Below are 223,294 nucleotides of genomic sequence, written 5' to 3'. Positions count from 1 at the left end.
GCCCGCCGGCCGGTTCCCCGTGGTGCTGACCTTCGACGACGGGCACGAGAGCCACTTCAGGCTCGACGCGAGCGGCAACCCCGCGCCGGACACCGCGGTCGGGGTGCTCCTCGACGTGGCCCGGCGCTATCCCGAGTTCCGGCCGGTCGCCACGCTGTGGATCAACCACGACCCGTTCGGGCTGAGGCAGCCCGACCAGCAGGCGGCGGCCGTGCGGTGGCTGGTCGAGCACGGGTTCGAGGTGGCCAACCACACCTGGTCCCACCCCAATCTGGCCGCCATGCGGAAGAAGAAGGTCAAGGAGCAGATCGTCCGGCTCGAACGGCTGCTGAAGAAGCTCGGCGCCGGCCCGTCCGTCACCATGGCCCTGCCGTTCGGGGCGATGCCGCACCCGAAGAAGATCGCCCGGCACGGTGAGTGGGACGGCACCTCCTACGCCTTCGCCGGGGTCTTCCTGGCCGGAGCCGAGCCGTCTCTTTCGCCCTTTGCGAAAAAATTCGATCCCGTGGCCATCCAGCGCATCCAGAGCAACGGAAAAAAGGGCGAATGCCGCAAATGGTGCTCGCAGTACTGGCTGGAGTGGCTGAACAAGCATCCTGGGGACCGCTACGTCTCCGACGGGGACCCCACGAAAATCTCCATCCCGCAGCGGCTTCAGGGTAATATCACACCGAAGCGGAAAGATCAGCTGATCGTTTACTGACCAGTGCGGGGCCGGTTGGATTGACCCCACGCTCAAGGTCTCATATGCTGATCGCTGCGCTGTGGGCTCGCGCGCGCCTCAGACGGAGCGGGCTCGCGCTCGGTCACGTCGATGTCGTTATTTCTCGGCTTGATGCGGAAGAGGGCCTGCCGCGCGTCCGCCACATCGACATCCTGTCCGCGTTCGGAGCAATTCCACACATGACGTCCAGCACTGAGGCCACCTCGAGCACCCCGCAGGTAGCGGTCAACGACATCGGGTCCGAGGAAGCCTTCCTCGCAGCGATCGACGAGACCATCAAGTACTTCAACGACGGCGACATCGTCGAGGGCACCGTCGTCAAGGTCGATCGAGACGAGGTCCTTCTCGATATCGGCTACAAGACCGAGGGTGTCATCCCCTCGCGTGAGCTTTCGATCAAGCACGATGTCGACCCAGCGGACGTCGTGGAGGTCGGCGAGCACGTCGAAGCCCTGGTTCTCCAGAAGGAGGACAAAGAGGGCCGCCTGATCCTGTCCAAGAAGCGGGCTCAATACGAGCGCGCCTGGGGCACGATCGAAAAGATCAAGGACGAAGACGGCATCGTCACCGGCACCGTCATCGAGGTCGTCAAGGGTGGACTCATCCTCGACATCGGCCTCCGTGGCTTCCTGCCGGCGTCCCTGGTCGAGATGCGCCGTGTCCGCGACCTGCAGCCGTACGTCGGCCGCGAGCTCGAGGCGAAGATCATCGAGCTGGACAAGAACCGCAACAATGTGGTCCTGTCCCGCCGCGCCTGGCTCGAGCAGACGCAGTCCGAGGTTCGCCAGACGTTCCTCAACACCCTCCAGAAGGGGCAGGTCCGCAAGGGCGTCGTCTCCTCGATCGTCAACTTCGGTGCGTTCGTGGATCTCGGCGGCGTCGACGGCCTGGTCCACGTGTCCGAGCTGTCCTGGAAGCACATCGACCACCCCTCCGAGGTTGTCGAGGTCGGCCAGGAGGTCACGGTCGAGGTCCTCGATGTCGACATGGAGCGCGAGCGCGTCTCCCTGTCGCTCAAGGCCACTCAGGAAGACCCGTGGCAGCAGTTCGCCCGCACCCACCAGATCGGCCAGGTCGTGCCGGGTCGCGTCACCAAGCTGGTGCCGTTCGGCGCGTTCGTCCGGGTCGAGGAGGGCATCGAGGGCCTGGTCCACATCTCCGAGCTGGCCGAGCGCCACGTGGAGATCCCGGAGCAGGTCGTCCAGGTCGGCGACGAGATCTTCGTCAAGATCATCGACATCGACCTCGACCGGCGTCGCATCAGCCTCTCGCTGAAGCAGGCCAACGAGGGTGTCAGCGGCGCCGAGGTCGAGTTCGACCCGACGCTCTACGGCATGGCGGCGACCTACGACGACCAGGGCAACTACATCTACCCCGAGGGCTTCGACTCGGAGACCGGTGAGTGGCTCGAGGGCTTCGACAAGCAGCGCGAGGAGTGGGAGCGGCAGTACGCCGAGGCCCAGACCCGCTTCGAGGCGCACAAGAAGCAGATCGAAGAGGCTCGCAAGGCGGAGGCCGAGGCGGGCGAAGCCGCTCCCTCGTCCTACACCGGTGAGACCGCGGCTCCGGCCAGCAGCTCGGGCTCGTCCGCTCCGGCGGCCGGCGCCCTCGCCTCCGACGAGGCTCTCGCGGCTCTGCGCGAGAAGCTCGCGGGCGGCCAGAGCTGACCTGGTTGACCAGCTGACAGAGAAAGACCCCGCACCGGTCGGTGCGGGGTTTTTCTTTTGGGTCCATGCGGAACGATCCTTTCCGCGATCGTTCCTAGGGTTGCCGCATGATCGAACCCTTCCGCATCACCATCCCGCAAGCCGACCTCGACGACCTGAAGGACCGGCTCACCCGTACCCGCTGGCCGCGGCCGCTGCCCGGCGGCGGCTGGAGCCGGGGCGTGCCGGTCGGCTACCTGCGCGAGCTGGCCGCGTACTGGGCCGACGGGTTCGACTGGCGGGCGCAGGAGGCCAAGCTCAACGCCTTCCCGCAGTTCACCACGGACATCGACGGGCAGCGCGTCCACTTCCTGCACGTCCGCTCGCCTGAGCCCGGCGCGCTGCCGTTGATCGTCACGCACAGCTGGCCGAACACCGTCGCCGAGTTCCTGAACGTCATCGGCCCGCTCACCGACCCGCGCGCCCACGGCCTCGACCCGGCCACGGCCTTCCACGTGGTGGCCCCCTCGCTGCCCGGCTTCGGCTTCTCACCGTTCCCCGAGCCCGCCGACGAGCGGCCCTGGAGCATCGTACGGGTGGCGCGGACCTGGGCCGAGCTGATGGGACGGCTCGGGTACGAGCGCTACGGCGCCCACGGCAACGACGCCGGTGCCCTGGTCACCCCTCAGCTGGCGGCCATCGACGCCGAGCACGTGATCGGCTCGCACATCACCGCCGGGCTCGGCATCCCCACCGGCGACCCGGCCGAGCTCGACGGCGCCACCGAGGCGGAGCTGGCCGAGCTGGCGGACCTGACCCGGCGATTCGCCGGAGGCAGCGGTTACGGCCCGTACCTCGCCAAGCGGCCGCAGACGCTGAGCTTCGGCTTCGCCGACTCGCCGGTGGCGCAGCTGGCCTACCTGGTGGAGCGGTTCAAGGAGTTCGACGGCTGGCCCGACGAGGAGGCCGCCGAGCCCATCGACCGCGACCTGGTGCTCACGAACGCGAGCCTCTACTGGCTGACCGCGACGGGCGGATCGTCGTCGTGGACGTACTACGAAGGGGCGGCGGGCATGCCGATCAACCAGACGGCGGTGCCGACCGGGGTGTCGCACGGCGGCTCTCCGCTGCTCCGGCGCATCGCCGAGCGCGGAAACCGGGTCGTCCACTGGGCGGGCGAGCACGGCGACAGCCACATGGTGGCCATGAACTCGCCCGAGCCCCTGGTACGGAGCATCCGCACGTTCTTCGGGACCCTGGAAGGGCGACTGGAAGGGCAGCTGGGAGGAACGCCGGAAGGGGCGCGGGAGGGGCTTCGGTAAGGGGCGCGGGAGGGGCTTCGGTATGGGGGCGGTAGGGACGCGGGAAGGAGGGGCAGGGTGCGGTAGGGGCGTGGGGTGAGGCTGCAGTAGGGTGCTCGCGTGGAGATCGAGCGTGCGCTGCCGGACGACGCCGGTGAGATCCTCACCCTGCAGCGGGCCGCGTACGTGACCGAGGCGCAGCTGTACGGCGACCCGTTCCTGCCGCCGCTCCTGGAGTCAGCGGAGCAGGTCCGCAAGGCCATCGAGACCGGCCTCGTGCTCAAGGCCACCGACGCCGGCCGGATCGTGGGAGCCGTACGCGGCCAGCTGGCCGGCACCACCTGCCTGGTCGGCCGCCTGGTGGTGGCCCCCGACCGGCAGCGTCAGAGCCTGGGCCGGACGCTGATCCGGACGCTGCACGAGCGGATGCCGGAGGCGACGGCCTTCGACCTGTTCACCGGCCACCTGTCCGAGGGCAATCTGCGCCTCTACCGCAGCCTGGGCTACCGCGAGACCCACCGGGAGCGCATGGACGACCATCTCACCTTGGTCCATATGCGGCGCTGATTCCCGATCGCGGATAGGCTTTCCGCGTGCTGAAAATCGGCCTCACCGGCGGCATCGGATCGGGCAAGAGCGAGGTCTCCAAGCGCCTCGCGGCGCGGGGCGCCGTCGTGATCGACGCCGACAAGATCGCCCGCGAGGTGGTGGAGCCCGGCACTCCGGGTCTGGCCCGCGTGGTGGCCGTGTTCGGCGACGAGGTGCTCCATCCTGACGGCTCACTCAACCGGGAGAAGCTGGGCGCCATCGTCTTCGCCGACCCCGACAAGCTGGCCTCGCTCAACGGCATCGTGCATCCGCTGGTGGGGGAGCGGGTCGCCGAGCTGCAGAGCCGGACGGCCGACGACGCGATCATGGTCTACGACGTGCCGCTGCTCGCGGAGAACCGGCTGGCGCCGATGTACGACGTGGTGATCGTCGTGGACGCCGCCGACGAGGTGCGCATCGCCCGCCTGGCCGAGCACCGCGGCATGCCGGAGCACGACGCCAAGGCCCGCATCGCGGCGCAGGCGACCCGCCAGGACCGGCTGGCGATCGCCGACATCGTGATCGACAACGAGGGCGACCTGGACGACCTGGAGGCCCGGGTCGCCCAGGTCTGGGACGACCTGCTGACCCGGGCCGCGCGCGGCTGACCGGCTTCCGGCTGGTGGCCTTCGCCCGGACGCGCTGATGGCCTTCGCCCGGACGTGCTGGCGGCCTTCGCCCGGACACCGGCCGGTCGGGTTCCCCGCGGGTCGACAGGAGGGCTCAGAACGGGGAGTCGAGCGGCACCTGCCGGACACCGGGCAGATACGGATCCAGCTCACCCAGCTCGAACCGCGACATCCCGATGACGTGCCAGAACTGCCCGGAAACCTCCCCCTGGATCTTGTACCTGCCGTCCGGAGCCAGCGCGGCCCACCCCTCCGGCAGGCCCAGCAGGGTGGCCCGCCGCTCCGTCCCCGCCCAGAGGATCACCACCCCGTCGTCCCCGGCACTGGCCAGCAGGTCCGCCGAGGGACTGAACGCCACCGACCACACCCGCCGCGAGTGTCCTGCCAGCGTGTGCAGCGGCCGTCCCGTCGCCGTGTCCCAGACCCGCACCATGAGGTCGTCGCCGCCCGTCGCCAGCCGTTCGCCCGTGGCGTCGAACGCGACACTCCACAGCCGCCCGGTATGCCGGCCGAGCGTGTGCTGCAGGCGCGGCTGCCAGGGCTGGCCGGGACGCAGCTCCCAGATCTTGGCGAGGCCGTCGTTGCCGGCGCTGGCCAGGTGCTTGCCCGAGGGGGAGAACACGACCGAGTAGACCCGGTCGGTATGGCCCTCCAAAGTGGCGACCCGGCCACCGGACTCGACGTGCCAGAGGCGTACGAGCCGGTCGTCGCAGCCCGTGGCCACGAAGCGGCCGTCGGGGCTGAAGGCGATCGAGCGGACGCGGCCCCGGTGGTCGGCCAGGTTGCTCACCAGGCGGCTGGTCGGCCGATACCAGATCCGTACGCTGTCGTCGTCGTTGGCCGTGGCCAGCAGCGTGCCGTCGGGGCTGAACGCCTCGGCCCACACGTGATCGGTCTCGGCGTTGAGCTCGCGTTCGTAGTCGCCGGTGACGGCGTTCCAGAAATGCACGCCGCCGTCGTTGCTGGAGGTGGCCAGGACCGGCCCGGCAGGGGAGAACAGGGCCGAGATGAGCCGGTCGGCGGTGCCGGCGACCTCGCGCAGGCGGCGCCCCGTGCGCGGCTCCCAGACACGGACGACACCGTCGTTGCCGCTGGTCGCCAGCATCGAGCCGTCGGCGCTGAACCGGGCCGAGGAGATCCGCCTGCCGTGACCGCGCAGGACCCGCTGGCACTGGCCGCTGGCCGGATCCCAGAGGCGTACCGTCCCGTCGTTGCTGCTGGTGGCCAGCTGCTCGCCGTCGGGCCGGAACGCGAACGGCCAGACGGAGCTGCGATGCCCGGTCAGCTCGACCCGCCGGCCGCCGCCCACCTCCTGCAGCCGGACGACGCCGTTGGAGTCGCCGCTGGCCAGCGTGCGGCCGTCGGGGGAGAAGAGCACCTGGTAGACGGACCCGGCGTGGCTGGTGTGGACGCCGTGGGCCTGGCCGGCCGGATCCCACAGGCGTACGGTCCCGGCCGTGTCGCCGCTGGCCAGCAGGGAGCCGTCGGGCGTGAAGTTCAGGCAGTAGACGCTGCCGGAATGACCCTTCAGCTCGTGCCGCAGGGTCCACGAGGCCGTGTCCCACAGGCGTACCGTCCCCGCCTCGTCGCCGGTGGCCAGCAGCGACCCGTCCGGGCTGTGGACCGCACGGTAGACCGAGCCGCGATGGTCGTCGAGCGTGCGCAGCACCTCTCCGGACGTCAGGTCCCAGACGCGCACCACGCCCGCCGAGTCGCCGCTGACCAGCACCGAGTCGCCGAACGACACCGGGTAGAGGGGTGCCTGGTGGCCCGCGAGCTCGTGGACGAGCCGGCCGGTGGCGCTGTCCCAGACGCGGATGACGCCGTCGCCGCCGCCCGCCGCGACCAGCTCGCCCGACGGGCTGAGGCGTACCGGCCAGACCCCGTCGGCATGGCCACGCAGCTCGCGCAGGTGCGCGCCGGTGAGGGCGTCCCAGAGCACGACCAGGCCGTCGCTCGCGCCGGTGGCCAGCAGGCCGCCGGCGAACGAGACCGCGTACACGCGGCCCGCGTGCCCCTGCAGCGTCCGCACGGGCGCGCCGCCCACGCACAGCAGCACGCCGCCGTCCTCCTGGCCGACGGCGAGGGTGGACCCGTCGGGGGTGTACGCGATGGGCTCCGGCAGCCGGCTGGTCTGGAAGTGGTAGCCGTACGGCACGCCGATCGCGGCGGGCGCGAACTGGATCTCCACCGGCTGGCCCGGCACCACCGAGGCGCCGGGCAGGTGCGGCAGCGTGCCGGTCACGTTGATCAGCGTGGCCCGGTGCCACCGGGCGCCCTCGGCGGAGATGTCGCTCAGGTCCGTGTGGGCCAGCCGCGCGCCCGACAGGTCGGCTCCGGTCAGGTCGGCGCCCGTCAGCTTGGCGCTGTCGAGCCGGGCCCCGGCCAGCTTGGCGTCGCGCAGGACGGCTCGGGACAGGTTCGTGCCGACGAGCGTGGCGTCGGTCAGGTCGGCGCCGGTCAGGTCGACCTCCTGCAGGTCCCTGGCCGACAGGTCCTCGCCCTTGAGGTTCGCGCCCCGCAGGTCGGCCCTGGCGGGGGTACGCAGCCGCGCCGAGATCTTGACCGCGTTCGCCCGCGACACGTCGTCCGCGGGCGGGTCGGACACCCACGCCCGCAGCGCCCGTACGTCGGCCAGGTCGCACAGGAACTCGACGGTCAGCGCCGACAGCGGCCGGCGCGACAGCTCCACCGGCGCCTCGATCGTGGCGGCGATGTGCCGGGCGATCATCCACTCCATGACCGAGGAGTGGATGAACCCGAACATGCCCTCCTCGGTGCGCACCAGAAGGCTCCCCGAGCCCACCGCGTGGGCGGCGTGCTCGGCGGACAGCTGCCCGCCGGCCAGGCCGGTCAGCGTCTCGGCGTACTCGGTCAGCTCGTCGACGCCCAGCAGCGACTCGCCCGAGTCCCACAGCCGCAGCGCGAGCCCCGTCACGACCTGCCACAGCTCGTCGGTGGTCAGGGGAGTCGGCGACCCCGGCACTCTGGCCCGCCGCTCCTCGAAGGCCAGCCACGAGCCGAGGATCTCCTCGTAGAGCAGCGCGGGGCTGATCGTGTGGCGGGCGCCGGCCACCGTACGGAGGCGGTCGGCGTCGAGGTCGGCGATGAAGCTCAGCATCCGCGGGTTCTGGGCCAGGTCGAGCAGGTCCGTGATGCTCTCCATCAGCGACATGCGCGCCGCCGCCGCGTCGCCGTCGTCGAAGCGGTTGGCCAGGTAGGCGCGGATCTGGTCGTGGGTGAAGTCCTCGACGCTGAGCACCCGCCGCTGCGGCAGCACGCCGACCATCTCGCCGAGCGAGGTGAGCACCTGGGAGTGCGACTTGAAGTGCTGGGTACGGCTGGCGACCACGATCTTCGCCTTGTCCTCGGCCGCGGCCAGTAACGTCGACAGGTGGTCGGCCGCCCGGTCGTAGGTGAGCCGGGTGACGAGCTCGTCGAACCCGTCGAACAGCAGCACGATTCGCCCCTGCCGCAGCAGGTAACGGAACGCCTTGAGATCGATGAACTCCTCGCCGTGGCTCGCCAGATGGGCGGCGACCAGCGCGTCCACGGAGTGTGCCTTGTCGAGCGCCCGCAGCTCGATCAGGATCGGCGTCAGGTGCGGCAGCTCGGCCGGGATGCGCCTGGCCAGCTCGCGCAGCGCGAACGTCTTGCCGTGGCCGAAGTCGCCCAGCAGCAGCAGGAACCGGCCGTGGTCGGCGGCCAGCAGCCGCATCAGCTCGTCGGTCAGGCCCTCCCTGACCTGGTGTCCGGGGCGGTCGAGCTCGCGGTAGCGCTGGGGGACGTACAGGCTGGGCGGGTAGCGGCGGTCGTTGGTGAGCCGGGCCGTCTGCTCGGCGACATAACCCGACAGGTCCAGCAGGCCTTGGAACTCGGTGAAGCTGCGCAGCCGCACACCTCTGCGCATGAGCTCGTCACGCAGCGACCTGGCCGGGGGCGGCCCCTGGTAGACGAGCTCGGCGGCGAGGTCGGCGGCGTGCGCCTGCCGGACGAAATGATCGGCTTCGGCGGCGGTCAGCTCGCCCACGTGCGCGCCGATCATCGTCTGCCGGACGAACCCGTCCTCGGGATGGGTGACGACCAGGTGGGCGGCGAACCGGCGGATCCTGGCCCGTTCGTGCCTGGCCTCGCAGACCTCGATGATCCGATCGAGCAGCAGGTCCACCGGGCCCGGCTCGCGCTCGACCGGCGCGGGCTCGGGGGCGCGGGCGGGCGGCGCCTCTCCGGTGAAGGTGGACTGGGCGGCCCGCCAGGTGTGGGAGACGCGTTCGGGGTGCTCGGCGCCGGGCAGCCAGGTGCGCAGGCCGCCGGCGCTGATCTCGACGACCTGGTGGTGGCCGGAGCGCGGCGCGGCGACGGCGGCCTCACCGGCCTCTCCCGCGCCCTGGAAGAGCAGGTTGAGCCGCCGGGCGAGGATCCGGTCGTACGTCGGCGCGTCGCGCAGCGTGGACGGCGGGTGCCCGATCGCGCCGAGCCGCAGCCAGGCGCTCTCCTCGTAGGGGCGCAGCCGCTCGGCGAACCAGGCGGCCTGCCCCTCGCCGAGCAGGGGATAGGCGTCGCGTTCGAGGTGGCTCATGGCCATCGTCGAGTTGAGCCCGGCGACGACCACCTTCAGGTCGGGCACCTCGAACAGCGTCCACGGCTGGCCGCCGTCGAACACCCGGTCGTCCAGCCCCTGGTACACCTCGCCGAACAGGCCCGCGAAGTGCCGCCACTTCGGCCAGTAGGGCGGCTGCGGGGAGACGTCGTCGGCCTCGCAGGTGAGGAAGTAGGCGCTGGCCGCCGCCTTGGTGACGTCGCGCGGGCCAGGCACGATCACCAGCCGGTGCGGCTCCAGGCCGACCAGCAGCCGCAGGTCGGTGAGGAAGCGGGTCGCCTGCCCGAACTGCCCCAGGCTGCCCGACTCGGTCAGGTCACCGGTGACCACCATGAGATCGGGGCGCGGCATGCCCCTGTCGTACATCTCGGTGAGATCCGCCCAGATCCGCGCCTGCATGTCCTCGGGCGTGAACGGCTCGCCCGGATCGGGCAGTGCCCGGCCGAACCGGGGGCCGCCGATGTGCAGCACGGTCAGCGACTCGCGGCCGTGGTCGGCGGTGGCCGACGGCGGGAACTTCGGCGCCGACACCGGGGCGCGCCGGGCCCGCGAGCGCTCACCCGGCGGCGGCAGGGTCGGCGCGGGCAGCGGCAGGCCCGCGCCCGTCGGGAAGGCGGGCGCCGCCTCCGGCTTGGCCCGGCCCGCCATGGCCTCCCTGACCCGGCCCAGCAGCAGCGCCCTGGCCTGGCCCGAATCGGTGACGCCGAGCAGGTCCACCCAGGTGATCGTGGACAGCAGCCCTTCGAGGCGTACGTCCTCGAGCCGGATCGTGACCAGCTTGTTGGACGGGTTGTCGGGGTCGGCGCGGAGCGCGGCCTGCCACTCCATGCGGCCGTAGCGCGAGGTGAGGTAGTTGCGCGAGAGCACGGCCACCACCACCTGCGCCTCGCTGACGCCGCGGTCCATGAAGTCGATGAAGTTCGTGCCGGGCACGAAGTCCCACGCCTGGATCATGGTCCGGTAGCCCGCCGCCTCCAGCTCCCAGGCGATCCAGGTCGCCCAAGCCGTGTCGGCGGGGGAGTAGCTGACGAAGATCTCTGTCGGCCTGCCGTCACGTGCCATTTCCTCAGTATCCCCTGTGGGACCGGCGTTTGCAGGCATGGGGCGGCCGAGCCCGCCCCACGAAGTGGGGCCATAAACAGGTTGTGCGATCATCGACGGGTGTGGCGACGTCTCGGTGTGCTCGACTGGATCAGGATCGGGCTGCTCGGGCTCGGCCTCGTCTTCGTGGCGACCGGGCTGCTGCCGTGGCGGGAGGCCGTGGCGAGCCTGGACGGGATCGGGCCGTTGCTCGTCTTCCTGGTGGGCATCATCGTGCTGGCGGAGCTGACCAAGGAGGCCCAGGTCTTCGACGCCATCGCGGCGCGGATGGCGGTGCTGGGGCGGGGCAACTACGTCGCGCTCTTCTTCCTATGTACGGCCTTCGCCTCATTTATCACGATATTTCTCAATCTCGATACGACTGCAGTGCTGCTCACCCCGGTCATGCTGGCGCTGGCACCCAGGGCGCGCATCGCCGCCCTGCCCCTGGCGATGACCACGATCTGGCTGGCCAATACCGCCAGCCTGCTGCTGCCGGTCTCCAACCTGACGAACCTGCTCGGCATCAACAAGATCGCGCTCGACACCCAGCAGTTCGCCGGGCGGATGTGGGTGCCGCAGATCGTCTCGATCGCCGTGACGATGGCCTTCCTGTGGGTCTTCTTCTGGCGCCGGGGCCAGCGTCGCGACCTGCGCTACACGCCGCCCCTGCTGGAGCCGGTCGCCGACCGCGTGTTGTTCGCCGCCGCGGCCGCGGGCTGCTTACTGTTCATCGGCGCGCTGCTGGTCAAGGTCCAGGTCGGCGTGGCCGCCTCGGTGGCGGCGCTGGTCGTCGTGGTGGCTTTCGTCGTACGCGACCGCGCCCGGCTGACGTGGAGCCTGATCCCCTGGCAGCTGCTGATCTTCGTGACGGGCCTGTTCCTGGTGGTGCCCACCCTCAGCCGGTACGGCCTGGCCGACCTGATGCGCTGGATGATCGGCGCCGAGGGGGACCCCTACCGGACGGCGGCGGTGGGTGCCGGGCTGTCCAACCTGATCAACAATCTGCCCGCCTTCCAGGCCATCGCCGAGGTCATCCCGTCGAGCGATCAGGATCGCCTGCTGGCCCTGCTGGTCGGCACCAACGTGGGGCCGGTCGTCACGCCGTGGGCGTCGCTGGCGACGCTGCTCTGGTTCGAGTCGTGCCGCCGCCACGACGTGCCCGTCCCGATGCGCCGCTTCCTGGCCACCGGCACGGGCCTGGCGGTCGTCGGGCTGCTCGCCGGCGTGTGGGCCCTTGTCACGTTCGGCTGACCACTCGTCAGGGTCCGGGACAATACGGTTCATGACTATCTACCGTTTGTTGGCATATTTCGGTCTTGCTGCGGCGCTCGCCGGCTGCGGCGCCCAGGAGCCCCTGCAGGCCCAGCCCTCGACGCCCCCACCCGCCGCCTCCACCGAGTCACCTAGCGCTGAGTCGCCCAGCGCCGCGCCGCCCGCCGCCGCGACGCGCACGATCAAGCTGGAGGTGCTGGGCAAGGGCAGGGCCATGCAGCCGATCATGTACATGGCCGACGAGGACGGCACGGAGAACAACGCCACCCTGCCCTGGTCGCGGACCGCCACGATCGAGCTCACCGGTGCCGAGCAGCGCGTGGGCCGCCTGGTCTCCGTCGTGTCGGGCTCGGTCCAGGACGCGAGCGGTCAGCTCAAGCCGGCTGCCTGCCGCATCACCGTGGACGGGAAGAAGGTCGCCTCCGGCACGGGCCTGTGCAAGTACAAGATCAAGTAGCGGGCCTGTGCGAGGTCAGGTAGCGGGCCTGTGCGAGTACGAGATCACATAGCGGTGCGGGTGCGAAGCAGGTCGAGGAGGCCGGGCATGGCGCTCGGGTGGGTGGCGACGAAGCTGCGGCTGTCGGGCGTGCCGTCGATCCCCTCCTCGAAGGGCCCGCCGTCGAGCGCCCGGATCTCGATGCCCGCCTCCCGCGCGAGGAGCGCGCCCGCGGGCAGGTCCACCGCCTCGGCCCGGTAGCCGACGATGCCGTCGATGTCGCCCCTGGCCAGCATCGCCCACGCCAGCAGCGGGGCCCACAACTGCAGCATCCGCCGGGCGCTCAGCTCCAGTGCGTACTTGATGGCCCGTACGGTCAGGTCGTCCCTGGACACCGAGTAGCCCTGGGTCCACGCCAGCAGCGGGCCGTGCGGCGAGGGGTTGTGCGGCGGGGCCAGCCGTACGCCGGAGGAGGTGATCGCGCCGCGCCCGCGGATCGCGGACCAGGTCTGGGCCGAGACCGGGTCGTGCACCACCCCCAGCATGGGACGTCCCGAGCGGCACAGGGCCAGGCCGACGACGTAGGCGGGCAGGCCGATCACCACGTTGTTGGTGCCGTCGAGCGGGTCGATCAGCCACGTCCACTCGCCGTCGGCGGCGCCCAGCAGCCCCGACTCCTCGGCGATGACGGAGTGCGCCGGGAAGGCGGTGAGGATGTGCTCGACCAGCAGTTTCTCCGAGGCCAGGTCGAGCTCGGTGACGACGTCGCCCGAACCGCCCTTGGGCCGGGCGCCGAGCGCGCCGCGGGTGCCGGACACGAGTAGCTCGCCCGCGGCCTCGGCGGCGGTGACGGCGACCGCGCGAGCGTGATCCAGATCCATTCGGGCCCCTCAACTCAGGTGGGCGGCTATCAGGCTGACGGCGAGTGCCGTCTCCTCGTCGTCGAGCGGTTGCCTGGACACGTGGTGGTCGCCGGTGCCGAGCGGGCCCAGCGACAGGTCGCGGCTGCCCGGCCGGCCGCGGCCGAGCGCGATCGTGGCCGCCTCGCCGCCCGCCGGCACGACGCTGCTGTGGAAGCGACCGGCCGCCAGCGTGTAGGTGTCGCCGGGGCCGAACTCCTCCACCAGCCCCGTCTCCTGGCGTACGGTCCGGCGGGTGGGCGTGATGCGGTCGCCGTCCGCGGCGCTGACCACCTCGAACACCCGGTGGGTCGGGTCGCGCACCGCGTCGGTGACCACCACGTGCACGTTGCGCACCTGCCCGTAGAGCACGTGGCTGAGCAGGTCCCAGCTGTGGCAGTGGATGCCCGACGTGGTGCTCTCCGCGTGCGTGAACCTGGCCGACCACAGATGGAGACATACCCCCTCGCCGCCGTCCCGCTCCAGCGGCAGGCAGACGAAGCCGAGCGGGTGGCGTACGCCCCTGATGCCGGTGCCCGACAGCGCCGCCAGCGCCCACGGGCGCGCCTGGCCCCGGGCGAGCTGCTGGTAGACACCGTGACGGCTCATGTGTCGTACGGATTCCTGGCGCGCAGCGCCTTGCGGGCGATGTCGACGACGTCGCGGTCGTCGTAGGACCTGGGCAGCGGGATCGAGATCCGGGTGAACAGCTCCTGCACCTCCTCGACCGTGGGCTCGTCGCTCAACGGCACCTTCTTGTACATCTCCAGCGGCACCTGCCGGGACTGCTCGAAGCTGAGCCGCAGCTCGGTGTCGCAGTTCTCGTAGTAGAAGGTGGCGGCCAGCGCGGTCATCGCCCGGTTGGGGTCCTCGACCGTCATGATCAGGCGGGTGGCCGACAGGTCCCAGCGGAAGGTCGTCATCGTGGACGACAGGCCGATGCCGATGTCGAGCAGCCCGTAGCGCTGGCGGTGCCAGAAGGCGGCCAGGATCGTGGCGTACGACTCCTTCCTGACCCGGTCGGCCGTCCAGGTCTCGCCGGTGCCGTCGGGCGCGTCCGACAGGGAGCGGCGGTAGTGGGCGTAGGTCTCGCACACCTCGACGTTGGCCGGGTCGATGATCTCGACCCTGACCGTGAGGTGGCGCTTGACCTTCCTGGCCGCCGCCACGCACTCGGGCAGCGTGACCGCGCGCAGGTAGGTGCCGGTGCCGCCCTTGAAGCTCCACCTCGTGGTGTCCTTGCGGGCGTCGGCGTGCGCCTGCGCGATCTCCTGCCTGCTGCCGAGCACCCTGACCAGCTGGAGCGAGTCGAGGGCCCGCCGCGTGCCAGTGACCAGGTCCTCGATCGCCTCCAGCCGGGCCAGTCGTACGGGCAGCTGGGCGAGCGCGCCGGAGGTGATGGTCTCCTCCACCGGCGCCTGGCGCACCCGGTCGCGGAGCAGCGCGGTGGCCACCAGCGCCAGGATCACCAGGGTCGCCGAGCTGACCAGCTGATCCTGGACCTTGTCGCCGTCCTTGCCGAAGATGCCGTCCGGCATGATCCCGAGCACGCCGACTACAATGGCCAGACCGAGTGCGATCGCGCCGTCGGCGTTCTGCGCCGCCCATGGGGCGATCCGCTTCAGCGCCGCCGTGAACCGTGCCATCGCATTGCCCCGCATCCGACGATCAGTCAGTTCTCGAAATCATGGTAACGACCGCGCCAAGTGCGCGGAAAGAGCAGGCCTCCTCCCTGAGTATGACCTGACATATCCCCCTTAAAGGTAGGGCGTGGAGATCGCGAGATCTTTACGCTTACTGGACGGGGGTGGGGATGAAGGGGTTAATACCGAGCTTGCGTTCGGGCTCTTTGGCGATGGCGCTGGTCGTCTACACGGTGTGTCCCGTGCCGCCGGCCATCGCCGCCACGGTGTCCGACGAACTGGTCCTGGGGGAGCGGTTCGTGCAGGTCGTCGCCCATCCGGACGACGATCTGCTGTTCATGAGCCCCGACCTCTACGGCGGGGTGCTGGGCGAGCGGCCCAGCGTCACCGTCTACCTCACCGCGGGCGAGGGCACCGCGGGGCTGGACGACCATCATGACCCACACGTGTACGCACGGGACCGTGTCGCGGGCCTGCGTGCCGCGTACGCCCATCTGGCGGGGGTGCGCGACGACTGGCGCAGCACGGTGATCACCGCCGGGGGACTGCCCGTCAAGGTGGACTCTCTGGTCGAGCGGCCAAAGGTCGTCCTCATCTACGCCGGGCTGCCGGACGGCGGCGACCCGCGCGCCGACGGCGGCCGTGACGCGCTGACCCGGCTGTGGGCCGGCCGTGGCTGCGTGCACGTCTTCGACGCGGCCGATCGGCGGTGCGTGAGCCGGGAGGACGTGGTGGCGATGCTGCGTGCCGTCTACGCCAGATACCAGCCGAACGTGATCCGCACGCTGGACCCCGACCCGCCGCCGCATTGCCGCCTGTGCGACCACCCCGACCACGTGGCCTCGGCCCGTTTCGCCGCCGCCGCTGCCGCGGATCGGCGGGTGCGCCTGGTGGCCTACCGCGGCTACCCGATGACGACCTGGGCGCCCAACGTGCCGCCTCGGATGCGGGAGCTCAAGCGGGAGATCTTCGGCGTCTACCGGCGTCACGACTACCGGGCCAGGTCCGGCTGGCACTACCGGGCCTGGTACGACCGGATGTACAAGGTCACGGGCCATCGCCACTGACGCCCTGGCGGCGTGGAGCCGTCGCTCCACGCCGCCCTTGGGGCTCAGAGCCAGCCGCGGCGCCGCGCCATCTGCTCCAGCCCGTGCCGGAGCGCCTGGTCGGCCCCGCTCGGGTCGTCGTAGCGGACCGTGAACCGGTTGTAGGCGTCGTGGCTGGAGGTCAGGAAGCCGCCGCGCTTGTCGGCTTCCAGGATGACGTCCATCTGCCGCGGCCCGGCGATGAACGTCAGCTCCAGCTCGTTGAAGTGCCGCCGCCACTCCCCGCCCGCGTAGTACTCGATCTCCTGGAAGAACGGCATCGTCGAGCCGCGCAGCGTGCCGCGTTCGAGGTCGGCCTTCTTGAAGCCGAACCCCAGGCGGTCGAGCGCGGCGATGACGTGCTCCTGCGCGGGCAGCGGGTTGACGAACAGCGGGTCGAGGTCGCCCTTGTCCATCGCGCCGGCCAGCGCCAGCTCCGTCTGCACGCCCAGCCGCATGCCGTGCAGCGGATGACCGCCGATGGCGCTGATCGGCGTCTCCCAGGGGATGACGATCTCGAACGGCTGGCTGTGCTGCGCGCCGGCGCTGAGCTGGAAGGTCCCGGCGACCTGCTGGCGCAGGAAGCCGTAGGTGGTCTTGTACTCCTCGTCGCCACGCTCCACCTCGACCACCGCGGTCAGGTCGAGATAGATGCCCTCGACCTTGTAGTCGGCGCCGCCGCCGCGGAAGTGCACCACTCCGCGTAACGTCTCACCGGGCCGTACACCGCTGTTGGTCAGGACCGTGTCTACTTCGACGCCCGCGCCGAACGCGGCCATCAGTTTGCGGAACACCATGGGGTTCTCCTATGACCCGGGGGTCTCTCCGTTGTGATGGCCCGAGAAGCGGGGGAGCAACTGGGCCAGGAGCAAGGTCGACAGTGCGGAGTCGCCGGAGCCCTGCTGGGTGCGGACCACCAGGGGTTGCGGGGCGTTCTCCGCCAGTTTGGCGCCCACGTCCAGGCGCCGGCGGGCCAGCTCGTACTGCAGCACGGCCCGGTTGTCGCGATAGGAGGCGGCCAGCCTGCGCAGGGCCTTGGCCTCGTTCTCGGCGGAGGTCAGCTCGGCGCGGCCGCGGGCCTCGATCTCCCAGCGCACCCGCTGCGCCTCCGTCTCCTGCTCTTCCAGCATGCGCGCCACGTCCTTGCGCGCGGTGTTGTGCGCGGCCTTGACCTCGACCACGCGGGCGTCACGGGTCTTCTTGGAGCGCTCGATCTCCATGAGCAGGGTGTCGATGCGGCGCTTGCGGGTCAGCTCCCACTCGCGCTCGTAGGCCGACAGCTCCTTGGCCACCTTCTCGCGGGTGGCCAGGTGCTGCTGGTACTGGTCGGGCAGCTGCACGTCGGGGATGTTGGCGCCGGTGATGCGCACGCCGTAGCGGCCGAGCTGGCGGTTGAGCGCCTCCTGCATGTCGCCGACGTCGGAGCCGCGCAGGTCGTACGCGCGCTCGGTGTTGACCTTGCGGCTGCGCTGCCTGATCGCGTCCTGTACGGCGCTCGACAGCACCAGGTCGAAGTTGCCCGCGCCGATCGTGCGGACGAACGCGACCGGGTCCACGATGCGGAACTTGAGGAAGAACTCGATCGACTTCAGCGGTACGTTCTCGGCCGTCGGGCAGGCCACGATCGGCGCCGAGTACGGGATCTCGGTGGAGGTGTCGACGACCGCGTCCACCCGGTCCCACGGCAGCCACAGGTAGTGGCGGCCCGGCGGGAGCGTGCCGGTGATGGCGCCCCAGCGGCTGCGTACGCCGGTGGTGCCCTCCTCGATCTCGATGATCGCCCGCCGCCACATCCACACCAGCGCGACAGCGAGGAAGAACACCGCCCCCAGCGAGGCCGGCACGACGAGGTTGCCCAGCGCCGCCATCCCGGCGAAGTAGACGGCGATGAAGACCAGGGCCATCCAGGCGAAACCGCGCCTGTCCTTGGGGATCACGACGGGCACGAGCTGGCCCTGCTCGCCGCCGCGCAGCAGCTGGCGGATGTCGGACCAGGAGGCCAGCGACTCCTTGATCTTCGAGAACTCGCGGCTCATCGGACCTCACCCTCGATGGTCGGCAGCGCGCCGGCGAGTGCGGGCTCGGGCGCCTCGCTCACCTCTTCGGCGACCTTCCTGAGCAGTGCGGTGATCTCCGCCTCCCTGCCCTCCACGCGCTTGCCGATCTCGGCCAGCCGGCCCCGGATGGCGGCCATGTCCTCGGCCGAGAACAGCGCCGCCCCCTTGCCGCCGACCAGTTGCTGGGCCAGCGCCAGGAAGTCGATGTCGGTGTGCTCGCCCACCTGCACCACCTGCGGCAGCCGGGTCGCGACCGACTCCAGCTTGTCCAGCAGGTCCTGCTGGAAGCGGTAGTCGAGGATCTCCGGCGCCTCGGCCGCGCTGAGCGCCCTGATGTCGAGCGCCTGCGCCTCCAGCAGTGCCGAGTTGGCGTTGGCGGAGGACTCCGCCTCGACCAGGCGCTGCCTGGCCTGCGCCTTGGCCTGGTGGGAGGCCCGCTCCAGCGCCGTGTCCATGCGCGCCTGGTAGCCGGCGATCTCCGCCTGGATCGCGCTCAGCGTCTCCTGCAGCCCGGCCAGCTCCTTGATCAGGTCGCCCTCGTTCTGCTCCTTGCGCAGCTGCAGCTCGTACTCGTAGGTGTAGGCCTCCTTGGCGACGCGCACCATCTCGGGGGCGGCCAGGTCCATCCGGTACTCCTGGCTGGACGGCTCGGCGTGCGTGATGTTCACGTCGGTGAGGCGTACGGCGGGCAGGAACTGCTGGTTGAGGTTGTCCAGCATGCCCAGCGTGCTCTCGCCCACCAGGTCGTAGATCTCCTCGGCCCGCTGGGCGTAGATGAGGGAGCGGGTGACCTCGCTGATGGCGTTCTGCAGCTTGGACTGGAAGCCGCTGACCGAGCCGAGCACGAAGATGAACTCCGCCGGGTTCTCGATCCTGAACTGCAGGAACAGGTCGACGCTCGCCTTGACGCCCTGCTGCGTGGGGGCCTCGCTGATGGGGGCGTTGAACGGGTATTCGCGGGTGGTGTTGACGATGTAGCTGACCCGCTTCCACGGGTTGAACAGCGTCACCCGGCCGGGGTCGGCGATCTGCACCAATTTGCCGAACTTGGTGATCAGCGCCTTGCAGCCCTCGGGCACCATCACCACGCTGCGCCGCCACCACAGGAAGGCGGCCGCCAGGAGCAGGACCACCCAGTAGTGCGGGCCGAAGAACACGTCGGTTCGGGGGATGACGTTGCCGAGCGCGCCGATCAGGCCGAGCACCACCAGGATGCCCAGCGGCACGACCACCTTCGCGGTGGTCCCCTTGGGGATCACCACCGGAGAGATCACGTGCATGCCGTTCTCGGCGAAGCTGCGGTTGATGATCTCGCCGGCCTCGTTCAGCGACGCGGACCGGGCCTCGATCAGCGTGCCCACCGACACGCCGCCGTCACGGGCCGCCGCGAAGTCGTACGGGTTGAGCGCGAAGCCCTGAACCTGGACCTGACCGGCCAGCTGGCCCGCTTGGTCCACCGCCTGGCCGACGGCTTGACGGACATCACCGCCTTGGACGACCGCCTGGGCTATGCCCTGACCTGCCTGGATCAACGCCTCTCTGGGTCGTGACATTGCACCTTCCTCTTCCGCTACGGGCGGATTAGACCGTATCGGGTGTCACTTACGGTTCGCTTGCAAGCCGTTGTAGTAGTTCTCTTGCGTTCGGTATTAGGTGTGCTATCAATGTAGTAGACCTACTACTGGGAGGGTCTGATGAAGGTCATGAGGGACCTGGGCGAGAGTTCCGCGTTAGCCGGCCAGGCGGAGCCCGCCGTCATCGAGGTCCGTGATCTGCGCATGCGCTACGGGCCGGTGGAGGTGCTCCAGGGCGTCGACTTCACCGTGCGCGCGGGTGAGGTGATCGCGCTGCTCGGCCCGAACGGCGCGGGCAAGACCACCACGATCGAGATCCTCGAAGGTTTCCGGGTACGCTCCGGCGGCCAGGTACGCGTGCTCGGCACCGACCCGGCCGGCGGCGACGAGCGGTGGCGCGCCCGGATCGGCGTGGTGCTGCAGTCGTGGCGCGACCACGGGTCCTGGCGGGTCCGCGAGCTGCTGGACCACCTCGGCCGCTACTACGCGCCCTACTCGGACGAGGGCCGGAGCCGCCCGGTGCCCACCGACGAGCTGATGGCCGCCGTCGGCCTCACCGAGCACGCCGGCCGGCGGGTCGCCAAGCTCTCCGGCGGGCAGCGCCGCCGGCTCGACGTGGCCATCGGCATCGTCGGGCGCCCTGACGTGCTGTTCCTCGACGAGCCGACCGCGGGGTTCGACCCGGAGGCCCGCCGCGACTTCCACGACCTGGTGCACCGGCTGTCGGACCTCGACGACACCACCATCCTGCTCACCACGCACGACCTGGACGAGGCCGAGAAACTCGCCGACCGGATCCTCATCCTGTCGGGCGGCAGGATCGTCGCCGACGGCAGCGCCGACCGCCTGGCGCGCGAGGTCTCCCGCGACGCGCAGGTGCGCTGGAGCGTCCGTGGCGAGCACTTCGTCCACGCCACGGATGACGCCACCGGCTTCGTCCGCGACCTGTTCGCGCAGCACGGCGATGAGATCGGCGATCTGGAGGTACGCCGGGCGACGCTCGAGGACACCTACATGGCGATCCTGAGGAAGGAAGAGCGATGAACCCCACGCTGCACGCCGTCCGGCTCGGGCTGGCCCGCGGCTGGATCGAGACCAGGCACACCCTGGTCAGCCGGCAGGAGATCGGCTTCACCGTGGTCACCTCGGCCGCCATGATCGTCGTGATGTACTTCCAGCGGGACGCGACGCTGCCCGGCACGTCCATCTCGCTGGCCGCGGTCACGCTGCCCGGCGTCCTCGGCATGCTGGCCGCCTTCAACGGCCTGCTCAGCGCGGTGGGCGGCCTGGCCGTCGAACGGGAGGACGGTACCCTGCTCAGGGCCAAGGCCCTGCCGCAAGGGATGGTCGGCTACCTGGTCGGCCGCATCGTGCTGGTGTCGCTCACCACCCTGACCAGGGTGCTGGTCGTGCTCGTGGGCGGGCTGGTCCTGATCCCTTCGCTGGCGCACACCCCGCCGTCCGGCTGGCTGACCATGGTCTGGGTGCTGCTGCTCGGCCTGACAGCCACGTTGCCGCTGGGCGCGGTCATCGGGTCGCTGGTGACCAACCCGCAGACGGCGGCCGGACTGTCGATGCTGCTCACCGGCGGGCTCGCCGCCGTCTCGGGCATCTTCTATCCGTTGTCGGCGCTGGCCGGCTGGCTGCAGGCGCTGGCCCATGTGTTCCCGCTGTACTGGCTGGGGCTGGGGATGCGCTCGGCCCTGTCGCCCGCCGGCGCCGCGGCGGAGATCGGCGGCTCCTGGCACACCCTGGAGACGATCGGCGTGCTGGGCGCCTGGTCCGTGGCCGGCCTGCTCCTGGCGCCCCCGATCCTGCGCCGGATGGCCCGGCGCGAGTCCGGCTCACTCATGCAGATGCGCCGTGACCGAGCACTGCAACGTATCGGCTGAGAAGATAGGCGGCGATGAGCGAGATCGTCTACAACCGCATCGCGTTGCTGCGCGCCGAACGCGGTGTCACCCGCAGGCAGCTCGCCGACGCTCTGGGCGTGCACTACCAGACGATCGGTTACCTGGAACGCGGCGAATACAGCCCCAGCCTCTACCTGGCACTGCGGATCGCCGAACACTTCGAGGTGCCGGTCGAGGTCGTCTTCTCCACCACCCCGTTTCCGCGGATCGGCGAACGGTCCGCCTGAAGGGTGGCTCCCCTGACCAGGTGACGGTTTCTGTCAGTGGCGCCGCCTACAGTGGCAGCATGCGACCGGTCACTGATTTGCAGCGGAAGGTGGCGCCCTTCGAGGTCGTCACCGAGATGACTCCCTCCGGCGACCAGCCGACGGCCATCGCCGAGCTGGAGCGCCGCGTCAAGGCCGGGGAGAAGGACAACGTCCTGCTGGGCGCCACGGGCACCGGCAAGACGGCCTCGATCGCCTGGCTGATCGAGCGGCTGCAGCGGCCCGCGCTGGTCATGCAGCCCAACAAGACGCTCGCCGCGCAGTTCGCCAACGAGCTGCGGGAGATGCTGCCCAACAACGCGGTTGAATATTTCGTCTCTTATTACGACTACTACCAACCTGAGGCGTACGTCCCGCAGAGCGACACGTACATCGAGAAGGACTCCTCGATCAACGACGAGGTCGAGCGGTTGCGTCACTCGGCGACCAATTCGCTGCTGACCCGCCGCGACACGATCGTGGTGGCCTCGGTGTCCTGCATCTACGGCCTGGGCACGCCGCAGGAATACGTCGACCGCATGGCCAGGCTCCGCGTCGGCATGGACGTCGACCGCGACCAGCTGCTGCGCCGCCTGGTCGACATGCAGTACACCCGCAACGACCTCGCCTTCACGCGGGGCACCTTCCGGGTGCGCGGCGACACGATCGAGATCATCCCGAAGTACGAAGAGCTGGCCGTACGCATCGAGATGTTCGGCGACGAGATCGAGAAGCTGTCCACCATGCACCCGCTGACCGGCGAGGTCATCACCGAGGACGAAGAGCTCTACATCTTCCCCGCCTCCCACTACGTCGCCGGCGAGGCGCGGATGGCGATGGCGGTCAACGGCATCGAGGCGGAGCTGGCCGAGCGGCTGTCGGAGCTGGAGCGGCAGGGCAAGCTGCTGGAGGCGCAGCGGCTGCGCATGCGCACCACCTACGACATCGAGATGATGCGCCAGATCGGCACCTGCTCCGGCATCGAAAACTACTCGCGCCACATGGACGGCCGCGAGCCGGGCAGCGCCCCCAACACGCTGCTCGACTACTTCCCCGAAGACTTCCTGCTGGTCCTCGACGAGTCCCACCAGACGGTGCCGCAGATCGGCGCCATGTACGAGGGCGACGCCTCCCGCAAGCGCACCCTGGTCGACCACGGCTTCCGCCTGCCGTCGGCGCTCGACAACCGGCCGCTGAAGTGGGAGGAGTTCCTGGAGCGCATCGGCCAGACCGTCTACCTGTCGGCCACGCCCGGCTCCTACGAGCTGGGCCGGGTCAAGGGCGACGTGGTCGAGCAGGTCATCCGGCCGACCGGGCTGGTCGACCCTGAGGTGATCGTCAAGCCCACCAAGGGGCAGATCGACGACCTGGTCCACGAGATCCGCGAGCGCGCCGACCGCGACGAGCGGGTCCTGGTCACCACATTGACCAAGAAGATGTCGGAAGACCTCACCGACTACCTGCTCGAGCTGGGCATCCGGGTCCGCTACCTGCACAGCGAGGTCGACACGCTGCGCCGCATCGAGCTGCTGCGCGAGCTGCGCTCCGGCGAATACGACGTGCTGGTCGGCATCAACCTCCTGCGCGAGGGCCTCGACCTGCCCGAGGTGTCGCTGGTGGCCATCCTCGACGCCGACAAGGAAGGCTTCCTCCGCTCGGAGACCTCCCTGATCCAGACCATCGGCCGGGCCGCCCGTAATGTCTCTGGCCAGGTCCACATGTACGCCGACAAGGTCACCCCGTCGATGGAGCGGGCCATCGACGAGACCAACCGGCGGCGGGCCAAGCAGATCGCCTACAACCAGGCCAACGGCATCGACCCGCAGCCGCTCCGCAAGAAGATTGCCGACATCCTCGACTCGTTGCAGCGCGAGGACGCCGACACCGACCGCCTCCTCGGCGGCGGTCGCCAGCAGTCGCGCGGCAAGGCGCCCGTGCCCGGCTTCGCCGCCCGCCAGGCCGGGCAGCACGCCAAGACCATCGCGGGGGAGATGCCCCGGGCACAGATGGAGTCGTTGATCGAGTCGCTGACCGAGCAGATGCACCAGTCGGCGGCCGACCTGCAGTTCGAGGTGGCCGCTCGGCTGCGCGACGAGATCAAGGAGCTCAAGCGGGAGCTGCGCGACATGCGGGAGGCGGGGGTCCAGTAGCCGACCGGAGATAGGGCGTCCGCTTCGCCTCCTCGGCGGCACCACCGTCGAGACCTGCACAGACTCTCCACCGCTCCGGCCCCGACCCAAGCCCACGGCCGCGGCTGTGACAGGGGCCGGAAAGTGGGCTTTAGGGGTCCTAACAAAATGATCTAGGGTCGTGTCCGCAAGCCCTTTTGATCGATGGTCTCTGTATGAAGAAGGGTGAGCAGCTAACCTACATGTCCCTGATCCAAGGGATCCCGCCAGCGCGGGGCCGAGTAGGGCGGCCCCGCAAGCGACTCGAGTGCCTGTACGACGACCATGACAAGTTCAGCCGTCTGGTCTGGCGCACCGGGTAGGTGCGCGCTGTCAGGGGTCAACGCTCGTGCTTCCGTCGCCCGGTCATTTCCGTTGGCGGAGGGTCGCGAGGTATACGGCCGTTGAGCTCTCGAAGGAGACGATGTCGGCGAGTTCCCAGCCGGTTCCGTTGGCGAGTTCGGCGAGTTCGCGTGGTGCCAGGCTGAGGTAGTCGAACCAGGGCGTCGCGACGTCGCGGTAGCGGACCCGCATGGTGCGATGTCCGGCTATGCGGCCCGCCCGTAGGTTCTGTTCGTTGTAGGGCAGGTGCAGAGGATCGGCGGAGTCCGTCAGGTTCCGGCCTTGGCCGACGATGATGGCGCCGGGCGCGGCCATCGCTGCTAGCGCCCGCAGGAATTCCGGCGCCCTTTCCCGGCTCTCCAGCAAACCGAGGTTGGCGCCCAGGAGCAGGAAGCTGTCGTATCGCTCTTCCGTCGCGGCATGCTCGTGGACCGTGCCGAGAACGGCGGAACGTACCCCTTGCCGGCGGCACACTTCGAGTGCGCCCGGTGAGATGTCGAGCGCTGTAACGGCGTGGCCCCGATCGAGCAACGCGCGTGTGGCCCGTCCTCCGCCGGCGCCGACGTCCAGAACTCTGCCCTTGAGCAAGTCCAGCGCTTGGCGCTCACTGTCCGGCCATTGGCCGACCGGCGCGATCCATGGTTCGACGGGCACCGGCTTCACCAGCCCGTCGCTGCGTTCCGCGATATGGAAGACCGGGGTGGCAGCCGACTCCAGCGACGCCTGGTAGGCATCGCGCAGCATGTCCCCGATCGCGTCCCCGTTACGGGGACCAAATGCCGTCCGTTCTGCCTGCCGGCCTTCTTCCGTTGCCTTGTCGCCGGCCTCATCATCTGCGACGTCGCCGAGGGCGCGGACGGTGGGAGCGTTCATCGTGTTCTCTCTGCTGGATCGGGTGAAGGAGCCGATGGTTCGGGGCGCACGAGCGGCCGGAATGTGACGAAGAGCATCAGGACAACCCCGGCGCCACACCAAGCCCCGATGACACTAGAGGTGGGAAAGCGTTCGCTGAGGGCGCCGGTGGCCAGGATCGCGGTGCCCTGGGCGATCTGGATGCCGCTGTTCATGACGCCGAACGCCCGGGCCCGGTAGTCGGTGGGAAGCACGCTCTTAAACAGCGCCTGAGCGGCGGGCAGCAGCAGCGACATGACCACGCCGGAGGCGGCGACCAGGAGCAGCACGCCGGCGAGCGGCAGGTCGAGCAACGCGGGGACCAGCGTGAGGGGGGCCAGGACCGCTAGGGGGCGGATCAGCCGGGTCCTGGTACGCGAGCGCAGCAGCCGGGTCAGTATCAGGCCGCCGATGGCGACACCAAGCGGGTTCGCGGCCATGATGAACCCCTGTGCCGCGCCGCCGCCGTCGATTTCGGCCGCCCAGGCCGCCGCCAGGCCCTCCGGAACGATCACGAAGGTGACCGTTGCGAAGGTTATGAGCGCGATGGCCCGCATCACTGGGTCGCCGAAGACGACGGCGTACCCTTGTCCAGTCTCCCGCCACAGGCCAAGGCGGTGGGTGGCCCCGAGTGTCGCCGGCCGGAGCTTGACGTAACGGCGCAGCAGGAACGCCGAGCCGACGAAGGTACCGGCGTTCAGCAGTAGCGCGGCATGCGGGTTGTAGCCGGCGATCATTCCTCCGGCGGCGTACCCGAAGACCTGGGCCAGGTGGAAGATGGCGTTGTTGAAGGCGATGCCGAGCGGGTACAGGTCGCCGGTCAGGATGTGCGGGAGCTGAGAGGAACGGGCGGCCTCGAACGGCGGGGCGAACAACCCACTGGCGAACAGCAGCACCAGCAGGACCGCCACAGGCACGCCGGGGATCGCGATCAGCCCGATGAGCGCCGCTCTGACCAGATCGCAGAAGATCATCACTGAGCGCGAGGGATACCGTTCGGCCACTGCCGCGAGTAAGGGCCCTGCGGTGAGCCATGGCAGATACCCCACGGCGAAGGCCGCTGCCGAGGCCAGCACCGAGCCGGTGCGATCGAAGACCAGCAGCGCTACCGCGGCCTTGCACAGATAGTCCCCGATCCAGGAGAGCACGCTCGCGGTGAAGACCGCACGGTACTCCACCAGAACGAACAGATCCCGATAGCCCGCCGGCCGTTCCTCATCCGTCGCCGGACGCCTCATCCATTCTCCGCAATGCGCTCATGAAGAGGGCCGGCTCACCGCCGAAGGCTGTGTGCCGGCCGCTGTCAGCTCATCTTGGATCAATCCCAGACGGTGTCCTTGCGGGTCATGAAGCACCTCCCTCTCGGCTCTTCGGCATGCTGATCGCTCAGCATCCCAAGCGACTAGATCATATAGTCATATTCCACCTTTTCGGCAATGTTTCCGTCCTCGTGACCAGAGCCCCAAATGGTAAAGGTGTTGCTCGCCTCTGCGACCGGAGCGATCAAACGGTGAGGGCATATCCCTCCTGGTAGCGGTTCTGGTGGACACGTGCTTGTTGTCGGGCGAAGTGGTAGCGCAGTGCCTGGCTCCCGATCCGTCGGAGTCCAGCTCGACTGGTCCAAAGCGGTGATCGACAGCTCCCGCGTCCGGGCGCTCAAGGGCGGCCCGTAACCGGGCCGAGCCTGGTCGCCTGCGTATCCGCTGGAAGGTCCGTTACGACATCCACGGGGCATACATGACGCTTGCTGACGCGATCATTTGCCGGCGACGCCTCGTCCGCTGATCTTTCTGAAGGATCTCTATAGCGTCGCAAAGCCTTTGTCTCCGGCCCTCGCCCTCTGGCGGACGTCAGAGCATTCCGGCCTCCGATTGGAGCAGGGCGGAGAGGGCGTCGGGGTCTGCCGACGCGACGCCCTTCGCGGCGAACCAGGTGGCCACGTTGTGGGCGTCCCGGTCGAGGAAGTGGGGGCCCGTGGGGTGGGAGATGACGTCGACGATCTGGGGGAGGTCGATGATGACCAATCTGCCCTCGTGGACCAGCAGGTTGTACGCCGACAGGTCGCCGTGGGCCAGGCCCTCTCTGGCCAGAACGACCAGCGCCTCCACCAGCTGAGCCCATAGGTCGTCCAGATCGTCCGAGACGTTGGCGAGCCGGGGTGCCGCGTAGCCGTCCGGGGTGCCGATGAACTCTTGAAGGATCTCTGTGCCGACGATCTGGACCGGATAGGGCACCGGCAGGCCGAGCTCGGTCAAGCGACACAGGGCGCCGAACTCGGCCGCCGCCCACTGCCCGGCGATGAGTTGTTTGCCGAAGGTGGTGCGGTTGGCCATGGCCCGGTTCATGCGGCTTTCGCGGGTGCTGCGGCCTTCCAGATAGCCGGCGTCCCGGTGGAACAACCGGTGCTCCGCTGAGCGGTAGCGCTTGGCGGCCAACAGGCAGACCCGGTCCGTGTCCGGCACGCCGCGGGAGAGCAAGTGGACGTCGGCTTCCTTGCCGGTTTTGAGGATGCCCAGCTCGGTGTCCACGGCGGCGAGCTCGGTGACGAGCCAGTCCGGGTGCGGCTTCGGGCCACGCTCGGTGGGGGTGCTCTGGTCCCAGGTCGACCAGCGGTCGCCTACGGGCGGTCCGTCGTCGACGGGGGCGCTGTCGAGCCATTCGAGATCGTCGGCGTCGAGGGCGTACTTGCCCCGGCGACGGGGCGAGGATTGCTTGGGCACGGTGGGATTTCTCCAGAAATGAGGCCCACCGGCGCAGCGATCAGCTTGGCGAGATCCCGGTGGGGAGGTCAGGGGACGCGGAAAACGGCACGCGAACAGTCGTCATCACGGTCTCAACCTCCCTTCACCCTCCACGCACAGGCTGCGGCACGCGCTGTTATATGCACTGGTTGCACTGTTGCATAACGCGTTGTGCTCGGCCCGGTCGAGTATGCCGAGTGGGGCCGGCCGCGGCAACTGAATTTTCGGCCTCGTCCACCCCACGCACTCCACCCACCCAAACCGGCACATCCCCGTCGGCGACTTCGTGGAGTGCGGCGATGTGAGGAATGCTCCCACTGTGAGCCGGCTGGCGCTCCGGAGCGTGTCCGATGTGCCCGGCTGGTGGACCTGATCGTCGAGAGCGGCTGGCGGGCGTTCCTGGAGCAGGAGTTCGGGACGGTCGAGCAGGCCGACGAGCGGGTCATCGCTGAGATGGTGATCGACGAGCCCGACAGGCGCCCGGGCGGGTGGTGGACGCGGCATACGGTCAACGTGTCGGTGGTGCGCAGGCCGTACGGCATCTCGGTCGAACTGCTGGCGCGGCGGCTGCACTGCCGATCCTGCTCGAAGGCGGCTCCCCACGACGCGGCAGGCTCAGGCGGTCTGCGCCATGCTCAACGATGGCGCGAGTGCGGAGGAGTATGACGCGTTCATCCACCGCACCTGGGGGTGCGAGGTCAGCTGATTGACTGGTCCAGATCGAGGTCGATGTCCACGGGGAAACCGATGTCGGCCTGGAGGCGCTTGCGGTGGATGCCGGTAGGTGCGTAGGCCCGGGCCGCGGGGTCGAGTTCGAATGTGTAGACGACGGGCTTGGCGTCTTCCTTTTCCACTCGCCAGAAGTGCTTGATGCCAGCATTCGAGTATTTGATGGGCTTGGTTGTCCGGTCGCGTTCTCTCGATTCGTCGGAAACCACCTCGATGACCAAGTGAACGTCCTCCGGCTTGAAGGAGATAACGGAGTCGTGCACCGCCGACCTTTCCACGAGGAGAATGTCGGGTTCGGGACGCTGCCGCAGGCCGAGTGTCACGGTCATTTCGCGGGCTACAGCCAGGTGTTCTGGTGGTGTGAGGCGCCGTTCGAGAAGACGAAGAACCCACATGTGGAATGCGGTCTGCGGTGGCATCAAGATGAGGGACCCATCGATCAGCTCGACGTGCTTGGGCGCGTCGGGGGGGAGGTGATCGAGCATGTCGGCGGTCCAACCGCCGGGAGGGCCGGGATAGAACCACTCAGGAAATGCCGCGGTCATCACACGTCTTCTCAAGAAGCTCACTTAATGAAGCCATAATGCCACGCCAGGTAACCGTCAGGTGAGGTCTCGGCGCTCCTGCGTGCTCCTGCGATAGAGCTCGTCGATCTCGTCCAGCGGGTCCGGGGCGCGGCGGCGGGCCTCGATCTCCAGCTCCGTGCGGGAGTGGAGGTCGTCGATTCCGGCCGAGGCATGCTGGAGCTGGTCGCCAAGGAGGTCGGCGCGGATGCGGGCGCACATGGCGGTCAGTTTGGCCTGGTGCTCGCGTAGACGGTGGAGCGTCGCATGGTCGACATACGGCGAGGCGCGGCGCTGCTGGGCGTACATGGCGAGTTGTCCGTCGTGTACGTCGGCCTGCGCGGACAGGTCGGCCAGGAGTTGCGGGAGGTCGCCGAGGCCCCAGCCCTGACGTTGGGCGTGGTCGACGGCCTGGCGGGTGATCGAGACCTCGCGGCGCAGGTCGAGGCGGAGGCGTTCGACCTCACCGGCGTCGCCGGCGCCCATGGCGTTGACGTGGGTGGTCAGCTGGGATGCCGCCTGCTTGGCCTTGCTCGCCGCCTTCTGGCCCAGCTTGACGAGGAAGTAGATGCCGACGCCGGCCACCAGGCCGAAAAAGCACAGGACCGCCAGGATGATGAGAAGGACTTCGGCGATCGTCCCCACCTCCTGCTGACTGTCAACTGCCGACTGTTGAACGCTCGCTGCTTAGAGGATAGTGCGAGCGCGGGGCTGGTGCGTGGCCAAGCAGGCTCGCCGGGGCCACGCCGACTCTGCGCCACCAAGCAAGCTCTTGATTGTTATCGCGGATGCGTGATTCAGTTCACGTACCGCGAAGGAGCCACGCATGCTTGACGGCAAGGTAGTGCTCATCACCGGCGGCGCCAGGGGTATGGGGGCCGCGACGGCCCGCCGCTGCGTCGCGGCCGGGGCGAGCGTCGTGATCACCGATGTTCTGGTGGAGGACGGCACCGCCACCGCAAAAGACCTCGAATCACGATTTATCCCGCACGACGTGACCAAACAGGATCAGTGGGCTGATGTGGTCGAGGAGGTCCTGGACGAATACGGCCGGATCGACGGGCTGGTCAACAACGCGGGCATCGCTCGCTCCGCGCTCCTGGAGCAGTACACGCTCGACGACTTCGAGCGCGTGCTCAAGGTGAACCTCGTCGGCGTCTTCCTCGGGCTCAAGTCGGTGGTCGCGCCGATGCGCGCGTCAGGCGGCGGGTCGATCGTGAACCTGTCGTCGGCGGCCGGGCTGACGGCGCTGCCCGGCACCGGTGGCTACGGTGCGTCCAAATGGGGGGTCCGCGGGCTCACCAAGATCGCCGCGATCGAGTACGCGCCCCACCGGATCAGGGTCAACTCCGTCCATCCCGGGATGATCGTCACTCCGATGACGCTCCGGCACGGCGCGGTCTCGGGCGACGGCGGGTTCCCGCTGGCCGCGGCCGGACGGTGCGGTGAGCCCGAGGAGGTGGCGGAGGCCATCGCGTTCCTGCTGTCCGACGCCGCCTCGTACGTCACGGGCGCCGAGCTGGCGGTGGACGGCGGCTGGACGGCGGGCGAGACCGCCATGCTGCCGCGGACGGAGGGTGAGTGAACGATGGCGATCGACGAGGTCACCAGGGCGGTCATCGACGCGATGACGGCCGTCTTCCCCAAAGTGGGCACCGAGGTGACGGATGCCGCCGAGGCCCGGCGGATCCTGGCCGAGATGCCCCAGCCGGAGGCGGAGCCGTACAAGGTGGGCCGGGTGGAGAACCGGATGGCGGGCGACCTGCCCGTGCGCGTCTACTGGCCGCCGACGGAGCGAGAGACGCGGCCGGTGGTCGTGTACTTCCACGGCGGTGGGTTCACGCTCTGCACCCTGGACACCCACGACCCCGTCTGCCGCCTGATCTGCACGGACGCCGACGTGATCGTGGTGTCGGTGGACTACCGGCTGGCGCCGGAGCATCCGTATCCGGCCGCCGTCGAGGACGCCTACGCCGCGACCCGCTGGGTGTACGAGCACGCCCGGGAGCTGGGCGCGGATCCCGGCAGGCTGGTGGTCGCCGGTGACAGCGCGGGCGGGAACCTGGCGACCGTGACGTGCCTGAAGGCCAGGGACGAGGGCGGCCCGCCGATCGCGCTGCAGGTGCTGATCTATCCCGTCACCGACGCCGCCCAGGACGCGCCCTCGCACGCGGAGAACGCGGAGGGATATTTCCTGACCGCAGGGCACATGCGGTGGTACTGGGACTGCTACCAGCCCGACCACGCGAGGCGCGCCGAGCCGTACAGCTCGCCCATCAACGCGGACGTGAGCGGGCTGCCGCCCGCGCTGGTGATCACGGCGGAGCACGATCCGCTGCGGGACGAGGGTGAGGCGTACGCGGAGCGGTTGCGCGCGGCCGGGGTGGACGCGCGGAGCGTGCGTTATGCCGGGATGTTCCACGGGGCCTTCGGGCTGGGCGCCATGCTGCCCGTCGCGAAGGAGGCCGAGGAGCGGGTCTGCGCCACGATCAAGGAGCGGGTGGGATAAAAGATGCCTTATGCCGATTTAGGGAATGACATTCGGCTCTTTTATACCGACGACGGCAAGGGGGACGGGCCGCCGCTGCTGCTCGTCCACGGCTGGGGTACGGACTCCCACCAGTGGTCCTGGCACATCGACGCGCTCGCCGGCAAGCACCGGGTGATCGCGGTGGACCTGCGCGGGCACGGCTACTCCTCCGTGCCCGACGAGGGCAACACCCCGCGCCAGATGGCCGCCGACCTCGCCGCGCTGCTGGACGTGCTCGCCATCCCCGAGGTGATCGCGATCGGCCACTCCATGGGCGGGCAGGTCGTCTCCATCCTGGCCGTCGAGCATCCGGACAAGGTACGCAAGCTGGTCGCCCTCGATCCCGGCTACGGCATCACGGCGGACGTCGCGCGGACCTTCCCGGAGACGATCGCCGCGCTGCGCGGCCCGCACGCGCACGCCGCCGCCGAGCAGCTCGACCAGTGGTGCACCAACGCCGCCACCCCGGCCGTCATCAAGCGCTGGCACAAGCGACGGCTGTACGGCATGGCGCCGCACGTGCTGCTCCAGGCGTTCGAGGCCATGTTCACGGAGCCCGACGCGGTCGGGATGCGGCCGGCGAGCGACGACTACCTGGCCCGCAGGCAGTGCCCGGTGCTGTCGATCTGGTCCGACCCGGAACGCGCGGCCTGGGAGTCGGGGCTCTGCAATCATCCGGCCTCGAAGGTGGTGTGCTGGGAGGGTTCCAGCCACCGGCTGCACGAGGAGCGCCCCGGCGAGTTCCTCCTCGTCCTGCGCCGATGGTTACGGGCCTCCTGACCGCTATGAGCTTCCTGAGGTCCGTTTGGCCCGTCGGGCGGCTCGGTAGCGGCGTACTCTCCTGATCGTCCACCAGGCGAGCAGGGCCAGCGCCAGCAGTGCGACGATGACCAGCACGGGCAGGAACACCGCGACCAGGCTCATACCGAGCGACCCGACGTCCTCCACCGTGCTGGCGACGGGCGCGCCCACGCCGCCCGTCCCCACGTTGATCATCGGACGGGCCGTCGCCTTCAGCGCGTGTACGGCCAGCGCCAGCAGGATGCCCAGCAGCCAGCCCGCCCACGGGTGCTCGGTCATCCAGGTCGAGTGGTCCAGCTCCGACGCCGCGTTCGTGGCGCTGAAGACGACGCCGCCGGCCGCCGGCCGTACGGCGGTCTGGATGGTGTCGTTGATGCTGTCGACGGCCGGGATCTTGTCGAGCACCATCTCCGCGACCAGCAGCACCGCGATGATGGCGAGCACGCCCCAGTTGGACAGCCACGAGTAGCCGTCGGGCAGCTTCACCCTGTCGGTGAAGTTGGCCAGGATGCCCACCACGAGGAGCGGGATATAGGCGTTCAGGCCGGCGGCGGTGGACAGTCCGAGCCCTGTCAGTGCGGCGAACATGTTTCTAGTCTGCCCGGACCGCCTCCTCCATGAGGCGCGGCAGACCGGATCCGGTGAACTCGGCGACCGCCCGCTCGTACTTCTCCATGCCCCACGACCAGAAGTCGAAGTCGATGCTCTGGTTGGCGCCGTCCTGGATCGAGGCCCACAGCGTCCAGCCGTACTTGGACATGAGCCCGAGCAGCCGGGCCCGCGCGATCTTGTGGCGCAGGCGGCGGCCGTAGTAGGCGGTGACGAGCTCTTCCAGCAGGTCCGGGGACAGGTCCGACTCGCTCCAGATGTTGCCGAGCTCGAAGCAGGGATCGTTGTTGCCGGCGTACTCGTAATCGATCAGCCAGAGCCGCTCGCCGTCGTCGATGATGTTGCCGGGCAGCAGGTCGTTGTGACACGGCACCCGCCCCACATCCCGAATATCCAGACATTTCCGGATCCGCTCAACCTCGGGCATGAAGTCGAGATATCTCGCCGGAAGGCGGTATCCGCGGCTCTGGACGATCTCCAGATAGCCCCGCTGTACCTCGAACATGTCGAAGTCCCGCCCGAACCGGGACCCCGCGTGCAGTCGCCCGCACACCTCGGCCAGTCGCCGCAGGTTCGCCGGATCACGCAGATCGGCCTCCGTGAACGTCCGGCCCGGCAGAAAACCCACGATCAGCACCCCGAGCTCCGGCAGGTAGTCGTGCACCGGCGCCCCCACCCCGATCCGCGCGGCGGCCAGCGAGCAGGAGTGCTCGACGTCCCGGTCGATCGCCAGCAGCGATCCCTCGCTGGCCGACACTCGCACCACGTAGGCCCCGCCGGGAACGGTCACCTTGTAGTTGCGGTTGGTCAGCCCGCCGGGCAACTCCTCGACGGAACGCGGCACGCCGGACAGCAGGGGGATGCGGTCGAGGATCTCGGTCATGCTAGATGCTAGCGCCGCCACTCCCTAAACGGTCTAGACCTTTTAGTGTAGCGTCGCCCGCATGAGCGACTCGGCCCGCATCGTGATCATCGGCGGCGGCGTGGGCGGCGCCTCCGTCGCCTACCACCTGACCCAGCTCGGCGAACGCGATGTCCTCCTGCTGGACCGCGACGAGCTGACCAGCGGCTCGACCTTCCACTCCGCGGGGCTCGTCGGCCAGCTGCGCGCCGACCCCACGCTGACCAGGATGAACCAGTACTCGGTGGAGCTCTACCGCACGCTCGACGCCGGCTGGACGGAGTGCGGTGGCATCAAGCTGGCCGGCACGCCGGAGCGGATGGCCGAGATCCGCCGCCAGATCGGCTGGGCGCGCACGTTCGGCCTGCCGCTGGAGGAGATCTCCGTCGCCGAGGCGGTCGAGCTGTTCCCGCTGATGGATCCCACGGGCGTCGTCGGCGCGGCGTACCTGCCCACCGACGGGCAGATCGACCCCTCCGCGCTCTGCTACGCGCTGGCCGCGAAGGCCCGCGAGGGCGGCGCCCGCGTCAGGCCTAGGACCCGCGTGCTCGGCATCGACACCGAACGCGGCCGGGTCACCCGCGTACGCACCGACCAGGGCGACATCGACTGCGAGGTGGTCGTCAACTGCGGCGGCATGTTCGCCGCCGAGATCGGCCGGATGGCCGGGGTGCGGATCCCGATCGTGCCGATGTCGCACCAGTACGTGGTCACCGACGCCTTCCACGAGCACGCCGGCCTGCCGACGCTGCGCGACCCCGACCTGCTCGTCTACTACCGGCAGGAGGTGCAGGGCCTGGTCATGGGCGGCTACGAGCGCACCTGCGCCCCCTGGACGGCGGACGAGACCTCGTACGACGCCATCCCGGCCGACTTCAACGGCCGCTTGCTCGCGGAAGATTGGGACCGATTCACCGAAATTTCGGAGAATTCGCGGATCCGTGTGCCGGCCATGGCCGACGTCGGCATCCGCAAGATGATCAACGGCCCCGAGGCGTTCACCCCCGACAACGAGTTCTGCCTGGGCGAGACGGAGGTCGGCGGGTTCTTCGTGGCGGCCGGGTTCTGCGCGCACGGCATCGCGGGCGCCGGCGGCATCGGCAGGATGATGGCCGAGTGGATCGTCGAGGGCGAGCCCGCCATGGACGTCTGGCACATGGACATCCGCCGCTTCGGCCGCCAGTACCGCTCCCCGTCCTACACCCTCGCCCGCGTGGTCGAGAACTACGAGACCTACTACGACATCCGTTACCCCGGCCACGAGCGTTCGGCGGGCCGCCCGCTCAAGGTCTCTCCGGCGTACGGCTGGCACGCCGCGCACGGCGCCGAGTTCGGCGAGAAGGCGGGCTGGGAGCGGGTCAACTACTACCGGTCGAACGAACGGGATGGTGGTGGCGACGAGCGGCCCAAGGGATGGGCCGGGCGGCTGTGGTCGCCCGCGATCGGGGTCGAGCACCGGGCCGTGCGCGAGACGGCGGGCCTGTTCGACGAGACCTCGTTCGCCAAGATCGAGGTCTCCGGGCCGGACGCCGCCGAGCTGCTCGAATGGGTCTGCGACAACCGGGTCGCCCGCCAGGTGGGCGCGGTGACGTACACGCAGGCGCTCAACCGGCGCGGCGGCATCGAGTGCGACTTCACCGTCACCAGGCGGGCCGAGGACGAGTTCCTCATCGTGACCGGCACCGCGTTCGGCTCGCACGACCTGGGCTGGCTGCGCAAGCAGGCCGCGCTCAGGGGCGCCGACGTGCGGATCGCCGACGTGACCGGCCAGTACGCCTGCTTCGCCCTCTGGGGACCGCGCGCCCGCGACATCCTCGGGGCGCTCACGCCCGACCCGCTCGCCTTCCCGTTCATGTCGGCGCGGGAGCTGACCGTGGGCGACGTGCCGGTGCTGGCGCTGCGGGTGACGTTCGTGGGCGAGCTGGGCTGGGAGCTGTACTGCTCCAGCGAGTACGGCCTGGCGCTCTGGCAGGCGCTGTGGGAGGCCGGGCAGGCGCACGGGCTGCGGGCCGGCGGCTACCGGGCCATCGACAGCCTGCGCCTGGAGAAGGGCTACCGTGTCTGGGGCGCCGACATCGGGCCCGAGACCACGCCGTACGAGGCGGGGCTGGGCTTCTGCGTCAAGCTCGACAAGGACTTCCTCGGCAAGGACGCGCTCGACCCCGACCCCGGGCGCCGGCTGCGCTGCCTGACCCTGGAGCCGGGCGCGATCGCGCTCGGCAACGAGCCGGTGCGCCTGGACGGCCAGGTCGTGGCCCGGATCACCTCGGGCGGCCACGGCTACACGGTCGGCTCGCCGATCGCCTACGCGTATCTGCCGGTGGGGGTGGGCGCCAAGGTCGAGGTCGAGGTGGAGGGCGTCTGGGTGACCGGGACCGTCGTCAGGGACCCGCTCTTCGACCCGGCGGGGGAGCGGGTGCGCTGAGGCCGCCGCGGGTGGGTGCGCTGAGACCGCTGCGGACCGAGATGCGCACCCGGTCGGAGCGGAACAGGTCGCGGGCGAACTCCACCGGCTCCCCGGCCGCCGCGTAGGCGGTGCGCTCGATCAACATGAGCGGCGTGCCCGGCTCGACGCCCAGCTCGGCGGCCTCGTCGGACCTGGCGATGACCGGGTCGAGGTGCTCGACGGCAGTGCGCGGCTCCAGGTCGTAGCGGGTGGCCAGCAGGGCGTAGAGCGACCCGCCGAGATCCTCCTCCAGGAAGCCGGGCAGCGCGGGGAAGAAGGAGCGTTCGAGCGCCACCGGCGACTGCCCGGCCGAGCGTACCCGGGAGACCTGGTGCACCGGCTCGCCCACGGCGAGCTCCAGCGCGGCGGCGACGGAGCGGGGCGCGGGGACGGTCGTGGCGACCAGCACCCTGGCCTCGGCCTGGAGGTGGGCACGCCGCATCTGCTCGGTGAACCCCGCCAGCCCCGTCAGATCGCACTCGACGCGCGGGTCGGCGACGAACGCGCCGCCCGCCCTGCCCGGCGTCCTGACCAGGACGCCGTCGTGCTCCAGCGTCGCCAGCGCCTGCCTGAGCGTCATCCGGCTCACGCCCAGGCGCGCCGACAGCTCCCGCTCGCCCGGGAGCCGGTCGCCGGGCTCCATCTCGCCGCTGCCGATGGACTCCAGCAGCCACCGCTCGATCTGCACGTGCGCGGGGACACCGGTGCCGCGCTCGACCTCGGGTGTCCCGACCACACGCGCATCGTAGCCGGTCACGCCGACAGCACGGTCACGTCGGCAGAGCGGTCAATCCGGACAGACGGTCCACCGCGTCGGCGAACTCGCTCACCATCTCGTAGACCACCTCGCGAGCGGGCTTGACCTGGTCGAGCTGGCCGACGACCTGCCCGACGAAGTAGTTGGCCAGCTCCACGGCCCCCGGTTCGCCGCGCTCGGCGGCCGTGCCGATGCGGGCCATCGCGGCCTCGGCCACGAGCATCTGCAGCGGCATCCCGAGCGGGCCGGGGCTCTCCGGCCCGGAGTCCCACTCCTCGGTCCAGGCCGACTTGAGCTGCCTGGCCGGCTTGCCGGTACGCGACCTGGACCTGACCGTGTCGAGCGACGAGGCGGCCAGCATCTTCCGCTTCACCGAGGGCGCCGTCTCCGCCTCCTCGGTGGTCAGCCAGACCGACCCGCACCACACGCCTTCGGCGCCGAGCGCCATCGCCGCCGCCATCTGGCGCCCCGAGGCGATGCCGCCGGCCGCCAGCACAGGCACCGGGGCGACCGCGTCCACGACCTGCGGCACCAGCACCATCGTGGCGATCTCGCCGGTATGCCCGCCCGCCTCGGTGCCCTGCGCCACGATCAGGTCCGCACCCGCCGCCACCTGCCGATGGGCGTGCTCGACGGTGCCGACCAGCGCGGCCACCGGCACGCCCGCCGCCCTGGCCTTGGCCACCATCTCCGGCGGCGGCGGTCCGAGCGCGCTGGCGATCAGGCCGATCGGATGCTTGAGCGCCACGTCGATCAGCCCGGTCGCGCCCGCCGCGGTCACCCGCCTGCCGAACTCGTCCGTCGAGGCGGCCACCGGCTGCGGCGGAGCGTTCACGCCGTACTTGGACAGCAGGTGCGTGACGAAGTCGCGGTGCCGTTCGGGGATGAAGTCGGTCAGATGGGCGTCGAGATCGAGCGCCGACGCGTCGAGCTTGCCGGGCACCAGCACGTCGACCCCGTACGGGCGGCCGCCGACGCGCTCGTCGATCCAGGTGAGCTCGGTGTCGAGCTGGTCGGGGGTGTAGGCGATCGCGCCCAGGACGCCGAAGCCGCCCGCGTTCGTGACCGCGGCCACCACGTCGCGGCAGTGGCTGAAGGCGAACAACGGGAACTCGACGCCGAGACGTTCGCAAATGGCGGTCCGCATGGTCCGACGCTAGCCGCCAGAAGGTTGTTCGGTCTACTGCCTGCGCGGGGCGGGATCCACCGTCTGCGGGCGCGCGGACCACCGCTTGAGCGGCCGGGGTCAGGAGGCGGTGGCCTGCCGGTCCATGGCCAGCGACATGCCCGGCGTGTGCCAGCCCAGCGTGGGATCGTAGCTGCGCACCAGCTTGGCGGGCACCCCCGCGACCACGCTGTGGTCGGGGAACTCACCACGTACGACCGCGCCGCCCGCCACCACGCACTGGCGGCCGATCCTGGTGCCGGGCAGGATGATCGCGCCCGCCCCGAGCCAGGAGCCCGCGCCGATCGAGACCGGGCTGTTACGCGGCCACTGCCGGCCGATCGGCGTCTCCGGGTCGTCGTAGACGTGGTTCTGGTCGGTGATGTAGACGTACGGGCCGGTGAAGACGTGCTCGCCGATGTCGATCGACTGGTGGGCCACGATGTGCGAGCCCCGGCCGATCGAGCAGCCGCCGCCGATCCGCAGGATCGAGTCCGGGCCCAGGTCGACTCCGGGGCCCATGCCGCAGGACAGTGACACGCGCTCACCGATCAGCGTGTGGTCGCCGATCTCGATCCACTGCTCGCCGAAGATCGCGCCCGGCGGGAAGGCGATGCTGACCCCGTCGCCCAGATGCCGGAATCGGGTGCCGCCCGGACTGGCGGGAGTGATCGCTCCAGCCGCGCGGATCGCCTTGTAGGCACGGTGAATCAGCGCGCCCGTCGCCCGCCGTACAAATGACATAGGGCCCAAAGTTACCGCTAGGTCATGCCGTTCGGGCATGTCGGGGGCGTTGTTTGATATCCTGAGAGCCCGTGGACGCTTCGACCACACATCGACCCACGGGAGCCCCTTTGCGCAGCGCATCGCAAACCAAGCATCTATTCGTCACCGGCGGTGTCGCCTCCAGCCTAGGGAAGGGGCTCACCGCCTCCAGCCTGGGCCGTCTGCTCAAGGGACGCGGTCTCCGGGTCACCATGCAGAAGCTCGACCCCTACCTCAACGTGGACCCCGGGACGATGAACCCGTTCCAGCACGGCGAGGTCTTCGTCACCGACGACGGATCCGAGACCGACCTCGACGTCGGCCACTACGAGCGGTTCCTCGACACCGACCTGCACGGTTCGGCGAACGTCACCACCGGCCAGGTCTACTCCAACGTCATCGCCAAGGAACGGCGCGGCGAATACCTGGGCGACACGGTCCAGGTCATCCCGCACATCACCAACGAGATCAAGGACCGCATCCGGGGCATGGCGGGTCCTGAGGTCGACGTGGTCATCACCGAGGTGGGCGGCACGGTCGGCGACATCGAGTCGCTGCCGTTCCTGGAGGCCGTACGCCAGATCAGGCACGAGGTCGGCCGCGACAACGTCTTCTTCCTGCACGTCTCGCTGCTGCCGTACATCGGCCCGTCCGGCGAGCTGAAGACCAAGCCGACGCAGCACAGCGTGGCCGCGCTGCGCAGCATCGGCATCCAGCCCGACGCGATCGTGCTGCGCTCCGATCGGCCCGTGCAGACGGCGATCAAGCGGAAGATCAGCCTGATGTGCGACGTGGACGAGGACGCCGTGGTCTCGGCCGTGGACGCGGCCTCGATCTACGACATCCCCAAGGTGCTCCACTCCGAAGGGCTCGACGCCTACGTGGTGCGACGGCTCGGCCTGCCGTTCCGCGACGTGGACTGGAAGGAGTGGGAGGAGCTCCTGCGCCGGGTGCACCGCCCGGCCAAGGAGGTCACCATCGCCCTGGTCGGCAAGTACATCGACCTGCCCGACGCCTACCTGTCGGTCACCGAGGCGCTGCGGGCGGGCGGGTTCGCCAACGACGCCCGCGTCAACATCCGCTGGGTCAAGAGCGACGACTGCGAGACGCCCGAGGGCGCCGAGCGCGAGCTCGACGGTGTCGACGGCGTGCTGATCCCCGGCGGGTTCGGCGTGCGCGGCATCGAGGGCAAGATCGGCGCGATCCGCCACGCCCGTGAGGGCAAGATCCCGCTGCTCGGCATCTGCCTCGGCATGCAGGGCATGGTCATCGAGGCCGCGCGCAACCTGGCGGGACTCGAAGACGCCAACTCCGCCGAGTTCGACCCTGACGCCAAGCACCCGGTCATCTCCACGATGGCCGACCAGGAGGACGTCGTCGCGGGCGAGCGCGACATGGGCGGCACCATGCGCCTGGGCAGCTACACCGCCAAGCTCGGCGAGGGCACCCTGGCCAGGCAGCTGTACGGCGGGAAGGCCAAGGTCGCCGAACGCCACCGGCACCGCTACGAGGTCGCCAACGCCTATCGCGAGCCGCTGGAGAAGGTCGGCCTGGTGTTCTCCGGGCTGTCGCCCGACGGCCGCCTGGTCGAATACACCGAGCTGCCCGTCGAGGCCCACCCGTTCTTCATCGGCACCCAGGCGCACCCCGAGTTCCGTTCCCGGCCGACGCGGGCCAACCCGATGTTCAAGGGCCTGGTGACCGCCGCGCTCGCCTACGCCGACAGCCGTGTGACCTCGAAGGTGGCCAAGTGAGGGTGGAAGACACGCCCGAGGCGTGGGAAGTCCTCGAATCCCAGGACCGGTTCAAGGGCCGGGTGGTCCAGGTGGTCACCGACACGGTCCGCATGCCGAGGGACACGGTCGCCGACCGCGACTACGTCGTGCACCCGGGTTCCGTCGCGGTCCTCGCGCTCGACGAGCAGGACCGGGTCCTGCTCATCCGGCAGTACCGTCACCCGACGCGCCACCTGCTCTGGGAGCTGCCCGCCGGATTGCGCGACGTCGAAGGAGAATCGCTGGTCACCGGCGCCGCGCGGGAGCTGGCCGAGGAGGCCGGATACCGCGCGGAGACCTGGCACACACTGGTCGACCTCTACACCTCGCCCGGTATGTCCAACGAGCGGATCCGGGTGTTCCTGGCCCGCGGCCTGTCGAAGATCCCCGAGGGCGAGAACGGTTTCGTCCACGAGCACGAGGAGATCGACATGCCGGTCGAATGGGTGCCTCTACCCGACGCGGTAGAAAGGGCGCTCATGGGAATGATCCACAATTCCCCGACCGTGGCCGGTATCCTCGCCGCATATGCGGCTTCGGTCGAGGGATTCGCCCTGTTGCGCCCCGCCGACGCCAAGGAGGCATGACGGAAGGACCACTTCGTGGAGGCGGTGCTCTCCAGCTACCTCGCCCACCTGACGGTGGAGCGGGGCCTGGCTGCCAACACGCTGGCGTCCTACCGCCGTGACCTGGACCGCTACTTCGAGCACCTGCGCTCACGCGGCCGCGCGTCGCTCGGCGAGGTGGGCGAGGCCGACGTGCTCGACTTCCTCGCCGCGCTGCGGGAGGGCGACTGCGACCACCCCGCCCTCGTGGCCAGCTCGGCCGCGCGGGCGGTGTCGGCCGTCCGCGGCCTGCACCGCTTCGCGCTGCGCGAGGGCGTCACGGCCCACGACCCCGCGCACCAGGTACGTCCGCCGCGACAGCTCCGCAGGCTGCCCAAGGCGATCACCGTCGACGAGGTCGAGCGGCTCATCGCCGCCTCCGGCCCCGACGGCGCGCCGCTGACCCTCCGCAACCGCGCCCTCCTGGAGGTCCTGTACGGCACGGGCGCCCGCATCTCCGAAGCCGTCGGCCTGGCCGTCGACGACCTGGAGGCCGAGCAGGTACGCCTGCGCGGCAAGGGCAGCCGTACCCGCGTCGTACCCCTGGGCCGCTACGCCCGCTCCGCGCTCGACGCCTACCTCGTCAGGGCCCGGCCCGGCCTGGTGGCCCACGGCCGGGGCACGCCCGCCGCCTTCCTCAACGCCAGGGGCGGCCGGCTCACCCGGCAGGGCGCCTGGGAGGTGCTCCAGGCCGCCGCCGAACGGGCCGGACTCGCCGGGATATCCCCGCACGTTCTCCGTCATTCCTTCGCAACCCACCTCCTTGACGGCGGAGCCGACGTTAGGGTGGTCCAGGAGTTGCTCGGCCACGCCTCGGTGACGACCACGCAGGTCTACACCCTGGTCACCGTCGACAAACTCCGCGAGGTATACGCAGCCGCGCATCCCCGTGCCCGGCAGTGATCTATAGTCTTTTGCGACGTGCGGCACTTCGGCGTGCCGCCTTGCCGCGTTAAGTGGTGACGCCATAGTGTCCGTCCGGACGGTCCGGTTCGGGATCGTCAGGGAGGTTCGAGCTGGTGACTGTGAAGACCAACGGTTCGGCCCCGGGGACCCCCGACAACCCCTGGGGTGACACGAAGACCAACACGCCTTCCATCGGCGTGAATCTGGGCCCCACCCGGCGTCCCCGCCCGGTGTTCCCGGAACCCGTCGCGCCCGAGATCCACGGGCCCGCGCGGGTGGTCGCGATGGTCAACCAGAAGGGTGGGGTCGGCAAGACCACCACCACCATCAACCTGGGCGCCGCGCTCGTCGAATGCGGCCTCAAGGTGCTGCTCGTCGACTTCGACCCGCAGGGCGCCCTGTCCGTCGGCCTCGGCATCAACCCGCTCCAGCTCGACCTCACGGTCTACAACCTGCTGATGGAGCGCAACGTCACCGCCGAGGACGTGCTGCTGGAGACCGGCGTCGAGGGCCTCGACCTGCTGCCCAGCAACATCGACCTGTCCGCCGCCGAAGTCCAGCTCGTCACCGAGGTGGCCCGCGAGCAGGTGCTCGGCCGCGTGATCAAGCCGCTGCTGCCGCACTACGACGTCTGCCTCATCGACTGCCAGCCGTCGCTCGGCCTGCTCACCATCAACGCGCTGACCTGCGCGCAGGGCGTCATGGTGCCGCTGGAGTGCGAGTTCTTCGCGCTGCGCGGCGTGGCCCTGCTCATGGACACCATCACCAAGGTGCAGGAACGGCTCAACGAGGACCTCGAGATCGAGGGCCTGCTCGCCACCATGTACGACGCCCGCACCCTGCACGGCCGCGAGGTGCTGGCCCGCGTCGTCGAGGCGTTCGGCGACAAGGTCTTCCACACCGTGATCAACCGCACCGTGCGCTTCCCCGACGCCACGGTCGCCGGCGAGCCGATCACCACCTTCGACCCGTCGTCCCTGGGCGCCAACGCTTACCGTGAGCTGGCCCGCGAGGTGCTGTCCCGCTGGCCGGCACCTGCGACAATGGCCAGGTGACGGAGACAGAGCCACAAGGGTTCAGGGTCCACCTGGACGTCTTCGAGGGGCCCTTCGACCTGCTCCTCGGCCTGATCTCCAAGCACAAGCTCGACATCACCGAGATCTCGCTCTCCAAGGTCACCGACGAGTTCATCGCCTACATCCGAGCTCGTGGCCCCGAGTGGGATCTCGACGTGACCAGCCACTTCCTGCTGGTCGCGGCCACGCTGCTCGACCTCAAGGCGGCCCGGCTGCTGCCCTCGGGCGAGGTCGAGGACGAAGAGGACCTGGCTCTGCTGGAGGCCCGCGACCTGCTGTTCGCCCGGCTCCTGCAGTACAAGGCGTACAAAGAGGTGGCGAAGGTCTTCTCCGGCCGCATGGCCGAGGAGGCGCTGCGTTTCCCCCGCACCGCACCCATGGAGCCGCAGTTCGCCAATCTCCTCCCGCAGCTCATCCTCGGCATCAGCCCCGACGACCTCGCCCGCATCGCCGCCCGCGCCTTCGTCCCCAAGCTCCCGCCCACGGTCAGCGTCGGGCACATCTATCAACCGCTGGCCAGCGTGCGGGAGCAAGCCGCTATCCTGGTGGCGCACCTGCGGCGGATGCGGCGGGCCACCTTCCGGGCCCTGGTTGCCGACTGTGACGGCACCATCGAGGTCATCGCCCGCTTCCTGGCGGTGCTGGAGCTCTTCCGGGAGTCCGCGGTCACCTTCGAGCAGGTCGAAGCCCTGGGCGACCTGCACGTGACCTGGACCGGGTCGGACGAAGGGGACGTCTCCGTGGGGGACGACTACGAGGAGAGCGCGGAGAAGACGGCTGATGACTGACCGCTTGGACGACACCCCGCCTCGCGAACCCGCCCCCTTGCCCGCCTGGATGACCCTCCCGGGATCGCTCGCCACCACGAGCACCGACGACGGACCGGAGGACGAACCGGGCGACGGGCTGGAGGACGAACCGGGCGACGAGCCTGAGGCCCCGTCCGCGGTCGACGAGGCGGAGGTCGCGCCGTGGGAGCCGGGCGTGGACGACCAGCTCCAGGAGGCGTCCGTCGAGCCGGATGTGGACGATGAGCTCTGGGACGCGTCCGTCGTGCCTTCCGGCGCGGAGCTGTCCGAGCCAGTCGGCCTGGACGACATACCTGACGAACCCGCCGAGAGCGACCCCCAGGGCGGCGGCCCGACGCTCGGGGCGGCGCTCGAGGCCATCCTGATGGTCGTGGACGAGCCCGTCCCCGAAGTGACCCTGGCGCAGGTGCTCGAACGGCCCACCCACGAGGTGAGCACCGCACTCCGGACCTTGGCCGCGGAATACACCCAAGCCGGACGGGGTTTCGATCTGAGAGAAGTGGCAGGCGGTTGGCGGTTCTACACGCGAGCCGACTGCGCCGCGCTGGTCGAGCGGTTCGTCCGCGACGGCCAGCAGACCCGGCTCACCCAGGCCGCGCTGGAAACCCTCGCGGTCGTCGCCTACCGGCAACCGGTGAGCCGCGCACGAGTCGCCGCGGTCCGCGGCGTCAACAGCGACGGCGTCATGCGGACGCTCGTCGCCAGGGGCCTGGTCGAAGAGGCCGGCACCGACCCGGAGAGCCAGGCAGTGCTCTACCGGACAAGTTCATACTTCCTTGAACGCCTGGGACTGAAGGACATCGGCGAGCTCCCCGAGCTCGCCCCCTTCCTCCCCGACGACGTGGAAAACCTCGAGGAGAATACAAAGTGATCAACAGGCGCAGCACCCCGTCCGGTGATGGACGCGGTCGTGGACGCACCGGCGGCGCGAGCCGTGGCGGCCGTCCCGCCTTCCGCTCGGACGACTCGCGCGGCGGCCCCCGCCGTGAGGGGTTCCGTGGCGGTTCCCACCGAGACGATTCCCGTGGCGGACCCCGCCGCGACGACAGTGACCGTGGCGGAGCGCGCCGCGACGACAGCGACCGCGGCTACAGCCGCGACTCCGGAAGCGAGCTGGGCGCCGGCCGCGACTCGCTCCGCGCCGACCGTGGCGGTTCCCGCGCCCGGTACGGCAGGCCCGCCTCCGGCGACACCCGTGACCGCTCCGGCTCCGGCGGCTCCCGCGACCGCTCCGGCTCGGCGGGCGACCGGGGCGGCTACGACCGTACGTCCTCCCGCGACGACCGTACGTCCCGCGAGCGTTCCTACCGCGACGACCGCTCCCCCTCCCGCGACGGCGACCGTCCGGCACCCGGAAGCGACCGAGGCGGCTACTCGCAGTCCCGCGGCGGCTCTTCACCGTCGCGCGGCGGATATGGCGCGCAGTCGCGCGGCGACCGTGGCTACGGCGGGTCGTCCCGTGGCGAGCGTGGCGGCTACAGCTCGTCCGCCGGGGGCGATCGAGGCGGCTACCGCTCCGACCGCGGCGGCTCCGGCCCTCGGGAGGGTGGCGGCCGTGACGGTTACCGTCCCCAGCGTCGCGACGACCGAGGCGGCTTCCAGGGCGCCCGCCGCGACGACCGGGGCGGCTTCCGCTCCGACCGCAGTGACGATCGGGGTGGGTTCCGTTCCGAGCGTCGTGATGATCGTGGTGGTTTCCGGCCTGAGAGGCGGGACGACCGGGGCGGTTACCAGGGAGCCCGCAGCGACGACCGCGGTGGCTTCCGTTCCCCGCGTAGTGACGACCGGGGCGGGTTCCGTTCCGACCGCAGTGACGATCGGGGCGGGTTCCGTTCCGAGCGTCGTGATGACCGTGGTGGTTTCCGGCCTGAGAGGCGGGACGACCGGGGCGGTTACCAGGGTGACCGTCGTGACGACCGGGGCGGATCGCGTTTCGAGCGTACGGACGACCGTGGCGGCTTCCGGGCCGACCGTGGTGGCCGCAGGGACGGCGGTTCCCGTACCGAGTCCACGCGGACCGGCTACAGCCGCGGAGAGTCCCCGCGGACCGGCAACGGCCGTGGAGAGTCCACCCGTGCCCGCTTCGGACGCCGTGACGACGCCGGCTCGCGCCGCGACGCCGGCCGTCCGAGCCGTACCCCCAGGCGTGACGACGTCCAGACCATCGGCGGGCGCACGTCCGGCGGACGGGACGGGGCGGCCTCCGGTGCGCCGCGCGACCGGTTCAAGACCGCTCGCCAGCCCATGCGGGACCGCAACTTCTTCCCCGACGGCTACACCGACGAGCGCGACACCACCGAGGTGCCCGGCGGCGTACGGCTGCAGAAGGTGCTCGCCCAGGCGGGCGTGGCCAGCCGTCGCGCCTGCGAAGAGATGATCGGCGACGGCCGCGTCACCGTGAACGGGCAGGTCGTACGGAGGTTCGGGGCCAAGGTGGACCCGGCGGCGCAGGTCATCCACGTAGACGGCAAGCGCATCCCGACCGCCCCCGACCTGGTCTACTACGCCCTGAACAAGCCCATCGGCGTCGTGTCCACCATGGACGACCCGCAGGGCCGGCCTTGCCTGGCCGACTATGTGGAGGAGCTCGCGCCGAGACTGTTCCACGTGGGCCGGCTCGACACCGAGACCGAGGGGCTGCTGCTGCTCACCAACGACGGCGAGCTGGCCAACCGGCTGACTCACCCGAGTTATGGGGTGCAGAAGAAGTACTGGGCGAAGGTCCCGGGGCCGATCCCGCGTGATCTCAGCCGTCGGCTCAAGCAGGGCATCGAGCTCGAAGACGGCCTGGCCAAGATCGACTCCTTCTCGATCGTGCAGGAGCACGGCCAGCAGGCGCTGGTCGAGGTCGTTCTGCACGAAGGCCGCAATCACATCGTCCGGCGGCTGCTGGAAGAGGCGGGTCATCGCGTCATCGACCTGGCCAGGATCGAGTTCGGGCCGATCAAGCTGGGCCGTACCAAGGCGGGCACCGTCAGGGCGCTGTCCCTGAAGGAGGTCGGCGAACTCTACGCCGCCGTGAAGCTGTAATCTGGCGGAACGCAGGAGCCCGTGCGAACCTCCGCACGGGCTTCACCGCTATAGAGGGGTGTAATCACATGGTGCGGGCGATCCGCGGGGCGATCCAGGTGGACGCCAACGACCGTGGGGCGATCATCGAGGCGACCACGGAGCTGGTCAGCGAGATGATGGGGCGCAATCAGCTGACCACCGACGATGTGATCAGCGTGCTGTTCACGGCGTCTCCCGATCTGACGGCGGAGTTCCCGGCGCTGGCGGCGCGGAAGCTGGGCTTCCACGACGTGCCGCTGATCTGCTGCACCGAGATCGACGTGCCGGGCGCGCTGCCCAGGGTGGTACGCCTGATGGCCCACGTGGAGACGGACCGGCCGCGCTCCGACATCCAGCACGTCTATCTGCGCGGCGCCGTCGCACTCCGCCAGGACATCGCCCAGTAACGACCCGCTCATCCGCTTCTGTCACCCGACCGAGCTACTCCGACGCCCGATAAATCAGGACATCTACATGGCCTCCGAACTCCGCACCGTGCTGGTAGTCGGCACCGGTCTCATCGGCACCTCCATAGCGCTGGCGCTGCGCGAGCGGGGGCTACGCGTGCTGCTCGCCGACCACGACCAGGGAGCGGTACGGCTGGCCCGGGAGCTCGGCGCGGGCGAGGAGTGGCACCCAGAGACGCACGCCCAGGCCGCTTCGGCGTCGGGTGAGTCGGGTGAGTCCGGCGAGACGATCGATCTCGCGGTGCTCGCGGTGCCGCCCGCGCTCGTCGCCGGTGAGCTGCTGGCGCTGCAGCGCAACGGCACGGCCACGTTCTACACCGACGTGGCCAGCGTCAAGGTGGAGCCCATCGAGCGGGCCGCCCAGCTGGGCTGCGACATGTCCACCTATGTCGCCTCCCATCCGCTGGCCGGCCGCGAGAAGTCGGGCCCCGGAGCCGCCAGGGCCGAGCTGTTCCTGGGCCGCCCGTGGGCGCTGTGCCCCACCCCCGACGCCACGCCGGAGGCCAGGGCGGCCGTGCTGCGGCTGGTGGAGCTCTGCGGCGGCAACCCCGTCGAGGTGGACGCCGCCGAACACGACCAGGCCGTGGCCGTCGTCTCCCACGCGCCCCACGTCACCGCTTCGGCGGTCGCGGCCCGGCTGGCGGACGCGTCCGACGTCGCGCTCGGCCTGGCCGGGCAGGGCGTACGCGACGTCACCAGGATCGCGGGCAGCGACCCGGGCCTCTGGCTCGGCATCCTGTCGGGCAACGCGACGCCGGTGGCCGAGGTGCTGGAGGCCATCTCCCGCGACCTGGCCGAGGCCGCTACGGCGCTCCGCGCGCTGGCCGACGGCGACGGCACGGTCACGCAGGAGATCACCCAGCTGCTCAAGCGCGGCGTGGCCGGTCATGGCCGCATCCCCGGCAAGCACGGCGGCCCCGCGCCCGCGTACGTGGTGGTCCAGGTCGTCGTCGGCGACCGCCCCGGTCAGCTGGCCAGGCTCTTCCAGATCTGCGACGAGGTCGGGGTCAACGTCGAGGACGTACGGCTGGAGCACGCTCCCGGCCTGCCTCTGGGCATCGCCGAAGTCTCCGTGCAGCCGGACGCGGCGGCTGTCCTCACCAAGGCGCTGCACGAACGGGGCTGGCAGGTCCCGTAGTGCGGTGACCGCGATGGTTTCGCGGGTGGTTCGTCGCACTTGCCCGTCTTCATTCCTGTGACGGTCCGTCGTGGCTGGGGTCCTCTTGGAGGGACACCCCCTTCGGGGGGCGGAAGTACGGCGTTGATGTCACATCCCTGGCGGCTCGTTCCGTCTTCAGTGCGGAATCCACCCGGAGTTCGCGAAGGAGCCAGGGACATGACGAACATCCTGATACTGGGCGCCGGCTACACGGGCATCGCGGCCGCGATCAGGGCCGCCACCCGGACGCGCCGCCACGGCGGCAAGGTGACGCTGGTCAGCGCCGCCCCACGGTTCACGGAGCGGCTGCGGCTGCACCAGACCGCCGCCGGCGAACGGCTGCGGGACCACGCGATCGCCGACATCATCGCCGGCACGGGCATCGACCTCGTCCTGGGCCGCGTGAGCGCCCTCGACCCCGTACGGCACGAGGTCACCGTCAACGGCGGGGGCGGGGAGCCCGGGCGCGTGATCGCGTACGACAAGCTGATCTACGCACTCGGCACCGTCACCGACGCCTCGACCCCCGGTGTGGCCGAGCACGCCTACGTCTACGACGACCACGACCAGGCCGTACGACTCGCGCGACGCCTCGGTGAGCTCGACCGGGGGACGGTCGTCGTGGCCGGCGGCGGCCTGACCGGTGTCGAGTCGGCCACAGAGCTCGCCGAAGCGCACCCGAACCTGCGCGTCGTCCTGCTCACCCGGGGTCGTCCTGGCGCGATGATGGGCGATAAGGCCCGCGCCTACGTCGAGCGGGCGATGGACCGGCTCGGCATCCAGGTACGCGACGGCGCCGAGGTCACCAAGGTGCTGCCGGACGCCGTCGAGCTGGCCGGGGGCGAGCTGGTCCACTCCGACGCGACGCTCTGGACCGCCGGCACCAAGGGCCTGCCCCTGGCCGCCGAGGCGGGGCTGACGGTGGACGCGCGGGGCCGGATCGTGGTCGACGCCGCGCTGCGCTCGATGTCGCACCCGGACGTCTACGCCGTGGGCGACGCCGCCGCGGTGCGCCAGCCGTACGGCGTCATGCACGGGACCTGCCAGGGCGGCATCCCGACGGGCCTGCACGCGGCCGACGCGCTCGCCGACGGGCTGCTCGGCCGTCCGGTGAAGGAGTTCCGGTTCGGGTACGTTCATCAGCCCCTCAGCCTCGGGCGCCGGGACGCGGTCATCCAGTTCACCCACCCCGACGACACACCGCGCAGGGCGTACCTGAAGGGGCGGTGGGCCATCGCCTACAAGGAGACGGTGAGCGGCAGCCCGCTGCCCACCTACCGCCTGCTCAAGCGCGGGCTGGTGCCGGTCGGCCTGTTCCGGCTGACGGCCGGATTCAGGTGATGGCGGGTGGCACGGGCCAGGGCCTGGCGGGCCGCCTGATCGACCCCGTTGGCACAGTAACCGATGTCGGAGAGGGCCGAGGCGGACGCCGGATGGACGAGCGCCGAACGGGGCCACGGTCGGGCGGGTGTACGCGGTGGACGCCGGATGGCCGAGCGGGAAATGGGGACCGTGGCCGGACGGGGGTCGCGGCGGACGCCGGATGATCCAGCGCCGAATGGGGACCGTGGCCGGACAAGGGTCGCTGCGTACGCCGGATGGTCCAGCTGGGCGTGGGGCATGCGTGCGAGGCGGTAGCCTCTTCAGGTTGGAGAAAAGAAAACGTGCAGTGGGAAAAACGTGCAGTGGGAAACGTGAAGAGGGAGAGGCCGTGACCGGTCTGGTCGTCGCCATGGACGGTCCCGCGGGGTCGGGCAAGTCGAGCGTGTCGCGTGGAGTCGCACGCGCACTCGGGCTGCGCTACCTGGACACCGGGGCGATGTATCGGGCGATGACCTGGTGGATGCTCCAGCAGGGCGTCGACCTGGCCGATCCCGCCGCTGTCGCGGCCCGCGCGGGCGAGCCCGAGATCGTCTGCGGCACCGACCCCGACGGCCCGTCCATCCACGTCGGCGGTGTCGACGTGGCCGGGCCGATCCGCGAGGCCGAGGTCACCGGGGCGGTCTCCGTCGTCGCGGCGGTGCCCGAGGTGCGCGCGCGTCTCGTATACCTGCAGCGGGAGATCATCGGCGCCGGCGACATCGTGGTCGAGGGCCGCGACATCGGCAGCGTGGTCGCCCCCGACGCGACCGTCAAGGTCTATCTGACGGCCAGCGCCGAGGCCCGCGCCCTGCGCCGTACGGCGGAGCTGAGCGGCACCACGGTGGAGGCGCAGCAGGCCGCGATGGCCAAGCGTGACACCCTCGACTCCACTCGCAAGACGGATCCACTCTCGATGGCGGCTGGCGCCGTCGAGCTCGACACCACGCCGTTGACTCTCGAAGAGGTCATCGGCGAGGTGCTGAGTCTGATCAAGGAGCGCACCTGACAAGGGTGCGGTACTCACAAAGGATGAAAAATCGTGTCAACGGGGGATTGGGTCGAGGCTGAACTCGACGATCTCGCAGTATCCGACGACGTCGCCGACAGCGGCCCGGTACCGGTCGTGGCCATCGTCGGTCGCCCGAACGTAGGCAAGTCCACGCTGGTCAACCGCATCATCGGCCGCCGCGAGGCGGTCGTCGAAGATGTGCCGGGCGTCACCCGTGACCGCGTCACCTACGACGCCAACTGGCGCGGGCGCCGCTTCACGGTCGTCGACACCGGCGGCTGGGACCCCGAGGCCACCGGGATGAACCTGCGCATCGCCGACCAGGCGCGGGTCGCCGTCGAGCTGGCCGACGTGATCGTGTTCGTCGTCGACGCCACCGTGGGCGCGACCGACGCCGACGAGACGGTCGGCTCGGTGCTCCGCCAGTCGGGCAAGCCGGTCATCCTGGCCGCCAACAAGGTCGACAACCAGCAGGTGGAGCTGGAGGCCGCCGCGCTCTGGTCGCTCGGTCTCGGCGAGCCGCAGCCGGTGTCGGCCCTGCACGGCCGCTCCAGTGGCGACCTGCTCGACGTGATCCTCGACGCGCTGCCGGAGACGCCGGAGCTGAGGTTCGACGCCGAGCGCGGCCCCTATCGGGTGGCGCTGCTCGGCAAGCCCAACGTCGGTAAGTCCTCGCTGCTCAACAAGCTGGCGGGGGAGGAGCGCGTGCTGGTCGACCCGATGGCGGGCACCACCCGCGACCCGGTCGACGAGCTGATCGAGCTGGGCGGCAAGACCTGGCGCTTCGTCGACACCGCCGGCATCAGGCGGCGCGACCGCGAGCTGCAGGGCGCCGACTTCTACGCCGCCATGCGCACCCGGGCCGCCCTCGAACGCTCCGAGGTGGCGATCGTCCTCATCGACGCCAGTGAGGTGCTCACCGAGCAGGACCTGCGGATCATCGGCCTGGTGATCGAGTCGGGCCGGGCGATGGTGGTCGCGTTCAACAAGTGGGACCTGGTCGACGAGGACCGCCGCTACTACCTGGAGCGGGAGATCGACCGGCAGCTCGTCCGCACCCCGTGGGCGCTGCGGGTCAACATCTCCGCCAAGACCGGACGCCACATGGACCGGCTCGTCCCGGCGCTGGAGAAGGCGCTCGGGTCGTGGTCGACGCGGGTGCCGACGGCCAGGCTCAACGCGTTCCTGACCGAGCTGGTGCACCAGACGCCGCCGCCGGTGCGGGGTGGCAAGCAGCCGAAGATCCTCTTCGCCACTCAGGCGTCGGTGGAGCCGCCCAAGTTCGTGCTGTTCACCTCGGGCTGGCTGGAGGACACCTACCGGCGCTTCATCGAGCGCCGGATCCGCGAGGAGTTCGGCTTCGCCGGGTCGCCGATCGACGTGACGATGAAGATCCGGGAGAAGCGGAAGAGCGGCGGCCAGCCCGCCAAGAAGTAGCTCCGGTCCAGGTCACGGTCTGGGGTCCCGGCCCAAGGTCACGGTCCGGCTCTGTTCGGTCCGGCTCTGTTCGGTCCGGCTCTGTTCGGTCCGGCTCTGTTCGGGTCGGGCCTGGGAGTGGGTCGGGTCAGACCGGCTGGGGCTGGGGTTCTTCCACGGGTGCCTTGGTGTGCCTGCGTACGGCACGGTAGGCGGCGATCACCGCCCAGAGCTGGCCCAGCCCCACGACGGCGTGCAGACCGTACACGAACAGGCTGGCCAGCGGTGTGTCGTTCTTCGTGGCGCCCGCGAGGCCGGCCAGCGGGAAGACGACGAGCATCTGGACCGCGCTGAGCACCAGGGGAGCGGCGCACAGCGCGATCAGCCTGCCGGGCACCTTCGCCAGCGCCGCGACGACGGTGGCCACGAGGGAGACGGCCGGGATGACGAACAGGCCGTTGGCGGCGTGCAGGCCGATCGCCGCGGGATCCGTGCCCGTGGGCCGCGGCATCTGGAACGCGCCGAACGTGGCCAGGTAGAACTGCAGGATCACCACGACGATCTGCGCGACGGCGCATCCGACCAGGGCTCTACGCATGTCGGCCTCCTCAGGGGGACAGGTTGCCCCGAGTGTGATGGGCAACCGGTAGCCGGATAACCCCTATCCGCCCCCTGTGGTCGTCGGACGCCTTGGGTCTCCTCCGGCGGGTACGGAGTGCGCGTGCCCGTGCAGATCACGCGAAGCCGCGAATGCCGGCTGCACCACGGCCATGAGCCGCTACGCCTCTGCGAGGAGGTAAAGCAGAGCGTTGAGGCGTGACTGATCCTTTCCGACGGATGCCCGGATCGGGCGGAATGGTGTGGCAGATGGGCGGGTCGGTCTACCGTCGGTTCATGGAAGAGGTGGACTGGGAAGACGACCTTTACGACCTGGACCGGGGCGAGGACCTGTACCGCGGCAAGATGCGCGGCATGAACCTGGTCGGCGCGAACTTGAACGACGCGAACCTGACCGAGGCGGACCTCCGCGACGCGAACCTGGATCACGCGAACCTGGGCCGCGCGTATCTGACTCGTGCGAACCTGGCGGGCGCGTCCCTGCGCGGAACGAATCTGGCCTGCGCGGACCTGGATGGTACGAGCCTGGACGGGGTCACGTGGTCGATGGGCCCGGAAGGGACGCAGTGGCCTGAAGGGCTGGCGGAGACGATGCGGGCTCGATCGCGGGAGATCGAGCCACGGGTGTGGCGGGTGGCCGCAGACGTCCCTCGACAAGCCTCATGATCAATGAGACAGATCGCCATTGATCCGTCTCATTCAATCTGAGGCACCGCAGTGAGATATCTCCTGCCCCAGATCCGACGAGGCGAGGCGAGCCAGCTGTCAGCCGTCGTGGTTCTGGTCAGAGGGTCCTGTGCTGCAGTGGTCGTGAGGGTCTCCGTGGGGTCATGGCGGCGATGTGGGCGCCGTAGGCGAGTACGCAGGCGGCTCGGATGGCCGGGGTGGTCTCGCGCCCCATGACGGGGCGGATGAGGGTTCCACAGGTGCAGGTGATGTTGCCGGTATCGCGGTCCATGGCTTCGGGTGCGTGGAGGAAGGTGGCGCCGTCTGGGGTGACGGTGAGGGCGTGCTGCGGGCAGAGGTTGATGCCGCTGAGGTCGCCTGTCTGGAGCATGCGCCAGCCGGGCTCCAGTTCTCCGGTCTCGTTCATGGCGATGATGACGTACGAGCTGGGGCAGCCGGTGGCGACGCAGTGGCGGATGCCGGGCGGGGCGATGGTGATCTTGGCGAGAGTGGCGTTGATCGCGGTGGTGCGGTACTGGAGAGGGTTGGAGCCGTCCGCGCGGAGGACCTGTCCGGCCAGCCAGATCTCGCCGGGCGGGTACCAGCTGGGGCCGGCGTCGTGGAGGCACATGGCGAGGGGGCGGGCGCGCTGTGGGGAGGCGCCGGCGGGGATGTAGACGAGACGGCCGGGCTGGAGGTCGTTGAGGGCGGGTGTGGTCATGCGTCGTCTTCCTGGTCCTGATCCTCGAGGTGCGGCAGGTCCGGCCTCAGCGTCTGGGGGTGGACTGGCTCGGGTCCGGCGTGGGCGTGGGGAAGTCGGAGGGTGGGCACTCTCGATCTTGTCGTAGCGCCTGTGTGGACGGGTCCTAATCAGGTTGCCGACGTCCGCCGACGCTGGCTACGATCACCGGCAACGCGCAGACGGAGACGAGTAACCGAAGGCCCGCGTGGGTCCAGAGAGCCGCCGGCAGCTGTGAAGGCGGTCTCGCGCCCCTTCGGTGAAGACACTCCCGAGTGCGGGGAGGAAATGCCCCGCCGGTCTGACCCCCGTCATCGGGTCTTGGAGGCCGCCCCTGCGTGGGCGGCGAAAGTGCGGTGGCACCGGGAGTTCCCTTCTCCCCCGCACTCCCAAGGGATCATGCAACTCGTGAGGAGCTGTGATGATCTCTCGTGTCCTGTCGGCGGAGCTCGCTGAGCACGCCGGACAACGAGTGACGATCGCCGGTTGGGTACATCGCCGCCGGCGGCTGAAATCCGTAACCTTCCTGGTCGTCAGGGACCGCAGTGGGCTCGCCCAGGTGGTGGCGCCCGGCGTGGCCCCGGGTGCGGAGCCCTGCGCGGTCCCAGGTGCGGAGCCCTGCGCGGTCCCAGGTGCGGAGCCCGGCGTGGTTCCGGGTGAGGAGACGGTCGTCCGGGTGACGGGTGTCGTGACCGCGAACCCGCAGGCGCCGGGCGGTGCCGAGCTCACCGAGCCGGAGATCGAGGTGCTGGCCGAGCCCACCGAGGCGCCGCCGTTCGACCTCTACCGGCCGGTCGTGGCCGCGGCCCTGCCCACGATCCTCGACCACGCGCCGGTCGCGCTGCGCCATCCGCGCCTCAGGGCGCCGCTGGAGATCTCGGCGGCGAGCGTGGCCGGGTTCCGGCGGGCGCTGGACCGGCTGGGGTTCACCGAGATCCACACGCCCAAGATCGTCGCCTCGGCCACCGAATCGGGCGCGAACGTCTTCGGCATCGACTACTTCGGCCGCCCCGCCTACCTGGCGCAGTCGCCGCAGTTCTACAAGCAGGCGATGGTCGGTGTGTTCGAGCGGGTCTACGAGGTGGGGCCGGTCTTCCGGGCCGAGCCGCACGACACGGTCCGCCACCTGGCCCAGTACACCAGCCTGGACGCCGAACTGGGCTTCGTGCGCGACCACCGCGACGTGATGGCGGTGCTGCGCGAGGCGGTGGCGGGCATGGTGGAGGCGGTACGGGGGCAGCCCGCGGTCGACCTGCTCGACGTGACGCTGCCGGAGGTGCCCGCCGAGATCCCGGCGATCCACTTCACCGAGGCGCAGCGGCTCACGAACGAGTTCGAGCCTGACCTGTCACCGGACCAGGAGCGGTGGCTGTCGGAGTGGGCGGTGCGGGAGCACGGGTCGGAGTTCCTGTTCGTCACGGGGTATCCGATGGCCAAGCGGCCGTTCTACACCCACCCGGACCCGCTACGTGAGGGGTACTCGAACGGGTTCGACCTGCTTTTCCGGGGGGTGGAGCTGGTGACGGGCGGGCAGCGGCTGCACAGGCATCAGGACTATCTCGACGCCCTTGCCGCGCGTGGTGAGGACGTCGGGCCGTATGAGGGGTATCTGCAGGCGTTCGCGCACGGCATGCCGCCGCACGGGGGGTTCGCGCTGGGGCTCGAGCGCTGGACCGCGCGCCTGGTCGGCGCGGCGAACATCCGCCAGGCCACGTTGTTCCCCCGCGACCTGCATCGGCTCTCTCCGTAAAAGCGCCATCTCGTACGGCACCGCACGGTCCAACGCCAGCCCCCCTTCGACCCCGGCCCGCGAGCAGTGGCATCGCCTTGCCCGGGCTGGGGCGCCGCCTACCTCGATGGTCTCGAGCCGGGCATAAATGTGCGGTTCCAGGGAATCGATCGCTAGCATCGCCGGATGCTTACTCTTCCGGCAGCGGCTCAGCACCAGACCGGGCGCCGCCTGGCCTGGCTCGACGCACTCCGTGGCATCGCCGCTGTGGTGGTGGTCTTCGAGCATGCGTTGAGGCCCCTGCTGTCTGAGATGGAGTCGGCGGTCAAAGCGGCTTTCGAGCCCGGGTGGTACGGCGTGATGGTGTTCTTCCTGGTCAGCGGCTATATCGTGCCCGCGTCGCTGGAGCGGCGAGGCAGCATCCCGGCTTTCTGGATCTCTCGCTTCTTTCGGTTATATCCGCTGTTCGGGGTATGCGTGGCAGGTATGGCGTTACTGGCGGCGGTGGGCTGGGACGCCCCGCATATCTGGTGGAGTTCGCGGCCGGTCTCCCTGGTGCTGGGTCATCTGACGATGATGCAGAACCTGCTGTATGTGCCGAACGTGGTCAATGTTCTGTGGACGCTTTCCTATGAGATGGCCTTCTATCTGCTCCTGACCGCGATGTTCAGCCTCGGCGTGCACCGGCAGAGTGTCGCCGGCGCGCTCGGCTTCGCCGCGGCGGCCGTACTGGGTGCGGGCGTGCTGCCGGTCGCGCTGCTGTCGGCTGGTGGATCGGGGCGGATGCTGATGGTCGTGCTGGTGGTGACCGGACTGCTGGCGGTGGGACTGGCCGCGGTACTCAAAGGCTCAGCCGGGATGCGGTACGCGGGCGCTGTCGTCATCGGGGTCACCGTGCTGGGTCTGCTGGCGGTCAATCAGAGCTATCCCGGCCCATGGCAGGGGTTGCTGATCTTGGCCACCATGTTCGCCGGCACGGTGCTGTATCGGGCCGAGCAGGGGGAGATCTCCTGGAAACAAGCTGGTTGGGTGGTCTTGGTGCCGCTGGCCGGGGTCTGGCTGGCGCGTGATGAGTTCGGCGTTCAGACGGCCACAGTCGCGGCCTGGATGACCTTCGTCGCTGGGATGGCACTGCGGCACCGAAGGATGCCACGGACGCTGGTATGGCTGGGACTGGTCAGTTACTCGATCTACGTGCTGCACCCGCTGCTCCTGGAGAGCGTGGAGCCTTTCTGGCCCGAGCCGCTGGCTGTGCCGTTGTATGCACGGCTGGCGGTTCTGGTCGGCGTGATGGGGTTGCTGCTTGGGGCCAGCGCGCTGACCAGGCGTTTCGTGGAAGTTCCAGCGCAACGCCTGGGCAAACGCCTCATCTCAGGCAGTGGCTGAGGCCGAGACGGCTTTCACCGGACGCGGGGGAGGAAGGCGGCGACCACCGCGCCCAGGAGGCAGATCAGTGCGGTGACGAAGAACATCTCCGTGTATTCCAGATGCAGCGCAGCGTCCACCTTCGCGAGGTACTCGCTCAGCTGCTTCGCGTACACCGCCGGTTCCACCCCCACCGGCAGCGGCGTGTCGAGGCCCGCGGTCAGCGACTGGAACCGGTGGAACCCCCACGCCGACACCCCCGCGATGCCGATCAGCATGCCCATCATCCTGGCCACCACCACCGCCGCCGAGGCCACCCCGTGCTGCGTGGCGGGCGTCACCCGGAGCACTGCCGCCGACACCGGTGCGATGACCAGCCCCAGCCCGAGACCGGCCACGATCAGCGCGAGGTCCACCATCAGGCCGGCGTTCGCCAGGTCGAGCGGCCAGCGGCTCATCACGCCGTACCCGGCCGTGGCCACGATCAGGCCCGCCACCGCCACCACCCGGTCACCGAGCCGGCGGGCCAGCAGGCCGCCCAGCAGCGCGCCCACCGGCAGCGCGATCAGGAATCTGGCCAGCACCAGCGCCGCGTCCAACGTCTCCAGGTCGAGCAGCGTCTGTGCCGTGAACTGGACGAACACCATGGTGATCAGCAGGGCGGCGCCGGTCAGGAAACTCACGCCCAGCGTGGCCAGCAGCGGTCCCTTGCGGGTGCCCGTCAGGTCGAGCAGCCGGACCTTCGACCGGATCTCCCACCAGACGAACGCCGCCCCGGCCACGACCCCGGCCGCGATCACCGGCAGGCCCCAGGGCGGCAGCACGGTCGTGGCGGGATCCGGGTTGTACAGGCCCACCACCAGAAGGGCGAGGCTCAGGGCCAGCAACGCACCGCCGACCCCGTCCACACGCCCGGCCGACGCCTGACCCGAGAGCCCGGAGGACACCCGTGGTGAGGGGACGGTCAGGTGGACCGCCACTGCGGCCAGTGCCGCCAGCGGCAGATTGATCCAGAAGATGGCGTGCCAGCCGCCCAGCTCGATCCCGAACACCATGGTGCTCGGCAGCAGGGCCAGCACCCCGCCGTACAGCGGCCCGAGCGCGCTGCCCAGCTCCTGCGCCGCCCCGACCGCGCCGAGCGCCACCGGGCGCTCGTGCTCGTGCCACAGGTCGCCGATGAGCGCCATCGTGATCGGCAGCAGCGCGCCTCCCGCGATCCCCTGGATCGTCCGGCCCGCCACCACCATCACCTCCCCGGACGCCAGCGCGGTCAGCACCGAGCCGACCGCGAACGCCGCCAGGCAGGCGTGGATGAGGGGCCGCCGGCCGTACCGGTCGGAGAGCTGGCCGAGCAGCGGCATCGCGGCGATGTAGCCGAGCAGGAACCCGGTGACCACCGGTGTGGCCCGCTCCAGGCGGTTGGTGGGGATGCCCACGTCGGTGGCGATGTCGAGCAGGACGGTCACGACCACGTACGCGTCGAGGGCGGCCAGCAGCACCACCGCGCCGCCGACGCCGAGCGCGACCCGGCGGGCGCGCCTCATCCGGCCGGGGGCGGCGTGATCGTCACCGGCGCGTCGAAGTCGCTGAGCGACACGGTCACCGTGCCGTCCTTCAGCGGCAGTTCGAGCTTGGTGAGCCGGCTGGTGGCCTTGTCCACCCAGACCTTGCCGTTGACGCCCTGCGTGACGCCGGGGATGAGCGTGCCGAGTACCTGGCCGGAGAACGCGGTGGCCACCCGGTAGGCGCCGCTCTCCTCGGCCTCCACGCGCGGGTCGGCGGCCGTGCCGAGCAACTGCGCGAGGCCCTTGGACGGGTCGAGGATCTTCGACGGATCGTAGAGCTGCGCCAGGTCCTTCCTGGTCATCTTCTGGAAGCCGCCCGTCGGGCCCTTGAAGTGGACGGTGTCGCCGACCAGGGCGAAGGTGATCTCCTGCAGGCTGCCCAGCACCTCGATGGTGATCGTGCCGTCGGCGTCACCGGCGGCCGTCAGCCTGCCGTCGGCCTTCTTCACCGGCACCTTGGGCTTGCCGTCGGTGGCGATGGAGAAGGTGGCCGACTTGACCACCTTCATGGCCTCGGCGGACTTCTTCAGCAGGTCGGGTCCGGCGGGCAGCTCGCTTCCGCCGCCGCTTGATGAGCAGGCGGACACCAGCGCGAAGACGACGACGAACAGCAGCTTTCGAAGCATGAGCGGATCGTAGCGAGCGCCCGGAACGATCGTGCGCCGTCGGGCATATCGGTTAGGTGTCGGCCCGGCCGTTCAGCGCAGCTTCTTCAGGTGCTCGACGATCGGCTCGTAGGCCGCCACCAGCGCGTCCAGCTGGTCGTCGGTGAGCCGGTCGACGAAATGCTCCCGGACACTGCTCACGTGATCAGGCGCGACCCGCTCGATCGTGGCCCAGCCCTCGCTCGTGAGGACCGCGAACGTGCCGCGCCGGTCGTCGTGGCAGTCCTCTCGGACGACGAGTCCCTTGGCCTCCATCCGGGAGATCTGGTGCGACAGCCGGCTGCGCGACTGGATGGTCGCGTCGGCCAGGTCGCTCATCCGCATCCGGTGGTCGGGGCTCTCCGAGAGGTTGACCAGGATCTCGTAGTCGTTCACCGAGAGGGCGTGCTCCTGCAGCTCGCGGTCGAGCCGGTGCATGAGCAGCTTGTGCAGGGCCAGGTGGGTACGCCAGGCACGCTGCTCGGCGGGGGAGAGCCAGCGAGGCGCGCTCATCGAGACTCCTCGAGCGTGGATACCCCCGTCTTCACGGCGAGGGAGGAGGTCAAGATCTCCAATCTAGCGCACATGGACGCCGACCTCGCAGTGCGTAGGAGCCCGCCGGTCGCGGCCCGCCATGGACGCGGACACCGCAGGCCATGGCGGACCACCGGCCGCGATCCATACGCCGCCGGTCGAGACCCCCCACGCCGTCCGCGAACGTCCGCCATAGAGTGAGCGATTGTGTCGGACAACTCGGGTGAGAGTCTGGGCACCGTCCTGGTCGCGGGCGGTGCGAACCTGGCCATCGCGGTGGCCAAGCTGATCGCGGGCCTGATCGGCGGTTCGGCGGCGATGCTGTCGGAGGCGGCCCACTCGGCCGCGGACACGGTGACGGAGCTCCTGCTCCTGGTCTCCGTACGCCGGGCTCAGCGGCCCGCCGACTCGCGCCATCCCTTCGGGCACGGCAAGGCGGGCTTCTTCTGGGCGATGATGGCGGCGGTCGCGACCCTGGTCGGTGGCGCGGGATTCTCCATCACCCACGGCGTGCACGAGATCAGCCACGGCGAGCGGCTCGGCAACCTCACCCCCTCGTACATCGTGCTGGCCCTCTCCTTCGCGATCGAGAGCGTGTCCTTCCTCAACGCGCTCGCGCAGCTGCGCAGGGAGGCCCGCAGGCATGACGTCAGCCCGTTCCGGCTGGTCTCGATCACCTCGGACACCGCGCTGAAGGCCGTCGTGTACGAGGACGCGGCCGCGCTGGTGGGGCTGGTGATCGCGGCGCTCGGCCTGCTCGGCTACCAGGTGACCGGCTCGCCCGTGTGGGACGGCGTGGCGTCGATCGCGATCGGCGTGCTCCTGCTGGTGGCCGCGCTCACGCTGATCCGGTCGAACGTGTCGCTGCTGATCGGCCAGTCCGCTCCGGGCCCGATCGAGAAGGAGATCCGCGCGGTGCTGGTGGCGCAGCCTGAGGTGGAGAGCGTGGTCGAGCTGCTCACCATGATGCTGGGCCCGGGGAGCTTCCTGGTGGCCGCGAAGATCGACTTCCGGGACGACGCCACGGCCGCGGGGGTGGAGATCGCCTGTGACGAGCTGGACCGCCGGCTGCGTGAGCGCTATCCCGGCATCTCCCAGGTGTTCCTGGATCCGACTCCCACTCGGCGCCGCTAGGCCCCGTTGGTCACCGCTAGTCGAGGGCCATGACCACGGCAAGGCCGACGACGTGCATGAGCACGACGGCGACGATCAGCGAGACGAACACGAACTTGGCCGGCCCGTGCTCGAAGGTCTTGCCCTCTTCGAGCGGCTTGCGCTTGGCCATCCGGTCGGCGATTCGCTCCTCGACTGACTTGCTGTAGAACATGCCTCCATTTTAGCTGGTCAGGGGGAATTGCTGGGCTGGTGAGTCTGTGATAACAGCCACTACGATGTCGCCCTCGGCGGTCCATTCGAGCAGGTGGCGGCCCGTCATGTCGGCGTCGGCCGCCCGCAGTCCGTCGATGGTCAGCTCGCCGCGCTTGATCAGGGCCTCCTTGCGGGTCCAGTGCCTGATCAGCTCCTCGTTGGTGGTCACCGCCGCCAGCTCTCGCTCGGTGAGCGCCCGGCCCGCGAGCAGCCGGTCGAACGGGCCCGGCGGCACGCGTTCGGCGTCGATGCCCACCCGGCCCGCACCGGCCGCCGCGCAGACGTAGCCGCGCGTGTGGCTGAGGCTGACGCCCAGGGAGGGGGCCTGCTCGATGTACGGGCGGCCGTGGCCGGGGCCGTGCACCTCGCAGTGCTGTAACAGGGTCAGCAGGGCCGGATCGGTGTCGAGCACCGCGGCGGCGCAGAGGCGTACGAGCAGGTGGGCCGCCGTGAACGAGCGGCGGTCGGGCTCGAACGCGAACCGGGCGGCGCGCGCCCGCTCGACGTCGGTCAGCCAGTCTTCTGAGGCGAGCACCTCGTCGGGGCGCCCACCCATCGCCACAGGGCCGATCGGTCAATCCTTCTTCTTGGTGCCGCTGTCCAGGTTGTACTGGTCCTCTTTGGCCGCGCCGAGCACGGTCACGTCGTGGACCTTCCAGACGCCCTTCTCCTTGACCAGGCTGATCTTCAGATGGGAGTCCTTGACCGAGCGTATCGCCTCCGAGGTGTTCACCTGCTGGTCCACCACGACGATGGCGTGCGCGGTGGCCTCGTCGACGTCCGAGAGGTAGACCTCGCGGACGTTCGCCTGCGAGACGGCCTTGAGCTTGACGATGACCTGGGCCATCGCGCCGCCGAACGCCTCGTCGTAGGTGGCCAGGAAGTCGCCCGTGGCCTGGGCCGTCAGCGTGGCGCGGGTGGCCTGGAGGTTCTGGTAGTCGTAGCTGAGCAGCGCCTTGCCGAACGAGCTGGCCGCGCCCGAGACCTCCAGCCGCAGGTTCCGCTCGCTCTCCAGCCGGGCCAGCGAGTCGCGGGCCTGGCCCGCGGAGATCCACTGCAGCGCCGCCGTGGCGGCCAGCGCGGCCACCAGCAGGGCCACCACCGCCACCAGGATCCGGCCACGCCCCAGCCCCGCCCGCCCAGCGGCGACCACCCCACCGCCGTCAGAGACATCGCCGTCAGAAGGGCCGCTGTCAGAGGAGACGCCCTCCGAGGGGTCGGCGTCCGAGGCCGCGCTGTCCGACCCCGTGCTGTCCGACCCCGTGCTGTCCGACCCCGTGCCGGCCGAGGGCTCCTGAGGCGGGCCAGCCGAGGTGGTCGGTGATTCTGCCGCTGTGGTCTCCTCCGCGGTGCTCTGCTGGTCCTCCGCGAGGTCCTGCTTGGTGGTCATGACTTCTCCTCACGGCGGCGGGCGGCCCGGCCCACCGCGATCCACCCCAAGATGCCACCGCTCGCCGCCACCGCGAGGAAGATCGCGGCAATCAGCGGAGCGGTGTCCACCGGGGTACGGGACGCGGGCCCGGAAGCCGCCGCGGGCGTTTTCGCGCCCGCCGCCTCCGGGGTCCGCTCGGGCTGTGCGGTGGCCTGGGCTGCCGGCCGCCTGGTCTGCTCCGTGCCTGTGTCCGTGTCTCGGTCTTTCCGGGGATGGTCGGCGGCGTCTTCCGTACGGACCGGCTCGTCCGTGGCGCGGCCGGGGCAGGCGCGCAGGCGGGGCACGGTGGGCGGGCCGACCGGGCCCGCGTACTCCTCCGCCGGCTGCGGGCCGCCCGGGACGCTGAAGATGAACGACGCCTTCCCATACACCGTGTTGCCTTCCCTCACGCTGATGTCGTCCGCCAGGCTCAGCGCGGTCGGCACGATGCTCAGCAGGTGGTGCACGTTCCGCTCGGTCTCGGCGGAGAACACCGGTTTGTGCGGTAGGCCCGCCGCGGTCAGCAGGCACGACAGGCCCGGTCTGGCCCGCTTGATGGCCCGGTCGAGCTGCCCGAACACGCCCGGTCCTTGATCCAGGAAGGTGTCGAGGTCACTGCGCGACTCGCGTAGCGTGGCGGTCACCGTGCTCAGGTCTGTGATGCCAGAAGCCAGCTTGTCCTTCCGGCCCGCCAGCGTGTGGGTGAGCTGGGTGAGCTGCACGGACAGGTCGTCGAGCACCTGGGAGTTGTCGGCCAGCGTGCCGGTCAGGTCGTGCGCGTCCTCGATGATGTCCCTGATCGACGACGACCGGCCGTCCAGCGCCACCGCCAGCTCGTGCGTGATCGTCTTGGCGTCCTTGGGCGGCACCGCGGACAGCAGCTTGCCGACGCCCTCGAACAGCTTGCGGTAGTCCAGCGGCACCGTGGTCTTGGACAGCGGGATCACGTCGCCGGCCGCGAGCTTCGGGCCGTTCACGCCGGTCGCGGGCGGCGACAGCTCCACGTACGGCTCGCCGATCGCAGACTTGCGGCGTACCTCGGCCGTGGCGGCCTTCGGCAGCCGGACCTCCTTGTCGATGTCCAGGCCCACGACGATCTTGCCGGGCGCCAGCCGTACGTCCCCGACCTTCCCCACCCGGACCCCCAGGTAGGCGACGTCGAACCCGCGGACCAGGCCGGGGGAGGAGACGAACTCCGCCGACACCCGGTAGGGCTGGGTGATCGCGTCGAGCTTGATGATCGTGCTGAACGCCCAGATCGTCATCACGACGCCCAGGATGACGAAGAAGCCGAGGTTCAGGTAGATGCGGCGGTTCCTCATCGCGGCGGCCCCCAGATGTCCCTCATCGCGGCGGCTCCCAGAGCAGGCGGAAGTCCGCCACCCGGTTGGGCAGCACGCCCGTCTTGCCGTCCGGCAGCAAGCCCGTCTTGCCGTTCGGCAGGAGTCCGTTGTGCTTCGGGGTCAGCAGGCCCTTCAGCCACACGTAGATCAGCACCTGGCCGTTGACCGTGATCGGCGGCGTGTCGATGAACGCCTGCAGCTTGGCCACCAGCGCCTTCAGGTCCTCCTTGCCGCGCAGCATCGAGGAGGTGATCGCGTCGAGCTCGCGCAGCAGCGTGCGCAGCCGGGCGGCGTGCCGCGGATAGACCGTGAGGTTGGCCTCCTTGGCCAGGTCGGTCAGCGCGATGAGGGCCGTCTTCACGTGCCTGCGGCCGTGCGCGAGGCGGGCCGTGGCCGCCGCCAGCGTGCCGGGCAGCCGGTCCAGCTCCTTGCTGCCCTTGGCGAGCTGGTCGCCCAGCTTGGCGAGGGCGTCCACGGTGGTCGCGATGTCCTGGCGGGCGGCGGCGTAGGTGTCGGTCACCTCGGCCGTCTGCTTGATCAGCTTGTTGACGTCGGCGCCCTTGCCGGCGAACGCGGTCGAGGCGGCGTCGAGGATGGCGTTGACGTCCTGCGTGCCGAGCGCCTCGATGAGCGGCCCGGCCTTCGCGGTGACCTGCTCGATGTCCGGTTCGACCGAGGTGTCGGTGATCGTGGCGCCGCTCTTGAGGTAGGGGCCCTTCGACAGGTCCTTGCCCGCGGGCGGCGTGAGCTGGACGTAGTTCTCGCCCAGCACCGAGGTCTTGGCCACCGTCGCGGTGCTGCCCTCGGGCACCGGGTGCTCCGGCATGATCGACATGGTCACCCTGGCCTGGTAGCCCTGCAGCCGGATGCCGGTCACCGTGCCCACGCGTACGTCGGAGATCTGCACGCTGTGCCCGGCGACCAGGCTCTGGACGTCGTCGAAGGTGGCGTTGATCGTCAGATCGCCGCCGCCGGCGCCGAGGGTCTGGAGCGAGCAGGACGCGGTGATGCCCAGCGCGAGCAGTCCTGACAGGACACGTGCCTTCATCGCTTCTTCTTCCCCTGCTCGAAGGGGCAGTTGCTGAGGCCGGCGGGCAGGCACGGCACCTTGCCGAGGTTCAGGGCGTCGAACAGCGGGGTCAGCCAGGCCCGGGTCATCGCGTTGAGCACCACGCGGATCTTCAGCACGTGCTGCTTCTTGTCCCACGAGTCGATCAGGATGTCGGAGAAGTCGGCGGCGCCCTTGATCGCCTGGGCCATCGACGCGCTGTTGGCCCGGACCGTCAGCACCAGCTCGGCCAGCGTGCCGGCGGCCTGGGGGAGCCGTTCGGAATAGGCTTCGATGATCACGTCGCCGCGGCGCACGAAGTCGGCCATGCCCGCGATGAACGTCCGCAGCCGCCGCCGTTCCTCCGCCAGGATGGCGCTGGCCTCGGCGAAGGAGTCGATGGCGCCGGTCACCTGGCTCTGCCGCTTGTTGAGGCTGGTGGCCAGCTTGTTCAGGCCCTTGGCCAGGTCGACGAGCTGCTGGTCCTGCTTGGCCAGCGTGTCGGTGAGCCGCGCGGTGTCGGCGAGCGCGTTGTTGACCGTCTTGCCGCGGCCCCTGACGCCGTCGGCGAGGTCGCCCGCGACGTCGCCCAGCTTGTCGGAGTCCAGCGCGTCGGTCAGCTTGGTGAACGCGTCGAGCGCGTCGTCGATCTCCACCGGCAGGTCGGTGCGCTCCAGCGGGATGGTGGCGCCGGAGGCGATCCGCTGGTCGCCGGGCTTCCAGGGCGGGTAGAGGACCACGTTCCGCTCGCCCAGGGTGTTCTGCGGCGCGACCACGGCCTTGACGTTCGCGGGCAGCGGCACCTCCCGGTCGACCGACAGCTCGACGCGTACCTTGTCGCCGTCGATCCGGATGCTCGTCACGTATCCGGCGTCGAGCCCCATCACCTTCACCCGCGCCTGCTCGTACAGCGAGGGCGCCTTGCTGAAGATCGCGGTCAGCCGGTACGGCTCGGCGCCGAGCAGCGTGCACCCGCCGCCGGCCGCCAGCAGCGTGCCGGCCAGCAGGGCCGCCAGGAAACGGGTCATCGGTCGTTCTTCCTGTCCTTGGCGATGGCGCCGAGCACCTCCGGGTCGATGGGGCCCAGGCCCGTGGCTATGGCCTCGAGCCACGGGCCTTGGCCGCCCATCGTGGACAGCCCGGAGAACGTCGGGCCGGCCCACGCCAGGAGCGCGTTGAACTCCTTGTTGCCGCTGTTGAGCTTGGTGGTGATCGCGCCGGTGTCGTCGAGGACCTGGACCAGCGTCTTCTCGTGCTCGTTGATCAGCCGGGTGGTGCTCTGGACGAGGTCGCTGCCGTCGCCGAGCAGCGCGCGCAGCTCGTTGCGGCGCGAGCGCAGCTCGTTCAGCATGACCTCGATGGCGTCGATGAGCCGGCCGAGCTGCTTGTCCTTTCGCTCCAGCACGTTCATGATCTTGGTGCCGTTGTCGAGGAGCTTCTGCAGCTGCGGTTCGCTCTGGCTGATGGTGTCCGACAGGTCGCCGATGTTCTTCAGCAGCTTGGTGATCCGGCCGCGCTTGCTGGTGTCGATCTTGCCCAGCTCGGTGAGCAGGTCGTCCACGGCCTTGGTGTCGAGCTTCTGGACCAGGCGGGTGGCATCCTTGATGGCGTCGTTGATCAGCGTGGGGACGCCCGTCCGCGTCACGGGGATCCGCCGCTGCGCCTCGGGGAGCTGGTCGACGTACGGGGCGGTGACCGGGCCAGACAGCTTGACGTAGCGGCCGCCGAGCAGGTTGGACAGCGTGATGTCGGCCCGGGTGGCGCGGCCGAGCCGCACGTCGGTGTCGACCTTCCAGGTGACGACCACGTTGCCCTGCCCGTAGTCGGGCCGCACCTCGGTCACCTTGCCGACGCGCACGCCCGCGACCCGGACGTCGTTGCCGGTGCGCAGGCCGCCGGAGTCCACGAACGTGCCGGACATGTAGTAGCCGCCTTCGAGCAGCCCGAGGCTGCCGACGAGGAAGGTGGCCACCAGGACCGTGCCGAGCACCGCCAGCGAGATCAGGCCGACGACGATCTTGTTGCGGTCGCGGAAGGACTTGAGCGCCATCACTCACCGACCATGAGCTTCTGCAGGTCCTTCGAGCTCTGGATCCGCGTGCTGCCGCGCAGCGGGGGCGGCGTCTTCATCGGGTACGGGCAGGGCGAGGCGCTCAGCGCCAGGCACGGGACCGCGGTGATGAAGTAGTGACCCCGATCGACGCTGGAGTAGGCGCGGGCGAGCAACGGCTGGAAGGTGCCGATCGTCTTGTCGATCTCGTTCACGTGCCGCCTGATTCCGCCGGTCAGCCCGGACAGGTGGTCCACCAGCGCGCCCAGCTCGTCGGCGTTCTTGCCGAGCACCTGGTCGGAGGTGTGGACGGTGGTCGAGAGCTGCACGATCGCGTCGTCGACCAGCTTGCGGTTGCCGGCGAACGCCTCGGACAGGGTGACCAGGTTGTCGACGAGCTGCTCGATCTGCTTGTCGCGCTGGGCGACCACGCCGGTGACGGTGGCGTAGTCCTTGAGCAGCCGCTGGATCGTCTGCTTGCGCTCGTTGATCGTGCCGGTGATGGCGTTGACGTTGTCGAGCAGCCGCGGGATGTTCTTGTCGTTGCCCTTCAGGGACTTGGCGGCGGCGGTGAGCAGCTGGTTGATCTGGTCCGGGTCCAGGCTGCGGGTCAGCGGGCCGAGGTCGCTCACCAGCTGGCCGATGTCGACCACGGACGACGTGCGGACGATCCGCGAGCCGGGGGCCAGCCTGCCCGGCGCGGTGCCGGGGAGCAGGTAGACGACCCGCTGGCCGACCGCGTTGCGCCACCTGATCGCCGCCTCGGTGTCCGACGGCACCTTGACGGCGTCCTGGACCTCCATGGCGACCTCGGCGCGGCCGTTCACCACCTTGATCGTGTCGACCTGCCCCACGGGCGCCCCGGCGATCTTCACCTGGTCGCCCTCCCGCAACCCCGACACATCATCAAATGTCGCGATCAGTTGGTATCCGCCGCCGGTGCTGACCCGGGCGATCTGCACGGTGATCACCACGATCAGCGCCACCGTCAAGCCGACGAACAGCACCACGCGCAGCAGCGTCCACCGGCGGGTCACCCGTTCCCTGGACAGCGCCACGTCAGTCCCTCCCGTCGGTGGGGCCGCAGGAGCCGACGACGAGCTCGCAGATGTCGGTCGAGACGAACGCCTCCACCTGCAACTGGCGGGCGCCGCCGGGGCCCGGCGCCTCGATCAGCTTGTTCAGCAGGTCCACCAGCCGGTTCAGGCCGCGTACGCCGTCACCGGCCAGGCCGAGCTGGGCGTAGATGAGCGAGGCCACCCGCTCGCCCGAGTGGACGGCCGCCCGCAGGTCCTGCCGGTGCTTGCGCAGGCCGTGCGCGCCCAGGTCGGAGACCGAGGTGACCTCTTGGAGCAGGACCCGCACCTTGTCGGCCCGTTCCAGCAGGTCGGGGGTGATGACGTTGACGTCGGAGGAGATCGACACCAGCTCGTCGCCCTTGTCGGACAGCGCGGTGGACAGCCCGGCCGTGTCACGCAGGAACTGCCGGGCCCGCGCGCGCTGCCGGTGCGCGACGTCCACGACCGTGCCCGCGTCGTCGATGAGCTCGCGCAGCCGCTTCCCCTCGCCGTCGAGCCCCTGGGCCAGCGTGTGCACGATGACGGTGACCTCACGCGGGTCCACCGCGTTCAGACCCCGGTAAGCGGCGCCGAGCGTGTCTGACAGGTCGAGCGGCTGCTCGGTCTGCGTGATGACCGCGCCGCCGGCCAGGTAGGGGCCGGTGGTCTCGCCCGCGCCGAGCCTGAGGTCGACGAACTTGGGCCCGAACACCGACGACGGCTCGATGGCCGCGACGGTGGTGCGGGGCAGCCGGACGCCGGGCTCGATGGCCATGCTCACCACGGCCTTGCCCTTGGCGTCGAGGGACACGCCTATCACGTCGCCGACCGTGATGCCGCGGACCTTGACGGGGGACTGGGTGTCCAGGCCCTGACCGGCCCGGGCGAAGACGGCGTCGATCCTGGTGCCGCTGATCTCCGACGCGGTCCGTACGATGAAGATCGTCGTCGCCGCGAGCACCGCGATGAGCGCGAGCGCGATGCCCGCGCGCACGGGCAGGGAGAACTCGTCGCGTCCCATCGCTCACCCCGTCAGCTTCAGGTTGCTGCCGTTACCCCAGAACAGGTACGACAGCAGCAGGTTGAGCAGGACGATCGTGACGATCGACTGACGGATCGCGCGCCCCGCCGCCACCCCCACGCCGACCGGCCCGCCGGTGGCGTAGAAGCCGTAGTAGCAGTGGATGACGACGACCGTGAAGGCGAACACGGCCACCTTGGTCACGCTGAACACGATGTCGCTGACCGGCAGATACAGGTAGAAGTAGTAGTCGTAGACGCCCGGCGCCAGCCCGAACAGGACCGTGCTCATCAGCCGGGTGGCGAAGAAACTGGCGAACAGCGCGATCAGATAGATCGGCACCAGCGCCAGCAGCGCCGCCACCACCCGCGTGCAGATCAGGTAGGTGAAGGCGTTGATGCCCATCACCTCCAGCGCGTCGATCTCCTCGGAGATCCGCATCGCGCCGAGCTCGGCGGTGAACGACGAGCCGACCTGCGCGGCCAGCGCGGTCGCGGCGATGATCGGGGTGATCTCGCGTACGTTGGCGAAGCTGCCGACCAGGCCCATGAACGACTCGGCGCCGATCGCCTGCAGCCCCTGGTAGCCCTGCAGGCCCACGGTCGCGCCCACGACGAAGGCCATGGTGAACACCACGAAGATCATGCCGCCGCCGATGACGGTCGCGCCGACGCCCACGACCACGTCGCTGACCTGGCGGATGACCACCTTGAAGTACTTCAGCCGGAGGATCACGTCGCGGACGGAGTAGAACAGCACCTTCCACACGAACAATGGCCAGTTGGCCAGGGTCGCGAACCGCTCGGCCCATTCGCGCCCGCTGACGGCGAACCTGAGGCCGGCCGTACGCGTGACCATCACAGCGCCTTCGGCGGGTAGGCGAGGAAGTAGACGGCGGAGATCACGTAGTTGAACGCGAACACCAGCATGAACGTGACCACCGTCGACTGGTTGACCGCCCGGCCCACGCCGACGGGGCTGGTGGCGCAGGTCATGCCCTTGTAGCAGGCGACGGCCGCGGCGATGAAGCCGAAGATCCACGCCTTGAACAGCGTCACGTACAGGTCGGAGCCCACCACGAGCGACAGCGCGCCGTCGAAGTAGGCGCCGGAGGTCACGCCCTGGACGACCACGTTGAAGAAGTAGCCGCCGGAGGCTCCGGCCAGGATGACCAGCGGGCACAGGCAGACCGCGACCGTGCTCGCCGCCCACATGCGCGGCGTGACCAGACGGTGGATCGGGTTGACCGACATCACCTCCATGGCGCTCAGCTCGTCGCGGATGTGCCGCGCGCCGATGTCGGAGGTCATCGCGCTGCCGCCGGCCCCGGCGATCAGCAGGGCGCTGGCCAGCGGCGCGACCTCCCGGATGAGCCCCACGAAGACGGCACTCCCGGTGGCGGAGGCCGCGCCGAGCTGCCAGGCCAGGTCACCCACCTGCAACGCCACGGTGGCGCCGAGGGGTAAGGAGACGAGCAGCACCGGCACGCTGGTCACGCGGGCCAGGAACCAGCACTGGTCGACGAACTCCCACCACCAGCTCCGGACGTCCCAGCTACGGCGCAATCCCTCCAGGACGATGACGAAGAGGTCACCCACCTGGCCGAGCACGGACACAGCCTTGCGGCCAACGTATCCGGACAACTGACCACCTCGTGGAACCAGCCGACTACGGAAGCAGCAACCCTACTGACGGGCCGTCTAGTAAGTCGATGCTTTCGCTGGAATTTGAGGAAAAGGTATGAGGCTCAGCTCGGAGGTTGTCAGCCCGCTACGAAACGTGATCGCTTCGTAGCCGTTTCAGCCCAGCAGCCCGGCCATCCAGGACTCGACCTCGGCGGGGTGGCGCGGCAGGGCGGCCGACATCAGGCGGGCGCCGTCGGCGGTGATCACCAGGTCGTCCTCGATCCGGATGCCCAGCCCCCGGAACTCCGCCGGCAGGGTGAGATCGTCGGGCTGCAGGTAGAGGCCCGGCTCGACGGTGAGCACCTGGCCCTCCTCCAGGATCCCGTCCAGGTAGACCTCGGAGCGCGCGCGGGCGCAGTCGTGCACGTCCAGGCCGAGCATGTGGCCGCTGCTGCAGAGCGTGTAGCGGCGGTACAGGCCCGACTCCATCAGCGCGTCCGGCGAGTCGCGCAGCAGGCCCCAGTCGTGCAGGCCCTCGCTGATGACGCGCATCGCCGCCAGGTGGAAGTCGCGGAAGCGGGCGCCGGGCTTGAGGGCGGCGATCCCGGCCGTCTGCGCCTCGTACACCAGCTCGTACGCCTGCCGCTGCACGGGACTGAAGCGGCCGGACAGAGGCAGCGTGCGGGTGATGTCGGCCGTGTAGAGGGTGTCGGACTCGACGCCCGCGTCCAGCAGCAGGAGGTCGCTCGGGTCGAGGCGGCCGTCGTTGCGGATCCAGTGCAGCACGCACGCGTGCGCGCCCGAGGCCACGATGCTGTCGTAGCCGGCCGCGTTGCCCTCCAGGCGCGAGCGGAGCCCGAACACGCCCTCCAGGTAGCGCTCGCCCCGAGGGTGCCCGAGCGCGGCGGGCAGCGCGCGTACGACGTCTTCGAAGCCGCGCGCGGTGGCGTCGACCGCCGACTGCAGCTCGCCGATCTCCCACGCGTCCTTGATCAGCCGCATCTCCGACAGGAAGCCCTCGAACTCCGCGTCGCCCGGCAGCAGCGCGTCGACCGCCGCGTCCACGCCGCCCAGCACCCTGGCGGGCCCGGTCAGCGACAGCTCGCGGATGTGGGCGCAGCCGATCTGGTAGAGCTCGGCCGCCTCCTCCAGGTCGGGTCGCCGCCCCACCCAGAACTCCCCATAACGCCGGTCGCGGTAGAACTCCTCGCCGTCCTCGCGCGGCGAGCGCGGCCTGAGGTACAGCGTGGCCTCGCCCGACGGCTCGATGACCAGCACGTCACCCGGCTCGCCCGCGCCCGTCAGGTAGGAGAACGCGCTGTGCGGCCGGAAGCGGTAGTCGCTGTCGTTGCTGCGCACCTTCAGCGTCCCCGACGGCACGACGAGCCGCTCGCCGGGGAAGCGGGCGGCGAGCGCGGCACGGCGCCTGGCCGCCCAGGGCGCGATCGGCAGCGCCGCCACGTCGGTGCGCCGGGTGTCGGCCCAGCCCGTCCGCATGAACGCGGCCAGCGCCTCGGTGACGGGCAGATCATGGCTGCCGGTATTGAGCGGCTCTGTCATCACGCATCCTGTTTCACAAGCTCCATGTACGGCATGCAGCCTACGGGAACGCTTGACGGTGCCCCTACCTGCTTGCTTGCCTTGAAAGCTACGCGGGCGGAGCGCTTAGCCGGAGCCGCCCCGGGTAACTGAGAGCCGAGGTGGTTCAGATGCTCATCGGGACAATCCTGCGCGGCAAGGGAAACGCGGTGATGACCGTGGCCCCGGAAGCCACGGTCCGCGAACTCCTGACCAAGCTCGCCGAGCACAACATCGGCGCCGTCGTGGTCTCCGCCGACGGCGTGACGATCACGGGCATCGTGTCCGAGCGTGACGTGGTCCGCCGCCTGCACGACCGCGGCGCGGCCGTGCTCGACCAGCCCGTCTCCGCGATCATGACTTCGGAAGTACGCACGGTCGGTCCGCACGACAACGTCGACGAGCTGCGAAGGACCATGACCACCCACCGCTTCCGGCACATGCCCGTCGTCGAGGACGGGCGGCTGGTCGGCATCGTGAGCATCGGCGACGTGGTCAAGAGCGCGATCGAGGAACTGGAGACGGAGAAGGCGTCGCTGGTCGACTACCTCCACCGTTGACACGGGTGGGACGCTTGTCCCCGTGATGTACGGGCCTCCTCCGGAATACCCTCCGTCTCCGGAATATCCCCGGGCGACGAGCAGTCCGACCATCATCGTGCTCGTCTCCGGGCTGACCTGCTTACTGGGGTTCCTGCTCGGGTACTTCACCGGGCTCGACTCGGGGCAGACGACGGCCGCGCCCGCGGAGACGCCTCCGGTGACGATGACGATCGGGGACTCGACGCCGCCCGCGGATCAGGGGGCGGACCCGTCGGCCCCGGCGGGCGCCGCCACGTCGGATCCGTCGGCCCCGGCGGGCACGGTCCCGTCAGACCCGGCCGCGTCCGCTCCGGCCGGGACGCCTGCTCCCGTAGGGACGCCTGCTCCGGTGGGGACACCTGCTCCCGTGGGCTCGTCCGCGCCGGTGGGCTCGGTCGGGCCGCCGGGCGCGGTCGGCGCCATGCGGACGCTCATCGTGGGCGTGGACATCCAGCCCGGCACCTACCGTACGACGGGTCCCGCGACCGCCACGGACAAGTGCTACTGGGCCCGTATGAAGAGCACGTCCGCCCAGGCCGGCGACGTGATCGCGGCGGACATGCCGATGGGACCGGCCACCGTGACGATCCTGGCCACCGACAAGGCGTTGCAGACGGGCGGCTGTGCCCCATGGACCAAGTCCTGACGTGCTTGGAGCCGGGCGGGCCGGTGTAGGAGGATGCAGCCAGCCCATCGAGGAGGATGACATGTCGATCTTGCGGAGCCTGGTGGAGAGCCTGCGCAGTGGCGCCATCGAGGTGGTCGATCTCACCTCGCCCCTGTCGGCGGAGACGCCGATCCTCCAGTTGCCCGAGCCGTTCGGCAACACGATCCCGTTCCGGCTGGAGGAGATCAGCCGCTACGACGACCGCGGCCCCGCCTGGTACTGGAACGACATCCACACCGGCGAGCACAGCGGCACCCACTTCGACGCGCCGATCCACTGGGTGACCGGCCGCGACGGCCAGGACGTCTCCCAGGTGCCCGTGTCCAGCCTGCTGGCGCCCGCCGTCGTGCTCGACCTGGCGGCGGAGGCGGAGAAGGACCCCGACTTCCTGCTCCAGATCGACCACGTCAAGGAGTGGGAGCGCGCCAACGGCCCGCTGCCCGACGGCGGCTGGCTCCTCTACCGCACCGGCTGGGACGCCAGGGCCGCCGACCAGGCGACCTTCCTGAACGCCGACGAGACCGGCCCGCACACTCCCGGCATCTCCGTCGAATGCGCGAACTGGCTGGCCGCCGAGACGCCCATCCTCGGCCTCGGCGTCGAGACCGTCGGCACCGACGCGGGCGCCGCCCACTCCTTCGACCCGCCCTTCCCGTGCCACTCGTTCCTGCTGGGGGCGGGCAAGTACGGCCTGACCCAGCTGCGCAACCTCGACCGCCTGCCCGTGACCGGCGCCGTCGTCCTGGCCCCGCCGCTGCCCATCGTGGGCGGGTCCGGGAGTCCGGTGCGGGTATTGGCCCTGGTCGAGCGGAGGAGCTCGGAGGGAGAGAGCGAGGAACGAGCCAACGAGCTCCGAAGCGGCCGCGACCATAAGCTCGAGAGATGATCGTCGCCGAGGCCGTCGGGCGGGTGCTGGCCGAGGCCGGCGTCGGCACCGCGTTCGGCGTGGTGGGCAGCGGCAACTTCCACGTCACCAACGCCCTCGTGGCGCACGGCGTACGCTTCGTCGCCGCCCGCCACGAGGGCGGCGCCACCACGATGGCCGACGCGTACGCCCGGATGAGCGGCAAGGTCGGGATCGTCTCCGTCCACCAGGGCCCCGGCCTGACCAACGCCGTGACGGGGATCGCCGAGGCGGCCAAGAGCCGTACCCCGATGATCGTGCTCACCGGCGAGGCGACGGACGTACGCTCCAACTTCCACATCGACCAGGACGCGCTGGCGGCGTCGGTCGGCGCGGTGTCGCTCCGCGTCTCCGAGGCCGGCCGGGCGGTCGAGGACACGCTGTCGGCCTACCGGACGGCGGCCCGCGAGCGGCGCACGGTGGTGCTCAACCTGCCGCTCGACGTGCAGCAGGACCTCGTCGAGTGGCGCGGCCTCATCGACGAGCCGCCCGGGACGCCGTCGGCCACGGGGTCGCCCGGGGCGCTGTCTGCCGCGGAGTCGCTCAGGACGCCGTCGGCCGCGGAGCTCGACGCGCTGGTCCGGCTGCTGGCGGAGGCGCGGCGGCCGGTGTTCGTCGCCGGGCGCGGCGCCAGGCACGCCGGAGCCGAGCTGGCGGAGCTGGCCGACGCCACGGGCGCGCTGCTCGCCACCTCCGCCGTCGCCAAGGGCCTGTTCCGGGGCAATCCCTGGGACCTGGACGTGAGCGGCGGCTTCGCCACGCCGCTCGCCGCCGAGCTGATCCGCGACGCCGACCTCATCGTGGCCTGGGGGTGCGCACTCAACATGTGGACCACCCGCCACGGACGGCTGATCGGCGAGCACACCAGGCTCGTCCAGGTGGACCTCGACGAGAGCGCCTTGGGCGTCCACCGGCCGATCACCCTCGGCCTGGTCGGCGACACGGCCGCCACTGCCCGCACGGTCCTCCACGCCCTCGCTCCGACCGGCGACGCCCTCGCTCCGACCGGGGACGCCTGCGATCCGGCGGGCCATCCTCTCGATCCGGCGGGCGAGGCCGAGCGCGGGTACCGGTCGGCGGAGGTCGCCGCGCGGATCCGGGCCGAGGGCCGGTGGCAGGCCGTGCCCTACGACGATGAGGGCGGCGACGGGCTGATCGACCCCAGGACGCTCACGATCGGGCTCGACGACCTGCTGCCGGCGGAGCGGATCGTGGCGGTCGACTCCGGCAACTTCATGGGGTACCCGGCCATGTTCCTCGACGTGCCCGACGAGCGGGGGTTCTGCTTCACCCAGGCGTTCCAGTCGATCGGGCTCGGGCTGGCGACCGCGATCGGCGCCGCGCTCGCCCGCCCCGACCGGCTGCCGGTGGCCGCGCTGGGCGACGGCGGGGCGCTGATGGGCATCGCCGAACTCGACACCGTCGTACGGCTCGGGCTGCCGATGGTGGTCGTGGTCTACGACGACGAGGCGTACGGCGCCGAGGTGCACCACTTCGGCCCGCACGGGCACCCGCTCGGCACGGTCAGGTTCCCGCCCGCCGACTTCGCCGCGATCGCCACCGGCTACGGCTTCGCGGCCGTGACGGTCACCGGGCCCGGCGACCTGGCCGGGGTGGCCGAGTGGCTGAAGGGCCCCAGGGACCGGCCGCTGCTGGTCCACGCCAAGGTCGCCGGGAAGCGCGGCTCGTGGTGGCTGGAGGAGGCGTTCAAGGGCCACTGAGACGGTTTCGGGAGCCACCGAACCGGTTCAGGAGTCACTGAGCGGGCTCAGGAGTCGCTGAGCTTGCGGACGGTGCGGGCCTCCTCGGCGGCCGCGAGAACGGCCGCCAGGGGCGCCCCCGCCCCCGCCGTGACGGCCGCCGCGATCGCCCCCTCCACGAACGGCACGTCGGCCACCACCACCCGGCCGGGCTCGGCCAGCAGGCGGGCCGTCAGCACCGAGCTGCCCAGGTCGGGCACGAGCACCACGCCGTCGCCCTGGTCGACCGACGCGAGCGCCCGCTCGATCAGGTCGAGGCTGGTGCCCACCCCGCCGTCCTCGGTGCCGCCCGCCGCCGCCACCCGCGCGCCCGTACCGGCGATGCCGCGGACGAGCGCGGCCGTCTCCGCGGCCAGCCCCGCACTGTGGGCCACCAGCACGATGCCCACCATCACGAGCTCACCGTCGAGAGCTCACGGTGACCAGGCAGGCGACGATGAGCGCGGAGGACGCCGCCCCCGGATCCTCGTGCCCGATGCTGCGCTCGCCCAGGTAACTGGCCCTGCCCTTACGGGCCTGCATCGGGATCGTGGCCCGCGCCCCCTCCTCGGCCGCGCGCGCCGCCAGCTCGAACGCCTCCCGAACCCCCACCCCATCCCGTACGGCCAGCGCCAGGGCCAGCGACGCCGGAGCCAGCGCGTCCACCATGGTCTTGTCGCCCGGAGCCGCCTTGCCCAGCCGCTCGACCGCGACCACCCCGGCCTCGAACGCCGCCGCGAACCCGGCCTGCGTCACCGGCGGCTCCACCGCGTTGCCCATGGCCCGGAACGCCGACCCGTACAGCGGCCCGGAAGCACCCCCGACGCGGCGGATCAGCGTCGTGCCCGCGGACACCAGCACCTGGCCCGGCGCGGTCGGCGGGGAGTCGGCCAGCGCCTTGAGGACCTCGGTGAAGCCGCGGTCGAGGTTCGCGCCGTGGTCGGCGTCGCCGATCGCCGCGTCCAGCGCGGTCAGCCGCTCACGATGCACCCGGACCTGCTCGGCGATCTCCTCCAGCCAGGCGACGAAGAAGGCCGTGGTCAACGTGCCGAGGTCCATGAACCCGCCACCCGTCTCGTGGTCCGGGGAACCGCCCATCAGCGTCCCCAGCGCAGCCCCGGCGTCTCGACCGGCGCGTCCCACAGACGCGTCAACGTGTCGTCGAGCCGGCAGATCGTCACCGAGAAGCCCTGCATGTCCAGACTCGTCACGTAGTTGCCCACCAGCGACCGCGCCATCCGCGCCCCTTTGCCGCGGATGAAGGCCGCCACTTCGGCGAACGCCACGTACAGCTCCATCAGGGGTGTGCCGCCCATGCCGTTCAGCAGGACGAGCAGGTCGCCCTCCAGCGGCAGGTCGCGGTCGATGGCGTCCATGGCGATCTCGGTCAGCTCGCGGGCCGAGGCCATCGGCGCCCGGATCCTGCCGGGCTCGCCGTGGATGCCGATGCCCAGCTCCACCTGCGTGTCGGGCAGATCGAACGTCGGCTTGCCCGCCGCGGGAGTCGTACACGAGGTCAGCGCGATGCCGAACGAGCGGCTGCGCGCGTTCACCTCGCCCGCCACGCTCGCCACCTCCGCCAGCGGCGCGCCCTCCTCGGCCAGCGCTCCGGCGATCTTCTCCACGAACAGCGTCGCGCCGGTGCCCCGGCGGCCCGCCGTGTAGAGGGAGTCCTGGACGGCCACGTCGTCGTCGACGAGCACGCCGGCGACCTGGACGTCCTCGCACAGCTCGGCGGCCATCTCGAAGTTCAGCACGTCGCCGGTGTAGTTCTTGACGATGTGCAGCACGCCCGCGCCGCCGTCGACGGCCGTGGTCGCCTCGACGATCTGGTCGGGCACGGGCGAGGTGAAGACCTCTCCAGGGCAGGCCGCGTCGAGCATGCCGTAGCCGACGAAGCCGGCGTGCAGCGGCTCGTGCCCCGAGCCACCGCCGGAGACCAGCCCGACCTTGCCCGCCCGCGGCCCCGACGCGCGGTAGACCACCCGGTCGCGGATCCGCAGTGACGGGTGGGCGGCCGCCATCCCGGCCAAGGCGTCGTCAACCGCGGATTCGGCCGAGTTGATGAGCTTCTTCATGATGAGAAACTTCTGCCCGTTTCCCCGGCAGGACAAGCGTCTTGGTGGAACTCGGCCACAGCTTCTACGACCCTGCCGACTACCGTCCGACCGGGGTGAATAGGCTACCTTCTGGTCATGGCTGAGATCGTGTACCCGCCGGTGATCGCCGCCGCGCGGACCCTCTTTCGCGTGCTCGACTACCGCTTCCACATAGAGGGGACGGAGCATATCCCGCGCACCGGCGGAGCGGTGCTGGTCAGCAACCACATCAGCTATCTCGACTTCATCTTCGCCGGGTTCGGCGCGGTGCCCGCCAAGCGGCTGGTGCGGTTCATGGCCAAGCAGGACGTGTTCGACCACCGCGTCTCGGGGCCGCTGATGCGCGGCATGCACCACATCCCGGTCGACCGGGGCGCGGGCGCGGGGTCGTACGCGACGGCGCTGCGCATGCTGAAGGCGGGAGAGGTGGTCGGCGTCTTCGCCGAGGCGACGATCAGCCGGTCGTTCACGGTCAAGGAGATCAAGAACGGCGCCATCCGCATGGCTCAGGCGACCAAGGTCCCGGTCATCCCGATGGCCTTGTGGGGGAGTCAGCGGATCTGGACCAAGGGCCGCTCCAAGCAGCTCACCCTGCGGCACGTGCCCATCACGATCCTGGTGGGGGAGCCCATGCACCCCAAGCGCGGCGAGGACGTCAACCAGCACGTCGCCGACCTGCACGCGCGGATGTCGGAGCTGGTGGACCGGGCCCAGCGCACCTACCCGGAGATCCCGCCGGGCGTGTGGTGGCAGCCCCAGCACCTCGGCGGCACGGCTCCCACGCCGGAGGAGGCCGCCGCGATGGACGCCGCCGAGGCGGAGGCGCGCGCCAAGCGCGGCGAGGAGGAATGACGGAACGCCCGGTCAGCCGGGCGGCTGACCGGGCGGTCGGTAGATCACGGCCGGTCAGATCGCCGCGGGGTAGCTGCTGGCGCGCATGCCGGCCAATAACCCGGCGGTCTGCTCGGGCGTGAAGCGGCGCACCGGGTCGTGGTGCAGCAGGCCCTCGATGAGAGGCCGCATGATCCCGGCCCGGCGCGGCGGCGGGTAGCCGCCGCTCCTGGCCATGCCGAGCACCGTGGCCGCGTCCTGCCCGGGGTAGGGCGGCTGGCCCTCGATGGCGCTGTAGAGCGTGGCGCCGAAGGACCACATGTCGGCCTCCTTGCTTGCCGGGCCGCCGTGCAGCCGCTCCGGGGCCATGAACGCGGGCGTGCCGCGCAGCCGCCGGGACGTGGTCATCCGGATGTCGCCCTCGACCGTGGCGATGCCGAAGTCGGTCAGCACCACACGGTCGCCGGTGAGCATCACGTTGGCCGGCTTCACGTCGCGGTGCAGCACCCCTGCCTGGTGGGCGGTACGCAGCGCGGCCAGCAGGTGCTGGCCGATCGCCGCCACCGACTGCGCGGGCAGCGTCCCCACCTGGGAGAGCAACTGGTGCAGTGAGAGGCCGTCGAGGTACTCCATCACGATCCAGAGCTTGCCGCCCTCTTCGATGAGGTCGTGGACCGTGACGATGTTCGGGTGGGTGAGCCCAGCGGCCATCCGCGCTTCGCGGAGGACCCGGCGGCGGACCATCTCGGCCTCACCGCTGAGGGTCAGCTCTTTGAGCGCCACCTCACGGTGGAGAAGCTGGTCGAAAGCCCGCCAGACGACTCCCATACCTCCACGACCGGCCTCCTCGTTAAGGAGGTACCGTCCGCCGATCTCCCGCATGCCATCCCCTCATTGCTCGGGGTAATCATGTCATCTCGAGGTAGGCCAAAGTGTGACTAACGTGATCTGAATGTGTCGGGAACGGAAGGTGTGCTGGTCAAAGGGTGCGAAATTCGATCGTGTAAGGCGCGCCACACCAGCCCCACGCCCACCAAACAGACGCCCGTGGCGCCCAGAAGCACGACGGTCAGCCCGGCCAGTTCGGCCACCACCCCGCCGAGGGCGGCCCCCAGCGGCATCCCGCCCATGCCGATCAGGCGGTAGGCGGAGTTGACCCGGCCGAGCAGTTCGGGCGGGATCAGCCGCTGCCGCGTGGAGATGACGAGGACGTTCGCGACGGCCCCGATGACGCCCCACACCACGGAGGTCGGATACAGCAGCCAGGCGACGGGCCACAGCACCGGCACGAGGTACAGCAGGGCGCTCACCAGCCAGGCGCCGACCAGCGTCCGGCCCTCTCCGAGCAGCCCGGAGACCCGCTCCGAGACCAGCGATCCGGCCACCGCGCCGACGGCCATCGCGGTCATCATCAGGCCGTACCCGCTGGGGGACAGCCCCATCCGCGACCCGTCGCCGACGGCCCACAGCACGAACACCCCGAAGTAGGCGGCGCTGGCGAAGTTCAGCAGGCCGGCCGAGACGGCCAGCGTCCGCAGGAACCGCTGGGACCACAGATAGCGCTGGGCCGCCACGATGTCGCGCAGCAGCGAGCGCCTGGGGCCCGCTGTGGCGGCCGTTCCGTAGGAGCCCCTCATGCCCAGTAGGAGCAGGCCCGCCGCGCCGTACAGGAGGGCTGGAGCGCCGAAGACGGCGGCGGGCAGCAGCGTGACGAGGAGGCCGGCGATCGGCGCGCCGGCGAACTCGTTGCCGATCATCTGGGCGCTCTGCACCCGCCCGTTCGCCGCCGTGATGCGCTCCGGCGGCACCGCCATCGGCAGCACCGACTGGGCCGAGGTGTCGGCGAAGACCTCGGCCACGCCCGCGACCAGTACGGCGGCCAGCACGACCCACAGGTTCACCAGCCCGAGCAGTCCGAGCGCGGTCGTCGCCGCGAGCACGGCGGAACGGGCGAGGTTGGCCAGCACCATGATCCGCCTGCGGTCGAGCCGGTCGGCGATCGCGCCCGCGTGCAGGGCGAACAGTAACCACGGCAGCGTGGCGGCCGCCCCGGTCAGCGACACCAGCGTGGGGGAGCGGGTCAGCGACACGGCCAGCAGGGGCGCACCCACCTTGAGCACGCCGTCGGCCAGGTTCGAGAGGGCGGTCGACGACAGAAGGAAGCCGAACGATAGGCCGAGACGTGGCATGGCTCACTCCGATAGTGTGTAAGGAAAACTATGCACAGATTTCTTTGCAAAGATAGGTGTGCACAGCCATGGAGAGCAAGCACTATTCGGCCAGGAAGCTAGACGCGAACGCGCTGAAGTCGTTCGCGCACCCGCTGCGACTGCGCATCTACGAACTGCTCGACGAGCACGGCCCCTCGACGGCGACCCAGCTGGCCGGACTGCTCGGCCAGAACACCGGGGCGACCAGCTACCACCTGCGTGAGCTGGCCCGGCACAGCATGATCGAGACGGTGCCCGAGCTGGGCAAGGGCAAGGAGAAATACTGGCGGATCGTGCCGGGCGGCTTCTCCTACGGCGACCCCTTGGCCGATCCGTCGGCCGACGCCGAGACCGTCGACGCGTTCGCCCGGCTGCTCGACGACCTCATCCGGCAGCGCGGTGCCGAGCTGGCGCGCTGGCGTGAGGAGGAGGCGACGACTCCCGAGGCGTGGGTGCGGGCGAGCGGGTTCGGCCGGCGGTCGATGCGGCTCACCGTGGGCGAGACGACGCGGATGCGCGAGGAGGTGTTCGAGGTCCTGGAGAGGTACCGGGCGGTGGCGGACCGCAGGGACCTCGAGTCACCGGGCGCTCCGGACCCGGCGACCGGTCGCGTGGTGGTCCACTTCGACGTGCTCCCGGTAGGGATCAAGGACTCCTAGGGACATCCCTAGGTCGGGCCCTGTCGCGACGCCGCCGCTGTCCGCCTAATGTCCTGCTTCAAGCTTCCGTCCCCCGTCCGCATGCCGGGCGCGGCGCCGCCGACGGAGCGGGCGATGCTCGGCGGCGCCGCCGCCCTCGTCATGTCGCCGACCTCCGAGTCCGCCGGACACAGGGCTCGGAAAGGCAGGCGCCCCCGTCCCGGGCTGGAGGGACGGGGGCGTTTGCCGTGCCCGGACGGGACGGGTCGATCATCATGAGTTAGGTTAGCCTCACCTTAAAAGGATCGAGGTGGAGCTGACGATGATCGAGCCCTTTCGCATGTTCGACGTACGCGTGAACCGGTTGGCACGCCTGAGCCCGTCGTTCCTGCGCGTGACGTTCGAAGGGGAGGACCTGCGCCACTTCGCGGACAACGGGTTCGACCAGCGGATCAAGCTCATCCTGCCGGTCGACGGGCACGGGCTGGAGCACCTGCCGAGCGGCCCCGACTGGTTCCCGCGCTGGCGCGGCCTGCCCGACGAGCTGCGCAATCCGCTCCGTACCTACACCGCCCGCCTGGTACGCCCCGAGGCCCGCGAGGTGGACGTGGACGTGGTCATGCACGACCACGGCGACGGCCCGGTGGCCCGCTGGGCGGCCGATGTGCGGCCCGGGGCCGTCGCGGTGCTGCTCGGCCCCGACGCCCGGCACGACGGGCTGCACGGCGGCCTGGAGTTCCACCCGCCCGCGGACACCGGGGCGGTGCTGATCGCCGGCGACGAGACCGCGGTGCCCGCGATCTGCTCGATCCTCGAACGGCTGCCGGCCGGCTACGAGGGCGAGGCACTCATGGAGGTGCCCTGCGCGGAGGACTTCCTGCCGGTCGAGACGGCGAGCGGCGTCAAGGTCACCTGGCTGGCCCGCGCCGACGAGGAGCGCGGCGCCCTGCTGGTGCCCGCCGTCAGGGCCGCCGCCGACCGGCTGCTCCCGCCGCAGCCCACTCCCGACGCCTTCGAGGACATCGATGTGGATGTGGAGGAGTTGTGGGAGGTGCCCGAGGTGGCGCCGTACGGCCCGCTGTACGCCTGGCTGGCCGGCGAGGCGGCCGTGATCAGGTCGCTCAGGCGGCACCTGGTCGCCGAGCGGGGGATGGACAAGCGGGCCGTGGCCTTCATGGGTTACTGGCGGCTGGGCCGCGCCGAGCACAGCGAGTAGGGGAGTCCCCAATGATGACCCGCGTCCTGTACGCGCTCGCCGCCATGACCCTCCTTTGCCTTCGCTGACCGGTGCGCGTCCGCCTTCGCGGACGCGCACCGGTCATGCCGTTGGCTGTCGGGTGGTTATCGGGCCGCGTTCAACGCGTCGACGATGCCCGAGCCGTAGAAGCCGTTACGCGACCTGCCGCCCTCGCAGGTGTGCGTGGCCGTCGTCGTCGTGCCGTCCGGCAGGATGCGCGTGTAGGTGAACGCGCGGGGCTCCGGGCACGGCGTCTTGGTGGCGGTCGCCTTCAGCGCCGCCTCCACCGCGTCCGGGTTCATGGTCAGGCCGCCGTGAGCGCGGTCGCGGTGGCCGAACCGGCTGACGATCAGCGCCGCCACGCCCGCGGCCCGCGGCGAGGCCATCGAGGTGCCCTGCAGGTAGGTGTAGTAGCCGCAGACCGAGCCGCGGCAGTCGCGCACCACGGACGGGGTGTTCGGCGTGCCGTCGGGGTTGAGCTGCCCGTTCTCCTCGGCCAGCGACTTCGGATAGGCGGCCAGCGTCGCCCTGGTCACGTCACGCGTGGTGGCCGGGTTGTCGTAGGCGTCGCCGCCGGGGGAGGCCACGTCCACGTAGCCGTTGCCGTAGTCGGAGTAGTACGCCTTGCGCTTGCTGATGCCGGTGGACGACACCGCGATCACGTGGTCGCCCTCGCTGGGCATGGACACGCAGCTCGGCGGGATCGTCCGGTCGTACGGCGCCTCGCCGGGCACGCTGGCGAAGTCGGGGCTGGAGTCGTCGATGAGCTCCTTGGTGTAGTCGGTGCCGCCGTTGCCCGCCGCGGACACCAGCGTCACGCCCCTGGCGTGGGCGTAGTTCAGCGCCCGCTGGGCCGCCTTGATGATGGTGGCCTGCTCCACGCGGTCGGCGGGGGAGTCGGCCGGGTTGTCCACGCAGTTGAACAGCCACGGGTCGATGTAGTAGCTCATGTTGACCACGTCGACGCCGTGGTCGCCCGCGTACGTCAGCGCGTCCACGCTCGGCTGCAGGAAGAAGAAGCCGGAGTCCTGGCCGACCCGGAGGTTGACGATGGACACCTTGGGCGCCACGCCGGCCACGCCGAGCCGGTTGATGGGCGAGGCGATGGAGGACGCCACGTGCGTGCCGTGCTCGTTCTCGTCCACGTCGGCGGGGTCGGTGCAGGAGTGGTCCGGCTCGGCCTCGCAGGGCCCGTCGACCGGCTCGCCGTTGGCGTCGACCGGGATGTCGACCGTGAAGTTACGGCTCAGCGCCCGATTGAAATTGGGTGCTATATCCGGATGCGAGGCGTCCACCCCGGTGTCCAGGATCCCGACCAGCACCCCCGGGTCGCCCTGCTCGTAGCGGTAGGAGCCGTTGGCCGTGGCGTGGATCTGCTTCATGTCCCACTGCAGCTCCGACAGCGGCTCGGCCGTCGGCCCCGGTTTGCCGAACGTGGTGGCGGCGGGGGCGCCGTCAGCGGCCTTCTCCACGGCGTCGGCGGCCTTGCGCGCCTGGGCGGCGGCGCGGGCGGCGGACGGGACCGTTCCGATGGAGCGGTTGTGCGCCACGCCCTCGATCGAGGCGTTCGCGGCGACGGCGCCGGCGAAGCCCGTGTTGGTGGTGGAGACGGTGGCCACGCCGACCGCGGTGTTCTCCTTGACCACCGTGCCGCCTGCGGCCTGGACGGCCTTGCGGGCGACGTCCGGCTGCACGCCCTCCTTGTATAAGACGATGTACTCGGTTGCCGAGGCGGTTGAGGTCCGGACTGCCTGAGCGGGGCTGACCATAGCGGTCGCCACGAGGGTGCAGGCGGCTAGGACGATGACACGCTTCACGCGTACCTCCGGGCGTAGACGGATATGTCCACCAATCTGGGCATGTTTACCGGCTACGTCCATAGGTCCCGCCTACCTCATAAGGTGTGCTCGATGAGGCATATCGCGTTCGAGCGCCTGCACAACTTCCGGGACCTGGGCGGTTACCGTACCCGCGACGGCCGTACGGTGCGCTGGAGGCGCCTGTACCGTTCCGATTCCCTCGCCAAGCTCCAGGGCGACGACTGGCGGCGCTTTCTCGACCTGGGCGTGCGTACGGTGATCGACCTGCGCTACCCGTGGGAGATAGCCGCCAGGGGCCGCGTACCGGACAGCGACGGCCTGGCCTACCACAACCTCAGCATCGAGCATCGGCCCTACGACCAGGCCGCGCTGGGCGCGGACATCGACACCGCCCGCTTCCTGGCCGACCGGTACGCCGAGGTCGCGCTGGACGGCGTCGAGGAACTGGGGCGGGCGCTGAAGGTGATCGCCGCCGAGGACAGCGCTCCGCTCGTCATGCACTGCGCCTCGGGCAAGGACCGTACCGGGCTGCTGGCTGCGCTGGTGCTGTCGCTGCTGGGGGTGGACGAGGAGACCATCGTGGAGGACTTCGCCCTCACCGAGCTGGCCACCGAACGACTGGTCGCCGACTGGCGGGCGGCCCATCCGGACCGGACGCTGAAGTGGCCGGGCTACGGCCGCGCGCCGGGCGAGATCATGCGGCTCTGCCTGGCGGAGCTGGCGGCCGGCCATGGCTCCGTACGGGACTACGCGGCCGACCGGCTGGGCGCCGACGCCGAGCTGATCACGGCGCTGCGCGAACATTACCTGAGCCCGTGACACGCGCCGGAGACGGGCGCGCTACGGGCCGGTGGGCTCAGGAGGATGGTGCGGCGGTCGCTCACGCTCGCCCTGCCGAGGCGGGCGACATCGGCTCCTCCATAACACGGTAATAGGGGCAAACTGGCTTATCCCCGGACGGCGTCGTCGCGCCTACCGTGACAGCACCCCCACTGTCCGAGGAGACCCGATGCACAAACCCCTGCGTCTCGCGCTCTCTCTCATCCTCACCGTCGCGTTCTTGCTGGCCACCTCGCCCGCGCAGGCCGCGCCCCTGGTCAGGACCCTCCGGTACGACGCCGGCCCCGCGGCCGAGTTCCGCGGCGCGGTCGATCAGGCCGCGCAGATCTGGAACTCCAGTGTCACGAACGTCCGCCTCGTCGCAGGCACCCCCGCCGACTTCGTCGTCGTCGCCGACAACGGCTGGCCCCGCACCCTGCCCACGAGCCTGGGCCGGGGCACCATCTGGATGGGCAGGGAAGCCACCTCACAGGGCTACAACCCAGTGCGCATCGCGGCCCACGAGATCGGCCACATCTTAGGCCTGCCCGACCGGCGCACCGGCCTCTGCTCCGACCTGATGTCCGGCTCCAGCGCTCCGGTGAGCTGCACGAACGCGAATCCGAGCGCGGCCGAACGGGCCCAGGTCGAGCGTAACTTCGCCGGTGGCACCCCGCTGGTCGAGTTCGGCCGGGTGCTCGTGGACCGCTGAACTCGGGCGCGTACCCGCCCACGGCGCGGGCCGGCCAGCCGAGGATCATGCGGTTCAGGCATGATCCCGAATCCCGGACGTAATCGAGATCACTTTAAGATCATGAACGCGATACTTTGGCACGGCTACGGGAAGAGTCCGGCGCTGGGCCCGTCGGCGGTGACAGGGCCTTTCGCCTGAGCGCGGACAGCGCTGGTCACGGGTCGCCGAACCCGCTCTGCGACAGTCCGCAGAAGGGGACCGGCATGCTGCGCATCCACTTCACCGGAGCCGACCTGGCACGGACCCGGATCTCCCGGGAGCCCGACGCGATGTGGGAGCTGATGCTCAGCCTGCACCGGCTGCGCCGCCGGGAGCAGAGCATGATCTACGGCGAGTGGAAGCGACAGACCCTGCACCGCGTGCCGTCCCTCACCCGGCGGCTGACCTCCCTCGCGCCATCCCGCGGCTACTCCGTCGACTTCCTCACCCCGCACACGGAGTCCGGCTCGCTGGAGGCCGGTATGGAGGGACTGCGCCGCGCAGCCGGCTGCGTGACGTGCTGGTGGTGAAGACGCCGGAAGCGGCGCGCGATCCCCGGCTGGATCGGCTCCAGTTCGGGCCGGACAACGGACGCGGACAATTTCCGATTGCGCGGGTTTTCGTGAGGACTGCCGCCCGATAGGGCCCGGGGCGGCGCCGGAGAATGTACCGGCGTACGGCGAAACTCTCACATCGACCACGGATAGCCACGGACGCCGGGCGTTCTTCCTGCGGAACAACTACTCGAAGAAATGCATAGGCGTGGCGTCCAGCCTCAAAGACGGTGCCGGCGCTATCCAGTACACCTGCAACGGCGCCGTCGATGAGAAGTGGTGGTACAAAGACGGTGCCATAGTCAACGTCTACTCCGGTAAATGCCTCGGTGTGGCCTCGAGCCGCAAGGCCGGCCAGCAGCTCATTCAGTGGCCCTGCTACCGGGACGCCCGCGACGAAAAATGGCGCCGTTGATGAGAAGTGGCGGTACGGCGCCATGATCAACCTCTACTGTGGAAAATTCGCCCTGCGACTGATCGTCAGCAGGGCCAGCAGGGTTCGGGGTCGAGGGTCCCGATGCGGCGCCCCCGCCGACACCGGGACGATCTCCCCCCTGCGGAGCAGAACGTGCTCCCGCACCTTCGTCGAGTTCGTAAAGGACGAACGCTTTCTCCGGTGCCTGGCCAGGCTGCCGCAACACGTCGGCACCATCCAGACGTTTCCGTCTGAGTGCAAAACCCCAGCGCAAGGGGGCAAGTGACCGGTTGTCCCACGAGCGCGCGATCCGCGCTGCTAGAGGCCGCTTTCCGGGGCAGGGACCTCCACTATGGACATCCTCCTCATCCTGTCGGTCGTAGCGCTCCTGGCGGGCCTTGGCATAGCCCTCACCCAGAGGGCGTGGCCGGTGGCCCTTCTGTGCGTCGGCCTGGTCCTGGCCGCCCTCTCCGACGCCCATCTCATCGTCAGCTAGCTCCACACCACACGCGGAGCCGGTAGCGCTCCTCCGCCGGCTCAGGGGCCGCGCTCGTCCTGGGCCACCGGCGCTTCGCCGGAATGACCGAACAGGTGAGGCACCCCGAGTCCGGAGTGCCTCACCTGTTCAGCCGCTGGACCTCAGTAACCCAGCTTCTTCAGGTCGGGCTGCTCGAACGGCGACTGTGGAACGTCACCCCGGTAAGGGCCCGTGATGACCGGCGGGACGAAGGTCTCCTTGACCGTACGGGCGTTCACCCAGCGGATCAGGTTGAAGATCGAGCCCGCCTTGTCGTTGGTGCCCGAGGCGCGGGCGCCGCCGAACGGCTGCTGGCCCACGACCGCGCCCGTCGGCTTGTCGTTGATGTAGAAGTTGCCCGCCGCGAAGCGCAGCCGCTCCGAGGCCGAGGCGATCGCGTAGCGGTCCTGGGCGATGATCGACCCGGTCAGCGCGTACGGCGAGACGCTCTCCATCTGGTCGAGCACCGCGTCGAAGTCGCCGTCCTCATAGACGTGTACGCCCAGGATCGGCCCGAAGTACTCCTTGACGAAGATCTCGTCCGTGGGGTCGGCGCACTCCAGGATCGTCGGCTTCACGAAATAGCCGGTCGAGTCGTCGTAGGAGCCGGTGAGCAGATCGATGCCCGAGGCGCCGCGCGCCCGGTCGATGGCCGCCTTGTGCTTGGCGAAGGCCCGGTCGTCGATGACCGCGCCCATGAACGTCGACAGGTCGCCCGCCACGTCGCCCACGGTCAGCGACTCGGCCGCGGAGACGAAGTCGTCACGCATGCGCGACCAGACCGAGCGCGGCACGTACGCCCGCGAGGCCGCCGAGCACTTCTGGCCCTGGTACTCGAACGCGCCCCTGACCAGCGCCGTGGCGAGCACGGCCGGGTCGGCCGACGGGTGGGCCAGGACGAAGTCCTTGCCGCCGGTCTCGCCGACGAGGCGCGGGTAGCCGCGGTAGGAGGCGATGTTCGCGCCGACGGTGCCCCACAGGTGCTGGAAGGTCGGCGTGGAGCCGGTGAAGTGGATGCCCGCCAGCTGCGGGTGCGTGAGTGCCACCTCGGAGACCGCCTGGCCGTTGCCCGTGACCATGTTGATCACGCCCGGCGGCAGGCCCGCCTCCTCCAGCAGGCGCATCGTGAAGTGCGCCGCGAACTGCTGCGTGGGCGAAGGCTTCCAGACGACGACATTTCCCATCAAAGCCGCCGACGTCGGCAAATTTCCGGCAATGGCGGTGAAATTGAAGGGGGTGATCGCCAGCACGAAGCCCTCGAGCGGCCGGTACTCCATCCGGTTCCAGACCCCGGGCGACGAGGTCGGCTGGTCGGCGTACAGCTGCCGCGCGTAGGCCACGTTGAACCGCAGGAAGTCGATCAGCTCGCAGGCCGAGTCGATCTCCGCCTGCTGCGCCGACTTCGACTGCCCGAGCACGGTCGCGGCGTTCAGCGTCGCCCGCCACGGCCCGGACAGCAGGTCGGCCGCCTTGAGGAAGACCGCCGCCCGCTCGTCGAACGACAGCGCCCGCCAGGCCGGAGCCGCGCGCAGCGCGCTGTCGACGGCGTCCCGTACGTCCTGAGCCGTGGCGTCCTGCGTGCGGCCGAGGACGGAGGCCTTGTTGTGCGGCTGCACCACGTCGATCGGCGCGCCGCCGCCCAGCCGCTGCTCGCCGTCGATCGTCATGGTCAGGTCGATCGAGGTCCCGGACAGCTCCTTGATCCGGTTCTCCAGCGTCGTACGCTCCGGGCTGCCCGGCGCGTAGCCGTACACCCGCTCGTTGGCGGGAACGGGCACGTTGCTGATGGCGTCCATTTACTTACCCCCAAGGGCACGAAGGAAGAAGGCGATGTTGGCGGGCCGCTCGGCCAGGCGGCGCATGAAATAGCCGTACCAGTCGTCGCCGTAGGGAACGTAGACGCGCACGGTGTGACCGGCCCCGGCGAGGTCCTCCTGCCGGTCGGTGCGGATTCCGTACAGCATCTGATACTCGTAGGACCCGAGCCCGCGGCCGAAGCGGTCGGCGAGCAGTTCGGTGATCGAGATGATCCGGTCGTCGTGCGTCGCCACCATGGGGTACCCCTGCCCCGCCATGAGGATCCGCAGGCATCGCACGTACGCCTTGTCGACGTCGCTCTTGCCCTGGTACGCGACCGAGGCGGGCTCCCGGTAGGCGCCCTTGACCAGGCGTACCCGCGAACCCTCGGCCGCCAGCTCGCGGCAGTCGTCCGTGCTACGGAACAGGTAGGCCTGGATCGCCACGCCGGTCGACGGGAAGTCCGCGCGCAGCTTGCGCAGGATCGCCAGCGTCGAGTCGACGGTGGTGTGATCCTCCATGTCGAGCGTCACGGTCGAGCCGTTGGCGTCGGCGGCGGCGCAGATCTGGCGGGCGTGCTCCAGCGCCATCGCGTCGTCGAGCCGCTGCCCGACGGCCGACAGCTTCACCGACACCTCGCCCCGGCGGCCGAGCTCGAGCGGGCGCAGCGCGTCGAGCAGCGTGATGTACGCCTTCGCGGTGGTCGCCGCCGCGTCGGCGTCGCGGGTCTCCTCGCCGAGATGGTCGACGGTGACGGCGAGTTTGGCGTCGCGCAGCCGTTCGATGGCGGTCCGGGCCTCCTGAACGCTCTCACCGGCGACGAACCTGTCGACGACCTTGCGCGTGAGGGGGAAGCCGGATACCGAGCGGCGTACCAGCGCGCTCCGGGAGGTGGCGAGTAGCAGTTGACCCAGCATGTTCTCAGCCTAAAACCGCAGCTCACAACAGGGCCATCGACGCGCGTAACGCCGCTTGTGGGAGGCTGTCATACAAATGCACAATTCGGCAGATCTACAGGAGACCGTCGACGAGCTCGCCCGCCTGCTGGGGGCGTCCGCGACGCTGGAGGACCGCTCGTTCCGCCTGCTGGCGTATGGAGCGCAGCACGGCGACATCGACACCGTCCGCCAGGAGTCGATCCTGCGCAGGCGGGCCACCGGCGAGGTCCGCGACTACTTCGAACGCTACGGCATCGCCCGCGCGCACGGCCCGGTCAGGATCCCCGCGGACGCCGACCTCAAGGTCCTGGCCAGGGTCTGCTGGCCGCTGCGCCACGGCGACGTCACCTACGGCTACCTGTGGCTGCTCGACTCCGGCAGTCTCACCGAGGAGGCGCTGAGCCGGGCAGCCCCCCTCGTGGCCAGGGCCGCCGCCGCGCTCGCCCAGGAGGCCCGGAGCCGCCACGACCTCGGCCGCGGCCTGCGCGCGCTGCTCTCGGCCGACCCGGAGGAGCGGGCCGGCGCCTCCATCGAGGTGCTCGGGCCCGTCACCGCGATCGCCGTGCGCGAGTCGGAGGAGCGCGTCGCCGCCCTCTGGACGCTGCCGCGCGGAGTACTGGCCCGCGCCGGCTCGCCCGTCGCGCTGCTCGCCCCCGCGCACCTGGCCGCCGAGGTCGCCCAGACCCTGCAGAGCGCGTACGGCACGGCGGCCGGCACCGGCGCCCCCCGGGCGGATCCGGCGGACGCCTGGCAGAGCTGGCGCGAGGCGCGGCAGGCGCTGCGCGTCGCCGAGCACTTCCCCCGCTTCGCGCCCGTCGCCCGGTGGGAGGACCTGGGCGTGCACCGGCTGCTGGCCCGGCTCGGCCAGAGCGACCTGCGCGAGCTGGCGGCCGAGACGGCGGCGCTGGACGCCGAGCTGGCGCACACCGTGGAGGTCTATCTGGACCACGGGGGCCACGCCCAGAAGACGGCCGCCGAGCTGGGCATCCACCGCCAGACGCTCTACTACCGGCTGGGCAAGGCCGAGCGGACGCTGCACCGGGATCTGTCGGAGGGCGACGACCGGCTGACCGTCCACCTGGGCCTCAAGGCGGCCCGCCTCCTGGCGGTCACGGGGGTCTGAAGGCCGACGCGTCTTACAGATGGCTGAGGGCGGAGGCGTCGCCGGGCCCACCGCGCTCGGTCAGCCCCTTGGCGACCCGCTGCCGGTGAGCGTGGTCCTTGTGCCCGTCGTACTTGAACTTGCCGCGGATCTCCTCGATCGCCAGCCGGACCCCCTGGATGCCCGCCATCAGCCGCGGCATCCGGGCCGGATCACCCTGCCCGGGTTCGAGGTCGGCGAGCTGCTCGCGCAGGATCTCCAGCTTGCCCTCGGCCTCCTTGACGATCTCGGCCCGGCAGACGAGCTGGACGGAGGAGTAGAACGTGGTCGGCACACCGAACTCCGGCTCGGTGCCGGGCTCGGCCCGCCACCGGCCGGGGATGTAGGCCCAGGGACCCGCCACCGACATGACCACCTTGGGGTTCTCGTCGATCGCCGCCCAGATCGGATTCGGCCGGGCCAGATGGAGCACGATCGTCCGCTCGTCCACGAGCAGGAACTGCGTCGGCACCACGACGGGCACCTCACGGCCGCGGCCCGCGGCTATCAGGTGCCCGAACTGGTTGTCCTTCACGTACGCCAGGGACTGCTCGTCGGTGCCCGCGTCCCAAGGGTGAATCAGCATGAAGGGAATTTTAGGCGCAAGCGAGTTCGTACACCCGCACCAGTTCCTGGCTGACCCGCTCCCACGAGTAACGCGAACGGGCGCGGTCGGCGCCCGCGTAGCCGAGCGCGGTGCGCAGCGTCGGGTCCGTCAGCAGCTCGCGGGCCAGGCGCGCGGTCCGCGCGGGGCGGTCCGGCGGCACCAGCAGGCCGGTGACGCCGTCGATGATCGAGTCGAGGTGCGCGCCCACGGCCGAGGCGATCACGGGTACGCCGCAGGCCATGGCCTCCAGCGCGACGATCCCCGTCGTGGCCTCGCGCGGCACCGACACCACGGCGTCGGCGCTGCGCATGAGCTTGGGCACCGCGGTCCGCTTGACCTGCCCGAGCAGAGTCACCCGGTCGGCCACGCCGAGCTGCTGGGCCAGGGCGCGCAGGCGGCGTACCTCCCGGTCGCCGTCGAGCAGTTCCGGCTCGGGCCCGCCCGCGAGCACCAGCTCGACGTCCTGGAGGCCCTGCAGCGCGCGGATGATCGTGGGGGCGCCGCGTTCGGGGGTGAGCGGGCCCAGGTGCAGCAGGCGCTTGCGGCTGCCGCGCGTCGCGACCGGGCCCTGGCGGTGGAAGCGCTCGGTGTCCACGCCGTACGGCACGATGGCGATGTTGTTGCGCGGAACCCCGAGCCGGATCAGCGCCGACTCCTCGTCACCGGAGCCGGCGATGACCGCTCTGGCGTTGCGGCCGAGCGCCCGCTCCAGCTTCACGTGGGCCGCGTCGACGGTGTGGAAGGTCTGGGTGACCGGCACCCCCAGGCCGTTGGCGCCCGTGACGGCCGCGAGGCCACCGGTCCAGGAGTGGGCGTGGATCACGTCCGGACGTTCCTGGCTCCAGCGCCGGCTCAGATACTGGCCGACGTCCTTGAGGTACGGCATGACGTCGGCGGGGGAGAGATCGCGGGCCGGGCCGACCTCGATGTGCTCCATCATCACTCCCGGTGCCACCCGCGTCCTGGCCTTGCCCTCGGCACTGTCACGACGGGAGTAGATGGTGACGTGGTGCTCGCGGCCCAGTTCACGCGCTACGGAGAGAATGTGGTGGCGCTTGTTGCCGGTAGCGGAAGCGACGATCGCGATATTCATGGCACACCTCAGCGTGAAAACAGCTATCAAGGTGTGCCTGCGTCTTAGGCACGTCGTTCTTCCCCAGACCTTACCCAAAGATGGCTCAACCGCAAACCCCCGCAGATCAGACGCAGATCAGACGCCGCGCAGAGCCAGCACCACGATCTCGTCCCACACCTGCCCGCCGGAGAACGCGTGCCGGTCCGCCTCGACCGCCTTCACGATGGTCGTAGGCGCCTGACCGGCACATCTGCCCAGAACGTCGGCCAGCCGCTCCTCGCCGTACGGCTCGCCGACCTCGTTCCTGGAGGAGATCAGCCCCTCGGAGTAGAGCAGCAGCGTCTCGCCCACCGCGACGGTGAGCTCCTCGGTCTCGGTCTCCGCCTCCGGGGAGATGCCCAGCGGCACGCCGCCACCCGAGGCGAAGCGGACGCTCCCGTCGGGCAGCAGCAGTGCGGCCGGATGATGCCCCGCGGACGACAGGCGGATCTTGCGGCCCCGTACGAACCCGGCCACGACCATCACGAACATGCCGGTGCCCTGCGTCACCAGGGCCTCGTTCACCTTGCGCAGCACCACGTCGGGATCGGACTCCCAGACGCTCAGCACCCGGACCCCGCCCCTGACCATCGCGCTGACCGACGCGGCCTCCTCGCCCTTGCCCGCGGCGCCGCCGAGGGCGAACGCCCAGCCGTCGGCGACGGGGAAGACGTCGTAGAACTCGGCGCCGACCGACGCGCCGGGATTGTAGATCGCGGCGGCCTCGTACCCGGGAACGTCCGGCAGGTTGCGCGGCGCGACGGTGGCCGACAGCGCGTCGGCGGCCCGCGAACGGCTCTGGAAGCTGCTCTGCGCGCGCATCGCCAGCCCCAGCTGGTGCCCGACCTCCTGCATGACCCCCAGGTCGGCCAGCGTGAACGGTGGCCGGTCGTGCGACCTGACCAGCGTGAGCACGCCGTCGGCCGGGCCGATGGGCACGCACAGCATCGAGCCGGCGCCCATCGCCGTCAGCAGCGGCCCGTCGGCGCAGAAGCCCAGTAGCGTCTCGTCGTCGACCATCTCGTGCACCACGCCGGAGCCGCGCTCCAGCACCTGGGTCACCACGTGGCTCGCGGCCGGCGGGGCGGACTCGATCTGGCGTACCAGGTCGCCCAGCGGGTGGTCCTTGGGCGCCACCACGGCCGCGCGGCGGGCCAGCCCGTCGCGCACCACGTCCGCGATCACCCAGTCGGCCCAGCCGGCCGCCAGCAGCCGCGTCGCCCTGGGCAGCGCCACGGGCTGCCGCAGCGCCTCCTCGTCCAGCAGCAGCGTGGTCATCGTGGCCAGCAGGTCCTGGCGCTTGGCCGCCGCCAGCAGGAGCGCGCCGTCCGACTGCTCGGGCCGCCGCGCGCCCGGCTCGGGCAGCTGCACCTCGGTGGGCAGCGCCACGGCCGCCACCATCTGCTGCGGCTCGCCGGGCATCGTCAGCCGGGTCAGGGCCACCTGGACGGTGTGGGTACGGCCCTGGTGCGCCAGCCGCGACTCGAACGCCGCCGGCTGGCCGGTCTGCAGCACCGACATCAGGTGCGAGCGGAACGCCGCCCGCCGCGACACGTCCACCAGCAGCGGGAACGACCGGCCGACCAGGTAGCCGTCGGGGCTGCCCAGCATCCGCGAGGTCTCGGGGTTGATCCGCCGCACCACGCCGCCGCCGTCCAGCACGATCACCGGCACGGGGAAGGCACGGTAGACCTGGCGCAGCAGCTTCAGCTCCCGCTGCGCCCCGTCCTTCTTGCCCCCTTGCCGCTTGGGCGCGTTACGCAGCGCTTCACGCGCCTCGGCGAGCAGCTCAGCGGCGGTGTCGAGCTCCGCGAGTGCAGCGTCTAGAGTCGGCGCGAGGTCGGAGGGGTAGGCCGCCCGCGCCTCGCGCAGGGAGGAAACACGTCCGGACAGAGCGTCCAGAGCGTGTTCGAGGCCGGGCATGGTCATTCTCTGACGCTACGCCACGCTGGATAATGCTAGCCATAAGGGGTAGGGCCTTCTTGCTCTCAACTACCACTGGCCGAGTTCGCTCTCACGGTCCCGTCTGGCTGAAGGGAGGCCGGTAGCGTGGGGCTGGTCGGCAACAGCCCAGCTCGCAGCGCGCGCGCACGGCACCCCTCCTGCCACAGCAGCGTTACCGAGGCTTTCCATACTGCTTTTGAAAGGAGGTGGCGCTTCCTCCCGGCCCGAAGGACCGGGTCTCCGCGCCACCATTCAGATGAAATCAACGGCGATGATCACCCCCGGACTTGCCCGTGACCTGGCGACTCTCGGGCGGCTGGGCGAGGACAACTCAACGGAAAGCGTGCTGCGCGGCCTGACGACCGCGCTGGCCGACGGAGTCCCCGGTTGCTCGGGCGGTTCGGCCGAGCACTGGCGTGACCAGCGGGTGCTGGTGTCGGGCTCGCACAGCGAGCTCATCATGCTGGTCGAGGGCGAACGCGACCTCGGCGAGGGCCCGTCGACCGACGCCAGGCTCACCGGTGGCCGGGTGGTCGTGACGGACGTGCTCAGCGACTCGCGCTGGCCGCGCTACGCGCCGCTCGCCGCCCGCTGGGGCGTGCGCTCGGTGCTCGCCGTGCCGATCCGGATCGACCCTGTCCTGCTGGTCATCGGCCTCTATTCGGTACGGCCGGCCGCCTTCTCCCCGCAGGCCGCCCAGGCGCTGGCCGACATGCTGACCGAGCAGGTGGGCGTGGCCATGGCCAACCTGTGGGACTTCGAGGAAGCGCGTACCGACGCCGCCCAGCTCCAGGAGGCCCTGGCCGGACGCTCGGTGATCGACCAGGCCAAGGGCATCATCATGAAGACCAGCGGGTGCTCGGCGGAGGCGGCCTTCGAGGAACTGCGCCGGATCTCACAGCACCACCAGGTCAAGGTGGCGGACCTGGCCAGGCTCCTGGTCGACGAGCACCAGAAAAAGTCGCGCCGCTAGGGGAATGTGCGAGTGTGCTCAGCCAATGGCGGCCAAGGCGTCGTCGAGCGTGTCGTACAGCGGCAGCCGCTGCGCGAGCCCGGTGATCCACATCACCTTTGACTTTGAATATTCCACGCCGACCAGGGCAAACCTGGCACCTGATGCCAGGCTGGTCTGCCAATGGTGGACGATCAGGCCGAGCGCGCGCGAGTCCATGAACGTCACCCCGGCCAGGTCCAGGATCAGCTCGGAGCCCGCCAGAGAGAGGTAGTCGGCGAACTGCTCGCGCGTCGTGGCGTCGAGCACGCCATCGACCTTGATCACCGTGATCTCGTCCACGGTCGACGACGTAAGGCTCAGGGCCGTCGCCGCCCCTTCGCCGTTCTCCGGCATTGTCACGGGGCAACCCTACTGTCACCGCACGAAGGAGGAATACTTCTGCGGCGAGGGGGGACACTGGATCCGAGGTCCAGCAGAGGGCTTCCGTCTCGGATGTAGAGCGAGGCAAGCCTCTGCATGGGCTTTTTCTGCAGGTGGAGGCGGCCCTGCGACCCATATGAGGAGCAGCCATGGCTGTGCGGGAATATGTCCTCGAGGAGTTGACCGCCGAAGAGCTGCTGGCCGAAATGGTCAGCGACGCCACTACCGACAGTCACCGCGAACGCCTGCGGGAGCGCATCGTCGAGATGCACCGCTCGCTCGCCATGGAGATCGCCAGACGCTACCGCTACCGCGGCGAGCCCCTGGAGGATCTTCTGCAGGCCGCCTACGTCGGCCTGATGAAGGCCGTCAACGGCTTCGACCCCACTCTCGGCCACGCCTTCAGGGGCTACGCCGTCGTCACGATGACCGGCGAGGTCAAGCGCCACTTCCGCGACCGTACCTGGGCCATCCGGGTGCCGCGTCTCTACCAGGAGCGCCGCTCCGAGCTGAACCGGCTCGTCGCCGACCTCAGCCAGGACCTGGGACGATCCCCGACCGTGGCCGAACTGGCCGCGAAGATGAACATCAGCGAGGAGGACGTCCTGCTCACGCTCGACGCCTCGGCCGCCTACAGCACGCTGTCGCTCGACGCGCCGCTCGGAACCGAGGACGACGCGGCCTCGCTCGGCGACGTGATCCCGGAGGACGACGATACGCTGAGCCAGATGGTCGACCGGCAGGCCGTCAAGCCGCTGATCGACGCGCTGCCGTCGCGTGAGAAGCACATCCTGCTGCTCCGCTTCTTTGGGAACATGACACAAGCCGAAATAGCGGCCGAGTTCGGTATCTCTCAGATGCATGTATCGCGAATCCTCCGTAGAGTGCTGGACCAGCTACGTAGTGAGCTAGTCAGCTGATGAAGGCGGTTACCGGGTGAACGAGGATGTCGATCCTCAGGCGGGCTCCATCAGCCCGCCACCGGGCGCGCCGGTGAAAAAGCTGAGCTTCCGGTTGCCGGACCTCCCGCAGGTCCGCCAGTTCGCCGCGTCCGAGGCCCGCGAGGTGGGCATGACGGAGGAGGCGGTGGGCGATTTCGTCATCGCCGTCAACGAGGTGGCCACCAACGCCGTCACCCACGGCACGGTCGACGCGCAGCTCCGCACCTGGGTCCACGACGGCGAGCTGGTGGTCGAGGTACACGACGAAGGCACCTGGAAGCCCGGCCCGATGCCCGGCTCGGTCGGCGGGATGGGCCTCTGGGTGGCCCGCCTGCTCTCCTCCGACCTGTCCTTGCGGGTGGGCGGCGAGGGCAGCACGGTCACCATGCGCTTCCCCAGCAAGACCTGAGGTGATTCCCGGCGTTGCCCGGCCGCCCGCCAAACCTGGACCGACGTGCGCGCGCGACGCCTCGTGATCGAGTGCGCCGCGCGCTGTCGTGCTCTGTCTGCTATCGGCGTGGGCTATCGGCGGGTACGGCCTCGCCAGCCGCCGTAGCTCTTGACGCTGGCCGTGCCTATGCCCGCCTGGTGCAGCGCGAGCAGCGTGAGGCCGAGCAGTATGAACGTCGTACCGGAGATCCCTGACCCGATGCGCACGTTCAGCAGGTCGAGCAGGAAGCCCAGGCCGAAAATAATCGCCGCGACTATCGCCAGCATGTCCCGTTACCTCGTTCCGTAGGCCGTATCGGTTGCGTGGCTTGTCTCATAGCCTGTTGCGGGCCCGGTTTCGCGACCTGTTTCGTGGCCTGAGAGGGTGAGCAGCCGCTCCAGCACGACCCGGTAGTCGCGCAGGGCCAGCCGCAGCTGCTCGGTGTCGCCCGCGCCCTTCCAGCGTTCGCGCAGCTCGCCGGTACGAGCCGTAAGACTGCTGGTCAGCGTCTCGACGACCTCTTCGACCAGTCCCTCGGCCCGCTGGACGGCGTCGCCGGGGTCGTCCACGAACGAGGTCTGCAGCTCGCGCCAGCGGGCCTGAACCTCGGCCGGGTCCTGGTCGAACAGGACGACGGACTGAGGGGCCGCGTGGGCCGGTGCGGTCTCCACCACCACGGGCTCGCCGGCCACGTCGTCGGTGCCGCCGCCGTACCCGGGCTCGGGCTCCGCCAGCATGTCGCCACCCACCGGGGCGTACGGCTCGTGGTGGCGGGTGCCGTTCCCCTCGTCGTTCTCTTCGCTCTCGTCGTTCTCTTCGCCGACGGTCGCCCGCGACTGCTCGTCACGATCCCTGCTCAGGTCGGCGGTGGGGGTGTCGTTCGCGCGGAAGTCGTCCCGGGGGGAGCCGTCGTCCTCGGAGGCGTCGTCGTGCACGCGGCCGTCGTGGACGTCGTTCCTGCGGAGGTCGTCGGCTCGCTCGTCGTCGTCGACCTGGTCCGCCCGTTGCGACGGCACTTTCAGCTCGTCGCTCGTCATATCGGTCACCGTCCTCGCGTGGTCTCTTGTAGGAGTTCTTCGAAGAGCGCGCGGTAGTGCACCATCGCCTGACGGAGGTCCTCGGTGGAGGCCTCCTTCCTGGCGGCGCGCCCGCTGATCTCGTGGGCCGCCCGGTAGTGGTCCAGGGTGGCCGCATGCCCGACGGACAGATCGGACACCCGCTGCTCGAAGTTCTCCGTGGGGTAGCCTCGCTCCGCCATGACGGCCGCAACCAGCTGGTCGGCCTCGGATACCGCGAACCCGGGGGCATCGACGAAGCGCTCCTGCACCTCGGTCCACCGGGTGGCGTAGCTGTCACGTGACTCCTCCGGCAGGGGCCGGATGTCCAGCTCGGAGTGGCGCTGCTCACGGGCGAGCAACTCCTGCTCCGCGTCGCGCCTGTTGTCGTGCTCAGCCATCAGGCGTTCGTACTCGGGGCCGAAACGTGCGCGGAGGCGGCTGCGGCGCTGCTGCTGCAACACCAGGTAGCCGACTGCGGCGAGGGCCACCACCGCGACCACGACGACGACCACCCAGATCAAGGTGGACATGATGTTCGCCTCCGGTCTCTATTGTCGAGACCAGCGACTGCCCTCGTACGAGCGCCCGAAACGCCGGTGTCAGCGGCCTTCCAGCGCTTTCCTGGCCGCTTCCAGCACTGCCGCGACGTGTGAGACACCAGGGGCGGCGGCGACCTCCCTGAACCCGCTCACGCTGTCGTAGTCGACATCGAGCCCGGCGTCGACAAGCCGCTGCGCCCACCGCAACGCGGTGTTCAACCGCTCGGCCGCCGGCGGCTTCCCCTGCGCGGCGGCAGACAGGTTCCGCAGGTTCGTGGCGGGCCCGGACTGCCCGTGCCTCCGCTCCAGCTTCCACGGTACGGCCCGGCTGTGATCGAGCATCGGCTTGGCCAGGCCCGCGGCCCGCTTGGCCTGCAACACCCCGGACTCACTCACCCCGAAGTGCGCGGCCAACTCCTGCACGCTCATCCCCTCGGCGACGAGCCTGGCCAGCTCACCCCGATCGACGGTCGGCCTGCGCCCCACGAGCCCCTCCTGCTGAGTACGCGTGCGGTTCTGATGTGCGCTAAGGTTATGACGTCTCGCCCCGCAGGGGGTGATCGACACAACCGGGACGTAGCGCAGCTTGGTAGCGCACTTGACTGGGGGTCAAGGGGTCGCAGGTTCAAATCCTGTCGTCCCGACCAGGTTTTTCTGGTCGAGCAGGGTGTCACTCGAAAGAGTGGCACCCTTTTTCAGTTCTGGGCGGCCACTCGCGCAAGGCGTCCCCTATGTCCTCGACCCGGCCGTCGTCGAGGCCACGGTCCAGCGCGAGCTGGACCGTGGCCTCGACAGAGCGCTTCTTGCGTTCGCGGAGCCCGGTCATGCCTCCGGTCTACAAATCATCGCCGCACTCGGCGAGAATCATCGTCCACGAGGCTGCGGGCAGCCGCGCCGTCAGCCGGTCACCGTCAGCCTGTACGGCCAGCGGCTGCGGTAGGGCCTCCACCCGGTGCGGGTCGTCCCCGGCGGCGATCACCGAGGCCGACACCGGCCTGACCGCCGCAGGGAGCCGGGCGGTGAGGTCGAGGTCCTGGTCGGGCGACCGGTTGACGGCGAACAGCGCCACCTGGGACCCGTCGACGGTGGCCACCGCCGACAGCGCGGGCGCCTCGCCGTACCGTCCGGTCTCCAGGAACGGCCCGGACGGCTCCACCCGCAGCACCATGCCGCGCGCGTGCCGGGCCGTCAGAGCGAACGGGTGGAAGATCGTCTGACGCCAGGCCGGGCCGCCGGGCTCGGTCCTGATCGGCGCGATGATGTTGGCGAGTTGCGCCTGGCAGGCGATGCTCACCCGGTCGGCGTGCCGCAGCAGTGTGATCAGGAAGTCCCCCACCACCACGGCGTCGGCGGCGGTGAAGGTGTCCTCGATCAGCTCCGGCGCCTCCTGGAACGGCGAGCGCTCGCGCCCAGTGAACCGGCTCTGGTTCCAGACGTTCCACTCGTCGAAGGACAGGTTGATCTTCTTCTTGCGCCGGAGCTTCGCCCCGATGTGGTCGGCCGTGGCCACGATGGCCGAGATGTAGCGGTCCATGTCCACGGCGCTGCAGAGGAAGCCGGGCAGGTCGCCGTTCTCCTCGTAGTAGTTGTGCAGCGAGAGGTAGTCGACCGCGTCGTAGGCGTGTTCGAGCACGGTGGCCTCCCACGCGCCGAACGTCGGCATCCCGCTGTTGGAGCTGCCGCACAGCACCAGTTCGATATCGGGGTCGACGAGCCGCATGGCCTTGGCGGTCTCGTTCGCGAGCCGTCCGTACTCGTGCGCGGTCTTGTGGCCGATCTGCCAGGGCCCGTCCATCTCGTTGCCGAGACACCAGAGCTTGACCCCGTACGGGTCGGTCACTCCGTGTTTGACCCGCAGGTCCGACCACTGCGTACCCGAGGGGTGGTTGGCGTATTCGAGCAGGTCACAGGCCTCCTGGATACCCCGGGTACCGAGGTTGACGGCCATCATCGGCTCCACCCCGGCGGCCCGGGTCCAGGTCATGAACTCGTTGAGCCCGAACGCGTTCGTCTCGATCTGCCGCCAGGCCAGGTCCAGCCGGGTGGGCCGGTCGGGGCCGACGCCGTCCTCCCAGCGGTAGCCGGAGACGAAGTTGCCTCCGGGGTAGCGGACCACGCTCACGCCCATCTCGCGGGTCAGCTCCAGCACGTCGGTGCGGAAGCCGTTGTCGTCCGCCGCAGGGTGGCCCGGTTCGTAGATGCCGGTGTAGACACACCGGCCCATGTGCTCGACGAACGAGCCGAACAGGCGCCGGTCGACGGGGGCGACGCGGAAGGAGGGGTCAAGGGTCAGATGTGCTTGCGGCACAGGTCAGGCTCCTCGGTAGACGCGTACATAGTCGAAGTCGGCGTTGACGGCCGGCTGGGCCCCTCCGTGGGCGACCAGGCCGACGCGCACGGCCGTGTCCTTGGGGAAGGTCCACACGCCGCCCCAGGTCCAGGTCTTGCCGTCGCGGCTGGATCCGGCGCGGAACTCGTGCTCGCCGTTGGCCGGGTCGACGTGGTGCGCCAGCCGCAGCCAGGTGGTCCTGGCGGGCGGGCCGACGATGTTGCCGCCGTAGGACAGGCGGCCGGCGAAGGTCAGCTCGCGGCCGTACTCGACCTGGCGGGTGTTCCAGATGGCGACCTGGGACAGGCGGGCGAAGTCGTCGTCGGAGGCGTAGGCGACCAGCCCGGCCTGCTGGTAGTTGCGTACGGCGTCCTCGCCCAGGTCGAGCGTGACCTTGGTCTCCACGACGTAGTCGCCCTCTGGAGCGTCGCGCAGCAGCACCGACGCCTTGTTGTCGGCCCCAACCAGGTCGGCGCCCTGGACGGGCCAGCGCAGCACGCCCTCCTCGATCTTGGCCGCGGTGTCCTGCCGCACCCAGGTCCAGCGGGGGTCGAGCGGCGCGGTGAACTCGTCGGCGGCCAGCAGCCTGCCCGTACGCGGCGTCGGCGCCGCCTTGGTGACGGCCTTGAACAGCGGGGCGGCGGAGACGTTGTCGAAGTCGGCGCCCCCGTCGGCGATCAGCCCGATCGGGCCGTTTGCGCGGCCCGTGACGGTGACGCTCGCTCGCGGGTCACGGAGCCGGGCCTCGGTCACCTCGGCGGTGATCGTCCGTCCCTTGACGGTGACGGCCAGGTTGTGCCAGGTCGCGGCCCCTCCGGGCAGCGCCACCGTACGGGACGCGCCGCCCGAGGTGAGCGTCAGCCCGTCGCGCGAGACGACCGCGGTCGTGCCGCCGATGCGAATCCCGGCGGACTTGTCCGTCTTGAGGTCGGTCTCGACGCGGACGTCCCCGCCGAGCGACTTGCGGCTGATGAGGATGCCCTGTCCGCGGACATGTCCCTCCTGTACGGTCCAGCCGGCCGTGTTCCGCCAGCCCGACAGATCGCCCGCGAACCGCTCGTCCACGAACCCGCGGGTCACCGGCCTCTCCCGTGACTGCTCGGAGGGCCCGGCCCCCGCACGCACGGCCGGCCAGCCCTCGATCCAGTCCAGCCGGTCCAGCAGCATGGGCCGCTCGTTGATCCCGTACGGCTCGTCCAGGAACGGGTCGCTTCGATCGATGGCGTGGTAGAGCATCCAGTCCTGACCGGAAAGGTCGGTGAGCTGGGCGTGGTGGCCGGTGCCGATGAAGCGGTTGCCGTTCTGGTCCAGGACGGGGGTGCCACCGGCGCGCGAGGCCAGCAGCGGCACGCCCTCGCGGTCGACGAACGGCCCGCGCGGGCTGGTCGAGCGCCCGGCCAGCACCGAGTAGCCGGTGGTCGGCCCGGCGCAGCAGTTCGCCGAGGAGCCGAGCAGGTAGTAGTAGCCGTCATGGCGCACCACGTACGCGCCCTCGAACTTGTTGTCGATCGCGACCTGCCGCGGCTGCCCGGTGGCGTGCAGCCCGTCGGCGGACAGCTCGGTCACCCACAGGCCGCCGAAGAACCCGCCGAAGTACAGGTACTTGCGCCCGTCCACGTCGGTGAACTGCGCGGGGTCGATCGTGTTCCAGTAGGAGCTGCCCGAGGGACGCGGGGCGACGACCGGGGCGTCGATGTGCGTCCACGGCCCGGTCGGCGTGGGCGCCGTGGCGGCGCCGATCGAATAGTCCCAGTTGGCGGGCGTGGCGGCGGTGTCAGTGACGGTGAAGTACATGACGTACCGGCCGTCGAGGTAACGGATGTCCGGTGCCCAGAACAGACTGCCGGGCGCCGCGTACGACGGCAGGTTGTCCGGCCCGAACGCGTCGCCCACGTAGGTCCAGTGGACCAGGTCGCTGGAGCGGGAGATCGGCAGCCGGTGCAGGACCTTCTCGCCCTCGCGCAGCGGGTCCGAGGTGCCGTAGGAGTACCAGTAGCCGTCCTGCCCGCGGATCACCGACGGGTCGGCGAAGGTGTCGGAGAAGGAGTCGGACACCGGATTGGTGAAGAGGGAGAGGATCAGCGTGGCGATGACAGCCAAGTGCATGTGTCAGCCCTTCAGGCCACTACGAGAGATGCCTTCGATGACGTACCGCTGGGTCAGACTGAAGAGGATCAGGACGGGGATGCCGGCCAGCACCGCGCCCGCCATGATCACCGGATAGTGGATCGTGTACGCGCCCTGCAGGATCGACAGCCCCGGCGGCAGCGTGAAGTACTCGGGACTGAAGATCACGTAGATCGGCCAGATGAAGTCGTTCCAGTTGGACAGGAAGCTCAGCACGGCCAGTGTGGCCAGCGCGGGCCGCGACAGCGGCAGCGTGATCCGCCAGAAGATGTGCCAGTGGTTGGCGCCCTCCATCAGCGCGGCCTCGTCCAGCTCACGCGGCAGCCCGAGGAAGAACTGCCGCAGGAAGAACACCCCGAACGCGCCCGCCGCCCCCGGCACGATGAGCGCCGTCAGGCTGTCCAGCCAGCCGAGCTGGTCGACGATCAGGAACTGCGGGATGAGGAAGACGAACCCCGGCACCAGCAGCGTGCCGACGATCACCCCGAACATCGGCTTCTTGCCGGGGAACTCCAGCCTGGCCAGCGCGTACGCGGCCAGCGACGACACCACGAGCGCCAGCAGCATGTGCCCTGTGGCGGCGACGAGACTGTTGGCGAACCAGCGCAGCACCGGCGTGTCCGTGGTGCCCTGGAAGACCGTCCCGTACGCGGACGTCGTCGGCTCGGTCGGCAGTAGCGTGGGCGGCACCCGGGTGGCCTCGGTCTGCGTCTTGAACGACACGCCCAAGGCCCACACCAGCGGCCCCACGAACAGCACGGCGAGGGCCAGCAGGCCCGTGTAGCGCTTCATGGCCGGGTCCTGAGCAGCCGGAAGTTGGCCACGCTGACCAGGATCAGCAGCAGCGTGAGCAGGTAGCTCATGGCCGAGGCGCTGCCCATCTTGTACTCCCTGAGCCCCTGCTGGAGCATGTACATGATCGCGGTCCGCGTCTCCCCGCCCGGCGCCCCCTGGGTCAGCAGGTACGACTGCCCGAACATGTTCGCCGAGGCCAGGATCGTCGTCGTCACCACGAACAGCGCGACGGGCCGCAGCCCCGGCAGCGTGACGTGGACGAACTCGCCCCACCGCCCCGCGCCGTCCACCTTCGCCGCGTCGTACAGCTCGCGCGGGATGTCCTGCATCCCGGCCAGGTAGATCACCGCGTTGAACCCGAGCGTCCACCAGACCGTCACCCCGACCAGCGCGATCCAGGCCCACGGCGTCGCGGTGGTCCAGGGGATCGGCGTGCCGAGTATCCAGTCGACCAGACCGAGGTTCGGGTCGAGCAGCAGCCGCCACATCAGGCACACCACCGCCACGCCCAGCACGAACGGCGCGAAGAACAGCCCTCGGAACAGCGTCCTGCCCCGGAAGGGCCGGTTGAGCAGCAACGCCACCCCGAGGGGCAGCACGACCAGGAACGGCACGCTGAACACGGTGAAGATCCCGGTCGCCCGCATCGACATCCAGAAGTCGCCGGAGACGGGGGACTGGCCGTCGAACAGCGCCGTGTAGTTGTCCAGGCCGACGAACGGCTTGCCTTCGAGCAGGTAGTCCCAGTCGTGCAGGCTCACCCAGATCCCGAACAGGGCCGGGGCCAGCACGAACACGGAGAACAGGATCAGGTACGGCGCCAGGAACAGGTACGGCGTCGCCTTGCCCGATCGGGGAACGCGCACCTCCCGCTCCAGCGTCTCTTCCGCCGAGATCGCGACCATCAGGCGCCGTACTTCTTCCGGTTGGCCTCAAGGATCTTGTCGGCCTTGGCGGCGGCCTCCGTGAGCGCGTCCTTGGGGCTCTTCTTGAGCAGGATCGCCGCGTTGATCGCCTGGTCGACGACCGCGGAGGCGTCCCCGATGCCCGCCACCGACGGCGGGAAGTACAGGTAATCGATCTGGGTGCCGATCGTGGCCTGCTCCTTCAGCGCCGCGAACTCCGCGCCGTCGCGGATCGACTTGCGGGCCGGCACCTGGCCGCCCTTGGCCCACTCCAGCGAGTGGCCGCTGATCCAGTTGATGAACACCTTGGCCGCGGTCAGCTTGTTCTGGTCGAGCGTCCGCTGCTTGAACACCACGAACTGGTGCGAGCCCGCCCACGCCGCCGGCTGCGTCCCGATCTGCGGGAGCGGCGCGACGCCCCACTCCAGGTTCTTGATCTCCTTGAGCGTGTTGATGGACCAGATGCCGTTCCAGTTGAACGCGGCCTTGCCGTTCTGCAGGGCGATGAAGTCGGCGTCCTGGCCGACGTTCTTGGGGCTGTAGCCCTTGTTGACGAGCTCGACGAGCCAGGTCAGGGCCTGCACGCCGGGGTCCTCGGCGAAGCGCGAGACGCCGGCGTCGTCGGCGAAGAGCCGGCCGCCGTTCTGGTAGAGCAGCGTCCCGAACTGCATGCTTCCGGTGAACGGGAACGGCGTGGCCCAGTGCCCCTGGATGCCCGCCTTCTTCAGCGTCTCCAGCGCCGCCATGTACTCCTCGCCGGTCTTGGGCGGCTGCTCCGGGTCGAGCCCGGCCTGCTTCATGACCGTCTTGTTGTAGAACATGCCGAGCGGGTGCACGTCGAGCGGGATCGAGTAACGCGTGCCCTTGTAGACGCCGGCCTTCCAGACCGGCGGGGAGAAGTCCGCCTCGGTGAGGCTGAGCGCGTTGGCCACGTCGTCGAGCGGCAGGACCACCTGACGGGCCGCGTTGGTGGCGACGCTGTCGACGTGCATGATGCCGATGTCAGGGCCTTGACCAGCGGAGACGGCCGCGGGGACCTTCGCGTAGTAGTCCTCCCACTTGTAGACGTTCATCGACACCTTGATGTTCTGGTGCTCGGCGTTGAACTGGTCCACCAGCTTCTTCATGACCGGGCCGTCGCCGCCGGTGAAGCCGTTCCAGAACTTCAGCGAGACCGAGGCGCCGGTGTATTCGGTGGGCGCCGCCGTGGTGGCCGGCGCCTGCGCCTGCTTGGGGCCGCCGCCTCCGCCGCAGCCCGCGGCGCCGATGACCAGCGCACCGAGGCCCAGGCCCAGTGCGCGCCGCCTGGAGAGGTTGTCGAGGGACATACCAGATCACTCCTGCCCGTGAGGTTACGGACGTTCTACATCGTTGGTTCCAACGTTGTAAATTGCCTGGCGCCAGTTCGTTACATCGTTGTAAACCAGGTAGGGTTCCGACGGCGAAGGGGGCGAGGGGGACATGGTGCGGCCGAGGCTGAAGGACGTCGCCGAGCTGGCCGGGGTGTCGATCAAGACCGTGTCCAACGTGGTCAACGACTATCCCCATGTCAGCGACGAGACCCGGGCCCGGGTGGAGGCGGCGATAGCCGAGCTCTCCTACCGGCCGAACCTGTCGGCGCGCAGCCTGCGCGCGGGCCGCTCCGGCGTGGTCGCGCTGGCGGTGCCCGACCTGGACAATCCCTACTTCGCCGAACTGGCCACGAACGTCATCGAGGCGGCCGACCGGCGCGGCTGGACCGTGCTCATCGACCAGACCCAGGGCGACCGGGCCAAGGAACGCGTGGTGATCTCCGGGATCCGCGACCACCTCATCGACGGGCTGCTGTTCAGCCCGCTCGCGCTCACGGGCAAGGACCTGGCCGGGCGCGACGAGCGTACGCCGATGGTGCTGCTCGGGGAGCGCATCGGGACGGGCCGCTCGCCGTACGATCACGTCGGCATCGACAACGTGGCCGCCGCGCGGGCGGCCACCCTGCACCTGGCCGAGCGCGGCGGGCGCAGGATCGCCGCCATCGGCGTGCAGCGCACGGCCGCCGCCGCGACGGGCCGCCTGCGGCTGAAGGGCTACCAGCAGGCACTCGCCGAGGCCGGCGTCCCCGCCGACCCGTCACTGGTCGCGCCGGTCGCCCGCTGGGGGCGCGCCGACGGCGCCGAGGCCATGAGCCGCCTGCTCGACGCCGGCGCGCCGGACGCGGTCTTCTGCTTCAACGACACGCTCGCGCTGGGCGCCCTGCGGACGCTGCTCAAGCGGGGGTACGCGGTGCCGGGCGAGGTGATGGTGATGGGGTTCGACGACATCCAGGACGGCCGGTTCGCCACGCCCACACTGTCGACCGTGGCGCCCGACAAGGCGCTGATCGCGCAGTCGGCGGTGGACCTGCTGGCCGAGCGGCTGAGCGGCGGGACGGGCAGGGCACACGAGGTGTGCGCGCCGCATCGACTGGCATTTCGGGAGAGTACGGATGTGCCGGGGGAAGGGCATTCTCGAACCCTCAATTAGGGCAGCCGCGGGGCCGCCCGAGTTGAGGGCGTTGTGACCAAGACCAGATTTCATCGGCCCCGGCGGCTGGGGCGCAGGCCGGCGAACAGGTCGTCTTCGGGAAGGGTGCCGTCGACGTGGGACCGAGCGAGGTGATAGTCCTCGACAGGCCATGTCTCCCGCTCGACGTCACGGTCGTGGAGCATGAACCCGGCAGCGGGGTCGATCTGCGTGGCGTGGGCGAGCAACGCCCGGTCCCTGGTCTCGAAGTACTCCGCGCAGGCAATGCGGGTAGTGATCTCCAGGGCGGGGGCGCCCTCCGGGAGCTCTGCCAGCACCGCCTCCATCCCCGAGTCGATCCCGCGCCCTGTCAGGGCATCGTGCATGGCTTGGAACCAGGCTCGCGACAGGACACCCAGATAGTAGAGCTTGAGTGGCTGCCAAGGTTCGCCCGTTCCCGGGTCGCGGCCGGCGTCGCCGACCGCGTCGAAGGCCGCCGTGGTCACCTGGTGCGTCTTGATGTGGTCGGGGTGCGGGTACCCGCCGGTCTCGTCATAGGTCACGACCACGTGCGGGCGGAATTCGCGGATCAACGCCACCAGCCGCCCGGCCGCCTTCTCCAGCGGCTGGACCGCGAAGCAGCCGTCCGGCAGTGGTACGCCCTCCGGGGGCAGGCCCGAATCGACGAAGCCCAGGAAGTGCTGCCGGACGCCCAGGATCTCCCTGGCCGCCGCCATCTCGGCCCGCCGGATCTCGGCGAGGTTCTCCCGTACGCCGGGCCGGTCCATCGCGGGGTTGAGCACGTCGCCGCGCTCACCGCCCGTACAGGTGACCACCAGGACGTCCACGCCTTCCGCGGCGTACTTGGCGAGTGTCGCCGCGCCCTTGCTCGACTCATCGTCAGGGTGGGCGTGCACGCTCATCAGGCGAAGGGGCTCTCCTGGGGCGATCCGCGGGCTCATCTCTGCCTTTCTTCGGTCCACTCCGCCAGGCGGCGGAGGAACGTGGTCGTGGTGGGAAGGGGTACGCCCGGCAACATCGCCAGGTGGAAGACATGGGGCATGCCCTCGTAGACATCGAGGGTGGCCTCTGTCCCCGCTGCCGATGCGGCTGCCGCGAAGCGCCGGGCATCGTCGAGCAGCACCTCTGCGGAACCGGCTGCCAGCAGAAGAGGCGGCAGGTCACGAAGATCGCCGTACAGGGGCGATTGAGGCGCCAGATCCGGTCGCGCCCCTGCCAGGTATGGGGTGATGACGCGCTTCAGTACCGCCCGATCGATCATGTCTCGTTCGCTGTTGGTGTCCAGCGACGGGCTGGACAGGGTCAGATCGGTCAAGGGGGACACCGCGATCGCCGCGGCCGGCATCGGGCCCACGCTCTCCTTGAGTGCCAGGAGCGCCGACAGGACGAGGGTGCCGCCTGCCGACTCGCCGAACAGGACGATCCGGGACTCCGGTACGCCCTGATCGAGCAGCCTTCTGTAGACGGCCGTCACGTCGTCGAGCGCCGCCGGGTAGGGGTGGGCAGGGGCGAGCCGGTAGTCCACCACGAAGACCGGCCGACCGGTCGCCTTGGACAGGTGGCAGGCCAGGAGTCGTTCCATCTGAGGTGCGGTGTGCGTGAAGCCGCCGCCGTGGATGTACAGCGTGATGCCGGCCTCCGCCGCCGAACGTCCAGAGGTGTTCACCCACTGCCCGGCGGCCCCCTCCATGCGGGGGAGCGCCGTAGTGAGATCGGCGTCCGCGGGCGGCTCCGGTGTCCCTGCTGCCAGCGCACGCAGCTGCGCCATGACCGCTGCGGTCTCGTCGGGACCGGCGGGGATGTTCAAGGATGCTCTCCCGTGTTTATTGGGTGAGACATAAATTTAGGACTGACCTAAAAATGTGTCAAGCATCGATTTAGGATCGGCCTATGAGAGGATGTGGTGTCATGGCCACGGGACTTCGCGAGCTCAAGAAGCAGCAGACTCGGCAGGCGATCTCCAGCGCCGCGACCAGGCTGTTCATCGAGCGCGGCTTCGAGACGGTGACCATCGCCGAGATCGCGGCCGCCGCCCAGGTGGCCAAGATGACCGTCACCAACTACTTCCCCCGCAAGGAGGACCTCGCCCTCGACTATCACGAGACGTTCGCCGCCGGCCTGGCCCGCACCGTCGCCGACCGGTCGGCGGGCGAGTCAGCGCTGGCCGCCCTGCGTCGCGAGTTCCTGGCCGGGGTGGAGCGGCACGACGCCGTCATCGGTTTCTCCAGTCAGGGCTTCGCGCGGATGATCAGCGACAGCCCCACCCTTACCGCCCGGCTACGCGACCTGCACGACCAGCGCGAAGACGCCCTCGCCCAAGTCCTTGCCGCCGACACCGCGTCCGCTCCCGGCGACCTCACGGCCCGCGCGGCGGCCGCCCTGCTCGGTGCCGCCCACCGCACCCTGTTCGAGCACATCATGGATCTCACGAGGGAGGGGCGGAGCAACCGCCAGATCGCCTCCACCGTGACCCGGTCGGCCCACCAGGTCTTCGGGCTGCTGGAAACCTCCCTGGCCGACTATGCGATGCGCTGAGGTCACGACCGGACGCGGCCTATGGGCGGACGGCGCCGAGCAGGCGGTTGCGCCAGTAGTCATCGAGGTCGACCACCTTGACGACGTCGCCCGTCTGAGGCGCGTGGACCATCTTCCCGTTACCCGCGTACATGCCCATGTGCCCCAGCCCCTTGCTGAAGAGCAGGTCGCCGGGCTGCAACGCGTCGAGGGGGACGTGGCGGGTGGCGCCCCAGCTCCATTGGGTGTAGGTGGTGCGCGGGATCTCGACTCCCGCGGAACGCCAGGCGGCCTGGGTGAGGCTGGAGCAGTCGTAGGAGCCAGGCCCTACGGCACCGTACTGGTAGGGCTTGCCGATCTGGGCGAAGGCGAACTGAAGCGCCAGGCGGGCGTTGCCGGAGGCCGGCCCGGTGTACGGGATGCCCGTGCTGTTGGGGTCGCCGGTCTTGAAGGCGCCCAGCCGGCGCAGGAGCCTGGTCTGCTCGGCGACGAGCTTGTCCACCTTCTCCTTCTCGTCGCGTACTTTGTCGCGCGCCGAGTCGGCCTCTGCCAGGACGCGTTCGGCCTGGGCACGGCTGTCGCGCAGCGACTTGGTGGTCTCCTCGAAGGCGCGTATCTTCTCGGCCCTGTCCTGCGCGATCTGGTTCAGAGAGGCCATGCTGCTCAGAGTCGCCTCCGGGCCGCTCGGGAAGGCGAATCGCTGCCAGGTGAACGGGCCGGTCTGGTAATCGCCGACCGCCGCCGTGACGAGGTCCCTGCGCAGGGTGTCGACGCGATCATCCTTGCGGCCGATTTCGGCGTTGAGGGCGTCGTACTTCTTCTTGGCCGTCTTGTACGTCTCCGTGGCCTGGTTGTGCCGCTCGACCAGGTCGTCCGCCTGCTCGTTCAGCTTCACCAGCTTGGCCCTGGCCTTGGCGGGCGACGGGGGTGCGGCGGCGGCACCGGCGGGGTTGGAGACCAATACGGCCGAGACCAGAGCCGCCGCCGCTACTGTCTGCCCAAGCCTTGTCGGCACGGCCACTACGAAGCCTCCTCGTAAATCTCCAAACCTGGGGCGCAATAGTACAGAAGGTGGAGGGCTGGTTGGCCTGTTCACAGAGATTGCTCTCGACGGGAGGACATACTATGTGGCCTAGCTGATCGCGCCTCATAGGGCGATATGCATGCCGTTCAGGGGAAAGAAGGTGCGCCCGGCTCCAGAGTTGGGGAGCCGGGCGCGGGGCTGGGTGGCACTCTCCTTTGTCTGAGGTGAGTCACCCGCGGGTGGTGGCGGGCTCGGCGTGCACGGCCGTGCGGGTGCGCAGCGTCAGTGCGGCGAGCAGGGCGCCCGCGGCGGCGATGGCCGCTGCGCCGATGAAGGCGGAGGAGAAGCCGCTGGTCAGAGCGGGCAGGTTGCCGAGTTGTCCGGCGCCGTTGGCGGCGGCGACGGCGGTCATGGCGGCCAGGCCGAGCGCGGAGCCGACCTGGTAGCTGGTGTTGACGATGCCGGAGGCGAGGCCGCCTTCCTCGGGGCGGGCGGAGGAGATGGCGGTGCCGAGTGAGGGGATGAAGGCCAGCGACATGCCGAGGGCGGCGACGAGGGTGGCGGGCAGGACGTCGGTGGCGAAGGTGCCGTTCGGGCTGATCAGCGACAACCAGCCCATGCCGGCGGTGAGCAGGGCCAGGCCGGTGATGGTCGTGGCCTTGGGGCCGAACCGGTTGATGATCCGCGGCGCGAGCACGATCATGCCGATCATGATGAGTACGGTCATCGGGAGCAGGGCGGCGCCGCTGGGGAAGGCGCTGTAGCCGAGGACCTGCTGCAGGTAGAGGTTGAGGAAGAACCACATCGGGATCCACGCCCCGCCGAGCAGCAGCTGGGTGAGGTTGGCGGCGGCGAGGTTCGGGGTGCGGAAGATCGACAGCCGCATGAGCGGTTCGCGGCGACGGGCCTGGATGGCGACGAACGCGGCCAGCAGGGCCACGGCGCCGGCCAGCACGAGCCAGGTCTGCGCGGAACCCCAGCCGATCTCGGGTGCCCTGACGATGGCGTAGACCGCGGCGCCGAGGCCGGCGGTGACGGTGAGCGCGCCGGTCACGTCGATGGAGCCGCGCTGGGCTTGGGCGGCGGGCATCAGCGGGCCGGTGGCCAGCAGGGCGACGAGCGCGATGGGGATGTTGATGTAGAAGACCCAGGGCCAGCTCAGATATTCGGTGATGAGGCCGCCGAGGAACACTCCCGCGGTGCCGCCTGCGGGGGCCGCGGCGCCGTACAGGGCCAGGGCCTTGGTGAGCTCCTTGGGGTTGCGGCCGAAGAGCATCATGAGCAGGGTGAGCGCGGAGGGGGCGATCAGCGCCGCGCCGACTCCCTGGACGGCGCGGCCGGTCAGCTCGACCCACACCTCGGGGGCGATGCCGGCGACCAGGGAACCGGCGAGTAGGATCAACCAGCCGGCGGCGAAGAGCCGGCGGGCGCCGAACAGGTCGGACAGCCGGCCGCCGAGCAACAGGAGTCCGCCGAGGGCGACGACGTAGGCGTTGAAGACCCAGGACAGGTTCTCCTGGGAGAAGCCGAGGCTTTCCTGGATGCGGGGGAGGGCCACGCCGATGATCGACGTGTCCATGATGACGATGAACTGGGCCATGGCGATCAGGGCCAGGGCGGTCCAGCGCCGGGGGGACGGTGCGGACATGGTGCACTCTCCAGTCATTCTGCAGGTCGGTCTGTAGTCCCGGTCAGGTGGCGAGGGCCTGTCGTTGCTCCTCTATACCGCCGGGGGGTATGTTCACGAGAAGATTTATACCCCCATGGGGTATATGTCAAGTGTGACGTAACAGCGGTGGCGACGGGAGGAGCGGTGCCCTGTCGACCCGGACCGGGTGCGCGGCGCTTGCCTTCCACTGTTCTGGAGCGCAGTACTATGGGCGATAGTCGAAGCCAGTCGGCGTTGACTGTACGCTCAGGCTGCGGGGGAGGAGGGGCGCATGGGCGGACCGGCCCGCTGGGTGTCCCATTCCGGTCCGCGATGGCTGTTGCCGGTGATGCTCGTGCTGGGTGTCTGGGGCATGCACACGCTCGGGCACCTGGCCTCGCACCACGGTGAGACCGCCTCGCCCCTCAGCTCGTACGCGCCGGCGCACACGGAGACGTCCGAGAAGGCGATGTCGGAGGTCGGGGCCGAGCCCATCGGGCAGGCCGCGTCCGTCGGCGTGTTCAGGGGGCCCTCGCTGGGCGCTGGGACCTCGGTCTGGCTGGATCCGACCGATGTGTGCCTGGCCGTGCTGCCCTTGATCGTTGCGCTGTTGATCGCCGCCATCTGGGCCAGAACGCGGCCGTGGCCAGGGGAGATGGCTGCCAGGAGGCCATGGGTGAGCGGAGTGGCCAGGTCGCCGCCACGCCGCTTGGCGCCCACCCTCGCCGGGCTCTCAGTGATGCGTACATAGGCCGATCCATCCGTGGACGATTCCCAGGGTCGTCCGGGAGGTGTCAGCCATGCACGTCAATCTTCAGAGAGAGCACCATGTACATGAATATCGGGAAATTCTCCGCCGTCGTCGCCACCTCAGGTGCCGCACTGATCCTGCTGACCGCGTGCGGTGGTACGGACAGTGCCTCGACGGGCGGGCCCGACATGTCCACCATGTCCAGCAGTGCTCCGGCCGCCACGCCGACGAGCACCCAGTCGGGAGCCGGATTCAACGACGCGGATGTGATGTTCGCGCAGATGATGATCCCGCACCATCAGCAGGCGGTGGAGATGGCCGACCTGGCCGAGACGCGGGCGTCGGACAAGGAGGTCAAGGAGCTGGCGGCGAAGATCAAGGCGGCCCAGGATCCGGAGATCCAGACCATGCGGGGCTGGCTCGCCGAATGGGGCAAGCCGCTGCCGACCGGCGGCATGGACCAGGGGATGGGGCATGACATGCCCGGCATGATGTCCGAGGCGGACATGAAGAAGCTGGAAGACGCCAAGGGCGCCGCCTTCGACAGGCAGTTCGCCGAGCTGATGATCGCCCACCACAACGGCGCGATCACCATGGCCCGCACCGAGCAGTCACAGGGTTCCAACCCTGAGGCGAAGGAACTGGCCAAGACGATCGAGAACGCCCAGCAGACCGAAGTGGCGCAGATGAAGAAGATGCTCGACCGGCTCTAGAGTCGAGTACCGGCTGCCCGGCCGCGGCCGGGCAGCCGGCCAGGCTCGCCGCCGAGGTGAAACGCGCTGGTGAGAGCCCCTCTGGGCGGGGTAGGAGCCCTTCCACAGGTTGATGTCCTGCGATCGGGGGGTTCGGCAGGCATGATCACCAAACCAGCGGGCGTTTCCTTGGCGGCGGGAGCGCTGGTCCTCGCCGCCTGCGGCAGCATGACGGCGGGCCGGAGTGCGTCCGCCCTTCCCGACGCCGTGCCGGCGGCCGCCACGCCGACGAGCACACAGCCGGGAGCCGGATTCAATGACGCGGATGTGATGTTCGCGCAGATGATGATTCCGCACCATCAGCAGGCGGTGGAGATGGCCGACCTGGCCGAGACGCGGGCGTCGGACAGGGAGGTCAAGGAGCTGGCGGCGAAGATCAAGGCGGCTCAGGATCCGGAGATCCAGACCATGCGGGGCTGGCTCGCCGAGTGGGGCAAGCCGCTGCCGACCGGCGGCATGGACCAGGGGATGGGGCATGAAATGCCCGGCATGATGTCCGCGGCGGACATGAAGAAGCTCGAAGACGCCAAGGGCGCCGCCTTCGACCAGGAATTCCTCCAGATGATGATCGCTCACCACAACGGCGCGATCACCATGGCCCGCACCGAACGCGAACACGGGAAGAACCAGGAGGCGAAGCGGCTCGCCGACGCGATCGAGACCGGCCAGCAGGCCGAAGTCGAACAGATGCGGAAGATGCTCGATCGGCTCCACTAGCGAGCGTGCCGGGCCGCCCGGCGTCAGCGGGTGAGGAGCGCCTCCGCGACGCGGCGTATGCGCTCGCGCAGGTCCGGCGCGTGCGGGCCGCGCGTCAGGAGGAGTTGGTGCGCGGCCCCGACCAGGGCGAGGGCGATCGAGGCGGTGTCGGTGCCGGCGGGGACGCGGCCGAGTCGTTGCTCGGCCGCCAGGTAGTCGGCGATGACGCGTTCGTTCGCGTCCAGCTCCAGCGCCCCCTCGCCGTGCGCCTCGCCCAGCCTGCTCACCAGGGACGGCCTGGCCAGGGCGAGTCCGGCCAGCGCGAGCAGGTGGCCGGCCAGCAGCGGCTCGATGGTCGTCATCACATTGTCCACCACGGTCCCCGATCCGGCCTGGTCGGGCAGCTCTCGGAGGTGTAGGGTCGCCGCCCGCGCCCGGTCGACGAAGAGCGCGGCCAGGAAGCTGTCCAGGTCGCCGAAGTGGTTGTGGAGCAGCCCGGCGGCGACCCCGGCCTCCCGCGTGATCGCCCGGCTGGTCAGCCCGGCGGGTCCCTCGCGCAGCAGGATCTGCTCGGCGGCGTCGAAGAGCTGCTGCCGTACCTCGGGGATGGTGACGCCGCGCGGTGACATGGCTCCTGAGTTTACCCGCCTTGCCAGAATGAACACTCGCTCATACTGTATGAGCGAGTGTTCATTCTGTTGAGGAGGGATATGGAGACGCGGGAGTTCGTGTGGACGCGCGGGCATGTGGTGGCCCTGGTCGCGTTGTGCCTGGCGCAAGTGCTGGACGCCGTCGACAGCACGGTGGTGAACGTGGCGTTACCCGCGATCAAGGACGAGCTGGCCTTCTCGGCTGCTGATCTGTCCTGGGTGGTGAACGCGTACATGGTGCCCTTCGGCGGTTTCCTGCTGCTCGGCGGGCGGCTGGGCGATCTGTTCGGCCACCGGCGGGTCCTGATGGGCGGCATCGCGCTGTTCACCGGGGCGTCGCTGGTGGCCGGGCTGGCGCCGAGCGCCGGCGTGCTGGTCGGGGCTCGGGGTGTGCAGGGGCTGGCGGCCGCGCTGGTCGCACCGATGACCCTGGCCATGATCACTTTGATCTTCCCCGAGGGGCGGCCGCGCAGCCGCGCCCTGGCGGTATGGGGGACGGCCACGGCGGTGAGCAGCGCGCTGGGGCTGGTCGCGGGCGGACTGCTCGCCGACGGGCCGGGCTGGCGGTGGATCTTCTTCATCAACGTGCCGATCGGCGTGCTGCTGGTGGTGGCAGGCCGTGTTCTGCCCGCACGTGGCGAGCCTCGGTCGAGCCGGGGGTTCGATGCCGTGGGGGCGGTGACCGTCACGGTGGGGGTCGGGCTGCTGATCTACGCGGTGTTGCGCGCGGAATGGGGGCTCCTGCTCGTCGGAGCGGCGCTGCTGGGCTACTTCGCCGTCCATGAGAACGCCGTCGCGCGGCGGCCGCTCGTCGATTTCGGGGTGTTCCGCATCCGCTCCGTGGCGGGGGCCAACCTGATCCAAGTGGTACGGGCCAGCGCGCTGTTCGGTCTGTTCTACCTGGCCACCCTGTTCATGCAGGAGGTGCTCGGATTCTCGGCGCTGGAGACGGGGCTGGCGTACGTGCCGATGACCGTCGTCATGGTCGGCGCCTCGTGGCTCGGCCCGTTGCTGGTCCGCCGCCTGGGCGCGCGGCCGGTCCTGGGGTTCGGCGCGCTGGTCGCCGCCGCGGGCCTGCTGCCGCTGGCCTGGATCTCGCCGGCGGCCGGGCTGTTCGCGAGCCTGATCGTGCCCATGGTGGTCGTGGGCGCCGGACACGGGATCATGGTCGTGCCGCTTACCGATGCCGCGCTGTCCGGCGTGCCGTCGTCCGATGGCGGGGTGGCCGCCGCGCTGCTCAACGTCAGTGCTCAGCTCGGCGGCGCGCTCGGATTGGCGGTTCTGGCGACCGCGGCGGCCGCCCGTACCGATGATCGGCTCCGGGCGGGGACATCGCTGAGCGCGGCGCTCACCGACGGGTACGGCCTCGCCTTCGTCATGTCCGCCGTCCTGATGGCGCTGTGCGCCGCCCTGGCGATCACGTTCTTCCCTGGCGGAAAGGATCCAGCGGCATGATCACCGTCGGTGCGGGGCCCTGGAGCTCAGCGGCCGTGGTGGTACTGGTGCATCACCGCATGGCCCTTGCCCCGGCCGATCAGCCACTTGTTCACCGGTGTCGTCAACACGAAGGCCACCAGCAAGGACCCGGCCAGCGCCACCCAGAACAGCCAATTGGCCAGGCCCGCGTCCATGGCGCCGGGCACGATGAGCATCACCCCGTTGTCCAGGATCTCCATCACCGCGATGGAGACGGTGTCGGCGGCCAGCGCGACCTTGAGCGCCGTACGGAAGTCGACCCTGGCACGCAGCACGCCGCGCATGGTCAGCGCGTAGCCGAACGCGAAGGCCAGCGCCACCGACAGCACCACCGTGGTGAGGTTGGACAGGCCGGCGGCGGTGCCGATGACCATGCCCAGCACCTCGCCGATGGCGCATCCGGTCAGGCAGTGCAGGGTCGCCTGCACGGCCATGCCCCAGGTGGCGGCGGGCGGGGCGGATGAGTGATGGCCGGCCGGCTCGTGCTCAGTATGAGTCCGTTCGGGGCTCTCGTGGTGGTGGCTGCTGTGGCTCATGATGATCTCCGTAGTGGCAACACACATTCCTCGCACGGCGCGCGAGTCTACTACGGAGGATCGTAGGTCAAAGAATGAAGAGCGAATGGCAGTGATGGGCCAGGAAGGAACTGACGCTGGGAACCAGCGCGACCATCGCGGGGCCGCCCAGCAGGACGGCGACCGCCGCCAGACCGGTCAGGCGTTCCCGGCGGCGGAGCGGCGCCTCGGGGTTGAGCATGCGGCGTACCCGGGTGAGCGCCGTCTCCCCGCCCGCGCCGAGCGTGAACGCGGGCGCGCGGCCGGTGGCCAGGCGGACCAGTGCGGCGGCGATCTGCGCGCGGGGGTGGCGGCGGGCGGCGACGTCGTCGGCGAGCAGTTCGATCAGCCGGGTGATCTCCGTCCTGGCCCGCTCGAACAGCGGGACGCCGGGAAACGCCCTGGCCAGGGCTTCGGCTCCGGCCAGCACGAGGTGATGGCGGCCGCGGAGATGCGCACGCTCGTGCTCCAGGACCGCGGTGACCTGCTCGGGCGCCAGGGTGTGCAGCGCACCCGTGGTGATGACCATCTGGGCGTGCCTGCCGGGCACGCAGTAGGCCAGCCGTTCGTCGTAGTCGATCACCACCGCGCCCAGGTCGGTGTCATGCCGGCCAAGGAGGCCGAGCATGGCCGCGTGCTCGCGACGTTCGACGTGGGCTCTGAGCAGCACCGCCGCGCCACAGTAGGCGGCCCTGGCCGGCACCAGGACGGCTATCGGCAGCGCCACGGCACTCGTCCACGTCAGGCCGGAACCGTCGCTCAGCATGTCGGCGCAGATCGCGAACAGCTCGGCCAAGCCGTGCCCGACGACGTCCGCGGGTACGGCGAAGGCCAGCGCGGCCAGCACGGCCGAGGCGACCACCGACACGCCGGCCGCCTGCCACAACATGATCGCCAGCCGCGGCGCCCGCTCGGCCCAGCGCGCCGCCCGCCGCCCCAGCTCGGGCAGCCAGATCGCGGCGACGATCGTGTAGAGCGCCAGGACGATGCCGGCGATCATGCCGGCCTTCCGCGGGGCGGGAACACCTGCAACGCCGCCTCCAGCGCCGCGGCCTCCTCCGGCGTGAGCTGCTCCAGGAAGTGCACGAGCGTGGCGGCCTGGTTGCCGCTGCCCGCCAGCGCGCGGCGCATCAGGCCGGCGGTATAGGCCTCCTTCGACGCCACCGTCTCGTAGACGTAGGCCCGGCCGACGGGCCGGCGCTTGAGCAGGCCCTTGGTGTGCAGATTGTCCATCACGGTCATCACCGTGGTGTACGCGATCACCCGCTCCTGACGCAGACCTTCCAGCACGTCGCGTACGGAAGCCGGTCGGCGCCGCGCCCACAGCCAGTCCATGATCGTGGACTCGAGCTCACCCAGGCCTCGTATCATGCCCTGATCCTACCGGCGATCGTAGTCAACGCCGCCTCGCGCCGTGATCGCCCGCTTGAGCTTGATCAGGTCCTTGGGGGAGTTGATCGCGACAGCCCGGCCGTCTGGATGCGGGCGCCGTGTTCCGGGCGAACAGCGTCGGCCGGCACAGGACGCCGTCGTCCACGGGTCGTGGAAGGGGCGGGCTACGAGGTGGTCGCCGTCTGAAATCTCGGGGTGCTGCCGGACCGGCGAGTCGCGCGGTCCGGCAGCACCGGTGGCTAGCTAGCCTCGGTCGCGCCGAAGGCGAGCCATCCGCGGTCGCTGAAGCCCGCCGCCTCGGCGACCGCGGCGGAGGCGTGGTTCGCGGGGTCGTGCATGTAGGTGGGGATCGCGCCTTCGTCCAGCACCCGCCGGGCCGCCTGGGCGACGAGCCTGCGCGCCAGGCCACGGCCGCGTGCGTAAGGGGCGGTCACGGCGGCGAGCTCGTGCCCGTAGGCGTCGTGTCGTTTGATTCCCACCCCCGCCAGGTGCTCTCCGGTTGCCGGATCGCTGGCGACCAGGACGTCCCCGCCGAAAGGCCGCAGCCAGTCGGGGGTCTCCGGGGCATCGGCGCGTACCCAGGCCCCGGCGTCAGGGAGAGGCGGAGGGTGGGTGGTCCACCGATAGGCGGCGGTGAACCAGCCGCGCTCGGGGAAGCCGACCAGGCCGGGGATCCGTGGTCCCCATGCGGTCAGGTCCTTGTCCTTGGCGTACTGCTCCGCCACGGTCGCGGCATGCTCGGCCGGGACCGACAGCACGCCGCCCTCTGGGCTTGCGACTCCCATGACCGGGTGGATCTTGCCGTCCCATCCGGGGCCACTGCGCCTGGGCGTGCCGACGATGTCCAGCCCGCTCGTGGCGGGCCGGCCGCCGAGCCAGCAGGACAGGTGCTCCATGAGCCGCCGCTCCATCGCCTTCCTCCTGTATACACTAGGGGGGTAGGGTATCTACGAACATTCAGGAGGATACATGCGACGACTGACCCCCCTCGATCCCGCTGAGGCGCCCGAGAAATCCAGAGAGCTGCTGAACGACATCATCGGCAGGAGAGGCGGCGTGGGCGCCATGGTCGCCACCATGGCCCACTCACCCGCGCTGTTGCAGGGATACCTGGACCTCTCGCGCGCCATGAAACGCGTCAAGCTGCCGCGTGCGCTCAGTGAGAAGATCTCGCTTGCCGTGCAGGAATGGATCGGCTGCGGCCACTGCCTTCAGGCGCATGCCGAGGCGGGGCGCGCGGCGGGGCTCAGCGAGAGCGACATCGCGCTGGCCCGGCAGGGCACGTCCACCGATGCCAGGGAGGCGGCGCTCATCGCCTTGGCCGTGCGGGTGCTGGCCGAGCCGTCGTCGATCACTGACGAGGACGTCGCGGAGGTGCGGGCGCATGGTTGGAGCGACCGAATCGTGGCGGAGATCGTGGGCGTCGTCGCCCTCAATCTCCTGACCGGCGCTTTCAACCTCTTGGTGGGCTTGGAGCCGGCGGAAGGGACCGCGTAGGCCGCACGACCTTTAGCAATCGGGCCTATGCCAGCGGAATGGACACGCCCTGGTCGCCGGCCTGGCGTGGGCCGAAGATGCGCCGCTCCTCGGCGGTGATCTGGAGGTCGTTGATGCTCGCCTCGCGCCGCCGCATCAGTCCCTCGGCGTCGAACTCCCAGAGCTCGTTGCCGTAGCTGCGCCACCATCGCCCGTCGGCGTCGTGGCATTCGTACTGGAAGCGGACGGCGATCCGGTCGCCGGTGAACGCCCACAGTTCCTTGCGGAGCGCGTAGTCGAGTTCCTTGGCCCACTTGCGGGTCAGGAACGCGGTGATCTCATCTCGGCCGGTGACGAACTCGTCGCGATTGCGCCAGATCGAGTCCGGTGTGTAGGCGAGTGCCACGCGCCGCGGATCGCGGGTGTTCCAGGCATCCTCGGCGGCCTGCACCTTGGCGTGCGCGGTCTCGGCGGTGAAAGGCGGGAAAGGTGGACGGGTCATGCGTACTCCTTGGTCAGTTGGCGGAGGAACTCGGCGGTCACCGCACCGATGGCGTTGTCGTGGTGCTCTACCCGGATAAGCTCCCCGCCCAGCACAGCGGCCGGTCATGATCGCGCCGACCTCCCGGCTCAGTCCCCGTCCAGGTAGATGGCTTGTACGGGGCAGGCGCGGGCCGCCTCCTCGACGGCGGGCCAATGTGCGTCGGTGGGCGTGGCGTCGTACACCAGCTCGTCATCGTCGTTGAGGGCGAAGACCTCCGGGGCGGCGAACACGCACTGGGCGTGGGTCTGGCACAGGGTCATGTCGACACGGACGCGCATGGTTCTCTTTCAGCTGGGGGACGTTCAGGCGGGGTTGAACCTGGAGTATTCGTCGAAGGACCACCGTTGGGGGATGCCACCGGCGATCTCGATGACCCTTTCGACGTCGAAGTCGATCAGCCGTTGCGCGCCAGGCACCGCCGCCGCCCGGTCCGGGTCCCAGTCGATGCGGGCGCGGCCGGTCAGGTGCAGGGTGTGGCCGTTCTCCCAGTCCGGGAACAGCAGCCCGCAGCGCGGTTCGAGCTCGAGGTTGCCCAATGTCATGTACATCGAGTTGCCGACGTAGTCGGGCCAGGTCAGCCGGCGGCTGCCGGTCACCGTGACGAAGCCGGGGTTGCCGCCGCGGTGTGAGGCGTCGGCCCCGAGCCCCGCCGCATACGTGCCGACGAAGAACGTGTCGGCCGCGGCGATCCACTGCTGTTGACCGGTGGTGAGTTCGCCGGCGACGAGTGCTGTCCTGCTCGCGGAGGGCGAGTCGTCGACGTAGGCGCGGGTCTGGATATATTTCGGGCAGTTGGCGTACACCTGTTCGGTGCGTACCAGGAGCTGGTCTCCGTGCCGGCGGGCCCGGCCGTTGACCCGCATCCTTCTCCGGGTGGCCGGCTCGATCATGAGCAGGCCCACCGGCCGCTCGGTGTCGAAGAGGTCCGCGAGCGGATCACCGATGCCGGGGAGGTGGTCGGCGATGACGGTGCGGTCATCGGGGGCGGTGGCGAAGCCGGGCGGGCCGGTGAGCACGCTTGCCCAGGCGGCGCCGGTCTCGTCGGCGGCCGCGAGCACCAGCAGGCGCTGCCTGCTGAGGAACTCCGCCGCCACCGGGGGGATGGTCGCACGCACGCCGGCTGATCCCCAGCCGTCGGCGGTCAGACCGGCGCGGCGCTGTACCGCGCGTTCGCCTTGGTGAAGCATGGGCGATCCTTTCCGTCACCTGCGCCCAGGCCGCGGCGGCCCGGGCGCAGGTGCATCTGTTAGAAGAAGCCGCACGTCGGTGCGCCCTGTGTGGGCGCGGGTGCGGTGTCGGCGCCGCTCGGCGCATAGATCTCCAGGCGGATGCCGTCCGGGTCGGTGAAGAAGACACCGCCGGAGGACGCGTCCTCGCCGTGCGGGACGATCCCGTCATAGGCCGGCTCCACGCCGAGCTCCCGCAATGTGGCCTCGGCGCGCCGAACCGCCTCGATGTCGGGGACCTGGAACGACAGGTGGTGCAGGCCGGGCCGGTCGGTGGCGAACGTATCGCTGCTTTGCTGCCACAACGTGACCAGCAGGGTGCCGTCACGGCCGAGGAAGGCGAACCTGCGGTCGCCGTCGGTCCGCTCGCTCATGACCTCGAAGTCGAAGACCCGGCGGTAGAAGGCGATGGAACGCGGCAGATCGGTCACGTTCAGGCCGACGTGCCCGGTCTGCAGGGCCGGTGTGCTCATACGGGATCTCCAGGGGAGTCGCGGCATTTCTTACGGTTTTCCGGTTAGTAGACCATTAGAATATGGCGCGTGGTTTGTAACGGTGTCAAGCTGGCGATAGCGTTAGAAGGGTGGAAGTGGCACACCTCACGGATGGCGGCGCTCCGCTCCTTGGTGAACCGCCGTCCATCGAACTCGGCAACACCACGTACGCGGTGCGAGGCCGCCGCAAGGATGGCTTGCAGAGCGTCGAGCACCTGGCGGCGTGGCTGCGCGACATGCGCCCACGCCTCCCGGTCGCACTCGCCGATGCCGACATCCTGGGTGTGACCGACGGTGACCTGCGCCTTGCCAGAGAGCTCCGAGACGCTGTCCGAGACCTCGCGGCCGCAGCCGTGGACGACCGTGAACCCGATTCGGACGTGGTCGCGACCCTCAACCGTCATGCCGGGCAGACCCCGCGCTGGCGCGAGTTGCGTACCACCCCCGAGCCGCACACGACGGTGCGCGCCGCGGGCCGCCCGGTAGCCGCCGCCCTCGCCGCACTGGCCGAAGACGCCGTCGACCTGTTCGCCGGGCCGCTGCGCGAGCAGTTGTCCGCCTGCCATGGCCCGGGCTGTGTGCTGTACTTCGTCCGCGACACCGCGCGGCGCGAATGGTGCTCAGCCGGTTGTGGCAACCGGGCGCGAGCCGCCCGTCACTACGCCAAGGTGCGGCAGCGGTCCGAGGGGTGAGCGTCATGGTCCCGGGCGCATTGCCGGCCTGGTGCCGATCGAGCAGCCGGAGCCGCCCGCGCTGACCCTTTTCTATATACAGGGGTGGGGTGTAGTACTGACCCGCTATATACCCCGCACGCCTTCCTCCGGCACGGCAAGATCGGGCTCTCCTCCGGTGCCAGGTTCGGCCCGCCTGGACACGGGTTCGTCCGCCTCAACTTCGCCGCCGCGCCGGCGCGACTCGTCGACGCCGTCAAGCGCATGGCCGAGGCGCGCGACCGGGTGGACAGGCAGGTGACCGGCCGGCTCGATCTGGGCTCGTAGGCAGGATGGGTCTGCCCTATCATTAACTTGAACATCAGTGTTCGAGTTAATGGCCTACCGGAGGGTCCGTGTCAGTTGACGAAAGTAGTGGGCGATCCATGCCTGGCGCGATGCCGAGCGATGCCGCCGGAGCCGTGGAGGCGGTCGCGGAGACGGCCCTGGCTCGCTTTCACTACGCGCGAGCCGGCAGCGGTCCGCCTGTCCTCCTCCTGCCGGGAGCCGGTGGCTGGCGGTTCACCTTCCAAGACCTGATCCCGGTCCTCTCCCGGCACCACACGGTCTATGCCCTGGACCCGCCTGGACAGGGCTCCACAGAGATCCTTGACCGTAGCCTCTGCGTGGGGACGGACGGGGTGGCGCGGCTCATCGGGGACTTTCTCGAGGCGGTCGGCGTCGCTCGTACGGCGATCGTCGGTCATTCATGGGGCGGCGGCTTCGCCCTGCGCTTCGCCGAACTCCACCCGGATGCCGTGACCCGCCTGGCCTTGATCGCTCCCGGGGGCCTGGATGTCGAGGACGCGTGGGAATTCCGCCTCGCCCGGCTCCCGGTCGTCGGCGAACTGGTCCTCCACCGGTTGCTGAGGCCCTCGGTCCGGCACATGCTGATCAAGTCCTTCGCCCATCGAGACCGTGTTCCCGAGGGCCGGATCGACGACCTCGTACGCACGATGCGATCGTCCCGGCTCGACGACGTCCTGCGGGTGGAACGCTCAGTGAGCTGGGCGGCCACCGAAAGGGATCTCCATCTGGTACGGGCTCCCGTCCTGCTGCTGTGGGGCGACCGGGACCGCTACTTCCCGGCGAGCCTTACCAAGCGGTTCGCCGCACGCCTGCCCCAGGCGGAAGCTCACATCGTTTCGGGTGGCGGACACTCACTCCACGACGACTGCCCGGAGGAGACCGGCGGACTGCTCATCCGCTTTCTAGCGGGTACGACCGCGGACTCCACCGGGCCGGACCGCTGAGTTCCCTTGCTGAGGCCGGGAGCCGGTCAGTGGGTGTCGAGCCAGCCGAGCCGGGCCGCTCGGACGCCTGCCTGGAAGCGGCTGCCCGCTCCCAGCAGCACTGTCAGCTCGCCCACCACGCGGGTGACGGTACGTGTGGAGACGCCCATGCCGCGGGCGATGGCGGAGTCCTTCATGCCGGCGGCCAGCATGCGCAGCACCGCGCGCTGTTGTTCGGTGAGTGAGGAGCCGTCGGGGGAGCGGGGCACGTCCTCGGGCTCGGAGGCGGTCGTCCAGCAGTAGTCGTAGATCGCCGCGAGGGATTTCACCACGCGGGCGTCTCGGATCAGGATGGTGCCGTCGTCCAGGGCTTCAGGGTCGGCCTGGACGACGGCGGTGGTGCGGTCGTAGATGACCATGCGTGTGGGGATCACCGGGGTGACGCGTATCTCCATGCCCAGCTCCCGCCACCGCACCGTGTACTCGCGGATCAGCGGGTTCGACATGGCGATCTGAGCGTGCAGGCTCCGCACCTGTACGCCGTTACGGAGGTTCGCCGCGCTGCGCGCCAGGCCCGCGTCGAGAGATTCACGTGTCCAGGCAGCGATCGGGTGCATGCCGAGCACCTCGTGTTCGGCCAGTTCGGACAGCTCGCTGAGCCGGTCGTGGAGTTGCCGGCGGTGGTCGGGCCAGGGGAAATACTCAATGTTGGCGTGGTTGTCCGTCCGCTCCGGCCGGCCGAGGTAGTGCTTGGCCAGTGTGGCGATCTTGACGTGCTGCTCGACGAGATTGTCGAGCATGCGATGGCTGCTTCGCAGGCTGCGATTGAGCGCGGCGGTCAGGTCGGCGGCGGCCTGTGTCTCCGGGTTCAGCAGGTGGAGCCGGGTGAGCTCGTCGCGGGCCCGGTCGATGTCCGCCGCGGTCAGGCTCAGCTTCTCCGCGGCCTCGGAAAGCGACTCGCCTTCCTGGCGCATGCGGGCGTACAGAGAGCGGGTAACACCGTCATCCCCGGAAAATGCCCCGATGTCCACCTGACTCCCTTCATGCTGGATCAATGCTGAACATTGGCATATCGGCACCTTTGTCAGCAAAGAAGTCTGATCTCCGCCATGTCCTACTTCGGAAGCTTTCCGACCCTCCACAGGCGCCCTGGCCTGCAGCACGATCGGTGAGTGAGGCGAAACGTCATCGCCGCGAACGAGGAGGAATCCCATTGATCACCGTTGCGTACAGCCTTGTCGCCTACTGCGTCACCGGCTTGTCGCCGGAGACGTGCGAGCACTGTCTTAGCGCCGTCAAGGCGGAGCTCATCCAGGTGCCGGGAGTCGTGGGTGTGGACGTCGATCCGGCGGAATCCCGGGTGAGCATCCTGACCGACGGCCCCGTGAGCGAGCTTGAAGTGCGGGCCGCCATGGAAGCGGCCGGTTGCGACGTCGTGGAAAGGTGATGTGCCGCGTCGGTCCGTATCGGCGGTGGTCCCCGCCGATACGGACCGGCGCGAGCGGGCCCATCCGGCCTGCGGGATCGCCACCCTACGACGATGTGTCCTTTGCCCGACGGTATGTATCGAGGCCGTCGGTTCGTACACTGGCCAGGTGCCGAAGCTGTGGAACGAGACGATCGAGGCGCACCGCCGGACCGTGCATGGTGCGATCCTGGACGCCACCGTGGAGCTGGTGCGGGGGCGAGGGCTCTTGGCGGTGACGATGTCGCAGATCGCCGAGAAGACCGGTATCGGCCGGGCGACGCTGTACAAGTACTTCCCTGACGTCGAGGCGATCCTGCTGGCCTGGCACGGCCGTATGGTCGCCGGACATCTGGAGCATCTCGCCCAGGCCGGGGAGCGTGAGGGCGACGCCGGGCGGCGGCTCGAGGCCATGCTGGAGACGTACGCCCTGATGCATCAGCGGATGGCCCGGCACGGGTTCGCGCCCGATCTCGTCGCGCTCCTGCACCGGTCCGAGGAGGTCGGCCAGGCTCAGCAGCGGTTGCACGCCATGCTGCGCGACGCGCTCGCCGATGCCGGCCGGGCCGGTCAGGTTCGCGACGACGTGCCGGCGGACGAACTGGTCCTGTTCTGCCTGCACGCGCTGGAGGCGGCGACCGTCTTGCCCTCGGAGGCCGCCGTCCAGCGGCTCGTCACGGTGACCTTGGCCGGGCTGCGACCGCGCTGAGCTGATTCCGCCACTTCTGCTCAGTGGGCTTTGGCGGAGGTACGGCGGCGGCGGAGGTGGGCGACAACGAGGCCGGCCTTGGCCAGAACCATCACCAGGATGATCGCTAGGACGGCGTCCGTGCCCAGCCCTGCCCACTGCGGGATCGCCAGTACGCCGACTGCCAGGCCCGCGTGTACTGCCACGGCCAGGACGGCGGCCACTGCGAGGCCGAGCGTGAGGTGACGGCTCCGGCGCGGCGGGGTCGTGGCTGGGACGGGGGCGGTGGTTCCGTCGGGGCGGCGCCAGTCCACGGTCAGGGCGTCGCGTCTGCCCATTCTGGTGAGGTTCCTGGTGAGAATGGCTTGGATGCGCTGCAGCCGGTCCTCGTCCACGGCCTCGACACGCAGGGTCAACCCTTCTGGTGTTGCGCGCAGGGTGCAGATGCCCCAGTCGAGGCTGATGGTCCCCTCGGTAGCGGACCATTCTGTTTGGACGTCCTTGGGCCTATCGCCGCCCGGGTGAGGACCATGGCCGCGGTCGGCGGGCAGGCCATGGCCCATCTGGCCGGCATGGCGGCAGAGCTGGACGAGGTAGCGGCTGGCACGGTCGGTCGTGATGTGAGCTTCGGCGCTTTGCATGGCCGTCCTTTCGAGATCAGATCCTGGTGAGCGACCACTCTGTCTCTCCAAGTGAACAAGATGAATCTGATATATACACTATGTATCGCAAAACCGTTGAGCCGGCGAGGAGTCCACATCGCATGAGCACTCTCGAAGTCCCAGGGGCCCGCCTCTACTACGAGACCCATGGCAGCGGCCCCGTGATGGTCCTGATCACGGGAGCGCCCGGGGTGGCCGACGTCTACCGGGCGCTCATCCCGCGGCTGGCCACGCGGCATACCGTCGTCGTCTACGACCGCCGCGGCTTCTCCCGGAGTCATCTCGACGGTCCCCAGGACTACGACCGTCGCCTGGGAACCGATGCCGACGACGCACGGCGTCTGATCGAGCACCTGAGCGCCGGTCCGGCGATCGTCTTCGGCGCCAGCTCGGGGGCGACCGTCGCCCTGGAACTCCTCGCCCGTCACCCGTCCGTGGTGCGCACGCTCATCCCGTACGAGCCGCCCGCCCTGCGGCTGCTCCGTGCGGGCGACACGTGGGCGGATTTCTTCTCCGGGGTCTACGACCTTTACCTGCGAGAAGGGGTCGAGCCGGCGATGAAGGTATTCAGAGAGCGGACGTTCGCGCCGTCGGATCACCAGCACATGGCCGGCGCCCCCAGGAACGACGCCAACGCCGCCTACTGGTTCGAGCACGAGCTGCGCCAGTACCCGCCCGCGCCCGTGGATCTCGCCGCGCTCGCCTCGTACGCCGACCGCGTCATCCCGGCGGCCGGCCGCCGATCGCAGGGGCGCCCGTGCTACGAGGCGACCCTGGAGCTGGGCAGGCGCCTGGCCAGAGACGTGGCCGAGCTACCCGGTGGGCACATCGGATTCATCACCGACGCCCCCGCCTTCGCCACAGAGCTCATCCGTACCTTCGCCCACGCCGCGCCCTGAACCGAGCGGCGGCTCAAAAGGGTCCCGCCAGACGTCAGCTTTGGCGGCGCGTGCGGTAGGCGGCCGTCTTGGCGCGAGCGGTGCACGCGGCACCGCAGTAACGGCGCGAGCCGTTGCGGGTCAGGTCGATGTAGACGGCTTCGCACTGGTGCGCCTGGCACTGCCCGAACCGGCCCGGCCCGTAGCCGTCCACGATCAGCGCCAGCGCCGTGGCGAACTCGCCGCCCAACGCCTCCACCTGAGTGCCGCCCGAGCCGTGGAAGTGCAGGTGGAACGGCTGACCTACATCCTCCACGAGGTACGGCTGCGCGCCGTACCGGCGGATCATGGCGTTGATGCGCGCGGCCTGGTCCGAAGGCCGCTCGGCCAGCAGCGCCTCCCGCAGCTGGACGGCCAATTCGGCCAGGCGCGCCCCAGCATCCGGGACGGCACTCAGGGCCGCCCGGGAGGCGTCGCCGAGCTCCGCCGCGAACGCCGCGACGAGCTCTTCGCCCACCGGCAACCCCGCCTGCGTGCCACCTCGACGGCGCGCCGTCGCCAGGTTGACCAGTTCGGCGATCAGTGGCGCTTGCCTAGTTACGTTACAGGCTATTTCCACTTGACCAGTAACACCCTTTCGTGTGTCATAGGCGTAATCCAATTAGATGGTAACGGAGCTGTCGTGTTCACGCCTTATCGCCACTTGCTGACCCATCCAGGCGTCCCCTACCTGGTCATCGTGGACCTGGTCGTCAAGCTGAGCACACCAGTGCTCAGCCTCGCGCTCCTCCTGGCGGCGCTCGACCGGCTCGGTTCCTACGCCATGGCCGGGCTCGTACTCACCGGTCACGCCCTCGCACTGGCCCTGTTCGCACCGCTGGGCGGCCGGCTGGCCGACCGGCTCGGCCCCCGGGCCACATCGGCCGGCTACCTGGTCGCCCACACGATCGCCTACGCCCTGCTCCTGCTCACTCTGCGAACCGAGACGGTCATGATGGTCGGCGCCGCGGTGCTCCTCGGCGCTACCACCCCGCCCGCCGGGGCCGTCATCAGAGGCGCCTGGCCGCACCTGGTGCCGGCCGCCTCCCTGCCCGCCGCCTACGCGGTGGACAACGCCATCAACGAACTGATGTTCATCGTCGGCCCCCTGCTCGTGCCTGTCCTGATCCTGGCGATGCCGGCCCACGGTGTGGTGGTCGCGGCGGGCGCGGCCCTCCTGGTGGGCACGGCGCTGCTACTCGGCTCCAGGGTGGTACGGCAGACCCCGCCGACGCAGGCGGAACCTCCGGAGAGCGGGTCCCTACTGGGCCGGCTGGCCGGACCGCTCACCCACCACCCCACCCTCACCTTGCTGGTCATCGCCGCCTGCGGCACCTTCTCCTTCGGCTGTCTGCGCATCGCCACAGTGGCCGCGGCCACCGGCTTCGGCTCGACCGCCTCCGCTGGGGTGCTGATGGGCCTGCTGTCGGCAGGCGCCCTGGCCGGTACCCTCGCTTACGGCGCCCGTGCCTGGCCCGTCACCGGCCGCCGTCTGCTCATCCTGCTGTCGGTCGCCGAAGCCGCCGTGCTGCTCGGCGGCGTCCTCGCCTCGGGGTTCGCGGCCCTCGCCGTACTGATCGCCATCATTGGGCTGGTGACCGGGCCGCGCGACGCGGTGCACCCCGTCCTGCTCGCCGACCACGCACCCGCCCGCTACCGCACCGAGGTCTTCGCCTGGCTCAACACCTTCATGTGGACCGGCTACGGCCTGGGCACCGCCATCGCCGGCCGCCTGACCGGCCCCTACGACAGCGGGGCCGCGGCCTTCGTCGCCGCGGCTGCGGCCGCCCTGGCAGGCGCGGTCCTCATCGCCACCGTCTTCCGCCCCACACCCTCGGCTGCGCGCGGCGTCGTCGATGTCGAAGAACATGTCACCGGCCTGGGGGAGAGGTCAGAACCCGGAAGCCGTGGAGCAGGCGGATGAGCGCTCCCCAGGGTTTAGGAAGCTCAAACCGGCCCTGACCAGGGGTTCCTGCTGAAAGGTGTACTGGGAGAGCATCCCGGTCCAGGGGCTGTGGGGCGTAAGGTCGAAGAGTGGACAATCGTCAAGAAGTCCGCGAGTTCCTCGTCTCGCGGCGCGCCAAGATCACGCCGGAGCAGGCCGGACTGCCCGCCGGCACCAACCGCCGGGTCCCGGGGCTCCGGCGCGGCGAGGTCGCCGCCCTGGCCGACGTGAGCATCGAGTACTACTCGAAACTCGAGCGAGGCGCCCTCGCCGGAGTGTCAGCCGGCGTGCTGGAAGCCGTCTGCCGGGCACTCCAGCTCGACGAGGCGGAGCGGGCGCATCTGTTCGACCTGGCGCGGGCCGCGGACGGAACGAGTGCGATCGCGGGTGCGCGTTCGTCCGCAACGGCCGGATGGACGTCCTGGCCGCCAACCGACTCGCGCGAGCCTTCTACGCCGACGTCTACGCCGGGCCACACCGGCCGCCGAACCTCGCCCGGTTCACCTTCCTCGACGACAACGCCCACCGGTTCTATCCGGACTGGGGGCTTTTCGCGGATACCTGTGTCGCCATCCTCCGTACCGAAGCCGGTCGAAACCCGCACGACAAAGAGCTGCACGACCTGGTCGGCGAGCTGTCGACACGCAGCGACGAGTTCCGCGGACGGTGGAGCGCCCACAACGTCCGCCACCACGGCACCGGCATGAAGACCTTCCACCACCCCGTCGTAGGCCGGCTCACCCTCGCCTACGAGGGCCTGGAGATGGCGGCGGAACCCGGCCTCACCCTCACCATCTACGCCGCCGAACCCGGCTCGCCATCCGAGCAGGCGTTGCGCCTGCTCGCGTCCTGGGCGGTCTCGCAGGAGACGGATTCCCGCCCGCGCGCACTCTCGACCGATTGAACGGTCCGCGCGCACTTTCGACCTGTTCAACCGCCCGCAGGCGGTTGAACAGGTCGAGGCCATGCCCTTCCGTGGGGGAAGCCCGTCAGGTCACGGCAGCGCCGGGATGGTGCGGCCGGTGATGAGGTCGCGGTACCAGTGCGCGCTGTCCTTCGGGGTACGCCGCAGCGTGTCGTAGTCGACGTGCACGATGCCGAACCGCTTGGAGTAGCCGTAGCCCCACTCGAAGTTGTCCATGAGGGACCACACGAAGTACCCGCGCAGGTCGACGCCGCTCTGGAGCGCCCGGTGGGCGGCCACGAAGTGGCGCCGGAGATAGTCGGTGCGCCGAGCGTCGTGAACGGCTCGCGTCCCGTCCGCCTCGACAATGAGCTCGTCCGGGAAGGCCGCGCCGTTCTCCGTGATGATGAGGGCCTGCCCGGGGAATTCGGCGTGCAGGTGCAGAAGGAGCTCCTCCAGCCCGCCCGGATCGATGTTCCAGCCCATGTCGGTGTACGGTCCGGCCTGTTCGACGAACTCCACCTGGTCGGCCCCCGGCCAGGGCGAGCCGCCCATGTCCTTGTGGCCGTCGTTGCTCTGCCGCGGACTCACGCCGTCCCAGAGACGCACGGTCGTGGTCGAGTAGTAGTTGACGCCGAGCAGGTCGAGCGGTTGGTTGATGACGGCTAGGTCACCTTCGTGGACGAACGACCAGTCGGTGACGCCGGCGGTGTCCTTGAGCAGGTCGGCCGGGTACTCGCCGCGCAGCAGCGGCCCGGTGAAGGCGCGGTTGGCCAGGGCGTCGATGCGGCGTACGGCCTCCTCGCCGCCGTCGCCCTCGCCCCGCAGGACGTGGAAGTTGAGCGTGATCGCGTACTGGGGCGCGTTGGTGACCACCTGCCGCAGCTCCCGGACGGCCAGGCCGTGCGCCAGGTTGAGGTGATGCACGGCCGCGAGGGCCGCGGCCCCGTCGGTGCGGCCGGGTGCGTGCGCGCCCGAGCCGTAGCCGAGGTAGGCCGAGCACCAGGGCTCGTTGAGGGTCGTCCATACGGCGACACGGTCGCCCAGCGCCTCGCCGACGATACGGGCGTAGTCGGCGTGGGCGTACGCCGTCCGGCGGTCGGTCCAGCCGCCCTCGTTCTCGAGTGCCTGGGGCAGGTCCCAGTGGTAGAGGGTGGAGACGGGGGTGATCCCGCGGGCGAGGAGACCGTCGACGAGGCGGCCGTAGAAGTCCAGCCCCTTCGGGTTGGCCGGGCCGCGACCGGTGGGCTGGATGCGCGGCCAGGCGATAGAGAAGCGGTAGGCCTCCAGCCCGAGCTCGCTCATGAGGTCGAGATCCTCTTCGAGGCGGTGGTAGTGGTCGTCGGCCACGTCTCCCGTGTCGCCGTTCCACACCTTGCCGGGCGTGCGGGAGAAGGTGTCCCAGATGGACGGCCCGCGTCCGTCCTCGGTGGCCGCGCCTTCGATCTGGTACGAGGCGGTGGCGGAGCCGAAGAGGAAGCCGGCGGGGAAGGTCAGGCCGGATTCGCGGTAGTCGTCGCGGTTGGGCGTCATGCAGGGTCCTCGTTTCGTGGCGCCGTCAGGCGAGTTCGTAGGTCCAGCCGGAGGTGCGGGAGGAGGAGATCGAGACCTGGCCGCCGGAGCGGGTGATGGTGAACGGCGTGGACTCGCCGGAGGCCTGGTCGGTGACCGTGAGGGTGGTCTCGCCGTCCGGTCCCGGATACACGCGCAGGGTCAGCCCGTCGAGGTAGTCGTAGTCCGGCCGGTCGTCCCTGGCCCCGATGGGCAGGACAGCGCCTTCGCGTACGTAGATCGGCATCGAGGTGAAGCCGTGCGTCTCGGTGCGCCAGCGTCCGCCCTCGACGCGCTCGCCTGTCAGATGGTTCGTCCACGTGCCGTCCGGTAGGTAGACCTCGACCGTACCGTCCGGGCTGAAGACCGGTGCGATGAGCAGGTCGGGGCCCAGCATGTACTGGGTGTCGAGGTGGGCGACGTTGCGATCCTCGGGGAACTCCATCGCCATGGGCCGCATCACGGGCGTTCCGGTCTCGTGGGCCTGGACGCCCACCTGGAACAGGTACGGCATCAGGCGGAGCTTGAGCTTCGTGAACAGCCGGGTCACCTCGACCGCCTCCTCGTCGAAGGCCCAGGGCACGCGGTAAGACGAGGAGCCGTGGAACCGCGAGTGGGAGGACATCAGCCCGAAGGCTACCCAGCGCTTGAAGACGCCGGGATCCGGGGTGCCCTCGAAGCCGCCGATGTCGTGGCTCCAGAAGGAGAAGCCGGAGAACGCGAGCGACAGGCCGCCGCGCAGGGTCTCCGCCATGGACTCGTAGCTCGACCCCGTGTCGCCGCCCCAGTGGACCGGCAGCCGCTGGCCGCCGGCGGTCGCCGACCGCGCGAACAGCACCGCCTCGCCCTGACCGCGCTGTTCCTCCAGCACCTCGAAGACGGCCGTGTTGTAGAGGTGGGTGTAGAGGTTGTGCATCCGTTCGGGCGTGGAGCCGTCGAAATAGGCGACGTCGAGCGGGATGCGCTCCCCGAAGTCGGTTTTGAAAGCGTCGACTCCCTGAATCTGAAGCGCGCGCAGCTTCGATTGGAACCACCGCGTCGCCTCGGGATCGGTGAAGTCGACCAGCCCCATGCCGGGCTGCCACAGGTCCCACTGCCAGACCGACCCGTCGGGACGCTTCAGCAGGGAGCCCCGCTCGGCGGCCTCGGCGAACAGCGGCGAGCGCTGGGCGATGTAGGGGTTGATCCACACGCAGACCCGCAGGTCCTTCGCGCGCAGGCGGGCGAGCATGCCTTCGGGGTCGGGGAAGACGCGCGGGTCCCACGCGAAGTCGCACCAGTTGAACTCGCGCATCCAGAAGCAATCGAAGTGGAAGACCGACAGCGGCAGGTCGCGCTCGGCCATGCCGTCGATGAACGAGCTCACCGTCCGCTCGTCGTAGTCGGTGGTGAACGAGGTCGACAGCCACAGGCCGTAGGACCAGGCGGGCAGGCGGGCCGGACGGCCGGTGAGCGCGGTGTAGCGTTCGAGGATCCGCTTGGGCGTCGGCCCGTAGATCACGAAGTACTCGAGGCTCTCTCCCGCGACCGAGAACTGCGCCCGCTGCACCGCCTCCGACCCGATCTCGTACGAGACATGCCCGGGATGGTTGACGAAGACGCCGTATCCGCGGCTGGTCAGGTAGAACGGCACGTTCTTGTACGCCTGCTCGGAGGAGGTCCCGCCGTCGGCGTTCCAGATCTCCACGGTCTGGCCGTTCTTGACCAGCGGGCCGAAGCGTTCCCCCAGCCCGTAGACCGCCTCGCCCGCGCCGAGCGAGAGCTGCTGGGCGAGGTGGGCGGAGGAACGGGCGGCGCCGACCGGCGCCGGATCGACGTGCGCGTCGTCGGCGAGCCGGAAGTAGCCGATGGATTTGTGGCCGCTGGAGGTCAGCGGGCGTCCGTCGCCGTGGAAGGACAGGTTCCACGGGGCTCCGGGCGCGATGGTCGCGCTCAGCGCGCCGCTGGTGAGCGTCGCCCCGTGCGTGTCGTCGGCCTTGACGACGCCGTGGCCGTCCTCGGCGCCGAGCAGCTCGAAGCCACGTTCCTCGCCTCCTCCCACGTGGTGGTCGACGCGTACGCGGATCACGTCCGGCAGCGGTGACGACAGGGTCAGCGACAGGACCGGCCGGTTGAGCGTGTCGCCCCGGCGGTGGATGACGGTGGTGGGCGCGGTCACGGTGACCGTCCCGTCCTCCGCCCAGATGTCATGGGCCTCGGCGGCGTACAGGGCGGTGACGCCGGGACGCAGCTGCCAGAGACCGTCGGTGAACTTCATCAGTGGATCAACCCTTCATTCCGCCGGCGAGCAGGTCGGCGCGCCAGAAGCGCTGCAGGACCAGGACGAGGATGATCAGCGGGATCACGGACACGGCCGAGCCCATGATGACCAGCGAGTACAGGTCGCCGTCGCCCGCGCCCTTGCCCATGAACGTGTACAGGCCGAGGGTGATGGGGTATTTGTCCTGGTCGGAGAGCATGATGAAGGGCAGCAGGAAGTTGTTCCAGATGCCGACGAACTGCAGCAGGAACACCGTCACCAGCCCCTGCGTCATCATGGGCAGCACGATGGTGCCGAAGATGCGGAACTCGCCGGCGCCGTCCAGGCGGGCCGCTTCCAGCGTGCTCTGGGGGACCGCGGCGTTGGCGAAGACCCGGCACAGGAAGATGCCGAACGGGTTGATGATCACCGGCAGGAGTACGGACCAGTAGGTCCCGGCCAGGCCGACGGCGGCCATGAGCAGATACTGCGGGACGGCCAGCACGATGCCGGGCACCAGCACACCGGCGAGGATCGCCGAGAACAGGACCTGGCTGCCGCGGAAGCGGAACTTGGCCAGGGCATAACCGGCCATGGCCGACACCAGCGTGGACAGGACCGCGCCGAGACCGGCGTACAGCAGGGAGTTGAGCCCCCACTGCCAGAACTGGCCGTCCCCGTAGGCGCTCAGGTTGGCGAGGTTGTCGAAGAACCCGCTGCCGGGAGCGAAGGAGAAGGTGGTGAACAACTCGCGCGAGGTCTTCGAGGCGGCGGCGACCACCCAGATCACGGGGGCCAGACAGTAGAGCGCGCCGAGCAGCAGCACGATCAGCGCCAGCCGCGGCCGCCGCGCCGCACCCGAGCGGCGGCGCCGGCGGAACTGGCGGTCGCCGGTGCGGGGCGCGGCCTGGAGGGTGGCGCTCATGCGTTGTCCCCGAAGGTACGGCGCTGGAAGAAGCGCAGCAGCAGCATGGACAGGACGAGGATGCCCAGGGCCAGGACGACGGAGGCGGCGGCGGCCCCGCCGAGGTTGTCGTTCATGAACGCCTCTTGATAGATCTTCATCAGCGGCACCCAGGTGGAGCTGATGGTGGTCGACATCGGCCGCAGTGTGGCCGGCTCGCTGTACAACTGCAGGGTGCCGATCACGGAGAACAGCCCGGTGAGCACGAGCGCGGGCGCGACCAGGGGGATTTTGATGCGCCAGGCGATCTGCAGCTCGCTGGCCCCGTCGATGCGGGCCGCCTCGTAGATGGAGGTGGGGATGGCTCGCAGCGACGTGAAGATGATGATCATGTTGAAGCCGACGCCGGACCACAGCGCGATGTTGGCCAGGGAGAAGTACAGGGTGGGAAAGCTGAAGAAGTCCAGCGGCCCGGCGTGCAACTGCTTGGCGAGGTAGTTGAGCGGGCTGGTGCTGGGCAGGTAGAGGAAGCCCCACAGGAGGCTGGCGATGACGCCGGGCACCGCGTACGGCAGGAAGATCGCGGTACGCGTGAAGCCGCGCGCCCGCACCCTGGGGGTGTCCAGCAGCAGCGCGAACAGCAGCGCCAGGCCCAGCACACTGGGAATGGAGAAGAGGCCGTAGAGCAGCACCCGGCCGAGCCCGGCGACATATTCGGGATCGGTGAGCGCGGCGAGATAGTTGTCGAAGCCGACGAAGGTCTGCACACGCCGCCCGAACGCGCCGCCACCGTCGATGCGGAAGCCGCGGAAGCTCAGATAGATCGCGTAACCGATCGGGATGATCAGGAACAGGGTGAACAACACGATCGCGGGCGTGGCGAACAGCCACGGGGTGGCGGCACTGCGCAGGCGCGGGCGGCGGCCGGCGGGGTTGGCGGTCATGAGACGTCCAGGATGGGGTCGAACCGAGGGCCCCGACGGGCCCTCGGCGTCTTACGTGGCGACGGTGCAGCCGGTCACTTGGTCACGGTGTAGCCGGACTTCTGCAGGTCGGCGACGACGGCCTGCTGCGTGGCCTTGTATACCTCGCGGAAGGAGGTCTTGTTGAGCGCGGCCTTGTTGAGCGCGTCTCCGAAGGCGGTCTGCGACACGTTCACGTTGGGTCCCCAGGTCACCGGGATGGTGGTGTTCTTGATCACCTGGTCGGCGACCTGGTAGAAGTCCTTCTGCTGCGGCATCAGCTTGGGCGGCTCGTGGCTCAGGGTCGCCTGGCGTCCCGCGTTGCCGCCGGGGTAGATGTCGAGGGAGAGCTGCAGCTTGGAGCCCTCGTCGGAGGCGCCGAGCCAGGCGGCGAAGGCCGCGGCCTCCTTGGCGTGCTTGGACTTGGCCGGCACCAGGAAGGCGGAGCCGCCCAGGAACGGGACGGCGGGGTCGCCGGCCGTCCACTGCGGCAGCGGCGCCGACTCCCACTTGCCGGCGGTGTCGGGCGCCACCGAGTGGATCACATTGGGGGCCCAGGCGGCGGCGGCCCAGCTCAGGAGCTTGCCGTCGTTGACCTGAGCGTTCCATTCCGGCGTGAGCAGCGGCTCGACCTTGACCAGGTCCCGCTTCACGAGGTCCTCCCAGAAGTCGGCGGTCTTCAGCGACGGCTCGCTGTCGATGCCGACCTTCCAGGCCTTGCCGTCGTTGCTCCACCACTGGGCGCCGGCCTGGGCGGCCTGCGCGGCGAAGAACTCCAGCTGGGCGGCGGAGAAGCTGGCGATGTAGGCCTCGGGGTCCTTCTTGTGGATCTGCTCGGCCGCCTTGGCGTACTCGGCCCAGGTGGTGGGGACCTTGGCGCCGTACTTGTCGAACAGGTCCTTGCGGTAGGTGAACATCATCGGCCCGATGTCCTGGGGCACGCCGTAGACCTGGTTGTTGAAGGTGGTCAGGGCCCAGATGTTGGGCTCGATGCCGGACTTGAGGGCGGCCACGTCGGCGGTGATGTCCTTGACGACTCCGGCCACCACCAGGGCGGGCAGGCCGCGGTACTCCACCTGCGCCACGTCGGGGGTGTCGCCGGCCTGGTCGGCGGCCAGCAGCTTGGAGGCGGTGTCGGCGGTGCCGCCGACCTCCGACAGCTTGATGGTGACGTTCGGGTTCTCCTGGTGGTACTTGTCGATGATCGCCTTGGCCCGCGGATCGTTGCCCTTGAGGTTCCAGGTCCAGACCTGGAGCGTGACCGGGCCCTTGGCGGCCTCGGTGCCCGAGGTGCCCGGGGTGCCCGAGGAGGGCGTGTCCGCGGACGAGCAGGCGGCCACAGTCGCCGTCAGGGCGACCGCGAGCGCGGCGGCCATCGTCCAGCGACGGCCCGGGCGGGGCGGGCGGGGGCTCGGTGGGGTCATGACGATCTCCTCGGACGGGTGGTGCACCACGGCGGAATGCCGGGTCGTGCGTTGGGAACTAACCTGATGTTAACGTTGTCATCCTGTCAAGCCCCCTGCTCGTAACAGAGCCGACACAGCTTCGGAGTCCACCCCCGTGCCCACCTTCCGCAACCCGGTTCTGCCCGGCTGCTATCCGGACCCGTCGATCTGCCGAGCCGGTGAGGACTTCTATCTGGTCACCTCGTCATTCGCCTACTTCCCGGGCATTCCCCTGTTCCACAGCCGGGATCTGGTGAGCTGGCGGCAGCTCACGCACGTGCTCGACCGGCCGAGCCCGCTGTCGCTGGAGGGTCTGGACGTCTCCGACGGCATCTGGGCGCCGACCATCCGCCACCACGACGGCAGGTTCTACGTGGTCTCCACCCTGGCCAGAAACCGGCAGGGCAGCGTCACCTTCGTCGTCACCGCCGACGACCCGGCCGGGCCGTGGTCGGATCCGGTGCCGCTGGAGGCCGAGGGCATCGACCCGTCGCTGTTCTTCGACGACGACGGCCGGTGCTGGTTCACCGCCTGCCGGGACGCCGTCCAGCCGGCCGGCGGCGGCCCCGGCGAGCTGTGGATGCGCGAGCTCGACCTCGACCGGCTCAAGCTCGTCGGACCGACCCACGTGCTGTGGCACGGCGCCGTACGCGGGGCGTGGGTGGAGGCGCCCCATCTGTACAAGCGTGACGGCGCGTACTACCTGATCGCCGCCGAAGGCGGCACCGAGAGTAACCACAGCGTCACCGCGGCACGCTCCAGCGCCGTTACCGGCCCGTACGTCACCGATCCGCGCAGCCCGCTGCTGACCCACCGGCACCGCGGCTCGGCCGAGCCGGTCCAGAACGTCGGGCACGTCGACCTGGTGGACACCCCCGACGGCGAGACCTGGGCCGTGGCGCTCGGGGTCCGGCCGATCGAGGGCACGCACACGCTGGGCCGCGAGGTGTTCCTGGTGCCCGTCACCTGGGGAGCCCACGGACCGGTCTTCGCCCCAGAGACGGGCGGGGTGCGGCTGTCGGAACGGCTGCCGTCGATCGCCACCGCAGGGCAGCCGGGCGATGGCGCCTCCACGGGGTCGGGTGATGGCGCCTCTGCCGGGCTGGGTGATGGTGCTTCCGTGGGGCTGGACGATGGCGCCTCCACGGGGTCGGGTGATGGCGCCTCTGCCGGGCTGGGTGATGGTGCTTCCGTGGGGCTGGACGATGGCGTCTTCGCGGGGGCGGGTGATGCTGCCTCTGCCGGGCTGCGCGAGGGGGCCGCCGTGGGGGCGGGCCGGGTGCGGTTCGACGCGCCGGTGCTGGGGCTGGAGTGGAACAGCCTCCGGGGCCCTGTCGACGACCGCGTCAGCCCCTCGGCCGGCGGGGGCGGCCTCGGCCTCGTCCTCGCCGCCGAGTCGCTCGGCTCCACCGGCGTGCCCACCTTCCTCGGCCGGCGCCAGCAGCATGTCCGCTTCGACGCGCGGACGCACATCAGCTTCTCCGCGGCGCATCCGGCGGAAGAGGCCGGACTCGCCGTCTTCCAGAACCAGGACCACCACGCCACACTCGCCCTGACCGTGGACGCCGATGGGAGGGCCCAGGTGGTGCTGACCGTACGGCAGGCCGGCACGAGCAGCCGCCTGGCCTCCGTACCGGTGGCGACGGGCGAGGTGGTGCTGGCCGTCGAGGGAGACGAGACCCGCTACGCCTTTCGCCTCAAGGACCCCGGCGCCGGCGAATGGATCAGCCTGGGCGGTGTCGAGCGGTCCTCCTTGAGCACCGAGCGGGCGGGCGGGTTCGTGGGGGTCTACCTCGGTCTGTACGCGACCAGCAACGGCCGCTCTAGCGACGGACGGGCGTACGCCCGCTGGTTCGACTACCAGCCCCAGGCCGAGCAGACGAGCGTGCGGCAGACCAGCGTGCGGCAGACCAGCATGCCGCAGACGGCGGGCTAGCCGGCGTGCCCGGGACTGCGGCCCGGCTGGCGCGGTGGCCGGGGCGGTGCCGTGCTGCGCCGGACCACGAGCTCGGGGGCGATCCGCTCGGAGGAGGCCGGCTCACCCTTCATCATGCGCAGCACCTGCTGGATGGACCGCTCCCCGAGACCGACGAAGTCCTGGCGGACGGTGGTGAGCGCGGGCACCAGGTAGGCCGCACCGGCGATGTCGTCGAACCCGACGAGCGAGATGTCGCCGGGCACCTTCACACCGAGTTCGGCGAAGGCGGCCAGCACCCCCATGGCCACCTGGTCGTTGCCGGCGAAGATCGCCGTCGGCAGCTCGCCCGTCCGGCGGGTGACGAGGTAGTGGGCCAGCCGGTAACCGCTGTTGCCGGTGAAGTCGCCCTCGAACAGCTCGCCGTGGGCGTCCGGCGTCTCGGCCAGCGCGGCCCGCCAGCCCTCGACGCGCTCTCGGGCGTCGAAGGTACGCAGCGCGCCGGTCAGATGAACGATGTGGCGATGCCCGAGCTCCAGCAGGTGGCGTACGGCCAGCCGCGCGCCGAGCTCCTGGTCGAGCTCGACGAAGCCGACATCCGGGTTGGGCACGTTGCCGGACATGATCACCGACATGGGCACGCCGGTGACGATGTCGGCCAGGGCGTCCATCACCATGGGCCGGTCGGCGATGACCGCGATGGCCTCCACCGCCTGGTCGGTGAGCCGCTGCAGCGTCTCGGTCAGGTCTCTGGTGGTGCCGCCCTGCCAGGCGGCCAGGTTGAGCCAGTATCCGGCCCGCTGCGCCGCGGCCTGCACGCCGCGCAGGACGCGGGGCAGCTCGTACAGCTCGGCGCCGGCCAGGACCACGCCGATCGTGGAGGACCGGCGGCTCTTGAGCGCGCGGGCCACGCTGTTACGGCGGTAGCCGAGCTTCTCGATGGCGGCCTCGACCCGGGCCCTGGTCTCCGGCCGGACCGAAGGATGATCGTTCAGGACGCGGGAGACGGTGACGTGCGACACGCCGGCTTCGCGTGCCACATCCACCATGCCTGGTGCCCGGTTCATGTCCTTCACTCCAGTTTCCACCACGACGCCCTGGCCTGCCCGGTGTCAGGTCGATCGTGTCATACCCGCCGCGCACTCCGGCCAGAGAAGGAACGGCGACCACGAGTAGCCGGGCTTGACGCTCCGCCCCAGGCCCGCCGGATCAAGGCACGGCTACGGCGTCGACCACAGCGTGCCGATGATCTGCTGGAGGATCTCCGGGGTCGCCCCGGCCGGCTGGGCGTAGACGCTCAGCTGGTTCAGCAGATGGCGGTACGGCCGGACGTCGGCGTCCCTGGTGAGGTACTGGGCGTCGGCGGTCTGTTCCAGATGGACCACGTCAGGCAGGTCCGCCTCGGCGAAGCGCAGGACGGTGAAGGGGTCCACCCCTTTGCCGTGAACGAAGGGCAGCACCTGGAGGGTGATGTGCGGCAGTTTGACCATCTCGTGGAGATGCTCCATCTGGGCGCGCATCGTCGCGCTGTCGCCGACCTGACGGCGCAGCACCGACTCATCCATGACCGCCCATAACGTCCGGGGTGTGGGTGGCAGCAGAAGTCGCTGGCGGTGCATCCGCAGGGCGACCCGGTGCTCGATCAGCTCGGCGTCGGCGCCCTCGTGGCTCTGCGCGATGACCGCTCGGGCATAGTCCTTGGTCTGGAGCAGGGCCGGGACGTGCTGGTCCTCGTAGGTGCGGATGACCGTGGCGTCCTGCTCCAGTCCGAGAAACGCCTCGAACTCGTCGGGGATCACGTCTCCGTAGTCCTGCCACCTGCCGGGAGCATTGGCCTGTACGGCCAGCGCCAGCACGATCTGGCGTTCGTCCTCGTCGACGCCGTACAGGCTGAGCAGGTCGGCCACATCGCCGAGCGGGAGACCGATACGTCCGCCTTCCAGGCTGGTGATCTTTGACGGCGGGCAGCCGATGGCGGACCCCGCCTCATCGCGGGTGATTCCGTGGGACTCGCGCAGCCGGCGCAGACGTACGCCGACCAGCATCCGCAAGGCCGTCGGCCCGGTCCGACGCCATCCGTCGCCGGATATTTCCGTCGAGTCGCCTCTGCCCCGAGGAGTCGGCATTTATGCTCCCAATTCGGCAAATCGCCACGCCGCGATCGTCACCATCTTGTCACATGAGACAGCTGAGGCACCATATTTCCTGTCAATCCCATCCGGCTGTTCCTCCTTCACCGTGCACTTGTTCGGTTTCATCTTCGCCAAGTGTCGGCTGACCACGTCCGGTCTCGGAGAACTGCCACTTCATCCGGAAAAATCCAACTTTATCGTCCTTCGCGGTATAGCGCGGGTAAAGTGCGGTCACCAGGGTTTCAGTGACTACGGAGGCGACATTAGAGGAGGGTTTCGTGACGGACGAATCGCCTGTGGAGGGCTCGCCGATTCCCCGGCATATCGACACATCTGTGCCGCACGCTGCGCGAATGTGGAACTACTGGCTCGGCGGCAAGGACCACTATCCTGTCGACCGCCAGTACGGTGACCAGTTCAGCAAAGACTTCCCGGAAATCGTGAGGATCGCTCAACTGTCTCGGCATCTGCTGGCGCGCATCGTCCGCTATCTGGTCCGGGAGCAGGGGATTCGTCAGTTTCTCGATATCGGCACCGGACTGCCCACCGTGGATAACACCCACGAACTCGCGCAGCAGGCGGACCCGGCCAGCCGAGTGGTTTATGTGGACAACGATCCGCTCGTGCTGGTGCACGCCCGGGCCCTGCTCGTGGGTACCCGCGAAGGCGCCACCGACTACATCGAAGCCGACTTACGCGATCCGGACGCGATCTTGGCGGGTGCGTCCAAGACCCTGGACTTCGGCCAGCCGGTCGCGCTCATGCTGATGGGCATCATGGGCTATGTGCGTGACGACGAGGGACCGAAGGAGATCGTGGCCAGGCTGATGGAGCGCCTCGCCCCCGGCAGTTACCTGGCGTTGTGGGACGGCGTCAACCTCGTCACCGGCCAGGCGTTGGACCAAGCGCAGGAGAACTACAACGAGGGCGGCGGCGTGCCCTACAACTTGCGCGACGAAGGGCGGTTCACCGCCTTCTTCGACGGCTTGGACCTCGTCGAGCCCGGCGTGGTGTCGTTGCCGCAGTGGCGTCCCGATCCCGACCCGTTCCAGGACTCCACGGAGCGGGTGGACGCGCTGTGCGGGGTGGCGCGCAAGCGATAAGCCCCCGGATGACGCCCGCACGAGACCTCCGTCGGCCCGACATCAACCTGGCGGTCCTTCGCGATCCCGTCTTCCGGCTGCTCGCGTCGGCGCAGCTCGGCTTCGTGCTGGGCGAGCAGGTTCTGGCGATCGCCGTCACCGTCTCCGTGCTCAACGCCGGGGGCGACGCGTCCGCGGTCGGCTCCGTGCTCGCCGCCAAGGGCCTCGCGTCGCTGAGCCTGCTCCTGGTGGGGGGCGTCTGGTCCGATCGCCTTCCCCGGCGGCGGATATTGATGATCATGCTCGCCGTGGACGCCGTCGCGGCGGTCGTCCCGGTCTTCGTCCTCGGGCGGCATCCTTCCGCCTGGTTGCCGGCGGCCGTTCTCTTCGCCGTCGGCGCGGCGGAGTCGTTCATCCGGCCCGCCTTCAACGCCATGCTGGCGTGCACGCTGACGGAAGACGAGCGGGTGTCCGGCCGGGCCATCGTCAACATCTGTACGCGCCTGGGCGTCATCGCCGGGCCCGTGGCCGGCACCCTGTTGGCGAGCGGCGGCGAGGTCCTCCCGTTCGTGCTGGCCGGGATCGTCTTCGCGGGCGGCGCGGCCGTGTTCCGCCGGGTGCCGGAACCACCGTGGACGCCGGTCAGACGCCGGTCGCTCCTGGGTGAGGCGCTGCTGGGATTCACCGAGGCGGGACGCCGGCCGTGGTTGGCGGCCCTGCTCCTGTTCTCGCCGGTCAGCCTGATGTTCGTGATCGCCCCGAGCCAGGTGCTCCTGCCGCTGATGAGCCGGGAGACGTTCGGGTCCTACGCGGCCTACGGCACGGCGCTCGCGTTCTACGGCGCCGGCGGTCTGACCAGCAGCGTCACGATGATGGCGTGGCGGCCGAGACGGCCGGGCGTCGTGGCCATGTGGTCGATGTCCCTGTACGCGCTGGTCCCGCTGGCGCTGCTGTTCGCCCCTTCTGCCTGGGTGCTCTTCTGCTGCTATCTCGTGGCCGGTTTCGGTGTCGAGACGTACGCCCTCTCCTGGGACGTCGCGATGTACCGGGAGGTGCCCGACCATCTGATCGGGCGGATCACCTCGCTGGCCTGGCTCAGCACGTTCGGCCTCATGCCCTTCGGCCAGGCGCTGACCGGGCCGCTGACGCACCTCATGGGCGAGCACGCCGTCCTCTTGGGCGCGGCTGGGTTGGTGCTGGTGATACCGCCCTGCCTGCTCCTCGTCCGGGGGATGGCGGAGATGCGCGGAAGAAGAGACGGATGAATAGCCGCGCTCAGACCTCGGTCGCGGGATCGGCCCGGTACGCGCGCCAGAGCGTGATGTCGTAGCCGATGCCCAGCACGGCGCCAACGATGAGAGGCGCGCCCAGGGTCACCAGGGTGCCCGTGAGCAGGGTCGTGGCGGCGAGCGGGCTGATGGACACGGCGATGCTCCGCGCCAGGCTGGTCATGCTGGCCGCGGTCGTCCGGTAGGCCGGGGGAACTACGGCGGCGGTGAAGGCCTGCCTGGCCGGAACGTCGATCTTGGAGACGGTCTGGCGGAGCAGCAGCAGCGCGACCGCGCCGCCCAGGGTCGGGGCGAACGGGATGCCGGCCAGCAGCCCGCGCCGGGCGGCCAGCAGGGGCGCGGTGAGCTGGGCGAGGGGCGAGCAGCGCGTACACCGCGAAGGCGGCGTCGGCGGCCGACACCCACGGCTGGAACGACAGCGCGGCGGCGGCCAGCCCGCCCAGGGCGCCGGCCGCCATGGCGGTGACGTTGTAGCAGGTGAAGACGAGGGTGTGCCGGATCGGGGCGCAGGTCTGGGCGAGGATGGACTGCTCCACCCCGGAGAACGGGGTGTTGTCGTTGGTGGACGGCGAGATCGTGCCGATGAAGGCGGCGGCCAGCAGGACGGGATACGACTCGCTGACCGCGAACGCGAGGCCGGCGACGGCCATCAGGCAGCCGCAGGCGATCAGCGTGCGCCGGCGTCCCCAGCGGTCGGCGAACAGGCCGAGCACCAGGCTGGCGAGCACCGAGCCGGCGGCGGCCACGGCCAGGAGCAGGCCGGTCTGCCAGGGTTCGGCGCCGTCCTGGGCGAGCAGCTCGGCCAGGAGCACGCTGGTGCATCCGTAGCCGAAGGTCCGCAGCGCCCGGGCGGCCATGACGAGCCGCCCGTTACGCCCCACTTCCAGCTGAAAATGCCCTCTGACCTGCGTATTCGTCATGTGGCATCATCGCGCGGGCGGCTGTGCGGCCGCGCGGCAAAGGCCCATAGATCTTCCCGCGCCGTCGGAAGTCTCGGGGGCGATCATCGGAACACGCCGGTGTGACCGAGGGAGTGGCGTCCGGGCTGGGGGTAGACGCACAGGCCGTGCGGACCCCGGCCGACCTTGATCTTGTGGAGCAGTTTTCCGGTCCTGGTGGACAGGACGTAGACCACCCCGTCGTACCTTCCGGACAGCCAGAGCTGCTTGCCGTCCGCCGACACCCCGCCCATGTCGGGAGAGCCGCCGCCTGGGATCCGCCATCGTTCGACCACCTCGCGGGTGGCGAACGAGACGACGGAGACCGTACCCTCACCCCTGTTGGAGACGTAGAGCCGCCGCGAGTCCCTGCTGACGTACAGGCCGTGCGCGCCCGCGCCGGTGCGCAGGAAGCCCACCCGCCGGAACGTGGTGGCGTTGATGATCCACACACCGCCCGCCATCATGTCGGCGACGTAGAAGCGCCGGCCGTCGGGGGAGAGCTTGACGTCCTGCGGCATGTTCCCCGACCCCACGCCGATCACCTTCTTCACGCGGGGGCGCGCCCAGTCGATCGCCACGATCTGGCCGGAGAACTCGCAGCTGGCCAGGAAGACGGATCCGTCGGCGGTGAAGTCGCCGTGGTTGATGCCTCTGCAGGGCATGCTGAGGGAACGGATCAGGCGCATCGTGTGCGGGTCGCGGAAGTCGAGGCGGTTGTTGCGTTCGGCCATGACCAGGGCGTACGAACCGTCGGGGGTGAAGTACAGGTTGTACGGATCGTCCACGGGCACCGGCTTGCCGGGGCGGCCCGTGACCGGGTTGATGGGGACGAGCCGGTTGCCCTGGTTCTCGTTGATCCACAGCGTCTTCAGGTCCCAGGAGGGCACGACGTGCTGCGGCAGGGCGCCGACCCGGAAGCGGCGCACGACCCGGTAGGTCCGCGGGTCGATGACGTCCACCGTGTCCGACTCGCTGTTGGGGACGTACACGCGGGGGGTCACGTGCTCGACCCGGGGGCTCAGCATCCCCGGCCGGTCGTGGGCGTAGACGTCGGTCATGTGCGCGGCCACCGGCGTGTGCCGGTGCGGTCGCGGCTTCAGCGGCAGCGGCTTCGGCGGTGGTGTGGCGGCGTGGTCGGCCACCATGGGAGCGGGGGGCGAACCGCAGGAAGCGGCGGCGACGGCGACCGCTCCCAGCATGATCGTCATCCTCGGCAGTCGCATGCGCCACAGCCTAGGAAGGCGTTCGGTAGCGCCTGTCGAGGTCCGGGTCAGGGTTGCGTCAGGAAATCACGGTGACGTCACCCGCCTGTGGGGATAGTCGGAACATGCTGGAAGTAGCGCTCGAAGAGGCCAGAAAGGGATTCGCCGAGGGTGGCGTGCCGGTGGGGGCGGCGCTGTTCGCGGCCGACGGCACGCTGCTGGGCCGGGGCCGCAACCGCAGGGTCCAGGACGGCGACCCGTCGGCGCACGGCGAGACCGCCGCGTTCCGCGACGCCGGGCGGCAGCCCACCTACCGGGGCACGACCATGGTGACCACACTGTCGCCCTGCTGGTACTGCAGCGGCCTGATCCGCCAGTTCGGTATCCCGCGTCTCGTCGTGGGGGAGTGCCGGACCTTCATGGGCCAGCACGAATGGCTCGCCCGGCACGGCGTGGAGGTGGTGGTGCTCGACTCCCGGGAATGCGTCGACCTCATGACCGCCTTCATCGCCGCCAACCCCGCGCTGTGGAATGAGGACATCGGGAAATGAGCCCCGCCCTCGGCCCCTGAGCCTGGCAGGCTGGCGGCCATGGGATTCGGGGTTCGTCAGTTCGAGCTGACCTTGATGCATCGGATGCGTGATCTCAACGCCGAACGGGTGGAGGACGCGCTCATGGACATGGGCGCGTCCCGGGCCGAGCTTCGCGCCGCGCACACGCAATGGACGAAGATGGCCCACTCCGTCCGTACCAGGAAGGGCCTGGCCGCGTTGCGGACGATGCTCGGCCCGCCCTCGTACGAGGGCACGACCCCGGTCGGGAGCCTGACCTGCCGGGTGGCTCGGTGGACACTGCCGTCCTGGCCGGAGCTGGAGTTCGAGGTGCTGCTCGGGCCTGACGGCGCGATATGGAACCAGTGGTTCGTCCGTCCCCATGGCGACAAGACGCTGGCCTTCGTGGACCTGGTTCCATGGGGGTGCGTCGTCGGCGACGTCGTGACGAGTTTCCCGGGGGCCGCCCAGGGCGAGGGCTCGGCGCCGCAGCATTGGGTGGTCGACTTCGCCCACGAGGGCACGGACTACCGGGCTCGTTTCGTGTACGGCCTGTTCCAGCGGCTCGACCGGGCCTGACCGTCCTTGAAGCAACCCTTATCCCGCCAAATGGCGTATGTGGGGAAGAGGCAGGGAATCCACCGGGCAGCCCCTTTTTGCCGCGACGTGCTCGACGTGACGGTCGTCGCCGGAGCAACCCGCCTGCCTGCAAGGGGACCATGACCGTGACTTCCCGACCACGCCCCGGACACCGAACCGCCCGCTTGCCCGAGTCCACCGGGCCCGGCGCGTCAAAGGTCTCGGTGGTGATCGCCACCATGAACCGGGTCGGCCAGCTGCGCAGAACCCTCTCCGTCCTCGAACGGCTGCCCGAGCGGCCGCCGGTGCTGGTGGTGGACAACGGGTCCACCGACGGCACCGCCGCCGCGGTCGCCCGCGAACATCCCGGGGTGCGGGTCATCTCCCTGCCGGAGAACATCGGCTGCGGCGCCCGCAACGTAGGCGTGGCCCAGGCGGACACCGACTACGTGGCCTTCGCCGACGACGACTCCTGGTGGGCACCCGGAAGCCTGGCACGCGCCGCCCGGCTGCTGGATGAGCATCCACGGTTGGCGGTGGTGGCCGCGCGCATGCTGGTCGGGCCGCACGAGAGCCTGGATCTGGTCTCGTCGGAGATGGCGACCGGTCCACTGCCCGCCCAGCCCGATCTGCCCGGCCCGCCCGTGCTGGGCTTCCTGGCCTGCGGGGTGGTGGTGCGCCGCGCGGCCTTCCTGGCCGTCGGCGGCTTCGACGCGCGCTTGATGATCGGCGGGGAAGAGGAGCTGCTCGCGATCGACCTGGTGAGCGCGGGTTGGGGTCTGGCATACGTGGACGACGTGGTCGCCCACCATCACCCGCTCCCCAGGCAGGACGGCCAGCTGGCGGCCCGCCGTCGCATCCAGGCGCGCAACGCCCTGTGGACGGCGTGGCTACGGCGCCGGCTGCCTGGAGCGGTGCGCCGCACGGTCCAGCTCGGCCGCGGCGTCCGGCGCGACGCGGCGGTTCGCGCCGGTTTTCTGGATGCCGTACGCGGGGTGCCGTGGGTCCTGCGCCGCCGCGACCCGGTCGCCCCCGGTCTGGAAGCGGCCCTGCGCCTGATGGAATCCGCAGGGTCACGAGCGCGGGCCGACTCAGCCGGGTAGCGTCTCGCCGCCGATCGGGGCCAGGATCTCGCCGGTGTAGTACGACGACAGGCGTTCGGCCGCGAAGAAGACGTACGAGGGGGCGATCTCGTCGGGATCGGCGGCCCGCTTCATCGGCACCTGCTTGCCGAACTGCTCGACCTTCTCCTTCGGCATCGTCGCGGGGATCAGCGGGGTCCAGACGGGTCCCGGTGCCACGGCATTGATCCGGATGCCCCGATCGACGAGGTTCTGCGCCATCGAGTAGGTGAAGGCGTTGATCGCGCCCTTGGTCGTGGCGTAGTCGATGAGCGACTTGTTGCCGCGCAGACCGTTGATCGACGAGGTGTTGATGATCGACGAGCCTCTGCCGAGGTGGGGCAGCGCCGCCTTGGTGACGTGGAAGTAGCTGTGGATGTTGACCGCGAAGGTGTGCTCCCACTGCTCCTCGGTCAGCTCCTCCAGCGAGTCGACCGGCGCCTGGTAGGCCACGTTGTTGACCACGATGTCCAGCCCGCCCAGCTCGGTCACCGTCTGCGCGACGATGGACGCGCAGTGCTCGCGCTCGGCCAGGTTGCCGGGGATCAGCACGCAGCGCTGCCCCGTCTCCTCCACCAGCTTCCTGGTGTGGGCGGCGTCCTCGTGCTCACTCAGGTACGCGATCGCGACGTCGGCCCCCTCCTTGGCGAAGGCGACGGCCACCGCGCGGCCGATGCCCGAGTCGCCCCCGGTGATCAGCGCGCGCTTGCCTTTCAGCAGCTCGCTGCCGATGTAGTCGTGCATCTCATCACGCGGCTCGGGGGCCATCTCCCCGGTGTGTCCGGGGTAGGGCTGGTTCTGGGCAGGTGGCGTGCTGTCTGGTTGCTCCGGCATGGCCCCCGAATGCCCGCGCTCGAGTACGGATAACGTCTGCCGGTCGTATATTTCTGGTTTGGTCCGCCCTCACGGTCGCAGCCGCAGGCCGGCCTGTTCCTCCAGGAGGGCGATGGCGAGGAGTTCGCCGTCGACCGCCCCATAGCGGTCCAGCGCGCGCTGGTAGGTGCGTTCGACGAGGTGGGAGAGTTCGAAGGGCACTCCGAGCTCATCGGCCATGGCGGTCACCGTCTCGAGCTCCTCGCAGCACCGGTCGAGGCCGAAGGACTCCAGGTAGTCGCCGGCGAACAGGGCGTCCAGGTCGCGACGGACGAAGGTGCTGGACGCCGCGCTGGAACCGAGCGCCTCGCGAAGTACGGCCAGGTCGATGCCGGCCCGCCGGCCGAGCAGGAGGGCTTCGGCGGTGGCGATCGCCTGCCCGAACCACAGCAGGTTGGCCAGCAGCTTGGCGGTGTATCCGGTGCCGGGTCCGCCGAGGTGGATGATCCGTTCGGGATCGCCCAGAACGTCCAGCAGCGGCCGGTGCCGCGCCAGCAGATCCGCGGGCCCGCCCACGAACAGGTGCAGCGTCCCCGCCCGCGCGGCCGGGACGCCACCGCCGACCGGCGCCTCCAGCACCCGCACTCCGCGCCGCTCGGCCTGCTCGCGGATCGGCGCCACCAGGGCCGGTGAGTTGCTGGTCATGTCGATCCAGGTCGCGCCGGCCGCCAGCGCCTCCAGGGCGTCGCCAGGCGCCAGCATCACCGCGCGTACCTCTTCCGGACCGGGCAGCATCGTGACGAGCACCTCCGCGCCGGCGGCGGCCTCGGCCGCGGACGCCGCCCAGAGCGCTCCGGCCGCGACCACGTCCTTCTCGCGTTCGGGGCGCACATCACTGGCGTGCACGCGATGTCCCGCGCGGGCCAGATTGGCGCACATGGGCAGACCCATCCGGCCCACGCCGATGAATCCGATCTTCGGCAGTCGCGAATCGAGCATGCGGACTTCCTGTCCGCCTCGCTCACGAATCAACATGCGTAAGAACCTCTTCGGCTACGCCCACAGATGACCGTGCTCGACCGCTTCCTCCGGATCTGCGCGTTCGGCGATCCTGGACCCGTGACGGCGACCGCCGAGGGGCGTGAGCGATGATGTCCGCACATACATGAGCGAGTGGGGAAGGAGGTGGCCATGAGCGAAACCGGACGCCGGCTGCCCGCGCGGGCCTCAGTGGTCGTCATCGGGGGTGGCGCCATGGGCGTCAGCTCGGCCTACGCGCTGGCCGCGGCCGGGGTCACCGACGTGGTCCTGATCGACAAGGGGCCGCTGGGCTCCGGCTCGACCTCGAAGGCCGCCGGGGGAGTGCGGGCGCAGTTCTCCGACCGGGTCAACGTCCAGCTGGCCGTACGCAGCCTGGAGACGTTCGACACCTTCGCCGCCCGGTTCGGGCAGGAGATCGACCTGCACAAGGTGGGCTACCTGTTCCTGCTCGACTCGCCCGAGTCCGTGGCGGAGTTCGAGAAGAACGTCGCGATCCAGAACGACCTCGGCGTGCCCAGCAGGATGATCTCGGTGCGCGAGGCCGCGGAGCTGGCGCCGCTGATCGACACCGACGGCCTGCTCGCCGCCGCCTACTCGCCCACCGACGGCCACTGCACGCCCGAGTCCGTGGTGCTCGGCTACGCGGGCGCGGCCCGCCGGCTCGGCGCGCGGCTGCTGCCCAACTGCGCCGCGACCGGCATCGAGACGATGGACGGCCGCATCGTCGCCGTCCAGACCGAGGGCGGCCGCATCGAGACCGACACCGTCATCTGCGCGGCCGGCGCCTGGTCACGTCCCATAGGCGCCTGGGTGGGCGTCGACCTGCCGGTGAGCCCGCTGCGCCGGCAGATCCTGATCACCGAGCCGGTCCCCGGCCTGCCGCCCACGACGTTCACCATCGACTTCGGCACCACCTTCTACTTCCACCGCGAAGGTCCCGGCCTGCTGCTGGGCATGTCCGATCCCGACGAGACGCCGGGCTTCAAGTTCGACCGGTCCGACGCCTGGCTGCCGAGGCTGGGCGAGGCCATGGCCCGCCGCGCCCCGGCCCTGCTGGAGACCGGCATCGCCACCGGATGGGCCGGCCTGTACGAGGTGACGCCGGACCACAACGCGCTCATCGGGACCGCCCCGGACGTCGACAGGTTCATCTACGCCACCGGTTTCTCCGGCCACGGTTTCCTGATGAGCCCGGCCGTCGGCGAGGTGGTCCGCGACCTCTACCTGGACCGGACGCCGTTCGTCGACGTCACCGGCTTCGACACGCGCCGCTTCGCCCTGGCCGGGGCCAGGCCGGAGCTCAACATCGTCTGAACCGCGGCACACCGTACGGGCGGTGGACGTCGGTCCGGATGAACGGGCCCCTAAGCTGGCCACATGGGCATGGTCGGAACGGTCGGGCTGGTGCTGCATCCACGGCGCGACTCCAAAGAGGCGATCGACACCATCCTGAGCTGGGCCGCCAGCCGCGGGGTGACCGTCATGGGGCTTCCGGAGGAGGTCGGCCGGATCGACTGCAGCGCCGTGCCGGTCGACGTCGAGATGCTGATCGAGCGGGCCGACCTGCTGGTGAGCCTCGGCGGTGACGGGACGATGCTGCGCACCATGCGGCTCATCGCCGGGCGGAAGACGCCGGTGCTGGGGGTGAACCTGGGGCGGCTGGGGTTCCTGGCCGAGATCGACATCGCGGAGCTGCCCGCCACGCTGTCCGCCATCGACGGGCACCGCTACACGATCGAGCCGCGCATGGCCGTGCGGACCAAGCTCGACGGGGCCGAGGAGCTGATCGCGTTCAACGACATCGCCCTGGTGCGCATCCCGGGCGACGGCATGGCCGCCGTCTCCGTCATGCCGGGTGACGATCCGTTCGTGCGCTACGCGGCCGACGCCGTGATCGTGGCCACGACCACCGGGTCCACCGCCTACAGCTTCGCCGCGGGCGGGCCGATCGTCTCGCCGCGGGTGGAGGCGCTGCTGGTCGTGCCCGCCGCCGCCCACTCCTCGTTCAACCGGGCGCTGGTCCTGCCCGCCGACGAGGAGGTGACGCTGGAGCTGCTGCCGACCAGCGGGCGGCTGGCGGTGGAGGTGGACGGGGCGGTGCTGGGGCATCTGTGCCCCGGTGACCGCGTCACGGTGGCCGCCCTGCCGGACGCGGCCAACGTGGTGCGGATGGGGACGACGTTCTACGAGCGGGCCCGGCGCAAGCTGCGGGTGGGCGGCAGCGCCGAGGCCGACTGACCATGGATAGGGCGCGTTCCGCAGGGTAGGCGCCGAGGTATGGCGACGCTGGTGGGCACGTCCGGGTGGCAGTACAAAGACTGGCGGGGCATCCTCTACTCGCAGGGGGTCCCGCAGCGCCTCTGGCTGGAGACGTACGGCGAGACGTTCCCCACGGTCGAGAGCAACAACGCCTTCTACCGCCTGCCCTCACCCGAGTCCTTCGCCGGCTGGCGGGACCGCACGCCCGACGGGTTCGTGATGGCCGTCAAGGCCAGCAGGTTCCTCACCCACATCAAGCGGCTGGCCGATCCGGAGGAGCCGGTGGAGCGGCTGATGAACGCCGCCTCGGCGCTCAAGGACAAGCTCGGCCCGATCCTCCTGCAGCTGCCGCCGACCCTGAAGGCCGATCCGGACCGGCTGGCCCGCTGCCTGGACTGCTTCCCGAAGCATGTGCGCCTCGCGGTCGAGCCCCGGCACCCGTCATGGTGGACGGACGAGGTCCGCGAGATCCTGGAGGCCCGCGACGCCGCCCTGTGCTGGGCCGACCGGCTCGGCAGGCCGGTGAGCCCGTTGTGGCGCACCGCCGGCTGGGGATACGTGCGGCTGCACGAAGGGCGGGCCACGCCCTGGCCGTCGTACGGGGACACGGCGCTGAAGACCTGGGCCGGGCGGGTCAAGGAGGCCGGCTGGCGGGACGCCTACGTCTACTTCAACAACGATCCCGGGGGAGCGGCCGTGCGCAACGCGAACCGCTTTGCCAGACTCGTCTAGTGCATACCCGCCTTTATCGAAACGGCGTCCTGGAGAAGGAGGGCTTCCCGGTCGAGGAAGTCTCCGACTACGTGGAGGACGAGGCCAACACCGTCTGGTTCGACCTGTGCGCGCCCACGCCGGAGGGCCTCGCCGTGGTCGGGGAGGAGCTCGGCCTGCACGAGCTCGCCGTCGAGGACGTGCTGTCCGACCACCAACGCCCCAAGGTGGACATCTACCAGAATCACCTGTTCATCACCGTCTACGGGGTGCACTTCGACGACGGGCGGCTCGATCCGGTCGAGGTCAACGCCTTCGTGACGAAGAACGCGCTGGTCACCGTCCGCGAGAGCGACCACTTCGACATCGGCGAGGTGGTCAAGCGCTGGGACGCCGACAAGCGGCTGGCCGGCCACGGGGTGGCGTTCCTGCTGCACGGCCTGCTGGACTACGTGGTCGACGGGCAGTTCGACCTCGTCCAGGAGTTCGACTCCAGAGTGGAGAACCTGGAGGAGCTGCTGTTCGAGGAGGCGCCGATCGACGGCAGGCAGCTGCAGCGGACCATGTACGACCTGCGCAAGAACATGGCCGCCTTCCGCAAGATCACCATGCCGATGCGCGAGGTCATCGGCACCCTGCTCCGCCGCGACCAGGAGCTGGTCGCCGACCCGGTCATGGCCCCCTACTACGAGGACGTCTACGACCACGTGGTGCGCGTGACGGAGTGGACCGAGTCGCTGCGCGATCTGCTGGCCAACATGCGGGAGACCCGCCTGGCCCAGCAGGGTTTCCGGCTGAACGAGATCATGAAGCGGGTCACCAGCTGGGCGGCGATCATCGCGGTGCCGACCGCGATCACCGGCTTCTACGGCATGAACGTGCCCTACCCGGGCTCGGGTCAGCCCTGGGGCGTCTGGGTGGCGTCGGCGCTGGTGGTCGTGGCCTCGGTGGCGCTGTACGCGATCTTCAAGAAGAAGGACTGGCTGTAGGCGCGGGGGCAGGGGCCGCCCCGGCCGTCGAGCGCGAGCCGCACCGCCAGCCGTACCTCCGCGGCTCCCGAGGCGGGATAGAGGGGCAGGCAGCGGCCGCCCGCGATCAGCGTCCTGCGCCCGATCGAGGTGGCGATCAGCGGCAGCTCGTCGTAGGTCGCGGGGACGGCCAGGCGGAGCGTCCAGAGGCCCGCCGTGTGGGTGCGCTCGCCGTCCAGCGCGTAGTAGTCGAGGACGCCGCCGCTGGTCGAGACCACGGCCCGCATGGTGAAACGGCGACCTTGGACGGTGAACACCTCCGCCGAGGCGGCATGGTAGATCGAATGGATGTAACCGATCGCGAACACGCCGGACGGAGGCAGGAGCAGCCCGTCCACGGCCGGCCGCCCCGCGCCGGAGGCGCCGGCCGCCAGCAGCGTCACCAGCGCGAGGACGAGGCGGATCAGCCCTTCTCCTTGTAGTAGCGGGCCGCGCCCGGATGCAGCGCGACCGGCTCCACCTGCCGGCCGATCTTGACATCGAGCTTGGCCGCCTCGGGGTGCACGGCCGCGAGCTGGGCCTTCTTCTCGAACAGCGTCCGGGTGATGTCGTAGGCGAGCTGTTCGTCCATCTTGTCCGGCACGAGCAGGACGTTGGCCACCCCGACCGTCTTGATGGTGCCCGGCAGCTTGTAGAGGGACATGTCGATGTCGAGCCCGACGTACTCCTTGCCGTACTTGGCCTGCATCGGCGCGAGCAGGTCGGCGGTGTCGAGCAGCTTCATGTCCGGCTTGCTGGTGGCCAGGTCCACGATGCCGCCCGTGGGCAGCCCGCCGACCCAGACGAACGCGTCGATCGTGCCGTCCTTGACGGCCTGGACCGACTCGTTGATGGACAGCTGCTGCTTGGAGATGTCGGAGTCGGGGTTCAGGCCGGCCGCCTCCAGCAGGCGCCTGGCCAGGACCTGGGTGCCGGAGTTGGGCGGGCCGATCGAGACCCGCTTGCCCTTCAGGTCGGCCACCTTGCTCGCGCCGAGGCCGGGGGCGATGACGACGTGGGCGTAGTTGTCGTAGATGCGGGCGATGGCCTTGATCGGCTGCTTGGCGGTGAAGGACCCGGTCCCGTTGACGGCGTCGGCGGCCGTGTCGGCCTGAGAGAAGGCGATGTCGGCCTTGCCGGTGGCCAGCAGCTTGATGTTCTCGACGGAGGCGGAGGTGACGGACGCGGTGGCCTGGGTGTTGGCGATGTTGTCGGTCAGCTGCTTGGCCAGGCCCCCGCCGTACACGTAGTAGACGCCGGTCGTGCCGCCCGTGGCGATCGACAGCCGGTGGCCCGAGCCGCTCACGTCGCCGCAGGCCGCCGCCCCGGCGGCCAGAGCCGTGGCGGCGAGTACCGCAAGGATCCGCTTCACGCTGGGACTCTCCTTCTCCTGATGAGGTGCACGGCCGTCGCGATGGCCAGGACGGCCAGGCCCGCGGCGATGGGGACGGGTTCGAGGAACAGCAGCAACACGGCGGCCACGGTGGCCAGCAGCCGCTCGGGCCACCCGGTCACCCCGCCGGTCGCCATGGCCAGGGCCGCCACCGCGACGGCCGAGACCGCGGTCATCAGCAGCACGGTGCCGATCGGTCCCTGCCCGAGCAGCGCCTGGCCGTTCGGCGTGAGCACGAACGCGAACGGCACCAGGAACGCGGGCAGCGTGTAGCGCCAGGTCATCATCATCGTCTTGTAGGTGTTGCCGCCGGTGATCGCCGCCGCCGCGACGGCCGACAGCGCGGTCGGCGGGCTCACCTCGGACAGCACCGCGTAGTAGAAGACGAACATGTACGCCTCGGCGGACGTGACGCCGAGCGTGGTGAGCGCCGGTGCGATGATCACCGCCGCGATGATGAAGCTCGCGGTCACCGGTACGGCCAGGCCCAGCAGCATGACCGCGACCCCGGACATGAACGTCGTCAGGATGAGGTTGCCCGCGGCGACGTCCACGATGATCGCGCTGAGGTTGAGCCCGAGCCCGGTCTGGGTGATGACGCCAACGATGATGCCCGCCGCCGCGCACACCGCCGTCACCGGCAGCACCTCCAGCGTGCCCTTGGCCAGCGCCTGGGCGGTCCGCTTCGGGCCCATCCGGTGCTCGGGGTCGAGGAACGACAGCGCGAACGCGACGGCGGTGGCGATCACGACCGACTGGAAGGCCGACCGGTCCAGCGCCATCAGCACGATGATGAGGACCAGCGAGCTGAAGTGGTAGCCGAAGCGCAGCAGCAGCCGGCCCGCCTTCGGCGCGTCCACCGCGACGGCGTGGGTGCCGAAGCGGCGCGAGTCGATCTCGATGGCCAGGAAGATGCCCAGGTAGTACAGGATCGTGGGGATCGTCGCGTAGACGAGCACCTCGAGGTAGCTGACCTTGAGATACTCGGCGATGATGAACGCCGCCGCGCCGAGCGTGGGTGGGGAGAGGATCGCCCCGATGCCGCCCGAGGCGAGGATGCCGCCCGCCGCCTCCTTGGGGTAGCCGGCCCGCCGGAGCACCGGCCAGGCGACGCTGCCGAGGCTGACCGTGGTGGCCACGCCGGAGCCGGAGACGGTGCCGAGCAGGAAGCCGGCGGTGGTGACCGTACGGCCGGGGGCGGCACGGGACTTGCGGAAGGCGGCGAAACTCAGGTCGATGAAGAACTTACTCGCGCCCGAATAATCCAGCACGGCGCCGTAAATCGTGAAAAGGATGATGTAACTGGCCGCGACCTGCATGGGGACACCGAAGAAGCCCTCGGTGCCCGTGTAGAGCTGCGACACGATCTGCGCGAGGTCGAAGCCGCGATGGCCAATCGTCCACCCAATCGGCAAATATGCTCCGAAATAGGCATAAGCCAGGAAAATTAGGCAGATTATGGTGAGTGACCAGCCGACCGTGCGGCGGACCGCTTCCAGCAGCAGCGCAGTCAGCACCAGGCCGGCCGCGATGTCGAGCCCGGTCAGCGCCGCACCCGAGCCCCGGTCGCGGAAGGCGGCGATGTCGAGCAGCGGATAGACGAGCACCGCGAGCGCGGCCGCCGCCAGCAGCCAGTCACCCACCCCGGGCCGATCGACCACGTCACGGCGCGGCTCCTCCGACGGTGGCGCCGCGCCGCGTACCCGCCGGAGCGCCGACGAGATCCCCGAGCGATAGCAGAGGAACACCAGCGGCAGCGCCACCGCCAGGAACGTCAGCCGATGCTCCAGCGCCTCGACGGGCCTGAACACCACCACCAGCGAGTACGCGGACAGCAGCCCGCCGACGATCCACACGCCGAGCCGCAGCATCCCGGTCAACTGCCGGGCCGGACGCTCCTGCTCGTGGGCCGACACCAGCTCCGCGTCGCGGTCGCTCAGCTCGGTCAAGTGGTCCTCCCTGACAGGGCGTTTGGACGGACTTTACGAGTCCTTTACCCCATGAGGAAGGCCCAGTTCCGTACGGAAATCTGGACTGCGGCGAGCGGCGGGCGACTCGGCCGCGACGCCGCTCACGGTGCTAGGCGCGGGCAGGCCATGTTCGGAGACCCCGGTGCGTACGTGCACGCACTGATATAAAGAACCGTGGCCGAGATCACCCTGAACGTCCGCCAGCTGCAGGCGTTCGCCGAGATCGGCTACCAGGCGGCGGGCGGCGGCGGTGGTGGCGCGCGCGGTGCGATGACCGCGCTGCGCCGGGTGGTCCCGGTCGACGCTTACGAGTTCGTCGCGTTCGACCCGGCCAGCGGGCGGCACCACAGCGTCGTCTCCGACGGTCACCGGCGCATCGACGGCGACGCCGCCGAGGAATACGCCGGGCTGGAGGCCTACCGCACGGCGATGGCCACGCGGGCGCCGGTGCCGATGCCCGAGCCGGGCACCGAGCGCTATTTCCGCCGCCATCTCGCCCCTTACGGGTGGCGCGCCGGTCTGACCACGCCGCTGTTCCTGGCCGAGGGCCGCTACACGGGCCTGCTGCACCTGGCGGCCAGAGAGGCGTTCCCCGAGCTCACCGGCTCGCTGGTGGCGGCCGTGGCGCCCATGCTGGCGCATGTCACGGACCTGACCCGATGCGTGATCGACCCGGTGGGGCTGCCGGCCGGGTTCCTCGCGGCCGCCTTCGACCGGCTGGGCGTCCGCCGCGAGGTCCCCGGCGTCGCCAGATCCGCGGCCTTGTGGGACGAACCGGCCATCGCGGGGCTCGCCCGCGCCTTCATCGACTCACGCGAGCTGAGCCGCCGCGGCCTCTGGCTCGACCGCGACGGCCGCTGGCACGAGGTGCGGGTGCTGCGGGCCGGCGTCGGCTTCCAGGGCTCGCTCCAGGGCGCGGTGGTGGCCGAACGCCCGTGCTCCCTGCCGTACGAGCTGACCGGCAGGGAGGTTGACGTGCTCACCCGGGTGGCCGCCGGCGACTCCAACCCGCAGATCGCCGCCGCCCTGGTGCTCAGCGTCCGCACCGTGACCACCCACCTGGAGCACATCTTCGCCAAGCTGGGCTGCGACAGCCGCACCCGCCTCACCACCAAGGCGCTCGCCGAGGGGTTGTGCCGCCTCGACGTCTAGCCCGCTAGGGGAGCTTGCCGAGGCCGCGGGCGAGGATCGTGGCGGTGTCGGCGACGGCCTTCTCGTCGGCGGCGGCATCGGTGGCCGGGCGGTTGGTGTAGACCGCCAGGATGATGGGGGCGGCACCCTTCTTGGGCCAGGCGATGGCGATGTCGTTGGCCGTCCCGTACGTCGGGCCGGTGCCGGTCTTGTCGCCGACCGTCCAGGTCTTGGGCAGGCCGGCGCGGATGCGGGCGCCGCCGGTCGTGTTCGCGATCAGCCAGCCGTTGAGCGTCTGCCGGTCCTTGGCGGTGAGCGCGTCGCCGGTCGTGACCTTTCCGAGGTCGCGGGCCACGGAGGCGGGCGTGGTGGTGTCCCGCTTGTCCTTGGGGGTCCAGTCGTTGAGCTCGGTCTCCCAGCGGTCGAGGCGGGAGATCGGGTCCTTCAGCGTACGGAAGTAGCGGGTCAGGCCCGCCGGTCCGCCGATCTGCTTCAGCACCATGTTGCCCGCGGTGTTGTCGCTGTAGGTGATCGCCGCCTTGCACAGCTCGGCGACGGTCAGCCCGTCCTTCACGTGCTTCTCGGTGACCGGCGAATTCGGCTTCAGGTCGTCGGCCATCCAGTGGACGACCCGCTCCATCAGCCCCGGGTCGGAGGTGCGGGCCTTGTGCAGCGCGGCGGCGGAGACCATCGCCTTGAAGGTGGACAGCAGCGGGAAACGCTCGCCCGCCCGGTAGGCGATCGTCTTCCCCGTCGCCGTGTCCAGGGCGTACGCGCCGATGCGGCCCTTGAAGGACGCCTCCAGCGCGCGCAACTCCTTCCGGGCGGCTGCCTGGCCGTCGCTCACCGCCCGCGACGGCACGGTGGCGGCCGAGGCGGTGCCCGCGCCGTAGGCGCCGCCCGCCAGGAGGGAGACCGTCAACGCGGTCGCTTGCAGTGCGGCCGTGAGGCGGCGAGGGTGTCGCATGCCATGTCCTTGCTCTCGTCCGTCAGAGGAGAGGAGCACAGCAGATCGGGCCGGACGATGTCCAATATCGATATGGAGAAGGAATCTATATCGGCTGACACATGATCGCAGGTCAGACGGCCTCCGGCGAGCGCTGCGCGGGGATCATCACCTGCCGCAACTCGAACCACACCGACGTCGCGCCGTTCTCCCGGACGAACCCCCACCGGTGGCTGAGCGTCTCGATCAGCGGCAGGCCGCGCCCGCTCGTCGCCTGCGTCTCGGTACGGCACGCGCACGGCGGCCCGCTCGAACCCCCGTCCTTCACCAGCACCCGTACCAGGGACTCCGCGGCGCGCACCGAGACGGTGAACGAGCCGCCGTTGCCCGAGCGGGAGTGCAGGATCGCGTTGGTGGCCAGCTCGCTGGTGAGCAGCACGCAGTCGTCGTACAGCGGATGATCACGCCCGAGCGCCGCCGTCACGAGCCCCCTGGCCCTCGCCACCTGGGACGGAATCCCCGGGAACCGTACGACGAGCGGCTCCTGGTCCCCTTCTTCTAACTGGTGAAAGTCCGGCGGTGCCACGGCGACCTCCCCGATTACGGCGACGTCATGAGACGCGCAAGAGGGGTGCGGGAGATTATCGCGAAAAGGTAGGAATGCCCTTTCCCATGGTCGCCCGCGCGATCGTCCGGGCGGACCGAGTACGCTGCGATCGACGAGTCGACTAGGAGGGGTGCCTGCGTGAGCAGCCTGGAGGCCGTCTGGGTGCAGCCGTACGCTCAGCCGGGGGCAGTGTTCGTGACCGGAGTCTTCGACATCCTGCACGTCGGGCACGTGCGTTACCTGGGTGCCGTCGCCGGACGGGGGCTGCCGCTGGTCGTCGGCGTGGAGGACGACCCGCGCGTGCGCGCGTGGAAGGGGCCGACGCGCCCGTTCAACCCGGCCGCCGAGCGTGCCGAGGTGCTGGCCGCGCTCCGGTTCGTGAGCGGGGTGTTCATCGTGACCGGGCCCCCGGCGGCGCACGGCCCGGAGGACTACATCGACCTGCTGGCCCCCATGCGACCCGGTGCGCTGGCGCACACCGCGGGCGATCCGCACGCGGGCGGCCGATGCGCCGCTGCCGCGCTGCTGGGCGCCGAATGCTGGGAGCTGGAGGCCATCCCCGATCGCTCGACCACCAGGATCGTCAACGCGGCGGGCAAGGGCTGACTCCTCCTTGAAGTCGGGCCCTTTCAAGATCGCGTAGGCTTTGCTGGCATGACGGTCGATCTGGTGGCGAAGCGGGTGACGGACCTGCTGGCCCCGCAAGTGCTGGTGATCACCATGCCCCCTGCCGTGGGGCTGATCGCGCACGGCTGGAGCGGCGCCGCGTGGGGCCTGGCGGCCTCGGCGCTGTGCGGCGGCGTGCCCGCCGCGGTGATCGCGCTGGGCGTCCGCTCGGGGCGGCTGGACTCCCACCACATCGTCGACCGGACCCGCCGCACCGGGCCCCTGCTGGCCGCCGTCGCCGCCGTACTGGTCGCCCTGGTGCTGCTCGTCGCGCTGGGCGCGCCGACGCTGCTGGTGGCCACGGTGACCGCGATGCTCGTCGCCCTGGCCGTCACCGTGCCGGTCACGATGCGCTGGAAGATCTCCTTCCACGCCGCCGTCTGCGCAGGCACCGTGGTGGTGCTCGCCCACGTCCTGCCCGCCGTGCCGACCGGGCTGGCCGGGGCGGCCGTGGTGGCGCTGGTGTGCTGGGCCCGGGTACGGCTGGCGCACCACACATGGGCGCAGGTGGTGGCCGGCGCGCTGGTGGGCGTGGCGGCCACATGGGCGACCCTGGCGGCGTTCGGCATCCGATAAGGGGGGAATAGTGGCGGCGCCACAGGGGTTGCCGCGAGCATGGAAGCCACGAACCGCGGCCGGGTGCGTGTCGAGCGCTCCGCCAAGCGTGTCAGGACCTACCTCGGCGGCCGGGCGGTGGCCGACACCACCCAGGCCCTCCTGGTGTGGGAGATCCCCTATTACCCGACGTACTACTTCCCGCTCTCGGACGTCGACGAGTCGGCGCTCAAGCCGACGGGCGCGACGAAGCACTCGCCCAGCAGGGGAGACGGCGTCGTCTACACCGTCACCTCGGGAGGCGCGGAGGCTCCGGAGGCGGGGCTGGCCTACCCCGAGTCGCCGCTGGCGGACATCCGCGGGCACGTCCGCTTCGAGTGGGACGCCATGGACGCCTGGTTCGAGGAGGACGAGGAGGTCTTCTTCCACCCGCGCGACCCGTACACCAGGATCGACATCCTGCCGAGCTCGCGGCACGTACGCGTCGAGGTCGACGGCGTGACGGTGGCCGACTCGCACAGCCCCCGCATCCTGTTCGAGACGGGCCTGCCCGCCCGTTACTACCTGCCCAAGACGGATGTACGGCTCGACCTGCTCGAACACACCGACACCGCCACCCACTGCCCGTACAAGGGCACGGCGGAGTACTGGACGGTCAACGGCGGCAAGGACCTCGCCTGGTCGTACCGGACGCCGCTGCCGGAGAGCCAGCGGGTCGCGGGGCTGATCGCGTTCTACAACGAGAAGCTCGACATCTACCTCGACGGCGAGCTCCAGGAGCGGCCGAAGAGCAAGTTCGCCTGACGCGCCCCCGGTCGGCCGTCGCCGACAGTCTCGTGACGGGCGGGCGCACCCGATCATCTGGGGATATCACCAGGTAGTGGCTGGTGATCGGCATTTGTTATCGAGTCTGTCAGGAGGGTTCCTGGGTCGCTACACGTGTGTGTAGTAGGCTTTCTCATCGCGTAGTCAGATATACGCGCGGATAGGCGTCGGGGCACGGCCTGATCGGGCCGCTGACGTCCGGATCCGGGACGCGGCGCCGCGAACAGAGGGTCGGCGCCCACGAGAAAGGCTCATGATGACGGCTCCCATCTCAGTGAGCGGCCTGGTCAAGACGTTCGGCCGCACCAGGGCGCTCGACGGGCTCGACCTGACCGTGGACACCGGCGAGGTGCACGGTTTCCTCGGACCGAACGGTGCAGGGAAGAGCACCACGATCCGGATCCTGCTGGGCTTACTGTGCGCCGACGCGGGCACCGCCCGGTTACTCGGCGGCGACCCGTGGGACGACGCGACCAGATTGCATTCCCGGCTGGCCTACGTGCCGGGAGATGTCACGCTCTGGCCTGGTCTGTCCGGTGGCGAGGTCATCGACCTTCTCCTGCAGTCGCGTGGCGGCGCCGACCGTGCCCGACGTCAAGAGCTGATCGAACGCTTCGACCTGGACCCCCGGGTCAAGGCCCGCGCCTACTCCAAGGGCAACCGGCAGAAGGTGGCGCTGATCGCCGCGCTCGCCTCCGACGCCGAGCTGCTGATCCTCGATGAGCCCACGGCGGGCCTGGACCCGTTGATGGAGGCGGTGTTCCGCGACGTCGTTCGTGAGACGCGGCGGCGCGGCGACCGTACCGTGCTGCTGTCCAGCCACATCCTCACCGAGGTCGAGGAGCTGTGTGACCGGGTCACCATCATCCGCGACGGCCGGACGATCGACACCGGCAGCCTGCCCGACCTGCGGCACCTGACCCGCACCTCCATCCAGGCCGAGCTCTCCGCCTCTCCCGGCGAGCTCTCCGGCGCTACCGGCGAGCTCGCCGAGCTGCCGGGTGTGCACGACCTGCGGACGGAGAACGGTCTGGTGCGCTTCGACGTCGAGGCCGACGCGCTCGGCCCGGCGCTGCGGTGCCTCGCCTCGCTCGGTGTCCGTAGCCTCGTCAGCCGGCCGCCCACCCTTGAGCAGGTGTTCCTGCGGCACTACGACAGGGCCGGCGCGGCGCGCGCGGAGGCGGCTCGATGAACGCGCTCACCGGGACGGCTCGGTCGGCACGGCTGGCGCTGCGCCGCGAGAGAGGCATCGCGCCGTGGTGGATCATCCTGCTCGTCGCCTTGGCCCTGGTGATGGTCTCCTACATCAACCGGAACATGTCCACCCCCGAGTTGATGGCGACCTACACCACCATGATCAACCGCAACAGCTTCTTCCGGGCGCTCGGCGGCGGCTTCGTGGTGCCTGAACTGGGCTATATGGCGGCCTGGCGCAGCGGCGGTTTCCTGTACGTGCTCAACGGGCTGGCCGCCCTCATGGCCGTCGTCCGCTACACCCGCGCCGACGAGGAGTCCGGCCGGATCGAGCTGCTGCGCGCGGGTGTGCTCGGCCGCCGGGCTCCCCTGACCGCGGCCCTGCTGGTGGCGGGCGGGGTCGGCTTCGCCGGTGGCGCGGCGACCACGATCGCGCTGATCGGGATCGGGCTCGATCCGGCCGGGTCGATCGTCTACGGCGCGGCCATCACGATGGCCGGGTGGGTGTTCGGCGCCATCGCCGCCGTGGCCGCCCAGCTCGCGCAGACCGCCCGTACGGCCAGAGCCATCGGCCTGTCCGTGCTCGGCATCGCCTACATCCTGCGCTACGCCGGAGACGCCTCGGGACAGTACTGGATGAAGTACATCTCCCCGATCGGCTGGAGCCATCTGGTGGAGCCGTACTGGAGTGATCGCTGGTGGCTGCTGGCGATCCCGGCAGCAGTGACCGCGGCGCTGACGGCCATCGCCTACCGCCTGGCCGGCCGCCGCGACCTCGGCGCCGGACTGATCCACGAGCGCCGCGGGCCCGCGACCGCCCCCGGCCTGCGCGGCCCGATCAGCCTGTCCTGGCGGCTCCACCGCGGCCTGCTGATCACCTGGGCCGCCGGGATCGCCTGCTTCGCGGCGGCGGCCGGTGGCGTCAGCACCCTGGCGTACCAGTTCACCGAGGCGCCCGGCGTAACGGTCGACAACCTGCTGAAGGCCTTCGGCGGCAGCCTGGGAGGCGGGGCGGTCGACTTCGCGCTGTGGGCCATCATCCTGATCTTCGCCCACGTCATCGCGCTCTACCCGGTCCTCATGGTCCAGCGGCTGCGCGCCGACGAGATCGCCGGCCGCGCGGAAGCCGTACAGGCCACCCCGATGACCCGGCTGCGCTGGGCCGCTGGGCAGCTGGTGGTGACCGGCCTCGGCACGGCGGCCCTGCTCGCCGTCGCCGGAGTCGTCTTCGGTACGTTCTACGCCTTCCTCGTCGGCGATCCCGCCTCGGACATCGCCCGCCTCCTCGCCGGGACCCTGGGCACCATCCCCGCCGCCTGGCTGGTCGGGGCGGTCTGCATGCTCGCCTACGGCCTGGTCCCGAGGGCCTCCGTGGCGATCGGCTGGATCATCTGGATCGCTGTGGCGGTCGTGGGCCGGGCCGCCGGCCCGCTGTACGGACTCTGGGGCGGGACTCCCTTCGAGCCCTTCCACTACATCCCCAACACCGTCGCCGGCGCCCCCTTCGACCCGGCACCCGCCCTCACCATGGTCGCGCTGTCGGCGCTGCTGCTCGGTGGCGGGCTACTCGCCCTCCGCCGCCGCGACTTCGGCTGAGGCCGGCCCGCGTGCGGGGGAGGGGGAGAACTCCGGCTCGGTCGCTCAGGCGGTCCAGGCCGGGTTGCGGCCCAGGTAGCGGAGGAGCTCCGCGATGTCGTCGTCGCCCGGCTCGGCGGGGACCACCGCGGCGTAGGCGCCCCACTGGCGCAGCGGCTCGACGATGGCCTTCGCCACCGGCAGCAGCTCCCTGGCCAGCTCCGGGGTCAGCGGCGAGGGCTGTCCGGTGGCCACGGCGATGTCCCAGGCGTGCACCGCCGCGTCGAGCGCGCAGGCGCCCGCGCCGAGCGCCGGTGCCATCGTGTTCGGCGGCACCGGGACGGGCACCTGCTCGGCGTTCTTGTCGACACCGGCCCAGGCCCTGGCCGAGCGCTCCATCGCGGCCTCCGCGTACGCCCTGGGCTCCTCGGCCAGCTCGCCCGTCGGCTCGAACGGGTTCTCGGTGGGGCCCGGCTCGCCGGTGAGGAAGGCGGCGAAGCCCACCTGGTCGCCCGCGGCGTGCTGGAGCACCTGGGTGACGTTCCACTTCGCGCAGGGGGTCGGCAGGCTCCAGCCGTCGGCGGGGACGCCGGCCACGGCCTGGCGGAGTGCCTGGTGCGCGGCGTCGAGTACGTCCCAGCCGGTCGTCATGTTGTCGCTCATCGGGGGGTCCTTCCGTTCGTTCGTTGTGTCTCCACTCTATCAGAACGGAATGCTTTGTTCCAGTCCCTGGATGAGCATGTCCAGCGCGCGCTCGAAGTCCGTGGCGGGGTCGGTCGGGGGGATGTTCCGTACCAGCCTGCTGAAATGGGGGAGCTGGGCCGGGTCCATCTCCCGGATGTAGACGCCGAGCTGCTGGCGTCCCGCGTGCTCGCGGAAGTCGCCGTTGAACCCTCCGGTCGACAGCAGCAGCGACCCGAAGAGCAGGCCGTTCACCGCGCCGAGCGCGCGCCACGCGCCCGCGTCGTCGAAGCCGGCCTCGTACAGGGCGCCGACCACGGTGTCGAGCGGTTTCAGCGCCCGTACGGTGGTCGGGTTGGACTGGTCGGTCAGCAGCGCCATCGGCACCACCGGAGAGCGGCCGAACACCTCGTACATGCTCAGCGCCACGGCCCGGAGCCGCTGCGGCCAGGGCAGCGCCGGGTCGGGTAGCTCGATCTGGTCGAAGGCCCGCTCCGCCAGGCCGTCCAGGATGTCGGCCTTGTTGGAGACGTGGTTGTAGAGCGACATGGCCTCGACGCCGAGCGACTTCGCCAGCCGCCGCATGGACAGCCCTTCGAGGCCCTCTTTCGTGGCCAATTCCAGGGCCGCGTCCAGGATCTTCGCCCTGTTCAGCGGCTCGCGCCGTGCCATCTCCCTATCCTCCCGCCGTAGAGCTCCGGTTGACAGAGCTTACGGTGTACGTATGTACTTACGGCGTAAGCATACACCGTAAGTAGGGAGATTCCGTGAACACGGACGTACTGATCGTGGGTGGCGGGCCGGTCGGCCTGCTGCTGGCCTGCGAGCTGAAGCTGGCCGGGGTGGACCCGCTGGTGCTGGAGGCGGACACCGGCCAGCAACGGATCACGCGCAGCCTCGGGATGCGCTCGCTCAACGCGCGCACCCTCCACACGCTGGGCCTGCGCGGGCTGGTGGAGCCGCTGGCCGAGGCGCAGTGGGCGCTGTTCGACGAGATCAGGGCCGGTCGCGAGCCCGTTGAGGGGGACATCGTCGACGGGCTGGTGTACATGCTCAAGCAGGGCTTCAGCGGCGGCCACTTCAGCGGCCTGCCGCTGATCGGCGACACCGGGAACAGGGTTCCCGAGATGCTCATGCTCAAGCAGCACCAGCTGGAGCGGGTCCTGGCCGAGCACGCAGCGGGGCTCGGCGTCGAGGTCCGGTCCGGGTGCCGGGTCGCCGAGATCGCCGACGAGGGCGACGGCGTGGTGGCCACGCTCGCGGACGGCCGGGTCGTACGAGCCGGGTACCTGGTGGGGTGCGACGGCGGCCGGAGCCTCGTGCGCAAGCAGTCCGGCATCCCGTTCACCGGCACGTCCGCGACCATGACCGGGCGCACCGCCGTGGCCCAGCTGGCCGACCCCGGGGCGCTCACCTCGTCCCTGCGCGCCCCCGGCGGCCTGGTGAACCTGTCGCTGGTGCCGGGGGAGGTGGCCACCATCGAGTTCGACGGAGGTCCTGCCGAGCGGGACGCGCCGATCACCGCCGAGGAGATGCAGGCGAGCATCCGGCGGGCGAGCGGCACGGACGCGGTCGTCCTCAGCCTGGAGGCCGGCATCCGCTACAGCGACAACACCCGCCACGCCGAGACGTACCGGAAGGGCCGCATCCTGCTCGCCGGGGACGCGGCGCACGTCCACTCGCCGATCGGCGGCCAGGGCCTCAACCTCGGCCTCCAGGACGCGGCCAACCTGGGCTGGAAGCTCGCCCTGGTGGTCCGCGGCCAGGCGCCCGAACGGCTCCTGGACACCTACACCGCCGAGCGGCACCCGGTGGCGGCCCGCGTCCTGCGCAACACCCGGGCCCAGGTCGCCCTGATGCGGCCGGGACCGCAGGTCGACGCGCTGCGCGAGGTGCTGTCCGAGGCGCTGGAGCTCCCCGAGACCAGGAAGCACTTCATCGCCATGGCCAACGGCACGGACATCGACTACGCGCCGGACGCGCCGCGTTCGCTGGTCGGGCGGTTCGTTCCGGACTGGGAGATCGAGGGCGCGGGGTGGGTCAGGGAGTCTCTAGGGGATGGGCGCGGGCTGCTGCTGGACCTCGCGGGCGCACCGGAGACCCGCGCGGCCGCGAAAGGCCGCGACGACCGCGTCCGCGTGCTGGCAGGCGCCGTGGATCAAGCCGACGCGGCTGCCGTGCTCGTACGTCCTGACGGCTACGTCGCCTGGGCCGGTGCTGCCGAAGCCGATCTCGCCGACGCCCTCGACGCCTGGTTCGGGGTCGGTTAGGTCAGCAGCCGGGTCAGCACGCGGGTGCCGAACTCCAGCCCCTCCACCGGCACCCGCTCGTCCTTCCCATGGAACATCCCGAAGTAGTCCAGATCGGGCCGCAGCATGAGCGGCGCGAAACCGTACCCCTTGATGCCGATCGTGGCGAACGACTTAGCGTCGGTGCCGCCGCTCATCACGTACGGCACCGGCCGGGCGAGCGGGTCCTCGGCCACGAGCGAGCCCGCGAGCGAGTCGAAGAACGACGAGGGGTAGGGCGCGTCGGGCGCGTCCTCCAGATTGACGAACTCCCTGGTGATCCTCGGCCCGAGCAGCTCGTCCATGGTCGCCAGGAACTCCTCCTGGAGCCCCGGCAGGTAGCGGCCGTCCACGTGCGCGTGGGCCGTGGACGGCACGACGTTCACCTTGTAGCCCGCGTCGAGCATCGTCGGGTTGGCCGAGTTGCGGATCTGCGCCCTGAACAGGTGGCCGAGCGCGCCCAGCCGGGTCGCCTCCTCGTCGAGGCGGTCGAGGTCGATCGGCCGGCCGGTGATCTCCGACAGGCTCTGGAGCAGCGCCGAGACCGACGGCGTCAGGCGTACCGGCCACTGGTGGGCGGCCACCCGCGACAGGGCGTGCACCAGTGTCGCGACCGGGTTGTCCACCGCGGGCCGGGAGCCGTGGCCGGCCACGCCGTGGGCGGTGAGCCTCATCCAGGCGGTGCCGCGCTCGCCCACGGCGATCGGGTAGACGCGGTGGTCGCCGGCGGCGACGCTGAAGCCGCCGGACTCGCTGATCGCCTCCGTCACGCCGTCGAACAGCTCCCGGTGCTCGGTGACGGCGTGCCGCGAGCCGTAGTCGCCCGTCGCCTCCTCGTCCGCCAGGAACGCCAGCACCAGGTCGCGCTTGGGACGCAGGCCGCGCGCCGCCATGCCGAGCACGGCCGAGAGCGTCATCGCGCACGACCCCTTCATGTCGACCGCGCCCCTGCCGTAGACGCAGCCGTCGACGATCTCGCCCGAGAAGGGGTGCATCCGCCACTCGGCCGGGTCGGCGGGCACCACGTCGAGGTGGCCGTGGACGAGCAGCGCGTCGCGGGAGTCGCCGTCGATCCTGGCGACCACGGTCGTCCGCTTCGGCGCCGACTCGAACACCATCGGCTCCAGCCCGGCGTCGGCCAGCAGCGTGGCCACGTACTCGGCGGCCGGGCGTTCGCCGGACCCCGGATTGGAGGTGTCGAACCTGATCAGGTCCGAGCAGATCTCGCCGACGCTCTTCACGACCGTCCCTTCAGCTTGAGCGGTGCCACCTCGGGCGTCTCGAACCCGAAGATTAGTCCATAGAAGGCCAGCTCGGCCTCCAGCACCGCGACGATGGTCTCCTCCCGGCGCCAGCCGTGCTGCTCACCGGCAAAGGTGAGCAGGGCCCACTGTTTGCCATGCCGGTCCAGCTCGACGACGAACCGCTCGGCCTGGCCCACGTCCACGATCGCGTCCTCCAGACCGTGCAGCATCAGGCACGGTCCGGACGCCCGCGCGGCGTGCAGCAGCGGCGATCGGTCGGTGTAGCGCTCGCGGGTCTCGGGCAGCGGCCCGATCAGGCCGTCGAGATAGCGCGACTCGAAGTCGTGCGTCTCGGTCGCCCAGCTCTCCGGATCGGTGATCGCATAGTGCGCGACGCCGCCCGCGAACACGTCGCTGTGCACCAGCGCGGCGACCGTGGTCCAGCCGCCGGCGCTGCCGCCCCGAATCGCGATCTTGGCGGCGTCGGCCCGGCCCAGCTCGACCAGCCCGCGCGCCACCTTCGCGCAGTCGGCCACGTCGACCACGCCCCACTGGTGCCGCAGCCGCTCGCGGTAGGCCCGGCCGTAGCCGGTGGAGCCGCCGTAGTTCACCTCCGCCACGCCGAGGCCCCGGCTGGTGAAGTAGGAGACCTCCAGGTCGAGGGTCATCGTGTAGCTGCCGGTGGGCCCGCCGTGCGCGAAGACCACGTACGGCGCGGGACCCTGAACCCCGGCCGGGTGGTACAGGTGCGCGTGCACGCCCTCGATGGTCACCGTCTCGGGCGTCGGCAGCAGCGCCCGGTCGGGCAGCGGCTTCGGCGCCGAGACCGCCTCGTGCACGCCGCCGTCGAGGTCGACCACGGTCACCCGCGCGGGCGTGTACGGAGTGGCGGACACCGCCACCGCCTTGCCCCCCGCCGCCGAGATCGTCGGAGCCCAGTACGTCGCCTCGCCACCGATCTCGCGCAGGTCGCCGCTCTCCAGGTCCAGCACGCTCAGGAGGCGGCGGCCGGGGGTGCCGTGCACGAGCGCCAGGCGGTCGCCGGCGATCGCGAAGTAGGTGCTGCCGGGTTTCCAGGGCGCGGTGCCGACCTCGGACGCCATCGGGGTGAGGTTGCGGGCGCGGGAGCCGTCGCGGGCGACGAGGTGGATGTTCCACCAGCCGGTCGGGTCGGCGACCGCGTACAGGGTGTGCTCGTCGCGCCACTCCGCCTGGATCACGGACTCCGCCGGGCCGCCCGCGATCACCTGGTACGGGCCGGCGGTTCCGTCCTCGTCGAGGGGGGCCACGCAGAGTTCGGTGCCGTCCCAGGGCATGTTCGGGTGGTCCCAGCCGATCCAGGCGACATATCCCCCTTCGGGGGAAATACGGGGGTTCATCAGGAAATGTTGGGCTTTGGCGATCACTCTGAGCGGGCCGCCGCCGAGGGGCACCGCCACCAGGTCGCGCACGTCGTCCTGCTCGCGCACGGCCCACACCTCCTCCCGCCCGGGCGGCAGGTAGAGGTCGGCGTAGCGCGCCGTCCCCTTGGGCGTGAGCGCCACCGGCTCCCCAGCAACCGGCTCCCCTACAACGGGCTCCCCAGCAACGGGCTCCCCGGTCGCGGGCGGGGTGGCCGCGGGATCGCCGGTCGTGGGCGGGCCGCCCAGGCGGTAGACGCGCTGGTCGGACCAGTTGGTGAAGACCAGGCCGCCGCTGGGCAGCGGGCGCCAGGACCGCCCGCCGTACTCGACCACGCGGTTGCGCGCGTTCCACCCCTCGGGCAGGGCGTCGACCAGGGAGCCGTCCGGCAGGCGGCGGACCACGCAGCGCCGGCCGCCCTCGTGCGGGCGCGGCTCGTCCCACCAGACCTCCAGCCCGGCGGGCGTGGCGACGGCCTCCACCCACTGGGGGCTGCCATCGGTACGGGCCACGTCGATCGGTCGAATACTCATATCTCACCAATTGCCATCGGAAGGGGGCAAGGACCGCTCGGGCGGGTGGAGGACGTACACGATGCCGCCGCTGCCCGAGCTCCGGAGCCAGACGTTCTCGAACGCGGCCCGCGGATAGACCCGGCGCACGTCGGCGTCGCTCGGCGCGGCCGGGTCGTTGACGATGACGTCGCCCCCGGCGGTGAAACCGGTGACGACCATGATGTGCCCGCCCGAGGAGTAGCCGGAGCCCGGCAGCTCGTGCGCCTTGAACGACAGCGACACGATCACCGGGATCCCCGCCCGCACGAACAGATCCAGCTCGGCGGCCGACCGCAGCCGGGTCACGAACCCGGCCAGCCCGAAACGGCCCGCGTAGGCCACGTTGAACGGCCAGTTGCCGGTGCCCTGGTAGCTGTGGTCGAACGTGCCGCGCGCGGCGTGGTCGACCACGGGACTCGGGTCGCCGGCCACCACCCAGGCCAGCTCTTCGGGGTCGGGCCCGCGGCCCCAGAACCCGAGGACCATCGCCACCGAGGCGGGACTGCACCAGTTGGCGCCGCCGCCGTCCAGCTCCGGATGGTGACCGGTGTGCGTGTACTGCGAGTGCCGGGGCACCACGAGCTCGACGGCTCCGGCCGTACCAGGAAGGCTCGGGACGGGGGGACGCTGGGGGAGGGCGGAGGCCATCACGCCCAGGCAGTCCACGCGCGCGCCTGCGCCGTGCGGCGTGACCCGCACCCGATAGGCCGTGACCGGCCGTCGTGCCACGAACGTGTCGACGGCCACGTCGCCGTCCTCGTCACCCTGGCCGGGGAGCGAGGTGCGGATTTCGTCGTGCTCGGCCCAGCGGCCCATGACGTACCACTTCGACAGCTCGCCCGTCGCGAGCCTGACCTGCAGCTCCACCTCGATCCACGTGCCCGGCGGGGTCCGCGCGGTCCACGAGGGGACCAGCTGGGTCGCGGTGAAGCCGATCGGGTGTTCCGGGCCGGTCCATGAGCTCAAAGGGATGGCGGGCACGGCGAAGCGGGCGAAGGCGACGCGGGCCGGGTCCACGGTGAGCACCGGACCCATTGTGGTTTCGCACCGGTTGTCGCGCATCGGAAGGTTTACGTACTGCGGTGATCTTGTTGGCGGTGATCTCTAAGGTTCCGGCCATGACTCAAGCAGTGCAGGCGTATCCCTACGCCCGACCCTCCCTGCTCAGCGACGGCAGACCCTCCGGCGGGACGGCGTTATCCGGCCCTCGGCTCCACCCCCTGCTCAGGTTCGAGGACCGGGCGTGAGCGCTTGGGAGGTCGTCGAGGAGGCCATCGCCACCCGTGACGCGGTCAAGGTCGCGGAGATCGTGCTCGGGCTCGACCACCAGGACAGGAAGGAGGTGGCCCGGCGGCTGCCCGGCCACCTGCCCGCGGTCCGGCGCTCCGAGTTCTCCGAATTCTCCGACGAAGCCCGCCGGCGGGGCGGGTGGGCGGTCAGAGGTACAGGCCGGTCGACTCGCCCTCGGCGGCCGGTGGGATCGCGCGGCCCGAGCGGAGCGCGTACAGCTCCGCCAGTGTCGCGCCCGACGGGCCGACGCCCTCGGACGAGCCGAGCCAGCCGACCGCCTCGCTCCTGGTCAGCGCGCCGATCTCGATCTGGGCCAGGCACCGGCCCGGACGTACGACGGCGGGGTGCAGCCGGGTCAGGTCCTCGTTCGTGGTGATCGCCACCAGCACGTCACGGCCCTGACCCAGCAGGCCGTCGGTGAGGTTCAGCAGCCGCGACAGCCCCTGGCCGGTCTGGGCCTTGGCGGAGGAGCTGATCAGCTCGTCGCAGTCCTCCAGCACGAGCAGTCGCCACCGCTGCGTGTCCTCGTCGGTGTCGTAGCCGACCGCTACCTCCATCAGGTAGCCCGGCTCGTTGAACAGGCGCTCCGGATCGAGTACGCAGTCCACCTGGCACCAGTCCTGCCACTGCTTGGCCAGCGAGCGCAGCAGCGTGGTCTTGCCCGTGCCCGGCGGGCCGTGCAGCAGGACGAGGCGGCCGCCGATGTCGGCCGGGGTGACGGCCATCAGGCCGTCGAGCGAGTGGCGTACGCGGGCGGAGTAGTTGCCGCTGATCTCGTCCCATGGCGAAGCGGTGATCGGCTTCTCGGAGCGGGTGCCGCCGTGCGCGCCGCGCCACCAGAAGCCCATCTCGACGTGGTCGGTGTCGGGCTCGGGCTCCTCGGCGCCCTCGGTGCACTCCTTCAGCACCGAGCGGGCCAGCTCGTCGCTGACCGCCGTGACGCTGACGGTCGCGGTGCGGTTGCGGTGCCGGATGACCCGCAGGGTCCAGCCGTCGCCGCAGATCAGGCTCGACTCGGAGCCGTCCTGCACCTGCGCGGTGCGGACGGTCCGGCCCTGCTCGGGGCGGAGCGCGGCGTCGGGGCGTACGCGCTCCAGGTTGGCCAGGCGGGACCAGGGCTGGACGCCGGTCGCGAACGGCGACAGGGCCAGAGCGTCGATGACGTCGATGGCGGAGTCGGCGTCGTCGATCCAGATGTTCATCGGGAGCTCAGGGGAGTCCGGGCTGGGGAACGGCACCTCCTTAATCACAGACATAACAGTAATGATCCAGGTTCGCGCCCCGGTCTGTCGACGGCATTTGCGCAATTCCAGAGGTATTGCTGGTGCTCCGGGTCTCAGCTCTTGCTCAGGTCCCCGGTCTCCTCGACGATGCCGGGCCCCGGTACGTCGCGCCACACGTAGGTGAGCTTGCCGCCGTCGAGCGTGAGCCAGACCGTGCCGGCGATGCAGTCGATGGTGTCGGGCCGCAGGGAGAAGGTGAGCTTCGTCCCAGACACCCGCGTCAGTGTGATCTTGCCGGTGCAGCTGGTGGCGCTGTCCTTCTCGGCCCACTGGGCGGTGGACCGCCCGGTCTTCAGGTCGATCGTGATGGCGGCGCCGTCGGCGTCGAGCGGGTTGGTGGAGGTGATGCGGCCGGACCATTTGCCGGCGAACGTGGCGGGGATCTTCAGCGAGCCGCTTTCAGCCTTCTTCTCGGTGGCGGTCGCCTTAGGGGTGCTCGTGGGTTCCCGGGCGGTGGTGCTCCGGCTCGGTGCGGGGCTCGAGGACGTCTGGGTCGTGGTGCCGGTCGGGGCGCGGTTGATCCACAGGAGGACGCCTCCCGCCGCCACCAGGGCGAGCACGGCCGTCACCGCGCCGGCCAGCAGGCCACGCGAGCGGTTCCGTCTGGAGACGTCCGTGGTGAGCGCCGCGGCTCGCGGTCCCGTACGTTCCCCCGCGCCCGTATCGGGGGATCCGGGGGCGACGCCCGGCCTCCCAGTGGCCTGGCCGGCTGGGCTGCCTGGCGAAGGCGCGGGTGGGGTCGACATCGGGTTGACCAGGGAGACCATCAGGTCGCGGGCCGTGGGCCGGTGCGCGGGGTCCTTCGCCAGGCACGACGCCATCAGCCCCCGCAGCCGGGGCGGCAGCTCCGACAGGTCCGGGTCGGCGTGCAGGACCCGATGCAGCACCGCGGGCACCGTGTCCGCGCCGAACGGGCTGCGGCCGGTCGCCGCGAACACCATCGTCGCCGCCCACGCGAACACGTCCGACGCGGGGGAGGCGGGCGAGCCGGCGATCTGCTCGGGCGACAGGTAGGCGGGCGTCCCGATCAGCCCCGAGGTCAGCGTCGCCGCGCCCTCCGCCCTGGCGATGCCGAAGTCCACCACCCGGGGCCCGTCCGGGCCGAGCAGGACGTTGGCCGGCTTGAAGTCGCGATGCACGATGCCCGCCGCGTGGATGGCCGCCAGAGCCGTGGCCGTGCCGACCACCAGGCGTTCCAGCTCGCCGCCGCGCAGCGGGCCACGCTCGCGGGCGCGGTCGGCCAGCGACAGCCCCTCCACGAATTCGCTCACGACGTAGGGCCGCGGGCCGTCGATCGAGGCGTCCAGCACGCGCGCCGTACAGAAGGAGGCGATGCTCTCCAGCGCGTCGAGCTCCCGCGCCAGCCGCGCGCGGGTCTCCTCGTCGCCGGTGCTGAGCAGCTTGATCGCGACCGCCTCGCCGTCGCGGGAGTGCGCCAGGTAGACCACGCCCTGCCCGCCCTTGCCGAGCCGCCCGGCCAGCCGGTACGCGCCCAGCGACGCCGGGTCGTCCGGGGTCAGGGGGGTCGCCATGGCGGATACGTTACCGCTCGCCATGCGTCCGCATAGATAGCCCGGTACCTTGTGTCCTCGATCGGAAGTGTCCTTGATCGAATCACTGCGTACGTGGGGGTTTTCGGGGTGGCGAGGGTGACGTTCCGCGAGCGGGTGCGGTACTGGTTCGACAACACCATGTCGAAGGGCACGGTCTCACTGATCGGCTGGCTGGCCGTGGTGTCGGTCGGGTTGATCGTGGTGGTCGCCGGGCTCACGCTCTGGCTGGCTCCGGAGGAGCCCGAGGGCGTCGGCGGCCCCGGGCAGGTGATGTGGATCGCGCTCATGCACGCGCTCACGCCGAGCAAGGTCGCCAGCGACAAGGGGTCGCTCGCCTATATGGCGGTGATGTTCGCCGGGTCGCTCGGCGGCATCTTCGTCGTCAGCATGCTCGTCGGCCTGCTGTCCAACGGCCTGAAGCAGAAGGTCGACCGGCTGCGCAGGGGCCGCTCCCGCATCGTCGAGTCCGGCCACACGGTGGTGCTCGGCTGGTCGGACCAGGTGTTCACGATCGTCGCCGAGCTGGCCAAGGCACACGCCAGCCAGCCGGGCTCGGTCATCGCCGTACTGGCCGAACGCGACAAGCTGGCCATGGAGGAGGACATCCGCGAGAACATCGGCGATCTGGGCAGGACCCGCCTGGTCTGCCGCACGGGACGGCCCACCGAGCCGCGTGACCTCAACCTGATGAACCTGGCCGCCGCCCGGTCCGTCGTCGTGCTCTCACCCGACGGCGAGGACCCCGACGCGCACGTCATCAAGATCCTGCTCGCCCTGGCCAAGCGCCAGGGCACCCGGCCGCCGGTGGTCGCCGCCATCGCCGCCAGCCGCAACATCGCCGCGGCCCGCCTGGCCGGCGGCAAGGACGTGCACCTGGTCGACTCCGACGACACCGCCGCCCGGCTCATCGTCCAGTCCTCGCGCCAGTCGGGCATGTCCGTCGTCTGCATGGACCTGCTGAACTTCGACGGCGGCGAGATCTACCTGCGTGCCGGGACGGAGCTGGCGGGCCGCACGTACGGCGACGCGCTGCACGCCTACGAGACGGCCACCGTCATCGGACTGCGCGCCCCCACCGGCGTCGTCCTGAACCCGCCCATGGACACCGTCATCGAGGCCGCCGACCAGATCATCGTCATCGCCCACGACGACTCCGCCATCCGGCTGGCCACCGGCGAGCCCGCCCTCGACGAGAACGCGATCGCCGTCGCCGGCGGCTCGCCGCTCGAAGCCGAGCGCACGCTCCTGCTCAACTGGAACGGCCGGGCCGAACAGATCGTCCACTACCTCGATGCCTACGTGGCCCCCGGCTCCGTCCTGGAGATCGCCGCCGACCACCCCAAGGCCGGGACCGGCCTCGCGGACCTGGCCAACCTCACCGTGAACGTCAAGGAATGCGACACCACGGACCGGTACGCGCTCGAATCCCTGGGCGCCGGCCTCTTCCAGCACGTCATCGTCCTGTCGGACGACCGCTTCAAGCCGCACCACGCCGACACCCGCACGCTCATGACGCTGCTGCAGCTGCGCGACATGCAGAGCGCGAGGGGCGAGCACTACTCGATCGTCAGCGAGATGCACGACGAGAACAACCGCGCGCTGGCGGAGGTGACCGAGGCCGACGACATCGTGATCAGTGACACGGTGATCGGCCTCCTGCTGGCCCAGCTGGCGGAGAACCGCCACCTGGCGGACGTGTTCGGCTACCTGTTCGACTCGCACGGCTCGGAGATCTACCCGCGCCCCGCCGGCTCGTACGTGGCCTCGGGTACGCGGGTCACGTTCGCGACGGTCATAGAGGCGGCGCGCCGCAGAGGCGAGACGGCCATCGGCTACCGCGACAGCTCGGCTCTCAATGTCCCGCCGCACTACGGCATCGTCCTCAACCCGCCGAAGTCCCAGCCCATCGTGCTGAACCGGCAGGACGCGGTGATCGTCCTGGCTGAACGCTGAACCGGGTGACGGCGCGGACGGGTCCGGAAGGCTACGGTTTGGGCGTGAGGACGATTGACTGGGTAGACGGCGCGGTCGAGCTGGTGGATCAGACGCGGCTGCCGGACGAGTGCGTCATGGTGCGGATCGAGACCGTCGCGGAGCTGATCGACGCCATCCGGCGGCTGGCCGTACGCGGGGCGCCCGCGCTCGGCGTGGCCGGGGCGCTCGGCGTCGTGCTGGCGGCCGGCGACCAGGACGCCATAGCCAGGCTGCGCGCGGCCAGGCCCACCGCCGTGAACCTGGCCTGGGGCGTCGACCAGGCCGCCGCGCGCCTGCCCAAGGGGCCGCAGGCCGTGCTCAAGGCCGCGCTGCGGATCCGCGACGACGACATCGCCGCGTGCGAGGCGATGGGCCGGCGCGGTGCCGATCTGCTGGAGGGCGACCGGCTGCGCATCATGACCGTGTGCAACACCGGCGGTCTGGCGGCCGTCGAACGGGGCACCGCGCTCGGCGTCGTCCAGACGCTGCACGAGCGCGGGCGGCTGGCCGAGGTGCTCGCCCTGGAGACCCGCCCCCTGCTGCAGGGCGCCCGGCTCACCACGTGGGAGCTCGGCAGGATGGGCGCGCCGCACCGGCTCGTCGCCGACTCCGCCGGGCCGTACCTGCTGGCCAAGGGGGACATCGACGCGGTGCTCATCGGCGCCGACCGCATTGCCGCCAACGGCGACACCGCCAACAAGATCGGCTCGTACGCGCTGGCGCTCGGCGCGGAACGGGCCGGGGTGCCCTTCATCGTCGTCGCCCCCGAGGCCACCATCGACCCGGCCACCCCCTCGGGCCGGCAGATCGAGATCGAGGACAGAGGCGCCGACGAGATCGTCTCCATCAGGGGCATGCGGGTGGCGCCCGAGGGCACGCGGGCGCTGAACCCGGCGTTCGACGTGACCCCGCACGACCTCATCACCGCGATCGTCACCGAAAAAAGGGTTATCAGCCCCTAAGACGGATAAGCACGCCAAAAAATCCAGATCCACCGACCTTTCCGCGTACTCCGGGCTACGCTCAGTGGTCACATTCCCCTACCCCCGGAGACCACAAGGTGGCCATCGACCTCGTGTCACGGCGTGATTGGCACGCCCGTGCCCCGCACGGTGACTACACACAGCTCGACTCCACCAAAGGAGTAAAGGTCCACTACACGGGCGGCCGGGTCGAGCCGGGCATCGTCGGCGACCACGCGGGCTGCGTGTCGCTGGTGCAGTCCATTCAGGGCTACCACATGGACGGCAACGGCTGGATCGACATCGGCTACTCGTTCGTGGCGTGCCCGCATCGGAAGGTGTTCGAGGGGCGAGGGCTGCACCACTTACCGGCGGCCAACGGGGCCGGGCTCAACTCGGGCCATTACGCCGTGCTCGGCCTGGTCGGCAACGCCGGGCTGGTGGAGCCGCCCGACGGCCTGCTCAACGGCATCCTGGACGCGGTCGATTACGTCCGGGAACGCGGCAGGGCGGGCAAGGAGATCAAGGGACACCGGGACGGCTACTCGACCGACTGCCCGGGCGAGCCCCTCTACGCGTGGGTCAAGCGCGGCGCGCCCCGGCCGGGTGGCGGCGGCGGTGGGCCCGAGGTGCCGACGGCGCCGCCGTTCCCCGGGCGGCTGCTGAAGTACCCGCCGGTCATGCAGGGTGAAGACGTGCGGACGTGGCAGCAGCAGATGAAGGTACGCGGCTGGGAGATCGACGTCGACGGCGCCTACGGCAGCGGCTCACGTGATGTGTGCCGTCGTTTCCAGCGCAGCGTGGACATCGACGACGACGGCGTCGTCGGGCCGACCACCTGGCGGCTGGCCTGGGAGGCACCGCTGCCGTGACAGTGGGGTCGGTCAGGGGCGAACCCGGGGTTCCTCGCCTAACAGGGCAACGCCTACTATCCGAACATGCATCTGGTAGCGGGTTTTCCCCCCACCAACCGGGATGACTGGCGGGCGCTGGCGCTAGAGGTCCTGCGTAAGTCGGGTGTCGAAGCCGGGTCGCCCGAAGAGGCGCTGTCCAGCATCACGTACGACGGGGTGACGCTCGCGCCGCTCTACGACGCCGACGACCTCCCCAAGACGCTGGGGAAGGCCACCGCACGGGACGCCGGGTGGGACGTGCGGCAGCGGCACGCCGTGGCCGACGCCGAGGCCGTACTGGCCGATCTGGAGCACGGTGTCACCTCGCTCTGGCTGGTCCTGGGTGCCGCCGCGATCCCGGTCGGGCGGCTCGCCGACCTGCTGCGGGAGGTCCTTCTGGACCTCGCGCCGATCGTCCTGGAAGCCGGGCCCGAGGCCAGCGAGGCCGCCGAGGCCCTGTTCGGGCTGGCGGCGGAGCGCGGCGTCTCGCCGACGGGCAATCTGGGCGCCTCGATCGGCACGGCCGGCCGGGACACGACGGCCGAGCTGGCGGCGCGGTGCGCGGCGGGCTTCCCCGGGATGCGGGCCGTCCTGCTGGACGCCACGCCGTACCACGACGCGGGCGGGAGCGACGCCGACGAGCTCGGCTGCTCGATCGCGCTGGGCGTCGAGCACCTGCGCGCGCTGACCGGTGCGGGGCTCACCGTCGAGCAGGCGTTCGGGCAGCTGGAGTTCCGTTACGCCGTCACCGACGACCAGTTCGCCGGCATCGCCAAGCTGCGGGCCGCCCGTACGCTCTGGGCGCGGGTGGCCGAGGTGTGCGGGGCGGCGGACGGCGGGCAGCGGCAGCACGCGGTGACGAGTTCCGCCATGATGACGGCCCGCGACCCCTGGGTGAACCTGCTCCGCACCACCATCGCCTGCTTCGCCGCCGGGGTGGGGGGCGCCGACGCGGTGACCGTGCAGCCGTTCGACGCGTGCCTGGGGCTGCCCGACGCGTTCGCCCGGCGGATGGCGCGCAACACGCAGGCGCTGCTGCTGGAGGAGGCCGGGGCCGGCCGGGTGGCCGATCCCGCGGCCGGCTCCTGGTACGTCGAGCGCCGCACCGCCGACCTGGCCGACCGCGCCTGGGCCTGGTTCCAGGAGATCGAGGCCGCCGGGGGGATCACGGCGGCTTCCGGCCTGGTCGCCGGGCGGATCGCGGCGACCAGGGAACGCCGCGCCGACGACATCGCCCACCGGCGCTTCCCGATCACCGGCGTGAGCGAGTTCCCCCACCTCGACGAGAAGCCGCTCCGCCGGAGTCCCGGGGACGGCGGCGCGCCGGCGGGGGAGAGTCCCAGGGATGAGGGCAAGCTCCTGGGGGAGGGGCTGCCGCGGATCCGGTACGCGCGGGAGTTCGAGGAACTGCGGGATCTCGCCGACGCGCAGCCGGAGCGGCCCGTGGTGTTCCTGGCCACCTTCGGACCCGTCGCCGCCCACACGGCCCGCGCCGCGTTCGCCGCGAACCTGTTCCAGGCGGGCGGTCTGGCCACCCAGACCGCCGGGCCGGGGACCGACCCCGACCAGATCGCCACCGCCTTCGCCGTCAGCGGCAGCGACGTGGCCTGCCTGTGCTCCAGCGACAAGATGTACGGCCTGCACGCCGAAGCGGTCGCCGCCGCGCTGAGACGGGCGGGCGCGAGAAAGATCTGGCTGGCGGGGAAGGGGAGCTACGAAGGAGTCGACGACTGCCTCTACGCCGGGTGCGACGCGCTCGCCGTGCTCCGCACGACCTTCGACGACCTGGAGGTGACGCGATGATCCCGGACTTCTCGGCCATCCCGCTGACCGACCCGACCCCCACCGAGCCCACCGAGCCCGCCGAGCCCGCCGCGGGTGCGGCCGAGGTCTGGGAGACGCCCGAGGGGATCGGGGTCAAGCCGGTCTACACGGCCGACGACCTCGACGGGCTGGACTTCCTGCGGACCTATCCGGGCGCCGCGCCGTACCTGCGCGGGCCCTATCCGACCATGTACGTCAACCAGCCCTGGACGATCCGCCAGTACGCGGGCTTCTCCACGGCCGAGGACTCCAACGCCTTCTACCGCCGCAACCTGGCCGCCGGGCAGAAGGGCCTGTCGGTGGCGTTCGACCTGGCCACGCACCGGGGCTACGACTCCGACCATCCGCGGGTCGCCGGTGACGTGGGCATGGCCGGGGTGGCGATCGACTCGATCTATGACATGCGGCAGCTGTTCGACGGGATCCCGCTCGACCGGATGTCGGTGTCGATGACCATGAACGGCGCGGTCCTGCCCGTGCTGGCGCTCTACATCGTGGCGGCCGAGGAGCAGGGGGTGGCGCCCGAGCAGCTGGCCGGGACCATCCAGAACGACATCCTCAAAGAGTTCATGGTCCGCAATACCTACATTTATCCCCCAGGCCCCTCAATGCGCATAATTTCGGATATTTTCGCTTTTACCAGTGAAAAGATGCCGAAGTTCAATTCCATCAGCATCTCCGGCTACCACATCCAGGAGGCCGGGGCCACCTGCGACCTCGAGCTCGCCTACACCCTGGCAGACGGGGTCGAATACCTGCGGGCAGGCGTCGCCGCCGGGATGGACGTCGACAGGTTCGCGCCCAGGCTGTCGTTCTTCTGGTGCATCGGCATGAACGTCTTCATGGAGGTCGCCAAGCTCCGGGCCGCCCGCCTCCTGTGGGCGAACCTCGTTTCCGGATTTAACGCGAAAAATCCGAAATCGCTAAGCCTCCGTACCCACTCCCAGACCTCGGGCTGGTCCCTCACCGCGCAGGACCCCTTCAACAACGTCGCCCGTACGTGCGTCGAGGCCATGGCCGCCACCCAGGGCCACACCCAGTCCCTGCACACCAACGCCCTCGACGAGGCGCTCGCGCTGCCCACCGACTTCTCCGCCCGGATCGCCCGCAACACCCAGCTCCTCCTGCAGCAGGAGTCGGGCACCACCCAGGTGATCGACCCGTGGGGCGGCTCCTACTACGTCGAACGCCTCACCCACGATCTCGCCGAACGCGCCTGGGCCCACATCCAGGAGGTCGAGGCCGCCGGCGGCATGGCCCGCGCCATCGAGGCCGGGCTGCCCAAGCTCCGCATCGAGGAGGCCGCGGCCCGTGCCCAGGCCCGCATCGACTCGGGCCGCCAGCCCGTGATCGGCGTGAACAAGTACCGCACCGACGCCGACGAGCCGATCGAGGTGCTCAAGGTCGACAACAGCGCCGTGCGGGCGCAGCAGCTCGACAAGCTGCGCCGGCTGCGGGCCGAACGCGACGGCGGCGCCGTGACCCGCGCGCTCGACGCCCTGACGAAGGCCGCCGGCGAGCCCGCCCCAGGCCTCGAGCACAACCTGCTCAAACTGGCGGTCGACGCCGCCCGCGCCAAGGCGACCGTGGGCGAGATCTCCGACGCGCTGGAGCGGGTCTTCGGGCGCCACGCGGAGCAGGTCCGTACCATCTCCGGCGTGTATCGCGACGAGGCGGGCCCGGCCGCCAACATCGAGCGGGTACGGCGGGCGAGCGCCGACTTCGAGCGCGCCGAGGGCCGTCGCCCGCGCATCCTGGTGGCCAAGATGGGCCAGGACGGCCACGACCGCGGCCAGAAGGTGATCGCCACCGCGTTCGCCGACCTGGGGTTCGACGTGGACGTCGGCCCGCTGTTCCAGACGCCGGAGGAGGTCGCGCGGCAGGCCGTCGAGGCGGACGTGCACATCGTCGGCGTGTCCTCGCTGGCGGCCGGGCACCTGACGCTGGTGCCCGCGCTCAGGCAGGCCCTGGCGGCGCTGGGCGCGGACGACGTGATGATCGTGGTCGGCGGCGTCGTCCCGCCGGGCGACTTCGACGAGCTGCGCGCGGCCGGCGCCTCGGCGATCTTCCCACCCGGTACGGTGATCGCCGACGCCGCCCTGAACCTGCTGGAGGAGCTCGCGTCCCGCCTGGGACACTGACCCGGTCTCAGCCCATCCGGCCCGGGGCGCACAGGTTCACGGTGATGGCCGCCGTTCGGCGCCTGCGCCAGGTAGACCGCGCCCCGGCCGCCCGTGCCCAGCCGTCCGGTACGGGCCGACCGCGCCGGGGTCCTCCGGCAGGAGCGGTGCCGCGGCCATCGTCAGGGCGTCTCACCCGGGCACAGCGTGACGGAGACGCTCCGCTGCCTGGCCACGGGCGAGGTGATCCGCAGGGTCGCCAGGTGGGTGCCTCCGCTGCCCTTGATTTCGCGGGGCGAGGTCAGGTGCAGCTCGCCGTCCTGCGGGATGAGGGCCGTCGACCGCCACACCGTCCTGCCGTCGATGATCCAGGCGAAGCCGAAGTTCAGCGGCTTGCCCTGGCGCTGGACCAGCCCCGTGAGCGTCACCTGGCCACCGGCGTAGCAGCCGTTGTCGAGCGTGCCGCCGACGCGGACGTACCGGACCTTGAGCTGCCCGCCCGCCACGGACGTGGCCGCCGGGTCCGCGCTGGGAGTGCCGTTCTGGCTCGCGGGGTCCGCGCTCGGCTGGGACGTGCGGGTCTTGTTCGGGCGAGGCGTACGCGTGGGGGAGGCCGCCGACGGGGTCGGCGTGGAGACGCCGGACAGGTTCCTGGTCTTCGGCTGCGGCGTCGAAGGGGTCAGCCACACGATCGCCGCGCCCAGCGCCAGCACCGAGATGCCGGAGGCGCCCGCGATGGCGACGGTCTTCGCGCGCCGCCGCCGGGGCCGCGCCTTACCGCCGCCCCCGGCCGCCTGCGGGCTCACCTGAGTGGCGCCCTGGTCCGGCCCGGCACCATACCCGCCCTGGTCCGGCCCGGCCGGATACCCGCCCTGGTCCGGCGCGCCACCGTACCCGGAGGGGTCCGCACCGTACCCAGGCTGGTCCGGTGGCGGCGGCGTGGGCCGGGACTGGCCGCCGAGCAGGTGCAGCAGCACGTCCTGCATGGACGGGCGTTGGGCCGGATCCTTGGCCAGGCAGCTCAGCACCACCGAACGCAGCGGCTCCGGCAGCTCACCCACCTGGGGTTCGCTGTGCACGATGCGGTTGATCACCGCCGGCAGCGAGTCGTCGCCGAACGGCGGCACCCCCGACGCCGCGTACACGATCACCGACGCCCACGCGAACACGTCCGCCTGAGCCCCCACCACCTGCCCCGCCAGCTGCTCCGGCGCCATGTAGGCGGGCGTGCCGACGATGCTGCTCGTCGAGGTCACCCCGGAGACCAGCGCGCGGGCGATGCCGAAGTCGATGACGCGCGGGCCGTCCCGCCCGAGCAGGACGTTCGACGGCGTGAAGTCGCGGTGCACGACGCCCGCCTGGTGGATGGCGGCCAGCGCGGTCGCCGTCGCGACCGCGAGCCGCTGCAGCCGCGCCCCGCTGTGCCGGCCCGCGTGCTGCAGGGACGGCCCGTCCACGTACTCGGTCACGATGTACGGCCGGCCCGAGGTCGACGCGTCGAGCACTTGCGCGATGCAGAACGGCTCCACCCGCCGCGCGGCGGCGATCTCCTTGGCGAAGCGGTCGTCGCCCGCGATGTCCTCGCGGAGCACCTTGATCGCGACCGGCGCCCCGTTACGCGCCTGACCGAGGTAGACCACGCCCTGACCGCCCGCGCCCAGCCGTCCGACGAGCCGGTAACGCCCCACCGCCGCCGGGTCGCCCGCTCGTAGGGGTTCGACATTGGGCATAGGCGGAGTGACTCCTGTGACAGCTGAGAATAGACGTCCAGCACCCTAGCGCCAAAAGTCAGGATCTGTCGGAAGTTAAGCTGACCAAGCTGGAGAAAGGAGGGCGAGTGCGCTCGCTGGAGGACTATGCCCGTGGGGTGCGCGAGGGCTCGCGTACCTGGATCGCCCGCGCGATCACACTCGTGGAGTCGACCAGGGCGGACCACATCGCGCTCGCCCAGCGGCTGCTGGTCGAGCTCACTCCGCTGTCCGGCGGGGCCACGCGGGTGGGCGTCTCGGGGGTGCCCGGTGTGGGCAAGTCGACCTTCATCGACGCCCTCGGCACCACGCTGACCGGCCAGGGCCACAAGGTCGCCGTCCTGGCCGTGGACCCCTCCTCCACCAGGACCGGCGGAAGCATCCTGGGTGACAAGACCCGCATGACCCGCCTGTCGATGGACCCCGCCGCCTTCATCCGGCCCTCGCCCACCTCGGGCACGCTGGGCGGCGTGGCCAAGGCGACCAGGGAGGCCATGGTCGTGGTGGAGGCGGGCGGGTTCGACGTGGTGCTCGTCGAGACCGTGGGCGTCGGCCAGTCGGAGACGGCGGTGGCCGACATGGTCGACACGTTCCTGCTGCTCAGCCTGGCGCGTACCGGTGACCAGCTGCAGGGCATCAAGAAGGGCGTGCTGGAGCTGGCCGACGTCATCGCGGTCAACAAGGCGGACGGCGAGCACGAGCCCGCGGCGCGCAAGGCGGCGCGGGAGCTCGCGGGGGCGCTGCGCATGCTGCGTTCCGACAGCGTGCCACCGCCCGTCCTCACGTGCAGCGGCCTCACGGGCGCGGGGCTCGACGAGCTGTGGGGGAAGGTGCTGGCCCACCAGAAGTCGCTGGACCTGGCCGCCAAGCGCCGCCGCCAGCAGGTGCAGTGGACGTGGACGCTGGTGCGCGACCGGCTGCTCACCGAGCTCCGGAACGCGCCGGAGGTGGCGGCGATCGCGGCGGAGGTCGAGCGGGACGTCCTCGCGGGCACCCTCACCCCCGCCCTCGCCGCCGACCGTCTCCTGTCCGCCTTCGAGCGCCCGCGCCGGTGACCGGCTCAGGACGTTCGACGTACGCGTGATGGCCGTCACGATGTCGTCGGCCATCGACAACATGTTCGGCTACTGGGTGACCTATCCCGACCACGACCTCGACGCACACGCCAGAGAGCTGGCCGACCTATTCGAGAGGGCCGTCAAATGAAGACCGAGCCGAGGACTGCCACGCGGCTCTTCGCCATCGACAACCTGCGCGTCGTGCTGACCGCGCTGGTCGTCGTCCACCATGTCGCGGTCACGTACGGAAACATCCCGCTCTGGTTCTACACCGAGCCCGCCAAGGACCCCTCGGGGGTCGCGCTGGACATCCTCGTGGTGTTCGACCAGGCGTTCTTCATGGGCTTCTTCTTCCTGATCTCCGGTTTCTTCACGCCCGGCTCCTACGACCGCAAGGGCGGCCGGTCGTTCCTGCGGGACCGCCTGATCCGGCTGGGCATCCCGCTGCTGGCCTTCCTGCTCCTGCTGCGTCCGCTGGTGACGATCGGCTCCTACCGGTCCGACTACGCCTCGATGCCGTACTGGCAGTTCTACATCGGGTCGTGGGATCCGGGGCCGATGTGGTTCGCCGAGGTGCTGATCGTGTTCGCCGCCCTCTACGCGCTGTGGCGGCGCTTCAGCGCGCCGGTCGAGACGCCGTTCGGGGTGCGGCACGCGGGGTTGCGGGCGCGCTGGATCGTGCTGTTCACCGTCGCCCTGTCGGTGGCCACCACGCTGTGGCGCGTCCCGGTGCCCGTCGGCTCCTACGTGCCGGTGCTGGGGCTGCCCACGCCGTACTTCCTGCCGCAGTACGCGGCCATGTTCGTGGTCGGCCTCATCGCCTTCAGACGCGGCTGGTTCCTGACCCTGCCCGCCAAGGCCGGGCCGCTCGGGTTCGCCGTCGCGGCCCTGGTGAGCGTCGTGCTCCTGCCGCTCTCGAAGCTCACCACGGGCGCGCTGTCGACCGCCGTGATCGCCACCTGGGAGTCGGCCTTCGCCGTCAGCCTGATCATCGGGCTCACGGTGATCTTCAGGGAGCGCTTCAACGACCAGGGGCCGCGCGGCAAGTGGCTGTCGGCCCAGGCGTTCACCGTGTACATCATCCACCCGGTGGTCCTGGTCGCGATCGGCTACGCGCTGAGCGGGCTCCAGGCGATCGCGGTCGTCAAGTTCGCCGTCGCGGCCGTCATCGCGCTGCCGCTCTGCTGGGGGCTGGCCTACCTCGTACGATCGCTGCCGGGCGCCAAGCGGGTGCTGTGAGCGTCGCGATGCCTGAAGATCACGTGTAGAACGCGTCGAGTGTGTCGCCGTAGCGCTCCTCGACGGCCTTGCGCTTGACCTTCAGGCTCGGCGTGAGCTCGCCCGTCTCCACCGCGAAGTCCGCCGCCAGGATCGCGAACTTCTTGACCGTCGCGTAGCTGGCCTGGTCGGCGTTGACCTGCTTGACCGCGCTCTCGACCTCGGCGCGCATGCGCGGGTGCTCGCGCAGCTGCTCGGGGTCGAGGGGCAGCCCCTCGGCCTCGGCCCAGGGCTTGACGACCTCCATGTCGAGCGTCACCAGCGCCGTGACGTAGTTGCGCCGGTCGCCGTGGATGAAGACGTGGGACAGGTACGGGCAGGTGGCCTTGATGCGGCCCTCCAGGTAGGTGGGGGCCACGTACTTGCCGCCCGAGGTCTTGATCAGCTCCTTCTTGCGATCGGTGATGACCAGCCGCCCGGCCTGGTCGAGCTCGCCGATGTCGCCGGTGTGCAGCCAGCCGTCGAACAGCGTCTCAGCCGTCTCCTCCGGCAGGCCGTGATAGCCGCGCATGATGCCGCGCCCGCTGATCAGGATCTCCCCGTCGTCGGCGATCCGCACCCGGGTGCCGGGGAACGGCGGCCCGACCGTGCCGAACCTCACCGAGTCCGGCCGGTTGAGGAAGCTGCCGGCCGACGACTCGGTCAGCCCGTAGCCTTCGAGGATGGTCAGGCCCGCCGCGTCGAAGAACTCGGCGATGTCCTGGTCGAGCGGTGCCGAGCCGGAGATGAAGTAGCGGATCCGGCCGCCGAACCGTTCCCGCAGCTTGGCGAACACCAGCCGGTCGGCCAGCCCGTACTCCAGGCGGACGGTGAGCGGGATCGCGGCGCCGCGCCGGCGGGCCTTGCTGACGCGGACGCCCGTCTTCCTGGCCCAGGCGAAGATGCGCGCCTTGACGCCGCCCTCGCGCAGCACCGTGGACGCCACGGTGTTGTGGATCTTCTCGAAGATGCGCGGCGCGGCGGCCATGATGGTCGGCTTGAGCGCGCCGAGATTGTCGGCGATGCGGTCGAGGCGGCCGTCGATCGCCGTGGCCACGCCGATGTCGATCATCACCACCTCCAGCAGCTTGCCGAACGAGTGCGACAGCGGCAGCCAGAGGAAGTGCAGGTCGTCTTCGGAGATCAGCTCGATCTTGCGGACCGCGTCGGCGGCGTACAGCCAGTTGTCGTGGGTCAGCTCCACGCCCTTGGGGCGGCCGGTCGTGCCGGAGGTGTAGATGAGCGTGGCCAGGTCGTGCTCGCCGATGGCGTCGACCATCGCGTCGTACTCGGCCCGGGCGGTGTCGCTTGATGCGCCGGTGCTCAGGGAGTCGAGCGTGACCACCCAGCCGTCGTCGGCGGGCGCGCCGTCGATGACGACCACCTGCGTGACGTCCGGCAGTTCCTTCTGTACGGACCGCAGCTTGGCCACCTGGTCGTCGTTCTCGGCGACGACGATCGTGCTGCCGGAGTCGGTGATGACGAAGGCCGACTCGGCGGCAGTGTTGGACGGGTAGATCGTGGTGGTCGCGGCCCCGGTGGACAGCACGGCCAGGTCGGTGAGCACCCATTCGAGCCGGGTGGAGCAGAGGATCGACACACGGGTGCCCGGACCGGCGCCCAGGGCGGCCAGGCCGAGCGTGAGCCCGCGCACGCGTTCGCCGACCTCGCGCCAGGACAGTGAGGTCCAGCCGTCGTCCGACGGCACCAGATAGGCCGCCGCGTCGGGGGTGGCCGCGATCCGGTCGCGCAGCAGGGCGGGGATGCTGGACATGCCTGACCTCCTGGTGGGGACGTTGCTGCCGACTCTAGGTGCCGTCCCCCGTGTCAGTCGATGCCTGATCGTCAGCCGCGCCGCCGTACGCCGCCGCGCGGGCGGGCCGTGCCGACCAGGCGCGCGGTCCGCACCTCCCACGCGCCGCAGGCGCAGCGCAGGTAGGACACCACGCCCTCGGAGGTCATGTGCGAGGAGACGACGGCGAGAGCCAGCAGATCGTGGAGGTCTCTGGAATGCATGACTCCAGCCTGATGTAATGGTCTTATGCATTTCAATGCTTACGGAGGCAACGGTGCCGCCCTGGCGGCCGCCCTCGTCAACGGCACCGACTTCCGGCCGGAGGCGGTCGAGGCGATGCTCGCGGAGCACGCCATGCTCCGCCCGCAGGTCACGCCCGAGCAGGCGGCCGAGCTGGCGGAGTGGCGGCACCGCCTCGCCCCGCTCTTCGGCGAGCGGGATCAGGACACCCAGATCAAGCTGATCAACGACCTGCTCGACATCACCGCGTCCAAGCCCTACGTGAGCGCGCACGACGGCCGCGAGCCGCACCTGCACTTCTTCTCCGTGGACGCCGACATCGTCAGCAGGGCGAAGGACACCACCGCGGGCGGGCTGGCCATGGCCATCTCGTTCTCCGACGGGCGCCGGCTCGGCCGGTGCGACCGGCCGGGGTGCGAGACGGTCTATGTCGACACCTCGCGCAACGGACGCCGCCGGTTCTGCTCGCTGGCCTGCGCCAACCGGGTGAACGTGGCGGCTCATCGGGCCAAGGGCCTTGCCGGATAATTGCCTTGCCGGATGATTTCCGGCCGGGTACAGTCCACTGCGACGTATCGCCGAGCCCTGGGGGCAGTTGACGTGAGGGTCTGAGGTCGCGGGCACCGCACCTGGCCGATTCCTTCGGCGTACGATCCTCTGGGCATACGATCCTTTGCCGTATTCGGCTGCCGTCAGCAGGCGTCGTATTCAGCGGTGTTTCCCGCCAAGTCACAAAATTTCGATCTTTGTGATGGGAGCCACCTCATGTCTCTTTCCATCGTCGTCGACGGCGTGTCCTTCGCCTGGTCCGACGGCACCCCTGTGCTCGACGGCCTCGACGCCGCCTTCCCGGCCGGGCGCACCGGCCTGATCGGGGCCAACGGCTCCGGCAAGTCCACCCTGCTCAGGATCATCGCCGGCGAGCTGGTCCCGCGTACCGGATCCGTCTCGGTCGTGGGAGAGGTGGGCTACCTGCCGCAGAACCTCTCCCTGAAGGCCGCCCGTACCGTGTCCGACCTGCTCGGCGTCAGCGCGGTCCGCGCGGCGCTGCACGCCATCGAGGCGGGTGACGTCGCCGAGGAGCACTTCGCGGCCGTCGGCGACGACTGGGACGTGGAGGAGCGCGCGCGGGCCGAGCTGGACCGGCTCGGCCTCGGCCACGTGGAGCTCGACCGTACGGTCGCCACGCTGTCGGGCGGTGAGACCGTCATGGTCGCGCTGGCCGCCCGGTTCCTCAAGCGGCCCGACGTGCTGCTGCTCGACGAGCCCACCAACAACCTCGACCTCGACGCGCGGCGGCGGCTCTACGCTGCGGTCGCCGCCTGGCCGGGCGTGATGGTGGTCGTCAGTCACGACCGCGCGCTGCTGGAGCTCGTCGACCACATCGCCGACCTGCGCGAGGGCGCCGTCCGCCGCTTCGGCGGCAACCTGGGCGACTACGAGGAGATCCTCGCCGCCGAGCAGGAGGTCGCCGAACGCGGCGTCCGGGTCGCCGAGGCCGACGTAAAGCGGCAGCGGCGCGAGCTGGTCGAGGCCCGCACCAGGCTCGACCGGCGCCGGCGTTACGGCGAGAAGATGTACGCCAACAAGCGCGAACCGAAGATCATCATGCAGGCGCGCAAGCGCCAGGCCCAGGTGTCGGCGGGCAAGTACCGCAACATGCACACCGAGAAGCTGGAGGAGGCCCGTGACCGGCTGACCGAGGCCGAGCAGGCGGTCCGCGACGACGCGGAGATCCGCATCGACCTGCCGGGCACCGCGGTGCCTGCCGGCCGCGTCGTCCTGGAACTCCCGCTGTCCCGTACGACGCGTGACCCCGACCAGGCGGACAGCCGGGTGCTGAAGGAGCTGGTCGTGCGCGGGCCCGAGCGGATCGCGTTGCTCGGCCCCAACGGGTCCGGCAAGACCACCCTGCTGCGGCGCATCACCGAACACGGGGCGAACGTCCCGGTCCGCTACCTGGCGCAGCGGCTCGACCTGCTCGACGACTCGCTGAGCGTGCTCGACAACGTCCGCGCGCTGGCGCCGTCCGCGCCGGTGAACGAGGTGCGCGCCCGCCTGGCGCGGTTCCTGTTCCGGGGCGATCGGGTGGCGCGGCCGGTGGGCACGCTGTCGGGCGGCGAGCGGTTCCGCGCGACCCTGGCGGCGTTGCTGTCGGCGGAGCCGCCGCCGCAGCTGCTCCTGCTCGACGAGCCGACCAACAATCTCGACATGCCCAGCGTCCGCCAGCTGGCGCAGGCGCTCACCGCGTACCGGGGTGCGCTGATCGTGGCCAGCCACGATCTGCCCTTCCTGGACATGCTCGGTTTGACCAGGTGGCTGCGGCAGGACCGCGAGGAGGGACTGACCGAATCGTAATTGACGGGTAGGGATCAATCCGGCGATAGTGTGGCACGTGGCTGCCCCTCGCTTGATCTGTTCCACGCTCGCGCTCGCGACGCTCACACTGGCCGCGTGCTCCGCCGCGCCCCAGCGGCCGAGCGGAGGCGAGGCCAGCGTGAGCGGCGTCGGCGGCGGCACCGGCTCGATCGTCGCGAACTCCGGTCCCGCCACCCCGCAGAGCAGCGGCCCGACCGGGCCGGCCGCGCTGACCGCCGAGGCGTACAAGAGCGAGCTGGGCACCAAGCACAAGGCCATGCTCGACGCGATCAACGCCATGGCCGGCGCCCGTACCGTCAAGACGCTCGACCAGCGCGTGCAGAGCGCCCAGGAGAAGCTGCTGGGCGCCGCCAACGAGCTGGCCGCCATCGCGCCGCCCCAGGAGGTACGCGCCCAGCACGACGCGTACGTGGCCAGCCTGCGCGACTTCGCCACCCAGCTCGGCGCCACGGCGGGCAAGGTCGGCAGCCGTAGCCTGTGCACCTCGTCGGCCGTGCTGACCGACCTGGGCGACCGGCTCGACTCGCTCGACCAGGCGGGCGAGGCGCTGCAGGGCGCCGGCGGCTATCCGGCCGACGTGGTCACGGTCAAGGCCAAGGGCAAGCAGTCAAGGCGGCTCGGCAACGGCCACTATCTCCGCAAGACCAGCATGACGGGCCGCAGTTCGCTGCAGATCGACAACGGCGGCACCCGGGACGCGGTCGTCACCGTCCTGAAGGGCAAGTCCACGGCGTTCAGCGTGTACGTGCGCAAGAAGGCGAAGTTCAAGGTCAGGGGCGTGCGCGACGGCAGCTACAAGATCTTCTTCACGCACGGCGTGGACTGGGACGGCAAGAGCAAGTCGTTCACCCGTGAGTGCAGTTTCGAGCGGTTCCAGAAGACGGTGAAGTTCAAGACCACGTTCACCGCCACGCAGATCCGCTGGCACGACTGGCGGGTCACGCTGCACGCCATCTCCGGCGGCAACGCCCGCACCTCCGACGTGGATCCGGAGCAGTTCCCGCACTGACGGGCCGTCCTGATGGGCCGGGGCCGCGCACTTTGAGTGGGAGTACGCGGCCCGCTGGATCGGGGGAGCAGACCTGATCAGGCCGGAACCGGATCAGGTCGAGACCAGATCAGGCCGAGACCGGATCAGGTCGAGAACAGCATGCCCACCCAGCTGCGCTGGCCGCGGTGGTGGCCGTAGTGGCCGCCATGAGGAGCGCCGTGGGGGGCGCCCCAGGCCGGGCCCGGCGCCGGCGGCGGAGCGGCGTGGTACTGCGACTCCATCCGGGTCAGCGTCTCGAGCTCGCCGTAGTCGAGGAAGATCCCCCGGCAGTTGTCGCACTGCTCGATGTGGACGCCATTACGCTCATATGTCCGCATATTGCCGCGGCACTTCGGGCACTGCATTTCACGCTCTCCTAGGCTGGGAGTTTAGGGAAGAACCTACCGCGCGAAACACCGTCACGCTCGGACGATTCTGTTGCACGACTCGACCAACGAATGCTCCACCTCGTCCAGTTCCCGACGCTCCCGGAAGGCGTTGAGGACCGCCACGGCGGCCAGTTGCACGGTCAGCGCCCGGGCGGGAAGGTCCAGCCGTTGCCACGGGTCGTCGCCCCGGCCGAGGGCGGGCCCGCCGGAGGCGAGGTAGGCGCCCAGGAATCGCTCCCAGACGGCCGGGTCGAGCAGCCCGGCGGCGTACCACGCGGCCGGTCTGGCCAGGTCCCAGGCGGGGTCGCCGACGCCCAGGTCGTCGACGTCGATGAGCAGCCAGCGGTCGCGGCAGACGAGCTGGCCCAGGTGCCAGTCGCCGTGGGTGAGCAGTCCGGGGCCCGGCTCGGGCTCGGGGAGTTCGCTGAACGCCCGGCGTACGAGCTGCTCGACGGGACCGTCGCCGGGCATCCGCCGCACCGCGCGGGCGGCCCGAGCCGGCCCTCCGGCCGCGGGCAGCGGCGGTAACAGCGTCAGGGGTACGGCGTGTAACCGGGCGAGCAGCCTGGCCCCCTCCTCCCAGGGCGCGGCGTCAGGGGCGTCCTGGGAGACCGGCCGGCCCGCAGGCCACACGGTGACGGCACGGCCCGCCACGGTCAGCACCTCGGGGTTCAGCGGCGCCAGCATCAGGCCGCTGAGCGCCGCCGACGCGGCCGCGCGCAGCCTCGGCCGCAGCGACTCCACCTCGTCGCGCGCCGAGTGCGCCTTCACCACCACCTCGCCCCGGCGCAGGACCACCACGTCGGTACGTGTCGGGTGGCGCACGAGGTCGCCCGTGCCGCCATAAGCGCCGGCGATCCCCGCCAGCTCCTCCTCCAGAGCCACTCGTACAGACTAGGGGGCATGAGAGTAGGTTTCGCCGTGCCCCAGTCCGGGCCGTGGGCCACGCCGGGCAACATGCGTCGTGTCGCCGCCCGCGCCGAGGAGCTGGGATATCACGAGCTCTGGACCTTCCAGCGGGTGCTCTATCCGGTGGGGCATCCGATGGGACCGACATATCGCAGCGTGCACGACCCGCTCGTCACGCTCGCCTATCTGGCGGGGGTGACCAGCACGATCCGGCTGGGCGTGGCGATCGTCAACGCCTTCGTCCAGCCGGTGCCGCTGGCCAAGCAGCTCGCGACGCTGCAGAACGTCTCCCTGGGCAGGCTGACGGCCGGGCTCGGGCTGGGGTGGCTGCGGGAGGAGTTCGAGGCGGCGGGGGTCGGCTTCGAGCACCGGGGGCGCAGGGGCGAGGAGTTCGTCCAGGTGCTGCGCAAGGCGTGGCAGGACGAGGTGGTCGAGCACCACGGGGAGTTCTACCAGGTGCCGCGCTCCCACATCGACCCCAAGCCGGCGCCGGTGCCGCCCATCCTGCTGGGCGGCACCGCCGACGTCGCGCTCCGCCGGGCCGGGCGGCTCGCGGACGGCTGGATCAGTTCGAGCCGGGAGGACCTGTCGGCGGTCGCCGGGCGGATCGAGCTGATCAAGTCGGCGGCCGTGGCGGCGGGCCGCCGCGACGCCGACGCGTTCCGCTTCGTCTGCCGGGGCGTGACCCGCGTACGCCCGGAAGGGGCTGCGGATCGGCAGCCACTGACGGGCACCTACGAGCAGATCAGGGCCGACGTCGGCGAACTGGCGGCTCAGGGCGTGACGGAGGTCTTCCACGACCTGAACTTCGACCCGCAGATCGTCACCTCCGACGCCAAGGAGGCGATGCGCCGCGCGGAGGAGGCGCTGGAGGCCCTGGCACCCTCGGCTTAGCGCTTGGCTGTTCCTGGCACAGTGGGCGCACGCCCTTCCACGAGCACCCTGACCATATGGCCCTCGACCAGCTCAACAGCACCGGGAATGATCGCGTCCGCCTTTCGCGTTGCGTGGATCGGACATTCTCGACAGCTTGGAGATACGCAACATGCCACTCAAAGGTGAGTACGAGCCGAGCACGACGCAGTTTGTACGTGACCAGGTGGAGCTGTACGAAAGCTCCGGCGGTACGGAAGGAACCACGCTGGGCAGTCTGATCGGGTCGGAAGACGCGAAGCGGCGGGACCTGCCTGTCGTCATCCTGACCACCTTGGGCGCCCAAAGCGGCAAGATCCGCAAGTCCCCGCTGATGCGGGTGGAACACGGCGGCTCCTACGCCGTGGTCGCCTCCTTGGGAGGAGCCCCCAAGCACCCGGTCTGGTACCACAACGTGGTGGCCGACCCTCGGGTGGAGCTTCAGGACGGCCCGGTGCGCCAGGACATGCTGGCACGTGAGGTGACCGGGGACGAGAAGGCCGTGTGGTGGGCTCGAGCCGTCGAGGCGTACCCGGACTACGCCGAGTACCAGAAGAAGACCGACCGTGAGATCCCCGTCTTCGTTCTGGAGCCCGCGGCCGAGGAACACTGACATGACATGTCTGTATGGTGACGCGGTACTCGGCTCTTGACTAGGGCAGTAGGACCCACAGGTCGTAACCTGCCGGAGGGTAATAGCAGGCCCAATCCTTCCATCGACCGGCCTCCTTACCTGCCTCTCCTGCTGCGAGGCAATAGTCAAGTCGGCTGAAGTGAGCCCACTTCGTCCAGCCTGGAGGAGCCTGTACGGACTGGATATACCGGGCCGTTGCCTGGCCGGCAGCCGATGCAGGCGTTGTGGTGGACATCGCGGTCGCGGTCGCGGCCGTTACCAGCGCGATGGAGACCAGGGCTACTTTTGTGTTCATTGACGCCTCCTCAGTTGCTGTCGCCGGCCGGGCATTGCTGGGCGGGCGTTTCAATCCTGGCTTTCGGTAAATCCTTTCTCCAGGGCTTCGACGGGACATTTCCCGGACATGCGCGGGGAGAATTCGTAGAGTCATCAGCCGTGACTGTTTGTTTCGCGGGACTTAGGGGTCGATGAGCGGTCGGTCACCGGCGTGCGGCTGGGCAGCGGGGCGCTGCGGTCGCAGGGGCCCGTCTCGCGGGAGAAGCCGACCGCCGCACAGCGGGCGCGGCTGGAAGCCGAACCGACCCGTGAGCTGTTGGCGCCCGGGTTCGCCGACGACCAGCGCGGGACTCTGGCCCTGATCCCCGCGGAGCAGGCGGATGAAACCGCGTCCGAGTTGTAACTCCCTCCTTACTTGCTGGGAGTGACCATGTCGTCGGCACCCTGCTCGGCCAATCCTTGACACGTGATCATTCTGGCGTTCATACTCCGTTCAAAGCGCTTCGACCAGCTTTCGACGCCTCCCATTCGATGGCCGGGCCTTGACTTTTATCTCGATGGTCACCTCCCTTTTTGTGTGCACGCACGACACCCCCCAGAGCGCAAGGAGTGACGGCTCGACAATGCATTCGGGAACGTTAGGACGTAACGCACGGCGAGGATTGTTCATGGTCCTCACCGTCATGCTGGTGGGAACGGTGGGCGTCTCGCCGGCATTCGCCCACTGGAACGGCACCGGTCAGGACATCGCCAGTATTCATATCTACCCCTACAGCTATAACGGCACCTGGCAGACGCCGATGAACAAGGCGCTGTCCAATTGGAACGCGACGGCGAGCCCCGCCAATTTCTACAAGAACTCGAATTCGGGTTCGACGATCACGGTGAAGTCCTACAGCAACACCTATTACGGGCACTATCAGAGGTGCGGCGGGATGTGCATGTACGTCCGGCTGAACTCCCGGACGATCAACAGGGACGCGTCGAACTTCTCGAACTTCGTCACGAGCACGTTGGTTCACGAGCTCGGGCACGCGTTGAACCTCGCGCACAACTCGGGCACCTCGATCATGAATTCGAGCAGGAACCGCAACTCGATGACCAAGCCCCAGTCGCACGATGTCGCCGACGTCAACGCCTACTACTAAAGGAGGCCGGCCCGTGCTACGGCGTCTTGGCGCACTTGTCTTCGCCGCGGTGTTCGTGACCGCATGCTCGGCGCATGAGGAACCTGTCCTCTATCGAGCCGACTATCCCCAGTACCAGAGCGCCGACGCGCTCTTCGACAAGGCGACCCTGGTCGTCGAAGCCCGCATCGTCGGAGAGCCGCGTTATCTCCAGGAACAAGAGGAAGCGCCCGATCCCGCAGAGACAGATCCGAACCTGAATCCCAACGCGGGAGCCCCGGCCGGGGTGGCTGCTCAGCCCGAGGCCCCGCAGACGGTCATCACCGTCTACACCGCCCAGGTGACAAAGGTCTTCAAAGGTCAAGCCCAGGTGGGGCAGTCCATCGAGGTCAAGGAGCTCGGGGGAAACTTCGAAGGGGTGACCTATGCGGAGGAGCACACCACTCCGATGAACCAGGACAGCGGCTACGTCCTGTTCCTGGAAACCTACCCTGACTCGCCCGCCGCATTGCTCAACCCCGTCCAGGCCAAGTATCCGCTGGACACCTCCAGCAACCCCGAGTCGCTGCCGGACAACACCCTTAAGCTGACGCGTGCCGAACTGGAAACGATGTCTTAACTCGGAAACATCCCACCCCGAACAGCCCGCCTTGTGCGGGCTGTTCGGCGCGTCGTGGATGGGCCGCAAGCCATCCATGTAAATCATCGCCTCGTAACAGGTGATCCGGGCGATACGGTAGGGCTTCATGAGATCCGTCCACGTCATGATCGCGGCATCCCTCGTAGCCGTCCTCACGGGATGTGGCGGCGAGGCGGACGGCTCGGCGGCACCGGAGCGGCCGGCCCAGGTCATCGCTCCGAGTGCCACCCAGACGCCCTCCCCGCAGGCGGGGGCCATGGGGCTGCCCGCGCCTGATGTCCGCATTCCCACCGACCCCGTCAAGCTGGCCGATGCTTTGAAGAAGACGACCACCGCGCTGAACGAGGCGATCGACGGCTGGACCAAGGGGGCGCAGGAGCGGCCGCCGCAGGACGTCGTACTGCTCTCCCTCCATCAGCAGCGCATCTACCGGGCGATGGCCCGCAGCACGGCGCTGACCCAGGGGGTCGTCAGGCGGTTGCCCAAAAGGCTGGCCGCTGAGGCGCGCGACAACACCACGGCCATCGGGAAGCTGCTGTCCATGGCCCGTCCGATCAGCGCGGCGCAGCGCAAGCGGATGCGCCTGGTGGAGCCGCTGCCCGCCGAGCGCTTGCGCGGCCACATGGTGCGGGCCGAGAAGCGGTTCGGCGTCGAATGGGAGGTGCTCGCGGCGATCATGCTCGTCGAGACGAAGTTCGGACGGGTCAGGTCGGCGAGTTCCACCGGGGCACAAGGGCCCATGCAGTTCATGCCGGGCACGTGGCGGCAGTACGGGCTGGGCGGGAATGTCCACGACGCGCGTGACGCGGTGCTCGCCGCGGCCAACTACCTCAAGGCGTCGGGGGCGCCGCGAGACTACCGGCGTGCGGTGTTCGCCTACAACCACGACACCCGGTACGTGGATGCCGTCCTTGCGCACGCCCGTCAGATCAAGCGCGATTCACGCAGCTTCTACGCGTACTACAACTGGCAGGTCTTCGTCCTGTCCGCGCAGGGCGATGTCCGCCTGACCGGCCCCCGCTGACCTTTGCGCGTACGGTCCCTCCGCTTCCCCGCACGGGCGGGCGAGGCCTGTTTCGCCGAGGGACTCGACCCCGGCCAGCCAGGTCTGGTCGGTCATGGGTTCAGCCTCCCGCATATAGCGGACAGGATCGTTCCGTGATCTGTGGAACGATGAGCGCGACCGTCGAACCCGACAAATCTGATGTTATATGGCCGAACGCAGTTACGATCTTACTCCCTGTAGACTATCGTGACTTTCTGGAAATTCCGGTTTCCCGTTTGCTCATCGTTCCGCTGACCGAGGATGCCCATGTCGCCTGGCACCGCGATGCCTCAGTCTGAACCGCATCAGGCACTCAACCGCGCCGGCGTCACGGAAGGGCGATCGTCACATCGACGCGATCCCGGCCAGCCACCGCGCGAGACCCCCATGCGCCGCTAACGCAGGCTCTCCGGCGGTCGACAGCGCTCCGCCGGCTTTCCCCCAACCCCAGGATTGTCATGCCGCCAGACTCCTTCAGCGTCCCGATAATGATCGGCGCCGCCGTTCTCGCCCTCGTCCTCGTGGGCGTACTGATTCTCCACATGCGTGTACGCCGCGACCTGGCCCAGGCCCGTGATCAGGTCGTTCGGGCTCGTCAGGCTCAGGAACACCTGACGGGCGAGTCCAGCGCCAGGGACCAGCGGTTAGTGCGGGCGGAGCGCCAGGCCAAGGAGAGCGCGGAACTGCTGCGCGAGGCACGCGCCCAGCAGGATCTCGTGCACGCCGAGACCGAGTACCTGATCTCGAAGCGGATTCCCGCCCTGCTGTCGCACCTGCGCGCCCCGCACGTGATCGTGCCCGGCGTACAGAACCCGGCGCTCGCCGGCACGAACGTCGAAAGGCTGCACCGCGCCATCCTCGACACGCTCACCCGCGGCGTCCGCGAGGAAGGCGAGCGCATCGACGAGGCGGCCCAGGCGGTCGTCAGAGGCGCGATATCGCGCGTACAGACCCAGGCGCTACGCGCCCAGGACCTGCTCGCGGACGTGCAGCGGCGCTACAGCGGCGACGAGCACACAGCGCTGCTGCGCGAGGTGCTGGGGCTCGACATGTTCAACGAGCTCATCATCCGTCGCGTGCAGGTCACCGGCATCGCCTGCGGCGCCACGCCCGGCCTGTCGCGTGACGACACCTATCTGGTGGACCTCATGGTGGGCGCGATCTCGCGGGTGGAGAACTTCGAGCAGCGCATCGAGGGCCCGGCCAACCACCTGCGCCGCCGGATCGGGGTCGCCGCCCGCGCGGCGGAGTCGATCCTCTTCACCACCGCCGAGCTGCTCGCCAACGCGGTCCACCACTCCCACGGCACGCTGAAGGTGACCATCGCCGTGCACGAGACCAACAACGGCGCCGCCATCGTCATCGACGACGCCGGCGTCGGCCTCAACGAGGAGCAGTACGCCCGCGCGACCCGCCTGCTGAGCGGCACCCACCCGGTCCGCCTGGTCGACCTGGGCAACCCGCCCCGCACCGGCTGGGCCGCGATCGGTCGCCAGGTCGCGCACTACGGCATGCAGGTCACGCTCAAGAAGAGCGCCTTCGGCGGCGTCCAGGCCGTGTTGAGCATCCCGACAGCCCTGCTGGTGGAGATGCCCGAGGGCAGCAGGCCGTCGGTGCTGGCACCCGAGCCGGTCCGCGCCCCCGTTCCGACCGCCGCCACGGTCATCCGATCGGAACCCGCGGCCGCCTTTCGACCGGAGCCCGTCGCCCCCTCCGTACGGCCCGAGCCCGCGGAAACGCGCCGTCCGGAGCCCGCGACGGGGCCCAGGCAACGGCATGACCAGACGGAGGATCTGGCGCCGCTGCCGCAGCGCCGACGGCAGCCGACGCGTGCCGCGTCCGGCTCCAGGCCCACCGGCGGACCGGGCGGCCCCGGAGGCTCCGACGACTCGGGCGGCAGGTTGCTGACCACTCCGGAAGAGGCCCAGAAGCGGTGGGGAGACTTCCAGGTCGGAGCCGAAGCGGGCCGCCGCGAAGCGCTCCCGCCCCAGCGGCATGACATCACCGAAGGGATTTGACCGCTCCATGGACACTCACAGTGCTTCCGGTCGTGTTCAGTCCAAGGGTCGCCCGTTGTCCCTCGACGTGTCCTGGGTCCTGTCGCCCCTGCTGGCACTGCCCGGAGTCGCCCGCGGCGTGGTGCTGAGCCGTGACGGGCTCATCCTCGGTGGCTCGGCCGACGTCAGCACCGAGAGCGGTGAGCGTGCCGCTGCCATGACGAGCTCCGTTCTGGGAGCCGCCCGCGCCCTGTGCGACGGCCTCAGCAACGGCGCCGAGGGTGAGGTGGTCGACATCGTCATCTCCGCCGGCAGCGGCTACTACTACGTCGCCCCGGCCGGCGACCGCGCCGCCATCGTCGTCGCCGCCACCGGAGCGGTCAACATCGGCTCGCTGGCCTACGAGGTGCAGCTCCAGGTGCAGAAGCTGATCAAGGCTCTCGACGAGGCCAGCGCGGCCAGAGTGCCGGGCGTCCGGACATGACCTCCGGACGGCAGCGGCGGCGGGTCGTACCGGACTACATGGCCGCCGCGAGGTTGACCCTGCCCGAGCACATCACCGTCGAGCGCACGACCCTGGTCTCCATCGTGCCCGACGCCGCCACCGAGGGGCTCGACCCTCCGGGGTCGCATCTGCTGGCCCTGCTGCGGGACGGGCCGTTGTCGGTGTACGAATGCGCCGCGCATCTGGGCCTGCCCTACTGCGTGGTGCGGTTGCTGGTCGCCGGGCTCGTCGGCGGCGGAACACTGCTGACCCGCGACCCGCCGGCCGCCGACTTGCCCGACATCGAGATCTTGGAGTTGGTGCTCAGTGGCCTCCGCGCTCTCTGACAGCCGTATCAGTACCGAACACATCCCGGTCAAGCTGGTCATCGCAGGACCGTTCGGCGTGGGCAAGACGACCATCGTGAGCGCGCTCTCGGAGATCAGGCCCCTCAACACCGAGGAGGTACTCACCGAGGCGGGCACGCTGGTCGACGACCTCACCGGCGTGAACGAGAAGACGACCACGACCACCGCGATCGACTTCGGCCGTCTCACCCTGCCGGGTGTGGTGCTCTACCTGTTCGGCGCGCCGGGACAGACCCGGTTCCAGGTCCTGTGGGAGGAGCTGGTCCGTGGCGCGCTGGGCGTGCTGGTGCTGGCCGACACCCGCCGCATCGACGACAGCTTCGCCGTACTCGACCTGGTGGAGAACGCCGGCATCCGCTACGCGGTGGCCGTCAACCACTTCGCCGACTCGCCGGATTACCCGCTGGAAACCGTGCGCAAGGCGCTCGACCTGGACCCGAGCACGCCGCTGGTGGTGTGCGACGCCCGCGACCCCGCCTCCGCCCGCGCCTCGCTGATCGCGCTGGTGGAGCACATCAGAGAGCTGGTGCTGTCATGACCCTGCGCTACATGCCCGACGCCGGGCGCCTGTACGGGGAGGAGTACGCCAGGGACCCGCAGGCGATCTATGCGGAGCTGCGCCGACGGCACGGCGCGGTCGCGCCCGTCGAGATCGCCCCGGGCATCGAGGCCCACCTGGTGATCGGCTATCAGGCCGCCGTGGACGTGCTCACCAACGCCGGCGGCGTCTGGAGCAAGAACCCCAGCGCCTGGCAGACCCGGCTCCCCGATACCCCGGACGCCGCGGGAATGATCGCCATGCTCGGCCACCGGCCCAACGCGCTGTACTCCGACGGGGCCGAGCATGCCCGCTACCGAAAGGTGATCTCCGACTGCTTCACGCTGGTCCAGCCGCACAAGCTGCGCCAGATGGTGATCGAGGTGTCCGACTCGCTCATCGCCCAGTTCGCCGCGAAGGGCGAGGCCGACCTGGCCGCCGAGTTCGCCCGCCCCATCCCGCTGCGCGTGTTCAACCTGCTCTTCGGGCGGCCCGACTCCGACAGCGTCGCCCTGAGCAAGGCCCTGTCGGACATGATGGAGGCGGACGGCGAGGTGGGCGCGCGAGGCAGCGATGAGTTCGGCCGCTACATCGGCGAGCTGATCCAGTCCAAGTACGCCCAGCGGGGCGACGACCTGACCTCCTGGTTCATCGACCATCCAGCCGGGCTGGATGGTGAAGAGCTGGTGCATGCCATGGTGCTCGTACTGGCCGCGGGCTTCGACCCCACGTCCAGCCTGATCTCCAATACGATCTCCCGGATGGTCAGTGACGACCGTTACTACAGTTCCCTCTCCAACGGCGCGCTCAGCACGTACGACGCCCTGATGGAAGCCCTGCGCGCCGAGCCCGCCATGGCGAACTACGGCCCGTACTTCGTCCGCCGGCCCGTGCACTTCCACGGCACCTGGATCCAGCCGGCCGAGCTGGTCCTCGTCTCTTATGCCGCGGCCAATACCGAGCCTGCCAGCGTGCCTGAGGAGCAGCGCTCCGACGGCGGCGCGTACCTGGGCTTCGGCGCCGGGCCGCACCGCTGCCCGGCCAGCGACCCGGCCGTGCTCATCGCCATGACCGCGATCGAGCGCCTGACCTCTCACCTGTGCGACCTCGAACTGACCGTGCCGCGTGAGGAACTGCTGTGGCGGCCGGGCCCGTTCCACCGCTCGCTGGCGCACCTGCCGGTGCGCTTCACTCCTATCCGCCCCGATCAGCCAGGAGAATCCCCTTGGGCTCCGCACTCCCCGTCGTCCTCGACCCCTTCGGCGCCGACCTCCCCGGCGCGGTCCGCCGGTTACATGACGACCTCGGCCCCCTGGTCCTCGTGAACTCCTCCCCGGCCTGAACGGGAGTGCCCAGCTTGGTGCCGGGTTCGGCAGGCGATCTGTACGTCGCGGGCCCTCTCAGCTCGTCTCCCGCTGAGTGTGCAGGTGGAGGTCGCGGAGCAGGCATACCTCGGCCAGATGGTGGATCAGCTCGCGGTTGATGTGCAGCACCAGCGCTGCCAGGGGATACTCGGCGTACGGTCCCTCCGCCTCCCCGCACGGGCGGGCGAGGCCTGTTTCGCCGAGGGACTCGACCCCGGCCAGCCACGTGGCGTACTCCGCGTCGAGCTGGGCCAGAGCCGCGTCCGCGGTCGCGGCGTACTCGAACGACCGGTAGTCGGTGGGGGCGCGACCGAAGTGCGCGGCGTTGCGCACCGCGAGCACGCCGACGATCACGTGCCCGAGTCGCCAGGCGATCGTGGTGAACGGTGGCGGGTCGGGCATCGGCATCGCGAAGTCGATGGTCATCGCGCCGGCTCCGGCCCGCACCGGGGCGGTGCCGGTGCCGCGCGGGCGCACGTTCCAGCAGCCGGGCGCCGGCTCCCAGAAGTATTCGTCGTCGGTGAGCCCGTCGAGGCGCTCGCGCAGCTGATGGGTCCAGTGCCAGGCGGTCTGGTCTCGGAGCAGGGTGTTCCAGGTCTGGTCGGTCATGGGTCCAGCCTCCCGCATATCGCGGTCAGGATCGTTCCGTGATCGGTGGAACGATGAGCGCGTGAGCGCCGAGGCGACGACCGAGCGGCTGCCGCGGCTGCCGCCCGTAGGCATGATCACTAGGCATGATCACTGCCATTTCATCGAGCTTCGGGTCGTCCAGTAGGTCTGGGGGTCCTCGGTCAGTACGGCCAGGCGCTCGTCCAGTTCCGTGTCCCAGCCGGCCCGCGTCGCGGTCAGGTTGCTGCTGAACTGATCCACCGAGGCGGCCCCGCTGAGCACCACGTCGGCCCACGGTTGGGCCAGGATCGCGGCCAAGGCCAGGGCGTCCGGTGTGACGTCGCGTTCCCGGGCGGCACGGGCGAGCGCGGCGGGGGCGGCGTGGGAGGTCAGGCGGCCGTTCGCCACACCCTCCTTGACGATCACGCCCAGGCCGGACCGGTGCGCCCGGGCCAACGCAGGGCCGGCGGATCGCTCCAGCAGGTTCCAGGTGGCCTGGACCGTGTCGAACAGGCCGATCTCGATCGCCCGGTCGATGGTGTCCGCCTGGCGCGGGCCGGTCGTGGACAGACCGACCGAGACGCCCCCGGCGCGCAACTCGCGAAGTTCGGTCAGGATGTCCTCGTCGCCGAGCACGCCGCTTTCGACGGTGGCCGAGTGGATCTGGTAGAGCGACAGGTGCTCGCCCAGCAGCGCGCGGGTCTGGTCCAGCTGGTGGCGCAGCCGGTCGGCGGACAGTTCCTTCGCCTCATGCAGGTCGGCGTCCATCCGCCAGTCGCCGACGTAGGCGTAGCCCCATTTCGAGCCCACGGTCACGGCCCCGGGCGCGATGCCGCGCTCACGCAGCCAGCCGGCGAGGAACTCCTCGGCTCTGCCGTAGGAGCGGGCCACGTCGAAGTACCGTACGCCGGCCGCGAGCGCCGCATCCAGCACCGCCCAGGTCCGCGCCCGCATCGCCGTGACGCTGCGATCACCGCCGAGATCCTCCTCCCGGCCGAGGGTGATGTACGCCGGCCGGCCCAGCGCGGCCAGCCCGATCCCCACCGGCGTGACCGGCAACCCGCTCCGCCCCATCGGCCGCACAGTCAGCTCATCACGCATCTCGGCGCCTCTGCTTCCCTAGTCGGTGTACCGTCCGTACACCACATGCTTCCCACGCTATTGGCGCCGTGAGCGGGATCATGTCACACCATCGTGGGTTCCTTGGGCTGATGGCATGTGCTGGGGGCGTTCGACGATCAGGCCGGTTCGGGGCCGCCGAAGTACGCGTCGTCTTCCGACTTGGCGACGCCGGAGCCGACCGCGCAGACCGCGCAGTCTTCGAGTGGCTGGAGGAGGACTCCGTACCAGCGGAGCACGCTCTGCCGGTCGATGGACACCCCCATCGGCTCGAGTCCCGCGTGGGTCAGCTCGCGGCGGTTGATCCACTGGTGGATCGGGGCGACGAGGTCGACGCCGAGGGTCGCGAAGGCGGGCGACTCGCCGTCGAGCAGCTCCAGCAGCCCCCGAGGATCAGCGGAAGGCCCTCCTCCAGGCACATCCGGTTGATCAGCAGCCGGCTCTCCCGGCTGTCGGTCGCGCAGATCACCAGATCCGCCTCGACGTACCTGATGAGGTCCCGTACCTGCTGGCGGGTCCGTCCGCTCAGGTGCAGGGCGCTGGTGAAGACCCGCGCGGCGGGATGATGCTGATGCACCACGTCGCGCATGGCGTTGGCCTTCAGCCGGCTCACGTCCGCGAGCCCGCACTCGTGCCGCGAGACGTTGGTCGCGGGCCGAGGTGCGGGCGGTGCACGGCGCCACCGAGACCCTCGTCGGTCCCGGGGCGAGATCGACGCGGAGCTCCTCGCCCGGCCCGAGCATCGAGGAGACCGACGACTGTTCGGCCCCTCCTCAGGCAACCGAGCACACTGCCCGACCTGTCCGGAAAGGATCTTTCGGACCGACGACCTGACATCATGTACCGCGGCAGAGTCGATCTAGCTAGCACACCGACAGGAGATGGGGGCGCATATGTCGCTGGGCTTCGATCCGGGGAACGGCGGTTTCTACGACGCGGGGGTGCTCCTCCACGACATGCGGGAGAGTATGTACTCGCTTATCAACATGGGAGATCACGTCGCCCTGCCGCCGCTCGCCCTCAGCGCGGCCGGGGAGTGGCCGGCCCGGCACCGGTACAACGACATCTGGGACTCGTTGCGGACGGAGTTCCATGCCGGCATGCAGGTGGCGGATGACCTGTGTGATCGGGTGTTCACGTCCGCGCGGACGCTCACAGCGGCGGAGAGCGCCGCCGAACGGGCCGTGCTCGACGCGGTGGCGAAGTCCAGGGCGGCCGGCGGGAAGCGCCCCGTGGATGAGGACACCTGGGAGGAGGACCCGGACCTCTACAAGCTCCATTCGTTCGGGGAGGAGCTCCGCGGCGCTTTCGGCCTCCTCGCCAAGACCACCGGGCCGTGGCTGGCCGGCGCGGCGGGCCTTGCGGCCGGTGCGGGTACCGGCGTCGCGGCGGGTACCCGATGGAAGAACGAGGCCGCGGGGGAGGCCCGGCGCCGCGTCGCCGGGGTCGAGCGTTTGGAGTCGAGGCTCGCCGGCCTGAGCGCGGAAGGCGATTCGATGAACAGGAGGTGGCCGAAGCAGTTCGCGCCTTTCCGGGAAGCGAACCCGGACGGCTGGAAGCGCGACATGGTGAGAGGCTACGCCAACACGGAGAGGGATCTGGGGAGGGCCAAGTCCGAGCTGGCGAGCTGGAGCAAGACCACCGATGCCAATCTGAAGAAGGCACAGAGGTTCAGCTGGTCCGCGGTGGCCGCCGGGCTCGCGTGGGCCTCGCTGGTCATCCCGTCCGACGAGACCCTGGACCGCGCGGTGCTCGGGTGGCGAGACCTAGCCTGGCAACTGGGGGAGACCTTCGGCCATGACACGGCGGCGGTACGCGAGGCGGTGCTGAGCTCGTGGCAGGACGCCTCGAGTTCGGAGGCCGATCTGCGTCTGCTGGAGTTCCTCGCCGCGGGAAACGTGCTCACCGAGCGGGTCGACCGGCTCTCGAAAGCTCTCGCCACGACGGTCGAGGCGCTGAAGGTCATTCATTGGATCGCCATGGCTTTCTCCATCATGAGCGCTGTCGGGATCATGGCCTACGGCATCGCGGGAAGGCTGAATCCCCAAGCCAGACTGTTCGCCGAATTCCTCGGCTCGCGCCTGACCATGGTGATCCTCGTCATCGCCGGTCTCGCGCCCGTCGCGGCCGTGCAGGGCGCCGAATGGTACGGCGCCCGTGACATCGACGTGTCGACCAAGGTGGGCGACCGCGAGATCACCGGCTTCAAGAGCCTGCAGGCCACTGCCTGAGGGCACCCGTACCGAGTGCCGGGCCGGCCAGGTCCGCGCCCGCATCGTGGCGACGCTGCGATCACCGCCGAGATCCGAGGAGCGATGCGGTTCCGGTGTCAGGACGCCGCGAGCCGGAGCGCCTCCGCGGCGACCGCGTGGCGCAGGCCGCGGATGCCGTCGCGGCCCCGCACCGGGTGTACGGCGTTCGTCAGCAGCACCACGGTGAGCCCGCGGGTCGGGTCGACGACCAGTGAGGTGCCGGTGAATCCGGAATGGCCGAAGGCGGCGCCCAGCGGTCCCACGATGGCCGGGTCGCCGATCCGTACGCCGAGGCCGTGCCGGAACGCGGCGCCCTCCGCTCCCTGGTCGCGGACCATCTCGGCCACGGTCTCCGGGCGCAGCAGCGCGCCGCCGCCCAGCCGCAGCGTCTCGCCGAACGCCAGCAGGTCGTCGGCCGTCGCGAACACGCCCGCGTGCCCCGCCACGCCGCCCAGGCCGTACGCGGTCTCGTCGTGCACCTCGCCGCGCACACAGCCGGGTCCCCGGCGTTCGGGCTTCCACTCGGTGGCGGCGATCCGCGGGAGCGTCGCCGGGCCCGGCCGGAAGTCGGTGTCGGTCAGGCCGAGCACGCCGGTGACCCGTTCGCCGACCAGCGCGTCCAGTGGCGCGCCGCCCGCCAGTTCGGCGACGCGGCCCACCATGACCATGCCCACGTCGCTGTAGAGATACGGCCCGCCGACCGGGCCGGTGACCGGGGTGCCGACCATCGCCGCCATGCGCGCGGCCGGATCGGCGCCGGGCAGTTCGAGGTCGATGCGGCGGGTGGGCCGCAGACCGGCCGTGTGCGTGAGCAGGCGCCGCAGGGTGACCCGAGGGTCGGCGCCCGGCAGCCAGGCCGCCACCGGCTCGTCGAGGTCCAGGCGGCCCTCCTCGGCCAGCGACAGCACCACGGCCGTGGTGAACAGTTTGCTGATCGAGGCCAGGTCGAAGACCGAGTCGCGGGCCGCCGCCGGCCGGTCGGCGGTCAGGGTGCCCTCGAGGTCGGCATAGCGGACCAGCTCCCCGGCGACGGCCGAGGCCGCCACCGAGCCGTCCACGGAGATCAGCGCCACCGCCGCCGAGCACACGCGCGGCACGCCGTCCGCCAGGATCGCGTCCAGCCGATCGGACATCGTTCAGCCTCCCCGTCGGTCCACCAGCTCGTGGGTTCACCGCGCCCACGAGCCGCTCACTCGCCCAGCCGCTCAGTCGCTCAGTCAGTCAGCTGCTCAGCCGGTCAGCTGCTCAGCGCGTCGCTGAGTCGCTCGCCGTGCGATTCCAGCAGGGCGCGGGCCCCGCCGGCGTCGAGCCCGTGCTGGATCATCAGCACCGCTATCTTCGCCTGCCCGCCCGCCGCGTCCAGCGCCTTGCCCGCCGTGTCGTCGTCGGCGCCGGTGATGTCGCGCACCATGCGGAGCGCCCGGTCCGCCAGCTTGCTGTTCATCGCCGACATCTCGATCATCTTGTTGCCGTACGTACGGCCGAGCCGGACCATGGAGATGGTGGAGATCATGTTGAGCACCAGCTTCTGAGCCGTGCCCGCCTTGAGCCGGGTGGAGCCGGTCACCACCTCGGGACCCACCACCACCTCGATCGCGTGCTCGGCGGCGGCCGACAGGGGCGCGCCGTCGTTGCACGAAAGGCCGACGGTCAGCGCCTCCCGCCGGGTCGCCTCCGCCAGCGCGCCGAGCACGAAGGGGGCCCGCCCGCTGGCCGACACGCCCACCACCGAGTCGAGCGGGCCCACCTCCAGCTCCGCGAGCGAGGCGGCGCCCGCGGCGGCGTCGTCCTCCGCGCCTTCGACGGAGCGGGTGAGCGCGTCGTGGCCGCCCGCGATGATGCCCTGGACGAGCGACGGATCGGTGCCGAACGTCGGCGGGCACTCGGAGGCGTCGAGCACGGCCAGCCGCCCCGACGTACCGGCGCCGACGTACAGCAGCCGCCCGCCCTCGGCCATGCGCGCGGCGATCGCGTCGATGGCGGCGGAGATGACCGGGATCGCGACGGCGACCGCGGCGGGCACGGCGGCGTCGGCCTGGTTCATCAGCCGGGCGACCTGCTCTGTCGGCATCCGGTCGATCTGGCTGTAGCGGGGATCGCTCTGTTCGGTGGGCAGCTCGGGGAGCGGATCAATCATGACGCTAATTTCCACCCTCTACTTCTCTCTTGTAAATATCTTTCAGACAATGGGTTCATGACGTACGTACGCACTGGCGCCGAACGGCTGGCCACGGATCCCACCCTGGCGGGTGGCACCCGGCTGGGCCTGATCACCAACCCGACAGGCGTCCTGCCTGATCTGACCCCCACGGCGGACGCCCTCAGCGCGGCCGGAGTGCCGCTGACGGCGCTGTTCGGCCCGGAGCACGGCATGCGGGGCACCGCTCAGGCGAACGGCAGCGAGTCCGACACGATCGACCCCAGAACCGGCCTGCCCGTCTTCAACACCCACAAGGTCTCCGGCGCGGCGCTGGACGAGGTGGTGGCGGGCGCCGGCGTCGACACGCTGGTGTTCGACATCGCCGACGTGGGCACCCGCTTCTACACCTACATCTGGACCATGTACGACCTGATGGCCGCGGCCGGCCGGCTGGGCCTGCGGTTCGTGGTGCTGGACCGGCCCAACCCGCTCGGCGGGACCGTCGAGGAGGGGCCGCTGCTCGACCCGGAGTTCGCCAGCTTCGTCGGCAGGTTCCCGCTGCCGGTACGCCACGGCAGGACCGCGGGGGAGCTGGCCACGCTGTTCGGCTTCGACCTGGACCTGCGCGTGGTCACCATGGACGGGTGGCGGCGCGGCATGACGTTCGCCGAGACCGGGCTGCCCTGGGTGATGCCGTCGGTCAACATGCCGACCGTCGAGACCGCGTACGCCTACCCGGCCACCGGGCTGTTCGAGGGCACGAACTTCTCCGAGGGACGCGGCACCACCCGGCCGTTCGAGCTGGTCGGCGCGCCGTACGTCGACGACCGGTTCGCGCCCGCGCTCAACGCGCTCGGCCTGCCCGGGGTGCGGTTCAGGGAGACCTGGTTCACGCCGACGTTCCACAAGCACGCGGGCACGACCGTGCACGGGGTCCAGCTGCACGTGCACGACCGGGAGGCGTACCGGCCGGTGCTGACCGGCCTGTCCATGCTGCACGTGGCCCGCACGCTCTATCCGGGCGAGCTGGCCTGGTGGGGGCCCGAGCTGTTCATGGACCACCTGTGGGGCTCCGACACGCTCACGAGGTGCCTGGACGCCGGGGAGGACCCACGTGCCCTCTGCCCCGACCCCGCCCATCCCGAAGGCCGGCTCCTCTACTAGCGGCGCACCGCAGGTTGCGGAGTCTGCACCTACGGTGGCCGCGTGAAGCGGCGCACCGAAGATGGCGGAATCCGTACCGGCGTGTGACATCACGCCAGATCGCGTCGGTAGAGCCAGAAGACGCGTTCGGCCCGCGCGCCCACGGCGCGCGAGTAGAACCGCAGCGGCCCGACCCAGCCGATCTGCGCGCTGGATTGTCCGGCGGCGCGCATCTCGGCCAGGCAGCGGCGCAGCAGCACGCCGCCCACGCCGAGCCCGCGCGCCTCGGGCGCCGTCCCCATCGGCCCGAACCAGGCCGGCCGCGCCCCCCAGGCGGCGAACCCCAGGATCCGCCCGTCGCGCTCGGCGTAGTGCAGCCCGGCGGCGCCGGCGGCCTCCCAGGCCCAGTTCTCGTTCCAGTGCTCACGCACAAAAGCGGCAACCCGCTCCCGGTCCGCCCCGGCCGCGTGCACGCTCACTCCGGCCTCGGCCAGCCGTGCCGGCTCCTCTTCGACGGACAGGTCCGGGCCGAGGTCGGCGGTCATGTTCCAGGCCACGTGGTAGCGCTCGTAGCCGAGGCGCTCCGCCAGGCACGCGGCGGCGGTGTAGCGCACGTCGATGCCCGGCCAGGCGTAGCAGGGCGGGTTCCCGGCGAAGCGCGCCTGCCTCGCCCCCGCCGACCGTAGCCACTCCTCGGCCGCGCCGACCAGCGCCCGGCCGTGCCCCCGCCCCCGCGCGTCCGGGTGTACGGCCAGCAGATCGAGGTGCCCGACGGCCGGATCCTTGGCGGACACCGAGGCCATGACGACCCCGCCGTCCATCACCAGCGCGGTCCAGCGCCGACCGGCGGGCGGCCGCGCCAGCCGCTCGACCAGGGCCGCCCCTTCGCCGCCGTCCAGCGTGAGCGCCGCCCGCGCCACCTCCGCGGCGGCCACGAGGTCGGCGGCGTCGGCCTGCCGGATCGCCGCCGCGGCGCCCGCGAGGTCGGCGGCGTCGGCCTGCCGGGTCACCGGAATCACACCTCGCTCATCGGGCGCGCGATGACGCTGCGCCGCCGCGGGTAGTAGCAGGCGTGCTCCTGAGGTACGCCGTCCGTCACCTGGAGCAGCGGCCGCTCGTCCGTGCACCCGTCGCCGCGGAACGGGCACCGGGGCGCGAACAGGCACCCGCTGTCGGACTGGTCCTCGGCGAGCGACTCCAGCGGCACCACCGGCTCCTCACCGGGCCGCTCCAGCCCGTGCAGCACGGGGATGGCGGACAGCAGCGACTGCGTGTACGGATGCACCGGGTCGGCGATGATCGTGTCCACCGGCCCGCGCTCCACGACCTGGCCGCGGTAGATCACGTACAGCTCGCTGTCGCCGCCGATGTAGCGCGCGGTGGCCACGTCGTGCGTGATGAACAGCACGCTGACGCCCAGCCGCTCACGTAGGTCCTTCAGCAGCGCCAGGATGCCGAGCCGCAACGACACGTCGATCATCGAGACCGCCTCGTCGGCGACGAGCATCTCGGGGTCGACGGTCAGCGCGCGGGCGATCACCACGCGCTGCCGCATGCCGCCCGAGAGCTGGTGCGGGTAGCGCGACAGGACCGTTCCGGGGTCGAGGCCGACCAGCGACAGCACCTCGGCGGCCCGCTCGTCGATCCAGCCCTCGGGCCGACCGGTCTGCCCGGCCCGCAGCGCCAGCGGCGCCTGGAGTGTCTGGTAGATCGTCCGGGTCGGGTTCAGCGCCGAGTAGGGGTCCTGGTGGATCATCTGGATCTTGCGGAAGTGCGGCTGCCGCTGCTTGACCTTCAGCGGCGACATGGGCGTCCCGTCGATCGCGATCTCGCCCGCGTCGTAGGTCTCCAGCCCGGCGATGATGCGCCCGAGCGTGGTCTTGCCGCAGCCCGACTCGCCGATGAACGACGCGGACCCGCCCTTGGTGATCGCGAAGTCCACGCCGCGCAGCGCCGGGACCTCCCGCTTGCCGAGCATGTTGCCGCGCTGCTTGAACGTCTTGGTGATGCCCGTCCCGGTAATCACGAAGCGTGCTCCTTCACCGTCACCGCGTGGCAGGCCACGACCCTCGCTCCGTCGGCCACCACCGAGGGATCGACGGTGTCGCACACGTCCATCCGCTGCGGGCAGCGCTCCCTGAACACGCAGCCCTCCTTGGGCACCGTCGCCAGTGTCGGCGGCCGTCCCGGCAGCGCCCTGGCCTCGTCGATGTCGCCGACCAGCCGGGGGATCGCCTTGATCAGGCCCCTGGTGTAGGGATGGCGGGGCGCGCCCAGCACTTCCCTGGTGGGCCCCTGCTCCACCAGGCGTCCGCCGTACATGACCGCGAGCCGGTCGGCCACCTCGGCCACCACGCCGATGTCGTGCGTGATCACCAGGGTGGTCAGGCCGCGCTCGGCGTGCACCTCACGGACGATCTTCAGGATGTTCGCCTGGGTGATCATGTCCAGCGCGGTCGTCGGCTCGTCCAGCACCACCAGGTGCGCGTTGAGCACCAGCGCCAGCATGATGCCGACCCGCTGCCGCATGCCGCCGGACAGCTCGTGCTGGTGCGAGTCCAGCACCCTGGCCCCGTCGAGGCCCATCCGGCCCAGCAGCTCCCTGGCCTCGCGGACCAGGCCGGGCAGGTCCTCGACGCCGTGCGAGCGGCCCAGGTCGAGCAGTTGCTTGCCGACGGTCTTGAGCGGGTTGAGGGAGTTCTGGGCGGCCTGGAAGACGTACCCGATGTGGGCGCCCCTGGCCTTGCGCAGCTGCTCGCCCGCGAGCCCGACCACGTCGCCGAGCCCGTCGATCTCCACGCTGCCCGCCGCGATCCTGCCCGGCGGCTGCACCGCGTTGAGCAGCGACAGGGCCAGCGTGGACTTGCCGGACCCCGATTCGCCGACGATGCCGGTGATCGTGCCGGGTTCCAGGGTCAGGCTGATGCCGCGTACGGCGGGCAACTCGCCCGCCGGCGTCTTGTAGACGACCGTGAGGCCGTCGATGCGCACTCCCGGTGCTTGGTCCGCCACTGCTACTCCTCACGCAGCCGGGGGTTGAAGATCTCGTCCATGGCGTCGACCACGAGCACGATGCCGAGGGTGAGCAGCAGGATCGCCAGCAGCGGCCCCAGCAGGTAACCGAGCGCGTTCGGCGTGATCATGGCGCCTGCCTGGAACACGGCCAGGTTGAGCATCACGCCCCAGTTGTTCGCCTCGTACGGCAGGACGCCCAGGAAGAACAGGCCCACCTGCGCGTAGACGGCGCCGGTGACCGCGATGAGCATGTTCATCGCGATGTACGGGGCCATGCTCGGCAGCAGTTCCTTGCCGATGATGTGCCTCGTGGACAGGCCCAGCCCCCGCGCGGCCTCGATGAAGCCGCGTTCGCGCAGCGAGAGCGTCTGGGCGCGGACGGCCCGCGCCACCCCTCCCCAGCCGAGCAGGCCGAGCACCAGGCCCATCTGGATCGGGCTGCCGAACTTCCAGACCATCGCCAGGACCAGCAGCAGCGGCAGGCCGGGGATGGTGAGCTTCATGTCGGTGATCCGCATGAGCACGCTGTCCCAGCGGCCCCGCTTGAACCCGGAGAACAGGCCGAGCGTCGTACCGAAGACCACCGTGATGACCGCGGTCACCGCGGCGCTGAGCAGGACGTAGCGGGAGCCGGTGATGACCAGCGCGAGCACGTCCCTGCCCTGGGGGTCGGTGCCGAACCAGTGCGCCCAGCTCGGCGCCTGGGTGATGGCGTTGGAGTCGTCCGGCAGCTGGTCCGGATAGAACATCGGCCCGAAGGCGCCCATGAACGCGAAGCCGGCGATGATGATCACACCGGCCAGCCGACTGGGCTTGCGCTTCATCACCCGCCAGACGCCGAGCCAGAAGTTACGGCGCATGGTCGCGGCGGCGGACGCCGTCTCAGGGATCAGCACGGTGCTCATGTCGAGTCCTCTCCGCTGCGTACCCGCGGGTCGATCACCGTGTAGAACAGGTCGGCCACGATGTTCGCCACGATGACCGCGGCGGTGATCAGCAGGAACGCCCCGCCCATCAGCGCGTAGTCGCGGGTGTTGATGCTCTCGATGAGCAGCCACCCGAGTCCCGGATAGTTGAAGATCTTCTCGATGAAGACCGCGCCGCCGAGGAGCAGCCCGAGCGACAGGGCGAGGATCGTGAACAGCGGCAGGATCGCGTTGCGCGCGATGTAGCGGAAGATGATCGAGCGCTTCATGCCGCGCAGCTCGGCGGCCAGGATGAAGTCGTCGCCGAGCACGGTGACAACGCTCGACTTCATCGCCAGGACCCAGCCGCCGTAGGCCGACAGCGCGTACGTGGCGATCGGCAGCACCGCGTGCTCGGCCAGCGAGCCGAGGTAGCCGGCGTTGAAGCCCGGCTCGAACATGATGTCCACCGGCCCGTCGGCGGGCAGGATGGGGATGAGCGTGGCGAAGATGACCACGAGCAGCATCGCCAGCACATACTGCGGGATGCCGTGCAGCAGCGAGCCGGAGATGGCCAGGGCGTCGCCCAGCTTGCTCTTGCGCTTGATGGCCGCGTAGACGCCGAGGATGACGCCGACGAGGAAGCTGAGCAGCGTGCCCCCCAGCACCGGCAGGATGGTCCACTTGGCCGCCTCGCCGAGCACGCCGAGCACGGGCTGCCCCGGGCGGCTGACCGAGGTGCCGAGGTCGAGGTGGAGCAGCCCGCCGATGTAGTCGGTGTACTGCTGCCACAGCGAGCCCGTCGGCTGGAACCCGTACAGCACCTTGACGGCCTGCGTAGCCGCCTCCGGAGACATGCCGCTCTGGAGCAGCTTGTCGTACTGGGCGGCCATGGGGTCGCCCGGGATGTTGTTGATGATGAAGAAGCTGATCGTTGCGACCACGATGATCATGACGAACCCGCGGGCCAGGTGGCCCGCGAGTCGGCGTGCGATAAGCGTCATAAGTTACTGCTTCGACTTGACCATGCCGAGCTGGATCCACACACCGGAGGCGAGGACGCCGGTGCCGAGACGAAGGATCTCGTCGTCGTGGGGCCAGCCGGTGAATCGGCTGTTGTTGACGAACTGGTTGTTGACGTAGTCCCAGAGCTGGATGACCGGCAGGTCCTGGTTGGCCGCCTTCGCCAGCTGCGCCATGATCGGCTTGGCGGCCTCCTCGTTGGCCGAGTTCAGCTTGCCGGTCAGCTCACCCGGGTCGATCTTGGCGCCGTCGACCTCGATCTGTTCGGGGCCGCCCATCCAGTTGCCGTTCTTGCCCGCCGGGGAGTGCTCGATCTTGCCCGCGACGTTGGTCCAGCCGTTGGAGGCGCCGTAGAGGCGCTGGAAGATGTCGTACGGCGCCGGGCCGAGCGCCATGAGCCAGAAGCCCACGTCATACTTGCCCGCCGCCAGCTCCTCGAGGTAGACGGGGTAGTCGGGGCTGGTCTGGATCTCCGCGTCGATGCCGGCCTTGATCAGCTGGCTCTTGATGTTCTCCTGCGCCGACAGCCAGTCGGAGAAGCCGGCCGGCGCGTGCATGGACACCTTCCACGGCTTGCCGTCGGCCAGCGTCCACTTGCCGTCCTTCTTCGTCAGCCCGGCCGACTTGAACTCCGCCTCGGCCTTGGCCGCGTCGGGCTTGTACGGGTCGAGCTTCGGAAGCGTGTCGGGGATCCAGGCCTGCGCGGCCTTCTGGTGGATGCCGCTGGTCGTGACGGCCGGCGTGCCGCCCTCGGGCGAGGCGACCTTGGTGACCTGGTCGCGGTCGATGAGGTAGGCCAGGCCCCTGCGCACGTGCACGTTGTCATAGGGCTTCTTGGACTGGTTGAAGGCCATGCTCACGGCGACCGGCGAGTAGCCCTTGATGACCTCGTTGCCCGGACCCTGCTTGATCCGGTTCATCACGTCCGTGGGAGCGGCGACGAATCCGGACTGGTCGAGCTTGCCGGCGGTGAGGTAGTTCCAGATCTGCTCGTTGCCGGTGTAGTTGAGGAACTTCACCTGCGCCGGAGCCACCTTGGCGGCGTTGTAGAAGTTCTTGTTCTTGACCAGCAGGGCTTCTCCGGGGTTGACCCGCTCCAGGACGAACGGGCCGGCGGAGACGTCCTTGGGCGGGGCGAAGGCGATCACCTTCTGGCCGATGGCGGTGATCTCCGTACGGGCCTTCTCGGCCTCCGCGCCGTCGCCTCGGGCGGTCTTGAGCTTGTCCCAGAAGTCCGCGGGAAGGACGCTGCTCCACACGTGGGCGGGCAGGACGGCCGTGTCGAGCACGCCGCGGGCGAACTTCGGACTGGGGCTGGCCATGTCCTGCGTGATCTTCAAGGTCTGGTTGTCGACGACTGTGACCTCGGCGGCGGCGCCCGCCGCGCCCGGGGTGACCGAGAAGGCCGTGCTCCCCTGCGTGTAGGCGATGCCGATGGACATCTTGACGTCCTCGGCGGTGACCGGCTTGCCGTCGGACCACTTGGCGTTCGGCTGGAGCTTCAGCGTGATCGCGGAGTTGTCCGGCGCGATCTCCCAGCTCGCCGCGATGCCGGGCAGAGCCTGGTTCGGGTCCGTCAGGTGGTTCTTGACCCACGCGATTCTCATCGCGTTGAAGCCTGAGAACGAGTTGCCCTTGGGGTTGTACGGGTTGGCCGGGGCCGAGGCGTCGAGGCCGGGCCGGTTGACGTCGATCGTGGTGAAGAGCCCGCCACCACCGCCCGAGCTGGACTTGTTGGTGGAGCCACTGCTGCACGCTGTGGCAGTGGCCAGGCCCAGCAACGCTACTACCGCTGCTAGTCGCTTCATGTACCGCTCCGGGGAGTGTCGGACCTGCTGAGGATCGCGTGGGATTAGCCGGACCCTACGGTCACGCACAGGTCACGTCAATAATCTCCAGATGTTGTGAGGCTAATGTAACTTTCCTTCATGCCCCATGTCGATGGCGCTCGGCGCCATCAGCCCAGCATAAGCACCGCAGCCCCGTTGACCTGCCCATCTGCCAGATCGCGGAGCGCGGAAGCGGCCCTGTCGAAGGGATAGCGGGTCGTCGTCACGTGCGGCGGACGCCCGAGTGCCAGGTCCAGATAGGCCCGTCCATCGGCCCGGGTGTTGGCGGTCACGCTCCGTAGTGTTCGTTCCTGGAAGAGGTGGCGCTCGTAGTTCAGCGGGGGGATGTCGGTGAGGTGGATCCCGGCCACGGCGAGCGTGCCGCCCCGGTCGAGCGCCGCCAGCGCCACGGGCACCAGATCGCCCACGGGCGCGAACAGGAGGGCCGAGTCCAGCGGCTCGGGCGGCCGGTCTCCGGCGGAGGCGGCGCCCAGCTCCAGGGCCAGCCCCCTGGCGGCGCGGGACCTGGTGACCACGTGGACGACGGCCCCTTGGGCGATCGCCGCCTGCGCGGTCAGGTGGGCGGACGCGCCGAACCCGTAGACCCCGAGCCGGCCGCCCTCCGGCAGGTCGCAGCGGAGCAACGCCCGATAGCCCACGATCCCGGCGCACAGCAAGGGCGCCAGCTTCTCGGCGGGCGGCCCTTCGGGCAGGGCGTAGACGTAGGCGGCGGGCACGGTCAGATACTCCGCGTAACCGCCGTCGGCATCCCACCCGGTGTGGGCCGACGAAAGGCAAAGATTTTCTTTACCGTCCAGGCAGAACCGGCAGGCGCCGCAGGTCCACCGGAGCCAGGCGACCCCGACCCGCTGCCCGACGTCCCCGTCCCCGCTGACCACGCGCCCGACCACCTGGTGGCCGGGCGAGATCGCGGGGTGCCGGGGCGGCAGATCACCTTCGACCAGGTGCAGGTCGGTCCGGCACACACCGCAGGCCTCGACCTGGACCAGCACCTCTCCGACACCCGGCTCCGGCATGGGCTTGTCCACCAGGACCAGCAGCCGGTCCGGATCCGGAATCCACGCCTTCATCGAGGCCCCCTCAGCTCACGACGCCAGCCGGGACAGCGCCAGGGAGGCGTACAGGGCGGCGCCGTCCGGCAGCACGGAGTCGTCGAACTGCGCCTCGGGGGAGTGGTTGTACGGCGCGGTGGCCGGGTCCCGGTCGGGCGGGCAGGCTCCCAGGAAGACGAACGCCCCCGGGACGGCCTCCAGCACGTACGAGAAGTCCTCCGAGCCCATCACCGGCTGCGGCGAGACGAAGTAGCGCCCGGGCCCGAACAGCTCGTCGGCGGTCCTGGAGACGAAATCCGTCTCGGTGGGATCGTTCACGGTGACCGGGTAGCCCATGCCGAACGACGTCTCGACCGACAGCCCGTGCGCGGCCGCGACGCCCTCGACCACCTCCACCAGCCGCCGCTTCACCAGCGTCCGGTTGCCCGGCGAGAACGTGCGCACTGTCGCCTCGAAGCGCGCCTCGTCCGGGATCACGTTGTCGGCCGTGCCCCCGTGGAAGGAACCGACCGTGACCACGACGGGGTCGAACACGTCGAACGTCCTGGTCACCATCGCCTGCAGCGATGTCACCATCTCGCAGCCCGCCTGGATGGGGTCGAGCGCCCGGTGCGGGCTGGAGCCGTGCCCGCCGCGCCCCTTCACCGTCACCTCGAACACGTCGGCCGCGGCCATGAGCGGTCCGGGCCGGGAGGCGAACAGGCCCGGGGGCAGCATCGACGAGACGACGTGCATCCCGTACGCGGCGACGGGCCGCGCGCCCGCCGCGTCGAGCACGCCCTCCTCGATCATGTGCTTGGCGCCCTCGTGGCCCTCCTCACCCGGCTGGAACATGAAGATGACGTCCCCGGCCAGCTCCGCGCGCCGCGCGCTGAGCAGGTGCGCGGCGCCGGCGAGCATGGTGGTGTGCAGGTCGTGGCCGCACGCGTGCATCTGCCCGTCGATCTGCGAGCGGTAGGGCAGATCATTGCGCTCGGTGACCGGCAGCGCGTCCATGTCGCCGCGCAGCAGCACCGCCGGGCCCGGCCGGCCGCCCCTGAGCACGGCGGTGATCGAGCTGAGCGCCTTGCCGGTGGTGATCTCCAGGGGCAGCCCGTCGAGCGCGGCGAGGACCTTCTCCTGGGTGCGCGGCAGCGCGAGGCCGATCTCAGGAGTGGTGTGCAGTGACCGACGCAGCCGGACGAGCTCGTCCCGCAGGTCGCGCGCGGATTCAGTGAACGACATGAACAACATTCTTCATGTGCTGGTCGGGAAGTCGATAAGGGACACTCTGTACGATGGGCCGCGTGACTCAGCGTAAGCGGATCAACTCCTGGCTTTCCGACATGGACGGCGTCCTCGTACACGAGGGCAGGCCCGTCCCGGGTGCGGATGTGTTCATCAAGCGGCTCAGCGAGTCCGGCAAGAAATTCCGGGTGCTGACGAACAACTCCATCTACACCCAGCGGGACCTGTCGGTGCGTCTGGCGAACGCCGGTCTGGAGGTGCCCGCCGAGTCGATCTGGACCTCGGCGCTGGCCACCGCCCAGTTCCTCGACGACCAGCGGCCGGGCGGCTCCGCCTACGTGATCGGCGAGGCCGGGCTGACCACCGCGCTGCACGAGGTCGGGTACGTGCTGACCGACCTCGACCCTGACTACGTGGTGCTCGGCGAGACGCGTACCTACAGCTTCACCCAGATCACCCGGGCGATCCGCCTCATCGAGGGCGGCGCCCGCTTCATCGCCACGAACCCGGACCCGGTCGGCCCGTCCACCGAGGGCTCACTGCCCGCCTGCGGCGCGGTCGCCGCGATGATCACCAAGGCCACCGACGTCGAGCCCTACTTCGTCGGCAAGCCCAACCCGCGGATGATGCGCAGCGCGCTCAACGAGATCGAGGCCCACAGCGAGACCACCGCGATGATCGGCGACCGGATGGACACCGACATCGTGTGCGGGATGGAGGCCGGGCTCTACACGATCCTGGTGCTCACCGGCGTCACCCAGCGAGAGCAGATCGACCGCTTCCCGTTCCGGCCGTCGCTGGTCGTCGACTCGGTGGCGGACCTCATAGATCTGATCTGATCCTGACACTTGGTGGCAGGTAAGCCTGGCAAGGTGCCCCGTATGACGCATATCTACCTGGAGGTCGGCCCCAAGAAGGTCTTCGCCTGCTCGCTGGAGTGGCCCGGCTGGTGCCGCGTGGCCAAGGGTGA

At 70.2% G+C, this 223,294-nt stretch carries 220 protein-coding genes, 1 tRNA gene and 3 pseudogenes (2 of these 224 cut by a window edge); 108 read left to right on the top strand and 116 right to left on the bottom strand.

What is annotated here, in order from left to right:
• The 5 genes from LDL49_RS15355 to coaE form a co-directional block, all read left to right on the top strand.
• Positions 1-703, top strand: partial view of a polysaccharide deacetylase family protein gene (locus LDL49_RS15355; RefSeq protein WP_225291835.1) — the 3' portion only. 353 nt of this gene lie to the left of the window's left edge; only the last 703 of its 1,056 coding nucleotides appear in the window; its start codon lies beyond the left edge, outside the window; it ends in the stop codon at positions 701-703.
• 200 nt (positions 704-903) lie between these two features.
• Positions 904-2,391 carry a 30S ribosomal protein S1 gene (rpsA, locus tag LDL49_RS15350; RefSeq protein ID WP_225291707.1) on the top strand — a complete coding sequence of 496 codons (1,488 nt, stop codon included), beginning with the start codon at positions 904-906 and terminating at the stop codon, positions 2,389-2,391.
• Positions 2,392-2,498: 107 nt separating this feature from the next.
• A complete protein-coding gene (locus LDL49_RS15345; RefSeq protein WP_225291706.1) occupies positions 2,499-3,692 on the top strand; it encodes an epoxide hydrolase family protein in 1,194 nt (397 codons plus the stop codon).
• 99 nt (positions 3,693-3,791) lie between these two features.
• Positions 3,792-4,238 (top strand): GNAT family N-acetyltransferase, encoded by a 447-nt coding sequence (locus tag LDL49_RS15340; protein ID WP_225291705.1) that lies wholly within the window; start codon positions 3,792-3,794, stop codon positions 4,236-4,238.
• Between the two features lie 26 nt (positions 4,239-4,264).
• Positions 4,265-4,867: a dephospho-CoA kinase gene (gene coaE / locus LDL49_RS15335; protein WP_225291704.1), complete on the top strand. Its 603-nt coding sequence runs from the start codon at positions 4,265-4,267 to the stop codon at positions 4,865-4,867.
• 115 nt (positions 4,868-4,982) lie between these two features.
• On the opposite strand, the gene LDL49_RS15330 is transcribed toward coaE, so the two are convergent.
• A complete protein-coding gene (locus LDL49_RS15330; RefSeq protein ID WP_225291703.1) occupies positions 4,983-10,550 on the bottom strand; it encodes a WD40 domain-containing protein in 5,568 nt (1,855 codons plus the stop codon).
• 99 nt (positions 10,551-10,649) lie between these two features.
• Between LDL49_RS15330 and LDL49_RS15325 the strand changes: the two genes are divergently transcribed.
• Together LDL49_RS15325 and LDL49_RS15320 are read left to right on the top strand one after the other, a co-directional pair.
• Positions 10,650-11,822: an ArsB/NhaD family transporter gene (locus LDL49_RS15325; protein WP_225291702.1), complete on the top strand. Its 1,173-nt coding sequence runs from the start codon at positions 10,650-10,652 to the stop codon at positions 11,820-11,822.
• 31 nt (positions 11,823-11,853) lie between these two features.
• Complete coding sequence (locus tag LDL49_RS15320) at positions 11,854-12,300, top strand: MmpS family transport accessory protein (RefSeq protein ID WP_225291701.1); 447 nt, start codon at positions 11,854-11,856, stop codon at positions 12,298-12,300.
• 44 nt (positions 12,301-12,344) lie between these two features.
• Here LDL49_RS15320 and LDL49_RS15315 read toward each other — a convergent pair whose 3' ends face one another.
• Genes LDL49_RS15315 through LDL49_RS15305 form a run of 3 tightly spaced genes read right to left on the bottom strand, consistent with a single transcriptional unit; the run spans position 12,345 to position 14,824 of the window.
• A complete protein-coding gene (locus LDL49_RS15315; protein WP_225291700.1) occupies positions 12,345-13,160 on the bottom strand; it encodes an inositol monophosphatase family protein in 816 nt (271 codons plus the stop codon).
• A gap of 9 nt (positions 13,161-13,169) precedes the next feature.
• A complete protein-coding gene (locus LDL49_RS15310) occupies positions 13,170-13,787 on the bottom strand; it encodes a hypothetical protein (RefSeq protein WP_225291699.1) in 618 nt (205 codons plus the stop codon).
• Positions 13,784-14,824 carry a hypothetical protein gene (locus tag LDL49_RS15305; RefSeq protein ID WP_225291698.1) on the bottom strand — a complete coding sequence of 347 codons (1,041 nt, stop codon included), beginning with the start codon at positions 14,822-14,824 and terminating at the stop codon, positions 13,784-13,786. Before LDL49_RS15305 ends, LDL49_RS15310 begins: the two co-directional genes overlap by 4 nt.
• A gap of 188 nt (positions 14,825-15,012) precedes the next feature.
• Between LDL49_RS15305 and LDL49_RS15300 the strand changes: the two genes are divergently transcribed.
• Positions 15,013-15,888, top strand: coding sequence for a PIG-L family deacetylase (locus LDL49_RS15300; protein WP_225291697.1), 876 nt, complete (start codon positions 15,013-15,015; stop codon positions 15,886-15,888).
• A 44-nt stretch (positions 15,889-15,932) separates the two neighbouring features.
• On the opposite strand, the gene LDL49_RS15295 is transcribed toward LDL49_RS15300, so the two are convergent.
• The 3 genes from LDL49_RS15295 to LDL49_RS15285 are packed head-to-tail and all read right to left on the bottom strand — an operon-like array spanning position 15,933 to position 19,516.
• Complete coding sequence (locus tag LDL49_RS15295) at positions 15,933-16,703, bottom strand: sporulation protein (RefSeq protein ID WP_225291696.1); 771 nt, start codon at positions 16,701-16,703, stop codon at positions 15,933-15,935.
• Between the two features lie 9 nt (positions 16,704-16,712).
• The gene (locus LDL49_RS15290) at positions 16,713-17,942 is read right to left on the bottom strand and encodes an SPFH domain-containing protein (protein ID WP_225291695.1); all 1,230 of its coding nucleotides are present in this window, start codon (positions 17,940-17,942) and stop codon (positions 16,713-16,715) included.
• On the bottom strand, positions 17,939-19,516 hold the full coding sequence (locus tag LDL49_RS15285; RefSeq protein WP_225291694.1) for an SPFH domain-containing protein: 1,578 nt from the start codon (positions 19,514-19,516) through the stop codon (positions 17,939-17,941). The genes LDL49_RS15290 and LDL49_RS15285 overlap by 4 nt, the downstream gene beginning before the upstream one ends.
• 141 nt (positions 19,517-19,657) lie before the next feature.
• On the opposite strand from LDL49_RS15285, the gene LDL49_RS15280 reads away from it, so the two are divergent.
• From LDL49_RS15280 to uvrB, 4 genes are read left to right on the top strand one after another with little or no spacing between them, the layout of a single operon-like run.
• Positions 19,658-20,581 (top strand): ABC transporter ATP-binding protein, encoded by a 924-nt coding sequence (locus tag LDL49_RS15280; RefSeq protein ID WP_225291693.1) that lies wholly within the window; start codon positions 19,658-19,660, stop codon positions 20,579-20,581.
• Positions 20,578-21,429 (top strand): ABC transporter permease, encoded by an 852-nt coding sequence (locus LDL49_RS15275; RefSeq protein ID WP_225291692.1) that lies wholly within the window; start codon positions 20,578-20,580, stop codon positions 21,427-21,429. The genes LDL49_RS15280 and LDL49_RS15275 overlap by 4 nt, the downstream gene beginning before the upstream one ends.
• Before the next feature lie 14 nt (positions 21,430-21,443).
• The gene (locus LDL49_RS15270; RefSeq protein WP_225291691.1) at positions 21,444-21,677 is read left to right on the top strand and encodes a helix-turn-helix transcriptional regulator; all 234 of its coding nucleotides are present in this window, start codon (positions 21,444-21,446) and stop codon (positions 21,675-21,677) included.
• 59 nt (positions 21,678-21,736) lie between these two features.
• Entirely contained in the window at positions 21,737-23,845 is a 2,109-nt protein-coding gene (gene uvrB, locus LDL49_RS15265) for an excinuclease ABC subunit UvrB (protein ID WP_225291690.1), read from the top strand.
• 384 nt (positions 23,846-24,229) lie between these two features.
• On the opposite strand, the gene LDL49_RS15260 is transcribed toward uvrB, so the two are convergent.
• The 3 genes from LDL49_RS15260 to LDL49_RS58375 form a co-directional block, all read right to left on the bottom strand.
• Positions 24,230-25,078, bottom strand: a complete 849-nt coding sequence (locus LDL49_RS15260; RefSeq protein ID WP_225291689.1) for a class I SAM-dependent methyltransferase — start codon at positions 25,076-25,078, stop codon at positions 24,230-24,232.
• Entirely contained in the window at positions 25,075-26,334 is a 1,260-nt protein-coding gene (locus LDL49_RS15255; protein WP_225291688.1) for an MFS transporter, read from the bottom strand. Before LDL49_RS15255 ends, LDL49_RS15260 begins: the two co-directional genes overlap by 4 nt.
• Positions 26,335-26,946: 612 nt before the next feature.
• Complete coding sequence (locus LDL49_RS58375) at positions 26,947-27,816, bottom strand: serine protein kinase RIO (protein ID WP_225291687.1); 870 nt, start codon at positions 27,814-27,816, stop codon at positions 26,947-26,949.
• A gap of 384 nt (positions 27,817-28,200) precedes the next feature.
• On the opposite strand from LDL49_RS58375, the gene LDL49_RS15245 reads away from it, so the two are divergent.
• A complete protein-coding gene (locus tag LDL49_RS15245; RefSeq protein ID WP_225291686.1) occupies positions 28,201-28,503 on the top strand; it encodes a hypothetical protein in 303 nt (100 codons plus the stop codon).
• A gap of 32 nt (positions 28,504-28,535) precedes the next feature.
• Here LDL49_RS15245 and LDL49_RS15240 read toward each other — a convergent pair whose 3' ends face one another.
• Together LDL49_RS15240 and LDL49_RS15235 are read right to left on the bottom strand one after the other, a co-directional pair.
• Complete coding sequence (locus tag LDL49_RS15240) at positions 28,536-29,111, bottom strand: Uma2 family endonuclease (RefSeq protein ID WP_225291685.1); 576 nt, start codon at positions 29,109-29,111, stop codon at positions 28,536-28,538.
• Positions 29,112-29,168: 57 nt separating this feature from the next.
• Positions 29,169-29,774, bottom strand: coding sequence for a hypothetical protein (locus LDL49_RS15235; RefSeq protein ID WP_225291684.1), 606 nt, complete (start codon positions 29,772-29,774; stop codon positions 29,169-29,171).
• A 181-nt stretch (positions 29,775-29,955) separates the two neighbouring features.
• On the opposite strand from LDL49_RS15235, the gene LDL49_RS15230 reads away from it, so the two are divergent.
• From LDL49_RS15230 to LDL49_RS15220, 3 genes are read left to right on the top strand one after another with little or no spacing between them, the layout of a single operon-like run.
• Complete coding sequence (locus LDL49_RS15230) at positions 29,956-30,714, top strand: glucose 1-dehydrogenase (RefSeq protein ID WP_225291683.1); 759 nt, start codon at positions 29,956-29,958, stop codon at positions 30,712-30,714.
• 3 nt (positions 30,715-30,717) lie between these two features.
• Positions 30,718-31,638: a LipP1 family hormone-sensitive lipase gene (gene lipP1, locus LDL49_RS15225; protein WP_225291682.1), complete on the top strand. Its 921-nt coding sequence runs from the start codon at positions 30,718-30,720 to the stop codon at positions 31,636-31,638.
• Between the two features lie 3 nt (positions 31,639-31,641).
• Entirely contained in the window at positions 31,642-32,439 is a 798-nt protein-coding gene (locus LDL49_RS15220) for an alpha/beta fold hydrolase (RefSeq protein ID WP_225291681.1), read from the top strand.
• Positions 32,440-32,442: 3 nt separating this feature from the next.
• Here LDL49_RS15220 and LDL49_RS15215 read toward each other — a convergent pair whose 3' ends face one another.
• Both LDL49_RS15215 and LDL49_RS15210 read right to left on the bottom strand, forming a co-directional pair.
• On the bottom strand, positions 32,443-33,048 hold the full coding sequence (locus LDL49_RS15215) for a DUF4126 domain-containing protein (protein ID WP_225291680.1): 606 nt from the start codon (positions 33,046-33,048) through the stop codon (positions 32,443-32,445).
• A gap of 4 nt (positions 33,049-33,052) precedes the next feature.
• Complete coding sequence (locus tag LDL49_RS15210) at positions 33,053-33,952, bottom strand: choline kinase family protein (RefSeq protein WP_225291679.1); 900 nt, start codon at positions 33,950-33,952, stop codon at positions 33,053-33,055.
• Positions 33,953-34,013: 61 nt separating this feature from the next.
• Between LDL49_RS15210 and LDL49_RS15205 the strand changes: the two genes are divergently transcribed.
• The gene (locus LDL49_RS15205) at positions 34,014-36,395 is read left to right on the top strand and encodes a GcvT family protein (protein WP_225291678.1); all 2,382 of its coding nucleotides are present in this window, start codon (positions 34,014-34,016) and stop codon (positions 36,393-36,395) included.
• On the opposite strand, the gene LDL49_RS58370 is transcribed toward LDL49_RS15205, so the two are convergent.
• The 3 genes from LDL49_RS58370 to LDL49_RS15190 all read right to left on the bottom strand — a co-directional run bounded on the left by LDL49_RS58370 (position 36,352) and on the right by LDL49_RS15190 (position 39,082).
• On the bottom strand, positions 36,352-37,152 hold the full coding sequence (locus LDL49_RS58370; protein ID WP_225291677.1) for a GntR family transcriptional regulator: 801 nt from the start codon (positions 37,150-37,152) through the stop codon (positions 36,352-36,354). The two genes, LDL49_RS15205 and LDL49_RS58370, sit on opposite strands and share 44 nt — an antisense overlap.
• A 34-nt stretch (positions 37,153-37,186) precedes the next feature.
• Complete coding sequence (locus tag LDL49_RS15195) at positions 37,187-38,320, bottom strand: NAD(P)H-dependent flavin oxidoreductase (RefSeq protein WP_225291676.1); 1,134 nt, start codon at positions 38,318-38,320, stop codon at positions 37,187-37,189.
• Between the two features lie 99 nt (positions 38,321-38,419).
• Positions 38,420-39,082 carry an acyltransferase gene (locus LDL49_RS15190; RefSeq protein WP_225291675.1) on the bottom strand — a complete coding sequence of 221 codons (663 nt, stop codon included), beginning with the start codon at positions 39,080-39,082 and terminating at the stop codon, positions 38,420-38,422.
• 110 nt (positions 39,083-39,192) lie between these two features.
• Between LDL49_RS15190 and pyrG the strand changes: the two genes are divergently transcribed.
• From pyrG to der, 12 genes are all read left to right on the top strand, one after another.
• On the top strand, positions 39,193-40,857 hold the full coding sequence (gene pyrG, locus LDL49_RS15185) for a CTP synthase (RefSeq protein WP_225291674.1): 1,665 nt from the start codon (positions 39,193-39,195) through the stop codon (positions 40,855-40,857).
• Entirely contained in the window at positions 40,854-41,465 is a 612-nt protein-coding gene (locus LDL49_RS15180; protein WP_225291673.1) for an NUDIX domain-containing protein, read from the top strand. The genes pyrG and LDL49_RS15180 overlap by 4 nt, the downstream gene beginning before the upstream one ends.
• Positions 41,466-41,480: 15 nt before the next feature.
• A complete protein-coding gene (locus LDL49_RS15175) occupies positions 41,481-42,386 on the top strand; it encodes a site-specific tyrosine recombinase XerD (RefSeq protein WP_225291672.1) in 906 nt (301 codons plus the stop codon).
• A 116-nt stretch (positions 42,387-42,502) separates the two neighbouring features.
• Entirely contained in the window at positions 42,503-43,444 is a 942-nt protein-coding gene (locus LDL49_RS15170; RefSeq protein WP_225291671.1) for a ParA family protein, read from the top strand.
• Positions 43,441-44,253, top strand: coding sequence for a segregation and condensation protein A (locus tag LDL49_RS15165; RefSeq protein WP_225291670.1), 813 nt, complete (start codon positions 43,441-43,443; stop codon positions 44,251-44,253). Before LDL49_RS15170 ends, LDL49_RS15165 begins: the two co-directional genes overlap by 4 nt.
• Positions 44,254-44,563: 310 nt before the next feature.
• On the top strand, positions 44,564-45,145 hold the full coding sequence (gene scpB, locus LDL49_RS15160) for an SMC-Scp complex subunit ScpB (RefSeq protein ID WP_225291834.1): 582 nt from the start codon (positions 44,564-44,566) through the stop codon (positions 45,143-45,145).
• Positions 45,142-47,304, top strand: coding sequence for a pseudouridine synthase (locus tag LDL49_RS15155; protein WP_225291669.1), 2,163 nt, complete (start codon positions 45,142-45,144; stop codon positions 47,302-47,304). The genes scpB and LDL49_RS15155 overlap by 4 nt, the downstream gene beginning before the upstream one ends.
• 68 nt (positions 47,305-47,372) lie before the next feature.
• A complete protein-coding gene (aroH, locus tag LDL49_RS15150; RefSeq protein WP_225291668.1) occupies positions 47,373-47,732 on the top strand; it encodes a chorismate mutase in 360 nt (119 codons plus the stop codon).
• A gap of 67 nt (positions 47,733-47,799) precedes the next feature.
• Positions 47,800-48,930: a prephenate dehydrogenase gene (locus LDL49_RS15145; RefSeq protein ID WP_225291667.1), complete on the top strand. Its 1,131-nt coding sequence runs from the start codon at positions 47,800-47,802 to the stop codon at positions 48,928-48,930.
• A 198-nt stretch (positions 48,931-49,128) separates the two neighbouring features.
• Positions 49,129-50,292, top strand: coding sequence for an NAD(P)/FAD-dependent oxidoreductase (locus tag LDL49_RS15140; RefSeq protein WP_225291666.1), 1,164 nt, complete (start codon positions 49,129-49,131; stop codon positions 50,290-50,292).
• 370 nt (positions 50,293-50,662) lie between these two features.
• A complete protein-coding gene (cmk, locus tag LDL49_RS15135; protein ID WP_225291665.1) occupies positions 50,663-51,319 on the top strand; it encodes a (d)CMP kinase in 657 nt (218 codons plus the stop codon).
• Between the two features lie 33 nt (positions 51,320-51,352).
• Positions 51,353-52,759, top strand: a complete 1,407-nt coding sequence (gene der / locus LDL49_RS15130; RefSeq protein WP_225291664.1) for a ribosome biogenesis GTPase Der — start codon at positions 51,353-51,355, stop codon at positions 52,757-52,759.
• Positions 52,760-52,886: 127 nt separating this feature from the next.
• Here the strand turns inward: der and LDL49_RS15125 are convergent, their stop codons facing one another.
• Complete coding sequence (locus tag LDL49_RS15125) at positions 52,887-53,336, bottom strand: DUF6220 domain-containing protein (protein WP_225291663.1); 450 nt, start codon at positions 53,334-53,336, stop codon at positions 52,887-52,889.
• 269 nt (positions 53,337-53,605) lie between these two features.
• Between LDL49_RS15125 and LDL49_RS15120 the strand changes: the two genes are divergently transcribed.
• Positions 53,606-54,022, top strand: coding sequence for a pentapeptide repeat-containing protein (locus LDL49_RS15120; protein WP_225291662.1), 417 nt, complete (start codon positions 53,606-53,608; stop codon positions 54,020-54,022).
• A 118-nt stretch (positions 54,023-54,140) separates the two neighbouring features.
• Here the strand turns inward: LDL49_RS15120 and LDL49_RS15115 are convergent, their stop codons facing one another.
• Positions 54,141-54,743: a hypothetical protein gene (locus tag LDL49_RS15115; protein ID WP_225291661.1), complete on the bottom strand. Its 603-nt coding sequence runs from the start codon at positions 54,741-54,743 to the stop codon at positions 54,141-54,143.
• 439 nt (positions 54,744-55,182) lie between these two features.
• Here LDL49_RS15115 and aspS point away from each other — a divergent pair, with 439 nt between their 5' ends.
• A complete protein-coding gene (aspS, locus tag LDL49_RS15110; RefSeq protein WP_225291660.1) occupies positions 55,183-56,511 on the top strand; it encodes an aspartate--tRNA(Asn) ligase in 1,329 nt (442 codons plus the stop codon).
• A gap of 165 nt (positions 56,512-56,676) precedes the next feature.
• Positions 56,677-57,876 (top strand): acyltransferase family protein, encoded by a 1,200-nt coding sequence (locus LDL49_RS15105; protein ID WP_225291659.1) that lies wholly within the window; start codon positions 56,677-56,679, stop codon positions 57,874-57,876.
• 14 nt (positions 57,877-57,890) lie between these two features.
• Here the strand turns inward: LDL49_RS15105 and LDL49_RS15100 are convergent, their stop codons facing one another.
• The 3 genes from LDL49_RS15100 to LDL49_RS15090 all read right to left on the bottom strand — a co-directional run bounded on the left by LDL49_RS15100 (position 57,891) and on the right by LDL49_RS15090 (position 60,577).
• Positions 57,891-59,399, bottom strand: coding sequence for an MFS transporter (locus tag LDL49_RS15100; RefSeq protein WP_225291658.1), 1,509 nt, complete (start codon positions 59,397-59,399; stop codon positions 57,891-57,893).
• Positions 59,396-60,046, bottom strand: coding sequence for an LppX_LprAFG lipoprotein (locus LDL49_RS15095; RefSeq protein ID WP_225291657.1), 651 nt, complete (start codon positions 60,044-60,046; stop codon positions 59,396-59,398). Before LDL49_RS15095 ends, LDL49_RS15100 begins: the two co-directional genes overlap by 4 nt.
• Before the next feature lie 72 nt (positions 60,047-60,118).
• On the bottom strand, positions 60,119-60,577 hold the full coding sequence (locus tag LDL49_RS15090; protein ID WP_225291656.1) for a MarR family winged helix-turn-helix transcriptional regulator: 459 nt from the start codon (positions 60,575-60,577) through the stop codon (positions 60,119-60,121).
• A 228-nt stretch (positions 60,578-60,805) separates the two neighbouring features.
• On the opposite strand from LDL49_RS15090, the gene LDL49_RS15085 reads away from it, so the two are divergent.
• Positions 60,806-61,732, top strand: a complete 927-nt coding sequence (locus LDL49_RS15085) for a cation diffusion facilitator family transporter (RefSeq protein ID WP_225291655.1) — start codon at positions 60,806-60,808, stop codon at positions 61,730-61,732.
• A gap of 16 nt (positions 61,733-61,748) precedes the next feature.
• On the opposite strand, the gene LDL49_RS15080 is transcribed toward LDL49_RS15085, so the two are convergent.
• The 12 genes from LDL49_RS15080 to LDL49_RS15025 all read right to left on the bottom strand — a co-directional run bounded on the left by LDL49_RS15080 (position 61,749) and on the right by LDL49_RS15025 (position 73,082).
• Positions 61,749-61,925 (bottom strand): hypothetical protein, encoded by a 177-nt coding sequence (locus LDL49_RS15080; protein ID WP_225291654.1) that lies wholly within the window; start codon positions 61,923-61,925, stop codon positions 61,749-61,751.
• A gap of 9 nt (positions 61,926-61,934) precedes the next feature.
• Complete coding sequence (locus LDL49_RS15075) at positions 61,935-62,522, bottom strand: 4'-phosphopantetheinyl transferase family protein (RefSeq protein ID WP_225291653.1); 588 nt, start codon at positions 62,520-62,522, stop codon at positions 61,935-61,937.
• 18 nt (positions 62,523-62,540) lie between these two features.
• Positions 62,541-63,356, bottom strand: coding sequence for a hypothetical protein (locus tag LDL49_RS15070; protein WP_225291652.1), 816 nt, complete (start codon positions 63,354-63,356; stop codon positions 62,541-62,543).
• Entirely contained in the window at positions 63,353-64,699 is a 1,347-nt protein-coding gene (locus LDL49_RS15065) for an MlaD family protein (RefSeq protein ID WP_225291651.1), read from the bottom strand. The genes LDL49_RS15070 and LDL49_RS15065 overlap by 4 nt, the downstream gene beginning before the upstream one ends.
• 22 nt (positions 64,700-64,721) lie before the next feature.
• The gene (locus tag LDL49_RS15060) at positions 64,722-65,768 is read right to left on the bottom strand and encodes an MCE family protein (protein WP_225291650.1); all 1,047 of its coding nucleotides are present in this window, start codon (positions 65,766-65,768) and stop codon (positions 64,722-64,724) included.
• A complete protein-coding gene (locus LDL49_RS15055; protein WP_225291649.1) occupies positions 65,765-66,796 on the bottom strand; it encodes an MCE family protein in 1,032 nt (343 codons plus the stop codon). The genes LDL49_RS15060 and LDL49_RS15055 overlap by 4 nt, the downstream gene beginning before the upstream one ends.
• Complete coding sequence (locus LDL49_RS15050) at positions 66,793-67,818, bottom strand: MlaD family protein (RefSeq protein ID WP_225291648.1); 1,026 nt, start codon at positions 67,816-67,818, stop codon at positions 66,793-66,795. Before LDL49_RS15050 ends, LDL49_RS15055 begins: the two co-directional genes overlap by 4 nt.
• Entirely contained in the window at positions 67,818-68,876 is a 1,059-nt protein-coding gene (locus LDL49_RS15045) for an MCE family protein (RefSeq protein WP_225291647.1), read from the bottom strand. The genes LDL49_RS15050 and LDL49_RS15045 overlap by 1 nt, the downstream gene beginning before the upstream one ends.
• Before the next feature lies 1 nt (position 68,877).
• The gene (locus tag LDL49_RS15040; protein WP_225291646.1) at positions 68,878-69,897 is read right to left on the bottom strand and encodes an MlaD family protein; all 1,020 of its coding nucleotides are present in this window, start codon (positions 69,895-69,897) and stop codon (positions 68,878-68,880) included.
• A gap of 3 nt (positions 69,898-69,900) precedes the next feature.
• Positions 69,901-70,755, bottom strand: coding sequence for an ABC transporter permease (locus LDL49_RS15035; RefSeq protein ID WP_225291645.1), 855 nt, complete (start codon positions 70,753-70,755; stop codon positions 69,901-69,903).
• Positions 70,755-71,540, bottom strand: a complete 786-nt coding sequence (locus LDL49_RS15030) for an MlaE family ABC transporter permease (RefSeq protein ID WP_263655046.1) — start codon at positions 71,538-71,540, stop codon at positions 70,755-70,757. The genes LDL49_RS15035 and LDL49_RS15030 overlap by 1 nt, the downstream gene beginning before the upstream one ends.
• 156 nt (positions 71,541-71,696) lie before the next feature.
• Complete coding sequence (locus tag LDL49_RS15025) at positions 71,697-73,082, bottom strand: aminopeptidase P family protein (protein WP_225291644.1); 1,386 nt, start codon at positions 73,080-73,082, stop codon at positions 71,697-71,699.
• A gap of 149 nt (positions 73,083-73,231) precedes the next feature.
• Here LDL49_RS15025 and LDL49_RS15020 point away from each other — a divergent pair, with 149 nt between their 5' ends.
• The 4 genes from LDL49_RS15020 to LDL49_RS15005 all read left to right on the top strand — a co-directional run bounded on the left by LDL49_RS15020 (position 73,232) and on the right by LDL49_RS15005 (position 76,973).
• Positions 73,232-73,660, top strand: coding sequence for a CBS domain-containing protein (locus tag LDL49_RS15020; protein WP_225291643.1), 429 nt, complete (start codon positions 73,232-73,234; stop codon positions 73,658-73,660).
• A 97-nt stretch (positions 73,661-73,757) separates the two neighbouring features.
• Positions 73,758-74,327, top strand: coding sequence for an Rv1352/Rv1906c domain-containing protein (locus tag LDL49_RS15015; RefSeq protein WP_225291642.1), 570 nt, complete (start codon positions 73,758-73,760; stop codon positions 74,325-74,327).
• A gap of 61 nt (positions 74,328-74,388) precedes the next feature.
• Entirely contained in the window at positions 74,389-75,234 is an 846-nt protein-coding gene (locus tag LDL49_RS15010) for a cyclase family protein (protein WP_225291641.1), read from the top strand.
• A complete protein-coding gene (locus tag LDL49_RS15005; protein WP_225291640.1) occupies positions 75,231-76,973 on the top strand; it encodes a thiamine pyrophosphate-binding protein in 1,743 nt (580 codons plus the stop codon). Before LDL49_RS15010 ends, LDL49_RS15005 begins: the two co-directional genes overlap by 4 nt.
• Positions 76,974-77,020: 47 nt before the next feature.
• Here LDL49_RS15005 and LDL49_RS15000 read toward each other — a convergent pair whose 3' ends face one another.
• The 3 genes from LDL49_RS15000 to dhaK are packed head-to-tail and all read right to left on the bottom strand — an operon-like array spanning position 77,021 to position 79,069.
• A complete protein-coding gene (locus LDL49_RS15000) occupies positions 77,021-77,404 on the bottom strand; it encodes a PTS-dependent dihydroxyacetone kinase phosphotransferase subunit DhaM (RefSeq protein WP_225291832.1) in 384 nt (127 codons plus the stop codon).
• A 7-nt stretch (positions 77,405-77,411) separates the two neighbouring features.
• The gene (gene dhaL / locus LDL49_RS14995) at positions 77,412-78,089 is read right to left on the bottom strand and encodes a dihydroxyacetone kinase subunit DhaL (RefSeq protein WP_225291639.1); all 678 of its coding nucleotides are present in this window, start codon (positions 78,087-78,089) and stop codon (positions 77,412-77,414) included.
• A complete protein-coding gene (gene dhaK / locus LDL49_RS14990) occupies positions 78,089-79,069 on the bottom strand; it encodes a dihydroxyacetone kinase subunit DhaK (RefSeq protein ID WP_225291638.1) in 981 nt (326 codons plus the stop codon). Before dhaK ends, dhaL begins: the two co-directional genes overlap by 1 nt.
• Positions 79,070-79,186: 117 nt before the next feature.
• Between dhaK and LDL49_RS14985 the strand changes: the two genes are divergently transcribed.
• Entirely contained in the window at positions 79,187-79,942 is a 756-nt protein-coding gene (locus LDL49_RS14985) for a lysophospholipid acyltransferase family protein (RefSeq protein WP_225291637.1), read from the top strand.
• A gap of 54 nt (positions 79,943-79,996) precedes the next feature.
• Here LDL49_RS14985 and LDL49_RS14980 read toward each other — a convergent pair whose 3' ends face one another.
• Complete coding sequence (locus tag LDL49_RS14980; protein WP_225291636.1) at positions 79,997-80,803, bottom strand: serine/threonine-protein kinase; 807 nt, start codon at positions 80,801-80,803, stop codon at positions 79,997-79,999.
• A gap of 56 nt (positions 80,804-80,859) precedes the next feature.
• On the bottom strand, positions 80,860-82,110 hold the full coding sequence (locus tag LDL49_RS14975) for an MFS transporter (protein WP_225291635.1): 1,251 nt from the start codon (positions 82,108-82,110) through the stop codon (positions 80,860-80,862).
• 68 nt (positions 82,111-82,178) lie between these two features.
• On the opposite strand from LDL49_RS14975, the gene LDL49_RS14970 reads away from it, so the two are divergent.
• The gene (locus LDL49_RS14970; protein WP_225291634.1) at positions 82,179-82,790 is read left to right on the top strand and encodes a winged helix-turn-helix domain-containing protein; all 612 of its coding nucleotides are present in this window, start codon (positions 82,179-82,181) and stop codon (positions 82,788-82,790) included.
• Between the two features lie 301 nt (positions 82,791-83,091).
• Entirely contained in the window at positions 83,092-83,985 is an 894-nt protein-coding gene (locus LDL49_RS14965; RefSeq protein WP_225291633.1) for a siderophore-interacting protein, read from the top strand.
• A gap of 125 nt (positions 83,986-84,110) precedes the next feature.
• On the opposite strand, the gene LDL49_RS14960 is transcribed toward LDL49_RS14965, so the two are convergent.
• Positions 84,111-85,823 (bottom strand): S8 family serine peptidase, encoded by a 1,713-nt coding sequence (locus LDL49_RS14960; RefSeq protein WP_225291632.1) that lies wholly within the window; start codon positions 85,821-85,823, stop codon positions 84,111-84,113.
• A gap of 93 nt (positions 85,824-85,916) precedes the next feature.
• On the opposite strand from LDL49_RS14960, the gene LDL49_RS14955 reads away from it, so the two are divergent.
• The 5 genes from LDL49_RS14955 (at position 85,917) to LDL49_RS14935 (ending at position 88,843) form a co-directional block, all read left to right on the top strand.
• Entirely contained in the window at positions 85,917-86,645 is a 729-nt protein-coding gene (locus LDL49_RS14955) for a tyrosine-protein phosphatase (protein ID WP_225291631.1), read from the top strand.
• Between the two features lie 190 nt (positions 86,646-86,835).
• Positions 86,836-87,357 (top strand): snapalysin family zinc-dependent metalloprotease, encoded by a 522-nt coding sequence (locus tag LDL49_RS14950; RefSeq protein ID WP_225291630.1) that lies wholly within the window; start codon positions 86,836-86,838, stop codon positions 87,355-87,357.
• 245 nt (positions 87,358-87,602) lie between these two features.
• Complete coding sequence (locus LDL49_RS14945; RefSeq protein ID WP_225291629.1) at positions 87,603-87,908, top strand: hypothetical protein; 306 nt, start codon at positions 87,603-87,605, stop codon at positions 87,906-87,908.
• 70 nt (positions 87,909-87,978) lie between these two features.
• Positions 87,979-88,347, top strand: a complete 369-nt coding sequence (locus tag LDL49_RS14940) for an RICIN domain-containing protein (protein WP_308016128.1) — start codon at positions 87,979-87,981, stop codon at positions 88,345-88,347.
• Positions 88,348-88,699: 352 nt separating this feature from the next.
• The gene (locus tag LDL49_RS14935; protein WP_225291628.1) at positions 88,700-88,843 is read left to right on the top strand and encodes a hypothetical protein; all 144 of its coding nucleotides are present in this window, start codon (positions 88,700-88,702) and stop codon (positions 88,841-88,843) included.
• A 143-nt stretch (positions 88,844-88,986) separates the two neighbouring features.
• Here the strand turns inward: LDL49_RS14935 and pruA are convergent, their stop codons facing one another.
• Positions 88,987-90,660 carry an L-glutamate gamma-semialdehyde dehydrogenase gene (gene pruA, locus LDL49_RS14930; protein ID WP_225291627.1) on the bottom strand — a complete coding sequence of 558 codons (1,674 nt, stop codon included), beginning with the start codon at positions 90,658-90,660 and terminating at the stop codon, positions 88,987-88,989.
• Positions 90,661-91,578 (bottom strand): proline dehydrogenase family protein, encoded by a 918-nt coding sequence (locus LDL49_RS14925; protein WP_225291626.1) that lies wholly within the window; start codon positions 91,576-91,578, stop codon positions 90,661-90,663.
• A 76-nt stretch (positions 91,579-91,654) separates the two neighbouring features.
• On the opposite strand from LDL49_RS14925, the gene LDL49_RS14920 reads away from it, so the two are divergent.
• The gene (locus LDL49_RS14920; RefSeq protein ID WP_225291625.1) at positions 91,655-92,722 is read left to right on the top strand and encodes a PucR family transcriptional regulator; all 1,068 of its coding nucleotides are present in this window, start codon (positions 91,655-91,657) and stop codon (positions 92,720-92,722) included.
• A 13-nt stretch (positions 92,723-92,735) separates the two neighbouring features.
• Here the strand turns inward: LDL49_RS14920 and LDL49_RS14915 are convergent, their stop codons facing one another.
• The 3 genes from LDL49_RS14915 to LDL49_RS14905 all read right to left on the bottom strand — a co-directional run bounded on the left by LDL49_RS14915 (position 92,736) and on the right by LDL49_RS14905 (position 96,390).
• Positions 92,736-93,326, bottom strand: a complete 591-nt coding sequence (locus tag LDL49_RS14915) for an FMN-binding negative transcriptional regulator (protein ID WP_225291624.1) — start codon at positions 93,324-93,326, stop codon at positions 92,736-92,738.
• Positions 93,327-93,336: 10 nt separating this feature from the next.
• The gene (locus tag LDL49_RS14910; RefSeq protein WP_225291623.1) at positions 93,337-94,440 is read right to left on the bottom strand and encodes a glycosyltransferase; all 1,104 of its coding nucleotides are present in this window, start codon (positions 94,438-94,440) and stop codon (positions 93,337-93,339) included.
• A 117-nt stretch (positions 94,441-94,557) separates the two neighbouring features.
• The gene (locus LDL49_RS14905) at positions 94,558-96,390 is read right to left on the bottom strand and encodes a SpoIIE family protein phosphatase (RefSeq protein ID WP_225291622.1); all 1,833 of its coding nucleotides are present in this window, start codon (positions 96,388-96,390) and stop codon (positions 94,558-94,560) included.
• A 271-nt stretch (positions 96,391-96,661) separates the two neighbouring features.
• Between LDL49_RS14905 and LDL49_RS14900 the strand changes: the two genes are divergently transcribed.
• The gene (locus LDL49_RS14900; RefSeq protein WP_225291621.1) at positions 96,662-97,378 is read left to right on the top strand and encodes a GAF and ANTAR domain-containing protein; all 717 of its coding nucleotides are present in this window, start codon (positions 96,662-96,664) and stop codon (positions 97,376-97,378) included.
• 18 nt (positions 97,379-97,396) lie between these two features.
• Here LDL49_RS14900 and LDL49_RS14895 read toward each other — a convergent pair whose 3' ends face one another.
• Positions 97,397-97,753 (bottom strand): STAS domain-containing protein, encoded by a 357-nt coding sequence (locus tag LDL49_RS14895; protein WP_225291830.1) that lies wholly within the window; start codon positions 97,751-97,753, stop codon positions 97,397-97,399.
• Between the two features lie 176 nt (positions 97,754-97,929).
• On the opposite strand from LDL49_RS14895, the gene LDL49_RS14890 reads away from it, so the two are divergent.
• Together LDL49_RS14890 and LDL49_RS14885 are read left to right on the top strand one after the other, a co-directional pair.
• Positions 97,930-98,700, top strand: coding sequence for a SigB/SigF/SigG family RNA polymerase sigma factor (locus tag LDL49_RS14890; RefSeq protein ID WP_225291620.1), 771 nt, complete (start codon positions 97,930-97,932; stop codon positions 98,698-98,700).
• A 16-nt stretch (positions 98,701-98,716) separates the two neighbouring features.
• The gene (locus LDL49_RS14885) at positions 98,717-99,130 is read left to right on the top strand and encodes an ATP-binding protein (RefSeq protein ID WP_225291619.1); all 414 of its coding nucleotides are present in this window, start codon (positions 98,717-98,719) and stop codon (positions 99,128-99,130) included.
• Positions 99,131-99,243: 113 nt separating this feature from the next.
• Here LDL49_RS14885 and LDL49_RS14880 read toward each other — a convergent pair whose 3' ends face one another.
• The 4 genes from LDL49_RS14880 to LDL49_RS14865 form a co-directional block, all read right to left on the bottom strand.
• Positions 99,244-99,438, bottom strand: a complete 195-nt coding sequence (locus tag LDL49_RS14880) for a hypothetical protein (RefSeq protein ID WP_225291618.1) — start codon at positions 99,436-99,438, stop codon at positions 99,244-99,246.
• Positions 99,439-99,444: 6 nt separating this feature from the next.
• Positions 99,445-100,188 (bottom strand): hypothetical protein, encoded by a 744-nt coding sequence (locus tag LDL49_RS14875; protein ID WP_225291617.1) that lies wholly within the window; start codon positions 100,186-100,188, stop codon positions 99,445-99,447.
• A 5-nt stretch (positions 100,189-100,193) separates the two neighbouring features.
• On the bottom strand, positions 100,194-100,739 hold the full coding sequence (locus LDL49_RS14870; RefSeq protein ID WP_225291616.1) for a hypothetical protein: 546 nt from the start codon (positions 100,737-100,739) through the stop codon (positions 100,194-100,196).
• A gap of 69 nt (positions 100,740-100,808) precedes the next feature.
• Complete coding sequence (locus LDL49_RS14865) at positions 100,809-101,234, bottom strand: hypothetical protein (protein ID WP_225291615.1); 426 nt, start codon at positions 101,232-101,234, stop codon at positions 100,809-100,811.
• An 84-nt stretch (positions 101,235-101,318) separates the two neighbouring features.
• On the opposite strand from LDL49_RS14865, the gene LDL49_RS14860 reads away from it, so the two are divergent.
• A tRNA-Pro gene (locus LDL49_RS14860) sits at positions 101,319-101,395 on the top strand.
• A 23-nt stretch (positions 101,396-101,418) separates the two neighbouring features.
• On the opposite strand, the gene LDL49_RS14855 is transcribed toward LDL49_RS14860, so the two are convergent.
• The 6 genes from LDL49_RS14855 to LDL49_RS14830 are packed head-to-tail and all read right to left on the bottom strand — an operon-like array spanning position 101,419 to position 108,232.
• Positions 101,419-101,574: a hypothetical protein gene (locus tag LDL49_RS14855; protein WP_225291614.1), complete on the bottom strand. Its 156-nt coding sequence runs from the start codon at positions 101,572-101,574 to the stop codon at positions 101,419-101,421.
• Positions 101,575-101,583: 9 nt separating this feature from the next.
• The gene (gene arfA, locus LDL49_RS14850) at positions 101,584-103,056 is read right to left on the bottom strand and encodes an arabinosylfuranosidase ArfA (RefSeq protein ID WP_225291613.1); all 1,473 of its coding nucleotides are present in this window, start codon (positions 103,054-103,056) and stop codon (positions 101,584-101,586) included.
• A gap of 3 nt (positions 103,057-103,059) precedes the next feature.
• The gene (locus tag LDL49_RS14845; protein ID WP_225291612.1) at positions 103,060-105,183 is read right to left on the bottom strand and encodes a glycoside hydrolase family 43 protein; all 2,124 of its coding nucleotides are present in this window, start codon (positions 105,181-105,183) and stop codon (positions 103,060-103,062) included.
• A gap of 3 nt (positions 105,184-105,186) precedes the next feature.
• Positions 105,187-105,996 carry a carbohydrate ABC transporter permease gene (locus LDL49_RS14840; protein ID WP_225291611.1) on the bottom strand — a complete coding sequence of 270 codons (810 nt, stop codon included), beginning with the start codon at positions 105,994-105,996 and terminating at the stop codon, positions 105,187-105,189.
• Entirely contained in the window at positions 105,993-106,904 is a 912-nt protein-coding gene (locus tag LDL49_RS14835) for a carbohydrate ABC transporter permease (protein WP_225291610.1), read from the bottom strand. Before LDL49_RS14835 ends, LDL49_RS14840 begins: the two co-directional genes overlap by 4 nt.
• Positions 106,904-108,232 carry an ABC transporter substrate-binding protein gene (locus LDL49_RS14830; RefSeq protein ID WP_225291609.1) on the bottom strand — a complete coding sequence of 443 codons (1,329 nt, stop codon included), beginning with the start codon at positions 108,230-108,232 and terminating at the stop codon, positions 106,904-106,906. Before LDL49_RS14830 ends, LDL49_RS14835 begins: the two co-directional genes overlap by 1 nt.
• A 133-nt stretch (positions 108,233-108,365) precedes the next feature.
• Between LDL49_RS14830 and LDL49_RS14825 the strand changes: the two genes are divergently transcribed.
• Positions 108,366-109,406: a LacI family DNA-binding transcriptional regulator gene (locus LDL49_RS14825; RefSeq protein ID WP_225291608.1), complete on the top strand. Its 1,041-nt coding sequence runs from the start codon at positions 108,366-108,368 to the stop codon at positions 109,404-109,406.
• A gap of 50 nt (positions 109,407-109,456) precedes the next feature.
• On the opposite strand, the gene mca is transcribed toward LDL49_RS14825, so the two are convergent.
• A complete protein-coding gene (mca, locus tag LDL49_RS14820; protein WP_225291607.1) occupies positions 109,457-110,308 on the bottom strand; it encodes a mycothiol conjugate amidase Mca in 852 nt (283 codons plus the stop codon).
• A 35-nt stretch (positions 110,309-110,343) separates the two neighbouring features.
• Positions 110,344-111,213 (bottom strand): alpha/beta hydrolase fold domain-containing protein, encoded by an 870-nt coding sequence (locus tag LDL49_RS14815; RefSeq protein ID WP_225291606.1) that lies wholly within the window; start codon positions 111,211-111,213, stop codon positions 110,344-110,346.
• Between the two features lie 101 nt (positions 111,214-111,314).
• Here LDL49_RS14815 and LDL49_RS14810 point away from each other — a divergent pair, with 101 nt between their 5' ends.
• Positions 111,315-111,941, top strand: a complete 627-nt coding sequence (locus tag LDL49_RS14810) for a TetR/AcrR family transcriptional regulator (protein WP_225291605.1) — start codon at positions 111,315-111,317, stop codon at positions 111,939-111,941.
• A gap of 19 nt (positions 111,942-111,960) precedes the next feature.
• On the opposite strand, the gene LDL49_RS14805 is transcribed toward LDL49_RS14810, so the two are convergent.
• Both LDL49_RS14805 and LDL49_RS14800 read right to left on the bottom strand, forming a co-directional pair.
• Complete coding sequence (locus LDL49_RS14805) at positions 111,961-112,935, bottom strand: C40 family peptidase (RefSeq protein WP_225291604.1); 975 nt, start codon at positions 112,933-112,935, stop codon at positions 111,961-111,963.
• A gap of 238 nt (positions 112,936-113,173) precedes the next feature.
• Complete coding sequence (locus tag LDL49_RS14800) at positions 113,174-114,592, bottom strand: MFS transporter (RefSeq protein WP_225291603.1); 1,419 nt, start codon at positions 114,590-114,592, stop codon at positions 113,174-113,176.
• 292 nt (positions 114,593-114,884) lie between these two features.
• On the opposite strand from LDL49_RS14800, the gene LDL49_RS14795 reads away from it, so the two are divergent.
• The 3 genes from LDL49_RS14795 (at position 114,885) to LDL49_RS14785 (ending at position 116,812) form a co-directional block, all read left to right on the top strand.
• A complete protein-coding gene (locus tag LDL49_RS14795) occupies positions 114,885-115,343 on the top strand; it encodes a DUF6153 family protein (RefSeq protein ID WP_225291602.1) in 459 nt (152 codons plus the stop codon).
• Positions 115,344-115,426: 83 nt separating this feature from the next.
• Entirely contained in the window at positions 115,427-116,056 is a 630-nt protein-coding gene (locus LDL49_RS14790) for a DUF305 domain-containing protein (protein WP_225291601.1), read from the top strand.
• 141 nt (positions 116,057-116,197) lie between these two features.
• On the top strand, positions 116,198-116,812 hold the full coding sequence (locus LDL49_RS14785; RefSeq protein ID WP_225291600.1) for a DUF305 domain-containing protein: 615 nt from the start codon (positions 116,198-116,200) through the stop codon (positions 116,810-116,812).
• A gap of 23 nt (positions 116,813-116,835) precedes the next feature.
• On the opposite strand, the gene LDL49_RS14780 is transcribed toward LDL49_RS14785, so the two are convergent.
• Positions 116,836-117,420, bottom strand: coding sequence for a TetR/AcrR family transcriptional regulator (locus LDL49_RS14780; RefSeq protein WP_225291599.1), 585 nt, complete (start codon positions 117,418-117,420; stop codon positions 116,836-116,838).
• A gap of 81 nt (positions 117,421-117,501) precedes the next feature.
• Here LDL49_RS14780 and LDL49_RS14775 point away from each other — a divergent pair, with 81 nt between their 5' ends.
• Positions 117,502-118,896: an MFS transporter gene (locus LDL49_RS14775; RefSeq protein ID WP_225291598.1), complete on the top strand. Its 1,395-nt coding sequence runs from the start codon at positions 117,502-117,504 to the stop codon at positions 118,894-118,896.
• Between the two features lie 26 nt (positions 118,897-118,922).
• Here the strand turns inward: LDL49_RS14775 and LDL49_RS14770 are convergent, their stop codons facing one another.
• The 4 genes from LDL49_RS14770 to LDL49_RS14755 form a co-directional block, all read right to left on the bottom strand.
• Positions 118,923-119,453 carry a DUF4396 domain-containing protein gene (locus LDL49_RS14770; RefSeq protein ID WP_225291597.1) on the bottom strand — a complete coding sequence of 177 codons (531 nt, stop codon included), beginning with the start codon at positions 119,451-119,453 and terminating at the stop codon, positions 118,923-118,925.
• A 67-nt stretch (positions 119,454-119,520) separates the two neighbouring features.
• Entirely contained in the window at positions 119,521-120,471 is a 951-nt protein-coding gene (locus LDL49_RS14765) for a M56 family metallopeptidase (RefSeq protein WP_225291596.1), read from the bottom strand.
• Positions 120,468-120,842: a BlaI/MecI/CopY family transcriptional regulator gene (locus tag LDL49_RS14760; RefSeq protein ID WP_225291595.1), complete on the bottom strand. Its 375-nt coding sequence runs from the start codon at positions 120,840-120,842 to the stop codon at positions 120,468-120,470. The genes LDL49_RS14765 and LDL49_RS14760 overlap by 4 nt, the downstream gene beginning before the upstream one ends.
• Positions 120,843-121,102: 260 nt before the next feature.
• On the bottom strand, positions 121,103-121,774 hold the full coding sequence (locus LDL49_RS14755; protein ID WP_225291594.1) for a GNAT family N-acetyltransferase: 672 nt from the start codon (positions 121,772-121,774) through the stop codon (positions 121,103-121,105).
• A 58-nt stretch (positions 121,775-121,832) separates the two neighbouring features.
• Here LDL49_RS14755 and LDL49_RS14750 point away from each other — a divergent pair, with 58 nt between their 5' ends.
• Positions 121,833-122,360 (top strand): carboxymuconolactone decarboxylase family protein, encoded by a 528-nt coding sequence (locus tag LDL49_RS14750; protein WP_225291593.1) that lies wholly within the window; start codon positions 121,833-121,835, stop codon positions 122,358-122,360.
• A 25-nt stretch (positions 122,361-122,385) separates the two neighbouring features.
• On the opposite strand, the gene LDL49_RS14745 is transcribed toward LDL49_RS14750, so the two are convergent.
• From LDL49_RS14745 to LDL49_RS14730, 4 genes are all read right to left on the bottom strand, one after another.
• Entirely contained in the window at positions 122,386-122,841 is a 456-nt protein-coding gene (locus LDL49_RS14745) for a nuclear transport factor 2 family protein (RefSeq protein ID WP_225291592.1), read from the bottom strand.
• Between the two features lie 128 nt (positions 122,842-122,969).
• Positions 122,970-123,161 carry a ferredoxin gene (locus tag LDL49_RS14740; RefSeq protein WP_225291591.1) on the bottom strand — a complete coding sequence of 64 codons (192 nt, stop codon included), beginning with the start codon at positions 123,159-123,161 and terminating at the stop codon, positions 122,970-122,972.
• Between the two features lie 24 nt (positions 123,162-123,185).
• Positions 123,186-124,070, bottom strand: coding sequence for a pyridoxamine 5'-phosphate oxidase family protein (locus tag LDL49_RS14735; RefSeq protein ID WP_225291590.1), 885 nt, complete (start codon positions 124,068-124,070; stop codon positions 123,186-123,188).
• A 59-nt stretch (positions 124,071-124,129) separates the two neighbouring features.
• Entirely contained in the window at positions 124,130-124,582 is a 453-nt protein-coding gene (locus LDL49_RS14730) for a VOC family protein (RefSeq protein WP_225291589.1), read from the bottom strand.
• Positions 124,583-124,692: 110 nt separating this feature from the next.
• On the opposite strand from LDL49_RS14730, the gene LDL49_RS58365 reads away from it, so the two are divergent.
• The 3 genes from LDL49_RS58365 to LDL49_RS14715 all read left to right on the top strand — a co-directional run bounded on the left by LDL49_RS58365 (position 124,693) and on the right by LDL49_RS14715 (position 126,566).
• On the top strand, positions 124,693-125,295 hold the full coding sequence (locus tag LDL49_RS58365) for a CGNR zinc finger domain-containing protein (RefSeq protein WP_225291588.1): 603 nt from the start codon (positions 124,693-124,695) through the stop codon (positions 125,293-125,295).
• Positions 125,296-125,379: 84 nt separating this feature from the next.
• The gene (locus LDL49_RS14720) at positions 125,380-125,601 is read left to right on the top strand and encodes a hypothetical protein (protein WP_225291587.1); all 222 of its coding nucleotides are present in this window, start codon (positions 125,380-125,382) and stop codon (positions 125,599-125,601) included.
• Between the two features lie 110 nt (positions 125,602-125,711).
• The gene (locus LDL49_RS14715; protein ID WP_225291586.1) at positions 125,712-126,566 is read left to right on the top strand and encodes an alpha/beta fold hydrolase; all 855 of its coding nucleotides are present in this window, start codon (positions 125,712-125,714) and stop codon (positions 126,564-126,566) included.
• A 26-nt stretch (positions 126,567-126,592) separates the two neighbouring features.
• Here LDL49_RS14715 and LDL49_RS14710 read toward each other — a convergent pair whose 3' ends face one another.
• Positions 126,593-127,519 (bottom strand): helix-turn-helix transcriptional regulator, encoded by a 927-nt coding sequence (locus LDL49_RS14710; protein ID WP_225291585.1) that lies wholly within the window; start codon positions 127,517-127,519, stop codon positions 126,593-126,595.
• A gap of 239 nt (positions 127,520-127,758) precedes the next feature.
• Between LDL49_RS14710 and LDL49_RS14705 the strand changes: the two genes are divergently transcribed.
• Together LDL49_RS14705 and LDL49_RS14700 are read left to right on the top strand one after the other, a co-directional pair.
• The gene (locus LDL49_RS14705; RefSeq protein ID WP_225291584.1) at positions 127,759-127,992 is read left to right on the top strand and encodes a cation transporter; all 234 of its coding nucleotides are present in this window, start codon (positions 127,759-127,761) and stop codon (positions 127,990-127,992) included.
• Positions 127,993-128,140: 148 nt separating this feature from the next.
• On the top strand, positions 128,141-128,719 hold the full coding sequence (locus LDL49_RS14700; RefSeq protein ID WP_225291583.1) for a TetR/AcrR family transcriptional regulator: 579 nt from the start codon (positions 128,141-128,143) through the stop codon (positions 128,717-128,719).
• A 20-nt stretch (positions 128,720-128,739) separates the two neighbouring features.
• On the opposite strand, the gene LDL49_RS14695 is transcribed toward LDL49_RS14700, so the two are convergent.
• Entirely contained in the window at positions 128,740-129,339 is a 600-nt protein-coding gene (locus tag LDL49_RS14695; protein WP_263655045.1) for a DUF2218 domain-containing protein, read from the bottom strand.
• A 122-nt stretch (positions 129,340-129,461) separates the two neighbouring features.
• Here LDL49_RS14695 and LDL49_RS14685 point away from each other — a divergent pair, with 122 nt between their 5' ends.
• Positions 129,462-130,259 (top strand): alpha/beta hydrolase, encoded by a 798-nt coding sequence (locus tag LDL49_RS14685; RefSeq protein ID WP_225291582.1) that lies wholly within the window; start codon positions 129,462-129,464, stop codon positions 130,257-130,259.
• Positions 130,260-130,293: 34 nt separating this feature from the next.
• Here LDL49_RS14685 and LDL49_RS58360 read toward each other — a convergent pair whose 3' ends face one another.
• Positions 130,294-130,755: a CGNR zinc finger domain-containing protein gene (locus LDL49_RS58360; RefSeq protein ID WP_225291581.1), complete on the bottom strand. Its 462-nt coding sequence runs from the start codon at positions 130,753-130,755 to the stop codon at positions 130,294-130,296.
• Between the two features lie 165 nt (positions 130,756-130,920).
• Between LDL49_RS58360 and LDL49_RS14675 the strand changes: the two genes are divergently transcribed.
• Together LDL49_RS14675 and LDL49_RS14670 are read left to right on the top strand one after the other, a co-directional pair.
• Positions 130,921-132,201, top strand: a complete 1,281-nt coding sequence (locus LDL49_RS14675; RefSeq protein WP_225291580.1) for an MFS transporter — start codon at positions 130,921-130,923, stop codon at positions 132,199-132,201.
• Positions 132,202-132,311: 110 nt separating this feature from the next.
• Positions 132,312-133,126, top strand: a pseudogene (locus tag LDL49_RS14670) (helix-turn-helix transcriptional regulator).
• Between the two features lie 90 nt (positions 133,127-133,216).
• On the opposite strand, the gene LDL49_RS14665 reads toward LDL49_RS14670, so the two are convergent.
• The 5 genes from LDL49_RS14665 to LDL49_RS14645 form a co-directional block, all read right to left on the bottom strand.
• Positions 133,217-134,659, bottom strand: coding sequence for a GH1 family beta-glucosidase (locus LDL49_RS14665; protein WP_225291579.1), 1,443 nt, complete (start codon positions 134,657-134,659; stop codon positions 133,217-133,219).
• Between the two features lie 25 nt (positions 134,660-134,684).
• Positions 134,685-136,934 carry an alpha-xylosidase gene (yicI, locus tag LDL49_RS14660; RefSeq protein WP_225291578.1) on the bottom strand — a complete coding sequence of 750 codons (2,250 nt, stop codon included), beginning with the start codon at positions 136,932-136,934 and terminating at the stop codon, positions 134,685-134,687.
• Between the two features lie 7 nt (positions 136,935-136,941).
• Entirely contained in the window at positions 136,942-137,841 is a 900-nt protein-coding gene (locus tag LDL49_RS14655) for a carbohydrate ABC transporter permease (RefSeq protein ID WP_225291577.1), read from the bottom strand.
• Complete coding sequence (locus LDL49_RS14650; RefSeq protein WP_225291576.1) at positions 137,838-138,764, bottom strand: carbohydrate ABC transporter permease; 927 nt, start codon at positions 138,762-138,764, stop codon at positions 137,838-137,840. Before LDL49_RS14650 ends, LDL49_RS14655 begins: the two co-directional genes overlap by 4 nt.
• A gap of 74 nt (positions 138,765-138,838) precedes the next feature.
• On the bottom strand, positions 138,839-140,206 hold the full coding sequence (locus LDL49_RS14645) for an ABC transporter substrate-binding protein (RefSeq protein ID WP_225291575.1): 1,368 nt from the start codon (positions 140,204-140,206) through the stop codon (positions 138,839-138,841).
• 136 nt (positions 140,207-140,342) lie between these two features.
• On the opposite strand from LDL49_RS14645, the gene LDL49_RS58355 reads away from it, so the two are divergent.
• Positions 140,343-142,163, top strand: a complete 1,821-nt coding sequence (locus LDL49_RS58355; protein ID WP_308016121.1) for a glycoside hydrolase family 43 protein — start codon at positions 140,343-140,345, stop codon at positions 142,161-142,163.
• Here LDL49_RS58355 and LDL49_RS14625 read toward each other — a convergent pair.
• The 3 genes from LDL49_RS14625 to LDL49_RS14615 form a co-directional block, all read right to left on the bottom strand.
• Positions 142,160-143,209, bottom strand: a complete 1,050-nt coding sequence (locus LDL49_RS14625) for a LacI family DNA-binding transcriptional regulator (protein WP_225291574.1) — start codon at positions 143,207-143,209, stop codon at positions 142,160-142,162. The two genes, LDL49_RS58355 and LDL49_RS14625, sit on opposite strands and share 4 nt — an antisense overlap.
• A gap of 153 nt (positions 143,210-143,362) precedes the next feature.
• Entirely contained in the window at positions 143,363-144,268 is a 906-nt protein-coding gene (locus LDL49_RS14620) for a helix-turn-helix domain-containing protein (RefSeq protein ID WP_225291573.1), read from the bottom strand.
• 82 nt (positions 144,269-144,350) lie between these two features.
• Positions 144,351-144,509 (bottom strand): hypothetical protein, encoded by a 159-nt coding sequence (locus LDL49_RS14615; RefSeq protein ID WP_225291572.1) that lies wholly within the window; start codon positions 144,507-144,509, stop codon positions 144,351-144,353.
• A 43-nt stretch (positions 144,510-144,552) separates the two neighbouring features.
• On the opposite strand from LDL49_RS14615, the gene LDL49_RS14610 reads away from it, so the two are divergent.
• Together LDL49_RS14610 and LDL49_RS14605 are read left to right on the top strand one after the other, a co-directional pair.
• The gene (locus LDL49_RS14610) at positions 144,553-145,377 is read left to right on the top strand and encodes an SAM-dependent methyltransferase (protein WP_225291571.1); all 825 of its coding nucleotides are present in this window, start codon (positions 144,553-144,555) and stop codon (positions 145,375-145,377) included.
• Between the two features lie 8 nt (positions 145,378-145,385).
• Positions 145,386-146,621 (top strand): MFS transporter, encoded by a 1,236-nt coding sequence (locus LDL49_RS14605; protein ID WP_225291570.1) that lies wholly within the window; start codon positions 145,386-145,388, stop codon positions 146,619-146,621.
• A 10-nt stretch (positions 146,622-146,631) separates the two neighbouring features.
• Here the strand turns inward: LDL49_RS14605 and LDL49_RS14600 are convergent, their stop codons facing one another.
• The 3 genes and pseudogenes from LDL49_RS14600 to LDL49_RS14590 form a co-directional block, all read right to left on the bottom strand.
• Positions 146,632-146,808 (bottom strand): hypothetical protein, encoded by a 177-nt coding sequence (locus LDL49_RS14600; protein WP_225291848.1) that lies wholly within the window; start codon positions 146,806-146,808, stop codon positions 146,632-146,634.
• Positions 146,809-147,016: 208 nt separating this feature from the next.
• Positions 147,017-147,502: pseudogene (locus LDL49_RS59160) on the bottom strand (MFS transporter); the annotation flags it as partial.
• A gap of 146 nt (positions 147,503-147,648) precedes the next feature.
• The gene (locus LDL49_RS14590) at positions 147,649-148,809 is read right to left on the bottom strand and encodes a YncE family protein (protein WP_225291569.1); all 1,161 of its coding nucleotides are present in this window, start codon (positions 148,807-148,809) and stop codon (positions 147,649-147,651) included.
• A 104-nt stretch (positions 148,810-148,913) separates the two neighbouring features.
• Here LDL49_RS14590 and LDL49_RS14585 point away from each other — a divergent pair, with 104 nt between their 5' ends.
• The 3 genes from LDL49_RS14585 to LDL49_RS14575 all read left to right on the top strand — a co-directional run bounded on the left by LDL49_RS14585 (position 148,914) and on the right by LDL49_RS14575 (position 151,021).
• Positions 148,914-149,339 (top strand): nucleoside deaminase, encoded by a 426-nt coding sequence (locus LDL49_RS14585; RefSeq protein WP_225291568.1) that lies wholly within the window; start codon positions 148,914-148,916, stop codon positions 149,337-149,339.
• Positions 149,340-149,378: 39 nt separating this feature from the next.
• Complete coding sequence (locus LDL49_RS14580) at positions 149,379-149,918, top strand: hypothetical protein (RefSeq protein ID WP_225291567.1); 540 nt, start codon at positions 149,379-149,381, stop codon at positions 149,916-149,918.
• Between the two features lie 227 nt (positions 149,919-150,145).
• Positions 150,146-151,021 (top strand): glycosyltransferase family 2 protein, encoded by an 876-nt coding sequence (locus tag LDL49_RS14575; RefSeq protein ID WP_225291566.1) that lies wholly within the window; start codon positions 150,146-150,148, stop codon positions 151,019-151,021.
• Here LDL49_RS14575 and LDL49_RS14570 read toward each other — a convergent pair.
• Positions 151,010-151,873, bottom strand: a complete 864-nt coding sequence (locus LDL49_RS14570) for an SDR family oxidoreductase (RefSeq protein WP_225291565.1) — start codon at positions 151,871-151,873, stop codon at positions 151,010-151,012. The two genes, LDL49_RS14575 and LDL49_RS14570, sit on opposite strands and share 12 nt — an antisense overlap.
• Positions 151,874-151,942: 69 nt before the next feature.
• Positions 151,943-152,851 (bottom strand): NAD(P)-dependent oxidoreductase, encoded by a 909-nt coding sequence (locus LDL49_RS14565; protein ID WP_225291564.1) that lies wholly within the window; start codon positions 152,849-152,851, stop codon positions 151,943-151,945.
• 192 nt (positions 152,852-153,043) lie between these two features.
• Between LDL49_RS14565 and LDL49_RS14560 the strand changes: the two genes are divergently transcribed.
• The 4 genes from LDL49_RS14560 (at position 153,044) to LDL49_RS14545 (ending at position 156,852) form a co-directional block, all read left to right on the top strand.
• The gene (locus LDL49_RS14560; protein ID WP_225291563.1) at positions 153,044-154,207 is read left to right on the top strand and encodes an NAD(P)/FAD-dependent oxidoreductase; all 1,164 of its coding nucleotides are present in this window, start codon (positions 153,044-153,046) and stop codon (positions 154,205-154,207) included.
• A gap of 63 nt (positions 154,208-154,270) precedes the next feature.
• A complete protein-coding gene (locus LDL49_RS14555; RefSeq protein ID WP_225291562.1) occupies positions 154,271-155,131 on the top strand; it encodes an NAD(+)/NADH kinase in 861 nt (286 codons plus the stop codon).
• 39 nt (positions 155,132-155,170) lie between these two features.
• Positions 155,171-155,884 carry a DUF72 domain-containing protein gene (locus LDL49_RS14550; RefSeq protein ID WP_225291561.1) on the top strand — a complete coding sequence of 238 codons (714 nt, stop codon included), beginning with the start codon at positions 155,171-155,173 and terminating at the stop codon, positions 155,882-155,884.
• Positions 155,884-156,852, top strand: coding sequence for a magnesium transporter CorA family protein (locus tag LDL49_RS14545; RefSeq protein WP_225291560.1), 969 nt, complete (start codon positions 155,884-155,886; stop codon positions 156,850-156,852). The genes LDL49_RS14550 and LDL49_RS14545 overlap by 1 nt, the downstream gene beginning before the upstream one ends.
• Here the strand turns inward: LDL49_RS14545 and LDL49_RS14540 are convergent.
• The 3 genes from LDL49_RS14540 to LDL49_RS14530 are packed head-to-tail and all read right to left on the bottom strand — an operon-like array spanning position 156,762 to position 160,212.
• Positions 156,762-157,274, bottom strand: coding sequence for a DUF1850 domain-containing protein (locus tag LDL49_RS14540; RefSeq protein ID WP_225291559.1), 513 nt, complete (start codon positions 157,272-157,274; stop codon positions 156,762-156,764). The two genes, LDL49_RS14545 and LDL49_RS14540, sit on opposite strands and share 91 nt — an antisense overlap.
• Positions 157,275-157,294: 20 nt before the next feature.
• On the bottom strand, positions 157,295-158,242 hold the full coding sequence (locus tag LDL49_RS14535) for a TAXI family TRAP transporter solute-binding subunit (RefSeq protein ID WP_225291558.1): 948 nt from the start codon (positions 158,240-158,242) through the stop codon (positions 157,295-157,297).
• Positions 158,239-160,212, bottom strand: coding sequence for a TRAP transporter permease (locus tag LDL49_RS14530; protein WP_225291557.1), 1,974 nt, complete (start codon positions 160,210-160,212; stop codon positions 158,239-158,241). Before LDL49_RS14530 ends, LDL49_RS14535 begins: the two co-directional genes overlap by 4 nt.
• Before the next feature lie 195 nt (positions 160,213-160,407).
• Here LDL49_RS14530 and LDL49_RS14525 point away from each other — a divergent pair, with 195 nt between their 5' ends.
• Positions 160,408-161,385, top strand: coding sequence for a helix-turn-helix transcriptional regulator (locus LDL49_RS14525; protein WP_225291556.1), 978 nt, complete (start codon positions 160,408-160,410; stop codon positions 161,383-161,385).
• 4 nt (positions 161,386-161,389) lie between these two features.
• Here the strand turns inward: LDL49_RS14525 and bla are convergent, their stop codons facing one another.
• Positions 161,390-162,301, bottom strand: a complete 912-nt coding sequence (gene bla, locus LDL49_RS14520) for a class A beta-lactamase (protein ID WP_372470372.1) — start codon at positions 162,299-162,301, stop codon at positions 161,390-161,392.
• 142 nt (positions 162,302-162,443) lie between these two features.
• Positions 162,444-162,896, bottom strand: a complete 453-nt coding sequence (locus LDL49_RS14515) for an ATP-binding protein (protein ID WP_225291554.1) — start codon at positions 162,894-162,896, stop codon at positions 162,444-162,446.
• Between the two features lie 159 nt (positions 162,897-163,055).
• Between LDL49_RS14515 and LDL49_RS14510 the strand changes: the two genes are divergently transcribed.
• The 5 genes from LDL49_RS14510 to LDL49_RS14490 all read left to right on the top strand — a co-directional run bounded on the left by LDL49_RS14510 (position 163,056) and on the right by LDL49_RS14490 (position 167,753).
• Positions 163,056-163,523 (top strand): adenylyltransferase/cytidyltransferase family protein, encoded by a 468-nt coding sequence (locus LDL49_RS14510; protein WP_225291553.1) that lies wholly within the window; start codon positions 163,056-163,058, stop codon positions 163,521-163,523.
• Positions 163,524-163,571: 48 nt separating this feature from the next.
• Positions 163,572-164,159 (top strand): hypothetical protein, encoded by a 588-nt coding sequence (locus LDL49_RS14505; protein ID WP_225291552.1) that lies wholly within the window; start codon positions 163,572-163,574, stop codon positions 164,157-164,159.
• Between the two features lie 39 nt (positions 164,160-164,198).
• Positions 164,199-164,942 (top strand): DUF427 domain-containing protein, encoded by a 744-nt coding sequence (locus LDL49_RS14500; RefSeq protein WP_225291551.1) that lies wholly within the window; start codon positions 164,199-164,201, stop codon positions 164,940-164,942.
• A gap of 277 nt (positions 164,943-165,219) precedes the next feature.
• Complete coding sequence (locus tag LDL49_RS14495; RefSeq protein ID WP_225291827.1) at positions 165,220-166,155, top strand: ABC transporter ATP-binding protein; 936 nt, start codon at positions 165,220-165,222, stop codon at positions 166,153-166,155.
• Complete coding sequence (locus tag LDL49_RS14490; RefSeq protein WP_225291550.1) at positions 166,152-167,753, top strand: ABC transporter permease; 1,602 nt, start codon at positions 166,152-166,154, stop codon at positions 167,751-167,753. Before LDL49_RS14495 ends, LDL49_RS14490 begins: the two co-directional genes overlap by 4 nt.
• 45 nt (positions 167,754-167,798) lie before the next feature.
• On the opposite strand, the gene LDL49_RS14485 is transcribed toward LDL49_RS14490, so the two are convergent.
• Positions 167,799-168,395, bottom strand: coding sequence for a TIGR03086 family metal-binding protein (locus tag LDL49_RS14485; RefSeq protein WP_225291549.1), 597 nt, complete (start codon positions 168,393-168,395; stop codon positions 167,799-167,801).
• A 39-nt stretch (positions 168,396-168,434) separates the two neighbouring features.
• On the bottom strand, positions 168,435-169,085 hold the full coding sequence (locus LDL49_RS14480; protein WP_225291548.1) for a TetR/AcrR family transcriptional regulator: 651 nt from the start codon (positions 169,083-169,085) through the stop codon (positions 168,435-168,437).
• Positions 169,086-169,180: 95 nt separating this feature from the next.
• Between LDL49_RS14480 and LDL49_RS14475 the strand changes: the two genes are divergently transcribed.
• Positions 169,181-170,683, top strand: coding sequence for an FAD-dependent monooxygenase (locus tag LDL49_RS14475; protein WP_225291547.1), 1,503 nt, complete (start codon positions 169,181-169,183; stop codon positions 170,681-170,683).
• Here LDL49_RS14475 and LDL49_RS14470 read toward each other — a convergent pair.
• The 3 genes from LDL49_RS14470 to LDL49_RS14460 are packed head-to-tail and all read right to left on the bottom strand — an operon-like array spanning position 170,680 to position 174,935.
• Positions 170,680-171,942 (bottom strand): M20/M25/M40 family metallo-hydrolase, encoded by a 1,263-nt coding sequence (locus LDL49_RS14470; protein WP_225291546.1) that lies wholly within the window; start codon positions 171,940-171,942, stop codon positions 170,680-170,682. The two genes, LDL49_RS14475 and LDL49_RS14470, sit on opposite strands and share 4 nt — an antisense overlap.
• The gene (locus LDL49_RS14465) at positions 171,939-173,879 is read right to left on the bottom strand and encodes a prolyl oligopeptidase family serine peptidase (RefSeq protein ID WP_225291545.1); all 1,941 of its coding nucleotides are present in this window, start codon (positions 173,877-173,879) and stop codon (positions 171,939-171,941) included. The genes LDL49_RS14470 and LDL49_RS14465 overlap by 4 nt, the downstream gene beginning before the upstream one ends.
• 3 nt (positions 173,880-173,882) lie before the next feature.
• Entirely contained in the window at positions 173,883-174,935 is a 1,053-nt protein-coding gene (locus LDL49_RS14460) for a C39 family peptidase (protein WP_225291544.1), read from the bottom strand.
• Between the two features lie 83 nt (positions 174,936-175,018).
• On the opposite strand from LDL49_RS14460, the gene LDL49_RS56910 reads away from it, so the two are divergent.
• Positions 175,019-175,147, top strand: a complete 129-nt coding sequence (locus LDL49_RS56910) for a hypothetical protein (RefSeq protein ID WP_263655043.1) — start codon at positions 175,019-175,021, stop codon at positions 175,145-175,147.
• A 189-nt stretch (positions 175,148-175,336) separates the two neighbouring features.
• Here LDL49_RS56910 and LDL49_RS14455 read toward each other — a convergent pair whose 3' ends face one another.
• On the bottom strand, positions 175,337-176,446 hold the full coding sequence (locus tag LDL49_RS14455; RefSeq protein ID WP_225291543.1) for a DUF5925 domain-containing protein: 1,110 nt from the start codon (positions 176,444-176,446) through the stop codon (positions 175,337-175,339).
• A gap of 80 nt (positions 176,447-176,526) precedes the next feature.
• A complete protein-coding gene (locus LDL49_RS14450) occupies positions 176,527-178,005 on the bottom strand; it encodes a serine/threonine-protein kinase (protein ID WP_225291542.1) in 1,479 nt (492 codons plus the stop codon).
• Positions 178,006-178,113: 108 nt separating this feature from the next.
• Here LDL49_RS14450 and LDL49_RS14445 point away from each other — a divergent pair, with 108 nt between their 5' ends.
• The 5 genes from LDL49_RS14445 to scpA all read left to right on the top strand — a co-directional run bounded on the left by LDL49_RS14445 (position 178,114) and on the right by scpA (position 185,820).
• A complete protein-coding gene (locus LDL49_RS14445; RefSeq protein ID WP_225291541.1) occupies positions 178,114-179,979 on the top strand; it encodes a CASTOR/POLLUX-related putative ion channel in 1,866 nt (621 codons plus the stop codon).
• Between the two features lie 44 nt (positions 179,980-180,023).
• Positions 180,024-180,962: an S-methyl-5-thioribose-1-phosphate isomerase gene (gene mtnA, locus LDL49_RS14440; protein WP_225291540.1), complete on the top strand. Its 939-nt coding sequence runs from the start codon at positions 180,024-180,026 to the stop codon at positions 180,960-180,962.
• 113 nt (positions 180,963-181,075) lie between these two features.
• Positions 181,076-181,834 carry a peptidoglycan recognition protein family protein gene (locus LDL49_RS58350; protein WP_225291539.1) on the top strand — a complete coding sequence of 253 codons (759 nt, stop codon included), beginning with the start codon at positions 181,076-181,078 and terminating at the stop codon, positions 181,832-181,834.
• A 66-nt stretch (positions 181,835-181,900) separates the two neighbouring features.
• Complete coding sequence (locus LDL49_RS14430; RefSeq protein WP_225291538.1) at positions 181,901-183,658, top strand: methylmalonyl-CoA mutase subunit beta; 1,758 nt, start codon at positions 181,901-181,903, stop codon at positions 183,656-183,658.
• On the top strand, positions 183,655-185,820 hold the full coding sequence (scpA, locus tag LDL49_RS14425) for a methylmalonyl-CoA mutase (protein ID WP_225291537.1): 2,166 nt from the start codon (positions 183,655-183,657) through the stop codon (positions 185,818-185,820). Before LDL49_RS14430 ends, scpA begins: the two co-directional genes overlap by 4 nt.
• A 161-nt stretch (positions 185,821-185,981) precedes the next feature.
• Here scpA and LDL49_RS14420 read toward each other — a convergent pair whose 3' ends face one another.
• Positions 185,982-187,529, bottom strand: coding sequence for a serine/threonine protein kinase (locus LDL49_RS14420; protein ID WP_225291536.1), 1,548 nt, complete (start codon positions 187,527-187,529; stop codon positions 185,982-185,984).
• A 107-nt stretch (positions 187,530-187,636) separates the two neighbouring features.
• Here LDL49_RS14420 and meaB point away from each other — a divergent pair, with 107 nt between their 5' ends.
• From meaB to LDL49_RS14405, 3 genes are read left to right on the top strand one after another with little or no spacing between them, the layout of a single operon-like run.
• Positions 187,637-188,602, top strand: coding sequence for a methylmalonyl Co-A mutase-associated GTPase MeaB (meaB, locus tag LDL49_RS14415; protein ID WP_225291535.1), 966 nt, complete (start codon positions 187,637-187,639; stop codon positions 188,600-188,602).
• Between the two features lie 28 nt (positions 188,603-188,630).
• The gene (locus LDL49_RS14410) at positions 188,631-188,753 is read left to right on the top strand and encodes a hypothetical protein (protein WP_308016120.1); all 123 of its coding nucleotides are present in this window, start codon (positions 188,631-188,633) and stop codon (positions 188,751-188,753) included.
• Positions 188,750-189,844, top strand: a complete 1,095-nt coding sequence (locus LDL49_RS14405) for an acyltransferase family protein (RefSeq protein WP_225291534.1) — start codon at positions 188,750-188,752, stop codon at positions 189,842-189,844. Before LDL49_RS14410 ends, LDL49_RS14405 begins: the two co-directional genes overlap by 4 nt.
• 19 nt (positions 189,845-189,863) lie before the next feature.
• Here the strand turns inward: LDL49_RS14405 and LDL49_RS14400 are convergent, their stop codons facing one another.
• Entirely contained in the window at positions 189,864-191,636 is a 1,773-nt protein-coding gene (locus tag LDL49_RS14400) for an AMP-dependent synthetase/ligase (protein WP_225291533.1), read from the bottom strand.
• Positions 191,637-191,707: 71 nt separating this feature from the next.
• The gene (locus LDL49_RS14395; RefSeq protein WP_225291532.1) at positions 191,708-191,878 is read right to left on the bottom strand and encodes a hypothetical protein; all 171 of its coding nucleotides are present in this window, start codon (positions 191,876-191,878) and stop codon (positions 191,708-191,710) included.
• 25 nt (positions 191,879-191,903) lie between these two features.
• Here LDL49_RS14395 and LDL49_RS14390 point away from each other — a divergent pair, with 25 nt between their 5' ends.
• The 3 genes from LDL49_RS14390 (at position 191,904) to LDL49_RS14380 (ending at position 195,285) form a co-directional block, all read left to right on the top strand.
• Positions 191,904-192,425 (top strand): CGNR zinc finger domain-containing protein, encoded by a 522-nt coding sequence (locus LDL49_RS14390; RefSeq protein ID WP_225291531.1) that lies wholly within the window; start codon positions 191,904-191,906, stop codon positions 192,423-192,425.
• A 237-nt stretch (positions 192,426-192,662) separates the two neighbouring features.
• Entirely contained in the window at positions 192,663-194,255 is a 1,593-nt protein-coding gene (locus LDL49_RS14385; protein ID WP_225291530.1) for an ABC-F family ATP-binding cassette domain-containing protein, read from the top strand.
• A 37-nt stretch (positions 194,256-194,292) separates the two neighbouring features.
• Positions 194,293-195,285, top strand: a complete 993-nt coding sequence (locus LDL49_RS14380; RefSeq protein WP_225291529.1) for a hypothetical protein — start codon at positions 194,293-194,295, stop codon at positions 195,283-195,285.
• Positions 195,286-195,410: 125 nt separating this feature from the next.
• Here LDL49_RS14380 and LDL49_RS14375 read toward each other — a convergent pair whose 3' ends face one another.
• Together LDL49_RS14375 and LDL49_RS14370 are read right to left on the bottom strand one after the other, a co-directional pair.
• Entirely contained in the window at positions 195,411-195,671 is a 261-nt protein-coding gene (locus LDL49_RS14375) for a TFIIB-type zinc ribbon-containing protein (protein ID WP_214641807.1), read from the bottom strand.
• Between the two features lie 54 nt (positions 195,672-195,725).
• Positions 195,726-196,580 carry a phosphotransferase gene (locus tag LDL49_RS14370; RefSeq protein WP_225291528.1) on the bottom strand — a complete coding sequence of 285 codons (855 nt, stop codon included), beginning with the start codon at positions 196,578-196,580 and terminating at the stop codon, positions 195,726-195,728.
• Between the two features lie 18 nt (positions 196,581-196,598).
• Between LDL49_RS14370 and LDL49_RS14365 the strand changes: the two genes are divergently transcribed.
• The 10 genes from LDL49_RS14365 (at position 196,599) to LDL49_RS14320 (ending at position 205,950) form a co-directional block, all read left to right on the top strand.
• Complete coding sequence (locus LDL49_RS14365; protein ID WP_225291527.1) at positions 196,599-197,498, top strand: TIGR03619 family F420-dependent LLM class oxidoreductase; 900 nt, start codon at positions 196,599-196,601, stop codon at positions 197,496-197,498.
• A gap of 151 nt (positions 197,499-197,649) precedes the next feature.
• Positions 197,650-198,129, top strand: a complete 480-nt coding sequence (locus LDL49_RS14360) for a nitroreductase family deazaflavin-dependent oxidoreductase (RefSeq protein ID WP_225291526.1) — start codon at positions 197,650-197,652, stop codon at positions 198,127-198,129.
• Between the two features lie 965 nt (positions 198,130-199,094).
• On the top strand, positions 199,095-199,574 hold the full coding sequence (locus LDL49_RS14355; protein ID WP_225291525.1) for a zinc metalloprotease: 480 nt from the start codon (positions 199,095-199,097) through the stop codon (positions 199,572-199,574).
• A 13-nt stretch (positions 199,575-199,587) separates the two neighbouring features.
• Positions 199,588-200,172 carry a hypothetical protein gene (locus LDL49_RS14350; RefSeq protein WP_225291524.1) on the top strand — a complete coding sequence of 195 codons (585 nt, stop codon included), beginning with the start codon at positions 199,588-199,590 and terminating at the stop codon, positions 200,170-200,172.
• A 127-nt stretch (positions 200,173-200,299) separates the two neighbouring features.
• A complete protein-coding gene (locus tag LDL49_RS14345) occupies positions 200,300-201,217 on the top strand; it encodes a lytic transglycosylase domain-containing protein (RefSeq protein WP_225291523.1) in 918 nt (305 codons plus the stop codon).
• Positions 201,218-201,726: 509 nt separating this feature from the next.
• Positions 201,727-203,256 (top strand): hypothetical protein, encoded by a 1,530-nt coding sequence (locus tag LDL49_RS14340; protein WP_225291522.1) that lies wholly within the window; start codon positions 201,727-201,729, stop codon positions 203,254-203,256.
• A 55-nt stretch (positions 203,257-203,311) separates the two neighbouring features.
• Positions 203,312-203,719, top strand: a complete 408-nt coding sequence (locus LDL49_RS14335) for a roadblock/LC7 domain-containing protein (RefSeq protein WP_225291521.1) — start codon at positions 203,312-203,314, stop codon at positions 203,717-203,719.
• Positions 203,716-204,066 (top strand): DUF742 domain-containing protein, encoded by a 351-nt coding sequence (locus LDL49_RS14330; RefSeq protein WP_225291520.1) that lies wholly within the window; start codon positions 203,716-203,718, stop codon positions 204,064-204,066. Before LDL49_RS14335 ends, LDL49_RS14330 begins: the two co-directional genes overlap by 4 nt.
• Positions 204,047-204,625 carry a GTP-binding protein gene (locus tag LDL49_RS14325; protein WP_225291519.1) on the top strand — a complete coding sequence of 193 codons (579 nt, stop codon included), beginning with the start codon at positions 204,047-204,049 and terminating at the stop codon, positions 204,623-204,625. Before LDL49_RS14330 ends, LDL49_RS14325 begins: the two co-directional genes overlap by 20 nt.
• A complete protein-coding gene (locus tag LDL49_RS14320; RefSeq protein ID WP_225291518.1) occupies positions 204,622-205,950 on the top strand; it encodes a cytochrome P450 family protein in 1,329 nt (442 codons plus the stop codon). Before LDL49_RS14325 ends, LDL49_RS14320 begins: the two co-directional genes overlap by 4 nt.
• A 75-nt stretch (positions 205,951-206,025) precedes the next feature.
• Here the strand turns inward: LDL49_RS14320 and LDL49_RS14315 are convergent, their stop codons facing one another.
• The 4 genes and pseudogenes from LDL49_RS14315 to LDL49_RS59155 all read right to left on the bottom strand — a co-directional run.
• Positions 206,026-206,598, bottom strand: coding sequence for a DinB family protein (locus LDL49_RS14315; protein WP_225291517.1), 573 nt, complete (start codon positions 206,596-206,598; stop codon positions 206,026-206,028).
• A gap of 129 nt (positions 206,599-206,727) precedes the next feature.
• Positions 206,728-207,699 (bottom strand): aldo/keto reductase, encoded by a 972-nt coding sequence (locus LDL49_RS14310; RefSeq protein ID WP_225291516.1) that lies wholly within the window; start codon positions 207,697-207,699, stop codon positions 206,728-206,730.
• Positions 207,700-207,836: 137 nt separating this feature from the next.
• Positions 207,837-208,136 carry a hypothetical protein gene (locus LDL49_RS14305; protein WP_225291847.1) on the bottom strand — a complete coding sequence of 100 codons (300 nt, stop codon included), beginning with the start codon at positions 208,134-208,136 and terminating at the stop codon, positions 207,837-207,839.
• A gap of 5 nt (positions 208,137-208,141) precedes the next feature.
• Positions 208,142-208,306, bottom strand: a pseudogene (locus tag LDL49_RS59155) (hypothetical protein); the annotation flags it as partial.
• A gap of 304 nt (positions 208,307-208,610) precedes the next feature.
• Between LDL49_RS59155 and LDL49_RS14295 the strand changes: the two are divergent.
• Positions 208,611-209,948 (top strand): hypothetical protein, encoded by a 1,338-nt coding sequence (locus LDL49_RS14295; RefSeq protein WP_225291515.1) that lies wholly within the window; start codon positions 208,611-208,613, stop codon positions 209,946-209,948.
• Positions 209,949-210,046: 98 nt separating this feature from the next.
• Here the strand turns inward: LDL49_RS14295 and LDL49_RS14290 are convergent, their stop codons facing one another.
• Positions 210,047-211,102: a serine hydrolase domain-containing protein gene (locus LDL49_RS14290; protein ID WP_225291514.1), complete on the bottom strand. Its 1,056-nt coding sequence runs from the start codon at positions 211,100-211,102 to the stop codon at positions 210,047-210,049.
• Positions 211,103-211,206: 104 nt separating this feature from the next.
• Positions 211,207-212,106 carry an N-acetylmuramic acid 6-phosphate etherase gene (gene murQ, locus LDL49_RS14285; protein ID WP_225291513.1) on the bottom strand — a complete coding sequence of 300 codons (900 nt, stop codon included), beginning with the start codon at positions 212,104-212,106 and terminating at the stop codon, positions 211,207-211,209.
• 57 nt (positions 212,107-212,163) lie between these two features.
• Here murQ and LDL49_RS14280 point away from each other — a divergent pair, with 57 nt between their 5' ends.
• Positions 212,164-213,273, top strand: coding sequence for an exo-beta-N-acetylmuramidase NamZ family protein (locus LDL49_RS14280; RefSeq protein ID WP_225291512.1), 1,110 nt, complete (start codon positions 212,164-212,166; stop codon positions 213,271-213,273).
• A gap of 89 nt (positions 213,274-213,362) precedes the next feature.
• On the opposite strand, the gene LDL49_RS14275 is transcribed toward LDL49_RS14280, so the two are convergent.
• From LDL49_RS14275 to LDL49_RS14240, 8 genes are all read right to left on the bottom strand, one after another.
• Positions 213,363-214,271 carry a GNAT family N-acetyltransferase gene (locus tag LDL49_RS14275; protein ID WP_225291511.1) on the bottom strand — a complete coding sequence of 303 codons (909 nt, stop codon included), beginning with the start codon at positions 214,269-214,271 and terminating at the stop codon, positions 213,363-213,365.
• On the bottom strand, positions 214,268-215,278 hold the full coding sequence (locus LDL49_RS14270) for an ABC transporter ATP-binding protein (protein ID WP_225291510.1): 1,011 nt from the start codon (positions 215,276-215,278) through the stop codon (positions 214,268-214,270). The genes LDL49_RS14275 and LDL49_RS14270 overlap by 4 nt, the downstream gene beginning before the upstream one ends.
• Positions 215,275-216,264, bottom strand: coding sequence for an ABC transporter ATP-binding protein (locus tag LDL49_RS14265; RefSeq protein ID WP_225291509.1), 990 nt, complete (start codon positions 216,262-216,264; stop codon positions 215,275-215,277). Before LDL49_RS14265 ends, LDL49_RS14270 begins: the two co-directional genes overlap by 4 nt.
• A 2-nt stretch (positions 216,265-216,266) precedes the next feature.
• Positions 216,267-217,172, bottom strand: coding sequence for an ABC transporter permease (locus tag LDL49_RS14260; RefSeq protein WP_225291508.1), 906 nt, complete (start codon positions 217,170-217,172; stop codon positions 216,267-216,269).
• The gene (locus LDL49_RS14255) at positions 217,169-218,176 is read right to left on the bottom strand and encodes an ABC transporter permease (protein ID WP_225291507.1); all 1,008 of its coding nucleotides are present in this window, start codon (positions 218,174-218,176) and stop codon (positions 217,169-217,171) included. The genes LDL49_RS14260 and LDL49_RS14255 overlap by 4 nt, the downstream gene beginning before the upstream one ends.
• Before the next feature lie 3 nt (positions 218,177-218,179).
• Positions 218,180-220,003 carry an ABC transporter substrate-binding protein gene (locus LDL49_RS14250; RefSeq protein ID WP_225291506.1) on the bottom strand — a complete coding sequence of 608 codons (1,824 nt, stop codon included), beginning with the start codon at positions 220,001-220,003 and terminating at the stop codon, positions 218,180-218,182.
• Positions 220,004-220,152: 149 nt separating this feature from the next.
• Positions 220,153-221,115, bottom strand: a complete 963-nt coding sequence (locus tag LDL49_RS14245; protein WP_225291505.1) for a zinc-dependent alcohol dehydrogenase family protein — start codon at positions 221,113-221,115, stop codon at positions 220,153-220,155.
• Between the two features lie 15 nt (positions 221,116-221,130).
• Positions 221,131-222,321: a M20 metallopeptidase family protein gene (locus tag LDL49_RS14240; RefSeq protein ID WP_225291504.1), complete on the bottom strand. Its 1,191-nt coding sequence runs from the start codon at positions 222,319-222,321 to the stop codon at positions 221,131-221,133.
• A gap of 53 nt (positions 222,322-222,374) precedes the next feature.
• Between LDL49_RS14240 and LDL49_RS14235 the strand changes: the two genes are divergently transcribed.
• Positions 222,375-223,163, top strand: a complete 789-nt coding sequence (locus LDL49_RS14235; protein WP_225291503.1) for an HAD-IIA family hydrolase — start codon at positions 222,375-222,377, stop codon at positions 223,161-223,163.
• 42 nt (positions 223,164-223,205) lie between these two features.
• Positions 223,206-223,294, top strand: partial view of a DinB family protein gene (locus LDL49_RS14230; RefSeq protein WP_225291502.1) — the 5' portion only. Its footprint extends 535 nt past the window's final position; only the first 89 of its 624 coding nucleotides appear in the window; the start codon lies at positions 223,206-223,208; its stop codon lies beyond the right edge, outside the window.

Origin of the sequence: Nonomuraea aurantiaca (assembly GCF_020215705.1) — a bacterium.
In the GTDB taxonomy this organism is placed as follows: Bacteria; Actinomycetota; Actinomycetes; order Streptosporangiales; family Streptosporangiaceae; genus Nonomuraea; species Nonomuraea aurantiaca.
The sequence above is the reverse complement of the archived record's forward strand: the minus strand, read 5'-3'. Positions and strand labels throughout refer to the sequence as shown.

Bases quoted from the DNA above. Each gene is read 5' to 3' on its own strand.
- LDL49_RS14955 (WP_225291631.1), top strand. From the start codon at position 85,917: ATGAGGCATATCGCGTTCGAGCGCCTGCACAACTTCCGGGACCTGGGC.
- LDL49_RS14320 (WP_225291518.1), top strand. From the start codon at position 204,622: ATGACCCTGCGCTACATGCCCGACGCCGGGCGCCTGTACGGGGAGGAG.
- LDL49_RS14490 (WP_225291550.1), top strand. From the start codon at position 166,152: ATGAACGCGCTCACCGGGACGGCTCGGTCGGCACGGCTGGCGCTGCGC.
- LDL49_RS14395 (WP_225291532.1), bottom strand. From the start codon at position 191,878: ATGCATTCCAGAGACCTCCACGATCTGCTGGCTCTCGCCGTCGTCTCC.
- LDL49_RS14985 (WP_225291637.1), top strand. From the start codon at position 79,187: ATGGCTGAGATCGTGTACCCGCCGGTGATCGCCGCCGCGCGGACCCTC.
- LDL49_RS14580 (WP_225291567.1), top strand. From the start codon at position 149,379: ATGGGATTCGGGGTTCGTCAGTTCGAGCTGACCTTGATGCATCGGATG.
- lipP1 (WP_225291682.1), top strand. From the start codon at position 30,718: ATGGCGATCGACGAGGTCACCAGGGCGGTCATCGACGCGATGACGGCC.
- LDL49_RS14390 (WP_225291531.1), top strand. From the start codon at position 191,904: ATGCATTTCAATGCTTACGGAGGCAACGGTGCCGCCCTGGCGGCCGCC.
- LDL49_RS14780 (WP_225291599.1), bottom strand. From the start codon at position 117,420: ATGTCACCGCGCGGCGTCACCATCCCCGAGGTACGGCAGCAGCTCTTC.
- LDL49_RS15210 (WP_225291679.1), bottom strand. From the start codon at position 33,952: ATGACCGAGATCCTCGACCGCATCCCCCTGCTGTCCGGCGTGCCGCGT.
- LDL49_RS14570 (WP_225291565.1), bottom strand. From the start codon at position 151,873: ATGCCGGAGCAACCAGACAGCACGCCACCTGCCCAGAACCAGCCCTAC.
- LDL49_RS14280 (WP_225291512.1), top strand. From the start codon at position 212,164: ATGACGTACGTACGCACTGGCGCCGAACGGCTGGCCACGGATCCCACC.
- LDL49_RS15295 (WP_225291696.1), bottom strand. From the start codon at position 16,703: ATGGTGTTCCGCAAACTGATGGCCGCGTTCGGCGCGGGCGTCGAAGTA.
- LDL49_RS14260 (WP_225291508.1), bottom strand. From the start codon at position 217,172: ATGAGCACCGTGCTGATCCCTGAGACGGCGTCCGCCGCCGCGACCATG.
- LDL49_RS14790 (WP_225291601.1), top strand. From the start codon at position 115,427: ATGAATATCGGGAAATTCTCCGCCGTCGTCGCCACCTCAGGTGCCGCA.
- LDL49_RS14405 (WP_225291534.1), top strand. From the start codon at position 188,750: ATGAAGACCGAGCCGAGGACTGCCACGCGGCTCTTCGCCATCGACAAC.
- LDL49_RS15320 (WP_225291701.1), top strand. From the start codon at position 11,854: ATGACTATCTACCGTTTGTTGGCATATTTCGGTCTTGCTGCGGCGCTC.
- uvrB (WP_225291690.1), top strand. From the start codon at position 21,737: ATGCGACCGGTCACTGATTTGCAGCGGAAGGTGGCGCCCTTCGAGGTC.
- LDL49_RS14650 (WP_225291576.1), bottom strand. From the start codon at position 138,764: ATGACCGCCAACCCCGCCGGCCGCCGCCCGCGCCTGCGCAGTGCCGCC.
- dhaL (WP_225291639.1), bottom strand. From the start codon at position 78,089: ATGGGCGGTTCCCCGGACCACGAGACGGGTGGCGGGTTCATGGACCTC.
- LDL49_RS14970 (WP_225291634.1), top strand. From the start codon at position 82,179: ATGGAGAGCAAGCACTATTCGGCCAGGAAGCTAGACGCGAACGCGCTG.
- LDL49_RS14410 (WP_308016120.1), top strand. From the start codon at position 188,631: ATGGCCGTCACGATGTCGTCGGCCATCGACAACATGTTCGGCTACTGG.
- LDL49_RS15120 (WP_225291662.1), top strand. From the start codon at position 53,606: ATGGGCGGGTCGGTCTACCGTCGGTTCATGGAAGAGGTGGACTGGGAA.
- LDL49_RS15070 (WP_225291652.1), bottom strand. From the start codon at position 63,356: ATGACCACCAAGCAGGACCTCGCGGAGGACCAGCAGAGCACCGCGGAG.
- LDL49_RS15050 (WP_225291648.1), bottom strand. From the start codon at position 67,818: ATGGCGCTCAAGTCCTTCCGCGACCGCAACAAGATCGTCGTCGGCCTG.
- LDL49_RS14925 (WP_225291626.1), bottom strand. From the start codon at position 91,578: ATGCTGGGTCAACTGCTACTCGCCACCTCCCGGAGCGCGCTGGTACGC.
- LDL49_RS14735 (WP_225291590.1), bottom strand. From the start codon at position 124,070: ATGCTTCACCAAGGCGAACGCGCGGTACAGCGCCGCGCCGGTCTGACC.
- LDL49_RS14800 (WP_225291603.1), bottom strand. From the start codon at position 114,592: ATGTCCGCACCGTCCCCCCGGCGCTGGACCGCCCTGGCCCTGATCGCC.
- LDL49_RS14585 (WP_225291568.1), top strand. From the start codon at position 148,914: ATGCTGGAAGTAGCGCTCGAAGAGGCCAGAAAGGGATTCGCCGAGGGT.
- LDL49_RS14950 (WP_225291630.1), top strand. From the start codon at position 86,836: ATGCACAAACCCCTGCGTCTCGCGCTCTCTCTCATCCTCACCGTCGCG.
- LDL49_RS14480 (WP_225291548.1), bottom strand. From the start codon at position 169,085: ATGGCACGGCGCGAGCCGCTGAACAGGGCGAAGATCCTGGACGCGGCC.
- LDL49_RS14915 (WP_225291624.1), bottom strand. From the start codon at position 93,326: ATGCTGATTCACCCTTGGGACGCGGGCACCGACGAGCAGTCCCTGGCG.
- LDL49_RS15260 (WP_225291689.1), bottom strand. From the start codon at position 25,078: ATGAACGCTCCCACCGTCCGCGCCCTCGGCGACGTCGCAGATGATGAG.
- LDL49_RS14245 (WP_225291505.1), bottom strand. From the start codon at position 221,115: ATGAAGGCGTGGATTCCGGATCCGGACCGGCTGCTGGTCCTGGTGGAC.
- LDL49_RS14235 (WP_225291503.1), top strand. From the start codon at position 222,375: ATGGGCCGCGTGACTCAGCGTAAGCGGATCAACTCCTGGCTTTCCGAC.
- LDL49_RS14500 (WP_225291551.1), top strand. From the start codon at position 164,199: ATGGAAGCCACGAACCGCGGCCGGGTGCGTGTCGAGCGCTCCGCCAAG.
- LDL49_RS14935 (WP_225291628.1), top strand. From the start codon at position 88,700: ATGGACATCCTCCTCATCCTGTCGGTCGTAGCGCTCCTGGCGGGCCTT.
- LDL49_RS15315 (WP_225291700.1), bottom strand. From the start codon at position 13,160: ATGGATCTGGATCACGCTCGCGCGGTCGCCGTCACCGCCGCCGAGGCC.
- LDL49_RS14385 (WP_225291530.1), top strand. From the start codon at position 192,663: ATGTCTCTTTCCATCGTCGTCGACGGCGTGTCCTTCGCCTGGTCCGAC.
- LDL49_RS14795 (WP_225291602.1), top strand. From the start codon at position 114,885: ATGGGCGGACCGGCCCGCTGGGTGTCCCATTCCGGTCCGCGATGGCTG.
- LDL49_RS14905 (WP_225291622.1), bottom strand. From the start codon at position 96,390: ATGACCATGCCCGGCCTCGAACACGCTCTGGACGCTCTGTCCGGACGT.
- LDL49_RS15035 (WP_225291645.1), bottom strand. From the start codon at position 70,755: ATGGTCACGCGTACGGCCGGCCTCAGGTTCGCCGTCAGCGGGCGCGAA.
- LDL49_RS15290 (WP_225291695.1), bottom strand. From the start codon at position 17,942: ATGAGCCGCGAGTTCTCGAAGATCAAGGAGTCGCTGGCCTCCTGGTCC.
- LDL49_RS15145 (WP_225291667.1), top strand. From the start codon at position 47,800: ATGGCCTCCGAACTCCGCACCGTGCTGGTAGTCGGCACCGGTCTCATC.
- LDL49_RS14840 (WP_225291611.1), bottom strand. From the start codon at position 105,996: ATGAAGCGCTACACGGGCCTGCTGGCCCTCGCCGTGCTGTTCGTGGGG.
- LDL49_RS14360 (WP_225291526.1), top strand. From the start codon at position 197,650: ATGCCACTCAAAGGTGAGTACGAGCCGAGCACGACGCAGTTTGTACGT.
- LDL49_RS15195 (WP_225291676.1), bottom strand. From the start codon at position 38,320: ATGCGGACCGCCATTTGCGAACGTCTCGGCGTCGAGTTCCCGTTGTTC.
- aroH (WP_225291668.1), top strand. From the start codon at position 47,373: ATGGTGCGGGCGATCCGCGGGGCGATCCAGGTGGACGCCAACGACCGT.
- LDL49_RS14420 (WP_225291536.1), bottom strand. From the start codon at position 187,529: ATGCCCAATGTCGAACCCCTACGAGCGGGCGACCCGGCGGCGGTGGGG.
- LDL49_RS14250 (WP_225291506.1), bottom strand. From the start codon at position 220,003: ATGAAGCGACTAGCAGCGGTAGTAGCGTTGCTGGGCCTGGCCACTGCC.
- LDL49_RS14685 (WP_225291582.1), top strand. From the start codon at position 129,462: ATGAGCACTCTCGAAGTCCCAGGGGCCCGCCTCTACTACGAGACCCAT.
- LDL49_RS15100 (WP_225291658.1), bottom strand. From the start codon at position 59,399: ATGAGGCGCGCCCGCCGGGTCGCGCTCGGCGTCGGCGGCGCGGTGGTG.
- LDL49_RS15075 (WP_225291653.1), bottom strand. From the start codon at position 62,522: ATGGGTGGGCGCCCCGACGAGGTGCTCGCCTCAGAAGACTGGCTGACC.
- yicI (WP_225291578.1), bottom strand. From the start codon at position 136,934: ATGAAGTTCACCGACGGTCTCTGGCAGCTGCGTCCCGGCGTCACCGCC.
- LDL49_RS15000 (WP_225291832.1), bottom strand. From the start codon at position 77,404: ATGGTGGGCATCGTGCTGGTGGCCCACAGTGCGGGGCTGGCCGCGGAG.
- LDL49_RS15020 (WP_225291643.1), top strand. From the start codon at position 73,232: ATGCTCATCGGGACAATCCTGCGCGGCAAGGGAAACGCGGTGATGACC.
- LDL49_RS14465 (WP_225291545.1), bottom strand. From the start codon at position 173,879: ATGAGTATTCGACCGATCGACGTGGCCCGTACCGATGGCAGCCCCCAG.
- LDL49_RS14605 (WP_225291570.1), top strand. From the start codon at position 145,386: ATGACGCCCGCACGAGACCTCCGTCGGCCCGACATCAACCTGGCGGTC.
- LDL49_RS14645 (WP_225291575.1), bottom strand. From the start codon at position 140,206: ATGACCCCACCGAGCCCCCGCCCGCCCCGCCCGGGCCGTCGCTGGACG.
- LDL49_RS15010 (WP_225291641.1), top strand. From the start codon at position 74,389: ATGTCGATCTTGCGGAGCCTGGTGGAGAGCCTGCGCAGTGGCGCCATC.
- LDL49_RS14715 (WP_225291586.1), top strand. From the start codon at position 125,712: ATGCCGAGCGATGCCGCCGGAGCCGTGGAGGCGGTCGCGGAGACGGCC.
- scpA (WP_225291537.1), top strand. From the start codon at position 183,655: ATGATCCCGGACTTCTCGGCCATCCCGCTGACCGACCCGACCCCCACC.
- LDL49_RS14775 (WP_225291598.1), top strand. From the start codon at position 117,502: ATGGAGACGCGGGAGTTCGTGTGGACGCGCGGGCATGTGGTGGCCCTG.
- LDL49_RS15240 (WP_225291685.1), bottom strand. From the start codon at position 29,111: ATGACCGCGGCATTTCCTGAGTGGTTCTATCCCGGCCCTCCCGGCGGT.
- LDL49_RS14875 (WP_225291617.1), bottom strand. From the start codon at position 100,188: ATGACGAGCGACGAGCTGAAAGTGCCGTCGCAACGGGCGGACCAGGTC.
- LDL49_RS15090 (WP_225291656.1), bottom strand. From the start codon at position 60,577: ATGAGCGCGCCTCGCTGGCTCTCCCCCGCCGAGCAGCGTGCCTGGCGT.
- LDL49_RS14375 (WP_214641807.1), bottom strand. From the start codon at position 195,671: ATGCAGTGCCCGAAGTGCCGCGGCAATATGCGGACATATGAGCGTAAT.
- LDL49_RS14240 (WP_225291504.1), bottom strand. From the start codon at position 222,321: ATGTCGTTCACTGAATCCGCGCGCGACCTGCGGGACGAGCTCGTCCGG.
- LDL49_RS14550 (WP_225291561.1), top strand. From the start codon at position 155,171: ATGGCGACGCTGGTGGGCACGTCCGGGTGGCAGTACAAAGACTGGCGG.
- LDL49_RS14400 (WP_225291533.1), bottom strand. From the start codon at position 191,636: ATGTCCAGCATCCCCGCCCTGCTGCGCGACCGGATCGCGGCCACCCCC.
- LDL49_RS14975 (WP_225291635.1), bottom strand. From the start codon at position 82,110: ATGCCACGTCTCGGCCTATCGTTCGGCTTCCTTCTGTCGTCGACCGCC.
- LDL49_RS15205 (WP_225291678.1), top strand. From the start codon at position 34,014: ATGAGCGACTCGGCCCGCATCGTGATCATCGGCGGCGGCGTGGGCGGC.
- LDL49_RS15275 (WP_225291692.1), top strand. From the start codon at position 20,578: ATGAACCCCACGCTGCACGCCGTCCGGCTCGGGCTGGCCCGCGGCTGG.
- LDL49_RS15305 (WP_225291698.1), bottom strand. From the start codon at position 14,824: ATGGCACGGTTCACGGCGGCGCTGAAGCGGATCGCCCCATGGGCGGCG.
- LDL49_RS14430 (WP_225291538.1), top strand. From the start codon at position 181,901: ATGCATCTGGTAGCGGGTTTTCCCCCCACCAACCGGGATGACTGGCGG.
- LDL49_RS14695 (WP_263655045.1), bottom strand. From the start codon at position 129,339: ATGCAAAGCGCCGAAGCTCACATCACGACCGACCGTGCCAGCCGCTAC.
- rpsA (WP_225291707.1), top strand. From the start codon at position 904: ATGACGTCCAGCACTGAGGCCACCTCGAGCACCCCGCAGGTAGCGGTC.
- LDL49_RS14555 (WP_225291562.1), top strand. From the start codon at position 154,271: ATGGGCATGGTCGGAACGGTCGGGCTGGTGCTGCATCCACGGCGCGAC.
- LDL49_RS14765 (WP_225291596.1), bottom strand. From the start codon at position 120,471: ATGATCGCCGGCATCGTCCTGGCGCTCTACACGATCGTCGCCGCGATC.
- LDL49_RS14340 (WP_225291522.1), top strand. From the start codon at position 201,727: ATGATCGGCGCCGCCGTTCTCGCCCTCGTCCTCGTGGGCGTACTGATT.
- LDL49_RS14330 (WP_225291520.1), top strand. From the start codon at position 203,716: ATGACCTCCGGACGGCAGCGGCGGCGGGTCGTACCGGACTACATGGCC.
- mca (WP_225291607.1), bottom strand. From the start codon at position 110,308: ATGAGCGTGCACGCCCACCCTGACGATGAGTCGAGCAAGGGCGCGGCG.
- LDL49_RS14825 (WP_225291608.1), top strand. From the start codon at position 108,366: ATGGTGCGGCCGAGGCTGAAGGACGTCGCCGAGCTGGCCGGGGTGTCG.
- LDL49_RS14625 (WP_225291574.1), bottom strand. From the start codon at position 143,209: ATGAACCGGGCACCAGGCATGGTGGATGTGGCACGCGAAGCCGGCGTG.
- LDL49_RS14295 (WP_225291515.1), top strand. From the start codon at position 208,611: ATGTCGCTGGGCTTCGATCCGGGGAACGGCGGTTTCTACGACGCGGGG.
- LDL49_RS15270 (WP_225291691.1), top strand. From the start codon at position 21,444: ATGAGCGAGATCGTCTACAACCGCATCGCGTTGCTGCGCGCCGAACGC.
- LDL49_RS14880 (WP_225291618.1), bottom strand. From the start codon at position 99,438: ATGCTGGCGATAGTCGCGGCGATTATTTTCGGCCTGGGCTTCCTGCTC.
- LDL49_RS14920 (WP_225291625.1), top strand. From the start codon at position 91,655: ATGCACAATTCGGCAGATCTACAGGAGACCGTCGACGAGCTCGCCCGC.
- LDL49_RS14485 (WP_225291549.1), bottom strand. From the start codon at position 168,395: ATGAGCGACAACATGACGACCGGCTGGGACGTACTCGACGCCGCGCAC.
- LDL49_RS15345 (WP_225291706.1), top strand. From the start codon at position 2,499: ATGATCGAACCCTTCCGCATCACCATCCCGCAAGCCGACCTCGACGAC.
- LDL49_RS15025 (WP_225291644.1), bottom strand. From the start codon at position 73,082: ATGACAGAGCCGCTCAATACCGGCAGCCATGATCTGCCCGTCACCGAG.
- LDL49_RS14505 (WP_225291552.1), top strand. From the start codon at position 163,572: ATGACGGTCGATCTGGTGGCGAAGCGGGTGACGGACCTGCTGGCCCCG.
- LDL49_RS14945 (WP_225291629.1), top strand. From the start codon at position 87,603: ATGCTGCGCATCCACTTCACCGGAGCCGACCTGGCACGGACCCGGATC.
- LDL49_RS14890 (WP_225291620.1), top strand. From the start codon at position 97,930: ATGGCTGTGCGGGAATATGTCCTCGAGGAGTTGACCGCCGAAGAGCTG.
- LDL49_RS14980 (WP_225291636.1), bottom strand. From the start codon at position 80,803: ATGCGGGAGATCGGCGGACGGTACCTCCTTAACGAGGAGGCCGGTCGT.
- LDL49_RS14495 (WP_225291827.1), top strand. From the start codon at position 165,220: ATGACGGCTCCCATCTCAGTGAGCGGCCTGGTCAAGACGTTCGGCCGC.
- LDL49_RS14740 (WP_225291591.1), bottom strand. From the start codon at position 123,161: ATGCGCGTCCGTGTCGACATGACCCTGTGCCAGACCCACGCCCAGTGC.
- LDL49_RS14560 (WP_225291563.1), top strand. From the start codon at position 153,044: ATGAGCGAAACCGGACGCCGGCTGCCCGCGCGGGCCTCAGTGGTCGTC.
- LDL49_RS14355 (WP_225291525.1), top strand. From the start codon at position 199,095: ATGGTCCTCACCGTCATGCTGGTGGGAACGGTGGGCGTCTCGCCGGCA.
- LDL49_RS14655 (WP_225291577.1), bottom strand. From the start codon at position 137,841: ATGAGCGCCACCCTCCAGGCCGCGCCCCGCACCGGCGACCGCCAGTTC.
- LDL49_RS14845 (WP_225291612.1), bottom strand. From the start codon at position 105,183: ATGCACTTGGCTGTCATCGCCACGCTGATCCTCTCCCTCTTCACCAAT.
- LDL49_RS14895 (WP_225291830.1), bottom strand. From the start codon at position 97,753: ATGCCGGAGAACGGCGAAGGGGCGGCGACGGCCCTGAGCCTTACGTCG.
- pruA (WP_225291627.1), bottom strand. From the start codon at position 90,660: ATGGACGCCATCAGCAACGTGCCCGTTCCCGCCAACGAGCGGGTGTAC.
- LDL49_RS15330 (WP_225291703.1), bottom strand. From the start codon at position 10,550: ATGGCACGTGACGGCAGGCCGACAGAGATCTTCGTCAGCTACTCCCCC.
- LDL49_RS14600 (WP_225291848.1), bottom strand. From the start codon at position 146,808: ATGACCAGCCTGGCGCGGAGCATCGCCGTGTCCATCAGCCCGCTCGCC.
- LDL49_RS14910 (WP_225291623.1), bottom strand. From the start codon at position 94,440: ATGAATATCGCGATCGTCGCTTCCGCTACCGGCAACAAGCGCCACCAC.
- LDL49_RS15005 (WP_225291640.1), top strand. From the start codon at position 75,231: ATGATCGTCGCCGAGGCCGTCGGGCGGGTGCTGGCCGAGGCCGGCGTC.
- LDL49_RS14365 (WP_225291527.1), top strand. From the start codon at position 196,599: ATGAGAGTAGGTTTCGCCGTGCCCCAGTCCGGGCCGTGGGCCACGCCG.
- LDL49_RS15080 (WP_225291654.1), bottom strand. From the start codon at position 61,925: ATGTTCTACAGCAAGTCAGTCGAGGAGCGAATCGCCGACCGGATGGCC.
- LDL49_RS14785 (WP_225291600.1), top strand. From the start codon at position 116,198: ATGATCACCAAACCAGCGGGCGTTTCCTTGGCGGCGGGAGCGCTGGTC.
- LDL49_RS15095 (WP_225291657.1), bottom strand. From the start codon at position 60,046: ATGCTTCGAAAGCTGCTGTTCGTCGTCGTCTTCGCGCTGGTGTCCGCC.
- LDL49_RS15040 (WP_225291646.1), bottom strand. From the start codon at position 69,897: ATGGGACGCGACGAGTTCTCCCTGCCCGTGCGCGCGGGCATCGCGCTC.
- aspS (WP_225291660.1), top strand. From the start codon at position 55,183: ATGATCTCTCGTGTCCTGTCGGCGGAGCTCGCTGAGCACGCCGGACAA.
- LDL49_RS15220 (WP_225291681.1), top strand. From the start codon at position 31,642: ATGCCTTATGCCGATTTAGGGAATGACATTCGGCTCTTTTATACCGAC.
- LDL49_RS14455 (WP_225291543.1), bottom strand. From the start codon at position 176,446: ATGTCTGTGATTAAGGAGGTGCCGTTCCCCAGCCCGGACTCCCCTGAG.
- LDL49_RS14835 (WP_225291610.1), bottom strand. From the start codon at position 106,904: ATGGTCGCGATCTCGGCGGAAGAGACGCTGGAGCGGGAGGTGCGCGTT.
- LDL49_RS15230 (WP_225291683.1), top strand. From the start codon at position 29,956: ATGCTTGACGGCAAGGTAGTGCTCATCACCGGCGGCGCCAGGGGTATG.
- LDL49_RS14760 (WP_225291595.1), bottom strand. From the start codon at position 120,842: ATGATACGAGGCCTGGGTGAGCTCGAGTCCACGATCATGGACTGGCTG.
- LDL49_RS15280 (WP_225291693.1), top strand. From the start codon at position 19,658: ATGAAGGTCATGAGGGACCTGGGCGAGAGTTCCGCGTTAGCCGGCCAG.
- LDL49_RS15190 (WP_225291675.1), bottom strand. From the start codon at position 39,082: ATGTCATTTGTACGGCGGGCGACGGGCGCGCTGATTCACCGTGCCTAC.
- LDL49_RS15125 (WP_225291663.1), bottom strand. From the start codon at position 53,336: ATGCGTAGAGCCCTGGTCGGATGCGCCGTCGCGCAGATCGTCGTGGTG.
- LDL49_RS14870 (WP_225291616.1), bottom strand. From the start codon at position 100,739: ATGTCCACCTTGATCTGGGTGGTCGTCGTCGTGGTCGCGGTGGTGGCC.
- LDL49_RS15140 (WP_225291666.1), top strand. From the start codon at position 49,129: ATGACGAACATCCTGATACTGGGCGCCGGCTACACGGGCATCGCGGCC.
- LDL49_RS14710 (WP_225291585.1), bottom strand. From the start codon at position 127,519: ATGCGCCAGGAAGGCGAGTCGCTTTCCGAGGCCGCGGAGAAGCTGAGC.
- dhaK (WP_225291638.1), bottom strand. From the start codon at position 79,069: ATGAAGAAGCTCATCAACTCGGCCGAATCCGCGGTTGACGACGCCTTG.
- LDL49_RS14730 (WP_225291589.1), bottom strand. From the start codon at position 124,582: ATGAGCACACCGGCCCTGCAGACCGGGCACGTCGGCCTGAACGTGACC.
- LDL49_RS14310 (WP_225291516.1), bottom strand. From the start codon at position 207,699: ATGCGTGATGAGCTGACTGTGCGGCCGATGGGGCGGAGCGGGTTGCCG.
- LDL49_RS14900 (WP_225291621.1), top strand. From the start codon at position 96,662: ATGAAATCAACGGCGATGATCACCCCCGGACTTGCCCGTGACCTGGCG.
- LDL49_RS14810 (WP_225291605.1), top strand. From the start codon at position 111,315: ATGGCCACGGGACTTCGCGAGCTCAAGAAGCAGCAGACTCGGCAGGCG.
- LDL49_RS14450 (WP_225291542.1), bottom strand. From the start codon at position 178,005: ATGGCGACCCCCCTGACCCCGGACGACCCGGCGTCGCTGGGCGCGTAC.
- LDL49_RS15215 (WP_225291680.1), bottom strand. From the start codon at position 33,048: ATGTTCGCCGCACTGACAGGGCTCGGACTGTCCACCGCCGCCGGCCTG.
- murQ (WP_225291513.1), bottom strand. From the start codon at position 212,106: ATGATTGATCCGCTCCCCGAGCTGCCCACCGAACAGAGCGATCCCCGC.
- LDL49_RS56910 (WP_263655043.1), top strand. From the start codon at position 175,019: ATGACTCAAGCAGTGCAGGCGTATCCCTACGCCCGACCCTCCCTGCTC.
- LDL49_RS15055 (WP_225291649.1), bottom strand. From the start codon at position 66,796: ATGACCCGTTTCCTGGCGGCCCTGCTGGCCGGCACGCTGCTGGCGGCC.
- LDL49_RS15285 (WP_225291694.1), bottom strand. From the start codon at position 19,516: ATGTCACGACCCAGAGAGGCGTTGATCCAGGCAGGTCAGGGCATAGCC.
- LDL49_RS15060 (WP_225291650.1), bottom strand. From the start codon at position 65,768: ATGAAGGCACGTGTCCTGTCAGGACTGCTCGCGCTGGGCATCACCGCG.
- LDL49_RS15115 (WP_225291661.1), bottom strand. From the start codon at position 54,743: ATGACCACACCCGCCCTCAACGACCTCCAGCCCGGCCGTCTCGTCTAC.
- LDL49_RS14830 (WP_225291609.1), bottom strand. From the start codon at position 108,232: ATGTCCCTCGACAACCTCTCCAGGCGGCGCGCACTGGGCCTGGGCCTC.
- LDL49_RS14290 (WP_225291514.1), bottom strand. From the start codon at position 211,102: ATGTCCGATCGGCTGGACGCGATCCTGGCGGACGGCGTGCCGCGCGTG.
- LDL49_RS14745 (WP_225291592.1), bottom strand. From the start codon at position 122,841: ATGACCCGTCCACCTTTCCCGCCTTTCACCGCCGAGACCGCGCACGCC.
- LDL49_RS14755 (WP_225291594.1), bottom strand. From the start codon at position 121,774: ATGGAGCGGCGGCTCATGGAGCACCTGTCCTGCTGGCTCGGCGGCCGG.
- LDL49_RS14315 (WP_225291517.1), bottom strand. From the start codon at position 206,598: ATGACCGACCAGACCTGGAACACCCTGCTCCGAGACCAGACCGCCTGG.
- LDL49_RS15255 (WP_225291688.1), bottom strand. From the start codon at position 26,334: ATGAGGCGTCCGGCGACGGATGAGGAACGGCCGGCGGGCTATCGGGAT.
- LDL49_RS15105 (WP_225291659.1), top strand. From the start codon at position 56,677: ATGCTTACTCTTCCGGCAGCGGCTCAGCACCAGACCGGGCGCCGCCTG.
- LDL49_RS15065 (WP_225291651.1), bottom strand. From the start codon at position 64,699: ATGAGGAACCGCCGCATCTACCTGAACCTCGGCTTCTTCGTCATCCTG.
- LDL49_RS14565 (WP_225291564.1), bottom strand. From the start codon at position 152,851: ATGCTCGATTCGCGACTGCCGAAGATCGGATTCATCGGCGTGGGCCGG.
- LDL49_RS14590 (WP_225291569.1), bottom strand. From the start codon at position 148,809: ATGCGACTGCCGAGGATGACGATCATGCTGGGAGCGGTCGCCGTCGCC.
- LDL49_RS14460 (WP_225291544.1), bottom strand. From the start codon at position 174,935: ATGGGTCCGGTGCTCACCGTGGACCCGGCCCGCGTCGCCTTCGCCCGC.
- LDL49_RS15310 (WP_225291699.1), bottom strand. From the start codon at position 13,787: ATGAGCCGTCACGGTGTCTACCAGCAGCTCGCCCGGGGCCAGGCGCGC.
- LDL49_RS14855 (WP_225291614.1), bottom strand. From the start codon at position 101,574: ATGACCGGGCTCCGCGAACGCAAGAAGCGCTCTGTCGAGGCCACGGTC.
- LDL49_RS14345 (WP_225291523.1), top strand. From the start codon at position 200,300: ATGAGATCCGTCCACGTCATGATCGCGGCATCCCTCGTAGCCGTCCTC.
- LDL49_RS14620 (WP_225291573.1), bottom strand. From the start codon at position 144,268: ATGCCGACTCCTCGGGGCAGAGGCGACTCGACGGAAATATCCGGCGAC.
- LDL49_RS14770 (WP_225291597.1), bottom strand. From the start codon at position 119,453: ATGAGCCACAGCAGCCACCACCACGAGAGCCCCGAACGGACTCATACT.
- LDL49_RS14965 (WP_225291633.1), top strand. From the start codon at position 83,092: ATGATCGAGCCCTTTCGCATGTTCGACGTACGCGTGAACCGGTTGGCA.
- LDL49_RS14255 (WP_225291507.1), bottom strand. From the start codon at position 218,176: ATGACGCTTATCGCACGCCGACTCGCGGGCCACCTGGCCCGCGGGTTC.
- LDL49_RS14665 (WP_225291579.1), bottom strand. From the start codon at position 134,659: ATGACGCCCAACCGCGACGACTACCGCGAATCCGGCCTGACCTTCCCC.
- LDL49_RS14750 (WP_225291593.1), top strand. From the start codon at position 121,833: ATGCGACGACTGACCCCCCTCGATCCCGCTGAGGCGCCCGAGAAATCC.